Here is a 230,686-nt window from a genome sequence, read left to right as displayed (position 1 = left end):
TGTTTGCCGGTCAGGGGTCTCAGCGGGCGGGGATGGGCCGTGAGTTGTATGAGGTGTTTCCGGTGTTCCGGGATGCGTTCGATGCGGTGTGTGGGGTGTTGGACGCTGAGCTGGGGTTGGGTTCGGCGGGTGCTGGGCTGGGCTCGGGTTCGGCGGACGCTGAACTGGGCTCGGGCTTGGGTTCGGTGCGGGATGTGGTGTTTGGGGGTGGGGGGTTGTTGGGGCGGACGGTGTTTGCGCAGGCGGGTTTGTTTGCGTTGGAGACGGCGTTGTTTCGTTTGGTGGAGTCGTGGGGTGTGGTGCCGGATGTGGTGGGTGGGCATTCGGTGGGTGAGGTGACGGCGGCGCATGTGGCGGGTGTGTTGTCGTTGGGGGATGCGGCGGTGTTGGTGGCGGCGCGGGGTCGGTTGATGGAGGCGTTGCCGGGGGGTGGGGTGATGGTGGCGGTTGGGGCGGGTGAGGTGGTGGTGCGGCCGTTGTTGGTGGAGGGGGTGGATATTGCGGCGGTGAATGGTCCTGGGGCGGTGGTGCTGTCCGGTGATGAGGGGCCGGTGCTGGGTGTGGCGGGGGTGTTGGCGGGGCGGGGTTTCAGGACGCGGCGGTTGGCGGTGTCGCATGCGTTTCATTCGGTGCGGATGGAGCCGATGCTGGCGGATTTTCGGGGGGTGGTGGAGGGGTTGTCGTTCGGGGTGCCGGGGATTGCGGTGGTGTCGGGTGTGACGGGGGAGCTGGCGGATGTTGAGCGGCTGTGTTCGCCGGAGTATTGGGTGGGGCATGTGCGGTCGGCGGTGCGGTTCGCGGATGGGGTGCGGGCTCTGGCGGGGTATGGGGTGGAGACGTTTTTGGAGTTGGGTCCGGATGGCACGTTGTCGGCGATGGGCCGGGAGTGCCTGGACGGTGACGGTGGTCAGGCGGTGTTCGTGCCGGCTCTGCGGCGGGAGGGTGATGAGACCCGGGCGGTGGTGTCTGCTCTGGCGCAGCTCCATGTGAGAGGTGTGCAGGTCGACTTCACGGCTCTGTATGGCGGCGTGGCCTTCCCGGCCCTTACGCCGGACTTGCCGACGTATGCCTTTCAGCGGGAGCGGTATTGGTTGGTGGGTGAGGGCAGTGGTGTTGGTGATGTCGGGTCGGCGGGGCTGGTGGGGGTCGGGCATCCGTTGCTGGGTGCGGTGACGGAGGTGCCGGAGTCGGGGGAGGTGTTGTTCACGTCGCGTTTGTCGCTGCGGTCGCATCCGTGGCTGGCTGATCATGTGGCGGCGGGTGTGGTGTTGCTGCCTGGGGCGGCGTTTGTGGAGCTGGTGGTGCGGGCTGGTGATGAGGTGGGGTGCGGTGGGGTGGAGGAGTTGGTGATGGAGGCTCCGCTGGTGTTGGCGGAGGGTGTGGCGGTGCAGTTGCGGGTGTGTGTGCAGGGGGTCGAGGAGGGTGGTCGGCGCGGGGTGCGGGTGTATTCGCGGGCTGAGGGTGCTGCTGTGGGTGTGTCCTGGGTGCGGCATGCTTCGGGGACGGTGTGTCCTGTGGAGGTGCCTGCGTCCGATGTGGGGTTGTCGGTGTGGCCGCCGGCTGGTGCGGTGGCGGTGGACCTGGCTGAAGTGGAAGGTCTCTACGACGCGTTGGAGGGTGTTGGTTACAGGTATGGGCCGGTGTTCCAGGGGGTGCGGGCGGTCTGGCGTGCGGATGGTGCTGTGTATGCGGAGGTGGCCCTGCCGGAGGAGCACCGGGCTCGGGCGGCGGCCTTCGGACTTCACCCGGCACTCCTCGACGCGGCCATGCACGCGGCCGCCTTCCAGGACGATGCGGAACGGGCCGGCCGGGGGACGATGCTTCCCTTCGTCTGGCGAGATGTGGCGCTGTACGCCACTGGTGCCGCGGCCTTGCGGGTACGGGTGGTCTCCACCGGAGGGGACACCCTGACGCTGGACTTGGCCGATGAGACAGGCGCCCCGGTGGCGTCGGTGGGTTCGATGGTGTCCCGTCCGGTCGAGCCCGAGCAGTTCAACACAGTCTCGGCTCATGAGCGTCTGCTGCGCCCTGCATGGCAGGAGACGGCGTTGACACCGGACGGCACCACGCTCGACACGGTGCCGGTGACCACGGCCGAAGATGTACGTGCCCTGGCGGCGCGTGGCGGCCCGGTCGACACCTTGACGGTAGAGGTGACCGACACCGGCAGTGTGCGCGAGCTGACCGGCCGCGTGCTGGAGGTGGTACAGGCGTGGTCGACCGAACCCGCGCTGGACAGTACGCGGATGGTCGTGCTGACCAGGGGGGCGGTCGCCATCGAGCCGGGCGAACGGGTCGACCCCGCGATCGGCGCCGTATGGGGAATGGTCGGCACCGCACAGTCGGAGAACGTCGGACGGATCGTGCTGGTGGACATCGACGACGAGCCGTCCTCGCGGTCGGCGCTGGGCGCTCTCGTGCCCTCCCTGTTCGCCGCCGACGAGACCCAGGCCGCGGTTCACGCGGGTGCGTGCTACCTGCGGAGGCTCGTCCGTACCGGGTCGGTGCCGGAGGTTGAGGCTGGTGCCGGGGTGGGTGGTTTGAGGCCTGGTGGGACGGTGTTGGTGACTGGTGGTACGGGTGCGTTGGGCGGGGTGGTGGCTCGGCATCTGGTGATGGTGCATGGGGTGCGGGATCTGGTGTTGGTGAGTCGGGGTGGGCCTCGGGCTGCTGGTGCTGCCGAGTTGGAGGCGGAGTTGGTGGGGGTGGGTGCGCGGGTGCGGGTTGTGGCCTGTGATGTGGGGGACCGGGAGGCGGTGGCCGGGCTGTTGGACGGGATTCCGGTGGATGCTCCGTTGACGGCGGTGGTGCACATGGCGGGTGTTCTGGGTGACGGTGTGCTGGCGGGGTTGACGCCGGAGCGGATGGACGTGGTGTTCCGGCCGAAGGTGGACGGCGCGTTCCATCTGCACGAGCTGACCCGCGACCTGGATCTGTCCGCCTTCGTTCTCTTCTCCTCCGCCGCCGGCACCTTCGGCAGTTCGGGGCAGGGCAACTACGCCGCTGCCAACGCCTACCTCGACGCGCTGGCACAGGACCGGGCCGCCCAGGGGCTGCCCGCCGTCTCCCTCGGCTGGGGCATGTGGTCCCAGGACACGGGGATGACTGCCGGGCTCGGCGATACCGACCACCGACGACTGGCACGCGACGGACTTGCCGCGCTGTCCTCGGCCGAGGGCATGGAACTGTTCGACATCGCCCTGCGTTTGAACGAACCGGTGGTGCTGCCGATGAAGCTGGACCTCGGCGCGCTGCGGGCCCAGGCCACGGCCACCGGGGCGGTGCCGCCGCTGCTGCGCGGACTGGTACCCCAGCCCCGGCAACTCCGGCAGAAGGCCCGGTCGGCACCTGCTCACGACGCCGACGCACTCACCGTACGACTGGCCGGAGCGGGCTCCGCGGACCGGCAGGCGATTCTCCTCGACCTGGTTCGGCAGGAGGCTGCGCACGTGCTCGGCTACGCCTCGGTCGGTCGTATCAGCCCCGATACCGCTTTCACCGACGTCGGTTTCGACTCACTGACGGTGTTACAGCTGCGGGACCGGCTCCTGGCCCGTACCGGGCTGCGGCTCCCGGCCACGTTCGCCTTCGACTTCCCCACGCCCTCGACGCTGGCGGACGACCTGAACACCCGCCTGGTCGCCGACACCACACAGGACCCGGTACTGGCCGAAGTGGCGAGGCTGGAGGAACTGGTGGCCGCCCATCCGCTCGACCACGCCAAGGAAGCGGCCGCCGCCGCCCGGCTCCGAGCCCTGGTGGCCAGGCTCAGCACCGATGCCCCCGGCCCGGCCGGAGGCACCGACATCCAGACGACGCTCGAGACGGCGTCGGTCGACGACGTACTGGCCTTCATCGACGAGGAGTTCGGAATCGTCGACCCGTCGGATTCCGACCGCGCCTACGAGTGAAGGGGAAGGTGACTTCCGGTGGACAACGAAGAGAAGCTGGTCCGATACCTCAAGCGGGTGACCGCCGACTTGCACCAGGCACGGCAGCGGCTCACCGAGATCGAGGCCGAACAGTCGGAGCCGATCGCGATCGTGGGGATGGCGTGCCGGCTGCCGGGCGGCGTGACCACACCTGAGGAGCTGTGGGAGCTGGTGGCGGCCGGCGGTGACGCGGTCGGTGTGTTCCCGGAGAACCGTGGCTGGGACCTGGACAACCTCTTCGATCCGGACCCGGACAACCCCGGCACCAGCTATGTCCGCGAGGGCGGATTCCTTTATGACGCGGGGGAGTTCGACGCGGAGTTCTTCGGTATTTCGCCGCGTGAGGCGTTGGCGATGGATCCGCAGCAGAGGTTGCTGTTGGAGACGTCGTGGGAGGCGTTGGAGCGGGCCGGGATCGACCCGACGACGCTGCGGGGTATGGACGTCGGTGTCTACTTCGGCACCCTCAACCAGGACTACGCCACCAATGTGGACACGGTCCCCGAGGGGGTCGAGGGCTACCTGATGACGGGCAGCTCGGCGAGCGTGCTCACCGGGCGGGTCGCCTACGTGCTGGGATTCGAGGGCCCGGCAATGACGATCGACACGGCATGCTCCTCTTCACTGGTGGGCTTGCACCTGGCCGCACAGGCCCTGCGGTTGGGGGAGTGCTCGATGGCGCTGGCCGGAGGCGCCACCGTCATGTCCACCCCCAGCGTCTTCATCGGCTTCTCGCGACAGCGCGGCATGGCCGAAGACGGCCGCTGCAAGGCATACGGGGCCGCGGCCGACGGCACCGGGTGGGCCGAGGGCGTGGGCGTACTGGTGCTGGAGCGGTTGTCGGATGCGGAGCGGCTCGGTCATCGGGTGTTGGCGGTGGTGCGGGGCAGTGCGGTGAATCAGGACGGTGCGTCGAATGGTCTGACAGCGCCGAACGGCCCGTCCCAGCAGCGGGTCATCCTTGAGGCGTTGAACGCTGCCCGCCTCGCACCCTCCGATGTGGATGCAGTGGAGGGGCACGGCACGGGCACCACACTGGGCGACCCGATCGAGGCGCAGGCGTTGTTGGCGACGTATGGCCAGGGCCGGCCGGAGGGCCGCCCGCTGTGGTTGGGGTCGTTGAAGTCGAACATCGGTCATGCGCAGGCGGCTGCGGGTGTGGCGGGTGTGATCAAGATGGTGATGGCGTTGCGGCATGGGGTGTTGCCGCGGACGTTGCATGTGGATGAGCCGTCGCCGCAGGTGGACTGGTCGGCGGGTGCGGTGGAGTTGCTGGTGGAGCAGCGGGTGTGGCCGGAGGTGGGGCGTCCGCGGCGGGCTGGGGTGTCGGGGTTCGGGGTGAGCGGGACGAACGCTCACGTGATCTTGGAGCAGGCTCCGGAACGGACGGGGGAGGACGCCCTGGTGCCGTTGGAGATTCCGGGTGGTGTGGTGCCTCTGTTGGTGTCTGCACGAGGTGAAGGTGCGTTGCGGGCGCAGGCGCGGCGGTTGCTGGATTTTGTTGAGGGTCACCCTGGGGTGGGTGTGGCGGAGTTGGGTGTTGCGTTGGGTGTGGGTCGTGCGGGGTTGTCGGATCGTGCGGTGGTGGTGGCGGGGGACCGGGGTGAGGTGTTGGGGGGTCTGGCTGCGGTGGTGGAGGGCGGTGGCCAGGTGGTGGGCCGGGTGGGTGTGTCGGGCCGGGTGGTGTTTGTTTTTCCTGGTCAGGGGGCGCAGTGGGTGGGGATGGGTGCGGAGTTGTTGGGGTCGTGTCCGGTGTTTGCGGAGGGGATGCGTGAGTGTGCGGGGGTGTTGGATCCGCTGACGGGTTGGTCGTTGCTGGATGTGGTGCGTGGTGTGCCGGATGTGCCGGGCGGTGTGTCGGATGTGCCGGCCGGTGTGCCGGGTGTGTTGGGTGGGGGGTGTGGGGGCGGGTTGATGTGGTGCAGGTGGTGTCGTTTGCGGTGATGGTGTGTTTGGCGCGGGTGTGGGTGGCGGCGGGTGTGGTGCCGGGTGCGGTGGTGGGTCATTCGCAGGGGGAGATTGCGGCGGCGTGTGTGGCGGGTGGGTTGTCGTTGGAGGATGCGGCGCGGGTGGTGGTGTTGCGCAGTGGGGTGATTGCGGCGGGGTTGTCGGGTGGGGGTGGGATGGTGTCGTTGGGGGTGGGGCTGGCTGAGGCGGAGCGGCTGGTTGGGGGGTGGCCGGGTCGTGTTGAGGTGGCGGCGGTGAACGGGCCGTTGTCGGTGGTGGTGGCGGGTGAGCGGGCTGCGTTGGATGAGTTGGTGGCGGGGTGTGAGGCGGCGGGGGTGCGGGCCCGTCGGGTAGAGGTGGATTATGCCTCGCACACTGTGCAGGTGGAGGCGGTTGAGGAGGAGCTGGCCCGGGTCCTGTCGGATGTCAGGCCGGTGTCTTCTCGTGTTCCGTTTTTCTCCACGGTGGAGGCGGGGTGGGTGGATACGGCGGAGTTGGATGGCGGGTATTGGTATCGGAATCTGCGGGGCAGGGTGCGTTTTGGTGAGTCGGTGGAGCGGTTGGTGGGTGAGGGGTTCGGGGCGTTTGTTGAGGTGAGTGCGCATCCGGTGTTGGCGATGAGTGTGGAGGCGGTGGCTGAGCGGGCGGGTGTGGGGCCGGTTGTGGTGGGTGGGACGTTGCGGCGGGGTGAGGGTGGGTTGCGGCGGGTGTATACGTCGCTGGCGGAGATGTATGTGCGTGGTGTTCCGGTGGACTGGGCGGCTGTGTTGGGCGGGGTTCCCGGGCATGCTGGGGATACCGGGTGGGAGTTGCCCACGTATGCCTTCCAACACCAGCACTACTGGCTGGAAGGGCGGCAGGGAACGGTCGACGCGGCTGCGTTGGGGCTCGCGCGGGCCGACCACCCGCTGCTGGGTGCGGTGACGGAGCTGCCCGAGTCGGGGGGCTTGTTGTTCACTTCCCGTCTGTCGCTGCGGTCGCATCCGTGGCTGGCCGACCACGTGGCGGCGGGCAGGGTGCTGCTGCCCGGGGCGGCGTTCGTGGAGCTGGCGGTGCGTGCCGGTGACGAGATCGGGTGCGGCGTGGTGGAGGAACTCGTCATTGAGGCACCGCTCATCCTGCCCGAGCGTGACGGTGTGCAGGTGCGGGTGAGTGTGGGCGCACCAGACGATGCCGGCCGACGTCCGATGGCGGTGTACTCACGTGGCCAGGACGGCGGCTCGAACACGCCCTGGACGCGCCACGTCAGTGGAACTCTCGCCCACAAAGGCACCGATGAGCTGGACGCGGACCTGACGCGATGGCCGCCCGCCGGGGCGGTGGCGGTACCGGAGGAACGGGTGCGCGGCGTCTACGACGAGCTGGAGGCGAACGGTTACGGATACGGCCCGGCCTTCCGCGGTCTGCGGGCGGCGTGGACGCGGGGCGACGAGATCTACGCGGAGGTCGCCCTGCCCGAGGAACTGTCGGCCGAAGCCACCGCGTTCGGCCTGCACCCCGCACTGCTGGACGCGGCCCTGCACGCCACCGCGTTCCGCGAGCGTGCCGATGGCCAGACAGGGCCCACACTGCCGTTCACCTATCGAGGGGTGTCCCTGGAGGCTTCCGGCGCTTCGGCGCTGCGCGTGCGTATCGCGCCGCGGGGCAAGGACGGAGTGAGCCTTCGGCTGGCCGATCCGAGCGGGGCAGCGGTCGCGGTGGTCGAGTCGTTGGTGTCACGGCCCGTGTCGGCCGCCCTGCTGGACGCCGCCGTACGGACGCCGACGGACCACATGTTCGTCGTGGGTTGGGAGGAACTGAGGGTCCCCGCCGCCGACGCCCCACGGGACACCGTCACCGTGCACAAGGCAGAGGACATACGCCAGTTGGCCTCCCGAGCAGACGCACCCCACGAACCCGACGCGGCGGAGCCGACCGGGACCTCGGCGGTGCTGCTGTACGAGATCGGCGGCACCGGCGACGCCGTACGTGACGACGCCGTACGTGACGATGCCGTACGTGACGACGCCGTACGCGACGATGCCGTACGTGATGACACCGACGTAGCCCGTGTCCGTGAGTTAACCGGCCAGGTGTTGGAAGTGCTTCAGGCCTGGCTCAACGAACCCGCGCTGGAGGACTCACGCCTGGTGGTGCTCACCCGGGGTGCCGTAGGGGTCCGGGAGGGCGATCCGGTCGACCCGGTGGTGGCCGCGGCCTGGGGACTGGTCAGCACCGCGCAGTCGGAGAACGCCGGACGGATTCTCCTCCTCGACCTGGACGGCGCACCGGCCACCACCCAGGCTCTGCCCACACTCCTGCCCGCCCTGCTCGGCGCAGACGAACCACAGCTCGCCCTGCGCGAAGGTGTCTGCCATCTGCGGCGACTGACCCGGGCGACCGCCGACGAGGCACTGATGGCACCGGAGGGGCAGCGGGCGTGGCAGCTGGGCACGCGCGCGCCGGGCACACTGGAGGGCCTGGCACTCCTGCCGTCACCACCCAGGGCGCTTGAGCCACTGCCCCCGGGGCACGTCCGGGTGGAGACGCGTGCCGCGGGACTCAACTTCCGCGACGTGCTGATGGCGCTGGGCATGTACCCCGGCGAGACCAGCATCGGCAACGAGGGCGCCGGCGTGGTCACGGAGGTCGGCCCGGGTGTCACCCACTTCGCCCCGGGTGACCGGGTCATGGGGCTCTTCGAGGGTGCGGGCGCCCCCATCGCCGTCGCCGACTGCCTCACTCTCGTACGCATGCCGCAGGGGTGGTCCTTCGAGCAGGCGGCCGCGGTTCCGTGCGTGTTCCTCACCGCCTACTTCGGGCTGCGCGACCTGGCACGGCTGGAGCACGGGGAGTCGGTGCTGATCCATGCCGCCGCCGGTGGTGTCGGCATGGCCGCGGTACAACTGGCCCGGCACTGGGGCGCGGAGGTCTACGGCACGGCGAGCCCGGCCAAGTGGGACGCGGCACGCGCCGCCGGTGTCCCGGACGGACGGCTGGCCAACTCCCGGACGCTGGAGTTCGAGCAACAGTTCCTCGACATGACCGGAGGCCGCGGCTTCGACGTGGTGCTGGACGCCCTCGCCGGTGACTTCGTGGACGCCTCACTGCGGCTGCTGGGCAGCGGCGGCCGCTTCATCGAGATGGGCAAGAACGACATCCGCGACGCCGAAGAGGTGAGCGCCCGTCACCCAGGCGTGGCCTACCGGGCGTTCGACCTGGCCAACGCGGGCGGAGAGCGCATCCAGGAGATGCTGACCGAACTGCTCGACCTCTTCGAGAAGGGGGTGCTGACCCCGCCGCCGATCACCGTATGGGACATCCGGCGCGCTCCGGCCGCCTTCCGCTTCATGAGCCAGGCGCAGCACATCGGCAAGAACGTGTTCACCCTGCCACGCCGGCCGGACCCGGAGGGCACCGTCCTCATCACGGGCGGCACCGGATCCCTGGGCAAGGTGGCCGCCCGACGCCTCGTGACCGAGCACGGCGTACGGAACCTGCTTCTGACGAGCCGAAGCGGACGCCAGGCCGACGGTGCGGCCGAACTGGAGCGGGAACTGACCGCACTCGGCGCACGGGTACGGATCGCCGCCTGCGACGTGGCAGACCGCGACGCCCTGGCCGCGCTACTGTCCACCCTGCCGGCGGACGCACCGCTGACCGCCGTGGTGCACAGCGCCGGCGCCTTGGACGACGGCGTGATCACCGCACTCACCAGGGAGCGGCTGGACACCGTCTTCGCCCCGAAGGCGGACGCCGCACTCCACTTGCACGAGCTGACCCGGCACCTGGACCTGTCGGCCTTCGTCCTGTTCTCCTCGGCCGCTGGGACGTTGGGCAGCTCAGGGCAGGGAAGCTACGTGGCGGCCAACGCCTTCCTGGACGCGCTGGCCCATCAACGCCGCGCCCAGGGACTCCCCGGCGTCTCCCTGGCCTGGGGGCTGTGGGCACAAGGCGCGGGGGTCGGGCTGACCGGCCACCTCACCGACGCCGACCAGCAGCGCATGGCGCGTGGGGGAGTGACCGGGCTGTCGGAGAGCGAAGGCGGGGAACTGTTCGACACCGCGCTGCACATGCCCCAGCCGGTGCTGCTGCCCATGAAGCTCGACTTCGACGCGCTGCGGGCCCAGGCCGCCACCGGGACGGTGCCACCGTTGCTCCGCGGCCTGGTACGGCAGGGCCGGCGGACGGCGGGGACCGCCGCCGACGCGGACGCCTTCACCCAGCGCCTGACCAGGGCCACGCCGGAGGAACAGGAGCAGATCCTGCTCGACCTGGTCCGCCGGGAAGCCGCACGGGTACTGGGTCACGTCTCCGCCCATGCCATCGGACCGGACCTGGCGTTCAACGAGATCGGCTTCGACTCCCTCACCGCTGTGGAACTGCGGAACCGGCTGGTCAACCACACCGGAGTACGCCTGCCGGCCACGCTCGTCTTCGACTATCCGACGCCCACTGCCCTCATGTACCACCTGCGGACGAAGCTCTGCCCGGACGCCGCTCCCGCCGAGTCGCGCCCCACCGGCCATTTTTCCGGCAGCGAGGAAGAGCTCCGGCGCGCGCTGGCCAGGACACCGCTGAGTCGCTTCCAGGAACTGGGCGTCCTGGACACCCTCATGGCGCTGGTCCAGGAAGCCGAAGGGGGCGAACCGGCGGACGGGCAACCGGCCGCCGCGATCGCCGATATGGACGTCGACAGTCTGGTGCAACGAGCCATGAGCAAGGCCGGGAAGTAATGTCGGTTCGGAATGCGGAGGCCGGGATGAGCACTCCCGAAGCGAAGGTCGTCGAAGCGCTGCGTGTCACGCTCATGGAGAACGAGCGGCTTGAGCAGGAGAACGCCGACATACGCCGCGGGCTGTCGGAGCCGATCGCGATCGTGGGGATGGCGTGCCGGCTGCCGGGCGGCGTGACCACGCCGGAGGAGCTGTGGGAGCTGGTGACAGCCGACGGCGACGCGATTGGCGGGTTCCCGGAGGACCGTGGCTGGGACCTGGACAACCTCTTCGACCCCGACCCGGACCACCCCGGGACGAGTTACGCACGGCAGGGCGGCTTCCTGTACGACGCGGGGAAGTTCGACGCGGGGTTCTTCGGTATCTCGCCGCGTGAGGCCTTGGCGATGGATCCGCAGCAACGGATCATGCTGGAGACATCATGGGAGGTCTTCGAGCGCGCCGGCATCGACCCGACGACTCTACGCGGCAAGGACATCGGTGTCTTCTCCGGAGTGACCTACCACAGCTACGGCTCCGGAGCGCGGGTCCCTGAGGAACTTGAGGCCGTCATGGGCACGGGCACTTCTGCGAGCGTGCTGTCGGGGCGGGTGTCCTACGCGCTCGGCTTCGAGGGTCCGTCGGTCGCGGTGGACACGGCGTGCTCCTCGTCGCTGGTGGCGCTGCATCTTGCCGTGCAGGCGCTGCGGTTGGGGGAGTGCTCGATGGCGCTGGCCGGAGGCGTGACCGTCATGTCCAACCCCGGCATCTTCGTCGGCTTCTCGCGACAGCGCGGCATGGCCGAAGACGGCCGCTGCAAGGCGTTCGCGGCCGCGGCGGACGGTACCGGCTTCTCCGAGGGTGCGGGTGTGCTGTTGGTGGAGCGGTTGTCGGATGCGGAGCGGCTCGGTCATCGGGTGTTGGCGGTGGTGCGGGGTAGTGCGGTGAATCAGGATGGTGCGTCGAATGGTCTGACGGCGCCGAATGGTCCGTCGCAGCAGCGGGTTATTCGGCAGGCGCTGGCGAATGCGGGTGTTGCTGCGTCCGAGGTGGATGTGGTCGAGGCGCATGGTACGGGTACGGCGTTGGGCGATCCGATCGAGGCGCAGGCGTTGTTGGCGACGTATGGCCAGGGCCGGCCTGAGGGCCGCCCGCTGTGGTTGGGGTCGTTGAAGTCGAACATCGGTCATGCGCAGGCGGCTGCGGGTGTGGCGGGTGTGATCAAGATGGTGATGGCGTTGCGGCATGGGGTGTTGCCGCGGACATTGCATGTCGACGCTCCCACTCCGCAGGTGGACTGGTCGGCGGGTGCGGTGGAGTTGCTGACAGAGGAGCAGCCGTGGCCGGAGGTGGGGCGTCCGCGGCGGGCTGGGGTGTCGGGGTTCGGGGTGAGCGGGACGAACGCTCACGTGGTCTTGGAGCAGGCCCCGGTGCAGGTCCCGGAGCAAGCGGGGAGTGTGGTTTCGCAGCCGTCGGTGTCGTCGGTGTCGTCGGTGGTGCCGTTGGTGGTGTCGGGGTCTGGTGGGGCGGGGCTGCGGGGGCAGGCGGGGCGGTTGCTGCGTTTTGTGGAAGGGCGGCCGGATCTGGATCTGGGTGGCCTGGCGTGTTCTCTGGCGGTGTCGCGTGCGGGGTTGTCGGATCGTGCGGTGGTGGTGGCGGGGGACCGGGGTGAGGTGTTGGGGGGTCTGGCTGCGGTGGTGGAGGGCGGTGGCCAGGTGGTGGGCCGGGTGGGTGTGTCGGGTCGTGTGGTGTTTGTTTTTCCTGGTCAGGGGGCGCAGTGGGTGGGGATGGGTGCGGAGTTGTTGGGGTCGTGTCCGGTGTTTGCGGAGGGGATGCGTGAGTGTGCGGGGGTGTTGGATCCGCTGACGGGTTGGTCGTTGCTGGATGTGGTGCGTGGTGTGCCGGATGTGCCGGGCGGTGTGCCGGGCGGTGTGTCGGATGGTGTGCCGGGTGTGTTGGGTGGGGGGGTGTGGGGGCGGGTTGATGTGGTGCAGGTGGTGTCGTTTGCGGTGATGGTGTGTTTGGCGCGGGTGTGGGTGGCGGCGGGTGTGGTGCCGGGTGCGGTGGTGGGTCATTCGCAGGGGGAGATTGCGGCGGCGTGTGTGGCGGGTGGGTTGTCGTTGGAGGATGCGGCGCGGGTGGTGGTGTTGCGCAGTGGGGTGATTGCGGCGGGGTTGGCGGGTGGGGGGGGGGTGGGGGCGTTGGGGGGGGGGCTGGCGGAGGCGGAGCGGCTGGTTGGGGGGGTGGCCGGGTCGTGTTGAGGTGGCGGCGGTGAACGGGCCGTTGTCGGTGGTGGTGGCGGGTGAGCGGGCTGCGTTGGATGAGTTGGTGGCGGGGTGTGAGGCGGCGGGGGTGCGGGCCCGTCGGGTAGAGGTGGATTATGCCTCGCACACTGTGCAGGTGGAGGCGGTTGAGGAGGAGCTGGCCCGGGTCCTGTCGGATGTCAGGCCGGTGTCTTCTCGTGTTCCGTTTTTCTCCACGGTGGAGGCGGGGTGGGTGGACACGGCGGAGTTGGATGGCGGGTATTGGTATCGGAATCTGCGGGGCAGGGTGCGTTTTGGTGAGTCGGTGGAGCGGTTGGTGGGTGAGGGGTTCGGGGCGTTTGTTGAGGTGAGTGCGCATCCGGTGTTGGCGATGAGTGTGGAGGCGGTGGCTGAGCGGGCGGGTGTGGGGCCGGTTGTGGTGGGTGGGACGTTGCGGCGGGGTGAGGGTGGGTTGCGGCGGGTGTATACGTCGCTGGCGGAGATGTATGTGCGTGGTGTTCCGGTGGACTGGGCGGCTGTGTTGGGCGGGGTTCCCGGGCATGCCGGGGGTACCGGGTGGGAGTTGCCCACGTATGCCTTCCAACACCAGCACTACTGGCTCAAGAACGCTGCTCCCGCCGATGCGGGCTCCGTCGATGACCAGCTCCTGGCCATGGCAGAACTACCCGCCCTGACGGACGCGTTGACCGCTCGCCTTCGTGGGCAGTCCGCGCCGGAGCAGGAACGCATCCTGCTGGAGACCGTCCGTCAGGAGACCGCAGGCGTTCTGGGCCACTCCTCGTTCGAGGACATCGAACCGGACATGGCGTTCAACCAGATCGGGTTCGACTCAGTCACCGCGGTGCAACTGCGGAACCGCCTCAACGCACTCACCGACCGGACGCTGCCGACCACCCTGCTCTTCGACTACCCCACGCCCCTGATCCTCGCCGCCTTCCTTCGTGACGAGCTCATCGGAGACGCCGGGGAGATCGGGGACACGACGAACCCGGCCGAGGTGTCGACGGAGCCGGTGTCGACCGAACCGATCGCGATCGTGGGCATGGCGTGCCGGCTGCCGGGCGGAGTGTCCACGCCGCAAGAACTATGGGACCTGGTCATCCAGGGACGGGACGGAATCAGTGACTTCCCGGTGAACCGCGGCTGGGACCTGGAGAAGCTGTTCCACCCGGACCCCGACCACGCCGGCACCAGCTACGCGCAACAAGGCGGATTCCTGCACGACGCCGGAGAGTTCGACGCGGGCTTCTTCGGGATCTCCCCCCGTGAGGCGCTGGCCGTGGATCCGCAGCAGCGTCTGATGCTGGAGACCTCGTGGGAGGCGTTGGAACATGCCGGGATCGACCCGACCACTCTGCGAGGCAAGGACGTAGGCGTCTTCTCCGGGGTGACCTACCACAACTACGGGTCCGGCGTGGAGCCGGTGCCTGCCGAACTGGAAGGCATGCTGGGCCTCGGCGCCTCGGCGAGCGTGCTGTCGGGGCGGGTGTCCTACGCGCTCGGCTTCGAGGGCCCGTCGGTCGCGGTGGACACGGCGTGTTCCTCGTCTCTGGTGGCGTTGCATCTTGCGGCGCAGGCGTTGCGGTCGGGGGAGTGCTCGATGGCGCTGGCCGGTGGGGTCACCGTGATGCCCACTCCCGGCATCTTCATCGCCTTCTCGCGGCAACGCGGCATGTCGATCGACGGCCGGTGCAAGTCCTTCGACGCTTCGGCCGACGGCACGGGCTGGGCCGAAGGCGTGGGCGTACTGGCTCTGGAGCGGTTGTCGGATGCGGAGCGGCTCGGTCATCGGGTGTTGGCGGTGGTGCGGGGTAGTGCGGTGAATCAGGATGGTGCGTCGAATGGTCTGACGGCGCCGAATGGTCCGTCGCAGCAGCGTGTCATCCGGCAGGCGCTGGCGAACGCGCGTGTTGCTGCGTCCGAGGTGGATGTGGTCGAGGCGCATGGTACGGGTACGGCGTTGGGTGATCCGATCGAGGCGCAGGCCCTGCTGGCGACATACGGTCAGGGGCGGCCGGAGGATCGTCCGTTGTGGCTCGGTTCGCTCAAGTCCAACATCGGTCATGCGCAGGCGGCTGCGGGTGTGGCGGGCGTGATCAAGATGGTGATGGCGTTGCGGCATGGGGTGTTGCCGCGGACATTGCATGTGGATGAGCCGACGCCGCAGGTGGACTGGTCGGCGGGTGCGGTGGAGTTGTTGACCGAGGAGCAGCCGTGGCCGGAGGCGGACCGTCCGCGGCGGGCCGGGGTGTCGGCGTTCGGGGTCAGCGGCACCAACGCCCACGTCATCCTGGAGCAGGCGGCGCCGATGGCGGCCGAATCGACCGAGCCGGTAATGCCGTGGCCGAAGGGCGTTCCTGTGCCGCTGGTGGTGTCGGGGCGTGGTGACGCGGCCCTGCGGGCCCAGGCACAGCGACTCCAGTCCTTCCTCCTGAACGAACCGCAGCTCGACCTGAGTGAGTTGGGTGTTGCGTTGGGTGTGGGTCGTGCGGGGTTGTCGGATCGTGCGGTGGTGGTGGCGGGGGATCGGGGTGAGGCGTTGGCGGGGTTGGGTGCGGTGGTGCGGGGTGAGGTGGTGGGGGGTGTGGTGTCGGGTTCGGTGAGGCGTGGCCGGCTGGGGGTGTTGTTTGCCGGTCAGGGGTCTCAGCGGGCGGGGATGGGCCGTGAGTTGTATGAGGTGTTTCCGGTGTTCCGGGATGCGTTCGATGCGGTGTGTGGGGTGTTGGACGCTGAGCTGGGGTTGGGTTCGGCGGGTGCTGGGCTGGGCTCGGGTTCGGCGGACGCTGAACTGGGCTCGGGCTTGGGTTCGGTGCGGGATGTGGTGTTTGGGGGTGGGAGGTTGTTGGGGCGGACGGTGTTTGCGCAGGCGGGTTTGTTTGCGTTGGAGACGGCGTTGTTTCGTTTGGTGGAGTCGTGGGGTGTGGTGCCGGATGTGGTGGGTGGGCATTCGGTGGGTGAGGTGACGGCGGCGCATGTGGCGGGTGTGTTGTCGTTGGGGGATGCGGCGGTGTTGGTGGCGGCGCGGGGTCGGTTGATGGAGGCGTTGCCGGGGGTGGGGTGATGGTGGCGGTTGGGGCGGGTGAGGTGGTGGTGCGGCCGTTGTTGGTGGAGGGGGTGGATATTGCGGCGGTGAATGGTCCTGGGGCGGTGGTGCTGTCCGGTGATGAGGGGCCGGTGCTGGGTGTGGCGGGGGTGTTGGCGGGGCGGGGTTTCAGGACGCGGCGGTTGGCGGTGTCGCATGCGTTTCATTCGGTGCGGATGGAGCCGATGCTGGCGGATTTTCGGGGGGTGGTGGAGGGGTTGTCGTTCGGGGTGCCGGGGATTGCGGTGGTGTCGGGTGTGACGGGGGAGCTGGCGGATGTTGAGCGGCTGTGTTCGCCGGAGTATTGGGTGGGGCATGTGCGGTCGGCGGTGCGGTTCGCGGATGGGGTGCGGGCTCTGGCGGGGTATGGGGTGGAGACGTTTTTGGAGTTGGGTCCGGATGGCACGTTGTCGGCGATGGGCCGGGAGTGCCTGGACGGTGACGGTGACGGTGACGGTGGTCAGGCGGTGTTCGTGCCGGCTCTGCGGCGGGAGGGTGATGAGACCCGGGCGATTGTCACGGCGCTGGCCACCTGCCATACGCGTGGGGTGCGCGTGGACTGGGCCACTGTGCTGGGCGGAACGGGTGCCGGTTCGGTCGACTTGCCGACGTATGCCTTTCAGCGGGAGCGGTATTGGTTGGTGGGTGAGGGCAGTGGTGTTGGTGATGTCGGGTCGGCGGGGCTGGTGGGGGTCGGGCATCCGTTGCTGGGTGCGGTGACGGAGGTGCCGGAGTCGGGGGAGGTGTTGTTCACGTCGCGTTTGTCGCTGCGGTCGCATCCGTGGCTGGCTGATCATGTGGCGGCGGGTGTGGTGTTGCTGCCTGGGGCGGCGTTTGTGGAGCTGGTGGTGCGGGCTGGTGATGAGGTGGGGTGCGGTGGGGTGGAGGAGTTGGTGATGGAGGCTCCGCTGGTGTTGGCGGAGGGTGTGGCGGTGCAGTTGCGGGTGTGTGTGCAGGGGGTTGAGGAGGGTGGTCGGCGCGGGGTGCGGGTGTATTCGCGGGCTGAGGGTGCTGCTGTGGGTGTGTCCTGGGTGCGGCATGCTTCGGGGACGGTGTGTCCTGTGGAGGTGCCTGCGTCCGATGTGGGGTTGTCGGTGTGGCCGCCGGCTGGTGCGGTGGCGGTGGACCCGGCTGAAGTGGAAGGTCTCTACGATGCGTTGGAGGGTGTTGGTTACAGGTATGGGCCGGTGTTCCAGGGGGTGCGGGCGGTCTGGCGTGCGGATGGTGCTGTGTATGCGGAGGTGGCCCTGCCGGAGGAGCACCGGGCTCGGGCGGCGGCCTTCGGACTTCACCCGGCACTCCTCGACGCGGCCATGCACACCATCGCCTTCCAGGAACGTGACGAAGCCGATGCGGAGCTGGTGCTGCCGTTCGCCTATCGAGACGTGGCGCTGCATGCCTCTGGGGCCTCGGCGCTGCGGGTCCGTGTGACACCGAGCGGCCCGAACACGATGACCCTGCAACTGGCCGACGAGACCGGCGCGTTGGTGGCTTCGGTGGGCTCGGTGGTGTCCCGTCCGGTCAGCACCGAGCAATTCGGCACCACGGCGACGGCGGACCGGATGTTCCGCGTCGCCTGGGACGAACTGTCGGTTCGGCCGGACGGCACAGTCACGGAAGCCATACCGGTGGCCGACGCCGAGGACGTACTCCGCCTGACCACGACACTGACCACGACACTGACCACGACGCCGACCACGGCGTCGGAGACCTCGCCCGCGGATGTGCTGCTGCTGGATCTCAACGGCAACGCGACCGATGTGCGGGAGCTGACCTCGCGGGCGCTGCGCGTCGTACAGGCGTGGCTGGCCGAACCCTCGCTGGCGTCCAGTCGGCTGGTCGTGGTGACGCGGGGTGCCGTCGCGGTCCGGGGCACCGATGGGGTCGATCCCGCCTCGGCTGCGGTATGGGGCCTGATGGGGGCCGCACAAGCGGAGAACCCCGGGCGGATTCTCCTTCTCGACATCGATCGAGGGCCGATACCGACCACACTGCTGTCCGCGCTGCTCGCCGGGGACCAGCACCAACTGGCCTTGCGCGGCACCAGCTGCTTCGCCCGGCACCTCGTCCGTACCGGGTCGGTGCCGGAGGTTGAGGCCGGTGCCGGGGTGGGTGGTTTGAGGCCTGGTGGGACGGTGTTGGTGACTGGTGGTACGGGTGCGTTGGGCGGGGTGGTGGCTCGGCATCTGGTGATGGTGCATGGGGTGCGGGATCTGGTGTTGGTGAGTCGGGGTGGGCCTCGGGCTGCTGGTGCTGCCGAGTTGGAGGCGGAGTTGGTGGGGGTGGGTGCGCGGGTGCGGGTTGTGGCCTGTGATGTGGGGGACCGGGAGGCGGTGGCCGGGCTGTTGGACGGGATTCCGGTGGATGCTCCGTTGACGGCGGTGGTGCACATGGCGGGTGTTCTGGGTGACGGTGTGCTGGCGGGGTTGACGCCGGAGCGGATGGACGTGGTGTTCCGGCCGAAGGTGGACGGCGCGTTCCATCTGCACGAGCTGACCCGCGACCTGGACCTGTCCGCCTTCGTTCTCTTCTCCTCCGCCGCCGGGATTCTCGGCAACGCGGGGCAGGGCAACTACGCCGCTGCCAACGCCTACCTCGACGCGCTGGCCCACCAGCGTCGGGCCCAGGGGCTGCCCGCCGTGTCCCTGGCCTGGGGGATGTGGCAGCAGGCCGCCGGCACGGGGATGACCGGCCGTCTCGGCGACACCGAGCAGCACCGGATGACACGCGGCGGTGTGGCTCCCTTGTCCTCGGCCGAGGGCATGGAACTGTTCGACATCGCCCTGCGTATGAACGAACCGGTGGTGCTGCCGATGAAGCTGGACCTCGGCGCGCTGCGGGCGCAAGCCGCCACCGGGCCGGTCCAGCCGCTGCTGCACAAGCTGGTGCCGCCGGTCCGGCGAGCCGCTCGGGCCACGGCGGACCAGAGCCTGGTGACCGGTCGGCTGGTCGGGGCGAGTTCGGCGGAGCAGGAGGTGATCCTGCTTGAAATGGTCCAGCGGGAGGCCTCCCAGGTCCTGGGACACTCGACGGCCGCCACTCTCGATCCCGATGTGCTGTTCACCGAGATCGGTCTGGACTCCCTGATGGCGGTGGAACTGCGGGACCGCCTGGCCAAGCGCACCGCACTGCGGCTGCCTCCCACGTTCGTCTTCGACCATCCGACCCTCCGGATGCTCGCCCGGCAACTCCGGGACGAGCTGGAGAAAGCCGACGCGAACGCCGACGCGAACGCCGCCCCCGGAGCCGCCCGGGAGTGAGCCGCACAGCGCATCAGGCCCAGCCCGCCCGGTTCAGCGCGGCCGGCACCGACCGAAGCGGCAAGAAAGGGATCGCACATGTTCAGCACGGACACGTACCTGGCGCACCTGGGGTTCTCCCAGCAGCCCGCCCCAACCCTGCCGAACCTGCGGCAGCTGCACCGAAGTCACCTGAGGGCGGTCCCCTACGACACCGCCCACACACACCGCCTCAGCGCGGAGAACATGGCGGACATCGACATCGACAAGGCCTTCGAAGCCATCGTGCCGACCGGCGCCGGTGGTATGTGTCTGGAGCTCAACACCCTGTTCGCCCGGCTGCTGCGCGAACTGGGCTATGACCTGGACGTCATCAGCGGCGGTACATATCTGCCCGGCGACACCTTCGCTCCCGACCCCGAGCACATGCTGATGCTCGTCCGTGTCGAGGGGCAGGAGTGGCTGGCCGACGTGGGGCATGCCGGTCTCTGCTTCACCGAGCCGCTGCGCCTGTCCGAGGAGGTGCAGTGGCAGTACGGCTGCGCGTTCCGGCTGATCCGGCGGGACGGCTACCTCGTGCTCCAGGCCAAGACCCTGGAGCGCGACTGGCGCACCACCTACCGCTTCACCACCGAGCCCAGGACCTATGACGCCTGGGTTGGCGTCGGGGACGGCAACGGCCCGGCCATCCTCGCGGCGATGCGCCGGCGCAGGCGGGCCATCGACAAGGGACAGGTCTTCCTCACCAACAACATGTTCACAGTCGTGGAGGACGGCCATGAGAAGGTCACCCTCCTCGTCGATCCGGACCAACGCGCCCAGGTGCTCGACACGTACTGGGACGGTCGCGACTGACCGAACCGGTGCTGCCCGTCCCCGCTCCGACACCGTGTCCCGACCGTGGTCGACGACCAGCAGATGAGGGTGATGCGCCATGAAATTCGGTTTGCTGTACGGGGCCCAGCTACCCCGTCCCTGGACTCAGGACTCCGAACACCGCCTGTTCGGCGAGATGTTGGAGGAGATCGAGCTGGCCGACCGGCTGGGCTTCGACCATGTGTGGTGTCCTGAGCACCACTTCCTGGAGGAGTACTCGCACATGTCCGGGCCGGAGGTGTTCCTCGGCGCGGTCAGTCAGCGCACCAGCCGTATCCGCATCGGCCACGCGGTCGCTCTGATGCCCCCGGCGTTCAACCCGACGGCACGGATCGCCGAGCGGATCGCCACGCTGGATCTGCTCTCGAACGGGCGCGTGGAGTTCGGCACCGGCGAGTCCACCACCCCCACCGAGCTGGACGGGTTCGGGGTGGAGCGTTCCGTCAAGCGGGACCAGTGGGCGGAGGCGTTGGAGGCCGTCGCCCGGATGTTCGTGGAGGAGCCCTTCGCCGGGTACGAGGGGAAGTACGTCTCGGCCCCGATCCGCAATGTGCTGCCCAAGCCACGGCAGAAGCCCCATCCCCCGATGTGGATGGCCTGCGGGAACCGTGACGCGATCCGCATCGCGGCCGCCAAGGGTCTCGGCGCGCTGAACTTCTCCTTCTTCGGACCGGCGGAGACCAAGAAATGGGTCGACGCCTACTACTCGGGCATCGAGTCCGCGGACTGCGTGCCCGCCGGGTTCGCGGTCAACGCACAGATCGCCGCGACCATTCCGATGTTCTGCCACCAGGACGAGACCACAGCGGTGGAACGCGGCGCCGACGGCGTCCAGTTCTTCAACTTCGGCCTCGGCTTCTACGCCGGCTTCGGCACCGCCGCACCGGGCCGCACCCGGCTGTGGGAGACCTTCCAGCGCGACCGTGACCGGTACGGCATGGGCCGCTCCTCCTTCGGCAGACCCGGCATGCCGTTGGGCAATCCGGCCCGGGGCGCGGTGGGCACTCCGCGGCAGATACGCGACTTCCTGCGGCTGCACGAGGAAGCCGGACTGGACCAGGCAATCTTCCTCGTCCAGGGCGGCGGAACCCGTCACGAGCACATCTGCGAGTCGCTGGAACTCTTCGCGAACGAGGTGATGCCCGAGTTCAAGGAGCGTCATGAGGCCGCCGAACGGCGCAAGACGGCCCGGCTCCAGCCCGCCATCGATGCCGCCATGGCCCGGCGCGAGCCGCCACGGACGGCCGACCCCGACTACATCATCCCCGCCCGCAGCCCGAGCTGACAGCCCGGACAGCCCAGACCTGGCAGAGCATCACATAAGCAGAGCATCGCAGAAGGAGAACGGCTACCACCATGGCTGACACCCCCGAAGAAGAGATGCGTATCCTCGACCCGCAGACCGTCGCGGAGGAGTTGCGCAAGCACGGACCGCCGCGGCAGATCACGATGCACGGTACGACGGCGTGGCTGGTCTCCCGGTACGAGGAGGTCCGGGACTGCCTCGGACACCCCAGTATGAGCCCGGCCGCCGCCTACGCCGCCTCCCAGGGGCAGACGACGCCGGTGAGCGGACTGTTCGAGGACACGCTGGCCGGCACCAATCCGCCCCAGCACACCCGGCTGCGTCGGCTGCTGTCCAAGGCGTTCACGGCGCGTCGGGTGGAGAGTCTGCGGCCGAGGGTCCAGGAGATCACCGACACCTTGCTGGACGGGATCGCGGCCGACGGCCGGGCGGATCTCGTCACCGCGCTGGCCATTCCGCTGCCCATGCAGGTCATCTGCGAACTCCTCGGTGTGCCCATCGCCGACCGGACCGAGTTCCACCAGTGGGCCGACCTGATGCTCACGCCCCCGCTGGACCCGGACACCGCCGCACGCTCCCAGGACGCCTCGGCCAAACTGTGGTCGTACATGGAGGACCTCGCCGAGACCAGGCGGAAGGACCCGAAGGACGACCTGATCAGTGATCTGATGTCCGCACACGAGGAGGACCGGCTCAGCCACCGTGAGGTGGTCGCCACCGCCCGGATGATGCTGATCGCCGGGTACGAGCTGACCGGCAGCTTCATCAGCTACGCGGTGTTCTCCCTGCTGTCCCGGCCGGACCAGATGGAGCTGCTGCGTAAGGACCCGGAGCAGTTGTCCGGGCGCGGCCTGGACGAACTGCTCCGGCACGCCGGGCCGGGCATCCTGGTCGCACGGTTCGCCAACGAGGACGTGGAGATCGGCTCCGTACTGATACGCGCCGGTGACCAGGTACTTCTGGACATGGGCGCCGCACACTCCGACCCGGAGCACTTCACCGACGGCGAGCGGCTGGATCTGACGAGGGAATCCGCCGCGCATCTGCAGTTCGGCCACGGCATCCACTACTGCATCGGTGCGCCGCTGGCCAGGGTGGAGGGGCAGATCGCCCTGGAGAGCCTGATCCGGAGGTTCCCCGACCTCCGGCTGAGCGTTCCCGCCTCCGAGATCAGCCCCAGCAAGAACCCGTTCATCCGCTCGCTGGCGGCGCTCCCCGTCGAGGTCGAGGCCCGGTAGGGCCGGCGGTTCGCCTCACCGCCGGGAGACGGCGGTGAGGCGAACCGGGTGCGGAGCGGAGGCTACGGGGCCGTCACCACCGGGCACAGCGACAGCAGTTCGGCCGGCTTGTGCAGGACCACGTCGGGCTCCGCCGCGAGCAGCGTCTCCTGATCCGTCTCACCCCACATCGCGGCCACGGCGGTGATGCCCGCTCCCCGCGCGCTGGCCAGGTCGGTGACCGCGTCCCCGACCATCACGGTCCGGTCGGGGTCGGCGCTCATCGACTCCATCGCCTTCAGCACGATGTCCGGCGCGGGCTTGGGCCGGGCCACCTCGTCCGAGCCGAGGACCACGTCGAAGTACCCGTGGATGCCCAGCGTGTCCAGCAGCGACCGCGCCCGCGGTCCGCTCTTGCCGGTGGCCACGGCGAGCCGCAGCCCGCGGTGGCGCAGCTCCGCCAGCAGCTCGGGTACGCCGTCGAATATCTCCACCAGGTGGGCGAGCCGGTAGCTCTCGCGGACGAACGGGGTCTCCATCTCCAGTGGGAGACCCATGATCCGCATGATGTCGGGGAAGTAGCGGCCCAGATGCCGGTTGTACTCCTCGAAGGGCGGCTCACCGTCGCCGACGACCTCGGCGTAGGCGATGGTGAACGCCTCGCGCATCACCGCGAAGCTGTTGACGAGCACACCGTCGAGGTCGAAGACCACCGAGGTGACCGGGGCCATACCCGCTCCGGAGAGCGGGCTGCCGTGACTGATCGGATGGCTGTTCATGCAGTACTCCCGTGGTGCGGGCCGGTACGGCGGACCGCCGGCCCGGGTCTCGGGTGCGGTCCGTGAAGGCGGTTGAGACAGGCGGAACGGGCAGAGCGGGGGAGCAGGTGAGGGCGGCGGCCGGCCGGTGCGGTCACGCCGGTGCCGGCTCCTGGGCCTCCCGGGCGGTCGCGGTGGTCCAGGTGGTTCCCGTGGTCCGGGCCGAGGCGTAGACCCGTTCGATGGCGCCGATGGTGCGGCGGACCTCCTCGATCACCCGGCCCTGCGCGGCCGGGTCGCGCAGCAGCGCGGGAAGCATGCCGAGCTGCCGGTCGTACTCGGCGCCGATCCGTTCGGTGGGCACGGCCACCGGCCAGGTCGTACCGTCGACGGTGCGGGTGAGGGTGGACTCCTCGACGCGGTTGGGGCTGAATCCGAAGGTGCAGCGCAAGGTCGCGCTGCCCGCGCTGCCGTCGACCGTGATCCGGGTGGTGTCCAGCGCCTCGTGCGAGGCCCAGCTCGCGTGCAGAGCGACGGAACGGCCGTCGTCGGTGACGAGGAAGCCGCGCGCGGTGTCCTCGACATCGGTGCCGCCCGAGACGCCCGGGACCGTGCCGTCGTCGTCGTTGCCCCGCCATGCGGCCCGGGAGGACCGTTGGGTGATGAAGTCGGCGGACACCGTGCCGATGGCGTGCCGGAACGCGGCGGTGCCGAGCAGGGGGACGGCGATGTCGAACAGATGCCAGCCCAGGTCGACCAGCGCCCCGCCGCCCGCGAGCGACCGCTGCGTGAACCAGCCGCCCCGGTCGGGTACGCCGTGCGCCCGCACCCAGGCCAGTTCGACATGGCGGATGCGGCCCAGCCGGGCGGCGAGCCGGTACAGCCCGCGCACATCCGCGCGGTAGCGCGCCGCGCTGCCGGCCAGCAGCACCGCGCCACCCGAGCGCTCCGCGGCGGCCAGCCGCTCGGCCTCCTGGGAGGTCAGGCACACCGGCTTCTCCAGGAACACCGAAATGCCCTTGGCCAGCAGTTCGGTGGCGACCGCGCAGTGCAGATGGTTGGGCACCGCGACCACCGCGAGATCCACCTCGGCGGGGTCGAGGTCGCGAACCGTCGCCAGCACCGGCAGCCGGTCCGCCCCCTCCGCCTCGGTGACGGCCGCGCGGCCGCGTTCGTCGGGATCCACCGCCGCGGTCAGGGCGAAGGCGGGGTCGCGGCGGAGGCGGGGCAGCCAGATCGAGCGGGCGGCCCACCCCAGACCCACCACGGCGGTCCGGACGGGCGCCTCCCGGAGGGACGGGGCGCTCATGCGTCCGCGAGCACGTCGGCGACCACGGCGGCCACTTCGTGCATCTGCTCCTCGCTGCCCAGCAGCACCCGGTGGTGCAGCCAGATGCAGTCGCGGGTGAGCGCCTCGGAGTGCGGGCAGCGGCGGGCGAGCTCGTCCACCGTGGTGTCCGGCGCCGCGACCTCCCAGAAGGCGTCCGTACGGTAGACCGCGCGGAAGCCGACGAAGGCGGGCACCCCGCGTTCGATGAGGACGTCGACGACCTTCGCGCGCCGCTCCTCGGCGATCCCCGGCACCCGGAACATCGCCATGTAGTGCGGATTGCGGTCTCCGCGGTCGTCGCGCGCCTGCGGTACGACACCGGGGATCTCGGCGAGCAGCCGGCTCAGCACCGGCCAGCGCCGCTCACGCGTGGTGATCTGCTCGTCCAGGCGGGCGAGTTGGGCGCGCAGCACGGAAGCGGAGAACTCGTTGAGCCGGAAGTTGGAGCCGGAGGTGCGGTGGAAGTAGCCGCGGTCGGTGCGTGGACGTCCGCAGCTGTGCCGGACGAAGCCCTTCTCGTACAACTCGGCGTCGGGGAAGAGCACGGCGCCGCCCTCACCGGCGGTCATCAGCTTGCCGTTCTGGAAGCTGAACGTCGCGACCGAGCCCAGCTCACCGACCTTCTTGCCGCGCCACTGCGCACCGTGGGCGTGGGCCGCGTCCTGGACCAGCGGCACCCCCGAGTCGGCGGACAGCTTGCCCAACGCGTCCATGTCGCACATCTGGCCCGCCATGTGCACCGGCATGATCGCGCGGGTCTTCGGGCCGATGGCCGCCTCCACCGCCGACGGATCGATGCAGTAGGTGTCCGGGTCCACGTCGACGGGAACGGCCACCGCACCCAGCCGCTGAGCGGCCTGTGAGGACGAGATGAAGGTGAACGCGGGGACGATCACCTCGGAGCCGGCGCCGACGCCCAGCACTTCGAGGGCCAGTTCCAGCGCATGCGTGCCGTTGGTGACCGCCAGCGCGTGCTCGCTGCCATGGGCCGCGGCGAACTCCGCCTCGAAGGCGTCCACTTCACCGCCCCCGATGCGCCACCACTGTCCCTGCTCCAGGGCCCGTATCAGGGCCTCGCGCTCCTCGTCGCCGTACTGCGGCCATGCGGGCAGTTCGGATGCCAGTCGCACACCATTGCTCATGAATTCCCTACTCCCTTTACGCGTTATGGAGACAGGTCCTCAACGGACGCAATAGCACGCTAACTGGCCGACGGCGGAAACGTCATTCCCCCTCAAGGCACCCCTACAACCCCCTCAAAACCGCTGCCGGGCAATCTCTCGTGCCGTTCCCGCGGACCCCGTGCTTAAATGGCAACTCCGTGACGACCCGCTGTAATTCAGCCGACCCCACATGGTGAGGTGCGCATTGAACAGGCTGTTGTTGGTGAACGGACCGAATCTCGGCATACTCGGCAGGCGACAGCCCGAGATCTACGGCACGGATACGCTGCAGGACATCGAGCGCTGGATCGAAGAAGAGGTCGCGGAGCGCGGCTGGAAAGTGGATTCCCACCAGTTCGACGGCGAGGCGGAGATCATCCAGACCATTCAGGGGAACTACGACACCGTCGGCGCCATCATCAATCCCGCCGCGCTCATGATGGCCGGATGGGGGCTTCGGGACGCGCTGGCGAACTATCCGCGGCCATGGATAGAAGTACATCTGTCGAATGTCTGGGCGCGCGAGCAGTTTCGGCACGAGTCGGTGACCGGGCCGCTGGCCGCAGGCGTCATCTTCGGGCTCGGGGCACTGGGTTACCGGCTTGCCGCACGCGCCCTGCTCGAAAAGGTGCCGGACTGAGCGCCCGCACCGCCGTCACCACAGTCCTCGAAGGCCGACGAGCCGGGAGGCGACCATCAGTCATCTGGGCATCGACGTCGGCGGCACCAAAGTGGCGCTGCGCGTCGAACACGACGACCTGAGCATCAGTGAATGCTCCTTCCGCTGGTCCGAGCCGGACGGTACGCGGGCCACGCCGCCCGGCGACGCCGCCCGCGACCTGGACCTGCTGGCGCAGCACGTCAGGAAGCTGTGCGCCGACCGCCCCGAGCGGCTCAGCGGCGTGGGAGTGGCGATGCCCGCCACCCTCGACGCCGCCGGCACGGTCACCGCCTGGCCCGGCCGCCCCGGCTGGGCCGGAGTGGACCTGCGCGCCACACTGTCCGCCCTCTTCGACGACGTCGAGGTGAGCTGCGCGGACGACGGTGATGTGGCCGCCCTCGCCGAAGCCCACGAAGCCGGCTGCCGCGACCTGTTCTACCTCGGCGTCGGCACCGGTGTCGGCGGCGGCATCGTGCTGGACGGCAAACCCCTGCCCGGCCTGGGCCGCGGTTCCTGCGAGGCCGGCCACCTCATCGTGGACCGTGCGGGACCGCTGTGCGACTGCGGGCGGCGCGGCTGCGTCCAGGCGGTGGCCTCGGGCCCGGCGACCCTGCGCCGGGCGGCGCGGCGGCGGGGCGCAGAGGTGACCTTCACCGCGCTGCGGGACGCCGCGCTCGACGGGCAGCCGTGGGCCGTGACGTCGCTGCGGGAGAGCTGCGCGGCCCTGGCCGCGGCCGTGACCGGCGTGTGCGAACTGTTCCATCCCTCACTGGTGTTGATCGGCGGAGGGTTCGCCGCGGCGATGCCTGACTTCGTGGCGACGGTGGCCGAGCGGACGACGGCGCTGGAACGCCCGGGCCATCCGCTGCCACCGGTCCGGCCCGCCCGACTGGGCGGACTGTCCTCATTGCACGGCGCCGTCCTGCTGGCCAAGGGACTGCCGGGCTGACCCGCACCCGCACCCGCACGGCCTGCCCCGGCCACTGGCCCCGGTTGCGCAACCGGCCCCATCCGCACCGGCGTTACACGGTGGCCCGGTCCATGCCTGCCAGCGTCGTGGCGACCGTCTCCTGCGCCACGCCGGAGACCAGTTCCGGACCGTCGGGACCGTCCAGGACGAAGGTGAGCCCGCGCGTCGCCTTCTTGTCCAGCCGCATCACCTCGATCAGACGCTCCGGATCGGCATCGGCGGGCAGCGCGCACGGCAGTCCGTAACCGCGCACCACCTCCAGGTGTTCGGCCGTCCGTGCCTCGTCGATCCGGCCCAGGGCCAGTGCGAGACGCCCGGCGAAGACCGTACCGATCGCCACTCCCTCACCGTGCCGCAGCTCGAAGTCGGTCACGATCTCCAGCGCATGGCCCAGGGTGTGTCCGTAGTTGAGCACATGACGCAGCCCCGAGTCCCGCTCGTCCGCGGAGACCACCGACGCCTTCAGCGCCACGCTCGCCGCGATCTGCTGCGGCAGGGGCAGCCCGCGCAGATCGCCGGCGCCGATGAAGTGGCAGCGGGCGATCTCCCCGTAGCCGTTGAGCATCTCCCGTGGCGGGAGCGTCTGCAGATAGTCGGTGTCGCACAGCACGGCGGCCGGCTGCCAGTAGGCTCCCACCAGGTTTTTGCCCTCGGGAAGGTTCACCGCCGTCTTCCCGCCCACGCCGGCGTCCACCTGGGCCAGCAGCGAGGTCGGCAGATGCACCACGGGCACGCCACGGTGGTACAGCGCAGCGGCCAGACCGACGACATCGGTGGTGGTCCCGCCACCGCAGGAGACGACGGCATCGGTGCGGGTCAGCCCGAAACGGACGAACTCACGGCACAGTGTCTCCACCGTGGACAGCGTTTTGTGCGCCTCGCCGTCACGGGCGCGCAGTACGGCCGAGGGGACGCCCGGGTCGGGCAGCCAGTCGTCCGGCCGGGCGGAGACCACCACCACCCGCCGCGCGCCGAGCTCCGCGAGCACCCCGGACAGCGTGTGCCGGACACCCGGCCCGATGTCGACGGGATAGGAACGGTCGCCGAGTTCCACCATGACGCGGCTGTGCGGTTGAGCCTGTTGAACCGGTTGAGCCGACGCCGTCATGCGCTGCCCGTCCTTCCCTGTCCGACATCCTGCTGACCTGACGGTCGAACGTCCATGCCGATCGTGGCGAGGCGTTCCGTCATCCCTCCTGTTCCCTCGGGACCCGGAAGCGGTTGATGGCGTCGATGTGCCGGGCGCGCATTTCCTCGTCGCGTACGCCCAGGCCTTCCTCGGGGGCGAGGCAGAGGACGCCGATCTTGCCCTGGTGGAGGTTGCGGTGGACGTCGTAGGCGGCCTGGCCGGTGTCTTTGAGGGGGTAGACCCTGGAGAGGGTGGGGTGGATCTTGCCCTTGACGATGAGCCGGTTGGCTTCCCAGGCCTCGCGGTAGTTGGCGAAGTGGGAGCCGATGATCCGCTTCAGTGACATCCACAGGTAGCGGTTGTCGTAGGTGTGCTCGTAGCCGGTGGTGGAGGCGCAGGTGACGACGGTGCCGCCCTTGCGGGTGACGTAGACGGAGGCGCCGAAGGTCTCCCGGCCGGGGTGCTCGAAGACGATGTCGACGTCCTCGCCGCCGGTCAGTTCGCGGATGCGCTTGCCGAAGCGCTTCCACTCCCTGGAGTCCTGGGTGTGGGCGTCCTTCCAGAAGCGGTAGTCCTCCGCACTGCGGTCGATGATCAGTTCGGCGCCCATGCTGCGGCAGATGGCTGCCTTGCGTTCGCTGGAGACGACGCAGACGGGAGTGGCGCCGCCGGCCAGCGCGAACTGGGTGGCGTAGGAGCCCAGGCCGCCGGAGGCACCCCAGATCAGCACGTTGTCGCCCTGCTTCATCCCCGCGCCGTTGCGGGAGACGAGCTGGCGGTAGGCGGTGGAGTTGACCAGACCGGGCGCGGCGGCCTCCTCCCAGCTGAGGTGACCGGGCTTGGGCATCAGCTGGTTGGACTTCACCAGCGCGATCTCCGCCAGACCGCCGAAGTTGGTCTCGAAACCCCAGATGCGCTGCTCAGGGTCGAGCATCGTGTCGTTGTGACCGTCGGAGGACTCCAGCTCCACCGACAGGCAGTGCGCGACGACCTCGTCACCGGGCTGCCAAGAATTCACCCCGGGACCGGTGCGCAGCACCACGCCCGCGAGGTCGGAGCCGATGACGTGGTACGGCAGGTCATGGCGCTTGGCCAGCGGGGACAGTCTGCCGTAGCGCTCAAGGAAGCCGAAGGTCGCCACCGGCTCGAAGATGGCCGACCACACGGTGTTGTAGTTGACCGAGGAGGCCATGACGGCCACCAGGGCTTCGCCCGGGCCGGGCGAGGGAACGGGTACCTCCACGAGATGGAGCGACTTCCGTGGATCCTTCTCGGCCGATGCCATGCCTTCGAATATGTCGGTCTCGTCTTTCCGGATGACGATGCCGCGAGCGAATTCGGGAAGACGTACACCGAGCCAGTCCTGCCGGGATACGCCCTCGGTAAGGATCGCGCTGGTTATTTCGTCCACGTCCCGAACCCTAAAGTGCCACTGCCACCGCGTGAACCCCAGTCCCCGTGGGCTTGTTAAGGGGTACCCCTGTAAGAAAGGGCAGGGGGTGCTTAGGGGGTGGGCGGGCTGAGGCGGTCGCGGTCAGACGGAAATCACGGTCGGTCACTCGGGGCGCCCACCGCCCCCGCCCGCTGAGCGATCAGATCCACGATTGCCGCCTGATGGGACGACAGATAGAAATGTCCGCCGGTGAAGACCCTGAGCTCGAAAGACCCTTCCGTGTGCTCGGACCAGACGCGGGCCTCGTCCGGATCGACCTTGGGGTCGTCGTCGCCCACCAGGCACACCACGGGGCACCGCAGCTTCGGCCCCGGCTCGTACTCGTACGTCTCGGCGGCCTGGTAGTCCGCGCGGATCGCGGGGAGCACCATGCTCAGCACGTCCGGATCGGTCAGGAGCCCCGCGTCCGTACCGTTCAGCCTGAGCATCTCCTCGATGATGCCGGCGTCGCTGCGCTGGTGCACGGTCTCCCAGAGCGTGCGGGACGGGGCGCGCCGGGCGGAGACGAACAGACCGGCCAGCACGACGCCATGGTCGCGCTCCAGCCTCCGCGCCACCTCGAAGCCGAGGGTCGCGCCCAAACTGTGCCCGAAGAACAGCAGCGGCCGGTCTGCCCAGGGCACCAACGCCGCCGCGGCCTGGTCCGCGAGCTCGGCGACGCTGGTCAGACATGGTTCCGCGCGACGATCCTGTCGCCCCGGATACTGGAGAGCCAAGACGTCGACCGAAGCCGGCATCGCCGAGGAGAGCGGGTAGAAGAAGGTGGCCGAGCCGCCCGCGTGCGGCAGGCAGACCAGCCTGACGTCGCCGTGCGGACGGGGGTGGTAACGACGTATCCACAAACTGTCGTGTTTGGCCGACGTGACCATGTCGCTGGGAGAGCCTTTCCAGTGGGAACCACAGGGGAAACGGTGACGTACGCCGTAGCAGTCTCACCCGTGGAGGGGGGACGCTCACACCCCTAGCACCCCCCTAAGCTTGGCGTTTATGCAGCTCTGCCGCTTGTGACGGTGACTGTGAGATTCGGTTTGTCCTGTTTCCTGACGGGGTGCTGGCGTGCACGCTGCTTGTTCTTCGGGCCGGTTGGCCGGCCGGGGCCCGCAGTGCTGAGTTTCGGTGCACTGGCTGGCTGAGGAGCCTTGCCGTGGAGGCGGCGAAATCCTCGACGGACACGTGCAGGGGTGAGGCGTCCTTGGCATGCGGGCCGTTCCCGGGGTTTGCGGAGGTCTTCTGCGAGGGGCCGGGCAAGGCGGAGTTGCGTGTGAGCGGCGATGATCAGCCAGGTCCAGCGGTCGGCGGCGCCCGGCCCGCGGAGTTGGGGAGTCGTCCGTCCCAGCGTCTGCTTGATCATTCTGAAGGTGTGTGTTCCAGGTCGAATCTGCGCAGGAAGGCTTGCCAGAGCCCGTCCACGTCTTCGGCGGTGGCACCGGTGGCTGACCACCACAGCCAGATGGGCCGGGGATTGAGGTCTCCGCGAAGGTGGTCGATCCGAAGGCGGATGACAGTGCCCTCGATCACCGGCAATTCGCCTGACCAAGAAAAGGAACCTGGAATGGGGGGTGGCAGCACCGGGGGCCACGTCAGTGCGCTCGCGCACGCCCTTGCGCCGCGCATTGTCCCGTTGCGGGATCGTCAATCGGTCCGGGTGCGGAGGCTCCGCGCCAGGGTGGGGATCATCACCGTCGCAGGGACGAGGTGTAGCCCGAGGAGGGCGGTGGTGGTGGCGGTGTTTGCCCCGGAGAGGAGGGGCGGGACCAACGAGATCGCGGTCAGCGCCACTGCCGTCCACACGAATCGCTGGGCGGGGCGAGCGCTCCAACGAAGAAGAGCGACGGCAATGACGATGCCCACGACCGAGAAGAAGCCGGTCACCACGGCGAACCCGGACAACGGGATCGTCTCGCCACCATCGGGGACCTCGAAGTCGACGCCGACGGCCTGGGCAAGCGCCGCGGCGAGGGTGGTGGCCACCATCGCTGCGAGCGTGGCAATGAAGCCGGTGCCGGCGAGCCTGCGGAGTCGGTGGGTGTGGCTGGTCCGGCCCGATGCCGGGCCTGCGACGACCCCGGTGTCATTCATGCTGTTCATGCCGTTCCTCCATCATTCGGTAACTGGTGTACGGGGTGTTGACTGGCATGTGACGGTCCTGGCCCTGGGGGTGACGATGCGCACTCTCGCCGTGCGACGGCCGGGGTTCCGCAGGGCGCGGACGCCGGTGCCGCGGAGCCAGAACCCGGCGTCGCGTCCGAGGACCGGCCCGGGCTCGCCGTCGTGCAGCTCCAGCTGTACCGTCACGGAGTTGACGGAGTCCCCGAGGAGCTCCGCGACGTCCTTCGCCGGCCAGCCGAGCACGTCCCGCAGGATCAGCACGGCCCGCGGGCGCGGCGCGAGGTGCTGGACTGCGACCAGGTACGCCAGCTCGATCGTCTCCCGCGCGACGGCGACGGTCTCCGGCTCGTCCGCGTCGCCCGCGGGCAGCTCGTCGAGCAGCCGGTCCGGGTAGGGCTGCAGCCACAGCACCTCGCCGCCGGTCGCAGGCTCCGGGCGGCACTTGGCGAGCAGGTCCAGGCAGGCGTTGGTGGCGATCCGGTACAGCCAGGCCCGGAACGTCGACCGCCCCTCGAAGGTCTCCCGCCGCCGCCAGGCACGGAGGAACGTTTCCTGCACGGTGTCCTCGGCGTCCTCGAACGACCCGAGCATCCGGTAGCAGTGCACGTGCAGCTCCCGCCGGTGCCGCTCCGCCAGCCCCGAGAACGCCGGCTCGTCGACCTCGCCCAGCCCGCTCACGCCCAGCTCCTCCAGTCGCGTGTCCGCACTCATCACGTCATCCTTCCGCCTGGTCGTGTCCCGTCGTAGGTGTGACGGGTGCGGGCGCGAAAACTCATCACCAGGGTCGGTCGGCATGGCTGAGCGCTTCTCATCCTTGGTAGGTCGGGTTCTCGACGTGGTGGAGAACGAGAATGGCCTGCACCATTGCGGTCGTCCGGGAGGGGCTGCAGCGCAGCTTGGTCAGGATGTTCCAGGTCTTGAGGGTGGCGACGGCGCGTTCGCCGCGGCAGCGGATCCGGGCGTGGGCTTTGTGCACGGCCTTCTGCCGGCGCGACAGCTTCGGCCGGTAGCGGTGCCGCTTGAACGGGATACGCACGGAACCGCCGGCGCCTTGATACGCCTTGTCCGCGAAGGTCATCACGTCAGCGTTGGTCAACGCGGCGATGATGCCGTGGGTTCGCGCAGCAGTCAGGTCGTGTGCCGAGCCGGGAAGTGCCGCCGACGCCCAGCCGAGGCGTCCGGCCGCATCCGCGATTACCTGCACGTTCATCCGGTGCCGTCGGTGTTTTCCGGAGTAGTACGGCTTCTGATCGTGCACGCGGTCGATCGGGATCAGCGTGCCGTCGAGGATGACGTAGGCCGGCAGCTGGATCCTGGTCATCGCCTGGTGCAGGTCGTTGGCGGTCGCGGCGAGCAAGGTGATCGCCTCGCGGATATGGCGCCAGGCGGTGGCAACCCCGACCTGGAATCCGGCGGCCAGGCGGGTGAGGGTGTCGCCGTTGCGCAGGTGGGCCAGGGCGAGCAGGGCCTGCCGGCCGGGGTCGAGTCGGCGCCAGCGGGATCGTCGCTGGTGGCGGTGGGTGCGGATCAGGTCGGCGGGGTGGTTCAGCGATCGGGTGGACAGGGGGATCGAGGCGGGGTAAGGCAGCAACGAGGCTCCCGGTAGGGCATCTTTCTTGGTCGATTGCTTGTCTTACCGGGAGCCTCGCCTGACCCGGCTACCGACCTTCACCACGCCACTGACCTGCACCATCAGGTTGGAAATGGCTCAATGAACGGGGCCCATCGGCGTCAGAACCTGCTTCTGATCCTCAGCCCAGGTCGTTGAGCCTGGTGGAGGGAAGTGACGGCTGGGGGCTGGACCCCGACTCATTGACCACTTGATCCCGACGTCGGGAGGATGTAGCCATCGGCTGGTAACTGTCCGTGCATCGAAGGGAGTTCTGGTATGCCGACGAAGGTCGCGCAGAAACAGCAGGGGACCGTCTCCCATCGGATGAACTTCTGGGGGCGCCCGGCAGGCCCGTCCACCGTGGCGTGGGACTACGAGAGCACGCCGTGGAAGATCGTGCGGCCCGACGACGGGCTCCCGGCGGCCCGGCGATCGGTGCGCTGCGGGGTGTGCGGCAAGGAGCTGACCTTCACCGTGTACAGCGTCACGGGTGCCGGACGACGGCAGGCGCGCTGGCGGGCGTTGGCCTGGGGCGGTCTCGGCACCCTTGCAGCGGGAGTTGTGGTCTTATGCAGCGGCGCCATTATTGGTGGGGGAGTCATGCTTGTGATCGCGGGTCCTATCCTCGGGTTGGTGTTCGGGATGGCCGCATCGGATGAGGTAGGCATCAGCGGTCACGGCTACGGTTTCCCCGTGACCAACGCCAAACATTCGGTAACAGCCTCGCCCCCTCCGCACGACCTGCCGGACCTGGTCTGCACGAAATGTGGTCACACGGAGGAGTTCCCCCGGGCCGCCTACTTCCGCGAGGACTACGTGCGGGAGCAGTACGAGGCGGCAAGACGCCGGTTCGCGAATCACGTCTGCCCGGCTTCGGGCCGGACCGGTCTGAGGTGATGACGAGCACCTTGAGAACGATCAGTCCCGCTGGGTCTCGCGGGGTGGTCCCTGCCTCTTCCGACGGGATTGGCGGCGAACGATGCGCCTGGTCATCAGCGTGATCGCGGCCAAGATGATCAGCGACTCGGAGTGCTGGATCGGGCGTTCGTATTTCGCGGCGGATGCGTTCGCGGAGCTGGTCACGGGTCTGCCCGACGACGCCGGCTGTGGCCCTATGAACCCGTAAGTGCCCGTTTCTTCAACCCGCCGCCTTCCAGTTCCAGGCGAGGTTGTGTACGAGCGTTTGAAGACGGCTGCTGAGACGCATCCTTCTGTCTTTGCGGCGAGCGTTGGCAGGAAGTGGTGGGGGATGGCCTGGTCGTCGAGGGGGCAGAGGGTTCTGCCCGGGCATCCTGTACGCGAGGAGATACTTCCCGCGACGCGACGCGACGCGACGCGACGTGCCGGCCGGTCATGGGCGACGGGCCTCGCCGCAGCGTGCGGCAGCGTAGCGCTGGTCGCCTTCGTCACCGTGGTAGCACTCTGGTACCTACTGAGCTGGGACGCTCCCTCGACACCCGCCGCGGACCGGGCGAAGGCGGTCAACGACATTCGCACCACGGTGTTGCAGTGCCTGGCGGGCATAGCCCTGCTGGTCGGTGCGTTCTTCACCTGGCGGCAGTCGGATGTCAGTCGCCAAGGACAGATCACCCAGCGCTTCATGGCAGCCGTGGAGCAGTTGGGCAGCACCAGCCCGCAAGTACGAATCGGCGCGATCTTCGCCCTCGAACGCATCGCCCATGACTCGCCGGACGACCGCCGGCCGATCGCGGAGGTGCTGTGCTCTTTCGTGAAGCGCAACAGACTGGCAACTCCCCTCATGCGAGCGGCCGGTCCCCCGTGATGAGGCGCACAAAGTCGAACTGGCCCGCACCCACGGCGGGGAAGAACCGCTTTCCATGCGGTCCCCCGACCGACAGGCGGCGATGACGATGCTCGGCCGCCGGGCGCCGACGCCACGCCATCAGGAACTGTCCCTGGACCGGATCGACTTTCGGCGGGGTGGGCTGCCCTTCGCCAACCTTGCCGACGCCGACCTGCACTACTTCGTTCTCTCCGACGCGGGCCTGATCGGCGCCGATCTGACGGGTGCGGTGGTCAAAGGTGCGCGATGTGAACTGGCCGATCTGCGGCGCTGACCTGACTGGTACTGACCTTGCCACGGCCAGCCTGGCGGGCACAGTGGGTGGCGCTACCACGATGTGGCCGACAGGATTCGACGCCGCGGCCGCTGGCCTCGTCACGGCCCGGGGCGACGCACCACCGCGGCGCCCACAGTCCTCCCACGACCTGCCCCGGTGAGCAGGTTCTCTCGTCGCTGGTGCTATGCCGCCACCCATGTGGGTGGCGAGTGGTTCGAGACCTCACGGCCGCCATACCGGCCCGTGGAGATGTGCTGGGAGAAGGGCCGCCGCAGATGGTCTTCCTGTCAGCGTCTCCCATGCCTTTGGTTTCTTTGACAGGACGCTGTGCGGAATCCGGGAAGCCGACATGGCGCCGTCCGATACTGGTGGCTGCCGGAGCGGGGCAGGGAGCTGACGCGGCACGGCGAGGTCGGCCGTGGGGTCTGCCGTTGGAGGACCGGGTGATGCTGGTCGCGGCGTACTGGCGCACGAACTTGACGATGCGCCGGCTCGCCCTGCTGTTCGGGGTGTCCAAGTCGGCCGTGGATCGCACCATCGACCATCTCGGGCCATTGCTCGCGCTCCGGCCCCGCACACGATTCCGCTCCGACACCGTGCTCATCGTGGACGGCACTCTTGTGCCCACCCGTGACCACGAGGTTGCCGAACAGTCCAAGAATTATCGCTACTGCACCAATCATCAGGTCGTCATCGATGCCGACACCTGCCTCGTCGTTGTAGTCGGACGCCCCCTGCCCGGCAACCGCAACGACTGCAAGGCATGGGAGCTGTCCGGCGTCAGGGCGGCAGTGGGTAGGGCCATGGTGATCGCCGACGGCGGGTATCGCGGCACCGGCCTGATCATCCCGCACCGACGCGAGCGCGGGCAGAGCGAACTCCCTGCCTGGAAGGAGGAGCACAACACCTCCCACCACAAGGTCCGGGCCCGCGTCGAGCACACCTTCGCCCGCACCGACTCGGAGATCAGTTACGGGACAAGTGACGGGACAGCACGAACAGTTGGTCGCCCTCAAGGATGTTTCCTCTGAGTCAACCCAGGCTGGCGCCGATCACGCGCGTTCTACTGTCGAATCGCTGATCAACTCGAGAAGCGCGGCATTCTGAGCCAGGTAATGAGTATCGGCAGGGTGCGCGGAAAACTCCGAGAAGGCTGCGAAGTAGGGGTCAGAGGCAGTATCGGCCGCGTAGGTGCCGCGAGCCGCGGCAACGGCTGCGGCATGCGCGCCAGCACCCGCCGCGGCAGCTGTGTGTGCAGCGGCGGCCGCATGATCAGCGCAGTGCGTGGCCGCGATGCCTGCCGCGACATTGTGCACCGCTGCGTACGTGGCCACGAGAGCCTCGGCCGCCTCGATGGCATCCGCGGCGACATGAGCCGCGTACGCAGCTGCCGCAGCGGCAGCTGACCACGAGGCGGCGTCCCCGTTGGCGGCGCAAGACGCGGCGATCGTGGCAGCTACGGCGCGTCCCGTGTCTGCGCCGGCGGGCGCACCGGAGGCGACGGCACCACCTGCGGCCCGGCGTGCTTCGAGCAGGTCCTCTTCACCGAGCTTTCCGTCAAGATGGTCTTCCGCGGCCTGGAGGCACTGGCGTGCCCGAGCGTCGAGGGGGTGTCGCTGTTCCAGATAGTCGAGACCGTCCTTCGCGCACCTGACTGCGAAACGCCGTAGAACAGCTACCGGAATCTCTTCCACGAGCCTCATCTCGCTCGCCGCGAACTTATTAGCCTGCCGAGAAATCTCGCCCCTTGCTTCGGCGATGAACCAGCGCCGTCCGTACACATTGCGCAGGGAGTCCCTTGGCGTCAACGACGCGTGCAGCCCGTTCGAACAGCAGCGGATGGTCCCGCTCGCCTGGTTCCATTCTCCGATACGCCAGGACACGTCTCCGTTCGCCGAGGTCAGGTCGTCCTGTACGAATCGGTAGCACTCGATGGTCTCCACCGCGTTCCTCCTGTGCTGGAAAAATTAGTACGGGCAGGGGAAGTTCCCCTCGGGAGCCCTGATCGCGGGTCCAGGTATGGCACTCGCGGCAGCGCCGCACGCGATACAGCGTATCGGGTGACGTACAGCGTATCGGAGGGACGTACCGTGCACCGCTAGACTTCGGCTTGTGCCGACAAAACGCCCTACCGTCCAGAGCCACGGTGAACCGATCTGGCTTCGCGAGGCCGCGCGCGGAGCGAAGCCGCAGCCGCTCACGCGCGAGCGGATCGTCCGAGCCGCGATGGCGGTTGCCGACAGCGAGGGACTCGACGCCGTCTCCATCCGTCGGATCGCCGGCGAGCTGAAGGCCCGCCCGATGAGCCTCTACGCGTATATCGACAGCAAGGACGACCTCTTCGAGCTGATGCACGACGCTGCGGTGGAGGAGACGCTCGTGGGCGACGTCCCCTCCGACTGGCGCGAGGCATTGCGCATGCTCGCCCGACACAACAGGGCCGCCGCGCTGCGCCACCCGTGGCTGCTGGCTACGAGGGACACGGGTTGCCCGATCGGCCCTGCCTCGCTCAAACGCATGGACGAATCGGCAGCAGCGGTTCGCGGGCTGGATGCCGACAGTGCCGTTCTGCGCGCGCTCATCCTCGCGGTCGACACGTTCACGCTCGGCCACGTGATGGCCGAACTGTCGGGCGGCATCCGCCGCCGCACCACCGAGGCCGTCAACACCGCCCGCCGCGAGGCCACCACGGAATACGTGCAGGCGCAGATCGACGCCGGCAAGCTCCCCCACCTCGCCGACACCGGTTTCTCCGAACTGCTCTACAACGACGATCCAGAGGCAAGCTTCGAACTCGGTCTCGACTGGCTGCTGACCGGTGCTGCCGGATCGATCGCGCAGTAGCGGCTCGAGACCCTCTTCTTCGCCGTCGACCAGGAGCACGGCATCGCTGGTCGACTGCTCTGTATCCCTGGCCGCGTCGTCAATCGGGCCTCCGGTGGTTACCGGGGCGAGGGTAAGACCGACGCCCGCGATGCGCTCGTGATTGCCGACCAGGCCCGAGTACGCCATGGCCTGAACCCCTTGCGTCCGAGTGACGAGGCCACGATGGAGCTGAAGTTGTTCACCGCCCGCCGCCCGCCGCCCGCCGCACCGATCTGGTCTGTGACCGTACCCGCGTCATCAATCGACTCCGCGGAACGCTGACGGACATCTTTCCCGCACTCGAACGTGCTCTGGAACTGACCAACGCCGGCCCGTTGGTGCTGCTGACCGGGTACCACACAGCTGCGATCCACCGCATGGGGGCGAACCGTCTGGAATCGCGGCTGCGCAACCGTAAGGTCCGTGGTGCCGCCGCACTGGCGCGTTCCGCGTTCGAGACCGCTGAGCGGCAGCACACCGCCGTCGTCGGAGAGAAAACCACCGCCCAGATGGTGCACACCTTGGCGAGGGAAATGATGACCCTCAACGAGAAGATTGCCGAGGTCGACAAGGTCATCGAAGACCGGCTTCGCGTGCACGAACTCGCCCCAGTGATCGCCAGCCTGCCCGGAATTGGCCCCTGCCCGGAATTGGCCCCTGCTCGGGGTGGAATTCCTGGCGGTCACCAGCGGGGACATGAGCTTCTTCGCCACTCCTGACCGGCTGGCGGGTTTCGCCGGCCTCGCTCCAGCGCCCCGAGACTCCGGCAGTGTCAGTGGCAACCTCCATCGCCCGAAGCGCTACCACCGCGGACTCAAACGCGTCTTCTATACGTCCGCCCTCATCAGCATCCGCAACTGCGCCGAGTCCCGCAGGTTCTACGACCGCAAGAGAGCGGAAGGCAAACGACACACCCAGGCTGTGCCTGCCCCCGCCCGCCACCGCGTCAACGTCCTCCGGGCACTCCTGAGTGACGGACGGTGCTACCAAGCGGCACTGCCTGTCACAGCACTACCTTGACAACGTCATCGGGAAGTCGATCACCGCGAGGTTGATCATGGCTTCGGAGCGGTGGGGGTGGGTTTCGTAGTCGCGGGCGAGACGGTGGTGGTGCATGAGCCAGCCAAACGTCCCCGGCTCATTGAGATCCGCGACAATCTCATCCACCGTGTCGTCGAGGCCAAGCGGGAAGGCTGGTTCGGCGAAGTCGAAGGTCTCGAAACCAGCCTCGTCGGCGCCGAGGACAAGTTCGCCCAGATGGACGCCGCCACAGCCTGCACGGCCACGGCGGTCGATCTCGGGATGTCCGGTTTCACTCAGATTGCCGGACGCGCCGGCGAAACATGAAGACGGATATGCTTCGGCGACTCAGTAGATCGGGAGCGTAAATTCGGGGGTGCCATGTGTCAGCCGTTGCTGTTCCTCGATGTCGACGGACCCCTGAATCCGTATGCGGCAAAGCCTGAGAAGCGCCCCGAGGGCTATGTCACCCTCCGCGTCCCACACGAGAGCGGGGCAGCTGGGGAGCTTGGGAGACTGCGAACCCACATGAGGCCACTCCGGGTATGGCTCAACCCCGATCACGGGCAGGCGCTGCTGGCTCTCGGCTACGAAATCTGCTGGGCCACAACCTGGATGAGTGACGCGAACAAGTGGATCGGACCTGTGCTCGGTCTGCCCAAGCTGCCGTTCGTCGACTTCGGCAACGCCCTGCTCAACGAGCGCCCTGATGGCGTTCATTGGAAGTCCGAGCCATTGGTGGAGTACGCCAACGGCCGACCGTTCGCTTGGGTGGACGACGAACAGAGCGACGCGGATCATGCCTACGTGGCTGCCAATCACCGCGCACCCGCCTTGCTCCACCACGTCAATCCACGGATCGGTCTGCGGAACGACGACTTCATTACCCTCGCGGCCTTCGCAGCATCCATCGGCACGTCGACGGGCACTCCCTGAGAGGCGAGCAGCCAGGTCCAGTTCAGAGAATCCGAAACGCTCATCACCTGGGCCGCCATCACCCTCATGACCCGCCGCATCACCCGCGCGGCAATCCGGCCCCCTGAAACGGACATCGCCCACGAAGAGCCGGACCGCCGGGCCGACCTGAGGGCAGAGCTCAGCGCGGAATCTCCTTGTAGTGGTGCTCGTTGTAGTCCGACTTCAGCTATCCATTGAGACTTGGCCGCCCGGAGCCCCGCGACGACTCGACCGCTAATGGGGATACGCGACTCGATCGCTATGCAGGACAACGTCGGCGAGGTCGTCTGCGGGACTACTGCGACGCGACGAGCCGGCGGAGGTGACCGTGCCCGAGATCTGGGCCGGAGTGGACATCGGCAAGGAACACCATCACTGCGTGGTGATCGACGCGCAAGGCGAACGCCTCCTGTCGCGGCAAGTCCTGAACGACGAGTCCGCGCTGCTGGAGCTGATCGGCGACGTACTCGCACTGTCCGAGGACACGTTGTGGGCGGTGGACATCAACCACGGCGGAGCCGCCTTGCTCATCGCTCTGTTGCTCGGCCATGGCCAGCCGATGGTCTATCTGACCGGGCTCGCCGTTCACCAAGCATCGACCGCCTACCGAGGCCAGGGCAAGACCGACTGAGAGGATTATCGCGGTCGTGGTGTCCTCCGGTTGGTCGGACCCAAAGACAGATCGGCTTCGTGCCTTGTTAGCGACGCGTCGGTCGGCTGGAGGACATCGCTTCGCGGTGCTGGTCGGGTGCGCTGTGGCCTGATAAGGGCTTGAGGCATCCCATCGCAGTCTTGCCCGCGCTGCTCCGGCGGGCACCGCCTTCCTGACGGCGTGGCGGAAGGAACGATGGTGGGCAAGGCCGGGGTGGCAGAGGTGGACGAGGTCCCGTTCAGGACGGTCCGGACAGCGCGGGCGGCGTGTCCGAAGGGCACACCGGCGATGCTGATCAGGGACCGGTTGGACGTGCTGTTCGAGGATGAGGAGTTCGCCGGGCTGTATCCCGCGGACGGCAGGCGGTGCCTGTCGCCGGGGCAGTTGGCGCTGGTGTCGGTGCTGCAGTTCGCGGAGAACCTCTCCGGCCGGGCTGCGGCGGACGCGGTGCGGACCAGGATCGGCTGGAAGTACGCGCTGGTCCTGGAGCTGGACGATCCCGGGTTCGACTACTCGGTGCTGTGCGAGTTCCGGGCCCGGCTGGCGGAAGACGGCACCGCCGGCCGGCTGCTGGAGGTCATGCTGCAGCGCCTGAAGGAGGCCGGACTGCTCAAGCCCGGCGGCCGGCAGTGCACCGGTGCGACCCATGTGTCGGCCGCAGTCCGCTTCCTCAGCCGTCTGGAGCTGGTCGGGGAAACGCTGCGGGCCGCTTTGGAGGAGCCGGCCGAGACCGACCCGGACTGGCTGCGGCCCCTGATGGAGCCGGAGTGGGAAAGCGGTACGGACGGAAGGTGGAGACCGGCAGGCTGCCGGGCGGGAAACCAGCGGTGACCGAGCGGGCCGAGCAGACCGGCTGGGACGGTCGGAAATTCCTCGCCGCTGCCTGGGGCACGTCCGCCCCGCCTCACCTGCGTCTGCTGCCGCAGGTGGAGATGCTCCGCCAGGTGTGGGTCCATCACTACCACTGGGACACCCGCCTGCGCCTGCGCCGGCGGGACGGGCACGCCCTGCCCTCGGCTCACCTGCGCTTTCACTCCCCTTACGACACCGATACGCACTACTGCGTCAAACGGGACACCGCCTGGAGCGGCTACCGCGTCCATCTGACCGAGTCCTGTGACGAAGAGCGTCCCGGGCTGGTGGTCCACGTGGCCGCGACGCACTCCACCGTGCAGGACGTCGAGATGACCGCGACCATCCATGACGACCTCGCCAAGCGGGAGTTACTGCCCGGCGAGTACGTCGTCGATGCCGGCTACGTCACCCTGGCACACATCGAGCGGGCCGCCCGGGTGCACGGCATCACGCTGCTCGGCCCGGGGATCGCAGACAACAGCCGCCAGGCCAGGGCGGGTTCGGGTTTTGCCAAGTCAGCCTTCCTCGTCGACTGGGACCGCCGGCAGGCCACCTGCCCCCAGGGCGCGGTCAGCCGGGAGGGAAGACCCCTGTGGACCAGCGGACACGACTACATCCAGGTCAAGTTCGCCAAGGCCGGCTGCCTGGCGTGCCCGGTCCCGCCCGCAGTGCGCCACCTCCGCCACCCGACCCCGGGCCCTGACCCTGCTGCCCACCCGCGAACTCCACGAGATCCAGATGGGCAACCGGCTCGACCAGACCGCCACAGAGTGGCAGCACCGCTACGCGATCCGCGCCGGCATCGAGGCCACCCTCTCGCGGAACGTCCGCGCCCACGGCCTGCGCCGCTCCCGCTACCGCGGCCTGGCGAAGAACCACATCCAGCACGTGCTCACCGCGCTGGCCTGCAACATCGCCCGTGTCACGGACTGGCTCGATGCCGAACCCGGAACGCGCCGCCGGACTACTCGCTTCCGCACCCTGTGCTCAGCCGCCATATGACCCCGCCAACATCACCAACAGAGTCCCAGCATTGCGTCTAACCCCCATGGCCTCACGCGCAGTTCCGTTCCCGGGTGCGTGCCGTGGCCGTGGCCGTGGCCGTGGCGGGGAGACGAGCGGGGCTCCCGTCCCGGTTCTTGTAAGGCGGGGACCCTTCCCGGTGTGCGGTGGTAGGACGGGGCTGTGATCGGCACTGCGGACAGCAGCCGGAGTGCGGGCCGAACGAGGGGAGTTGGGCATGGCGGCAGAGAACATCGACGATGTCGTGGACGGGCTTGCCGGGATCGTACGGGAGGCCGGCCGCGCCGGTGACCGGGTCGGGTACTTCGCGGCGCTGTACCGACAGGTGACCGTTGAGGTCCGCACGGCCATTCACGGTGGGCTGTTCGACGACGGTGCCCGAATGGACCGTTTCGACACGCTCTTCGGCAACCGCTACCTCGACGCGTACGACGCCTGGCGTCGTGACCGAAGCGGGCCGCGTTGTTGGCGTGAGACGTTCGGGCTGCTCGACGACGCCGACACCGTCATCGTCCAGCACCTGATACTCGGCGTGAACGCGCACATCAACCTCGACCTGGCCATCGCCGCCGCGCGGACCGGCCCGGGCGAGGACATCCACGCGTTGCGGCGGGACTTTCTGCTGATCAACGACATCCTTGCGCGGGTGGTGCTGGCGGTGCAGGACTCGGTCGACGCCCTGTCGCCACTCATGTCGCTGCTGGATCAGGTCGGAGGCCGCACCGACGAGCGGATCCTCGACTTCAGTGTCCGTCAGTCCCGCGAGGAGGCGTGGTACAACGCCGTCCTGCTGGCCGGCCAGAACGAAGAGGAGCGCGAGGCCACCATCGAGCGGCTCGACCTCCGGGCCGCCGTGCTCGCACGGTTGATAGCGCGACCGGGCCTCCTCGTCCGGCCGGCCCTGCAGCTGATCCGGAGCACCGAGAGCGATGACGTGCCGGCCGTCATCACTCATCTGGACAACGCCATGGAGCGATCCTCCGCCCGGCAGGGGCCGGGGTGAGGCCCGGCGGATCGACCGTCCGGCATCCCGCTGGAGCCGGTGCCGCACACCTGCTCACCTAGTGTGAGAACGAGCCTTGGCTGTCGCTCGTCGAAGCGATTCAGCAGGCCCACGTGAGGACGGCTCCCATGCCCACGCTCCGGGGGACTGCGGTTCCCCGGAGCGTCGGCGGTCACGTGCGGTACGGCATATGGATCGCACCGGAGTTGCCCTGACGCGGCCGGTGGTGATGAAGAGGCGAACAAGGATCCCGTCCCGGCTCCCGCAGAACGGGGCCTTTCCCCGATCGCACCGGTAGGACGGGGCCGTGACCAATTCTGCGGTGGGCGATCGGATGTTGTGAAGTCTCAGGACCTATCTGACGCTATGTTCTCGGGACACCCTTGACAGTTGCTGACTGTGATTCAGATGCTGGCGGGTGTGGCACCAGATGCGGATGATCAGCAACAGAGCGACTGGTTACTGGAACAGCGGTACCGGGCGGTCCTGGAAGTGCTCGACGGCCAGCCGGTCACCGAGGTGGCCGCGCGGTACGGGGTATCCCGGCAGTCGATCTACACCTGGAAGGCGAAGTACGCCGCAGGCGGCTTCGAGGCCCTTCGCGAGAGCTCCCGTCGGCCGCGGACGAGCCCGACCAGGATCGCGGCTGACGTGGAGGCACTGGCCTGCGAGATGCGCCGGGCCCACCCTCGCTGGGGTGCCCGCCGGATCTCCCATGAGCTCACGAGGACGGGGATCGCGGCGGCACCGGCTCGGGCTACCATCCACCGGATCCTGGTCCGCAATGGACTGGTCCAGCCGCAGGAGCAACGGCATCGGCGCAAGTACAAGCGATGGCAACGCGAGACGCCGATGCACCTGTGGCAGCTCGACCTGGTCGGCGGGATCTACCTCGCCGACGGGCGCGAGTGCAAGATGCTCACCGGGATCGACGACCACTCGCGCTACGTCGTGATCGCCGAGGTCCTGGTGACGCCGTCGGGACGGGCGGTGGCCGACGCATTCCTGCGGGCCATGCGCACGTTCGGCGTTCCAGCCGAGGTTCTGACGGACAATGGCAAGCAGTTCACCGGCCGCTTCACCCGGCCCCGTCCCGCGGAGGTGCTGTTCGAACGCGTCTGCCGTGAGAACGGGATCACCGCGAAGCTGACCAAGCCGTACTCGCCGACCACGACCGGCAAGATCGAGCGCTGGCACCAGACTCTGCGCAGGGAACTGCTCGACGGCTGCGGCCCGTTCAGCACCATGGCGACCGCCCAGGCCGCCATCAGCGAGTGGATTCGCACCTACAACCACGCCCGGCCGCACCAGTCCCTGGACATGGCCACCCCGGCAAGCCTGTTCCGCCCCAACCAGCAGCCCGAGCCGACCACCGTCGTGCCAGGTCAACGTCCCGAAAGCACGGTGGCGGCGGCAGCGCCGGGACTGCTTGTGGCACCGACAACCGGGGCTGTGGAGTTCGAGACCGTTGTCTCGGCCGGCGGCCAGGTGGGCCTGATCCCCTCCGTCCAGCGCGTCCGCCTGGGCGCGGAGCGTGCTGGTCTGCTAGCCAGGGTCTGGGCCGATGAGCACACCGTCCACGTCCTGATCGACGGAAAGCCTGTCAAGACCGTTCCGTCCAACCTCGACGCTGAGCACCTGCACCAGCTCAGGCTCCGCGGTGCCCGGTCCGCCGGGCCGCCGCCGGCGCTGCCCGCAGTCAGGAGGGTGGGTGACCTACCTGCCTACACCGCCCTCGAAGTCGACCGCACCGTCGACGTGAACGGCCTGATCAACCTGGCCGGGCAGCGCGTGAAGGTCGGACCGGAACTCAGCGGCCGCCGGATCACCGCCCGGATCGACGGACACCTCCTGCACGTCGTGCACGACGGTGTGCTGGCCAAGACCCTGCCATCCCCGTTTCCCGCCGATGAGCGCCCGCGACTCATCGGCGCCCGCGTCGCCGCCCCACAGCTGCCGCCTCCACCGTCCGGCGGAATCAGCGTCGAGCGCAAGGTTCCCCGCGACGGTGTCGTCATGGTGGCCCGCCAACGACTGCGCGTCGGCCGCACCCACGCCGGCAGAGTCGTCACTGTCTACGTCGAGGACACGCACTTCCGCGTCACCTACGAAGGCGCCGAGCTCTCGCTCCACGCCCGCAAGGACCAGCACCCAGTGACCCGCTGGAAGGCCAAGATCCACGCCCCCAAGATCTAGCCGCCCTGGAAACCGATGTCGAGGTGCTGTAGCGGTGGCCTAGGTTGACCTGCATGAGCCTGTCGCGCCGTTACCGGTATGTCGGACCAGCTGAGGTGAGGACCGCCGTCCAACCCGGGCAGGCAGGGTTCCGCATTCGCGGCGCAGTTGACTTTGTGACATGGGTGATGGCGCAGACCGCGGACGAGCTGGCTGATCCCTTCACCTTCGTCATCGACACCGAAGGGGTCCTGCTGCTGGCTCCCCGCCGAAGCGAGCACGTGGCCTGCGCGAGCGCGGAACCGGTGCTGAGCGCCGGCGAGATGAGCTTCCAAGAAGAGGGCGCACAGTGGGCAGTTGACAGGGTAAGCAACCAGTCGACCGGCTACTGCCCCGACACCGCTTCGTGGCCGGCCGTTGCTCAGGCGCTGGAGCGGGCCGACCTGCGGCACCCGAACGGTTTCACATACGGGGTGGTATTCCGGCGCTGCCCCCAATGCCAGGAGAACAACATCGTGAGGGAGGAACACTACGTTTGCGCCTTCTGCGACGCTGACCTGCCTCAAGACTGGAACGTCGACGCAGCCGCAGCGGACCCAGAGGCGTCCTGACCACCTGCTCTACTGCCCCATTCCAACGCCCCCGCTACGGCAGCCCTTCCCAGCCGGCCTGCGTCCAGCATCTCCTGAGCCTGTCCAGGATCAAATGCAGCAGAAAAGTCAATGAAGTCTTGAGACCTCACATCACACCGCGATCGACCGCTCGATCTTCCAGCGGTAACGGCCGAGCCGCTCGCCGGACTCGATTCCCGGACGCGCGATCCGCGGGATCGGGCCGCGATCGCGGAGCCAGGCCAGGTGGTCGGCAGAGAAACACGCTTTGTCCGCACGAACCTTGACCGGTCGCCGTCGGCGCGGTCCACGCCGGGAGCGGATGTCCGGTATCGCCAGGATCAGCGGCTTGAACGCCTGACTGTCGTACAGGTTCGCCCCGGACACCGCGATAGCCAGCGGGATGCCCGGAGCGTCGGACAGGACGGGCAGTTTGCTGCGTTTTCGCCGCCTCGGACCGGCGCGCTTTCCTCATGGTCGGTGTCATCTTCGCACCGGTGGCCGGAGCCGCTTTCGGGCTCGTATTCGGAACCGGCTTCGGTGGGGAATGCGGATTCCCGGTCGAAGACTGGGTCGATCTCTCCACGAGGCTTGAGGTCGGACTCGCGGACGCCGCGGCGACCGCACTCGCGATCGGAACGGCATCAACAGCCGGGCCGTATTTCCTGATGGCCCAAACCTATCTGACGGTGCGCCGCCGCCTACCACGGGATCTGATGACCTTCTTGCAAGACGCCCAGGAACACCGGGGCGTTCTGCGGCGGGTTGGACCCATCTACCAGTTCCGGTACAACGAGCTGCAACGCCACCTCGGCGGACAGCAGCCGCTCCGACAGTCACCGGGTGGCCTGTCGACCGGACGGCTGAGACACCTCCCGAGTGTCTGGAGAACCGTCCCACTTCGGATATGCGCTGTTGAACTGTCCGCGGATATTGTCCGGCGCCATGTCGATCACGGGATGGCGAGTGCATTTCACTCGCCCGGGAGCAGGCGTGGCCACGCGAGGCGACGGCGCTCATACGGGAGTTCAGTGTCCTGTTCGCTGACCTCGACCAGCGGTTGGGCGAGTGGGGTGTGCCGGAGGGCCAGCCGTTTCTGGTCAGCTCGAAGGGCGAGTACGTCGGTGGCGGCGCCGGTCGACATCATCGAGTGCTGGCTGGCGCCGCCACCGCAGTGCGTCACAGCGTCGCGGTCGTCCCCTCCCCGGAAGCGCTGCCCGCGAGCCACTGGTCCCATCCCAGGTTGAAGTCGGCGTAGCCGTTGTCGGCCGGGGCCTTGGCACGGGGCGAGCCGGTGATGGTGACGGGGTCGCCCTGCTTGACCTGGCCGTAGAACCACTTGGCGTCCGACATGGACAGGTGGACGCAGCCGTGCGAGCCGCGGGCGCTGCCGCTGCCCGGATTCGGGTCGCCGGTCGAGTAGTGCACGTACGTGCCGGACTGGGTGAGGTGGACGTCCCAGGGCAGCGTCAGGTCGTAGTAGTTGGGGCTGCCCTTGTCGCAGCTGATACCGACGCTGCAGGAGGTCATGTGGACCTTCTCCTGCTTGTCGATGACGGCCATCGTGCCGTTCCACGTCGGATACTCGGCGCTGCCCGCGTTGATCGACAGGGTGCGTACCACCGCGCCGTTCCGGGTCACCTTCATGGTGTGGCCGGTCACCGAGACGTCCGCGCGCACGTCGTCACCGATCTTGAAGGTGTGCGTGTAGCCGTGCACGCCGTAGCGTCCGTTGCCGTTGGTGACGCCCTTCATGTCGGCGTCGATCTTCACCGTCGTGCCGGAGGGCCAGTACGTCTTCGGGCGCCAGTCGGCGCGCTTGTCGCCCATCCAGTGCCAGGCGCCGGCCACCGGCTGTGAGGCGCTCACCTTCATGTGCTTCTCGACCGTGGCCCGTGCCTTGGCCGCCACCGGGTTTGTGAAGATCACCGAGATCGGCATGGCCACGCCGACCGTGGTTCCCGTCTGCGGGGTGATCGTCTCCAGCAGCATCGGCGGACCCGCGGGCTTCGTCGGTGACGGAGAGACGCTCGCACTCGGCTTTCCCGACGCCTTTGCGTCGTCCCCGCTCGCCTTGTCGCTGCCGCCCCCGCCGCAGGCAGTCGCGCCCACCAGCATCACACCCGTGACGAGTGCGATCCCTATGCTGCCCTTGCGCCGTCCCACGATCTGCCCCGCTCTCTCGCATCTCTCGCACTTCGGCCCTGACGGGCCCGACTCAATGTCAGACAGCGACGACGGGGGCGGCAGTTGCGTACATCGTGTAAAACGTGTCTCAAGACTCGGTGCGCACCGCCGGATCGGGGACGACGAGGGGACGACGAGGGGCCGGCGCCACTACTTGGGACATCCAAGCCGTCGTCAAGCCCGCGGGCAGCGGCACGTGGTCGGCTCCCCACACTCTGTTCGCGAGCGGTAACGCCACCGCCCCGGCCGTGCGGGCCGTGACCGCCGACGGGCACGCCGTGGCGGCCTGGACGACCGGCAGCGGCAACGACGGCTCGCTGGCCACCGTCTCTGCCGGCTGGGACCCGGCGACGGGCCGGTGGTCGGATCCGACCACGCTCACGGACTATGCCGGATTGGACCTGTCGATGCCCCAGCCGGCCGCGGCGGCAGACGGCACCGTCACCGCCGTATGGGACCAGGGCGACGGATACTCGGACTACGAGGTGATGACTGCCACGCTCGCCCCGGCACGACGGCCTGGTCGGCGCCTCACCGTCTGGGGTCCTTCTCCAGCGGCGCCATCTGGGACTTCGCACTCGCCGTGGCTCCTGACGGAGCGGCCACTGCGGTCTGGGACGCCTACGACAGTTTCAATGACGCCCACGTCGTCTCTACGGTCACCCGGGCTACTTCCGGCGGCGAGTGGAGCAGCCCAGCCGTCCTGCCGGGTACGGACGCCAAGTCCAGCGATGTGGGAGTGTCGATGGTGGCCAAGGGCGCTACCACCGTGCTGTGGCAGAGCGCCTCGGCCAACGGGGTCGAGAAGCTGATGTCCGTCAGCGGGCCCTCCTCGACCGGCAACTGGGGATCCGTCCAGACCGCCGTTCCGTCCATCCAGGACAACGACGACAGTGGCCCACTCACGGCCCCCAACGGTGACGTCACCTATGCGTGGGCGGGGGGCTGGACCGGCAGCGCCGGGATGCCGATCGTCCAGGCCATCACCCGAAGCGCGAGCACGGGCACCTGGTCCGCGCCGAAGACACTGTCCACCGGCTATGCCAACTGGCAGGTGGACGCGTCCATCGGCGCGGACGGGACCGTCCAGGTCGTGTGGCCGCAGACTCCCGGCATCGACAACGGCAACGACCGTTACCTGGAGTGGGCCGTCCGGGTCGGCGGCACATGGAGCAAGGCCACCGCCCTCAACGCCACGCCGGTCGCCGACGTCCCCGCCATGGACGCCCTGACGGGCGAAGTGGCGGCCGGACCGGACGGGCGGGCCACCGTGCAGGGACGGACGGCCGTCTACGCCCCCGGGTCCCCCCCCGACTGCTACACCTCCCAGGTGTGGGGCCAGTCGCAGGCCCTGCTGACCAAGCCGAACATCACCACGAAGGCCACGGTGACCGGGACCGCCCGTACCGGCTCCAAGCTGACGTGCTCCGCGGCCCGGTCCGGCTACAACCCGACCCGATGCGTGGTCCTGGCTGCGTGACGGCAGGACCATCTCCGGCGCCACCGGTACGACCCGCACCCTGACCTCGGACGACTACACCCACAAGATCTCGTGCAAGGTCACGGTCAGCAACGGCGCAGGTTCGGTGAACTCCACTTGACCAGCCGTCACGGTCGCCGTCGGCCCTTCCCTGAAGGCCGCCAAGGCGCCCTCCCGCAGCGGCACCGCCAAGGTCGGTTACCGGCTGACGGCCGCACACGGCACCTGGTCGCCAACAGCCACCTCGTACTCCTACTCCTGGAAACGCAACGGCAAGGCCATCACCGGTGCCACCAAGTCCACCCACGTCCTGGTGAAGGCCGACAAGGGCCAGAAGATCACCGTGAAGGTGACCGCCCACCGCCACGGCTGGACCGACGGATCGGCCACCACCGCATCGGTCACGGTGCACTGAGGCGACCCGCTCCCCGGCCGCACCCGCGCCGAACTGGTCGGCGGGCGTGCCACTGGAGGGCCTGCTGCTCTTCTCTGAGCTGCCTGACTCCAGGGAGATGGAGGGTGAGCGAAGTAGGCTGTCGGCACGCCGTTCCGCTCAATGGATGCGGTTCGATCAGTTTGGGCCGGCAGTCCAGCCGATGGTTGGGGCCGGCCGTGGACGGCAAGGTTCACCCCGTCTGCGGGCGGTCCGGGTTGCGGGAGACGACAAGCGGTCGACACCGCGGTGTTAGTAGGTAACACCGCGGTGTGGAGAGCGCCGGGACCGCCCGGTCATCCGAAGAAGAAGGGATCGGTAGCCGGCTCCTCCGGGGGCCGGGCGTCTTCGGAATCCTCGTCCGGTCCCGGCGAGTCCGGGGAGGCGGGTGGCTGCCCAACGGAGTCGTCACCCTTTGAAGGTGCCGGCGGGGCATCCGAGGGCGCCACACTCGTAGGGGTGGATACGCGCCCGCCGGAGTGAGGGCCAGGCATCTCGACCCACCACCCCGGAATGGCGAAGTAAAGGCAGATGAGGAGTGCGGCGATGACCGAGCCGACATAGGTACCGACACCCGGTCCCTCCTCGCGTACACCCTCGCGGGTGGCGATCAACATGAACGCCGCGAGCGGCCAGGTGAGGAGGAGGGCGGCCTGCCGCCAGTCATCGACCGGCCATGACGCTGCCGTCGCCACGAGTCCGGCCGCCACGGCCAGCAGCGAGCAACACGTTGCCGCCCGTGCCGCGCGGATCTCCCTGCTCTGCCATCGCTCGATCTTCTCCACCACCGACTCGGTCGCCAGGTGTTCTGTGAATTCTGGTTCGAGCCAGTAAGCGTTCCCTTCGTTCGGGGCCAGGGCACCGCATACCACGGCCGCGTGAGCGAGGAAACCGAGAACGAGAAGAGACCATTCCAGCCAGCCCATCAGACCCCCCTCGGTGGCGTGTCGTCCCTGGGGACGCGCCTCCACCGCTGCCGGTTCCGACAGGGCCGGCGTTGGAGCATCACCGCTACCGGTTCTGAAGGAGATTCGGCCTGAGGGGGTCTGCCTGGCTCAATCGGACAGCTACCGCGGTTTCTGTGTCTCGCTGGTGTGCGAGCGGCGATCTGGTCCGGTGCGCGCGGCGATCTGGTTGAACGTGGGGATGCCCACGAAGACGGGGGAAGCCCTGCGGTCTTGCTGTCTGGCGAGTTGGTCGAGCTTCTCCTGTGTCGCGGTGAGGCTGACGGAGAGTCCTTCGAGGCCGCGGTAGCTCTCGGAGACGCGGTGGATGGCCCGACTGGAGAGGTAGTGCACCGGCTGGTCGTGGTTGAGCAGGATGGCGTTGGCGGGGCGGCTCCGCCGTAGGCCAGGTCGTTGCCCCAGGTCACCTCGCCGCCCAGGGCCAAGACATCGGCGAGGAGTTCGAGGAGCTCGGATTCGTAGTTGGCGACGCGTCGCGACAGTAGCCGACGACCTCGCTGTCGATTCCCTACTTGGCGGCCATTCGCAATTCTCCATGGGCAACCGAGTCGTCGTGGGGCGTCGGGCGGCCAATCGATGGAAGCCACAAGCGGCACAAGTTTGAAAGCCACACCCGACGCCCCTGGGTGGGCCAACCATACGAAGGGCTCGCCCTGTCCCGTAGAAGAACGTAGGGAAGGCTGAGTGGTGCAGGTCATTGTAGGTTTCTCGGCGTGGGCCGCGTGGTGAGCCTTGGCAACTCCTGGAGGACCTGTTACGGCAGAGCTGACCGAAGCCCCTCAGGCTCGATCGCCGGCGGGAGGGCCGGCTGACGGTCACGGGACGGGGCGCCGAAGCTGGCCATGCCCGGCTCGGCTACTCTCGGCGCCACTGACGTTCACTCTGCGATCCGGGCAAACCGCGACCGAATCGTCACTCGGGAGACGCCAACGCATGAATACGCCATCATCGCCGCCTGGAGCGGAGCGGATTGACGAATCAGCCGTCCAGATCGGGGCTCTCGTTCCGCTGACTCGGCCTGGCTGGGTCGAGGCGGGCCAACACCTGCTCGCTGGACTCGAGTTGGCCGTTCGCGAAGTCAATGACGCCGGCGGGATCGTCGGAAGACCACTGGAGCTGGTGGTCCGAGACACCGCGGCTGATCCACAGAGGGCCGCGGCGGCCGTAGAAGAATTGGCTCGCCTGGGCGTGGCTGCCTTGGCGGGGGAGTATCACAGCGTCGTCGCTCGCGCCGCTGCTGCCAGGGCCGACGCCCTCGGCCTGCCGTTCCTCTGCTCGTCAGCGGTTCTCGACGCGCTCACCGAACAGCCGACGGAATGGGTCGCGCGTCTCGCCCCGGCGCAGTCCCACGGCTGGCAGATCTACGCAGACTTCCTCCTCGGCGCGGGCCACAGTCGAATCGCCGTAGCAGCCGAGTCGAGTGTCTACTGGGCATCAGGGGCCCGCATTCTGCGGGACTACCTCGCTCCACGCGGCGGCACCGTCATCGAACTCGACATGCGCGCGCTCGCCCCCACGGCTGTGTGCGACGAACTCGTCGACAGTCGCGCGACAGCCCTCCTTCTTCTGGTCGGCCACCCGGAGCCGGCCGTGTCGATCGTCAAGTCTGTCCGCCACGACCAGCGCCTCGCCGAGGTCATGGTTGGTGCTCCGGCCGGGCAACCGGAGTTCGCCGAATGGGCGACGTTGCTGGGCGTCGACAGCGCCGCGATCCCGTTCTTGCGTTACCTGCCCGAGCGCCTCAGCCCCCTTGGTGCACGAGTCGAGACGGCCCTGCGTGAGCGGCTGGCCGAAGCGCCCTCCTTCGTCGCCTTCGAGGGCTACGACACGGTCGCCGTCCTCGCCGATGTGCTGCGTTCTCACGGCGCGGACCGGGCGCGCACTGCCGAACCCTGGTCGCGCGTTGCGGTCGAAGGCACCCGCGGGCAGATCCAGTTCTCCCGCACGCCAGGCATCAGCGTTTGGCAATGGGCTTGGACGCCAGTGCAAGTCGTTGATCGAGATCCGGCGGAACCTGATCGCTTTCGGATCCTCCACGCCGGCTGAGGGAGCACGGAGGGCCGACTGCCCAGATCTGTCCGAATTTGAGGCTGTTTACCTGTCTCGCTGTCTAATTGTCTACCTGTCTGCGTGGTAATCACTGGGCGCCCCACGGGCCTTCCTGCGGCCGCGGACCATGCCGCCTGCGCTCGGATTCCTGTTCAGCAGCTACCTGATCGGCGGCTCGTGGCGGCGCAGCCCTTCGCCGCAACGGGACTCGTCCAGGCACAGCGACAAGGACCACCCCAGGTACGGCCGACGGGACAGGGTGCACCCGGATGGAGACAGACGTGAAGCCCCTGGTGGGAGTCGAGCCCGGCGCCACCCCCGACATCACCGCCGCCCGGATCCACGTCCTGACCGCCCTGTACGAGGCCGCGGCCGAGGGCTTGCCCTCTCTGCGTATTACCAAGGGCCGCTCCGAACAGCTGGCGTGTGACGGGCACTGCTGCGTCAAGAGGTTCTCGAAGAAAATGTGGCCGAGGATGTCGAGAACGGCCTGGTGGCTGCGTCTCAGGGGCAGACGCGGCCACCATGGCCGTACCCCACCAAGGAGGGCCCAGCATGGCGATCCAGCGGATGGACAACGTCCTCATCGTTGTCGACGACCTTGACACTGCTATTGCGTTCTTCGTCGAACTTGGCATGGAGCTGGAGGGCAAGATGCCAATCGAGGGACGTTGGGTGGACCGTGTGATCGGGCTCGATAACGCCCGACAGGACGTCGCAATGCTGAGGACCCCGGACGGTCACGGGCGGCTTGAGCTGACGAAGTTCCACACGCCGAAGGCGATCAGCGCCGAGCCGGCAAACGCACCGACGAACACGCTGGGCATTCGTCGCATCATGTTCGCCGTCGACGACATCGAGAACGTCCTTGCCCGCCTGCAAACCCATGGCGCCGAACTCGTCGGCAAGGTGGAGCAGTTCGAGGACAGCTATCTGCTCTGCTACGTCCGCGGCCCCGAGGGCATCCTCGTCGGACTGGCCGAGCAGCTCAGCTGAAGGCTGCCCGAGGGGCCGTGCACCCAAAGAACCATCCGGGTACCCGCGCCTGGGAGCTGCGCCGGACGCCGGTCGCGTACGCACTCGCGAGCTTCCCCACGGCCACCGTCCGTCGGGAGGCACCAGTACCCCACCGCACGGAGGCACCACATGGCCGTGATCTGGGCCGGTATCGACGCAGGCAGACCCCGCCACCGCTGCGTCGCCATCGACGAGAGCGGCCGTCGGCTGCTGTCACGACGCGTCGTCCCGCGACCGGAGGTGAGCACACCGGCCAGGAAGTTGTCGATGTGGCCTGGTGGCCTGTGGTCCAGCAGTCGGCGAATTCACGCACGACCTCCGGGCGTATGCGCGCCCCGCTGACCACCAAACGGTCGAGTCCGGCCTCTGGTCAGGCGGATGACACCTGTGTCCTCACCGCACGCTGCGTCTCGGGATCGCCTCCCAGGGAACGGAACCGGTCGATCACTTCATCTGGCAGCGCCGCGTGCCGGCCAGCGGTACCGGTTTCAGCGGTACCGGTTTCACCAGCACCAGCACCAGCCCGGCAGCCCGCTCGGGCCGCGTGGCGGCAACCAGTTCGACGTCCTCCGCTCTCATGCTTTGCCCGACCATCACGAAGCGTTTGCCGAGAGTGTCGGTCATGGAGCCCACCTGGGCGGCGAACCGGTCGTGATCGAATGGCCCGCTCGCCTCCGCTCGGTCGCCGCAGCCGGCCAGGTCAAGCCTGACGCATTCAACACCGGACGTGGTGGGAGATTGTGTCGTCCCAGACGTACTGGTCATCCAGGAAGCCGTGGACGAACACCGTGGCGAGTTCGCCTTCGCGGTCTAGTGCTGGATTCCTCTTTCGTTGGAGGAGCGGTCGAGGATCATCTCCCTGGTCAAGACCGTGCCGCCAAGACGGCTGAGGTGGGAGCCCGTCGGGGAGCTGCGGGCCTTCGACGGGTCCGGGCTGCCCGAGTGGACCCTGGATTCCCTGGCCGCGGCAGCGCGGGCCGAAGGGATCGTGGTGGGGCGGTCACAGGTCCGCCGTATCCTGCTCGCCGAAGGCGTGTGCCGGCGTCTCACCGGGTCCTGGAGGCGATCGAAGGACCCGGACTTCGTCCCAGAAGGACACGGATCATCGGCCTCTACACCCACCCACCCGGCGCCCGACAGCGCGACAGTGCGGCGGTGATCTGCGCCGACGAGTTGGGGCCGGTGATCCCGCGGACCTTCCCGCCCGCACCCGCCTGGTCACCGGACGGGCACTGGACGGCCACCGGATCGAAGCGGAACTCGACTACAGCCGCGGGCCGGAGAAGACCCGGGTCTACGGCGGGTGTCGGCCCCAGACCGCTCCGAGGGCGACAACTACGGCCACGGAGGCTCAGGTTTCGCCCTGTCCCGGGGCGAGGCCGCCGACGTACGCCGTCTCCTGGAATGAGTGTCTCCCGCCTCCGGCGGGTGGGCCGGAGACGGGAGAGACTGCCTTACTTGGCGGTCAGGAACTCGTCCGAGGACAGGGGACGGTTCACGATGCGGATGTCACCGACGTTGCCGTGGAAGACGATGTCGATGGCGCCCGCGTACTCGTGGCCGCCCACCAGCCAGGGCAACCCGAGCGAGGTGATGCCGGCCGACACCCGGTTCGGGTTGTCGACGACCGGGGCGCCCTCGACGTACAACCTCGTGAGACGGCCGTCGTTGACCACCGCCAGGTGCCACCACTTGAGCTCCACCAAGCCGTGACCCCAGTTGGTCGTCGGGTAGGTGTCGTTCAGCGGGTAGTGGTTGAACTGCGGCTCGCGGCCGTTGTTCGTGATGGCGAACTGAGCCAAGGGCTCGTTCGGGTCGGTGTTCTTGCCGTGCTTGCCGGCGGCCCCGGCTGAACCCCGGCGGCTGAGTACCGACGCGTTGCCGTTGTTGCCGGCGTCCCAGTCCAGCGGCATTCTCACGAACGTCTCGATCGTGTACCCGGTCTTGAACGTCTCGGAGTTGAGCGGAGCCTTCGCCCCGGTGGTCAGGTACGAGCCGTGGACCGGGTTCCTGCCACCGACGAACTTCAGGCTGGCGTGCCCAGGCTGGTCGGGGTGGTGATCGTCGGACCAGGTCAGCGCGTCGGTGGCCGTGCCGGGCACGGTCACCACCGTCAGATCGTTGCCCTTGCCGGACAGGTCGCGGATCGTCCCGCCCGCGGTGAGCGGGGTGCCGGGCGCGCCCTGCCCGTCGAAGCGCCAGTAAGCCAGCGTGCCTCTCACCAGCTCCTTGCCGGCCGGCCGGGCGGGCCGGACCGGAACCGGGATGAAGCTGGAGAACCGCTGCTCGAAGTCGATCGGGACCGAGAAGTTGTCGACCGGGCCGGTGATCCGGGCGTGCTCGGCTGCCAGCTCGCTGCGGGACTCCGGCTCCTGAGCCAGGATCCACGGGTTGATCGTCTCGACGTCGATCGTGTTGCGGGCCAGGTCGAAGTGGTACAGCCGGATCATGCCGCCACCGCCGAAGTAGCGGTTCTGGTAGTTCGCGATGTGCATGGACACGTCGTTGCCGACGGCGTTCTTCTTGGTCGTACGCGCGGGCGGCCAGTAGTGGCCGTTGAGGGTCAGGAAGATCTGGTCATTGTCGTTGATCAGTTCGTCCCAGACCGTCCGGCCGTAGTCGGAGAGCTCGGCGTTGTTCTCCGGGTCGCCGGACTCGTACGGGAAAACGTTATCATCGTAGTTCGAGTAGACGAGGTCGTGCGTGGTGAGGATCACCGGCATCTTCGGGTGGGCTTTGATGACATCCTTGGCCCACGCGAAGCCCTCGTCGGTGGTCCGCCAGTCCAGGGCCAGCACCAGCCACGAGCGGCCGGCGGCCTGGAAGATGTGCGCGGTGTTGTAGCCGGTCTGGTCGGACGCGGCGAACGTCTTCGAGTGCTTGAACCGCTGCGGGCCCATGGTCTGCAGGTACGGTGTGTCGCCGCGGCTGTCGTCGCCGCTCACGTCGTGGTTGCCCGCCACCACGCTGTACGCGGCACCGTGCGAGTCCAGCAAACGCCTTGTCGACCTGCTGGAACGACGACGGGTCGGCGTCCTGCGTCATGTCACCGAGGTGCGTCATGAACGCGATGTTGTTGGTGGCGTTCCCGCTGTTGTTGATGATGTAGCGGAACGACTCCTCCTGCGGCGTCCGGTTGACGCTGTCCTGGCTGCCCCAGTACAGGAACTGGGTGTCCGGCATGACCGCGAGGGTGAACTGGAGTGAGGCCGGATCCGGTCTCCACGTGCCGGTCTTGCCAGTCTTCGTGGCGTCCGCGGCGAACGCGGGCGTTCCGCCGAGCGCGGACGCGCCGGCTCCTGCAGCTGCCGCTCCCGCACCAGCCAACGTCGCGTTGCGCAGAAAACCTCTCCGACTCTGCCCGGTCGTCTGTTGTGACGGAGTGTCACCGTGAATGGACATGTGGCCCTTCCCGGGTCGATAGTTCAAACGGCAACGACGCTACTCAGAAGCGGCCCAAGCCGGGCAGACGGGAGATGACAAACGAAGATCAAGCGTCTGTCCAAGATTGAAAGCTCACGTCAAGTCATGGCCAGAAGCTGATCTCTTGATGAGGGCCAGCAAGAGGCTCCACCAGTAGGTGGGCACGGGAGACAGTTGCACTACCTCGGGGTGTTCGTTTACCTGGCGGTCAGGTCGTGCGGGCGCGGAGGCGGCGCGGCATACGCGGGTCCTCGAAACCGACTGACCGGGCGGCGGCGTTGATCGTCGCGCCGTGACTGATGAAGTGCTGAGCGCGTTCGAGGCGGAGGGTCTGCTGGTGGCGCAGTGGGTGAGCCCGGTGGCGCGGCCGAAGGGGCGGGTGAGGGTGCGTTCGCTCCCGGTCCTGCGATCCGCCCTCCAGCTGCCGATGGGCGCCCGCTTGGCCGGGCTGTTCCAGCGCACCACCGCGGAAGTCGCCGCCGGGCAGAGCGAACAACTGCACCTCGACGCCGTCCAGAACCCCCAGACGCTGACCGAGGACGCCATCCTGCGCATCCACGCCGGGCAGTTCGCCCCCTACCTGCTGTGCTCCCTGCACCTCGCCGGAGCCCTCGCCGCACTCGACGACACCGGCCAGGGCCGCATCACCCAGGCCGGCACCCCGCATCCTCAACCTGCAAACCCAGGCCCGTGAACGCATCGCCACGGACCTCCACCTGCCCGCCACCGTCCGTACGGCGCTTGCGGCAGCATTCGGGTACATGACAGCACTGCATGACCCCGCCTCACCGACCAGCCGCCTGTACCTGCAGGCCCGCCCCGACCTGCAGTCCGCGGCCTGACCTGCAGTCCGCGGCCTGGCCCGCGTTGGAGCCTCTTCACCAGGGGCGGTCCGGCCGCTTCGCCGCCGATGGTTCCGGGGGCTGTGGCTGCGCTGACATGGATCTTGAGCAGGCCGCCCGAACTTCCGGCGGTGAGCCCGGCGTTGGTGGTCCAAGGAAAGACGCCCCGCTTCCTGCGGAAAGATGCAGGTGCAAGGCCTGCCCGGCGCTCCACACAGCCCCGCCCCCGGTACTCCGGAGGCGGGGCTCGCTTCTTGTCGCTGCCGTGCGCTCGCACCGAGCGGCGCGGGGAGAGCGACCGGTGGTGTGCTGTCCTACCACGCGGAGTGCTGCACTCAGGGCGTTATCAGGGAACGCGGGGCGCTGGACCCTGTGATCCCTACGCTGCATCGCATGGGATGGCTGGAAGGCGTGCTCTGGGGAGCCTTTGGAGGCTTCGCGATGGAGGCGCTCGACTACATCGTCGCGGTGCGGCGCTGGCGCAGGCTGCCCTGGAATCTGGGAGCAGGCAGTTTGACGTCCGGGCACCCGGCCGGTTCCGAGCGCCAGGTCGGACTGTCTGGTGAGCTGCCCGCACCGGGTGTCGTGGCCTACAGCATCGCCGGGCTGCTGAGGATCGCTATGGGTGGCGGGGTCTCTGCGGCTGTCACGAGCACGTCCCCGGCCCACATGTCGGCCTGGCTCGCTGTGCTGGTGGGCGCCACGGCTCCCGTCGTGCTGGAGAAGGCCGCCGCGTTCGTGCCGTTGGTGATGAGTGTCGGCAAGGAGGGCATCGCTGCCGCCCTTCAGCAGTCCCAGCCGCCTGAACCGCAACAGCCCCTGCCTCCCGCCGCTTTGGTGGCTCCCTCCACTGCCGGTGAGGGCGGCGGCCAAGTGCCGGCGGCACAAGACGGAGCGGGTACGACCACCTCGGGCCAAGGAGGGTGAATGCGAGCTGACAGCCTTGCCGGTCGTGTGATCGCGGTGCTCTCACGGCGGGCGCCTGCGTTCCAGAAGGTGACTCCGTACCGGCTCGAACCGGGCAACCACCCTGGAAGCACCCCGCCCCCCGAACAACGGCCGTGCCCACCGTCCGCCGTCCCCGTGCCTCGCTGCGGCGCCCAGTTGAAGCGGGCCGGGCTGGCGAACGCCGATCTGCGCGGCGCGGGGCTGGCCCACGCCAATCTGCGCAGCGCGGATCTGCGCAGCGCCGATCTGCGCGGCGCGGACCTCCAGGGAGCCGACCTGCAGGTCGCCAACCTCACCGCGGCCCGCCTGAGTGAAACCAACCTCAATACCGCCACCCTGCGGGATGCCCACCTCAACCGCTGCGACCTGCGGTGCAGCGACTTGAGAAACACCGACCTGCGCCACGCGCGCTTGCACGGTGCGTCTCTGGACAACGCTGACCTGACCGGCGCCAACCTCAGCGATGCCGTACTGCGCAGCGCCACCCTTCACGCAGCGGACCTCCAGGGTGCCGATCTCAGCGGAGCCGACCTGCAGGACGCCGACCTGACGGGAGCCAACCTGCGCGGCGCTCAACTGCGTACGCCTCTCAACAGCGCCAACCTCGAAGGAGCCGACCTGCGCGGAACCTACCTGCACGGCCACGACCTCACAGGAGCCCAGCTGCGCGGCGCCAACCTGCGCGGCGCCAACCTCCACCGCGCCAACCTCACCCGGGCCGATCTGCGCAACGCCGATCTCAGCGACGCCCACATCTGGTACGCCACCTTCGAACAGGCCGATCTCAGCGGAGCGAACTTCCTCAACACCCTCAGCGACGACAACCTCCTTGCACCGGGCCTGAACTCCCTGCGCCTGAACGAAGCACGCTGGACCCTGGAAACCGAGTGGCCCCCCGACGTGTACACCACGATCCGGTCCCGCTCGATCTACGTGGGAGAGGGCGTCTTCGTCGTGGAGCCCAGCCACGTCTCGGATCGGGCGTCCGATGCCCAACAACCCGTCCCGTGAAGGGGGTCGCGACCACGTCACCCCGCTGGCTTGACACTCCGACCGTACCGAGCGGGGCTTTGGTCTTGTTCTCCTTGGTACGAGTAAGGCGGCTTGTTCGCCTTGGATACGAGCAAGACGGTAGGACTCGGTGCCGGTCTCGATGAGGGAGGGTGGCGTCGAGGGGGAGTCGGTCCACGATCGTCGCGCAGAGCTGCGGGGCCCTGGCCATGAAAGTCCTCGCTGTCGCGGGCCGAACTCAAGGAGCAGAGTGAAGACTGAGGTCGGCAAGGTCGGCGGCCATTTGGGCTTCCCGCTGGGCAGCCCGTAACTGCGCGGCCTGGGCGGCGTTTTGTGCCTCCAGGACACGTGCGTGAGCGGCCTTGTCCAGAACTGTTGCGCGCATGGTGAATGCGAAGTACATGGATGTCACCGTCACCGCGAACAGTGCTGAAAGCGCGACCACCGCGAGCCGTAGCCGTCGTACGTAGCGACGTTCGCGGCACTGCTCCTGGTCCGCCCGGTCCCGTGAGGTCTGCAGGAAGTCCTTCACCAGTGCCCCGGCTGCTCCCGGGTGCTCATCAGCCCATTGTTCAACCACGGCGAGCCGGGCGCCCCGGTAGAGGAGGTCCGGGTCACGGCCGGCGTGCTCCCAGTGATCGGCGGCGTCGGTGAGCTGCTGACGGATGCGCAGCCCGTCGCGGTCATCGGTGATCCACTGGCTGAGCCGGGGCCATGCGGTCAGGAGCGCTTCGTGGGTGATGGTGACATAGTCGGCGTCCAGGGTGAGCAGCCGGGCCCGCGCGAAAGCGTCGATGACTGTCTGAACCGCAGCCGGATCGGGACCGTGACCGGTCAGGGGGCACAGGGCGACACGGCGGCGGGTCGCCCTGCCTCCGTGGTCCAGGTGCACAAGGTGGAGCAGGACGGGTGGAACGGCCTGTCGGGCGGCCGGTGAGAGGGGCCGGTAGACGCGTTCCGCGCTGGCCTCGACGGCGCCGTGGATGCCACCGGTCTGCTCGTAGCCCTGCACGGTCAGGGTGTTGTCGGTGCGCTGCTGCCAGGTGGCCTGCAGGGCGTGCGCAAGCAGCGGCAGTGCTTCTGCGCTGCAGTCCGAGCCGCTGCTGGCCCGGTGGGCGCCCATGTCCCGCAGCATCACCTCGGTCAGTCCGGGCTGGAGCACCAGGCCCGCGCGGCCGGCGGGTTCGGTGATCGCGGCGCGCAGTTCGTCGGGGCTCATGGGCCCGAGCGGCAGGTGTCCGGTCTCCATGTGGGCGGCCAGGCCCGGGTGGGCCAGGCAGTGCCCGTAGTAGTCGGCCCGGATGCCGAGCACGACCAGCGCGGCCGGTCCCTCGCCGCGGCCGTCCGGGCAGCCGGGGGCGGCGAGCGCACGCACGGCACTGAGGAAAGCATTGCGTTCGGCGTCTTCTTCACAGAGGGTGAAGAGTTCTTCGAACTGATCGATGATCAGGACCGGCCGGGTGGCCGGCGGCGTCTGTTCCCCGGCGTGGACGGACGGCGGCGACAGCAGGGGGCCCGGCTGGAGGGGTAGGTGTCGGCGGCTGTGCAGCAGCGTGCCCAGCGCGCGGTCGCCGCGCATCAATGCCTCCCGCGCGAGTGGCTGCGGGACACCGGTGGTGTGCTGCAGCGCGCCCAGGAGTGCCTCCAGCGGACCGTTGTCCGGGAGTGAAGATCTCCACGGGCCAGTGACGGGATCCGTATGCGGGCAGGGCACCACGGCGCAGCGCCGGCACCAGGCCGGCCCGCAGCAGGGATGACTTGCCGGCCCCGGAGGGCGCGACGACCACAGCCAGGCCGCCTTCCCGGAGGTTGCCCGCCAGTCGGTCGACCAACGACGCGGTTGCCCGGTCACGGCCGAAGAACCATCCGGCGTCGTGCGGCTGGAAACTGGCCAGACCGGGGTAGGGGCACACCTCTGCCGACCCGGAGCCGGCTGCGCTCCGGTCGATCTGGTGGACCTGCACGAGGCGGGTCAGTTCACCGCCGGTCTGCAGCACCTGGTCACACCTCTGGGCGAGGTCGGCGGTGAGCAGCTTCTCACCCGTCTCGATCTTGCTGAGATAGCCCTTGGTGTATCCGGCGTCCTTGGCCAGAGCGCCCAGCGAGACGTCGCTGTCCTGCCGGATCTCGCGCAGCCGCCTCCCGGGCGCGACGAGCGGGGAGACGCCTTCCGACGCGGCGTCCCCGGCCGGTGGGACGCATGCGGGGTGGTTCAACGGTGCTGCTCCTTGTCGCTCAGGGGGCCATGCCGGGGACCCCTGGAGAATCAACGCGGGGTGGACGAGCGGGATACGGTCCGGGGCCGGACGGCAGGCTGCCCCGCCCCGGACCGGTGATCAGCGGCAGCCGCCGGGAATCCAGCCGAGGTAGCGGTGGTAGTAGCCCACGCCGGAGGCGTGGCCGATGCGGCCCTGCACGCCCGTGGCGTAGAAGCCGCCCTTGCCGTCGGCGACACCCACGTGTCCGAACCGGCTGATGTTCCAGAACACGAAGGCGCCCCTGGGCGGGGTTGCCGGTGGTGTGCCGGAGCCCGCTGCGCTTCCAGTGGGCGATGGCCGAGGGGTACTTCGGCGCGCAACCCCAGGCCTGGCGTGCGGCCTTCTCGCACCAGCCTTCGTACGTCGTGCTGCCCAGCCGGGACCTGACCTTCCCCTCGTAGCGTAGAGACCCTGACTGCAGGGGAAGTTGAGGGTCATGGCAGGCAAGAGGCGGAAGTTCGACGCGGAGTTCCGTGAGGGGGCTGTGCGGATCGTCGCCGAGACCGGCAAGCCGATCGCGCAGGTCGCGGAGGATCTCGGGATCAACGAGACCACGCTGGCGAGTTGGGTGTCGCGGGCTCGCAGGGCCGGCGGGGCCACGGCGACGGGTGAGAGCGAGGAGCTCGCGCGGCTGCGGCGGGAGAACGCGCAGCTGAAGAAGGACAACAAGGAGCTGGCCATGGAGCGTGATGTGCTCAAACGCTGCATGGTCTTGTGGGTGAAGTAGCTGTGGCGGACCCGGCGTTGCTTGTCGGGGTGATCAGCGACCAGAAGACCGTGCACAGCATTTCGCACCGCACCTCCTGTCGGGCCCTGGGCGTGTCGGAGGCGTGGTTCTACAAGTGGCGCCGCAGGCCGTCCGAGCCGACAAAACGCGAGATCAGACGCGCAGAGCTGGCCGAGCGGATCCGTTACTTCTTCGACTGCTCCGGCCGGACGTACGGCTCGCCGAGGATCACGCTGGATTTGTGGGAGGAGGGCTGGCAGGTGTCGCAGAACACCGTCGCCGAGATCATGGCCGAACTCGGCCTGCAGGGCCGCAAGCCGCCTCGTCGACGCCGCTCGCTCACCCGCCCAGGCAAGCGGAAGACCGCTCCTGACCTGGTGCGACGCAAGTTCGACGCCATCGCTCCCGACGTCTTGTGGTGGGGCGACATGACGGAGATCGAGACCGGAGAGGGCAAGCTCTACCTCGCATCCGTCCACGACGCCTTCTCCCGCCGCGCCCTTGGCTACGCGATGGGCGCGCGGCACGACGCCGCGCTGGTCAGCGCGGCCCTGCAGATGGCGATCGCGACCCGGGGCGGCCAGGTCGACGGCGTCATTTTCCATACGGACCGCGGCAGCGAATACACGTCCGAGGCGTTCCAGCAGCTGTGCGGCAGGTGGGGCGTGGTGCAGTCGATGGGGCGCGTCGGGTCGGCGCTGGACAACGCCGCCGCGGAGTCGTTCCACTCGGTCCTCAAGGTCGAGTACATCCACCGGCACACCTTCGCCACCCGCACCGAGGCCCGGCTGAAGACCGCCACGTGGATCGCGGACTTCTACAACACGAAACGCCGTCACAGCGCGGCCGGGGGGAAGCCACCCGCCGAGTTCGAACGGATCATCCAGGAAGCGCGAGCTCGGACCGATCAGGAAGGCCGGGCCGCATAACCAACGTCTCTACGCAACCAGGGGATTGACACTCCAGCAGCATTTCGTCTGACGGCTGCTGCGCATGTCCGGTCGCGCCCAGACCGTCGGGGGCAGGGGTGATCTCACTCATGGCAAACCTCCATGCAGGTGGGTTGGGGGAGGGGAGCGGCCGCGGCCCGAACCGGCCGCCCCGCTGACGATCACGCTGCCCCACTCGCCAGGCCCGGTGCACCTGTTGACCGGACCACTCTGGCCATCAGGGGTGGAGGAAACCCCGTCTGACCAGCATCGATCCCGGATGGTCGAAGACTCTGGGGCGCCGCCCGGCGCAGGCCACGGGCGGTCGGACGACGGCGTAACGCTGCCCGCATCCGGCATCGATCCGGCAGCGGCATTCGCCACCCAGCCCGATCAGCGAGTGCCGCGCGTCTTCGGGCACCTTCGCGATTTGCAGAGCGGGGACTGCCAACGGCCTGCGAAAGGCCCCGCGCCGCTGTCCGTGATGGCGAGGCGGTCGGCCAGCCGCGGCTTGCTGCTCCGCGCGGGCGCGGCCGGCGGTAGGAGTCGGTACCGGTCTCGATCATGGTGCCAGGAGGATTCGCCTCCCCGCCGACGTCCGGCACGGAGGGCACCGACGGCACCGACAGCACGGACGGCAAATGCAGATGAAGGGCGTGGACGCCCCGGGTGCGAACGGGGACGATCCCGGCAACCTCTTCGTCGCCGCGCACGTCGAGCCCTGAACTCAGGGTCTGTCTCCGGGTGTTCCCTGATGTTCGCCTCCGTCGTCCCCAGGCACAGTCGAGGCATGCGAAAGCTTCGTGCCCTGCTGGCCGCCGTGGTCACCGCGCTCTGCGTGCTCGCCTTATCCATCCCCACCGCTGATGCGGCCACGGTGGTCCTGACACTGCCGGCGCCCACCGGACCTGATGCGGTCGGGCGTGCCACGCTCGCCCTCACCGACCGCGACCGTGTCGATCCCTGGGTGCCCGAAGCCGGGCCGCGACAGCTCATGGTCACCCTGTACTACCCGGCTGTGCGGGGTACTGGCAGCCCGGCTGCCTACATGGACATGGCCGAGGCCACCGCACTCGTGGACTTCGCCCAGCTCGGTCCGCAGTTCACCGCCGAACGGCTGGCCAAAACCCGCACCTGGTCGCGTACCGGCGCCCGTCCGCTGCCCGGTCGGCGCCCGCTCGTCCTGCTCTCGCCGGGCTTCACCGTCCCCCGCCACACCCTCACCGCCCTGGCCGAGGACCTCGCCTCCCGCGGCTACATCGCCGCCACCGTCGACCATGCTTTCGAGTCCGTCGCCGCGAGGTTCCCGGGCGGGGTGCTGCCCTGCGCGGCCTGCGAGCTACCCGACAAGATCGGCATCGCCCCGATCGCGCTCAATCGGGGCACCGACCTGTCCTTCGTGCTCACCGAACTCCGCCACCACCCACTGGTCGACGAGCGCCACGTCGCCGTCGTGGGGCACTCCATGGGCGGGGATGCCGCAGCCACCACGCTGCGCGCCGATGATCGCGTCGACGCCGGGGTCAACCTCGACGGACCGATGCTGCCGGCCGATCCGCTCAACCGCCCGTTCCTCCTGCTCGGCAGCCTCGACGACCATCACCCCGGCGGCAGCTACGACCCGTCCTGGGATGCAGTGTGGCCCCGTATGTCCGGCTGGAAGCGGTGGCTGACCGTCACGGACGCCGACCACTACTCCTTCACGGACCTGGACCTGCTGGTCCACCAGGCCGGCGTCGACCTGCCGATGCCGCTCGACCCCGCCCGCGGCATCCGTCTGACCCGCACCTACGTCGCCGCGTTCCTCGACCAACACCTGCGCGGCCTCCCCCAACGACTGCTCGCCGGACCAACAGCCGACTTCCCCGAGATCACCTTCCACAACGACCGGCCGTAACGCATGAGCGCGCGCTCACGCCGCAGGTCAGATGCCACAGACCTGAGACCGACCTTGATGACGTCGTCATGAGACAACACCTACATCGCGGCCCCTTGCGGCAGGTCGCGGACCGACGCACCAAATCCACGTTCGGGCCCCACGCATCCCGCGGTCCCGGCGGTCAGCGGCCAGGGCGTGGCGTGCCACTGCTGGCAAGTGACCGGTTCACCGTCGGTCCACTGCGCCGCCGACACGCAGTTCGGCCTGTCCGGCGCGCGTGCTGCAACGCCGCGCGCCCCATGGCTGGACACGGCTGAGGGGCCAGCACACTGTGCTGGCCCCTCAGCCGTCAGTAGCGGGGACAGGATTTGAACCTGCGACCTCTGGGTTATGAGCCCAGCGAGCTACCGAGCTGCTCCACCCCGCGTCGGATTCCCCCACCTTACGCCAACTATCCGGGTCCCGAGACCATGATCGCCTGCCCGCCGCGAGGGGCGTCGGCGGTCGCGGCTGCTACTTCCTCCGACCTCCTCGTTGGCGGCCAGGCCGTGAATCCGCTGGCTCGCCGAGAGCGCACTGAGCAACGGACAAATTCCCCCAACGGGCCGGCCTTCCCCGCCTTGGCGCTGCCTGGACCGGCATCGACGTCTACGGTCGGCGGATGCGTACGGGTGCGGCACGCAACGCGGGGAGTGGGATGAGGTGTTGGGGGAGGGCGCTGTCGGTCCTGACGCTGTACGGCCACGACACCCTCACCTAGGGTTGCTCTCGCCTTCGGGCCGAGCTCCCGCCGGGCGGGGAGGAAGCGGACCGGCAGCTGGTTGAGCTGCTCCCGTCGCAGATGGCGGCGCTGCGTGTGTTCGTCGGCCTCACAGACCGGCTCCGGGTAGCGCCCGACCGGCGGGCTGGCGGAGCGGGTCCGTACGGCCTTGTGTGATTACGGGATCAAGCGGTGGCGGCTGTATTTGACGCAGGAGCAGATGGACTCGGTGGAGTAGGGGTTGTGGCTGCACCGGATGACGGGCTCTGCTGCGGAGGGTGGTGCGGGGGGCAGCGGGCGAGGGGTGACGGTGATGGGCTGGTCGGGGCAGTTGCTGAGGGTCTCGGAGAGCGTGGCGTGTTCGGTGGGGTCGATGGACAGGCCCCACCTGGCCTTGTCGGCGACCCAGTGTGTTGCGTACTGGCAGTGGTAGCCCTGGGCGGGCGGCTGCCAGGTGCTGGGGTCCTGGTCGGCCTTGCTGCGGTTGGAAGCGCGCGGGTTCCATTAATCTGAGGCCACTCAAGGGTGGAACTCGCATGCGAACGGCACGAGTTGTGCGCAGCAGCGCGCGGGTTCGTTTTGGAGCAGGCCGTCGGCCGCGGATCAGGCTGACGCCTGTTCGGCACCCGGCAGCGGTGAGCGGATCGAGCTGAGTACGTGCGTGTCGCTCAGGCCGACGCATGGGTGTCGAACGGCGGGCAGAAGCTGGAACAGCAGCGGTTGCGGGACCAGCCGCCGGCGAACGGATTGCAGATGGTCCGCGTTCGCCGTGGTGCCGAGCAGGACCAACCCGCGAGCCCTCACACGCCGCGTCCCCCGGCCGTCGGTCAGCGGGTGTGGCGGCGGACCGCGTCGAGGAGCTGGTCGATGTCGTCGGCGCTGTGGGAAAAGGCGGTGACGAACCGGACGGTCCCCGGTTCCCAGCGGTCGTGGTAGAAGGCGTAGCCCTCGGCGAGGAGTCCCTCGGTGACTTGCTGGGGCAGGCGGCAGAAAAGGATGTTGGCCTGCGGCGTGGCCAGAAGGCCGGTGCCGGGGATCGCCTTGAGGCCGTCGCCGAGCCGGGTGGCCATCGCGTTGGCCTGGCGGGCGTTGTGCAGCCACAGGCCGTCGGTGAGGTACGCGTCGATCTGGGCCGCGTGGAAGCGCATCTTGGAGGCGAGCTGGCCGGCGCGCTTGGCGCGGAAGGCGAGCTCGGTGGCGAGTGCGGGGTCGAAGGAGACGATGGCGTCGGCGGTCATCGCGCCGTTCTTGGTGGCGCCGAAGGACAGGAGGTCGATGCCGGCCTTCCAGGTCATCTCGGCCGGGGTGGCGCCGAGATGGTCCAGGGCGTTGGCGAAGCGTGCGCCGTCCATGTGGACGCGCAGTCCTGCGTCCTTCGCGATGGCGGACAGGCGGCGGATCTCCTCCAGGGTGTAGACGCTGCCGCTCTCGGTGGCCTGGCTGATACTCACCGCGGACGGCTGCACACTGTGCACGTCACCGGCCCGGCGGCGTACCGCCGTCTGCAGCGCTTCGGGGTCGATCTTGCTGTCGGAGCCTGGGACACCGACGAGTTTGGCGCCGTTGGTGAAGAACTCCGGCGCGCCGCATTCGTCGGTGTTGATGTGGCTGCCGGGGTGTGAGAGCACGCTGCCCCACGGCGGGGTGAGGGCGGCCAGGCTCAGGCCGTTGGCGGCGGACCCGGTGGAGACGGGGAAGACGTCGACGTCCCGCTCGAAGATCTCGCCGAGCCTGCGGCGGGCGCTGTCGGTGAAGGGGTCGTTGCCGTACGGCAGGACCTGTCCGGCGGCCGCGTCGGTGACGGCCCGGGCTATCTGCGGGGATGCCCCGGCCATGTTGTCGCTGATGAAGGCACGGCTGGAGGGGGTGATGGCGATGGTGGTGCTCATGAGGGGTCTTCCTTGGTCTCAGGTACTGATGTCTCAGGTACTGATGGGGGAGGCGAAGACGACGGTGATGTCCACTTCCTCGGCGCCGGTGCGGTAGAAGTGCGGGGCGTCCCCGGCGAAGGCGAGCATGTCGCCGGGGCCCAGATCCTGTGGGGCATCGACGGGGCCGGCGGTGACGTGCCCGGTGGCGATGAGCAGGTGCTCGATCGTGCCGGTGGCGTGCGGGACGCCGGGCAGCTCCGTCTCGGCCGGGATGCGCAGCCGCCAGATCTCCAGGCTGTTGCCGCTGCTGATGCGGCGCAGCAGTTCCCGGGAGACCTCGCCGGGCTCGATGTCCGTGCCCGGCCGGAAGACCGGCCCGGTGTCGGCGTCACGCGCCAGCAGGTCGGCGATCGGGATGCGCAGGGCGATCGCGATCGCGTCCAGGGTGTCGATCGTCGGATTGCCGTTGCCGGCCTCCAGCTGCGACAGCGTGGCCTTGCTCAGCCCGGCGCGCCGGGCCATCTCCGCGGCGCTCATACCGCGCTGCTGGCGGCGCAGACGGATCTTCGCGCCGACCGCGGCCGCGGTACTGCTCACCGGCTGGCGGCCGGCCGGCGGGGGCGTCATCAGCGGCTTCTGTGCGTTGCGGTGTAGGACACGCGGATGCGGCCCTTCTTGACCTTCAGTGTCGGCAGCACCACTTCGGCCAGATCGCCGAGGCTGCGGACGTGCGTGCCCCCGCACGGCGCGGCGTGCAGCGCGTCCAGGTGCACCACGCGCCGCCCGTCGGCGAGGCACCGTGCGAAGACCGGCAGATCGTCGGCGACCGCGGCTGCCGCCGCGGCGCGCAGTGCGGCAGTCACCTCCTCCCGCCCTTCCGGGTCGGCCAGCCGCGCGTCCGTCCGGGGCGCCTGGAACTCGATGCGTGCCTGACCGGGGAAATGGTTGCTGCCGACCATCTCCCACCCCTGCATCCGCCCGACCGCTTCGACGAGGTGTCCGGCCGTGTGCAGCGCGGCGTGAGCTGTCCGGGTCTGGAGGTCGATCCGGGCTCGTACCTTCTGCCCCTCGGCGAGGGGCAGAAGGCTGCCGTCCTCGGGCGCGATCGCCACGATCAGTCCCGACTCGCGGTCCCGGATCGGGGTGATCTCCGTGTCCTCCAGCCATCCTCGGTCGGCGGGCTGGCCCCCGCCCTGCGGATGGAACAGGCAGTGCTCGACGGCCGCCCATCGCGTCCCGTCCGTCTCGCCGACCGCGATCACTCGCGTATCGACCTGCTCCAGGTAGGTGTCATCGAGGTAGGCGCTGACTTGTGCGCCTACCTGAAGAGTCTCGATGGAATGAACCATACGTTCACTATACCGAACTATCGAGGAAGTGAACCCAGCGTTCGTTTTAGTGAACGACTCCGATCGTGATCGAGGTGATGCGATTTTGCGCACGCTGCGCATCCCGGAGATGGGTGTCGTCGCGGATCTCCCAGCATGCGCAGGTGACGGAAGTCGTGGATCCATACGATCTTGCGCTCCGCCACCCGGCAGACGGTGCCAAGTCCGGAGCCGTGAGGGCAGTCGGACATCAGGCATCGGAGCCACCTCATCTGCCTGGAAACAGCGGAGCAGCCAACCCCTTGCTCTTCACCGGCCCGCCCACCGCGGATGGCGCCGCCGAGCCGGAGATGCAGGCCGAGACATGCGTGGCATGCCCGATGCACGTCATCGCGCTGCGGCCCAGCGGGTTGTCTCCCGCTCCGTCGACCGCGACTCCGGAGCAACTCGGTGACCTTCTCGCCGGGTTCGCTGCGGCTGCCGCGGAGGTACCCGCCCACGTTGTGATCCCGCGCGTGGCATGCGAACCACCGGTCGCAGATACCACGGGGGCGGCCGTATCCACCGCGGGTGGAACCCTCTGGTCGACCTCTGCCACGGCGAGGAAACCTCCGGCAGATCTCCCGCCGCGGTGGCACCTGACTCTGCGGCCACCGCGACGCGCAGAGACACGGGTCGGTCGTCCCAGTGATCCAGCACGCGCTGCCGGATCTCGGCCGGGAAGATGTGCCGGAACGAGCTGCGCGGCTCTCGGCCCTCCTCGACCGCGGGCATCAATGCGTCGTAGGTGACGATGTCTTCGGTCTTGCGTTCGGTCAGATCACCGAAGTGCTGAGCACCTCCGCGCCGGCCGCCCGGCAGCATGCCTCACGGGCACGGCGACGAGTGGCCGGGGCGAGGCAGGGCACGCGGCAAGCGCCCAAGGCGGAGCGGGAACGCGTGCTCGCGGCCTTCCACGCTGCCTACGAAACCGGGGATCTGGCCGGCCCGGTCAGACTTCTTCATCCAGACGCTGTGTACGTCACCGACGGCGGCGGCAAGATCGCTGCGGCCCGCAAGCTCATCCAGGGTGGTCTGCGCGTCGCCGAGGTCATGGTGCGAGTGGGGCGTCAGTGGCGTCCGGACCGTATCGACGTCGTGGAGGTCGATGGTGAGCTCGCCCTTCAACCCGGAAAAACTTTCGCATCTCTGAGCTGTCACACCTCGGTGGGCCACCTCGTCTCCCTGATGAGAGCACAGGGCCAGAAAGACCAAGGAGACCTTCAGTTGTCCGCCACGAATCCTGCCGCGACAGCACCGGAGCCATGCATGGCTCCGGTGCCCGGCGCCTTCCACCCGGAACCGCCGACCGTGAATGCGGGATGACCGGCGATCGGTGACAGCACGTCGTCGCCCGGCGAGGGCCCAGGGTGGTCAATTCGGTATGTGGTCAAAAAATATCTGTTCATGAGCGTCGGAGGTGATGCGCTCCACGTTCATGCCAAAATTCCATTGCTCCACGGCCGCGTGATTCCTTTTGACTCTGTTCTCATGAAATTCGAAGAGCCGGATCAGCGGCGCTTCGCTCCCAGCTGCCTGTCGCGCAAGTGGCCAAGGCACTCGAATCCGAGAATCCCCCCACAGGAAGGACCTGTCATGCAAGCCATCACCGTTCAAGACCGCGAGTCGGGTATTGCCGGTCTCACCCTGACGGACATGCCCTATCCCCATGCCGCTGAGAACGACGTCATCGTGCGGGTGCATGCCGCCGGGTTCACCCCCGGAGAGCTGGACTGGCCGGGAACGTGGGCCGATCGGGCCGGCCGCGACCGTACTCCGAGCGTGCCCGGCCACGAGCTGTCGGGAGTCGTCGTCGAGCTGGGGTACGGCACCACCGGCCTGACCGTCGGCCAGCGAGTATTCGGCCTGACCGACTGGACCCGCAACGGCTCCCTGGCCGAATACACCGCAGTAGAGGCCCGTAACCTCGCTCCGCTCTCGGCGGACGTCGACCACACCGTGGCCGCCGCACTGCCGATCTCCGGACTCACCGCCTGGCAGGGACTGTTCGACCACGCGCACCTCGCCACCGGCCAGACCGTCCTGATCCACGGCGCCGCAGGCGGTGTCGGTTCGATCGCGGTGCAGCTCGCCCGCGAGGTGGGAGCCCGGGTCATCGGCACCGGCCGGGCCGCCGGCCGGGACACCTCCCTCGCTCTCGGTGTGGACACTTTTCTGGACCTTCAGGCCGACAAGCTGGAGGACGCCGGTGAGGTCGACGTGGTCTTCGACGTGATCGGCGGTGAGATCCTCAACCGTTCCACCGCTCTCGTACGCGCCGGTGGCACGCTCGTCACCATCGCTCAGCCGCCCACCGTCCAGCCCGAGGACGGGCAGTCCGTCTTCTTCGTCGTCGAACCCGACCGCAACAGGCTGGCGGACCTCGCCCAGCGGTTGCGGGACGGGCGGCTCAAGCCGATCGTCGGTGCCGTGCGTCCGCTGGCCGAGGCGCCTGCCGCGTTCGCCCCGGACCGGCGTACCCCCGGCAAGACCATCATCCGAATCGCGGAAGACTGAGTCGCGGAAGACTGAGTCGCGGAGGACTGAGTGGGGACGCAATCGTGATGGAAACACGCATGGCTGGTGTCATTCTGGCTGGCCGCCCTCTCCGAGGAATAGAGGAATTCATGACCGCGAAGCAGCGCGTGAACATCGGAAAGCAGCACCCGGTCGGCTACAAGGCCCTCATTGCCTCATCGTCTTCTCGTCTTGTCGACGGCGGTGGAGGAGAGTGCCGCCACGTCGGGCCTTTCCCCCCTCCTGGTCGAGTTGCCGAAGGTTCGCACCTTCCAGATCAACGGCTTCTATCGGCCCGCCTGCTCCGGGTCTGCGCCGGGTCGCTTGTCGTGCCTGTCGGGCGGTGCCTGCCTTTCCTCCGTGCCCGTCGCGTCCTGGCGCTTGACCGTGGGGCGCGCAGCCACCGGTCGTACACCTCGTACACCGGGCGTCGATCGACGGGCCGCCGATCCAGGCTGCGGCGGGAGCGCCGGGACCGTGGCGGTTCGCACTTCCGCGGGCTTCTTGGCGAGGGCCGTCACGGTCAGCGGGGCGTCGACATCATCGAGGTTGCCGACGACGCTCAGCGCGCGGCCTACTCTCGGGTGCTCGATGACGCCGCGGACCGTTGCGGTCGTGGTCAACAGCCGGTCGGCCAGCCATTCGAGCGTCACCGGCGTTGCGCTTTCCGCAGCCCATAACGCCAGCATGAAGAGGATCACGAGGCAGATACACGGACGGGCCGGTTTCACCCTGCTCCGCCACCGCATCCTCCTCCGATAGGCGCCACGCTTCGGCACCACCGATTACGTGACAAAGCCGTTAAATTGACACACCCGGAGCGGACGTCGAGCCCGAGGGGGGCCAGTCCTTGGTGTTGATCGGGGACCAGCCGCTCGGCTTTGCGTCCAGGCGCTCCATCCGGCGCCCGCGCCGCGCCGCGAGCAGTTCCTCGTCAAGGGGTGTGGTGAAGACGTTGTCGACCAGCGTGTGTTCGGCGGCGAGTCGGTCGACGGCCGACAGTGCGGCGGTGTCGATGCGTCCGCGCTCCAGACACAGGTCGTCCCTGACGTGGAATCGCACCACCCTGTCCCACGCGACGTGATCGACCCCGTCGTCCCCGACCGGAATGATGCGGTCGACGACGCACTCGATGGAGATCGACGCCCCCTTGACCCGAGGCGCGCACACCACCACGGACGGTGCCTTCTCCAGTCCGAGCGCCTCGAATTCGTCCAGACCCGGGTCGAACTCGAACGCCGAACTGTGCATGGCGTCAGCCTGCGGCAGCGTCTCCAGGTTGGTGACGAATTCCTCAGTCTCACGGATGTTGTTGTATGTGTCCTTCAGTGTCTGCCCGTCGGCATACGGCTGCAGTGTCAGCGAGACCATGGGCGGCTTCCGCCCGACTGCGGTGAAGAAGGTGAAGAAGGAGACGGGTGCGAGGTCGGCGACGCCTTCGGGAGAGACCGTGCTGACCCAGGCCTCGGCGCGCGGAATGATGCTGCCGATCAGCAGCTTCTATGCGTGAGTGGAGTCGAGTTCCGCAGCGTCAATGATCATTTGAGACCTCCGTCGGTTGCGGATGGCATTGGGAGTCAGCTGCGGCGACACGTGCGCAGATGCGACCCGCGAGGTAGCGCCGGCGCGGAAGGAAAGGCTGGTCCAGCACTCCTTGTTGAGCCCTCTATGAGGGAAACGTATGTGCCTCACCTATGCCGAAAGAGCTACGCCCCGGAGTCATTTGATGCCCGGCTTGCCGGGAGAGGCTGGGCTGTCGGCCGGCCCGGTCGATCCCGAAGATGTCCTGGGCCCGCCGCCTCGCAACAGTCATGGCAGTCTCCATTTCTCTGTTGGGCCGACCTACGGCTCCACCTTGCAAGCGACGTGATCCGCAGAGGATGGCGCGGATCGGATAGGGGCGACGGTGCTTTCCGGGAGCACGTTGCGGACCGTCAGGACAGCATGCGAACAGGGGTTCCGGCATTCCATGCGGCGATGTCCTCGACGGCGTCCCGATAGAAGACCTCATACAGATCCCGACTTACGTAGCCGATATGGGGTGTCACCACAGCGTTGCTCAGTGAACGCAGGGGGTGATCTGCCGGAAGAGGTTCGCGATCGAAGACATCCAGCGCCGCTGAACCAATCCTCTTCTCGGCCAATGCCTTGAGCAGCGCCGCCTCGTCCACCACAGGCCCGCGCGAGGTATTCACCAAAATCGCCGTCGACTTCATGAGGCCCAGTTCATGCTCACCGACGAGGCCTCGGGTGCGCTCACTGAGTACTACGTGAATACTCAATACATCGGAGCGCATGAACAATTTATCTCGCGAAACGTATGTCGTTCCTTTCGCCTGCGCGTCCGCGGGTGTCAGGTTCTTGCTCCAGGCAATGGTCTGCATGCCGAAAGCACGCCCAATATCCGCTACTGCAGTCCCCAGCCGTCCAAGGCCCAGCACTCCCAGAGTGGCGCCTCTAAGGCTCGTCCCCAGCCCCTCTTGCCAGCCACCTCGGCGGACGGATTCCACCTGTTGTGGGATCAAGCGTGCCGCGGAAAGAATGAGCCCCCAGCTCAGTTCAACCGTCGGGTACGAGAAATATCCCGTACCGCACACGGTGATACCCAAACTGCGTGCGGCGTCCAGATCGATTGCCGCGTTGACCGGCCCGGTGGTGACGAGCAACTTCAGGCGTGGCAGTCTATTCAGAGTTGAGGACGGAAAGGGAGTCCGCTCTCGCATGGCCACGACTACCTCATACTCGGCGAGCGCCGTCACAACCGCCCCCTCGTTTTCGAAGGCTTCAGTGAAGACATGCACCTCGGCCTGGAGCGAATCCCAGTCGGCCAGGCCCAGCGCAACGCCTTGATAGTCGTCCAGAATCGCGATTCTCATACGGAATCCTCCTACTTTTGTCAATCGGACCGAAGTGTCGGTGGGTGGGGTTTGACCTTCCTGGCGCGGCTGGTCCGGCGACGGCAAGTGGCGGACTGACGCGGCCGCCATCAGAACGCCGAGAGCGACCATGCGGTGCCCCGTCCAGCCGTCCGCGGGGGAACGAGGTGAATGGGTGTCCGGAGAAGACCGATCCGGTAGGAAGGGTGTGTTGTGACGGCACAAGGATCAGACGTTTCGATGCATTCCAGGTTCGCATTCCAGGTTCGCACTCATGCCTCGGTATGAGGAATCACGTGCGGCACGTGGTCTCCGTGACCGTGTGTGCTACGGAATGCCGGAGGCGGGACATCGGGCGACGGCACGGGCTGGGCGGGAGGCGCGGCCGGAGCATGAGCGGCAGGCGACCGCTAAGCTTGCTCGGGTTGCCGCGTTGAGGCGAGGACGAGTCAGGCCGGCGTCCCGATGTCATCAGTATGGTCCAAGTCGGCTGGTAGATGGTGGTGTAGACCTGCTGGTGGAGCTGCTGCCGACCGGCTGCCAGGTGGGGGTGCACGTCCAGGGTCCGGCGCCGCCCAGCCACCTCAGCAGAAGCCGACGCATCTGCGCGGCGACCTCGGCCGACAGCTTGTCAGGGGCGGCGACGGTCACCTCGGTGTCCGCCACGATCCACTGGGACCACGCACGCGGCTGAGGGAAGACCGTGACGCGTCCGCCGACCTCGACACCCGGTGCCACACGCGCATTCGGGCCGATCGCCTCCACCGCGTCGGTGGCCTCGACACCGGCCGGAACCGGCGTTGCAGCCTTCCCGGGTGGGCCTCGACGGCCTGGAGATCATCAGGGTGCACCGGGAATGCGGTGGTGCGGACGAGAACCTGACCGCCCCGCAGTGCTGCTGGCTCCGGCTCCTCGACAATGGTCAGGACGTCGGCGGGAAACCCGCCGCGGGCGTACACGACACGACGGTTCATGACTCTCCTGCTGTGCGTTGGGAGCATGCGAGTCCCCTTTTGCCGTCGCGCGGAGCGGACCCGTTCGACGTCGTGGATGCCGAGGGAGCCGGACGCCAGGCTGAGGTTGACGGTGATGTCGGGGGGGGGATGGCACGAGCAGGCCGGCGAAGGCCTTGTAGCGGCTGATGCAGCGGCCGACGAGGGTACTGCCGCTGACTTCGATGATGTAGTCATGCGGCGCTGCAGCCCGAGGGCGGCGCCGCCTGGCTGTCTCGCGGGCTGTTCACTCAAGCGCGTCGAAGCTGACGGTCGATGCTGGCATGGCCGAGGGCCGCCTGGTCGGCAGTTACGGCCTGCCGCAGGCGGTCGATGACCGCTGGAAGGCTTCCGTCGGGCAGCGCACAGGTCATCTCCCCTGCGGGCAGGTCAGCGAGGGCCTCGGCTCAGGGGCAATGCGTTCTCACGCTGTGAGTCGGAGCATGGCGGTTGCGTGCTGAGGTCGTGACCGGTAGTGATCGGCTGCGGCGGCGATGTTGGTCCAGCCTGCTTGGCGCATGAGTCCGATGGCGAGGTTGCGCAGGGTGGCCATGGCGCGGGGTGCGGTGCCGGTGCGTACTCGCGAGGCGTCCTCGCCGAACGTCACGTCTCTGACGTGGTGCAGGGCTTCAACTGACCAGTGATTCTGGATGAGTTCGGCGAGTTGCGTCGGGCTTGCCTGTTCGGGCGGGAGGCTGGTGATCGCGTAGACGGTCTTCGTCTCGACCTTGCCGGTCTTGCGGTGGGTGCGGCGGCGCTTGATCTCCATGGCCTGGACGGCGTGCGGGAAGAGCAGGCCGGGACGGACGGTGCAGACCTTCAGGCGGCGGACCTCGCGGCGGCCGTGTCCGGCCCCGGTGGTGCGTGCCTGCAGCGGAATCTGCTTCCAGGGCAGGCGCCGCAGCTGCTTGCGCAGCTTCTTCTGGTTGCCCTTGACCACCAGGAGGTAGTGGCCGCCGGCGGTGATGACGTGTTCGGCGTGGGCGCGCTGGGTGTGCATCGCATCGGCGGTGACGACGACTCCGCGCAGGGCGATCCGGTCCAGCAATGGGGCGAAGGCGGGGATGTAGGGTCGGCCGCGCGGCGAGGTGCCAGCGTGAACTGGTCCTTTTCCGCGCGGCCTCCCTCCGAACTCACCGTGCGAGTTTCCCCGCAGTGAGCTCTCCGATGAGCATGTCCGTGATCATCATGCCGGTGTTCCGGGGTGGATGGAGTCGTGGCAGTCGCCGCAGACGATCAGGGTTTTGCGGCGCTTGTCGGCCATGAGCTTCTTCCAACCCGGTGTGGCGGTCCCCGCGCCGGTGAGATCGGCCAGTGTGCGGATTTGGTGGGTTTCCACTTCGCCTCGCTGATGGCAGAGCTCGCACTCGCTGCGGAGAAGTCGTCGGACGACTTCCCGATGACGGTGGGGTGTGGGGTTGGGGACGCGGTCGTAGGGCACCGCGTTCTTGTTGCGCCGGAGGGGAATCCCTCCGAACCGGGCGACCAGTGGTTTCCTGCCCTGCCGCGGTTGCGTGGCCTCGAAGCACGTGCGGAGCCCGTATGGTGTCTCGGTCTTGACCCTGTGGCGGGTCGTCATCTTCGATACCGACGAGCGGTGCTTGGCGGCCAGGGTCCGCAGCATCGCGGTTCGCATGACCCATTCGAGCCGGTTCAGTTTGTAGACGTCTCCGGCGAGCAGGTAGTACTGGACGAGCCCTCGGTATTCGGCCCCGAATGTCGCGACGATGGTGTGGTCGCTCTCGTTGACCAGGTCGCGGCGGTGGGCGGGTTTGCCTCGCCGCATGTGCCGAGCGCACTTCGCCTTGATCACCGATCGCGGCACGTTCAGCTTGATGAAGCCGTCGGTCCATCTGCGGCCTCGGGCTCCCTTTCGGTGATCGTGGTGAGCGGTGATCTCGTAGCCGAGGAAGCGTGCCGCTTGTGAGCGGGCATGGGTGATCAGTGTCTTGTCGGGGGACAGTTCGAGCTTGAGTTCCTCGCGCAGAAATGTCGCCAGACGTGCCTTGATCTGCTCAGCCTCGGCTTTCGGCCCGGTGAAACCAAGGAGATGGTCGTCGGCGTAGCGGCAGTACCTCAGCCGCCGGTATCCCGAATCGTAGGGGTCTTTGCTGGGCAGCGTTCGCCGCCGTTTGCGCGCCTCCCGTACGACTGCGCGGTCGCCGCGTCGGCGTCCGCGCTCGATGATGCCGGACAGCTTGACGTAGGCCGAGTTGTGCCGCCGCTTTTCTCCTCGGGTGTGTTCGGGAATCAGTGTCTGTTCGATGAACATGTCCAACTTGTGCAGGTAGATCGAGGACAGCAAGGGCGAGAGGACGCCACCTTGCGGCGAGCCGGACAGCGTTGCGTGCCAGACCCAGTCCTCCATGTATCCGGCCGCGAGCATGTTGCGCACCAGCAGCAGGAACCGGTTGTCGTGGATCTTCTCCGACAGAATCGTGATCATGACCTCATGGTCGAAAGATCCGAAGCAGTCGGCGATGTCTCCCTCGATGAACCAGGTTGTCCCGGTCCACGTGTTGGCCACCTCGGTCAATGCCGTGTGGCAACCGCGTCCGGGACGGAAACCGTGAGAACGGTCGGAAAACGTCGGTTCGTAGTACGCCTCCAGTAATAGGCGCATCACCTCGCCGACCAGCTTGTCCGTCCATGACGGCAGGCCCAGGGGGCGCATCTTTCCATTCTTTTTGGGAATATGAGTGCGCCTCACCGGGCTGAATCGGAAGCGCTCGTGGCGCATCGCATCGATGATGCGATCGATCTTCCCGATGGACATGCCGTCTGCGGTTTCTCCCGAGACTCCGGGTGTCATCGCTCCGTGGTTGGAATAGATGCGCCCGTAAGCCAGCAGATACAGCTGCGGATTGAACATCTGTCGATACAGTTCCTCCAACGGCAGGCCACGCCGCCGCGTTCACGTAGGACACCCAGCACCGTTTCAGCACTCTGCATTTCGCATACCTCCCAGGCATGTGTGTCCGATCATCTGTGCTCCTTCGCCCTGCGGACGGCTCTCCCGTCCTCCCTGGCCGGTCGCGACTCCGACGACTACCATGAGCACTCCGTCGCCCTGGACCTCGCGGTCCGTAGGCGATCCCACGTTCGTCCCTGTCGTACGTTTGCAGCGTGACGTAGGCGCCCCACTCATCCCCTTGAATGTCCTCACTGGACATCGCCCAGCGCTCCGGAAGTTGCGTCGCCAACGAAATAATCCGACGCAGAGCGCGGCACCGGTTTCAGAGATCTTTTCCGGTGGATGAAGAGTTGCATCACTGGAGATTGGGATTCAGGCAGTCTAGCTTTCGCCATATCACGCGGACTCCCCTGTGCACCGTTCCTGATCTCTGGACACGGCCGCAAGTTTCCATGGCATGCTCTTGTCCCCGTCGGCTTTCGCCTCAGGGTTAGCCATTGAGCCCAAGAACCTCCTTCCGAGTTCTTCCCGGCTGAGCCGGGGATACGACAGAGCGCCTCGTGGCGCACTTCGTTGCTCTTCGCGGCCACCTGGCGCTGGGCGATCACGGTCTGGCAGGCGTGCAGTGCAGCGGCGAGCAGGTGGACGGCGGTGCCGCCGGTGCGGGATCCGCGCACGGTCTTGCCGTCGACGGCCAGGCCGACCAGCCTGTCGCCGGGTTCGTCGACCGGGTCGGCCGCGTACCGGGCGAGCCACGCGCCCACGGTGTCGTCCAGGGCATCGCCGTCCAGGCGGGACAGGAGTCGTCCCAGGGTGGAGGCGTTCGGTGTGCTGGAGGCCAGTCCGAGTGGTTCGCGCAGGTCGGAGTCGGTATCGGCGGCGAAGCGGGCGATGGCCGTCAGGGACGTTGCTCCGCCGAGGACGGCGATCAGACACAGCGCGAGCAGGGAGCCCAGGCGGTAGCGGCGGCCCCGGACCCGGCGTGGATCGGGTATCCGGCCCAAGACCTCGGCCAGGGAGATGAGTTGCGACGGTTCCGGATCCGGGCAGGCGGAGTCGATGTCCTCGCAGTGGCGCTGCAGGACACCGATCAGGGAGGATGGCACGCGAACGCGACCCCTGTTCGTGATCAAAGGCTTCGACAACCTTGATCATCAGGGGTCGCGTCTCTCGTTGCCGAACCGGGCGAACCACCCACGGTGGCGCGTACGCAGGCGATCAGCTCATCTCGCCGGCTGAGAACGCATCAGCCCTGGGCCTCGGCTGACCGCGCATCCCGGGCTGACCGCGATCTGGCCGCCCTAGGTAAGCGGAATCATCTGGCATTGCGGCCTGGTGGCGAGCCGCAGGTCCGGGCATGCGCCCTGGAGTGTCATGAGCGAGGATGGCGAGAGCCGGAGGTGGTGGAGTCGTAGCCGAACCAGAATGCGAAACGGTCAGATATTTCTCTTACTCGAAAACCCATCTACCAGGGCTTCACCCGTCTGTCAGGCCAACTGCTCAGTCGGCGCGGCAGGTTGGAAAGGGCTTGGTGGAGCACCGTAACAACCTTCTGAAGCAAGGGTGAGGTATCGCGATGCGCACCGACCCTCACCAGGCTCACGGCTACACCGTCACGGACAACTCATCGTCACTCGGATGCGCTCCTCGGCAAGGAACCAGGGCTCCGCTTGGCCGGTGCTGTCAGAAGTAGTGAACATCGCTCAGGTCGATACTGACCATGAGGTGATCGTGGTCGGGACGCCCGTCGGACCCGCGGAGATACGCACGACGCTTGGTGGGGAACTTGATCCTGTCTGCTTCATCGATGTCGTAGACGTACTGCGCGGCCGCGAAACCGCCGGCGATGTCAACGTGGTAGTCGTGGCGCCTGAGCAGATAGTCGTCCCCGAAGTAGAAGTCCTGCACGGTGCTGTGGCTCGCGATGTCGTCCGGGAAAGTGACCCGCAGATGACGCCATCGCTCAGTTGACGACTCGTTCCACGGTTCCGCCTCCTCTACGCCCATACCGTTCATGATCGCGAAGAACGGCGTGGTCAGGTACGTCCACAGGGCGTAGCCGTTGAAGTAGGCGCGGTCCAGCGGATCCCAGGGCGTTTCCAGGGTGTGTCCCCGGAATGACGCTCGTGGATTGAAACGTTCGGCTACGACGGTGCCGTCGGCGTGTTCGATCGCGATGCGGTCGGGTGCGAAGTCTGAGCGCTGTTCGGGAGCCCCGAAGGGGCGCACCGAAGCGTGTTCCTTGTGCATGTCGACAGTCATCCGGCGCGGCTGGAGATCCTGGGGCAGGCCCTTGGCCGCAAAGAGCTCTCCGTCACTGACGATGGTGGCAGTCACGGTTGCGAGCCGGTCCCACCGCTCCGTGCCGCCATGGGCCTTGAGAACCTCTGAAAGTAGGTTGGTCATATCTCCTCCAACAGCCAGCGAGCCGGGTGCTCGGTTTGTGCCTCAGGAGCTCGGAAGGACCCGGACGACCCGTTTGCTCCGCATGAGGATCAACTTCACCGACGCCAGGATGCCCAGGAATCTGCTTGTTGCTTTCCGGCCTGCCTGTCAGGTGAAGTATGCGTCTTCGATGTGGATCGCGAGAGAGGCGGACTCGCGAGCCCGGGTTCCGTCCGGGCTGCGTACGTAGGCCCGGTGCCGAGTGGGTATGACGTCGAAGTACAAGGTCTGCTGTTTCGACGAGGTGGTGAATGTCTCCGGATAGGTGACGCGGAGGGCCGGCCAGGTGGCTCCCTCCTCCTACCAGGGTTCTGCTTCCGCGGTGTGGATGTCGTCGTGCAGCAGGTGGAAAGGGACGGTGAGGTGGTTCCAGAGGAATTCCATCACGAAATACCCGGCGTGGAATTCGTCCCACGGTGTCTGCTGAGTGTGAAAGTCGAACCGGGTCCAGGGACGGGATTGTTCAGTTACCAGGACACCGTTGCCCCAGGGCCCCGGCAAAGTCGTTAGGGGATGCCGAGGAGGGCCAGTGGGCGGCTGCTATCGCGGGCGTGATGTCGGGTGCTGGCGGCGATGGTGGTGATTCCGGCGGTGCGTAACGCGCCGATGGCGGCGTTGCGCAGAGCGGCCATGACTTCAGGTCCGGTGCCCGTGCGGACCTGGCTGCGGTCTTCGTCGTAGGTGACATCGCGGACCCAGTGAATCTTGTTCTCGATGGCCCAGTGCCCGCGGATCCAGGCGGCCAGTTGTGCTGGTCTGGCCTTGTGGACGCGCAGGTCGGTGATGGCGTATACGGTTTCGGTGGTGAAGCGTTTCGGCTGGTCGATGCGGCGTCTGCGGCGGCGGATCTGCAGCGCCTGGGCGGCGTGCGGGAAGTCGATGCCGGTAGAGATCGTCAGGACTTTCAGAGTGCGGATCTCTCGGCGGCCGTGACCGCTGGTGGTGTCGCGGGTGGCGTCCGGAACGGCCCGCCAGGGCAAGGCGGCGAGCTGAGCATGCAGGTGGAGCTGGTTGCCTTTTACGGTCAGGATCCAGCGTGCGCCGCGTTCGGCGAGGTAGGTGACGTGCTCGCGCTGGCAGCGCAGCGCGTCCGCGGTGATCACGGTGTGTCGCGCAGGTCGCCGATCTGGTCCAATAGCGGCCGGAACCGGGTGATCTCGTTGGTCCTGCCGTCGACGTCAGTGTCGGCAAGGACCACGGCGGTGACCTGATCGCAGGCCGCCATCACGTGCCGGGCGGCAGTGTCGACGGTGCGAGATCCGCGTAAAGCCTTGCCGTCGACGGTGATCGCCCGCTGGCCCGTCGCATCGCTTCGTCGACTTTGGACGGTGGAGTGGCGGCCGTCGCCCTGGCCGGGGGTGGCCCGGCCAGGGCGACGCCGGCGCGGAGCAACGCCGCGATCATCGCGGCCGGGACCCTGCGGTAGCTGACTGTGGACATCGACATTCTTCCTCGCGCACCACCGACGGCATACGCATCGCCGTCGATTCTTGGCACGCGGGAGGCGCCGCAACGTGAATGAGCGGGGGCGCAAGACAGACATGGCGAAACTCCGCCACGAATGTGTCAGCCGTGCGGCACGCCTGCTATCGGTTTGCCACCGAGGAAGTCCTCCAGGATCTCGGTAAACCGCGCCGGCTGCTCCTCGGCCACGTAATGGCCGCAATCGTCGAGGACCACCCCGGTGACATCGTCGGCCGCCAGCCGCATCGTCTCGGCGACCATCGCGCCGCTGTACCGCGCGCCGCCGATGGCGAGCACCGGCAGCGTCAGCCGGGTCTTCTTGCGCTGCTCGTTCTGCGCGATCGTCTCGTCCAGCGCCCGGTAGTACGCGAAGCTCGCCCGCAGCCCGCGAGGATCCGCGACGATCGCATCGACGTAGACGTCGACGGCGTACGCGGGGATCGCGTCCGGGGTGGCTGCCTTCTTGGCGAACTGGTAGCCGAAGAAGAGCCGCTCCCGCCCCCGGACCAGCTCCTCGTTGAGGTCGGTGAGCCGGTTGAAGCCGAAGTGCCAGAGCCGCTGGTTGACCGCGGCCGGGCTGAAGACCGACGGGGTCGGCGTGAGACCGGGGATAATGGCGTCGACGACGGCGAGCCGGCCCACCCGCTCGGGGTGATCGGCAGCGAGGGCGTATCCGGTCCACATGCCGATGTCGTGGCCGACCACGTCGAACCGGTCGTGCCCGAGCGCGGCCATCAGAGCGACCAGATCGGCGGCCAGCGTGCCGGCGTCGTAACCGTCGTCGGGCTTGTCGGAGAGCCCGGCCCCGCGCGAGTCGACGGCGACGACGGTGTGCTCGCGGGCGAGCGCGGGCATCACTTCCCGCCAGGCGTACCAGGTCTGTGGCCACCCGCCGACCAGCAGCAGCGGTGGGCCGTCCCCGCCGGTGACCGCGTGCAGCCGCAGCCCGTTCAGCTCCACGAGCCGGCTAGTGAAGACGTCGGTGAACCCGTCGGGCAGCCGCAGCGAACTCAAGCTTGTCGCGCCGTCGGCCGTACTCATCATGGAACGATCAGTGCAACTTGTCATGCCGGCGACCATACCCATCTTGAAACGATCGGTGCAAGATGTGTAGGCTGACGAACCATGGCGGGCCGCAAGCAATTCGACGTGGATGAGGCGCTACGACGCGCGATGCACGTCTTCTGGCGCTGGGGCTATTCGGAGGCCTCGATCGACCGCCTGACCGATGGCACGGGCCTGGGCCGGAGCTCGCTCTACGGCACCTTCGGCGACAAGAGCACTCTCTTCCGGAAAAGCCTCCAACGGTACGCGCAGACCTACCACCCGCTGTACGACCAGGCGCTGTCCGGCCCCCACCCGAGCCCGAGCACCGTTGTGGCCGCCTACCTGCAGGTCACCCTGAACCGCATCGCCGACCCGACGGTCCCGGATGGCTGCCTGCTCACGGTGTCGGCAACGCAGTTCCCGGCCCTCGACGCGGAGGGCCGGGCGATGGTCCGCGCCATGATCGACGGTTTGCGGGCGATGCTGGAGCAGGCGTTGCTGGCGGCGGGGGCCGATGATCAGGAGGCGGCAGAGCTGGCGTTGTGCACGCTGGCAACGAACAAATCCCTGGCGGTGCTGAGTCGCGCCGGCTTCTCGAGCGAAGACCTGGCAACCGTCGCCGCAGCCGCCGCCCGTATCCCCGGGAGACGACATCCACTACCTTGAGTAGTGGGATGGACACCCAGGGCCCCGGCAAAATCGTTAGCTGATGCCGAGTAGTGCCAGTGGTCGGGTGCTGTCGCGGGCGTGGTGGCGGTTGGCGGCGGCGATGTTGGTGACGCCGGTGATGCGGAGTGCGCCGATGGCGGCGTTGCGTAGGGCGGCCATGACTTGTGGTCCGGTGCCGGTGCGGATTTGGGAGCGGTCTTCGTCGTAAGTGACATCGCGGACCCAGTGGATCTGGTTCTCGATGTGCCAGTGGCGGCGGATCCACGCGGCGAGCTGTGCTGGCCGGGCCTGGTGCACGTGCAGGTTCGTGATCGCGTAGACGGTCTCGGTGGTGAAGCGTCTCGGCTGGTCCAAACGGTGCCGCCGGCGGCGGATCTGGATGGCCTGGGCGGCGTGCGGGAAGTCGATGCCGGTGGAGACGGTCAGGATCTTCAGGGTGCGGATCTCGCGGCGGCCGTGTCCGCGGCCGGCCTCGCGGGTGACGTCCGGGACGGCCCGCCAGGGCAGGCCGGCCAATTGCTGGTGCAGGGTGGGCTGGTTGCCTTTGACGGTCAGCATCCAGTCGGCGCCGCGTTCGGCGAGGTAGGTGACGTGATCGCGCTGGCAGTGCAGCGCGTCGACGGTGATCACGGTGCCGCGCAGGTCACTGATCTGGTCGAGCAGCGGTGCGAAGCGAGTGATGTAGGGTCGGCCGCGCGGCGAGGTGCCAGCGTGAACTGGTCCTTTTCCGCGCGGCCTCCCTCCGAACTCACCGTGCGAGTTTCCCCGCAGTGAGCTCTCCGATGAGCATGTCCGTGATCATCATGCCGGTGTTCCGGGGTGGATGGAGTCGTGGCAGTCGCCGCAGACGATCAGGGTTTTGCGGCGCTTGTCGGCCATGAGCTTCTTCCAACCCGGTGTGGCGGTCCCCGCGCCGGTGAGATCGGCCAGTGTGCGGATTTGGTGGGTTTCCACTTCGCCTCGCTGATGGCAGAGCTCGCACTCGCTGCGGAGAAGTCGTCGGACGACTTCCCGATGACGGTGGGGTGTGGGGTTGGGGACGCGGTCGTAGGGCACCGCGTTCTTGTTGCGCCGGAGGGGAATCCCTCCGAACCGGGCGACCAGTGGTTTCCTGCCCTGCCGCGGTTGCGTGGCCTCGAAGCACGTGCGGAGCCCGTATGGTGTCTCGGTCTTGACCCTGTGGCGGGTCGTCATCTTCGATACCGACGAGCGGTGCTTGGCGGCCAGGGTCCGCAGCATCGCGGTTCGCATGACCCATTCGAGCCGGTTCAGTTTGTAGACGTCTCCGGCGAGCAGGTAGTACTGGACGAGCCCTCGGTATTCGGCCCCGAATGTCGCGACGATGGTGTGGTCGCTCTCGTTGACCAGGTCGCGGCGGTGGGCGGGTTTGCCTCGCCGCATGTGCCGAGCGCACTTCGCCTTGATCACCGATCGCGGCACGTTCAGCTTGATGAAGCCGTCGGTCCATCTGCGGCCTCGGGCTCCCTTTCGGTGATCGTGGTGAGCGGTGATCTCGTAGCCGAGGAAGCGTGCCGCTTGTGAGCGGGCATGGGTGATCAGTGTCTTGTCGGGGGACAGTTCGAGCTTGAGTTCCTCGCGCAGAAATGTCGCCAGACGTGCCTTGATCTGCTCAGCCTCGGCTTTCGGCCCGGTGAAACCAAGGAGATGGTCGTCGGCGTAGCGGCAGTACCTCAGCCGCCGGTATCCCGAATCGTAGGGGTCTTTGCTGGGCAGCGTTCGCCGCCGTTTGCGCGCCTCCCGTACGACTGCGCGGTCGCCGCGTCGGCGTCCGCGCTCGATGATGCCGGACAGCTTGACGTAGGCCGAGTTGTGCCGCCGCTTTTCTCCTCGGGTGTGTTCGGGAATCAGTGTCTGTTCGATGAACATGTCCAACTTGTGCAGGTAGATCGAGGACAGCAAGGGCGAGAGGACGCCACCTTGCGGCGAGCCGGACAGCGTTGCGTGCCAGACCCAGTCCTCCATGTATCCGGCCGCGAGCATGTTGCGCACCAGCAGCAGGAACCGGTTGTCGTGGATCTTCTCCGACAGAATCGTGATCATGACCTCATGGTCGAAAGATCCGAAGCAGTCGGCGATGTCTCCCTCGATGAACCAGGTTGTCCCGGTCCACGTGTTGGCCACCTCGGTCAATGCCGTGTGGCAACCGCGTCCGGGACGGAAACCGTGAGAACGGTCGGAAAACGTCGGTTCGTAGTACGCCTCCAGTAATAGGCGCATCACCTCGCCGACCAGCTTGTCCGTCCATGACGGCAGGCCCAGGGGGCGCATCTTTCCATTCTTTTTGGGAATATGAGTGCGCCTCACCGGGCTGAATCGGAAGCGCTCGTGGCGCATCGCATCGATGATGCGATCGATCTTCCCGATGGACATGCCGTCTGCGGTTTCTCCCGAGACTCCGGGTGTCATCGCTCCGTGGTTGGAATAGATGCGCCCGTAAGCCAGCAGATACAGCTGCGGATTGAACATCTGTCGATACAGTTCCTCCAACGGCAGGCCACGCCGGCCGCGTTCACGTAGGACACCCAGCACCGTTTCAGCACTCTGCATTTCGCATACCTCCCAGGCATGTGTGTCCGATCATCTGTGCTCCTTCGCCCTGCGGACGGCTCTCCCGTCCTCCCTGGCCGGTCGCGACTCCGACGACTACTACGAGCACTCCGTCGCCCTGGACCTCGCGGTCCGTAGGCGATCCCACGTTCGTCCCTGTCGTACGTTTGCAGCGTGACGTAGGCGCCCCACTCATCCCCTTGAATGTCCTCACTGGACATCGCCCAGCGCTCCGGAAGTTGCGTCGCCAACGAAATAATCCGACGCAGAGCGCGGCACCGGTTTCAGAGATCTTTTCCGGTGGATGAAGAGTTGCATCACTGGAGATTGGGATTCAGGCAGTCTAGCTTTCGCCATATCACGCGGACTCCCCTGTGCACCGTTCCTGATCTCTGGACACGGCCGCAAGTTTCCATGGCATGCTCTTGTCCCCGTCGGCTTTCGCCTCAGGGTTAGCCATTGAGCCCAAGAACCTCCTTCCGAGTTCTTCCCGGCTGAGCCGGGGATACGACAGAGCGCCTCGTGGCGCACCTCGTTGGTCTTGCGGTCGACGTCGGTGCTCGCGAGGACGACGCTGGTGTCCTGGTCACAGGCTGCGAGGACGTACCGGGCAGTGCTGCCGCTGCTGCGTGAGCCGCGCAGAGTCTTGCCGTCGACCGCGATCGCTTGTCTCGTGGCCGGCTCCTCTGCGGTCGTGGCCCGGCCGGTGAGCCAGTCACCGGTCGCCGCGGTCAGTAGGTCAGGATCGAGTGCTTGCAGCAGGCGGCGGATCATCGTCTCGGACGGCCTGCGATCAGGGTTGATACCCAAGGCGAGCATGGTCGCGGCTGGGACGTCGTCGATCCATTCGGCGATCGCCGTGTAGGAGCGGCAGCCGGCCACAACAGCGCAGACCGCCGCGCTGACTACGACCGGCAGCCGGTGCCGCACACCACGACGAGCTCGTGGATCCGGTAGATGTGCCAGCGCCGTGGGCAGCCCGCCAGTGCCGGGCGCGGTGACACCCGCCGGTGGACATGACAGTGCACAGATCAGCGATGATGGTGACGCGGGCATGGCTCACTTCGGACGGATCAAAAAGGCCTCGAGAACCTCGATGATCTTCCGAAACGGTCATGCCCGCCCTGCTACCACCAGCACGGGCGCGTCTCTACCAACTACCCCAAGCCGGACACCCCACGACTTTGCCGGGGCCCTGCCGTTGCCCTGGTGGATGGTCTGGCGCTGTGGTTCCCACGTGATGCAGAGCCCACGTTCAGGATAGGGAACGACGGTCACGCGTTGTGTACCTGTACCCCCGGTTATGTGGAGAGCGTGCGCCAATGCTCGACTCCGCCGTGGGCTTGAATCGCCCGGGCGAGCAGGTCCCGCATGGCGCCACCCTCCAGCTTCCGGTTCTCACCCTTGGAGCCGCGTGCCGGGTATCACCCGATCTCGCTGAGCGCTCCGACGATGATCTGAGCCACTTCGTCCGCGTGGGAGAGCGCGATGGCGTGCGAGCCGCCGGCGATCTCGGTGACGGTCGATCCCATGCGCTGGGCCGCAGCACGCTCGGCGTCGGGGTTGATCGCGTGGTCGGCGTCGGCGACGTCGAACCAACTTGGCAGCCTCTTCCAGCCCGACTCGACCGCCTGGGGTTCGCCGAACGCCACATCGACGGCGGGGCGTTGGCTGACGGCGAGCACGGTGAGCACGGTGAGCACGGCGGCCTCGTCGTCAGGCAGGTCCGCACAGAACACCGAGTGGAAGTGCTCCGGCTGGATGTAGAACTCCGTGCCGGTCCCCTCGCCGCGCGGGAATGTGCGCGGCAGAAGGGAGCTGCTGTCCAGCTCGGCGGGCGGGAATCACCCGCAGCAACTCGTCCAGCACCCGGACGGGGTCGGTGACGTGTCGCAAGACCCGGTCGGCCCGGGCGCCGTCGAACTGGCACGCCCCGAACGGCAGCCGGTGCCCGTCCGCGACAGCGGCATGCGGCAGCCCTCGATCCCGTGCCTGCGTGATCATCGTCAACGAGCTGTCGACGGCCACGACCTCGGCTCCACAACGCGAGCGCAGGGCCACTGCGGTGTTCCCGGTACTCGCTCCGACGTCGAGGAACAGTCTGCCGGCCCCGGCGCGCAGGAACTCCTGCAACCGCTGCTTGGAGGCGGCGTGGAACGGCTCCGCACCCAAAGCGAGTGGGAGCGCTCATCAGCGGAACGTCACTCGGCCGGGAGGCCGGTCCCGTTCTATCGGTGGGAGGAAGACGAGGCGCGGGAGGAGGCCGCGGCGTCGACTGGCGGGCGGTGGCCGGGGTTGGCGGCGAGCAGGTCAATACCCAGCGGGGTGAGCGCGTGCACCACCATGTTGCGGTCTCGAACCGACGCGAGCAGGCCCGCCTCGCGCAGGATCCTGGCGTGCTCGCTGGCGGTCGCCGCGCTCACCCCCGTGCGGCGGGCCAGCTCGGTGGTGGTGCAGCCGCTCTCCACTGTTCGCAGGACGGCCGCCCGTCCCCTGCCCAGCAGGCTGGCCAGCGGCCGCTCCCTGGGTGGGCCGCCGTCCTGCCCCTCCCACCAGCTGGCGCTGCGCGCCACCGGGTAGGCCAGCACGGGCGGCAGGGTGGCGTCGACCAGGGCAATTGGCATACGCCAGCAGAACACCGACGGCACCAGCAGCAGCCCGCGGCCCTCCAAGCGCACGTCCCGGTCGACCGGGTAGTCCGTCTCCAGCACGGGCGGGCGCCAGCGGATCGTCGGCCGCAACGAGCCGAGCAGGGCCTCGGTGCCCCCGGTGAGCAGGGCCCGCGCGCGCAGGGAGCGGTCGGCCTCGACCTGGGCGCGTATGGAGGGCCAGAACGGGGCCAGCGCGGAGTCGAAGTAGCCGTGCAGCGCCCGCCCCAGGTCCCGAAGGGCGGCGGGCTCCCCGTCGGCGAGCGGACGCAGCCATGTCGGCGCAGAGTCCATCAGCCCGATCTCGGCGCACAGTCGGCGCCTGGGCGTGGTCAGCACTGTTTCGATGCCCGCGGAGACCCCCTGCGCTGCCTCGGGCGGGTTGAGGAAGTCCGGAGAACTGCCGCGAGGCGGGGCGATCGTGCGCACCAGGCGCAGTTCCTGGCGGGGCAGCCGACCCAGTCGGCTGCGGGCCTGGTCGCGCCAGTGGGAGAAAACTGCCTGCCCTTGGTCCTTGGCGAGGAGATGAGCGCTGAGCACGGTCTCCCACAGCGGGTCGGGTTCCCGGGCGAGCCGGGTTCTGAGTAGGTCGTCCTTGGTGAAATGCAGCCTGAGCACGTCGCCCCCGTGATCGGTTCCGGCAGATTCCTCGCACGGCGGTGATCGTCCCTCCGCGGTGGCTGCGGAGAGGCTGCCGTCAGGCATGACAGGTATTGGATGAATCGCCCTGCGAGTCCTGGTTCCATCCAGAGCATCCCATGCGTCACCGCAGGATTGACCAGACCGAAATTACGCCGAAAAGCTGATTAGCGCCGCGCGAGGTGCGTCTTTAGGCCGGTGCCTAAAGACATGGCGTGTGCGGCGTCGGCTGGGCAGTCTCAGGGGCGAGCCAACTTCGAGAACCGCTGCAGGCCGCTGCTGGCAGGCCGGAGCCGGAGGGGAAGACTCCATGGGCAACACGGGGGACACCGCGTCGGGGCGTCTGCTACTGGCCGCCGTCTCGGGACTTCTGGTCCTTGCGATGGCCGCTTGCGGCCTGAACGGGGAAAGCACGCAGGCGCGGGCAGAAAAGTCAGCGGGGACGAAGCCTGCCGGAACGGAACGGCCGTTGACGGCGCGCGAGAAGTCGCTGCTGCACGACGCCGAGCAGGCCATGGTGCAAAGCTGCATGGCCCGCAAGGGGTTCCAGCTGTGGAAGGTGCCGGAGAATCCGGTGCCCGAGGACAAGTCGTTCCCCTACGTGGTGGACGACGTGGCCTGGGCGCAGCGGCACGGGTACGGCAGCGATGTGCGGCGGCGCATCGACCAGGTGCGGCGCACCGATCCCAACCGCCGCTACCTGGAGAGTCTGTCACCGCGCCGCAGGGCGGAGGCGGTCAACGCCTACAGCGGAAGCACCCGGGGACCGCAGGTGCGCCTGCTCACCGGGGTTACCGCGGGGCGCAGCGTCGACGGCTGCCTGGCGGAAACGGAGGGGAAGCTCTACGGCGGCCTCGGGAGATGGTTCCGGGCCGAGGCGGTGACGGACTCGCTCGCATCGATCCGCCGGGCCGAGGTCCTCGCCGATCCGCAGTTCCGCACCTCCACGCGGGATTGGGCGGCCTGCATGCGCAAACACGGCCACCGCTACGCGGACCCGAACCAGGCCCGCGCGGCATTCGCCTCCGGAAAGGCCACGGACCGGAAACAGGAAGTGCGCACCGCGGTCGACGAAGCACGGTGCGCACACAGCTCCGGACTGTCCGCCACCGCACGGCGGCTGGACGCCAGTTATGACATGCGCTTGCAAAAGAAATACCGCGCGGCGGTGGACAGCCGCCTCCGGCTGGAAAGGGACGCGCTTCCGCGGGCTCGTTCCGTCCTGTCCGAGCACTGATCACGCGGCCACAAAACCGACAATCAAGGAGACAGTCATGTCTGCACCACTGATGAAGATCGGCACCGGCGTCGCGGGGCTCGCCCTCGCGGGCCTGAGTGTCCTCACCGCACCGGGGATGGCCGGCGCCGCCGACGCTCCCGCGCCCGCCCATGGTGCGAAGGCCGCCGCCGCCACGGCGCCGTCGGCGGCGGCCGCGGACGGCTACTTCTACGCCTGGGACGGCGCCAACAGGACGGGCAAGTACTGCCGCTGGTTCGGCGACGACGCCGACTGGACCTCCTGCTCGCCCGGCGGGAACATCCGCAACCAGGCAGGCTCGATCGAGAACCGCGGCTACCCGGGCGCCTACGCCAACGTCGACGTCTACTGGGACACCGGCTACGGCGGCTCGTATGCCTGCATACCCAACGGCTGGTACTACGCCGACCTGTCGCAGTGGTACTTCTCCAACCCCGGGACAGGAGAGGGCGAGAACATGAACAACAACATCTCCTCGCACAAGTGGATAAACGTCAACTGCGACTGACCGAAGCCGGGGCGTGGCCCGCGCGGACTTCGCACGGGCCGCGCCCCCGCCGGTTCACCGGCGGCTTCGAACACCACCGTCAGGCGCGGCATGCCGTCGATGTCGCCGCCGTTCTGGTTGGCGCAGTCGATGCGGCGCCGGAGCTCGGTGGCGAGTCCTGACAGAGCGTGGTGGACGTCGGTGACATCCGTGCGGCAGGTCACCGTCGGCAACTCGCGTGCCCACGGGTGAGAGATCCGCTTGTAGTCGAGGACGAACGCGCGAGCCGTGGTGGAGCATCGACCTGGCCAGGGCCGCGGAGGAGGACCGCAGCAGCTATGACTTCGTGCTTGTACCCCGCGAACGAAGTGGGGGACTACCTGGAGGCCCAGTTCGCGCGAGTAGTGAAGGGACTCATTCCGTTCGCGCGGATTCGGCGAACCGATGGCCGTGCGGTGGGCTGCACGGCGTATGGAGACCCCCGGTACTGGCCCAGCCGCAACGACTTCGCGCCGTCGAGAGACGCCTTTGCTCACGAGGTGCCGCGGCCCCCGGCGCACAGCGCGTCGTCGATCAGGGTGCCGGCCGCGTCCTCCTGGGCCAGTATGTGCTCCGAGGTGTCGCCGCGTGCCTCGGACATGGAGACCACGGCACTGCGACGGCCGTCGTCGGTGACGCCGTTGAGGGTGATGTAGCCGCCGTCCCCGCCCTCGTGGCTCCAGTAGGTTCCTCCGCAGGTCAGGGGACGTTCGACCAGGCCGAGACCGTATCGGCCGCCGGGCCACAGCTGCTGGACGTCCGCGCTCACGGGGACGGTCTGCTTCATCTCGGCGAGCTGCCGCGGCGGCAGCAGGCGGCCCGCGAGCAGCGCGCGGAGGAGGCGGTTCTCATCCCGCGTGGTCGTGGCGAACGAGGTCTCGTGGTCCACCGCGACCTGATCGGTGACGTCCACCAGGGAGCCGGGGCCGAAGAGCTGGTAGGCCTGGGCGTGCGGCCGGGGCAGGGCGGAGGAGGTGCCGGTCCACCGGGTCTGGTCGAGGCCGAGCGGGCGCAGGACGCGGTCTTCGATCTCCTGGTGGGCGGGGTGACCGGTGGCCCGCTGGATGATCATGCCGAGCAGGACGTAGCCGGGGTTGGAGTACGCCCAGCCCTCGCCGGGCGGGAAGTCCGGCGCGTAGGCCATGGCGCGGGCCACCAACTGCTCGGGGCTGTAGACGTCGTGACGCTGCTGGTAGTACTCCTCCGCCGTGGTGTATCCGGGCAGGGCGTTGCGGATGCCGCTGGTGTGCTGGAGCAGCTGCCGGATGGTGATCCGGCTGCCGTCGTTGCCGTTGCTCCGCACCACTCCGGGCAGCCAGTGGTCGACAGTGTCGTCCAGGGAGAGCCCGCCCTCGGCCTCCAGTTGGAGGACCACGATGGCGACCAGCGTCTTGGCCGTGCTGGCCATGCGGAAGTAGCCGTCGGAAGAGACCGGGCGGCCGGTGCGCAGGTCCGCCGTGCCGCTGGTGGCGACCGACTGCCGACCGTCAGGTGCGACCGCGCGGGCCTGCACGCCGCTGACACCGAGGGCGTGGATCGCCTCGGTGTCCCGGCGCAACTGGTCTGCGGCGGACGAACCCGCGGGCCGGGCTACGGCGGTGGCCGCCTCGGCGGCGAGCAGCATGGCGGTGGCCAGTACCACGGCGAGACGCGTGCGCGAAGTCGAAGTCATGGCCGAACGCTAGGTCCGCCCCCGAGGCGGAGACGATCCGGCACACCCCAGGATCGGGATGGGGGATGTCCCCCCGGCACGGGCTCGACAGGTGCCGCATCGCCGGCAGCAGGAGGGCGTCAAGGTGGATGCGCCCGCAGGCGAAACCGAGGACGAACGACCTCAACACCCTCCTACCGCCGACCATCATCACGGCGCCGAGGAAGTGCCCACCCGCCCACGACCGATGTCAGTTGCCATCGACATTTTCTCTCCCTGCGATCGCCAAGTACTGCCCGAACTCGGCGACAAACGGTGTCACTTGCCGGTTACGAAGCCACCGCCACAGCCGTCGGTCGGCCTTCGTGATGGTGCCGTAATGGTCGAGGAACATCGCCACGACGTCGGCGTCGAGGTACAGGGACGTACGGTCACCTGCCGCGCACCCGCACAGCCGTCCTTGCCCGTGCATACCGCGAGGCGCCGGTCGTATAGCGCGGCGGGGAGAAGTGCGGATGGGCGAGCCGCCGGGTGTAGGTGCGGCCGACACGGCGGCGGTGGACCTCGACGTGGCCGTCGGCCTTGAGACGGCGCACTGCCTGCCGTACGGCGGCGCGCTGGGTGTCGTCGCTCGGCTGCTCGACGCCGTGGACGACGCGCGAGCCCGGTGACCGAGGCAGCCAGCGGGGTGCCGTCCACGTCGCTGCGCATGTACGCCGGCACGGCCCACGTCAACGAACGGGGCCCGTCGGCGTCATGCCACGGCGGCCCGCTTCGCCGGCGCCGCGAGCGGGGAGCGACGGCCTTTGGGCACCGTGCGCAGCTTAGGAACAGTTCAGGTGTCTCAGGGGCTCTGCTGTCTCAGCGAAGGCGTGGTGCTGAGGACGGTTCGGTCCTTGTGCCGTGCGGCCCTGACGTCTCAGGAGGGCTTGGCGAACGTCATCCGACCGCAACCCGTTCGGTTGGTTCGGGACGGGTGAAGATGCGGCAGATGCTGTTGGCGTCGGTGCAGGACCGCGGGTCGGTCTCGGCGGCTCGCTGGGCGAGATCGCGGAGAACGGTACGGGTCTTGCGGAGCTCGGCCATGCGGCGGTTGATCTCCTCAAGGTGCTGGTGGATGAGGTCGGTGACGTGGCCGCAAGGGGTCTCGCCGCTGTCGCGCAGCACGAGGACGCTGCGGATCTCGGCGAGGGTGAGGCCGGCGTGCTGGGCGTCGCGGATGAACGCGAGCCGGTTGGCGGCCTCGGCTGGATAGTCGCGGTAGCCGCCCGGGGTCCGGGGCGGTTCGGGCAGCAGACCGGCCTGCTCGTAGTAGCGGATGGTCTTGGTGCTCAGTCCGCTGGCGGTGGCGAGGTCCCCGATGCGCATGCTTTCCAGGTTAACCCTTGACCTTCCAGTGTGCTGGAAGGTCTAGAGTCGGTCTCAGAAGCGATGACCTGGGAGGACAACGTCATGCGGATCACGGTGCTGACGGTTCCTGACTGCCCCAACGGCCCGGTCGTGCAGGAACGGATCACTGCGGCGCTGGCCGGCCGAGCCGCCGAAGTGGAGCTGGTTGAGGTCCACGAGGAGGCGGAGGCCGCCCGGTGGGGTATGACCGGCTCCCCGACAGTCCTTATGGACGGCGTCGACCCGTTCGCGCGGGCCGGGACGGGGCCGAGCGTGTCCTGCCGGATCTATCGCAGCGCGGACGGCGAGATCGACGGCGCTCCGAGTGTGTCCGCGTTGCGTCAGGCGCTTGCTGCTGCGGGCCTGGCGGAGGGGGCGGACGACGACTGCTGCTCGGTGGATGCGCTCGACCTGGTCGGACGGGGAGGCCTGGGGCGGGTCGCGCCGCTTGAGGGCGGCCTGCGGGCGGTGCACGAGACCGTGCTGCGGCATTTCGCTGCCACCGGCCAGGCGCCGGAACTGGCCGACTTGGAAGGAGCCGCGGCCAGGGCCGGCCGGACAGCGCGGGAGGTGCTGGCCGACCTGGACCGTGAGGACTTCCTGACGGTGGACGAGGAAGGACGCATCCGCGCGGCGTATCCGTTCTCCGTCGTCCCGACCCCGCATCGGGTGCGGATCGACGGCGGGACGGAGGTGTGGTCGATGTGCGCGATCGATGCGCTCGGCATTCCGGTGATGCTCGGCGAGGACGCGGTGATCACGTCGGCGGACCCGGTGACCGGAGAACCGGTCACCGTCACCAGTCGGGGCGCAGAGATGGTGTGGGAACCTGCCTCGGCCGTGGTGTTCGTGGGCCGCCGGGGTCGTTCCGGACCCGCCGCGGCGGTGTGCTGTGACACGTTGAACTTCTTCACCAGCCGCTCCTCCGCCAAGGCCTGGATCAAGCAGCACCCCGAGGTGTCGGGGCGGATCGTCGATCAGGCCTGCGCTCAAGACATCGGGCGGCAGACCTTCGGACCGCTGCTGACCTGCACCTGACCAACCGTCGGGACCTGGTCAGGCCAGGGCGGCTGCGCCTCCGGCCCGGTCCTCGCGCAGCGGCAGAGCGATCGCGCCGCTGGGGGAGGCATGGCGCCGGACGGCGGGGATCGCGCACTCCGGCGTCGCCCGGGCCACATCCGCCGCCTGGTGCAGGACTGGCGGGGGCGAGGCGAATGCCCCGCAGCGTGAACGCCAGCCAGACCAGGGCGATCGCGGTGGCCGCCGCCCCGGTGGACAGCATCACCTCCGCGATCAATCCGCCGTCCAACAGGCCGAGAGCGGCTGCCGCAGCGGCCAAGGACCAGCGGAAGCAGCCGCGATGGGTGACGACCGTGCGGCCCAGGCGGGCGATGGCACGAGGCCCTTGCCAAGCGGCGCAGGGCCGGCGCCCGCAACGCAGGCAGGACGAACACCGGGCCGACTTGCGAGAACACCCCTTGCTCATGCGGCCTCTGTCCCGGCCCCGCGTCCGGCCCCGCACCCGACGCCGTGTCTGATGTCCCGTCCAGAGTGAGCGCGCCGCAGGGGCACTCAGCAAGGGGCTTGGCCGCTTCTGTCTGACCATGAGGATGTACGGCTGAGCGTGCTCAGTCGACGGTGGGCAGAGGTACAAGTCTCCGGCCGCTGTCGCGCTTCTTCAGGGACTGGTTCTCGTGGTGGAGATTCGCGGGCACCGTAGCCAGGGCGTCGAGCCTGCCGTTCAGCTCGGTGAACTCAGCCTTCTCCGCGCACAGTTGCTTGCGGAGCTCGGCGATCGTCTCCTCGCGGGCGACTTCGCCGGGCGTGCGCAGGACGGGCCGGGCGACCCGGGCTCCCCACTCGGCGAGAATGTCCTCGGCGCGGGGGACGGTTGCATGGCTGACCTGCGCCTCGCGAGCGAGGTTCTCCTTGGTCAGGGCGCCGTCGGTGTGCAGGAGGGGCTCGCCGGCCGGCAGTCGGGCCATGGTCTCTCGGAGCTTTGTGGCGGTTTTCGCGGACACCGGCATCAGGGAGTGACTCCTTCGTGCTGAAGTGCGCGGGTGAAGCGCTGGACGTCGGCGAGACGGATCAGGACGTCCTCGCGGCCCGGTACATGGAAGGGTCCTGGGCCCTGGCCGTCAGGTCGTCTTCCTCAGCGATCCAGATCGATGCGTGCCGCCGCGTGATCACGGAGTTGCGGCACTGGTCGGGCTGGTAGTCGCCGATGTAGTGCTGGTTCCGGCTGGGCGGGAGCGCGTCCAGCAAGTCGTGGGTGAGCTCGTGCCCTTCGGCCGTCGGCTGAGAGAGGAGCTCGGTGTTCGGGCTTTCCTTGATCCACTGGATGGCGGGGAACGGTGAGGGAGCGTCCGCCGGCGCGGCGGCGAGCAGTTTCAGCTGCGGGGCGACCGTGCCGTCGGGCCCGGCCGGCAGGGCGTTGACCCGCTCGGCGAGGACGCATTGAGCGCACCGGCCGCGGCTGTGGGGGTTGCCGGTCCGGCCGCACTGGCGGCATGTGTAGTCGGCGGCGAAGCCGACGCAGGGTCCGCGGACCTCGACGCCGTGGTCGTCTCGTGCGATCAGCTGCTGGACCATGCCGCAACTGGGGCACTCGGCCGGTGACCGGAGCACCGCGGTGTAGCAGACATGGCAGACATGGCAGACATGGCAGACAGGTCCGATGGGCCACCGAGTGGTGCTCGGCTTGGACCGGCCGCAGCGAGCGCACGGATCACCGGTGCGATGACGCTGGTAGCAGGTGGCGCAGATCGGCCGGCCCTGTACATCGCGGCTGGTGCAGGGGCGGACCCGGCCGCAGATCGAGCAGGTCACTTCGGGGCTGCGGTAGCAGCCGCCGCAGAGATCCGGCTGCCCGTCGCGCGCATTGCACGCGATGCGCTTGAGCTGTCCGCACCGTCCGCACCGTCCGCACCGTCCGCAGAGACGCCGCGGTCGGCGGTGGCGGTTGTGGCAGAGGTGCCAGAGTGCCCCGTCGTCGTCAACGAGGGCGGCGGCTGCGGTCTTTCCGCAGCTCACACAGGTGTGCATCGGGCGTTTCCAGCAGCTCCTGCAGACGGCTGGTCCGTCTTCGCGGCGGACGGCCGGAGCTCGGGACCGGCCGCACTCGGCGCATACCTCGAAGATCTCCGGGTCCGAGTAGTAGCAGGCATAGCAGTTGCGGCCCTTGGGGCGGCGGGCCGCGATGGGTACGTTCTCACGGCCGCAGCGGGCGCATGTCGCCTGCCGGCTCCGGGCGTCGTACGTGGCGCGGAGCCGTCCTTCGGGACGGAGTTGGCGCAGGTTGCTTCGTACCCTTCCGCAGTGTGCACGACCGGGACGGACCACGGGTTGACCGGCGGCGTGCGGGACTTCAGCGAGCCGCGGCAGAACCGGCGGACAGCGCCAACCATGCACGAGCTTGTCGGCGCCTGGGGAGTCAGCCCGCGGCGGTGTTGTAGTTGACGATTCGCTCCACCATGAGAGCGACCGCACCGGCCAGTGGGCTGTCCGCCCCTTTGCTCACCACGTCAGGTAACCGGTGTGCTTCCTCCTCGGTGACTGCCACCATGCCCCAGAACGCGTTGAAGCCCGAAGGATCCGCCGGCTTGTCGGCGGCCGCTCCGACTGTCACGACGCCGTCCCTCTCGACCAAGGCCAGCGCGCCCATCTGCTGCAGCGTGTCGGGATCCCGCTCTTCGGCGGCCACTACGCTCCAACCCGCCACCCCTATTTGTCGCAATGCGGCGAGAAGACTGCCGGCACTACCCGCGCCGGAGACAACGATGTCAGGCAGGACAAGCGCCACCGGCCCTTGCGTCATCGGCAAGGCAGACCGGATCGCGCCGTCAAGATCCGGTTCAAACGACTGGTCTTGGTAGACAAAGACCATCTGAAAGGTCTCGGCGTAGCGCGTGAGATAACTCAACGTGTCCAGCTTGTGTGTCCCAAATACGACGACCAGGCGCACGTTGAGTCCGCTTTTGGCCAGTTCAACAACGGCCTCCAGGCTGCGGTCCAGCACAGTGACCCCAGGAGCCAGACAGTGCAGCTCCTTCGGGTAGGGCGCCCCGAAGCGCGTGCCGAATCCGGCGCAGGGCAAGATGATCGAAACATCAGGGATGGGCACGGACGAACTATGCATTGAGTGGCTCTCAGGGTGTGTTGACGATCGGGAACCTTGCGCGCCTCGCCGGGTACGGGTACGAGCGTCCCCAGGCCGACGCCGCACCGTCGGCCTGGAAGACACGCTGGCGCTCACCGTAGTCACCGAGGACGGCTCCACGCGAGAGGGCGTGTTGATCGACGGGATCGTCAGCGAGGCAGCCTGGTCGATGCTCGCCGCCGCCCTCGAGGGCAGAAGTCGGCATCGAAATCGCCGAGTTGGCCCATGAGAGGGACGAGACCTGCCGCCGCCCGGTCCGCACCGGCCGCCACCACACGCGTACCGTCACCACGGCTGCCGGCCCGATCGAGGCGGCAGCCCCGCGCGTGAACGACAAGCAAGGGGGCGAAGCCACTGGCGGGCGCCGCCGGTTCTCCTCCGCCGTCCTGCCGCCGTGGTGCCGCTGGTCTCCGAAGCTCAGCGAGGCACTGCCGCTGCCGTGCCTGCATGGCCTGTCCACCGGCGATTTCGCCCTTACGTCGCGGCAGTTCCCGGGCAGCTCGGCGGTGCTGTCGACGCCCACCGTCACTCGACTCACGAGGCAGTGGACCGACCACTACACGGCGCTCCAGGACCCGGACCTGTCCGATGTGGACTGCGTCCAACTCCGGTCCGACAGCGTGTACTTGCGCAAGCACCTGGGCGAGGGCAAGGCGTGCGTGGGTCCCCGGCACCTTGGTGTTCGGGGACCACCGCCGCGTTCAGTACCACGCGACGTACACTGCTGCCGCGCACCCGCTACGGCCGACGCATCGCAGTCAACGAGGACCGCTCGAAGCCTGGCCGGGTACGGGCCGCAACGTATGGGAAGACAGAACGAAAGAGGTCGCAGAATGCGGGTGCTGTTATCTACATACGGGACGCGTGGCGATGTCGAACCGCTGGTGGCACTCGCGGTGAGGCTACGGGCGCTCGGCGTGGAGGTGCGGATGTGCGCCCCGCCGGACGAGGAGTTCGCGGAGCGGCTGGCAGGTCTCGGGGTGCAACTGGTGCCGGTCGGGCCACCGGTGCGAGCGTTGATGCGGGGGACGACTCTGCCGTCGGCGGCGGACCTGTCCCGGTACCGGACCGAGATGGTTGACACACAGTTCGACATCTTCCCTTTGGCGGCCGACGGATGTGACGTGCTGGTGGCGGCCGGCCTGGCGCAGATTGCCGCGCGGTCTGTCGCCGAGGCTGCGGGCATCCGCTACGTGTACGCGAGCTACTCGGCGGTCAACCTGCCGTCCCCGCACCATGCGCCGCCACCACGGCCGGGCTGGCCGGAGCCGGAGGACAACGACAATCGAACGCTGTGGGAGCTGGACGCCCACAACGTGAACGCGCAATTCGGCGAGACGCTCAACGGCCGCCGGGCGTCGATCGGTCTGCCACCGGTGGACAACGTCCGCGACCACGTCTTCACCGACCAGCCGTGGCTGGCCGCGGACCCGGTCTTGGGACCGTGGCGGGAGACCCCGGGCCTCGACGTGATACAGACGGGTGCATGGAGCCTGGCGGACGAACGCCCGCTCCCGGCCGAATTGGTGTCGTTCCTGGACGCGGGCGCGCCGCCGGTCTACGTGGGCTTCGGCAGCATGCGCCCCTCGCCGGACATCGCCCGCAGGGCCATCGAGGCGATCCGCACACAGGGTCACCGCGTACTCGTTTCCCGCGGCTGGGCGGACCTGGACCTGATCGACGACCGAGACGACTGCTTCGCCATCGGCGAGGCCAACCATCAACGTCTGTTCGGCAGGGTGGCCGCCGTAGTACACCACGGCGGCGCGGGCACGACGCTGACGGCCGCCCGGGCGGGCGCGCCGCAAGTGGTGGTACCTCTCCAGCTGGCAGACAACCCGTACTGGGCCAGCCGGGTGGCAGCCCTGGACATCGGCGCGGCACTCGATAGTCCGACTCCGACCATCGAGTCCCTGAACGTCGCGTTCAAGACGGCCCTGGCACCCGAGACCCGGGCCCGGGCAAAGGCTCTGGGCAGCAAGATCCGTACCGATGGAGCGGCGGTGGCCGCGAACCTGCTGGTCGACGCCCTCCGATGAGTGAGGCCGGCCCGGCCCGCCAACCTGGGATGACGCCACCGCACAAGAGGGACGAGGCCGAGGAAGAACGCTCCGACTGATCCAGGCGAGAAGGAGCCCCGGTCAGCGGGAATCCGACCGGGGCTCCGGCGTGTGAGGAACATTCCCCATCGACGTCGCGGGCCATCGGCGGTCGTACAGCGTGAATGCCTTCCTCCCCCCCCACGACGGCCATCCACAGCGCATTGCCGCTCCACGCTGCGAGCCGGGGCTCCCCGGCGACCCTCGGCCGCCCCTGCCTGAGCCACCGACACAGCGACCTTCTACGGGGCTCTGGCTGCGGAGGTTCCGCTTCGAACTCCGGGCGCTCCCGTCACCTCCGAGGCGAGCCCAGCACCCATGCGGCCGAGCGCGAAGAGGAACCCCCAGCAGCGATGCGGACTCGCGCTGCCCGCTTCCTCGGCATATGAATTCAGGACCTCTGGACCCGGCCGAAGTCCTTACAGATGGCGCCGCTGGGTGACGACTTGTATTGGCCTTGAACACGGTCAAACGCTATGCCCGTGCCGATCAGCCCGAGCGGATGCTCCGCATCCCCAAATACCGTGCCGGCCCTGTCGATCCGTACCGCGCACACCAGCGTAAACACCGGTCCGAGGACCCCGCCGTCCCTGTCCGGCACCTCTTTGAAGAGATCAAGGCTCTCCGCTTCACGCGCCGCCTCAACCTCCTGCACCAGTACATCAACGAAGGCCGTGCGGACACCGGCCGCAGCCACATCTCTGAGCGCAGACTCGGGGTCTGGAACGAGACCGCGATGCTGTGATCGCCGGGTTCTCGCTCCAGTACAGCAACGGCCCGACCGAGGGTGTCAACACCAAGACCAAGTTGATCGCGCACCAGATGCACGGACGAGCAGGCTTCACCCTCCTTCGCCACCGCATCCTCCTCGGATAGCGACACTGTCCGTCACCACCGAATGTGGGACAGGGCCACTCGTTTGCTAGCGTTCGGGCGCATGGAAGACGGCGTGTACGTGGGCAATGCAGGCAAGGACGCGGCATTGGACCGGGGATGGCTACTCGGGCACTTCAAGGAGCACGGTGGTCCTCGCCACAGCCACGCTGTGGAGGTCAAATGGGGCGTCCACCCACGTGGCGAACAGCGAGCGCAGTGGGTGAAGGGCGAAGTGCGTACAGCTCTCCTGGTTCTCATCACGGGTCGCTTCCGTATGGAGTTCCCCGGTCGTAGCGTGCTACTGGAAGAACAGGGCGACTATGTCGTCTGGGGCCAGGGCGTGGATCACTCTTGGGTCGCGGAGGATGAGTCGGTAGTACTGACCCTGCGATGGCCTTCGGTGCCTGGATACGCGGTACCGGAGGAAGAACAGACGAGTTCGTAAAGCCGAGTGCGGCCTTGCCCGTCACTGAGCCTTCTCCAACCAGCCCGACAGGCTGGGCAGTTGGCCTGACAGACAAGTGACAAGTGAAGCCCCTGGTAGATGGGTTTTCGACCAAGAAAACCGTCTCCACCAGAGGCTTCGCATGCTTGTCCACCCGTCCGGCATCGACGTGTCCAGCTCTTCCCTCCGCTTCCTCGCCGCCCGCCTGAGGGAACGTCGGCGCGCTCTCGGCGCCCGATGGCGGCGCCTGAGCGCGGGCCGACAGGCCCTGCTCACCCTCGCCCGCTGAACCGTTCCGGATTCGGTAGAGACTCTAGATTGTGGCTGTGGCCTGCAGTTTTGGCTGCTGTTGGTAATAGACGGCTTCGTATTCGGCTGGCGGGACGTGGCCTATCTCACCGTGGGGTCGGCGGTGGTTGTACCAGTCGGCCCACTCCGCCGTGGTCAACTCGACGTCGCTGAGGGCCTTCCATGGCCGCTGAGGCTTGATGAGCTCGGTCTTGTACAGGCCGATCGTCGATTCCATCAGTGCGTTGTCGAGGGCGTCGCCGACGGTGCCGATGGACGCCGCGATCTGTTCGGCGGTCAGGTGGGCGGCGAGGCGGAAGCTGGTGTACTGCGATCCGGCATCGGAGTGATGGATCAACTCCCCTGCGATGACAGGGGTGTTCGCGCGGTCACGTTGCCACAGGCCCATTTCGAGTGCGGACAGTACCAGCGGCGTCTGCTTGTTCGTCGCGGCGGACCAGCCGACGATCCGGCGGGAGAAGGTGTCCACGACGAACGCGACGTAGATGGTGCCCGACCAGGTGGCCACGTAGGTGAAGTCGGCGACCCACACCCGGTTGGGGGTGCTGGCCACGAACTGCCGCCCAGCCGGTCCGGGGCCCGGTCTGCTTCCTTGTCCGCCCTGGTGGTGACGGCCTTCTTCCCGCGCACCGCTCCCGTGATGCCTTCGGCCTTCATCAGGCGCTCGACAGTGCACCGGGCCACCTGATGTCCTTGCCGTTTCAGTTCGGCCCAGATCTTGCGGGCTCCGTGGACGCTGTAGTTGTCGCGGTAGATCTTGGTGATGAGCGGTGCCAGTTCCGCGTCCCGCAGTGAGCGGGCCGACGGCATGCGCTTCTTGTGTGCGTAAAAGGTGGACGGGTGGATGCTGCAGTCGTGCTCGGTGAGCGTCCTGCAGATCGGCTCGACTCCGCCGAAGCGGTCCCGGTGCTCGTCGATGAACGCTACGAGCGTGTGTGTGGCCGGTCGAGCTCGGCCGCGAAGAAACTCGCCGCGGCCTTCAAGATCTCGTTCGCCCGCTTCAGCTCGGCGACTTCTTTCCTGAGGGACTTGAGCTGGGCGGATTCCCCGGTCGTGGTACCGGTCCGGGCACCGGCGTCGACTTCGGCCTGACGCACCCAGTTCCGCAGGGACTCCGGCCCGATGTCGAGTTTCGCTCCGATCGAGCGGATCGCCGCGGACTCGGTCTTGTACTGATCACGAGTCTCCAGGACCAGACGCACGGCCCGCTCCTTGAGCTCCTTGGGGTATTGCTTCGCCATAACGGACTCGATCCTTCCAAAAGATCGAGCCTCGATCAAACCCGGAACGGTTCACCGTCCATGATCCGCAGCTATCAGGGCATCCTGAATAAGACAGGTTGCAAACCCAGACCGGCAGACGACCATCAAAAAGATCAAGGAGTGGCGCGGACTCGCCACCCGCTACGACAAGCCCCCGACCAGCTACCTCGCCGGACTCCACCTACGCGGCGCGATCATCTGGCTCCGTAGCCTCCATTGAAGACCGGAACTCGGCACACGCTCTACGGCCGGTAGCGGATCTCCAACATCACGCAGCCTCCGGTTGTCCGGTACGGGCCGTGTTCCATGCCCGGGGGCCGGGCGGCGAAGTCTCCGGCGCAGAAGGTCTGGTCCAGGGTCAGGTCGTGCAGGTCGCCTTCGAGCAGATAGACCTCCTCGACCCACTCGTGCCGGATCACGCCGGAGAGCGAGGTGTCGAGGCCGGGCTCCCAGCGCACCAGCCGGGTCAGCACCTCCGGATCGGCCTCGTCCCTGCTCAGAATCCTCTCGGTGGTCCCGGGTTGAGGCCCCGTACGCCACTGCATGGCATCCGGTGAGAAGAATTCCCGCTCGTTCTTCATGACAGTGACCTTCTGTAAGCAGTGAGGAGTAAGGAGCCGGGGTTGGCCGGAGCCCGCTGGAAACATGACGTACGGGGTCGGAGGCTGCAACATTGGCGTTTGCGGCGGTCCCACCTACGTGCCCCGGGCCGTTCCGGTGCGCCGGGAGGCCGACCTTGTTTGAGACAGCGTAGTCGTCGCCCAAGGCGAGCAGGATCACGAAGAACTCGGCCGTGGTCCCGGCAACGACGACATCGATGCCGTGCCGAGTGACGGGCGTCCACGCGCGGCCGTTGCCCATGCCTTCCGTGTTCGTGACCCAGCTTGTGTCCCGACCGAGCAACTTCGTCCCTCGCGTGGCCGCCCGCTCCGCGTGATCGCGGTCCCGGAGAAGGCTCCGCGAGTAGACGAGATCGAAGGCCGACAGGTTGGTCATCAGCTCGGTCGCTCCCTCCGAGTCAACGGGCCGAAACGCTGCCACAGTACGAAGTCACGGGCCTCGACCCGGCTCGCGAGGCACCAGGGAACCTCCACCGCCTGCAAGAACCGGACCCACGCCAACAGCTCGTAGGCGTAGGAGCCCAGCGATGCCGGACTCGAGTCGTCGGCAACCATGTGGTGCAGAAACTCACTGACTGCCGCCACCTCGGTGCCATCGGCGTCCACGAGCCGGAACGGCCGCAGCGGGTCACTGCTCTTCTCGACGCGGCCGATCCGCTCCACTCTCAGTGCCGCCACATCCCGGACCGTCGTGTTGTGCGCCGGCATCCATACCTCCACGGGTCGTACGTCCTCGACGACACGCGATCAGACCGGATCCGCCCCGACAGGCGCAGTTACCACGGAGCTCCAGCAGCAGCTACAACCCCCTTGCGGTCACTATGCGTTGACCTCAGCACGGCCCAGGAAGCGTCCAATCTGGTTCGGTCAACGGGACGTCAGATGCTCACTCCTTCGACCGGGCCCGGCCCAGCGGACACGACTTGCCGACATCCGCGCCAACCTGATCGCCCGCATCGCCGAGGCCGAACGCGAAGGCCGGCTCGGCGAGGTCGAAGGGCTACGGGTCAGCCTCGCTGGGGCAGAAGAGAAGATCGCCAAGCTCGATGCCCGCCAGGAGCGCAGGTCATCGAGGGTGTTCCTCGGAGTCCCCTCGTTCGGCCAAATCGGAGCTCGAACGGGCGGTGAGCCCTGATCACGAGTCGACGCCTGGAGCCTGACGGCTCCCCGTGCGGCAGGTTGGATACGGTCATGTGGTCGATCGGACAGCCACTGCCTAGGCTTTGCGGGCGAGCAGGTGAACCTCCTGGAACTGCCGCCGATCGGTGGGCTGAGGCTCGCGAACCATCCGGGCCACCTCGGCCAATCCGGACCTGCGCAGCATCGCGGCGAGGTGATCAGGCCACCACCGATAGGCCGGCGCGACTGTGTGATCGAAGACCTGCGTCGGGTGAGACGGATCCTCGCTTGCCGAAAAGCCGACCAGAAGGTGGCCGCCAGGTGCCAGCACACGATGGAACTCCGCCAGGATGACGGGGAGTTCCCGCGGCGGAGTGTGGATGATGGACCAACGTGAGAGTACGCCGCCCAGCACGCCGTCAGCGATGTTCAACGCGGCCATCGAGCCCACGTCGAACCGCAAGCCCGGATAGGCCTGTCGAGCCAACTTGATCATCGCAGGAGAGGCATCAACACCAAACGCCGCCAGCCCAAGCTCGTCCAGATAAGCGGTGATATGGCCGGGCCCACACCCCAGGTCCGCGACCTGACCGTCCCCACTCGCACTTACGGCCTCGGCGAAGGCACCCAACATCGCGCGGTCCAGGGGACTGTCGCGCAGCGTGTCGCGGAACAGCTGCGCATAGGTGGGGGCAGCAGCGTCGTAAGCCTCGCGGGTGGCACTGAGGGCATCGTGTTCGACCATGCTCGCGACAGTAGTTCCTGGCCCCGAGGCGAGCCGAGAGAATCACGATCTTCCCTCCCGCCCGTTCGCCCGGGCTATCGCCAGTTCAGAGAAGCCTGTCTGACCTGCAATGCCGGTGATTTAGGGTGTTTTCGCAGGTGAGGATAGGTGTCCTGGGTTCCCTGTGACTTTGAGTGAGTAGCTGACTTGGCTCGGAGGGCGGGGTTCGTCCCGGCGTTTGGCTTCGAAGGTGTTCCTCGGTGGCTTCTTCAGTCGTTGGCAGCGGCGGTCACGGCGTGAGGGCAGGAGGTCGTTGAGGAGTTCCTGGACTGCTTCGAGTCGGGCGGCGCACAGGGTCTGCGGGTTCGCTGCGGTCTGTCCGGCGGTCGTGAGCCGGGCGAGCTGCACCGTCGTGGTGAAGGAGATCCGGTCGGGATCGACCTCGCCCTGTTCGGCTGCGTGGACTTTGAGCGCGCATAGTGCCTGGTAGACGGTGAGGAGTGCGTAGATCTCCTGGCAGATGAGCTCGGGGGTCTTGGAGCGCAGGATGAAGCCGGCGCCGCGCAGCCGGTTTTTGAGTTCGGCGAAGCCGTTCTCGATCTCCCAGCGTTGGTGGTAGAGCTGGGCCAACTGCCGTGCGGGCGCCTGCCGGTGGTCGAGCAGGCTGGTCGCCAGGCGGAACTTCTCCACCTGGGCCGGCCTGTCCTGGGACCGGACGGTCACGGTGTAGTCGATGATGCGCACGAGGTGTCCTTCGGGCAGTCCCGTCGGGGTGCGGCCGTGGAAGCGGGCGTTGCCCAGGCGCTGGCCCTCGGCGGGGGTGGGCATGACGGACACGTACGAGCCGTCGGGCAGAACCCACAGGGGTGGCAGGACGAGGTTCTTCTTGATCCGCCAGGCGAGGTGGCAGCCGGTCGCCTCGACCAGGCCCCACAGTTCATGGCCGGCGAAGTTGCGGTCGGCCAGCAGCAGCATGCCGGGCCGCAGGGAGGCGAGCAGGCGGCGGGCGAGCTTGTGCTCGCTGAATCTGGCGATCGAGTCGAAGGCCGCGTCGATGATGGCGTGGGTGCCGCATTCGATCAGGGCCATAAGCCTGACCTGAGGGTTTCCGCTCTTGTTGGTGCCGTCGCGGCCGGTGAATCCGAACGCGGCGGCATTCCCGGGTGTCCGGCACGTCCAGCGCGGTGCCGTCCCAGGCGACCAGCCGCAGGCCGAAGGCGAACGCTCCCGGGGTCGCGGGTGTCGCCTGGGCGCCGCACCGGCGTTCGAAGAGCGCCTGGAACGGCTTGTCGCCCAGGCGCTGGCGGGCTCTGGTGAGGGCCGAACTGGTGGGCAGGCGCTGGACGAGGCCGCCGGGCAGGTGCCGCAGTTTCTCGGTCAGGGCTCGCAGGACCACCCGGTATCCCGGTGGCCCGGCACTGTCGGAGCTGCTGAACAAGCACAGGGCCAGGACGAAGTAGACCACCGCGCGGGCTGGCAGAAGCCTGCGACGGCACTCTGCCCTTCCGGTCAACTCCAGTACCTCGTCGACCACTTCGGGGGTGATCTCCTCAGTGAGTACGCCGAGCCGGATCCGGTCGCCGAACTGCGGCTCCAACCGCCTACGGGGACTTCGAGGAGACATCGGACGGGGCGTCGGCATGACGATTGAGGCAGCAGTGATGGCAGACTGAGCGCCCAACGGGGCTCCCTTGCAGACAGTCGGATCTTGGTCGATCTTCTGTCCTACCGGGAGCCCCGTTGCCATGTCCCGAGATCATCTGGCGCATCATCAGATCGGGGCGAATCTCCGCATGCGCCCCAGGGGCCTACGCACCCAAAATCACCATCCGTATGGCGCCCACCTGCACCGATGCACTAAATCACCGGCATTGGTCTGACCTGCCCGATGTTCATCACCACCCCCGAGTTCCTCCCGCAGCACCGCGAACAGCGCCAGCAGCTGCTGCAGATCGTCTCCGCCGCCGAGGCCCGAGGCCGGGCACGGGTGGTGGAGATGAACCGGCAGGTCCTGGGCAATCCGGAGCAGATCATCACCGCGCTGGAAGCCGACCCCGATGAGCCGGAGGCGACCGCTGACGCGAGCTGACAACAGCCGGCACATCACATCGAGGCCGCCCGCCGCCGCAGCCAGTACACCCGCTCCAGGGCCATCCAGGCACTACGCTCCCTCGACGCGGCCGGAGAGCCGGTCACCTTCGATGCCGTCGCCCAGCAGGCGGGCGTCTCCCGGTCCTGGCTCTACGGCCAGCCGGACCCGCGGGCTGAAGTCGAGCGCCTGCGGGCAGCACACCAACGGGCACCCGCTTCCCCGGTTCCGGCGCGCCGGCGGACCTCCGATGCCTCCCTGCCGCGGCGACTCGAAGCGGCGAACACCCGTGCCCGGCACCTGGCGGAGGAGAACCGCCGTCTCCGCGACCAGCCGGCCGGCGCACTGCGCGAGCAACGAGCTGGAAGAATCACGCGAGACCAAGTGAGGGGACAGCGATGACTACCGCCGACGAGCAGGACCGACTACTACGGGGACCCAGAACCGCTCTCGAACGAGCCCGGCGGGACCAGGCGACGTGGGCCGACCTCGCCTACTGCGCTCAGGGAACAGACGAAGGTCCCGTGACCGACCGCAACAGAGCCGCCCGCTTCGCCGTTCTCTGGGCACTGCAATACGACCGCCGCCCCCAGGACCGACCGCTCCTGCGCTTCCTCCTCCAGCAGCAGATCACCGACTACCGCGAGGCCGTCCCCTGGGGCATGGCCCCCGACCTGACCCTCGCGGGGTTCCTGGTCGCCGAGCACCGACGGGTCGAGGACCTGTGGCTGCACTGGGACGCCAAGAACATCAGCTTCGACACGGCCCTGGGCTACCACCTCTACCACCTCCTCACCGCAGGCATCGCCGCCAGTACCGAGACGGTGCAAGCCAGCTCTCACCCTGACCGCGACCGCATCCTGGGCGACATCACATCGGCCCGCCACACTGACGCTGCCGTCGAAGAATGGCTGGACCAGCAACGCACACGATTCCCCGCCGATCCGGCCGACGAAGGGCTCAAGGCGTGGGCCTACCATGCTGCCCGCCTGGGCGAGCGCGAGTCGTCGCGCCTGTTCATGACCGAGTGGGCTGCCGGCGAGCCGCGAACCGGCAGCACGCTCAACACGCTGCAGTTCCACCTCGCTCACCTCGGCTATCTCGCCGAAGCCGTGGACGTGCAGAAAGAAGCCGTCGCGCTCAGCGATTCGGCGGCATGGGCGAGGGGGAGCAATCTGCTCACCCTCGCCCTGCTGCAACGACGAACGGACGACTTCGCGGGGGCCTGGCAAACGCTCCAGGAGGTTCAGCGCGACCTGCCGCCAGACAAGCACGGCTTCGAGCAGGGGAAGTGGCGACACTTCGTCAAGGAGTGCTTCCTTCTCGTCCCGATCGCACCTGACACCTCTACCGCGCGGAGTCTCCTCGCTGCGAGCGAGCAGCATCTGCAAGGTATTCCCCGACTCTGGATGGACGTAGTCCTCGACGCCGCAATCGCGGCCGCCGAACACACCGGCGATCCGCAGGCACTCCACCGCTACGGCGCACTGCAGCAAGCTGCGGCCCGCGAACGAGCTCAGGAGGTCGGCCGGGCAACCCGCCCCTCTGCGCCAGGACCAGCTACCTCGTGAACCCCAGCACCCAGCGCACGCAGACGAGTCAGCCCGCCGGAAATCGTGGGGGTGCGTCTCGCCCCGATATCGATCAGTCAGCTGTCCTACATGCCGCCGACACGGCCAACTCCGCCTCGACAACAACGTCGTCAACGCGAACGCCAAGGTCACAGGGACGAGGTTTCTGCCACCCCGAGAGGACCGCGTGACATCCAGCCTGGTCGAAGGGAAGCGAGCCGACTCGGCACGGCGCCCTGATCGCGTGATGAAGGCCCTGGATGCGGCCTTGTGGACCGGAAGCGACATCACGGTCTCCGGCCTCGCCCGGGCCGCCCGAGTCGATCGCAGTTTCCTCTACTGTCACCGTGACCTGCTCGAACACGTTCACGCCGCTGCTGCCGACATGCCTTTCGAAGAGGCCGACTGGCTGTCGTCAGGTGTTCCTCCTTGCGGGCCGACCTCGCCAACGCGCTGGAGCGGAGCATCCGTCTCGCCACGCGAGTAATCCAGTTGGAGAAGCGGTTTCGCGCAGCTCGGCGAGCAGGCACGGAGCGATTCCGGGCTCGGGGCCGCACCGGATGTCGACCAACTCCAGCGACGCATCCTCATGGTGGAACAGGAAATCGCGGAGAAGAGCGGGGAGCTTGAGAAGAGGACGGAGGAACTCGAAGCAGCTCGGGCCGCCAACAGGGAGGTGACCCATGCGTTGAACCAGCCTCACCGAGCCACGCTTCATCTTCGCCGGATACTCACGCATCGCCTCCCTTGGGGAAGAAGCCCGTGACCTGCAGCGCATCTGCTCGCAGAGGAATGACCTGACGGTTCAGTAACGGCTGTGGGGAGCACGCGTGTACACGATAGGCGCAAATGTGCGATCCGCCGCGTGAACAAAGCAGTGAAGGCGCCTACTAACGAGATTGATCCGGCATTTGTCCGGGGTGAGCTGTTGACGTCATTCGCCGACGGAATGGACCGCGGCAGTTGGGGAGTTCGGCGCACACTTGTACAGGACGATGCACTTGGATGACATAAAGATTAACCACCACGTGGTACAGAAGGTCTCATGACTACCGGAATACCTGGTCTCGCCGAGTTGTGGCATCGCTTCGAGAACTGGCTGGCCGAGCATGCTCCCGGAGATCACGGGTCCTTGCGGCCGGGTTGTTCGGACGGCGAGATCAAGCGCCTGGAAGACGGCCTCGGCTTCCCTCTCCACGAGGATGTGAGGACAACCCTCGGACTGCACAACGGTGTCACCACGCGGAGAGCCAGTACGGAGCCGGGAGCCTTTCTCCTCGGCTACAGCCTCCTGGGCGTCGACGGAATTCTGGAAGCTCATCGAGATCTCGTTCTGATGGTGGAGGATGCCCGCGAGGAGGGCGAAGAGGACCTGGTTGTCGGCCGCATCGCCGACAGTCAGTGGGTTCCTCTCGCCCGGGATGTGGCCGGCGATCTGCTGTTCGTGGACCACAGGTATCACCACTCGGGAGAGATCGGGGAAATGTCGTTCGGTGATCCCGAGTACAGAATGCTGTGGCCGCGCATGGATCTCATGCTGGCGGATCTGTGCAACTCGGTGGCGAACCGGACCCCGGTGACCTCCGTCCCCCGAGTTCCTCATCTGCATGAGGGGCGGATGCTCGAGTGGCGCATCCGCCCCGCACACGAGTGATCCCTGCTCAGGTCAGCTGATGTCGCAGACCTCGCTGAGATCGCAGGAGTCGTAACCGGTGTTGACGTAGTGGGCGTCGTCGACCAGCAACCTCACCGCCGGTGTGAACCAGCCCAACGTGCAGCCGGCCGCCGTGTTCTGGCTGGACGTGATGGCGGCATGGCCGCAGATCTCGTTTCAGGTCGGATAGGCATAGTTCTCGTCGAGCTTGAGCGTGTAGGTACCGTCGGACTTCTTTACCGCGCACATCTGCACTGAGGTTCCCCCGGCGTGTGGGAGGTGCTGATCAGCTGGTCAGGGCGGGTTGACGGGGTTTCAGGTTCGTTCGTTCGGCCGTTGCCTGGTCGGCGTAGTGCTTCTCCTCGAACTCGATCGGGCTGAGGTAGCCGAGCCGCTTCTGGATGCGCCGGGAGTTATAGAAGCCGTCGATGTACTCGAACAGTGCGAGATTCGCCTCGGCCCGGGTGGCGAAGACGCGGCCGCGGATGCACTCCGTCTTGATGATCATCCACAGGTTCTCCGCGAGAGCGTTGTCGTAACTGTCCCCGACCGAGCCCATGGATGCTTCAACTCCCGCTCGCGGCAGCCGCGTTGTGAGCTTCACGGATGTGTATTGACAGCCGTGATCCGCATGGTGGATCAGCTTGCCCGGTTCGGCTTCCCGGCTCGCGAGCGCGTACTCGAGGGTGGTCAGGACCAGGTCGGCGTCCGCGTGGGCGGAGGTCTCCCAGGCGACCACCCGACGGGAGAACGCGTCCCGGATCGCCGAGAGCCACAAGGGCCCCTCACCGGTGGTGATCATGGTGAGGTCGGTGACCCACAGCCGGTTCGGCGCCGGTGCGGTGAAGTCCCGCTCGACCAGGTCCGGGGCGAGTGTGGCCCTGGGGTCGCGGCGCGTGAGGCCGCCCCGGCGCGGACTGATCCCCGCGATCTCGGCCTCGCGCATCAACCGCTCGACCCGCTTGCGCCCCACGTGGACGCCCTCGCGCTTGAGCACAGCGTGCACGCGCGGCGAGCCGTAGATCCCGCCGGACTCCGCGTGGATCTCCTTGATCCGCTCGGTCAGCTCGACGTCGCGGCGCCGCCGTTCGCACGGTTCACGCTCAGCCTGTCGCCAGCGGTAGTAGGTGGAGGAGGCGATGTGCAGTTCCCGGAGTACGGGCTCGACCCCCAGGCTGGGGTGCTCGTCGAGGAGCGCGGTCACCTGGGCCGGGTCGGGTCGAGCTGGGCCGCGAAAAAAGCCGAGGCCGTCCGCAGGACCTCGTTCGCCCGCTTGAGCTGGGCGTTCTCCTTGCGTGGCACGGCGAGTTCGGCGCGCTCGTCGGTGGTGAGCCGGTCGTCACGCTCGTCGGCGTCGGCCTCGGCCTGGCGGATCCAGCCGCGCAGGGCCTCCGGGTGCACGCCGAGATCGACGGCGAGCTTTTTGATCTGGGGCTTCGGATCGGCGGCGCGATACATCCGTACCGCACGCTCACGCAACTCCAGCGAGTACTTTCTGGGGGCGGCCATGGTCGATGTTCCTCTCATGAGTCCCATCTGACCCTCTGTCAACACACTCCGCATCTCGGGGTGCCTCTGTGTCTTGTCAAGTCGCCTGAGGCGGCGGGAGTTTGGACATTCGCTCGTCTGCGATCATGATGCGCCACACGTGATCGGCGAGACGGCGTTTCAGGCAGCGTTTGGCTTCCCGAGGTGTCTTTCCTTCGGAGAGTTTCCGCTGGTAGTAGGCATGTCCTGGAGAGTTCGGCATCCTGATCTGGGTGACGGCGATGGTGTGGAGGACGGAGTTGAGCTGACGGTCGCCGGAGCGTGAGAGCCGGTGGCGGGCCTTGTCCGCGCTGGCGATCTCGACCGGGGCGGCGCCGGTGTAGTTCGCGAACGCCGCAGCGGTGCCGAAGCGGCTGGCGCGTCCGACGCGGCCGACGAGCCGTGCCGCCAGCACCGGCCCGACGCCGGGCGTGTTCATCAGCGTGCTGCCCGAGGCCCCGACGAGTTCTTCCATACGGGCGGCGTTCTCGGCCAGTCGCTTGTCCAGCGCGCGGATCTCAGTGACCAGCTCGCGGGCAAGGTCCTTGCGGACCTTTTCGGCGTCGCCGGCGGGGCGGACCGTGCGCAGCAGCGCGGCGGCCTGGTCCGCCGACAGCTGAGGCGGAGCACCGCCGGGCAGCAGATCACGCAGCAACGCGTGCAGCTGGTTGACGGTGCGGACCCGGGCCTGGGCAAGGTTGACGCGTCGCTCGTCGAGCAGGGCCAGGGCCGTGGTGTGGTCGTCCACGTTCACCTCGCGCCCGTCTCCGTGGATGTAGGCCGTGGCCGCGGCGGCAGCGTCGATCCGGTCGTTCTTGCGGCCACCGCCACGGGTGAGCTGACGGACGCGGCTGGTCGCCGAAGCGGGTACATCGATGACGTTCTCGCCACGGGCGACGAGCCACTGGGCCAGGTGGCGGCCGAGCCCATTGGCGTTCTCCACCACCCACCTGCGCTGCGGCCAGCGGCGGCCCCAGGTCAAGAGACGCCGGTACTCCGCCAGGTTCGCCTCGATCCTCAGCGAGCCCGCCTGCTGATTCGAGGCAGGGTCGACGGCGGTAGCGGTGTGAGTGGACTTGTGCGGGTCAACACCGAGCAGAATCACGGGAGTTTATTCCTCACGGACGGACGACAGGGCGTCCACGGCCGACACGCCGACTTCCGGAACCGCTGCCGGGACACGCCTCTGTTGAGTCAGACCGTGGCCGGACACCGGGTCGGCGGCACACCCCGAGCGAGCCAGCCCCGAGGGGCGGCAGGAACCTCACGAGCCATCCAACCCGGCCTCCTACGGAAACGCTACGAGCGGCCAACCCGACCGCGCTCCGCTACGGCCAATACAAGTCGGGAACCTCAGGGTGCCGGGTGCCGGGTGCCGGGTGCCGGATTCGGTTGGGCAGGGCCCGGATCGCGCGCCGGACCGGTTCGGTGACGGGGTGTCCGACGGAGAAGAAGGTCTGGATGCCCTGAGCCCGCGGATTGCGCAGGTGGGTCAGGAACGCTTTGGAGCCTCCGGCGCTGTCGGCGCGGATGAGGATGTCGGTGCCGTGGCGGTGGGCATCGGGGATCTGGGCGAGGGCGGCGTCCAGGACGGTGATGTGGTCGCTCGCGGTGTTCGCACCGGCGTTGCCCGGCCGCAGCAGGCCGCCCAGGGCCTCGCCGGTGTTGTCCAGGAAGCACAGCAGCGGATGGAAGCCGAAGCCGTGTTTGTAGGTGGCGGCCGCCCGTTCCTTCTCGGAGTGGCAGGTGACGAGGGTGGCGTCCAGGCCTGGCGCGTCCTGGCCGGCATCGACACCACCACACCCGCCGCACTGCGCACAGCCCGCGCCGCTGCCCGGGAGATCGCCTGGTTGCAGGCCGCCGAGACCCGGCGCGGGATACCGATCCCCGGCGCGGGCGGACGAGACCTGCCCGGCCTGTTCCTGTTCCTGGACCTGGACCTGGACCTGGACCTGCGGTGGAGGTGGAGGCGACCGGACCGAATACCTCGCGCTGGTCGCGCAGGAGGGCCAGGTCGGCTGTTGCCTCGCCGCCGTCGGCGAGCATCACCGCCAAGTCGACCGCCACCCGGCCGGGATCGTGGCCGGTGGCGCGCGGCCGTAACCGGTGCAGTGCGTTGGCGAAGGAGCCGGTCAAGCCCGTGGCGTCGGCGAGATCGGCCAGCAGGCGGGATCCGGCGTGGCTGACCACCCCGTGACCGTCGGTCGAGACGACGAGCTTGGGACGCGACCGGGTGGTGCGCACGCGGAAAGTGCCTTCCTGCTGTGCTGAGAGAGATCAGTTGTTGCCGGGCGGCGCGGTGGTGGGGTCGTTGCAGTAGACCGTGCCCGTGCTCTCCTCAGAACCGGCAGGTTCGACGTTTCGGCAGGCCGGGCTCAGGCACAGGCCCTGAGGAATTCGATGAGCGCCGCGTTCACCTCGTCCGGGCGTTCCTGCTGGGTCCAGTGCCCGCAACCGGCCAGTTTGAGGGGCTCGCGCCAGAGGTTGGGCATGAGGTCGGGGAGGCGTTCGATGAGTTCGGGTGTGCCGGGGAAGGCGGGAACGGCGTCGCGGTCGCCGTAGATGTACAGGGCGGGCCGGGTGACGACGGCGCCGTGCCAGGGAGCGGTGAGTTCCCAGTTGCGGTCGAGGTTGCGGTACCAGTTGAGAGCGCCGGTGAAGCCCTTGGAAAAGCTCTCGGTGAGTGCGTCGAGATCGTCCTCGGTGAACCACTCCGGCAGTACCTCGGGGTCTGGCATGGCCGCGAGCCAGCCACGCTCGGGGTCGACCAGCGGCTGCTTGCCCCCGGGGGCGCCCGGAGCGTCGCCGGAGGCCGAATAGAAGAACTTCCGCAACGCCGTACGGGTGTCCTTGGCGAACTCGGCGTCGGCGACACCGGGGCGGTTGAAGTAGTTCCAGTAGAAGCGGCCGCCGAACTCCTTGTCCATGGCGGCCAGCGGAGGCTGCGTCCCGCGGAAGGGCGGTGGCACGCTCAGGCCGGCCACCCCGAGCACCATGTCGGGTCGCAGCAGCGCGGTGTGCCAGGCGACCGGCGCGCCCCAGTCGTGCCCGACGACGTACGCCTTCTCCTCGCCCAGGGCCTGGATCAGTCCGACGACGTCGCCCACCAGGTGGAGGATGCTGTACGCCTCGACGTCGTCGGGATGGTCGCTGCGTCCGTATCCACGCTGGTCGGGGGCGACCACTCGGAAGCCCGCATCGGCCAGCGGGCCGAACTGGTGGTGCCAGGAGTGCCATGACTCGGGGAAGCCGTGCAGGAGGACCACCAGGGGGCCGTCGCCTTGCTCGGCGATGTGTAGTCGCACGCCGTTCACGTCAACCATTCGATGCTGAACCATGTGCATGAGCGTACGTGCCGTGATCTTCGGGCGGTGGTGTCGACACTGTGCCTACGAGAAGCCCGCCTCGCGCGTCTCGCAGGGAGCCGACGGAGCGACTCGGCTGGGAGGTCGCCGTGCGGCGCTCTGAACCCGGCCTGGTCCGCACAGGGCGGGAGGCCGGGCTCCGGGCTCGCGGCAAGCCGATTCCCGCGCAGACGGCGGACACCGCGCAGACACAGATCACCAGGGCCATCACCTTCCTGACCTGGATCAAGAACCACGGGGGAGACACTGGCCACCTGCCGACAGCCACTCGTCGACCTTTGGCTCATCTCCGAGAACCACCAAGGCCCTTACACAGCCCAGTCGTTCTCCCCCTGGGCCGTCCGCAGCAAGCATGCCTCCGGGATCAACATCCCCACCCGGCCCCGGCGGGTCGACCACCGCGCCCTCGACGCCGACGAACGCTGGGCCATCGCCCGCCAACTCGGCGAAGCCGAGCAGGGGCAGGACGAACAGCTTGCCCTTCCAGAACGACAGCAGCCGCTCCGGCATCGCGATCGAGCCCTCGCCGCGCGGGCTCTCCTCGGCCACCCGCCGGTACACCGGCAGTGCGCCCGCCAGAGTGACGATCACCAGCACGATGGTCGTCACCGGGGACGCCGGCCCGGCGGCCAGGGCGGCAATGCCGGGCTGGTAGCCCAGCGGGGAGAAGTAGTCGACACCGGTCAGGCGCGTGATCCACAGGCCCAGGGTGGTGCGCACGTCGAAAGGGGTGCCGGGAGAGGAGAGGTGTGTCAGGGGCGAATGCGCAAGGTCATGTCGTACGCCGTCTCGCGGCTGCCTTGGAGGAACGTGACGCGGATGAGGAGGACGTGCGCCTCCGGAGGAGGGGCGGGGTGATCGAGCAGTGGATGGTGAAGGAGTCGTCCTGCAGCTTCAGCTTGCGGATCGACAGCTCGTGGCCGCCGTCGAGGATCGGCAGGGTGAGGAGCGGAGCCCTGGTCACTTCGGCTCTCTTTCCTCCGGGCGTGACTGGGTCTGTGCGGTGGTACGGCGGCTATGCGGTGAGGCGGCCGTGCTGCGCGGGACTTCCGGCCACGTAGTGGACGTACTCGCGCTCCAGTCGGAATCCGGCGGTCCAGGCGAGCAGGCGGCTGGGGCGGTTGTCGCGGGAGCAGGACCAGCTCGCGGTGTGGCCGCGGGCCGCGATGTCCGCGCACAGGGCGGTGACGCAGGCGATGGCGAGATGTTCACGCCGGCGCTCGGGGACGGTGACGCAGGCGATGTCCTCGTACGCGCTGCTCAGGAAGTAGGCGCAGGCGAGGGCGAGGACGCGGTCCTTGTGGAAGGCGGCCCAGCCGAGACCGGAGGCCGCGAGGGCGGTCAGTCCGCCCCATGTGCCGTGGACCCAAGCCGCGTCGCTGTCGAGTTCGGCGAGGGCCGGGGCGTGCTCGGGCGTCAGCCGTTGCACCGTCACGCCCCACGGGAGACGAGGTGCCGAGGTGGGCGGAGTGCGCTGTACGTACACCATGCGCTCCCACGGGGTGACCTGGTCGAAGGCGGTGGCGAGGGCGGGGAGGAAACGATCGGGTGCGTCGATGTAGCAGTTGGCCAGCGGTGTGAGGCCCCCGGTGGCGAGGGCATCCGGGTCACCGCGCAGCAGAGCGTGGTCGGCGCAGCGTACGGCGACGGTACGTGGGTGCACCGCCCGGTCCGCCCACCATTGCCCGGTCCCGGTCGCCAGGGCGTGCTCGGCGAGGGCGGCGGGGCCGGGCGCTGCGGCGGGGAACCACCGGGAGAGGGCGGGGATTTGGTGGGGGAGGAGCTGGATCACGAGGGTTGCCTTTCACTGGATGCGGGGCGACCCCGGTGTGTGCTGGGGTCGCCCCTGGGGCTCAGCGCTGACCGGCCTTGCGGCCGTGGTTCGCCTTGTTCTTGCGGCGGGCCCTCTTCTTGCGGGTGCGCTTCGACATGTGCATCAACTCCGTTACATGGAAGGGAAAGTTCAAGCGGTGCGGCCGACGAGCAGATCGGCGAGCCTGTTGAGGCGCTTGATCGTGCGGTCCTCGGTGGCGGCGGGGGCCGGTTCGACGCGCTCGGCACGGTCGTAGTAGGCGCCGTTGACGATTTCGACGGCCGGGTCGCAGAGGCGGACCACGTACGCCGCACCCTCGGCCGGCGTGACGCCTTCGTGCGCGTACAGCGGCAGCAGCGCCGTGTCGCAGACGCCGGGGTGGACGGAGACCGCGGTGACGCGCGGGTCGGCGGCGAAGACGGTGAGCGCCAGCTGTGACTGGGCGTAGGCGGCGAGCCGGGAGTAGCGGCGGGCGCGGTTGGGGTCGCTCCACTGGATGTTCGCGGTGCGGTGCAGGGACGACGAGACGTTGACGACTCGGCCGCCCGCGTCGCTGGTGAGCGCCGGTTCCAGCAGACATGTCAGGAGGTAGTGGGCGAGGAAGTTGACCTGGAAGGAGATCTCGTTGCCGTCCGTGGTGACGGTGTGTCGCTCGGGCGCCGCGATGCCCGCGTTGTTGACGAGGACGTCGAGGCGCGGGTGCTCGGCGACGACACGGTTCGCCAGGGACTCGACCTCGTCGAGGTGCGTGAAGTCGGCGCAGAGGGGGTGGAGTTGGGCGGCGTCAATACCCGCCGTGGCGACCAGGCGGTCGGCGGCGGCGCGCGCTTCCTCGGCGGTGCGGCCGTGCAGCAGCACGGTGGCACCGCGTTCGGCGAGCTGCCGGGCGGTCTCCAGGCCGATGCCGGAGGTGGCCCCCGTGACGAGGACGGTGTGGTCGGGAAGAGGGGAGAGCTCGTGCTCAGACATGGTCCATCCAGGGTTGCGGGCATGTCGGCGGCCCCTGTGCGGGGATGCCGGACATGTGCGGATACGAAGGACGGGGCGCCGGAACGAATCACGGCGCCCCGAGGGCTACGGACGACGCGTCGGCGTCAGCGGAGAGCGGACGCGGGCGTTTCCGGGCAGCGAGGCGCACGACGGGTCGCGCCGGTACTCGGCGGCCGGTCGAAGAGAAGCCATGCGCTGTTCACAGAGTCCATGGAAGCCGTCCCGCACGGTCCGGACAAGCACAACTTCCGTTCCCTTACGCGCCGCTGACGTGCATGGGGGCCTTCTTGACGGGCTCCGCTCGGCCGTCAGGAGCCTCCTCAGCCCAGCCCGGGCACCCCGGAGATCAGCAGGTCGATCAGCTTGATGCCGACGAAGGGCAGGACGAGCCCGCCGAGGCCGTACAGCATGAGGTTGCGCCGCAGCAGGTCGTGCGCCGACGACGGCGTGTAGCGCACGCCCCGCAGCGCGAGCGGGATCAGCGCGACGATGATGAGCGCATTGAAGATGATCGCCGAGGTGATCGCGGACGTGGGGCTGTGCAGGCCCATGACATTGAGCGACTTCAGGCCCGGGTAGGCGCCCGCGAACATCGCCGGGATGATCGCGAAGTACTTCGCCACGTCGTTCGTGATGGAGAAGGTCGTCAGCGCGCCCCGCGTCATGAGCAGCTGCTTGCCGATCTCGACGATCTCGATGAGTTTCGTCGGGTTGGAGTCCAGGTCGACCATGTTCCCGGCCTCCTTGGCGGCCGAGGTGCCGGTGTTCATGGCCACACCGACGTCGGCCTGGGCCAGCGCGGGCGCGTCGTTCGTGCCGTCCCCGGTCATCGCGACGAGCTTGCCGCCCTCCTGTTCCCGTCTGATCAGCGCGAGCTTGTCCTCGGGGGTCGCCTCGGCCAAGTAGTCGTCCACGCCTGCTTCTTCGGCGATGGCGCGGGCGGTGAGCGGGTTGTCGCCGGTGATCATCACCGTGCGGATGCCCATGCGGCGCAGCTCGGCGAAGCGCTCGCGGATGCCGTCCTTGACGACGTCTTTCAAATGAATCAAGCCCAGTACCCGCGGCCCGTTCCAGTCGTGCACGGCCACCAGGAGCGGAGTGCCGCCCGAGGCGGCCACCGAATCCGCTGACCTGCGCGCCTCGGGCGGGACGTTGCCGCCGTACATCTCCACCCACTCGATCACCTGCTGGGCCGCGCCCTTGCGGATCGCACACACCGCGCCGTTGTCCCAGCGCAGGTCGACGCCGCTCATCCGGGTCCGCGCGCTGAAGCTCACCCACCGGGCATGGCTCAACTCGCCCTCGGCGGGCGCCCGTAGCCCGTACCGCTCCTTCGCCAGTACGACGACGGAGCGGCCCTCCGGTGTCTCGTCGGCCAGGGACGACAACTGGGCGGCGTCGGCGAGTTGGTTTTCCTCGATGCCGGGCAGCGGGACGAAGGCGGCCGCCTCGCGGTTGCCGAGGGTGATGGTGCCGGTCTTGTCGAGGAGGAGGGTGCCCACGTCGCCCGCGGCCTCGACCGCACGGCCGGACATGGCGAGCACGTTGCGCTGGACGAGCCGGTCCATGCCCGCGATGCCGATCGCGGACAGCAGCGCGCCGATCGTCGTCGGGATGAGGGTGACGAGGAGGGCGACGAGGACGGTGGTGGACTGGGCGGCGTCGGCGTACTCGGCCATCGGCTGGAGGGCGACGACGACCAGGACGAAGATGATGGTCAGCGCCGCCAGCAGGATGTTCAGCGCGATCTCGTTCGGGGTCTTCTGCCGGGAGGCGCCTTCGACGAGCGCGATCATCCGGTCCAGGAAGGAGTGTCCCGGGCGCGCGCTGACGCGTACGACGATCCGGTCGGAGAGGACCGTCGTGCCGCCGGTGACGCCGCTGCGGTCGCCGCCCGACTCGCGGATGACGGGTGCGGATTCCCCCGTGACCGCCGACTCGTCGACCGCGGCGACGCCGTCTATGACGTCACCGTCGGCGGGGACGAGCTCGCCGGCCTCGACCAGGACGACGTCGAGCGGTTTGAGGTCGGTGGCGGCCACGGCCTCGGTGTCGGCGTGGCCCAGGTCGGTGCCGTAATTCCAGTGGCGCAGGCGCAGCGCGACCGTGTCCGTACGGGCTTTGCGCAGCGATTCGGCCTGTGCCTTGCCACGGCCCTCGGCGACGGCCTCCGCGAGGTTGGCGAAGATCACCGTCAGCCACAGCCAGGCACTGATGACCCAGGTGAAGACGGTGGGATGCAGTACCGAGGACAGGGTCGTGAGGACGGCTCCCACGGACACGACGAACAGCACCGGGTTCTTCACCAGGACCCGCGGGTGCAGTTTGCGCAGTGCCTCGGGGAGGGACTGCACGAGTTGGGCGGGTTCGAACAGCCCGCTCGGCGCCCGGCGTTTCGTTGCTCCCCCCGATTCGGGGGCGCGCTGGAAGCGGGACGGCGGGGCCTGGTGGGGAGCGGCGGGAATCATCGGGACCTTCGAGCCTTGGCGGGGAACCGGCCCGAGCGCCCAGGGGCACACGGACGATCGGTCGAGCTGACACAGAAAATTGGTGGCCGCCGGGCCCTGCGGTGCCGGGGCCCCGGCACCGCAGAGCTGCGCACGGGCGTCGACGGCGCGATGACGACGAGAACGCCGCCGCGTGCTCGGCCGCCGGGAGGCCATTCGGATGTCTTCGGGTGAGGAAGGCATCCGAGGGTGCTTCCGGGATGAAGCCGTCATGTCACTGACGTCCGAGGCCTCGCCGGCGGCCGAGGGGAAATCTAGCCCGGCCGCACCTGCGATCTGCCCGGCCGAGCAGGGAATTTGCGCCTCTCTTACGGCCGGTCGGAGGGCGACGTCAGGGTCCCGTCAAGGTCACCTGAGAAGGCGTCAGGGGCACATCAAGGGACGAGGCCGGTGGCCGGAAAGGGTCGCAGACTGAGCGCCACGGGGGACACGGGCGACCGTCCGTGGCATGACGTTGGAGGGCTCGTGACGATCACAGCCGGTACCACGCGCGGTTCTGAAGCGGGGGCCGGGACTGTCGCACAGCCACAGCCACAGCCACAGCCACAGCAAGGACCGGTCGCCCCGCCCGGGGGTCGGCCCGGTCCGCGGCCCGGAGGGGGGTCGCGGCCGGGCTCCCGGGGGCGTCGCCTCCGTCGCGAGGCCGTGGCCGCGTGGGCCGCTCTGCGCCGCCGCTACTGGGTCACCCTGCCCGCGCGGCTGCGTCTCCTGCGCGTGGCCACGGTCTCGCTCGCCGCCGCCCTCGCCCTGCTGCTCGCGCTGGCCGGGCTCGCCGCCACCGGCACCTGGGACACCGTCGCGGGACGGGACGCGCCCCGCACCACCAGCGCCGCCGATCTCGACCTCGCCCTCAACGACATGGACGCGCAGGCCGCCAACATCCTGCTGTCCAGCGGCGACGCGGGCAGAGGGCGGCTGGCGACGCCGTACGCGAAGGCGGTCGGCTTCTACGGTGACGCGCGCCGCGCCATCGGCCACGACCTGCGCACGCTCGCCGTCGCCGCCCAGGGCGACCGTGCCGACGAGCACACCGTGGAGTCCCTGACCGACGACTTCGCCGAGTACCAGGAGCTGATCGGCCGCGCCCTGGAGAACGACGGCCGCACCGGCGGCAAGCCGGCCGCACTCGCGGACTACCGCAAGGCCACCGACCTGCTGCAGAACCAGCTTCTCCCAGATGCACGGAAGCTGGTGGACTCCAACAACAGCGCGTTCAACACGCGGTACGCACAGGCCCGCTCGGCCCTGGTGACCCAGCTCGTCGTCGCCATCGTCCTCGGCGTACTCCTCCTCGTCTCGCTCGGCGTCCTCCAGTGGTACTTGGCCCGCCGTTTCCACCGGATCCTCAACCCCGGTGTGCTGGCCGCCACGGTCTGCGCGCTGTTCGCCGTCCTCCTCGGTGTCCAGGCGCTGTCGGCCACCGCCGAGCAGCTGCGCGGGGCACGGCGTGATGCGTTCGACTCCGTCGTCGCGCTCTCCCGGGCCCGCGCGATCGCCTACGACGGGAACGCCGACGAGAGCCGCTATCTCCTCGACCCCGAACGCCGCGACCAGTACGCGCAGACCTTCCTCACCAAGTCGCAGGAGCTGTACGGGCTCAAGGGCGCGACTCTCACCACCTACGACGACGAGCTGGCCACGACGTGGCAGGCATACCGCTCCGACCACGGCGCCCTGCGCTTCACCGGCGAGTTCCGGCGAGAACTCGACAACATCACCTTCGCCGGTGAGCGGGCCGCGGCGGAGAAGACCGTCGAGACGTACGCCGTGTACCAGCGCGACGACCGAAAGATCCGCGCCCTGCTTGCGCAGGGCAAGGAACGCGAGGCCGCCGCGTTCTGCATGGGCTGGGGGCCGGGCACGTCGAACGCGCACTTCGGGGCGTGGATGGCGGCGCTGGACAAGGTCACCGACATCAACCGCCGGCACTTCACGGCCTCGGTTCAGGCCGGCCGCTCGGCCGTGGGGGACTTGCTGCCCGGGGCCCTGGGAGCCCTCGTCGCGGCGGCCGCGCTCACCGCCCTCGGGCTGCGGCCGCGGCTCGCCGAGTTCCGCTGAGGCACGCGGAGCGCTCGGCGCCGGCGGAACTGCTCGGCGATGCCCTCGGTGCGCGGCGAGCCCACCTCGTAGATCACGTCCAGGGCCTCGTGGGTGAGAGCCCGGTCCGCAGGTGCACCCTGGCGCCGGGACTCACGCCGTGTCGCCCGGCGCGGAGCGAGCTCGGTGGCCGACTCGCCGAGATGTCGGTCCCAGACGCCGCGGAGGCAGGATGGGACATGGGCGCGCGGGCCTGATGGGTCATCACGTCCCCCGACACGCACCCATGGGAAGCCGACTGAACAACCGGTCGGCGAGATCGACCCCGGTGATCACATCGCTCTCGTCGCGGGTGAAGAAGCCGCGTCGCCGGGCAGCGGACCGAGCCCGGCCGGCCGGAGATCCGGGGGTGGATCGGTGTCCGCCGCCGCGCGGATCTCCGGTTCGATCCCGCATCCGATCGTCGACCCGGCCCCATCCGCGGCGATGGTGAGCGGCGTCAGGTTTCGCGTAGCTCCCGTCGTGCGACGGCCGGCGTCCCGTCCTCACCGTCAGTCGCGGGGCAGCCCGTGAGCGTCCGCGAGTCGCGCCTCCTCCAGGTCCAGCGAGCGTTGCAGTCGGCGGCGGGTCGTGTCGCTGATGAGGTGTTCGTCGTACAGGCGCTGGAGCTCGGCCTCCTCGACCGTGATCAGGTCGCGTCGTAGCTGCCGGTAGGTGAGGTCGGCGGATTCCGCCGGGGTGCCGTCGCCGTCGGCCTGCGTGAGGCGATCGCTCGCGTCGTCGAGGCGGGCCGTCAGGCCGCGGCGGAGGCGGTCGAGGACGATGTCGGGGACGGCCTCCAGCTCGGAGATCTCGTCCAGGCGGCTCAGGCCGGCGTTGGCCAGGCTGCAGCGGGCCTGAGCCTCCTCGCGTTCGGTGTGGTCGGGTTCCAGCGCGATGCCGGAGCGGCGTACGACAAGTGCCAGCGTGAAGCCCTGGACGACGAGTGTGACGACCACCACCGACGTGGTGAGGACGAGGACCAGCGGGCGCTCCGTGAGCGTGGCCCCGGCGTTCGTGGTCACCGGGATCGACAGGGCCGCCGCCAGCGGGACCACACCTCGGGTGCCCGCCCAGGTCAGTACGACCGGTACCCGCCAGTTCATGCGCTGGATACCGCCCTTGCGCTGCACCACCGCGGACAGCGGCGCCAGCCACAGCATGCGCATGGCAATCAGCGTGGCGGCAATGGCGAGCGCGTACAGCGGCCAGGCCCGGCTGCCGTCGGACAGGGCCCGCACCTGGGCCGGCAGGGCCAGGCCGATGAGCGAGAACACCACGCTCTCCAGCAGGAAGACCACTGTTCCGTAGACGGCGTGCAGTTGGAGGCGGATGCGGGCGTTGGTGAGGCGGTCGCCCCGGCCGCCGAGGACGACTCCAGCCACCACGACGGAGGTGACACCCGAGGCGTGCGCCGCCTCGGCCAGGACGTAGGCCGCGTAGGGCGTGACGAGGGCGATCACGGTCTCCAGGACCGGATCCTCGGTACGCCGCCGAATCAGCGTCACCACGCCCGCGACCGCCGCGCCGATGACCATGCCGCCGCCCGCCAGCAGTGCGAACTCTCCCGCTGCCGAACCCCAGCCGACGGCCGCCGATGCCACGGCGACGCTGACCGCGACCCGGTAGAGCACCAGCGAGGTGGCGTCGTTGAAGAGGCTCTCGGCCTGGACCAGAACCTGGACCTTGGGCGGCAGCGCGAGTCTCCTGCCGAGCGCGGTGACCGCCACCGGGTCGGTGCTCGCGAGCACCGCGCCCAGCACGAACGCCATCTGCCACGACAGCGGCGTGACCAGGGAGGCGACCGCGCCGACGGCCGTCGCCGAGGCCAGCACCAGCCCGATCGACAGCACTCCTACCGGCTTCCACACGGCGCGCAGTTCGCGCCAGGGCAATTCCTCGGCGCTCGCGTACAGAAGTGGTGGCAGCACGACGAGGCCGATGATCTCGGGGCTGATCTGGATCTCCGGGGTGCCCGGCAGCAGCGCGACGGCGAGGCCCGCGACCACGAGCAGGGAGGGCGCGGGGATCCGCCAACGGCGCGCAAACGTGGCCACCACGGTGGCGAGCACCACGAGAGCCAGGACCGTCCCTACGCCGCGCATGCCGTCTCCTTGGCCCTGAGAAGGAGACCTTGTGTCTCCCCGCCGACCAGTCTTCCCGGCACACCGCCTTCACCCTATCGGGCCAGGGCCCGTCAAAGCAGTGTCAACGTCCACTTGACCGGCGCCAAGGATGCGTCAAGGAGCGCGCCGACCGACTCGCACAAGCGCTTCGGTAGGGGAAGTAACCCATCCCTCCAGGGAATTGATCTCCAGTGAGCGGAGCGCGTCGGCTGCAATGAGTGACGTACGGACCGATATGAGTGACGTACGGACCGGCGGGGGTGAGGTACGGCCCGGTGCGGGTGACGTACGGCCCGGACGGCTGAAGGTCTATCTGGGGGCTGCCCCGGGCGTGGGCAAGACCTACCGCATGCTCGACGAGGCGCGGCGCAGAGCGGCGCGCGGCGCCGATGTGGTGGTGGGGTTCGTGGAGTGCCATGGGCGTCCCGGGACGGAGGCGATGCTCGACGGCCTGGAGGTCATCCGGCGTGCGCCCTGCTCCTATCGCGGCGGTGAGTTCGAGGAGATGGACCTGGCCGCGGTCCTCGCGCGTCGCCCACAGGTCGCGCTGGTGGACGAGATCGCCCACAGCAATGTGCCGGGCGGCGGCCGCAACGCCAAGCGCTGGCAGGACGTCGAGGAACTGCTCGCCGCCGGCATCGACGTCGTCACGGCGCTGAACATCCAGCACCTGGAGTCCCTCAACGACGTGGTCGAGAAGATCACGCGGGTGCCGCAGCGCGAGACGGTGCCCGACGAGGTCGTACGAAGGGCCGCGCAGATCGAGCTGGTGGACATCCCGCCGGAGGGGCTGCGCCGCCGGATGGCACACGGCAACATCTACGCCCCCGAGAAGGTCGACGCCGCCCTGGCCAACTACTTCCGCCCCGGCAACCTGACCGCCCTGCGCCAGCTCGCCCTGCTGTGGGTCGCCGACCGGGTGGACGAGGCGCTGCATGCGTACCGCTCGGAGCACGGCATCGGCGGGGTGTGGGAGACCAGGGAGCGGGTCGTGGTCGCGCTCACCGGGGGGCCGGAGGGCGACACCCTCATCCGGCGGGCCGCGCGTGTCGCGGACCGGTCGGCGGGCGGTGACCTGCTCGCGGTGCATGTGACCCGCAGCGACGGTCTCGCCGCCGGTGCCTCGCACGCTTCGCTGGCCCGGCAGCGGCGGCTGATCGAGGATCTCGGCGGCAGCTACCACTCGGTCGTCGGCGACGACGTGGCGACCGCCCTGGTCGAGTTCGCGCACGCCGAGAACGCCACCCAGCTCGTCCTCGGTACCAGCCGCCGCGGCCGCCTCGAACGCTTCCTCACCGGACGCGGCACCGGCGAGACGGTCGTCGAGATCTCCGGCGACATCGACATCCACACGGTCACGCACGAACGTGCCGGGCGCGGCACGCTGTTGCCCTCACGCAAGCGCACGTTGTCGACCGTACGCAGGATCGCGGGCCCGGTGGCCGGACTGCTGCTGCCCGTGGCACTCACCCTCCTGCTGAATCCGGACACGGCCCGCGACAGACTCAACCTCACCAGCGAGGCCCTGCTCTTCCTGCTCACCGTGGTGGGCGTGGCCTGCATAGGCGGAGTCGTGTCGGCGGTGATCGCGTCGGTCACGGCGTCGCTGCTGCTCAACTACTGGTTCATCCCGCCCATCGGCCAGTTCACGCTGGACGACCCGAACGCGCTGCTCGCGCTCGCGGTCTTCGCGGTGGTGGCCGCCGTGGTGGCCGCTGTCGTGGACCGCTCGCTGCGCCTGTCGCGGCGCTCGGCGCGGGCCACGGCGGAGGCGGAGACCATGTCGTCGCTCGCCGGCACCATCGTGCGCGGTGGCGCGACGATCCCGGCGCTGGTGGAACGGACTCGCGAGACGTTCGGCATGGACTCGGCGGAGCTGGTGGACGAGCCGCCCGGAGAGGACGGCGTGACGGCCGTGCCCGCGGGGCCCGGCGCCTATCTGGTCCTGCGCGGTCGCACCCTTCCGTCGTCCGAGCGGCGCGTGCTGGCCGCCTTCGCCGCGCACGTGGGGTCGGCGGTCGAGCGGGCCCGGCTCGCCGAGGCCGCCGCCGAGGTCGAACCGGTCAAGGCGGCCGACCGGATGCGTACGGCTCTCCTGCGCGCGGTGGGCCACGACCTGCGCACCCCGCTCGCCGCCGGCTGGGCCGCCGTCTCCTCGCTGCGCAGCCGTGACGTGGAGTTCTCCGACGAGGACCGCGACGAACTCCTCGCCACCGCCGACGAATCGATGGCGAAGCTGAACCGGCTGGTGGAGAACCTCCTCGACCTCAGCCGCCTCCAGGCCGGCGTCCTCACCCTCAATCTGCGCGCCACCACGCTGGAGGAGGTCCTGCCGGCCGCGCTGGCGGACACCCCCGAGGTCGAAGTGGCGGACCTGGAGGAGGTTCCGGCCGTGCTGGCCGACCCGCCCCTGCTGGAGCGGGTGATCGCCAACCTCGTCGCCAACGCCGCCCGGCACAGTCCGGCCGGGCGCAAGGTGCTGTTGACCGCGAGCGCGCACGCGGGCCGCGTCGAAGTCCGTGTCGTCGACCGCGGCCCCGGCCTGCCTCCGCACGACCGTGACCGCCTCTTCGAACCCTTCCAGCGACAGGGCGACACCGACAACACCACCGGCCTCGGCCTGGGCCTGGCCCTCTCCCGGGGCCTGACCGAGGCGATGGACGGCACGCTCACCCCGGAGGACACCCCCGGCGGGGGCCTGACCATGGCGTTGTCCCTGCCCTTCGCCGACCGGGCGGAGCACCTCGGTGGTACGCAGAGCGTGGGAGGCAGCGTATGAGCCCTGAAAACGGCGTACCAGGACGCCGGGGCTCGGAGCCGTCGCGATGAGCACAGGAGGGGGCGGCGTGACGACCGGTTGTCCGCCCCGATGGGCCCACCCGCAGCCGCAGCGTTTCGGCGCTCGCCGTTGTTCACGGTGGTAGACGTAGCCGGGCACCCCGAGCTCGAAGGACGCCCCGTCCACGAGGCGTTCCGGGAACACGAGTGGCGGGCGCTGACCGCCGGCCCGGCTTCGATGCGCGTTCGCACGGACGGGAGTGGTGGGGCTCAGTCCAGGCCGGAGACCTGGAACACGGTCAGGGCGGTCTCGCGATCGATCCGTTCCGAGACCTTGCGCAGCGCGGTCGCCCCGCAGGTGAGTGATCCGGACGCCGCCGACTTCCGGGCGTCCTCGGCCAGGCGGTGCCACAGCTGGGGGTTGTTCACCAGGACCTGGGGGTTGATCTCGACCCGCACACCGAGCGTGTCCCGCAGGAGGAGCCGTTGCGAGACGCCGTCCAGACAGCGCACCGACACCAAGAGGTCGGTTCGTACCCGTCGCTTCCGCAGCAGTCCGTGTGAGGCCAGCCAGCCTTCGCCCGCGCTGACCCTGGGCGGGTACAGCACCAGGAACAGGACCACGCCGAGCCCGGCCCACAGCGCGCCGCGTACGGCAGTGAGGGTGCCCGCTCCCCAGTCGACCAGCAACAGAAGGGCGAGGAGTACGGCCGCGCAGCGGATCGAACTGCGCAGATCCCCTGCCCAGCGGCGGTCGTGCGCCACCTCCGCGGGCGGCTCTGCAGGAGTGTGGTCCGCGTCGTGTCGCGCGTCGTTGCGGCGTCCCATGACGCCGAAGGTAGGGACCCGGGAGGCCAGGACTCCGTACCTTGACGCGACTCTGATGGGCACCCTGCTCGTCCTTGACGCCCAGGCTGTGGTGCGTGCCGCCGGGAAGGGATTCGCCCCGGCGGGAGGCGTGTGGGTCACACGGCCGTCAAGGCCGCGTCAACGTCCGGGGCTTCGGCGCGAAGAAGTCGCAAGGAACGGTCGGAAGCGGCCGGGCATGGACAGAATCTGGACGGACCCGCGCATCGCCTCCCCGCGTGCGCGGGCCTTTTCATGCAGTTCATGCAGTTCATGCGTTCGTGCAGTTCGTGAAGGAGTCCGTGCCCCATGTCCGTCCTGACTGCCGCGCCCGGTGCCGCCCCCGCCGGCGAGGAACTGCCGGATACCGGCGAGCGTCACCGCCTCACCGCTGTCACCGGGCTCGCAGCCCTGTCGTTGGACGCGATGGCCTCGGTGGCGTACGGCCCCGAGGCCATCGTCCTTGTGCTGGCCGCCGCGGGCGCGCACGGCCTCGGTTTCACGCTGCCGGTGACGCTGGCCATCGCCGGGCTGCTGGCGGTGCTGGTCGCCTCGTACCGCCAGGTGATCGCCGCGTTCCCGGACGGCGGTGGGTCGTACGCGGTCGCGAAGACACACCTCGGCGCCCGTACGAGCCTGGTGGCGGCCGCCTCGCTGGTCCTGGACTACGTGCTCAATGTAGCCGTCGCGGTGACCGCCGGGGTGGCCGCTCTGACCTCGGCGTTCCCGTCGCTCTACGACGACCGGCTGTGGCTGTGCCTGGCCGTGCTGGTGCTGATCACGGGGGTGAACCTGCGGGGGATCGTGGAGTCGGCGAAGGCGTTCATCGTGCCGACGGCCGTCTTCGTCGTGGCGATCCTGGTGCTGATCGCGGTGGGTCTCTTCCGGTCGGCACCGGTCAGTACCGCGACTGCCGCCGGGCACGCCTCGGTTCTCGCCGACAATGCCACCAGCGTGGGCGCGCTGCTCCTGCTGAAGGCCTTCGCCTCCGGGTGCAGTGCCCTGACCGGTGTCGAGGCCCTGGCCAACGCCGTGCCGTCCTTCCGGGTCCCGCGTGTGCGCCGGGCGCAGCGAGCGGAGGTCGCCCTCGGCGCCGTACTGGGTGTGATGCTGATCGGTCTGTCGGTCCTCATCTCGCGCTTCCATCTCCAGCCGGTGGCGGGGGTGACCGTCCTGGCCCAGCTCGCGGACGCCTCGTTCGGCCACAACGGGGCGTTCTACGTCGTCCAGTTCGCCACGATGATCCTGCTGGCGCTCTCCGCGAACACCTCCTTCGGCGGGCTTCCCGTGCTGCTGAAGCTGCTGGCCCGGGACAACTACCTGCCGCATGTCTTCGCGCTGAAGGCCGACCGTCAGGTCCACCGCCATGGTGTGCTCACGCTGGCTCTGGTGTCGGCAGCCCTCCTCGTCTTCTCCGGCGGTGACACCAACACCCTGGTGCCGCTGTTCGCCATCGGTGTCTTCATCGGCTTCACGATCGCGCAGATCGGCATGGTCCGGCACTGGCGTGGGGAGCGGGGGAGGGGGTGGCGGGGCAAGGCGCTGCTGAACGGCTTCGGCGCGGTGCTCACCGGTGTCTCGGCCGTGGTCGTGACGGCCACCAAGTTCGCGGACGGCGCCTGGCTGATAGTGATCGCCGTGCCGCTGCTGGTGGCCGCCTTCGAGACGGTGCACCGGGCGTACGCGCGGATCGGGGAGCGACTGGGCCTCGGGCGCGTTCCCGAGCTGCCGCACCGCGACCGTTCGCTGGTGATCGTGCCCGTGTCGAACCTGTCCCGGCTCACCTGCGAGGCGATCAACGCCGCCACGTCGCTCGGTGACGAGGTGCGCGCCGTCACGGTGTGCCACCCCGATCCTGAGGACCGTGCCCAGGTCGCGGCTCTGGAGCGGGCCTGGGAGGAGTGGAACCCGGGGGTCCCACTCGTGCGGCTTGCCTCCGAGCGCAGGGCGCTGGGCCGCCCCATAGCGTCGTACGTGAGGCGTATCGCGGTCTACGAGCCCGCCACCCGTGTCACCGTGCTGATCCCTGAGGTCGAGCCCGAGCGCCTCTGGCAGCGGCTGTTGCAGAACCAGCGGGGCGCGGTGGTCGCGCACGCCGTGCGCCGGGACACGGACGCGGCGATCTGCAGGCTGCGGTTCCGCCTCTCCTGACGCCTCTCCTGACGTCTCACCTTGACGGCCCACACCTCGCTGGTGCGGGCCGTCGACGTTTCAGGCGAACGGAGGCTTTGGTTCCCGCAGATGGATGAGTCGGCCGTAAGAGTTCCGTCAAAGGCGTACGAGGCTGCGTATGGGAGGCGTCAACGGCACTCGAAATCGGCCAGAGAGGCGGTTTCCTCTACCCGTCCGTTCCGTTCGTTCCGTACCTCTTCTAGGAGCTCACGATGGCCGACGTGGCCTTCGTCGTCACCACGATCGCGGTGTTCGCGCTGGTGGCCCTCGTCGCCAAGGGGGTGACGAAGCTGTGACTGCCGAGAACGTTGTCGGTCTGGTTGTGGCCGTCGCTCTGCTGGGCTATCTGATTGTTGCCCTCGTCTTCCCGGAGAGGTTCTGAGTCTCGATATGAGTCCCGTCCTCGCCGGTGTGCTCCAGCTGCTCGCGCTGATAGCGGCGCTGGCGCTCGCCTACATTCCCCTCGGCGACTACATGGCCAGGGTCTACTCCTCGGACCGGCACTGGCGTGTCGAGAAGTGGATCTACAAGGGCATCGGTGCCAATCCGAACACGGAGATGCGCTGGCCGGCCTATCTGCGCGGTGTCCTGGCCTTCTCCGCGGTCGGTGTCCTTTTCCTCTATCTGCTGCAGCGTCTGCAGGGTCATCTGCCGGGCTCGCTGGGCTTTGCCGCCATCGATCCGGACCAGGCGTTCAACACGGCCGCGTCGTTCGTGTCGAACACCAACTGGCAGTCGTACTACGGCGAGCAGGCCATGGGTCATGTCCTGCAGACCGGTGGTCTGGCGGTGCAGAACTTCGTCTCGGCCGCGGTCGGCATCGCCGTCGCGGTGGCGCTGGTGCGTGGTTTCTCGCGTTCGCGCACGGGTGAGCTCGGCAACTTCTGGGCGGACCTGGTGCGCGGCACGGTCCGTATCCTGCTGCCGCTCTCGGTCGTCGCCGCGATCATCCTGGTCGCCTGCGGCGCCATCCAGAACTTCGCGGGGATCCACTCGGTGGGCCAGTTCATGGGCGGCTCGCAGCAGTGGAACGGCGGTGCGGTCGCCTCGCAGGAGGCCATCAAGGAGATCGGGACCAACGGCGGCGGCTACTTCAATGCCAACTCCGCGCATCCCTTCGAGAACCCGACGCCGTTCTCCAACCTGTTCGAGATCTTCCTGCTCCTGGTCATCCCGTTCGCGCTGACCCGCACCTTCGGCCGTATGGTCGGCAGCCTGAAGCAGGGCTATGCGATCCTCGCCACGATGGCGACGATCTGGGTCGGTTTCGTCGCGCTGATGATGTGGACGGAGTTCGCCCACCACGGCCCGGCGTTCCAGATCGCGGGCGGTGCGCTGGAGGGCAAGGAGCAGCGGTTCGGTGTCGGCGCCTCGTCGATCTTCGCGGTGTCGACCACCCTGACCTCGACGGGTGCGGTGGACTCCTTCCACTCCTCGTTCACCGGCCTCGGCGGCGGCATCACGATCCTGGGCATGCAGCTGGGTGAGATCGCACCCGGTGGTACGGGTTCGGGTCTCTACGGCATGCTGATCATGGCGGTGATCGCGGTGTTCATCGCCGGGCTGATGGTCGGGCGCACGCCGGAGTACCTGGGCAAGAAGATCGGGACGCGTGAGATCAAGTTCGCGGCCTGTTACATCCTCATCACCCCGGCGCTGGTGCTCGTCTTCACGGCCGCGGCGATGGCGCTGCCGACGCCCGGCAATTCGATGACCAACAGCGGGGCGCACGGCTTCTCCGAGATCCTGTACGCGTATTCGTCGGGTGCGAACAACAACGGTTCGGCGTTCGCGGGTCTGAACGCGGACACGCAGTGGTTCAACAGCACGATCGGGCTGGCGATGCTGCTGGGCCGTTTCCTGCCGATGGTGTTCGTGCTGGCGCTGGCGGGTTCGCTGGCCGAGCAGAAGCCGGTCCCGGCGACCGCGGGCACCCTGCGCACCGAGAAGCCGCTGTTCACGGGTCTGCTGGTGGGCGCGATCCTGATCATCACCGGTCTGACCTACTTCCCGGCCCTGGCGCTGGGTCCGCTGGCCGAGGGGCTGGCGTCATGACCACTCGCATAGACAACCAAGAGGACGCCGTGTCCACGACTACTCCCACCCGGGCGCCGCACAGTGATGTGCCGACCGGCCACAAGGACGAAGGGCGGGTCGGCGCGGGTCTGTTCGACCCGAAGCAGCTGCTGAGGTCGCTGCCGGACGCCGTGCGCAAGCTGGACCCGCGGGTGATGGTCAAGTCGCCCGTGATGTTCGTGGTCCTGGTCGGCTCGGTTCTGACGACGGTGTTCTCCTTCAAGGACCCGGGGGACTGGTTCGGCTGGGCGATCAGTGCCTGGCTGTGGCTGACCGTGATCTTCGCCAACCTGGCGGAGGCGGTGGCCGAGGGCCGCGGCAAGGCCCAGGCGGAAACCCTCCGCAAGGCCAAGACCGACACCATCGCCCGCCGCCTGGTGGGTGAGCGTGAGGAGCAGGTCCCCGGCACCGAACTGCGGGTGGGTGACCTGGTCGTCTGTGAGGCGGGTGACATCATCCCGGGCGACGGTGACGTCGTCGAGGGTGTCGCGAGCGTCGACGAGTCGGCCATCACCGGCGAGTCGGCCCCGGTCATCCGTGAGTCCGGCGGCGACCGTTCGGCCGTGACCGGCGGCACGAAGGTCCTCTCGGACCGGATCGTCATCAAGATCACGACGAAGCCGGGCGAGACGTTCATCGACCGGATGATCGCCCTGGTCGAGGGCGCGGCCCGGCAGAAGACGCCCAACGAGATCGCGCTGAACATCCTGCTCGCGTCCCTCACGATCGTCTTTCTGCTGGCCGTCGCGACGCTGCCGCCGTTCGCGGACTATGCGGGCACCCACCTGACCATGGTGGTCCTGGTGGCGCTCCTGGTGTGTCTGATCCCGACGACGATCGGTGCGCTGCTCTCGGCGATCGGTATCGCGGGCATGGACCGCCTCGTGCAGCGCAATGTCCTGGCGATGTCGGGGCGTGCGGTCGAGGCCGCGGGTGACGTCTCCACGCTGCTGCTGGACAAGACCGGCACGATCACGCTGGGCAACCGGCAGGCCGCCGAGTTCGTGCCGGTGACCGGCACCACCGAGGCCGAAGTCGCGGATGCGGCGCAGTTGTCGTCGCTGGCGGACGAGACGCCCGAGGGGCGCTCCATCGTCGTCCTGGCGAAGGAGAAGTACGGGCTGCGCGAGCGTCACCAGGGTGAACTCGCGGGCGCCGAGTGGATCGCCTTCACCGCCCAGACCCGGATGTCGGGTGTGGACGTCGACGGACGCAGGATCCGCAAGGGCGCGGCCGGTTCGGTCATCTCCTGGGTCCGCGAACAGGGCGGCGAGGTGTCCCAGGACGCCGACACCCTCTCCAGCCGGATCTCCGAGGCGGGCGGCACCCCGCTGCTGGTCGCGGTCGAGGACGCGCAAGGTGCCCGGATCCTGGGCGTCATCCATCTGAAGGATGTCGTCAAGGAGGGCATGCGGGAGCGGTTCGACGAGCTGCGCCGGATGGGTATCCGCACGGTCATGATCACGGGTGACAACCCGCTGACGGCCAAGGCCATCGCGGACGAGGCGGGTGTCGACGACTTCCTCGCGGAGGCCACGCCCGAGGACAAGATGGCGCTGATCAAGCGGGAGCAGGCGGGCGGCAAGCTGGTCGCGATGACCGGTGACGGCACCAACGACGCCCCCGCGCTGGCGCAGGCGGACGTCGGTGTGGCGATGAACACCGGCACGTCGGCCGCCAAGGAGGCCGGCAACATGGTCGACCTCGACTCCAACCCGACCAAGCTCATCGAGATCGTCGAGATCGGCAAGCAGCTCCTCATCACCCGGGGCGCGCTGACGACGTTCTCGATCGCCAACGACGTCGCGAAGTACTTCGCGATCATCCCGGCGCTGTTCGCGGCGGTCTACCCGGGCCTGGACAAGCTGAACATCATGCATCTGTCCTCGCCCGACTCGGCGATCCTGTCCGCGGTCATCTTCAACGCGCTGATCATCATCGCGCTGGTGCCACTCGCCCTGCGGGGTGTGCAGTACCGGCCGATGAGTGCCGACCGGATGCTGCGGCGCAACCTCGGGATCTACGGGATCGGCGGGCTGATCGCCCCGTTCATCGGCATCAAGATCATCGACCTGATCATCTCCCTCATCCCCGGAATCGGCTGATCGGCTATGAACAACTCGGTTACGAACACGGCCCGGCTGCTGTGGGCGGGCCTGCGGGCCCTCCTCGTCCTGACCGTCGTGTGCGGTGTGCTGTATCCGCTGGCCCTCACCGGCGTCGCCCAGGGCCTGTTCCCCGGCCGGGCGAACGGCTCGGAGATCAAGGCGGACGGCAAGGTCGTGGGTTCCTCCCTGATCGGGCAGGCCTACAACCTGCCCCTGAAGAAGGGCCAGGAGACCCCGGACGCGGACCTGAAGTGGTTCCAGGGCCGCCCGCAGAACGGCCTGGGCGCCAACAGCGTCAACACCCAGTACAAGCTGATCCTGTCCGGCGCCACCAACCGCTCCGGTGACAACAAGGACCTGATCGACTGGGTGAGTGCCGCGAAGAAGGCCGTCATCAAGGACAACTCGGTCGACGGCTACACGGTCAAACCCCCGACGTGCCCGCCGACGCGGTGACGTCCTCCGGCTCCGGCCTGGACCCGGACATCTCCCCCACCTACGCCGGCATCCAGGTCCACCGGATCGCGGCCAGGAACGGCCTGCCGGTCGCCGAGGTGCAAAAGCTCGTCGACCAGCACACCGACGGCCGCACCCTCGGCTTCATCGGCGAGCCCCGCGTCAACATCCTCGAACTCAACATCGCACTCAAGGAACTCCTCGCGAAGAGCTGACGGACCCACACGCACCCCTGCGGGAGCCGACGGACAAGGGAAACAAGGGAAACACCCCTTCACCCCCGCCGGCTCCCGCAGCCATGACCCCCACAACAGGAAAGGCACATCCCCATGACCCGGGTGCTGGTGGTGGAGGACGACCCGCAACTCGTCCGGGCGCTCGTGATCAACATGCAGGCCCGCGGATACGGAGTCGACGCCGCCCCGGACGGCGCCACCGCACTGCGCCTCGCCGCCGCCCGCCAGCCCGACGTGGTCGTACTCGACCTCGGACTGCCCGACATGGACGGCACGGACGTCATCAAGGCCCTGCGCGGCTGGAGCCGCGTCCCCGTCCTGGTCCTGTCCGCACGCCGCTCCTCCGGCGAGAAGGTCGCCGCCCTCGACGCGGGCGCCGACGACTACATCACCAAACCCTTCAGCATGGACGAACTCCTCGCCCGGCTGCGCGCCGCCGTCCGCCGCACCGACACCGCACCGCTGGCCCCCGACATGGTCCTGGTCACCACCGACGACTTCACCATCGACCTGCTCGCGAAGAAGGCCACCCGCGCGGGCCGCGACGTCCGCCTGACCCCCACCGAGTGGCACCTGCTGGAGATCCTCATCACCAACCCCGGCCGGCTCATCACCCAGCGCCACCTGCTCCAGGAGGTATGGGGCACCTCGCAGAGCAACAAGACCAACTACCTCCGCGTCTACATGGCCCAACTCCGCCGCAAACTGGAGACCGACCCCTCCCACCCCCGCTACCTCATCACCGAACCCGGCATGGGATACCGCTTCGAAAGTTGAGTCCCTGGATGAGCCCCCGACGGGACTCCCGGCTGAGTTCCTGACCTGATCCCCGATCTGATCCCTGACCTGATCCCTGGCCTGATCCCCGATCGAATCCCTTTCGAGACCGGCCCCGGCACCCCACGGCCCCGCCCGTAGAGACGAAGAGACGAGAAGATGGCACGCGGCAAACTTCGGATTTACCTCGGTGCGGCGCCAGGCGTCGGCAAGACGTACGCGATGCTCTCCGAGGCACACCGCCGGGTCGAGCGAGGCACCGACTGCGTGGTCGCGTTCGTGGAGCACCACCACCGGCCGCGCACGGAGGTGATGCTGCACGGTCTGGAGCAGGTCCCGCTCAAGGAACTGGAGTACCGCGGCGCCACGTTCACCGAGATGGATGTGGACGCGGTGCTGGCCCGGCATCCCCAGGTGGCCCTGGTCGACGAGCTGCCCCACACGAACATCCCCGGCTCCCGCAACGCCAAGCGCTGGCAGGATGTCGAGGAGCTGCTGGCCGCCGGGATCGACGTGATCTCGACCGTCAACATCCAGCACCTGGAATCACTGGGCGACGTCGTCGAGTCCATCACCGGCATCCGACAGCAGGAGACGGTGCCGGACGAGGTCGTACGGCGGGCGGACCAGATCGAACTGGTCGACATGTCACCGCCGGCACTGCGCCGCCGTATGGCCCACGGCAACATCTACAAGCCCGACAAGGTCGACGCGGCCCTGTCCAACTACTTCCGCCCCGGCAACCTCACCGCCCTGCGCGAACTGGCGCTGCTGTGGGTCGCCGACCGGGTCGACGAATACCTGACCGAATACCGCAACGAGCACCGGGTCTCGAAGATCTGGGGTTCCCGTGAACGGATCGTCGTCGGACTGACGGGCGGTCCCGAGGGACGCACCCTGATCCGCCGGGCCGTGCGCCTGGCCGAGAAGGGCGCCGGCGGCGAGGTCATGGCCGTCTACATCTCCCGCAGCGACGGGCTGACCAACGCCTCGCCCAAGGAACTGGCGGTCCAGCGGACCCTCGTGGAGGATCTCGGCGGCACCTTCCACCATGTCATCGGGGACGACGTACCGGCAGCGCTCCTGGACTTCGCGCGCGGAGTGAACGCCACCCAGATCGTCCTCGGGGTGTCCCGCCGCAAGGGATGGCAGTACGTTTTCGGGCCGGGCGTCGGCGCCACGGTGGCCCGCGAGTCGGGCCCCGACCTCGATGTCCACCTGATCACCCACGACGAGGCGGGCAAGGGGCGCGGGCTGCCCGTGGCCCAGAGTGCGCGGCTCGGCCGGTCCCGGGTCATCTGGGGCTGGCTGGTCGGTGTGGCCGGCCCCGCCCTCCTCACGCTGCTGCTCACCAGTGTCACCCCTGAAGTCGGCCTGGCCAACGACATGTTGCTGTACTTGGCGATGACGGTGGCCGCGGCCCTGCTGGGCGGCCTCTACCCGGCGCTGGCCTCGGCCGTCGTGGGTTCCCTGCTGCTGAACTGGTTTTTCACCCCGCCCGTCCACACCCTGACGATCGCCGACCCGAAGAACATCGTCGCCATCGCGATCTTCGTCGGTGTCGCCGTGTCGGTGGCCTCCGTGGTGGACCTGGCGGCCCGGCGCACGCACCAGGCCGCGCGGCTGCGTGCCGAGTCGGAGATTCTCTCCTTCCTGGCGGGCAGTGTGCTGCGCGGCGAGACCAGCCTGGAAGCGCTGCTGGAGCGGGTCCGGGAGACCTTCGGCATGGAATCGGTGGCGCTGCTGGAGCGAGAGAGCGAAGTGGCCCCCTGGACCTGCGCCGGCAGCGTGGGCCCGCGTCCGCTGGTCGAGCGGCCGGAGGACGCGGACGTCGACGTGCCGGTCAGCGACCGTATGGCGCTGGCTCTGAAGGGGCGGGTTCTGCCGGCGGAGGACCGGCGGGTACTGGCCGCGTTCGCCGCCCAGGCCGCGGTGGTCCTGGACCGCCAGCGGCTGCAGTCCGAGGCAGACCGGTCCCGCACGCTGGCCGAGGGCAACCGCATCCGCACCGCGCTGCTGGCCGCGGTCAGCCACGACCTGCGCACCCCGCTGGCCGGGATAAAGGCAGCCGTCTCCTCCCTCAGGTCCGATGACGTGGCCTGGTCCGAGGAGGACCGGGCGGAACTGCTCGAAGGCATCGAGGACGGCGCGGACCGACTCGACAACCTGGTGGGCAACCTGCTCGACATGTCCCGGCTGCAGACCGGCACCGTCACCCCACTCATCCGTGAGATCGATCTCGACGAGGTGGTCCCGATGGCGCTCGGCGGGGTTCCCGAGGACAGCGTGGAGCTGGAGATCCCGGAGACTCTGCCGATGGTCGCCGTCGACCCCGGCCTGCTGGAGCGCGCGGTCGCCAACCTCGTGGAGAACGCGGTCAAGTACAGTCCCTCCGGCGAGCGGGTCCTGGTGTCCGCCAGTGCCATGGCCGACCGGGTGGAGATACGGGTGGTGGACCGCGGCCCAGGCGTTCCCGACGAGGCCAAGGACCGCATCTTCGAGCCCTTCCAGCGCTACGGCGACGCTCCGCGCGGCGCGGGCGTGGGCCTCGGGCTGGCAGTCGCCCGCGGCTTCGCGGAGGCGATGAGCGGCACCCTCAACGCCGAGGACACTCCCGGCGGCGGACTCACGATGGTGCTCACCCTCCCGGCCGCGTCGGATCTCCTGCCGGTCCGCCCCGACCTTCCGGCGACCGCCACCTCGTAGGTCCGAGCACGATGATCAAGGGGGCATCAGGACCACGTCGGGCAAGGGGAGTTGGCACCTGCAGACCGCCGATGCCACGGAGGCCATGGTGAAGGGCGTCATGCACTTCCGCGTGGCCTCCTGCCAGCCGCCGCGCTGGGTGCCCGTACCGACGTCGCCGTCCGTGTCGTGCCGTACCGGCTGAGTCTGCGCGGGATCGCAGGCTCAGCCGGTACACGGGCCGCTACAGCAGTCCGTCGGCGATGGTGCCGAGGGAGAGCGCCGGCAGGAAGTTGAGCAGTGCCAGGATGACGGCCGCGGCGGTGGCGAGGACGACGAAGTTGACGCCCTGGGCGCGCAGCGTGCCGGCCGTGACGACGCCCGGTTGCTGCTTGGCGAGGCGTCCGGCCAGGGCCAGGACGCAGACCATCGGGAGATAGCGGCCGGCCAGCATCGCGAACACCATCAGCAGGTTGTGGAAGTCGGTGGCGCCGTTGAAGCCCGCCATCGCGCTGCCGTTGCTGTTGGTGTTGCTGGTGTACGCGTAGATGAGTTCGGTCAGGCCGTGTGCTCCAGGGTTGCCCATCGAGGTCTGGCCGTCGTCGAAGGCGAGCGCGATGCCCGTGCACGCGAGGATCACGGTCGGCGGGATCAGCGCGTACACGACGACCCAGCGCATCTCCGCGTACCCGATCCGCTTGCGCAGGTATTCGGGTGTGCGGCCGACCATCAGACCGCCGAGGAAGACGGCCACGAGGACCACCATGATCAGGCCGTACAGTCCGCTGCCGGTGCCGCCGGGTGCGATCTCGCCGAGCATCATCGCGGACAGCAGCACACCGCCGCCGAGGCTGGAGAAGCTGTCGTACGAGGAGTTGGCCGCGCCGTCCGCCGAGCCCGTGGCGCCCACGCCGAAGAGTGTGGAGCCGGGGATGCCGAAGCGGGTCTCGGTGCCTTCGTACTGTCCGCCGACCGCCTGTGTGACCGTGCCGGTGTGGGCGCTCTGCGCGAGCGTGCCCGCGGCGAGCAGTAGGCCGAAGAGGATGCCGACGACCGTGAGCAGGGTCCAGCTCTGCTTCAGGCTGCCGATCATCCGGCCGAACATGCGGACGCAGGCCGTCGGGATGAGCAGCATCAGTACGATCTCGAAGGCGTTGGTCCAGGCGCTCGGGTTCTCGAAGGGGTGGGCGCTGTTGGCGTTGAAGACGCCGCCGCCGTCGCCGGTGAACAGCTTGATCGGCTCCCAGGAGCCCACCGGCCCGTCGAGGATCGTCTGCTTGGCGCCCGCGACCGTGGTGAAGGTGTGCCCGCCGCCGAGGCTCTGGATGACACCGCCCGCCATCAGGATCAGGCCGCCGACGACCGCCATCGGGACCAGGATGCGGAAGATCGTGCGCAGCAGGTCGACCCAGAAGTTGCCGAGGTCGTCGGTGGACCGCCGGACCAGGCCCCGGACCAGGGCGAGGGCCACGCAGATGCCGACCGCCGCCGACGCGAACGCCTGGACACCCAGCCCCGCCATGACGGCGAGGTGTCCGGTGGTCGACTCACCGGCGTAGTTCTGCCAGCTGGTGTTGGTCGTGAAGGAGACGGCGGTGTGCAGTGCGAGCCGCCACGGCATGCCCTCGTGGCCTGTCGACCAGGGCAGCTTGCCCTGCAGGGTGAACAGGGCGAAGAGTGCCGCGACGCTCATGACGGAGAAGGCGAGCAGGGCGGTGAGGTAGTGCCGCCAGGTCTGTTCCCTGTCCGGGTCGATTCCGCAGACGCGATAGAGGGTCTTCTCTCCCCTCCAGTGCTTTCCGCCGTCGAGCGCGCGGGCCATGTAGTCGCCCAGTGGGACGTGCAGTCCCACGACCACGGCGAGAATGATCGATGCCTGGATCCAGGCCGCCATGATCAGGCTCCCTGCTTCGGAGACGACGCGGATGTCGCGGTCGTCGGGTACTTGCGGTCGAGAGCGACGTTCAGCTCGACGACATTGACGCCCGGCTCGCCGAGCACACCGAGCGCACGCCCGGTGGTGTACTTCGCGATCAGCTCCCGTACGTCGGCCACGCTCGCGCCACGCTCACGTGCGACGCGCGGCGCCTGGAGCTTCGCGTACGCCGGGCTGATGTGCGGGTCGAGGCCGCTGCCGCTCGCGGTGACCGCGTCGGCGGGAACGACCGGGTTCGCCGGGGCGTCGCCGCGCACGGGGACGGTCACGGCGTGGCTGTAGTCCGCGCCGGGCTTCGCGCACGAGACGCGAACTCCCTTGTAGGTGGCGAGGAACGGCTGGGCGGGGCACGCCTGGTTCAAGCTGACGACCTTGGTGACACGTCCGCTCGTACCGCCCTCACGGAAGACGCCGAGGACCGCGCCGACGCCGTCGTCCGTGCAGTACGGGCGTGAGCCGTCGACGCCTTCGAGGTCGCCTACCGCCTTGCTGCGCCCGCACACCAGGGTGAGCAGGCTCGGCTTGTCCTTCGTGTCGACGACGGACTCGGGGCCCTGGTTTCCGGCCCCGGACGCCGTGGCGTCGTATCCCGTACCGGCGTTGGAGGGCCGGGACTGGAAGTACTTCTTGACGGGATTGCCCTTGGCGTCGGTGAAGGACTGGCCGATGAGCGAGGATCCGGCCGGTTTGCCGTCGGCGCCGGTGACCTCGGACTTGCCGTCGAGTCCCGGGACTTGGGCCGCCGCCACCATGGCCAACGGATAGGCCAGGCCGGTCAGGAGAGTCAGGACGAGGACCACCCGGAGCGCTGCGACGTGCTGGGCGAGCCAGTGCGGGAGCCGTTGATTCATGGTCAGATCCCCGGGATGAACTGGACGAGGGCGAAGTCGATGAACTTGATGGCCAGGAACGGGGCGATCACGCCGCCGAGTCCGTAGATCCACAGGTTGCGGGTGAGCAGGGCGGAGGCGCTGCTCGGCCGGTAGCGGACACCGCGCAGGGCGAGCGGGATCAGCGCCACGATGACCACCGCGTTGAAGACGACCGCGGAGAGGATCGCGGACAGCGGCGAGTGCAGATCCATGATGTTGAGCCGGTCGAGCCCCGGGTACACCGCGGCGAACATCGCGGGCAGGATCGCGAAGTACTTGGCGATGTCGTTGGCGATCGAGAAGGTGCTGAGCGCGCCCCGGGTGATGAGGAGCTGCTTGCCGATCTCGACGATCTCGATGATCTTCGTGGGGTCGGAGTCGAGGTCGACCATGTTGCCGGCCTCCTTGGCGGCCGACGTCCCCGTGTTCATCGCCACGCCCACGTCCGCCTGCGCGAGCGCCGGTGCGTCGTTCGTGCCGTCGCCCGTCATCGCGATGAGGTGACCGCCGGCCTGCTCCCGCTTGATCAGCTCCAGCTTGTCCTCGGGCGTGGCCTCGGCCAGGAAGTCGTCGACGCCCGCCTCCTCGGCGATCGCCTTGGCGGTCACCGGGTTGTCGCCGGTGATCATCACCGTACGGATGCCCATGCGGCGCAACTCGTCGAAGCGTTCGCGCAAGCCGGGTTTGACGATGTCCTTGAGGTGAACGACGCCGAGTACTTCGGCCCGGCCGTCGTGCGTGGACTGCGCCACGGCCAGCGGTGTACCGCCCGACGCGGAGACCTGCTGCACGGTCGCCTCCAGCGCGACCGGGACCTCGCCGCCCTGCTCCCGCACCCAGGTCGCGACCGAGGCCGCCGCACCCTTGCGCAGTCGCAGCCCGCTCGGCAGATCGACCCCGGACATGCGGGTGGCGGCGGTGAACGGAACCCACTCGGCGCCGTTCGCGACCCGCTCGGTCGCCTCATGTTCCTCGTGGGCGAATTCGACGATGGAACGGCCCTCGGGCGTCTCGTCCGCCAGGCTGGACAGCAGCGCCGCCTTCGCCAGCCGCTCCATGGGGACGGCGCCGACCGGCAGGAACGCGCTCGCCCGCCGGTTGCCGTACGTGATCGTGCCAGTCTTGTCGAGCAGCAAGGTGTTGACGTCGCCCGCCGCCTCAACCGCCCTTCCGGACATGGCCAGTACGTTCCTCTGCACCAGCCGGTCCATGCCCGCGATACCGATCGCCGAGAGCAACGCGCCGATGGTCGTCGGGATCAGGCAGACCAGGAGCGAGACCAGCACGATGGCGGTGACGCCGTCCGCGGTCAGCGCCGCCGTGTCGTGCGCGGCGGCCATCGCGTCCTTGGAGAAGATCGCCATCGGCTGCAGGGTCACCACCGCGACCAGGAAGACGAAGGTCAGCATGACCAGCAGCAGGTTCAGCGCCAGCTCGTTGGGGGTCTTCTGCCGGTTGGCGCCCTCGACCAGGGCGATCATCCGGTCCAGGAAGCTCTCCCCGGGCTCCTGGGTGATCCGTACGACGAGGTGGTCGGAGAGCACCCGGGTGCCGCCGGTGACCGCGCTGCGGTCGCCGCCGGACTCGCGGATGACCGGCGCGGACTCACCGGTGATCGCCGACTCGTCGACGCTCGCGGCGCCCGCGATGACGTCGCCGTCGCCGGGTATCAGCTCCCCGGCCGGTACGGACACGATGTCGCCGCGCCTCAACTCGGAAGCTGCGACGGCCTCTTCTACGTACGCGCCCTCCACCGCGTCGGGCTCCCAGCCGGCGAGCCGCCATGCGGTGGTCTGCTGCCGGGTCTTGCGCAGCGAGTCGGCCTGCGCCTTGCCGCGGCTCTCGGCCACGGCCTCGGCGAGGTTGGCGAAGACCACCGTCAGCCACAGCCAGCCGGTGATCAGCCAGCCGAAGAGGCTGGGGTGGAAGACCGCGATACCGGTGGTGAGGGCGGCGCCGACCTCGGTGACGAACATGACCGGATTGCGGAACAGGGTCACCGGATTCAGCTTGCGCAGCGCCTGGGGGAGCGCGCGCCACAGCTGGGTCGGATCGAGCATTCCGGCGCCGACCCGGCGCGGCTGCCCGGGGCTGGGTGGAGGAGAGTCCGGCACGGGCGCGGGCCGGGTCTCGGCGGGAGCGGACATCAGAACTTCTCCGGCTTGATCAGGGCTACCACGAGGTAGGCGAGCAGTGAGACGGCCACGATCAGGCCGACGGTGTTTTCGACGGTCATCGAGACCTCGTCCTCACACACATAGAGGTATGCGGATAGGGGGTGTTCGTGATCTTTCCGACTTCCCGTGGCGTACAACGGGCAGTCCTCCGCCGAGGGGGAGCTCGGCGGAGGTCCGGGGAAGGAACTCGGCGCTACAGCCCGATGTCCCGGCGGCTCATGTCGTCCAGCGATTCACGGCGTACGAGAACGCGTGCGATCCTGTCGGACACCGCGACCACCGGCGGCCGGCCGACCAGGTTGTACCCGGAGGCCATGGACAGGTGGTAGGCGCCGGCTGCCGGGACGGCGAGGAGGTCGCCGGGGTGTACGTCGCCCGGGAGCGCGACTTCGTCCGCGAGGATGTCGCCCGCTTCGCAGTGCCGGCCCACGACGGTGACGAGGCGGGGCGGTACGGAGGAGTGGCGGCCGATGAGCCGGGGCGCGTACCGCACCCCGTACAGCGCGGGCCTCGGGTTGTCGCTCATGCCGCCGTCGACGGCCACGAAGGTGTGCTCGGCGGTGCGTTTGACGGCGAGGACCCGGTAGACGGCGACCCCGGCGGGGCCGACGATCGCGCGGCCGGGTTCGAGGGTGAGCCGGGGCACAGGCAGGCCGGCACGGGCGCAGCCCTCCTCCAGCTCGGCGCGGACCCGGCCGGCCAGCACGCTGACGTCGAGGCTCTCCTCGCCGGGCCGGTAGGCGATGGCGTGGCCGCCGCCGATGTTCAGCTGGGGGAGGACGACGCCGTGCTGCTCCTTGATGCGGGCCATCAGTCCGATCACGCGGCGCACCGCGGCGACGTACGGCTTCACGGCGGCGATCTGCGAGCCGATGTGGCAGTGCAGGCCGACGAGTTCGAGGTGCGGCTGGTCGAGTATCCGGGTGACGGCGTGCTGTGCGGAGCCGTCGGTGATCGACAGGCCGAACTTCTGGTCGTCGGTGCCGGTCTGCACCTTGGTGTGGCCGCCGGCCGCGATGCCGGGCACCACCCGCACCATGACCTTCTGGCGGGTGTCGGCGGGGGTGATCGCTGCCAGCCGGGCGATCTCGGAGGTGCTGTCCACGACGATGCGTCCGACGCCGAGGCGTAGCGCGGTGCGCAGGTCCTCGGGGCTCTTGGCGTTGCCGTGCAGCACGATCTTCTCCGGCGGGAAGCCGGTGGTGACGGCGAGTGCGAGCTCTCCGGCGGAGCAGACGTCCAGGCCCAGGCCCTCTTCCTGCACCCAGTGCGCCATCGCCCGGCACAGGAAGGCCTTCGCCGCGTAGACGATGTCGGCCTCGGGGAACGCGGTGCGGTAGGTACGGCAGCGTTCGCGGACTTCTTGCTCGTCGAGGACGTAGACGGGGGTGCCGAAGCGGTCGGCGGCCTCGGTGAGGGAGACGCCGCCGACGGAGACGTCCCCGTCGGGCTCGGGGCGGGTGGAGCGGGGCCAGACGGAGAGACCGTCGGCGTCGCGGTGGTCCGCGTCGTCGGCCTGGAGGACCTGGTGCAGGTCCTGAACCGACAGTTCCTGAACCGGCAGGTCTTGAACGGACAGGTCCTGAAGGGGGGCGTCCTGAATGGACATGGCGTCTCCTAGCCGATCAGCAGGTTCAGACACGCGACGACGGCCGCGGCGCCGGTCACCCGCAGGGCACCGACGTGCTGCGGGTGCCAGCGGCGCCAGGAGTTCTCGCGCTCACGGACCGTGGCCGCGGTGCGGTCGGCTGCGGGGGCGGAGAACGACGGGTCGACGGTGAGGGCGGTGACGCCCAGGGGCGTGGCGAGCGCACGCAGCGCGGGTTCGGAGAGTCTGATGCTGGCCTGGTCCGTGCCCAGAGTGGCGGTGAGTTTCGCCGCCGAGGTGAATCCGACGGCCGTACGGCCGCCCAGGGGGGTGCGGAAGAACCGGGCCGTACAGCCCGCGGGCCCCGACCGGACAGGGACGAAGAGAAGTCCGGCCGGGACGCGTTCACAAGGCTCGGGGTCCTCGGAATGCTCGACTGGAGACATGGTGTGGCTCCTCGAAGAAGGCTACGTGCGCCGCCCGGTCGGATCGGCCGGGCGCTTCGATGAAGCTATGCCCGCCGGACCAGGTATGGGGCCCCGTACTGACGGATGCTTGACGGGAAGCCCTGCACCCATAACGCGACGCTGACGGGCAACGAGATGCCTGGTCAGCGTGGCGTCCGAGTCTTCCGGCAGAACCGCGGCGGGGTCGCTCCCGGCCGCTGACGGGCACGACGGAGCGGCCGGCGGCGAGGGGTGCGCGGAGAGGTGAATCCGGAGGTCGCGCAGGGAAGGCCGAAGGTGTGTCGGTGCGGGGTCGTGAAGCAGATCACTGAGGTGTCACGGCGCGACGCGGTGCTCGACGCAGTGGTTCGCAGTACGCACGGGGCCGGGCCGGCGGACATGTCGTCCGGGGCGCCGCATCGCCGGACGGCGCACGGCGGCGCCCGCGCTCGCTTGCCGTGCAGGGGACAGCCCATCCCGCAGATGCGTGGCGCACACGCGTTGCCGAGGTGCCCCGGTCGGTCAGGGCCTGCCGTCCGTCAGCTCCCGGGCGTCGAACGGCATCCGCAGGCTGACGCGGCGGTGCACGGAGGCGAGTTCGCTCTGCAAGGGCGAGGGCGGTACGGCCAGCACTGGGCAGGTGGAGTGTGCGAAGCAGTAGCGGGCGACGGAGGGGACCAGCGCGCGGCGCACCCTGCCCCGGCACCCTGCGCCGACCACCAGGAGGTCGTCCACCCGGTCGGCGGTCGCGACCAGGGCGCGCCCCACCGTGCCCTGTACGACCAGCCCCCGGTACGGAACCCCGGGCCCGGTGTCGCCGAAGGCGGTGTCGAGCGCGTCGAGCAGTCGCATGCCCGCGTCCCGCCGGAGTTCGTCCAGCGGCAACGGGCAGACCGACCGCCGGTGAGCGAGATCACCACCAGGTGGCTCCCAGGCGAGGACGACCAGCAACTCGGCATCCGTACGACGGGCCTCGTCCGCGGCCCGGTGCAGGGCCGCCAGACTCCCCAGCGAACCGCTCACTCCGACAACGACGCGCCGCTCCTCGGCCTTGGTCATTGCTCGATCACCCCTCGGCGTGCATGCACACAGACATCCGGGTCCCATGGAAGTGCCCGAGGAGGGGCGCGGACGGCTCTGTTGGCGTTTACCTGATGGCAGGGGGGTGGTTCATAACGCTCTTCTGACGCCGCTCACAGCCAGCCGTTGCGGCGGAAGGCCCGGTAGATCACGGTGCAGATGACGATGATGCCGCCGATCACCAGGGGGTAGCCGAAGGTCCAGCGGAGTTCCGGCATGTGGTCGAAGTTCATGCCGTAGACGCCGACGATGCCGATGGGCACGGCGATGAGGGCGGCGATGGCGCTGATGCGGCGCATGTGGGAGTTCTGCTGGACACCGGTCTGCGCGAGGGTGAGGGACAGGGCGGTGTCGGTCACCTCGCCGAGCGTGGCGATGCGTTCGGCGGCCTGGGTGAGGTGGTCGTGGACATCGCGGAGGTAGGTGGCGATGTCCTTGTCCACGCCGGGCAGCCGGCCCCCGGCGAGTTCCCGCATCGGCCCTGCGAGCGGGGCCACCGCGCGGCGCAGTTGCAGGAGTTCGCGTTTGAGCTGGTAGATGCGGCGGATGTCCTGGGCTTGCTGAGGCGCGAAGGCGGTGCCCTCCGCTTCGTCCACGTCCGTCTCGACGGCGGTGACGACTTCGAGGTACTGGTCGACGACGGTGTCGGCGATGGCGTGCAGGACGGCGGCGGGGCCGTGCGCGAGCAGTTCGGGACGGCTTTCCAGGGCCCGGCGGACGCCCGTGAGCTGGCGGGAGGGTCCATGGCGTACGACGACGATGAAGCCCTCGCCCATGAAGACCATGATCTCGCCGGTGTCGACGATCTCGCTGGTGGCGGTGAGGTGTTCGTGTTCGACGTAGACGGCGGTCCGCAGGACGAGGAAGAGGGTGTCGTCGTAGCGTTCGAGCTTCGGGCGCTGGTGGGCTTCCAGGGCGTCCTCGACGGCCAACGGGTGCAGGCCGAAGGCGCGCGCGACGGACTGGAGCTGGTCCTCGGTGGGTTCGTGCAGGCCGATCCAGACGAAGCTGTCCGGCGTGGCGTGGCACGCGTGCATGGCCTGGTCGAGGGGGAGAAGGCCCGGCCGGCGCTTGCCGTGCTCGTACAGGGCGCAGTCGACCACGGAGTCCGGGTTCGACCGCGGCGGTGGTGGTGTCGGTGGTGTACTGCTGGCCGTCATGGCGTCTCCTCGTGACGGGCGCGGCCTGGTGCGTGTACGGCCCACACCATGTTTGCACGGGGACGCGAGTTACGTTCTGGGGCGCAGCCGGTGCCGACCGGGCGGGCGCGGCGATGTTCGTGGTCCTTCCCGCGGACCGGGCGGAAAGTATCCGGCGCCGCGACCACGACGATGGTCACGTATGTGGGGCCGGTGCCCAGGCGGCACTGCTGGGCGAAGATGTCGCACACCGAAGTGAGGGGAACGGTGCTCGACATCAGCGGCCAGGCCGAAGCCGGCCCCTGCTTCACACGCCGATCGCTCCGTCGATGCGCTCGCGGAGCAGGTCGGCGTGGCCGTTGTGACGGGCGTACTCCTCTGCAGCGTGGTGCGCTGGGCGCTCAGGACATCGATGAGCATCCGCCGTTCGTCGCCGGTCGTCGGGCCGAAGACCGCGGTCCTCCGCTCGATGGCCGTCCTGTCGTCCTCGGTCCCCGTCAGGCCGAGTTCCGCGAGCAGCGCGGCCCGGCGGGTGGCGACCTCGTGGACGTCGCCGCCCAGCATCCAGGTGTGGTGCTCGGCGAGCAGCCGGTCGTAGTGGTCGACGGTGGTGCCCGCGTCGGGGTCATGGCGTGTTCCTCCGGGTTGTCCGTACGCCTTGCCGTCCGTCGGTCTGCGTGAGCAGCGAGGCGTCGGACCAGGTGAAGCGGAGCTTGGCGGGGGAGCCGACGAGCCGGGACGCTACGCCGCCGGGGGCGAGACCGCCGCCTTCTCGACGCAGGTGCCGCCCAGAGCTCGGTAGAACTCCTGGGCCGCCGTGTTCTGTTCGAGCACCCACAGGTACATGGCGTCGCCCCTCGCACGCTCGGCAACGGCCTCCGCGGCGCGGGAGAGCAGCGCGGTGCCGAGGCCCGTCCGTCGGCGGTGCTGGACGACGTGCAGATTGTCGACGAAGCTCCCCCAGCGGCCGTCCTCGTCGAGGACGACGTGGACGAACCCCACAAGCCCGGTGTCGTCCTCGGCCACGACGGTCGCGCTGCCGATCGGGGCGGAGAGGCGCGAGGACCACACGGACCGCCGGTCGGCCACCACGTCGCCGTCCAGGAACGCGTCGGAGTACGCGCCGCGGTAGTGCCGACGCCAGCTGTCGGCGTGCAGCAGTGCCATGTTCTCGGCGTCACCGGGCCCCGCTGCCCGCAACCGCAACGAGGTCGTGCGTGAGTCGGCGGGGTCAGAGGTGGCGCGCAGGCGGCGCCGGGCCAGCTCGCTCGCCGCCTGCGCAGGGGTCTGGCCGCGGTGTTGCGCGGTGTCCAGCAGGTCGTCGACGGTGTTCTCGATGGCGCGGACTCGTGCGTGGGCCTCGTCGGCACTGACGCGGTGGAGCTCGGTGCTGATGGCGTTGATGACTCCCCCCGCGTTTGCGACATAGTCCGGCACCCAGAGGATGTCGCGCTGGTGCAGCAGGTCCGCGACATCGGGCGTGGCGAGCTGGTTGTTCGCCGGCCCGACCACAGCGCGGCAGCGGAGATCCGCCGCGGTCCGACTGGTCAGGACGGAGCCGAGGGCCGAAGGGACCACGATGTCCACGTCCGCGGCCAGGATCTCGTCGGGCGACCGCCAGACTGCGCCGAGTTCGTCGGCGGTCTTGCGCTTGTCCGGGTCGATGTCGGTGACCGTCAGGGCGGCTCCCTCGGCGGCGAGGAGGCGGGCGAGGCCGGTGCCGACGCGGCCCAGACCGACTACGGCGAGAGTACGGCCGTCCAGACTTGAGGTGCCGTACAGCCGTCGGCTGACGGCCCGCAGTGCGGCGAGGGTCCCCTGCGCGGTGTGCGGGGACGAGTCGCCGCTGCCGCCCAGATGCGCCGGCCGACAGAACACATGGGAGGTGGTTTCTCCGATCACCGCCATGTCGTCGGGACCGGTTCCGACATCCGGGCCGGTGGCGTACGCACCGCCGAACGAGGCGATGACCTCTGCTACGTCACGCAGCACGTCGTGGCGTCGGTCGGCATCGAGTTCCATTCTCTCCGGCAGCGCCACGACGGCCTTCCCGCCACCGCTGGGCAGCCCGGCCACGGCGAACTTCGAGGTCATCGCGGCCGACAGGCGAAGGGCGTCGGTGAGGCCGTCCCGCCAGTCGGGGTAGTGCCAGAGGCGGAGGCCACCGGCTGCCGGACCCAGTGCCGTGGAATGAACAGCCACGATCACCGGAAGCCGCGAGCGCCGACCGGTGTGGATCACGACCTGCTCATGATCAAGCATGAGCCTGCTGTCCCTTCGTTTGTTCGGTTGGATGACGTCATGGTGCCCGGACAGCACTGGGCGGGGCGGGCCCGATCGTGCCGCCCCGGGTGGCACCGCTTGGCGCCACTCGGTGTCATGTGGTGCCACCTGGTGCCATTCCGTGCTCCCGAGAGTGCATGAGCGCGCGTGGCGCCACAATGGCACGGGTTGCCCTCTGTGTGTTTTCGCAGGTGGGGCGGCTGTCCGTAGGCTCACCCCAGGCAAGGTGCCAACCGGAGTTGCGCATGGCGCCATAGTGATGCCATCATGGCGTCATGGACCTCACCCCGTATGTCGACACCCTCCGCCGCGAACTCGCGGTGGCCGCCGAAGCCGGTGGCGACGAAGCCCGCGAGCTGGCCGAGCGGCTCACCGCTCCTCTGGAGTCGGCGACCCGGCTGACCATGCTCAATGTGCTCTCCGCCGCGATGGACGAGATCACCCGCGAGCTCGCCCCCGGCTCGGTCGACGTACGGCTGCGCGGGCTGGACCCCGACTTCGTGGTGACACCGCCGCCCACCGACGGCGGCGCCCTCGTGGGGCCGGCCGCGCCCGTCGAACATTTCAAGACCCCGGCCCCGGCGGACGGCGACGAGGGCGGCGCCGCCCGCGTCAACCTGCGTCTGCCGGCTCACCTCAAGGCCCGAGCCGAGGAAGCCGCGAGTCGCGAGGGTCTGTCGGTCAACGCGTGGCTGGTGCGGGCCGTGTCGGCCGCGGTCGACGGCGGCACCCGGCCGCGTACGACGGAGAAGACCCAGACCATCGGACAGAGCTTCACGGGCTGGGTGCACTAGCCGCGCCCCCGCCCGCACCACTTCACCTGCACTGCTTCACCCACACCACGTCCCACCAGCGGGGACGCCCTGAAGACCCAAGAGGACGGGACAGCCATGCCTTCTTTTGACACTCCCGAACCGATCTCGGCCACGGCGCACGTGGAGGCCGGTTCCATCCGGTTCACCGCGGGCGACCGCCTCGACACCGTCGTCGAGGTGCGGCCCCGCGACCCGAAGCGGGACCAGGACGTACGGGCGGCCGACCAGACCGAGGTCACGTACGCGAGCGGCGTACTGATCGTCAGGACGCCCAAGCAGCGCTATCTGTTCGGCCGTACCGGCACTGTCGATGTGACGGTCGAACTGCCCACGGGCTCGCGCGTCGACATGACCGGCGCCTGGGCCCAGGTGCTCGGCGAGGGTCGGCTCGGCGAGGTCCACGTGAAGACCTCGTCGGGTGACGTCCGCCTCGACACGACCGGCCCGCTGCGGCTGACCGCGTCGCACGGCTCGATCACCGTGGACCGGGTCGAGGGCATGGCCGAGATCACCACCAGCTCCGGCAGTCTGCGCGTCGGCCTCGTCGACGGCCCCGCCGTCCTGAAGAACTCGCACGGCACCACGACCGTCGGCGCCGCGACCGGCGAGCTGCGGGTGAGCGGCGCCAACGGCGACATCGAGATCCGGCGCGCCGAGGCCTCGGTCGCCGCCACTACCGCCCACGGCACCCTACGTGTGGGCGAAGTGGCCCGCGGTACCGTCCAGTTGGAGACCTCCTACGGCGCCATCGAGGTCGGCGTGCGCGAGGGCACGGCCGCCTGGCTCGACGTCAGCTCGGGCTCCGGACAGGTGCGCAACACGCTCACCGCGTCCGAGGCCCCGGAGAAGACCGAGGACACCGTCGAGGTCCGTGCCCGCACCCGGTTCGGCACCATCGACATCCTCCGCGCCAAGGCCTGAGCGCCACATCCACAACCGGCCCCGTCCCCCACTCACTTCAGCCTTCGAATGGAGGGCCTCATGCCTTCATCTGTCATGCCCACGTCCAGGCGGGCCGACGGTCACGCGTCGCCGGCCGCCGTCTCCACCGCCGATCTGCGCAAGTCGTACGGCGACAAGACCGTTCTCGACGGCATCGATCTGCGCATCGCGGCCGGCTCGGTCTTCGCGCTGCTCGGGCCCAACGGTGCCGGCAAGACCACCACCGTGCAGATCCTGTCCACGCTCATCGCCGCCGACGGCGGGCACGCCCAGGGCGCGACGGCGGCGCTCTGGTAGGCGGACGGGTCGGAGAAGCGGAGCCGGACATGCCCGCCGCCCCGCGCTCATCACGTCACCGAAGATGTAGACGAAGAGCAGCAGCAGGACGATCGGTGTGAGCAGCAGGTTCAGGGTGAGGGACGGGTAGCGCCGCGCGTGCAGGAGGTTGCGGCGCAGCATCGTGTTCGAGTCGCGTACGGCGAGGGAGAGGGCGCTCATCGGACGGTCTCCTTGGGCTGGTTGGGGACGTTGGTGGGGCCGGTCAGGGCGAAGAACACGTCGTCGAGGTCGGGGGTGTGCACGGTCAGCTCGTCCGCCTCGATGTGGGCGGCGGCGCCGATCGCTCCGAGTACATCGCCTACGTCGTCCCGGGCATCCTGATGATGACCATCGGCGGCACCGTGGTCGGGACCGCCGTGTCCGTCTCCAACGACATGACCGAGGGCATCATCGCCCGCTTCCGTACGATGTCGATCCACCGCGGCTCGGTGCTCATCGGGCACGTGGTCGGCAGCGTGCTGCAGTCGGTCGCCAGCGTGGTTCTCGTGGGTGCCGTCGCCGTGGCCATCGGCTTCAGGTCCACGGACGCCACGGCCCTGGAGTGGCTGGCGGCGTTCGGGCTGATGGCGCTGGTCGCCCTGGCGCTCACCTGGATCGCGGTCGGGATGGGCATGGTCAGCCCGAACGCCGAGGCGGCCAGCAACAACGCGATACCGCTGATCGTCCTGCCGCTCATTTCGAGCGCCTTCGTCCCGGTCGACGTGATGCCGGGATGGTTCCAGCCGATCGCCGAGTACCAGCCGTTCACGCCGGCCATCGAGACCCTGCGCGGCCTGCTGCTCGGCAGCGAGATCGGCAACAACGGGTGGCTCGCGGCCGGCTGGTGCGTCGGCCTGACCGTGCTCGGCTACTTCTGGTCGACGTCGTTGTTCAACCGCGATCCGAAATAGCCGGGACGGCCGCGCGGGCGGCCTCCCGCAGTTCGTCCTGCCCGAGGGCGGCGTACTCCGACAGCGCGTCGGCGTACGCCGCCCCGTCCGCGTTCTCCGCGGCCTGCCGGCCCCGCGCCGTGTGAGTCTCGACCGGCGGCCAGAAGGCGGAGCGGCAGCTCGACGCGCTCACCGCCGGCGGGTGCCGGAAGATCTTCGCGGACAAGAGGTCCGGCAAGGACGCGCTCCGCCCCGAGCCGAAGGCGTGCCACGCCTTCGCCGTCCTCGCCGAGTACGAGCAGGCCATGTTCCCCCGAGGCACCGAAGCCGCCACCGACGGCACCCAACTCCACGAGTTGCTCTACGGCGACAACGCACCCCACAGCCTGGTCACCGCGTTCGTCGATGACGAGCAGACCCCATGAGCCGCTGGGTCGTGTGGGCGGGGCTGCCCCGTGAGCGGAGCCTCTCGGCGGCCGGCAACCGCAACAGCTCCAGCAAGCGGAGACCACGCGGCACGTGGCGGCGGTGCCGGCCGCGACGGTCCCGGCCAGGGAACGTACGTCCCGCTCGGGGATCGGCGCGTGCGGCCCCGGCCGGGCCTGCAGAGTATGCAGGACCACGGCCGCACCGCCCGGCACGTTGTGTTCGTCGGCGAGCCAGGCTCGCGGATGGTCGACGGTGAAGTGTCCAGCAGCTCCTGCGCCGGAGCGGCAGCGGGGACAGCGCGAGACAGGGGCGTGCTGCTCGCGCCGCCAGGTCCGCGGCATCGGAGAACATCGAGAACATCGAGAACAGGGACAGCTGCCCCGTGATGACCGGCACCGGCACCGCCTGGCCGTCCGGGGCCGCTGTCGCGCGGGTCCGGGCGCGTGCACGCGAGGCCGGAGCGGAACGCTTGTGCACGATAAGCCCAGCTCCCCGGCCCGCCGCTTGGGCTGGTGCGCGAGCGGCCCGGCGAAAGCGAGCTGTGTGAAGGACACCACCACCGTCTCCGGACCGACCTCGCGCACAGAGGACATCGTCTTGGCGCGCCGTGCGCTATTTCTTGACTCGCACGGTTTTTGTCGAGCGCGTTTCCAGTGTCATTTCGTCCGCGTTGGTCACCCCAGCCTTGAGCCGCACGGTACCGGTCGCGGCGTCGACGACATCCACCACCTTGGCCAGCAGCTTCGCGGTGTCGTCGTTGCCGGAGGCGCCGGCAAGCTGGACGGCGCGGCCCAGCTTGGCGGTCGCGGAGTCGAAGTCGCCCTGTTTGCGCGCTTCCAGGCCCTGCTGGATGACCTGGGCGAGTTCGGCCTGCCCGGTGTAGTGGGCGACTTGGGGGTTGATGCGGGTGGAGGCGGCGATGTCGTCGGTCCAGGAGGCACGTACGAGGCCTTGGGCGACCGCCTGCGTCGTGCCGTCCGGCTGGGGGAGTACGAGGGAGATCCGGGCGGCCAGCATTTCCTCGCCGACTTCTGTGCGGGGGACCTGGACGCACACGTGGTAGTCGCGGGACTCGTCGCCCCAGGAGCCGGTGGGGTAGTCGCGGGCGCGGGGGCCGGCTTCGGTGCGGCGGAGGGTCAGGTCCTCGACCGTGGGGGCGACCTGCTTGACCCACTTGATCTCGGAGCCCTGTGGGGTCCAGACGCGCAGCGCCACATCGGCGACGCCCTTGCCCATCGCACTCTCCATCATCTGCCGGAAGTCGTCGGCCAGGCCGGAGGGGTCGGCGACGATGTCCACGGAGCCGAGCAGCGCCGAGGCGATCGCGGTGAGCTCCTTGACCTCCCAGTCGGTGCCGACGCCTCGGGCGTCACAGGTGAAGCGTCCGGCGCAGGAGTCGAGTACGGCCCACAGTGCTCCGGGCGCCTCGTGCTCATTGCGGCCATCGGTGAGCAGGATGCCGTGGCGGATCGGGACGTCGGCCGTGGCGAGCAGCTGGTCGGCGAGCCACAGCCAGCTGCCGATCGCGGTGCCGCCGCCCGCACTGAGCTTGCGCACGGCCTGCTTGGCCTGGTGGCGGGTGGCGGAATCGGCCACGGCCAGCCGGCCGTCGGCGGGGTAGACCTCGCGGGCCACGTGGGTGCCGTCGATCACGGCGAAGGCCACGCCGTCGCGGATGGTGTCGATCGCTGCGGCGGTCGCGTCGCGAGCGTTGTGCATCTTGGTCGGTGGGCTGTCCATCGAGCCGGAGCAGTCGACCATGATGACCACGGCCGCGCCCGGAGCGGTCCCGGGGACCTGGGTCGGGCTTTGGGCCGGCAGCGGCAGGCCGCCGAGGGTACCGCCGCCGGTCGCCGTCACGGTGACGATCGCGTTGACTTCGCGGCCGCCCTCGGGAAGGTACTCGTTCTGGTAGATGTCGACGGCGAACTGCGGCACGTCCGACTTGGAGAAGACAGCCATCGCTTGCGCTCCTTAGGTCCGCTTTGTGCGGGTTATGCAGGTTCGTGTGCTGCCCGCACGGCAGGCACCGGGAACGGCAGGACAGCGACCGTTACGTTGTCGTGGCCGCCCCTGTCGAGCGCCACCCCCAGCAGTACCTGCGCGCACCGCAGTGGGTGCGCGCCGGCGTCCGGCGGTACCGCCGAGGCCAACTCCTCGGCGGACTCGGCGTAGTTCCACAGTCCGTCGGTGCACACCACCACAACCCCTGGTCCGTCCGGCTCGAAGGAAGTGGTGTGCGCAACGAGTTCGGGTGAGTCCGCGCCGAGCCAGCCAGTGATCGCGTGGGCACGACTGTCCGCGTAGGCCTCCTCCTCGGACGCCAGGCCCGCCGAGACCATCCGGGCCGCCCACGAGTCGTCCTCGGTGAGGCGGGAGGCGGGGGCGCTGCGGTCGTCCGGGATCCAGTACGCGCGGCTGTCGCCGATCCAGCCGACGGTGAAGACCTTGCCTGAGGCGATGGTGCTCACACAGGTGCAGGCCGGGGCGTTGTGGTGCGGGGCCGGGCCCCGCCCGGGGTCCTCGGCGGCGAGGTCGGTGACGGCCAGGCCCGCGGTGCGCAGCGCGTCACGCATGGCGTCCTCGAACGAGGCGCCGCGCCGGAGCGCTTCGAGCAGCGACTCGTTGGCGCTCTCGGCGGCCGCCGCCGACGCGTCGTCCGGGCGGTGCGAGGTCGAGACCCCGTCGCACACCACGGCCACCACGGCGGGGGTGCCGTCGGGGAGTGCCGTCGTGGACACCGCGAACGCGTCCTCGTTGCGGTGGTGCCGCAGCCCCCGGTCGCTGACCACCGCCACGCCCTCCAGCTCCTGCTCCTGGTGGTCGCGGGGGTCCGTGGCGGCCGACTGTGGGGTCGGCTCCTCGGGTGCGGCGAGGTGGTACGCGTCCGGGGCGTCAGAGGCGGGCTCGGGGGGCGTGCTCGCCGTCGTACTCCCTCCGGGGAGTGAGCCGGAGGGCGTCAGTTCAGCGCCGCATACGCCGCAGAACTTGTCGTCGGGCTCGGGCTCAAGAGGTTCGGCGCAGGAGAGGCAGACGGTCGGTTGCGGCATGTGTCACACCCACGTCCAGGGGCGGAAGCGGTTGGCCCGTTCCACCAGTTCGGTCCCTGAGCCGTCCTGCTGGGCGAGCCGGGCCAGCAGACGGTAGGAGCGCTCCATGCCGAAACGCAGCCCACGCTCGGTCAGGTCGCAGTCCAGCAGCCTGGTCCCGGTGGCCTCCGGGCCGGCGCCGGGGCTGCCGGAGAGTACCCAGTCGAGTGCGGTGCCCAGTACTTCGGTGGTGAGCTGTTCGCGCCGCTCGGCATCGATGTCGAGCTGCCGCAGCTCCTCCACCTGGGTGGCTGCCGCCCGTAGATCGTCCAGCAGCGGTTCCCGCGGCGACCGCTCGCGCAGCCGGGAACGTATCGCGGCGACGCGGGCCGCGGTGAAGTGGATCGAGGCCGCCGGCACCGACTCCAACGCCGCCACGGCCCCCGCCCGGTCGCCCGAGGCCAGCAGTACGCGGGCGAGACCGAACGCGGCGCTGACATAGCGCTGGTCGGTGGTCCACACCCGCCGGTAGTACTCGGCGGCGCTGTCCGGTCGGCCCAGCATCTCGGCGCAGATGCCCAGCGCCAGCTTGGGCGCGGACTCGCCGGGGAAGGCGGCGTACACGGCGTCGAAGGCCAGGGCGGCCGTCTCGTGGTCACCGGTCGCCAGCGCGGTCAGGCCCCGGTGCCACACCACGCGCCAGTCGTCGAGGTCGTCGTCGGCCAGCGCTGTCAGCACGTGCGTGGCGGCGTCGATGTCGTCCATGTCCAGCCGCGCCCTCAGGTCCCGCAGCCGTATCTCGACGGAGTCGACGGGCGCTGTCCGCAACGCCGTGACCAGCTCTGCCGGTGCCGCGGCAGCCAAGCCCGCCAGGAACCCGGCGTTGGGGTCGGCCGGGGCCACGAACGGTACCGGTAGCGCGAGGGCGGCGGCCCGCGCGTTGAGCCGCGCGACGGTGAGTCCGGCCCCTGTCCCTGTCTCTGCTGCTGCCCCTGCCCCTGCCCCTGCCCCTGCCCCTGTCCCGGTCTCGCCGGCCGGGCCGGAAGCCTGCGCCGGCACCGTGTACGGCGTACCGGGCGCGGCCGGGGTGTGTCCGAGGACGGCGCTGCCCGGCGCGCCGCCTGCCGCCGTGCCCGGTCCGGACGCGGCCGCCTCGACCGCCGGGGACCCCGGCAGGGCGCCGGCGGACCCGTTCGCCGACCGGCGCTGGGCACGGCGCCGCGGCGCGAACGTGAACGCGCCGAGGGCGGAGGTGTCGCCGGTCTGGGGGGCGACCAACTTGTCCTCGACGACCCGCAGTTCCTGCCCGAAGACGGTGGACAGGGCGGGGCGGGGCTCACCGGTCTGCAGGGCCACGATCTCGCGGAGGACGCCGAGGAGTTGGTCCGCCATTTCGGAGGCGGAGCCGAAGCGCTTGTCGGGATCGGGGTCGGTGGCCCGCACGAGGAGCCGGTAGAAGGACTCGTACCGCGCGAAGACGGGGATGTTCTCGGGGCCGGGGAGGCTGTCGATGAAGACGTTCGTGAAGCCCTGGAAGTCGAAGGTGAGAACGGCGAGGGTACGGGCCACCGTATAGAGGTCGGAGGCGACCGACGGGCCGAACTCGGCGACTTCCGGCGCCTGATAGCCGAGGGTGCCGTAGATCGCGGAGTCCTCGTCGTCCATCCGCCGCACCGCGCCCATGTCGATGAGCTCGAGCCGGTCCTCGGTCTGGATGGCATTGTCGATCTTGAAGTCGCAATACAGCAGGTCACGGCTGTGGAGGTGGCCGAGGGCGTCCAGGGCCTCGATGGCGTACGCGATCGCCTGCTCGACCGGCAGCGGCTCGCGCTTGCCGTCGGGGCCGCGCCGCTCGTCGGCGATCTCCTTCAGGGACTTGCCGCCGACGTACGCCATGACGATGTAGCCGTCGAGGCTGCCGGTGCGCTGGTCGAGATGCTCGACGAAGTTGTGGATGCGGACGATGTTGGGGTGCTCGATCTCGGCGAGGAACCGCCGCTCCGAGAGTGCGGCGGCCAGCGCGTCCTCGTCGCCGCTGTCGAGCAGGCCTTTGAGGACCACCCAGCGGTCGCTGACCGCGCGGTCGACGGCGAGGTAGATCCAGCCGAACCCGCCATGCGCCAGACAACCCACGACCTCGTACTGGCCCTGGAGGACATCGCCCGCCCGCAGCTTGGGGGTGAAGGAGTACGGGTGGCCGCACTTGGCGCAGAACCCCTCCGCACGCGCCGGGCGGTCATCGCGGCTGCGGCTGACCGGCGCGCCGCAGTCGCTCTTGCCGCAGTACCGCTTCCGCTCGGGGACCTCGGGGTTCGCCAGGACGGAAGTGGCCGGGTCGGGACGCGGGATGGGCGGTATGGACACCAGGCCGGCGCCGAGCCTGCCGCGGGTCGGGCCGCTGTCGCCGGAACGGGAGCCGCGCACGGTCACCGACAGGCCGCCGAAGCTGCCGGTGAGGGTGTGGGACAGCCCCCCGAACCCGGAGCGGCGTGAGAAGCCGGACGTGGCCGAGAAGTTGGCGGAGTTGTTGGGGCTCGGACCCCCGCTCCCGGACGACGCCCCGGCAGGCCCGGCGCCCCTGGTAGGCCTGCCGCCCCCGGCAACCCCGGTGCCGACCGGCTGCCGCACCGGGGCGCGCCCACAGACGTCGCAGTACAGGTCGCCGGTGCCGACGTCCTCGATGGTCCCGGTGCAGCCCGGGCGTTGGCACTTGGTCATGGTGTCACCTTGTTACCCGTCGAATGGTCATGCGCAGGTTCCCCGAGCCCCGATCTCAGACACGCTCTCGTCCGTACGGGGGGAACTCGGCCAGGGGGCGGCGCAGGCCGATGAAGGCGAGGACGGCGATGACGGACGCGGCGCCCGAGAGGCCCAGCGGTCCGGACAGCGAGCTGCCGTCGCCTGCGGAGGCGGACTTCTCGTAGGCGTCGGTATTGATGGTGATCACTTTCTGCAGCGCCTTGTCCAACTCGCTGAAGGCCCAGTTGGAATCGCCCGGGTCGTAGCTCACGCAGAACGCGATCGCTCCGGTCACGTCCCCGGCGGCGGCGGCGAGCGCGCGGATGCGGCGGTCGTCCTTCTCGTACACCTGGTAGGCGGCGACGGTGTCCTCGGCTGCCTCGCGCTCACCGACGAACGTGATGTTGCGGAACTCGTCGCCGAAGAAGCCGGTGAAGCGCAGGTCCTCCTGCTTGGCGCGGTAGGCCTTCATGGCGGCGTCGGCCCGGGCGTCATAGGTGCCGAGGGTGGCTCCGGGAAAGTTCATGAGCTGCTGGGACTTGTCGAAGAAGTGCTGTTCGTGTTCGGCGGCGCGCGGTTGGTCCAGCAGATAGCGGGACTCGTCGGCGTTGGCGTCGTAGAGGACGGCGCGGGCGCGGGTGAGGGCGACGACGGAGTCGTAGGCGTTGTGGCGGGCGCCGAACAGGTACTCCTGCTGGTCGGAGATCTGCGTGTTCGCGGTGATGGAGACGCCGAGGGCGATCAGGAACGCGACCGCCAGGGCCGGATTCACCAGGCGCCGGGACCGGATGGTGAGGAAGATCTGGAGGGCGCCGAGCAGGATGAGCAGCAGCAGGCCGGCGGAGAGGACGGCGATCCGGGCCGAGGACAGGTCGGCCGTGGTGTCGTCGTAGGTCGCGTCGAAGGCGATGTCGTTCGCCGTGACCAACTGGTCGGCTTCCGGCAGGAGTTGGGTGCGCATCAGCTCGGTGGTGGACCGGTAGGCGGCCAGCGTCTCGGCGTCGGTCTGCCCTGCGGCGTGGGCATTCTGCTTGCTGAGGAGCAGTGCGTGGGAGGCGCCCTCCTCGTAAGCGCCGAAGTCCGCGATGGCCTTGGCGACGGACGCCGCGGCGACGGGGTCACCCTGGGCCGAGATGGAGAGGTCGCGAAGGTAGATGCCCGCTTGGAAACGCCGCTCGCCGTAGATCTTGGCGGCGGTGCTGCGGTCGTCGGCGAGTTCCTTGTTGGTGCCGAACATCAGCTGGTTGGCCAGCTGGGCGTCCATGTCGTTGAGCGTGAAGTACAGGCCGGTGGCGCTGGTGATCTGGGGTGCGGAATGGTTCCGGATGTCCGACCAGGCGGAGGACGCGAGCAGACCGGTCACGACGAGCGCTGCGATGAGCAGTGCCGAGGCGCCCATTGCGGCACCCCGCAGCAGTTTCAACCACTTGGGGACGGTCGTAGGGAGGCGGCCGCGCCACAGCTCCGTCGGTCTGAGGCGCGGCCGACGTATCCTGCGGAGCGGCAGGCGTATCCGGCTGCTGGGGGGAACACGCGGTTCGCGGTGCCTCCCCCTGGAGGACCGGGGGGAGTTGGCCCCGTTCGGAGCGGGCGCCTGGGGTGGTGCCGCAGGGCGCTGTTCCGTAAGGCTGGTGTCCGGCATTGCGTTGAGTCCCCTTCGCACTGCGGAGCGGCCTGCGCCGCGCCTTCCGCGAGGGCCACTCTTGCGCCTCGAATGCGAAACAACCCTGTCTTGTCGCTTCCTTGACGCCGCACCAGGAGAAATCTTGACGCCGTACTGACGGGGAGCCGGCGGGATGGGGGATCCGGGTGGCGGGGCTGTTCGAGCGGCAGGCCCGTACCCAGGAGAACGAAGACGGCGCCGGTGCCCACCAACACGTATTCCAACGCCGCCCGCCTCGCTCTGCTGCACATCGAACGGGCCCGTTCCGGCATCGCGTCAAGGACTGGCTTGTCTGCGCCGGCAGCGGTCCGGTCATCGGCGGCGACGCCGGTCACCTCTCCTACGGTGCGTGACGCCCACGCCGAGGTGACCGGCGCGGTCCTGTCCTGCCTGGTGCGGTTCACCGAGCCGATCAGCCGCTCCGGCGAGCTTCTTCCCGGCCGGTGGCCCAGTGGGCGGGGTTCCCGAACGCCGGGGCGGCGTGCGTGCGCGCGGACCCTCCGGGCCGGGTCTGGGAGATGAGGGACGGCGCGGCAGGAGCACGCGGCCACGATCGGGTCGAAGTGCGCCTCGGGCCAGTACCCGTACAGCCCGTGGCCGACCGCGAGCGTGGGGGTATGGCCGAGGGCGAACAACGCTGGTGTGTGCCGAACCTGCGGGTGGCGGTGGCTCCGTGAGGGGAAAGGCGTTCGGGTTCAGCCCGCTGAGGGAGGCGTGAGTGCCTGTCTTTCGATGTCCTGGCGGGTCTAGGATCTGCGGATGACCTTGGAATGGGAACAGGTAGTTGTTCACTCGGTAGATCCGGCGGCCTTGGGCCAGTGGTGGGCCGAGGCTCTTGGTTGGGTTGTGGTCCACTCCTCTGATGATGAGTTCGAGATCCGCCCGGAGCCGGATCGCCTGCCAGGGTTGGACTTCGTCCGGATTGATGAGAGCAAGAAGGCCAAGAGCCGACTGCATCTCGACTTCAGGCCTGATGACCAGGACGCCGAGGTGGCTCGTCTGGTGGCTCATGGTGCACGGCGTGTTGATATTGGCCAGGGTGATCAATCTTGGGTTGTGTTGGCAGACCCCGAAGGCAACGAGTTCTGTGTCCTTGGCCGGCGGCGTCAGTAAGGCTCATGCCTGGGTTGGGTCGATCCCGAAGAGTTCGGGGTGCGCCGCGCGCACGTAGTCGATGGCGGTCGTGGCCGATCTTCTTGTAGAGCGGGGTGAACCCGTAGGAGTTGATGGGCGGTCGGTCGATGTGCAGTGCGGTCAGGCTGTCGATGAGCAGGTGGGGGTTCGTGCTCCTCGGCCATCGGCGGTGGCGCTCCGCAAGCCATTGCTTGACCGCTGCGAGAGCGGGTTCGTGCAGGTAGATCATGTGGTGGAGACGTCCCGGCCGGCGGGTGCGGAGTTGGCCGTTGAGCGGTCGAGGTCGTCCAGTTGCAGGGCAGTGATCTGCTGGGGCCCGCCGAGGTGGACGGCCATGAGGATGGCGACCAGCTTGTCCTGGGGGCGGGATCAGGAACCGGATGGCCTGTGCCCGCCACCTCCGACTCCTGTCCGAACTGCCTTGTGCATGCCCGTCGTTCAGGGCAGCACGAAGCGGTGACGCGGCGCCGCCCAGTTCGCCGCCGCGGTCACCGCGCGCTCGACGTCCTCCTCAAGGAGCAGTCGCCTCGCCACTAGGTCCTCCGCCGCGGCCTTGACCCTGGCGATGTAGTCGGCCGCGTCGGCGTAGCGTTGTTGGACGCTCGGGCGCGGATCGCCGGTGATCAGACGCTCGTCCTCGGTGGCGGCGAACGGGAACGTGGAGCCGCTGAACTCGTGCAGCGCCCCGTGACCGTGGCCGGGACCGCGTGTGTTCCACCCCGTATAGGTGCCGAGCGGAACGGCCACCATGGGGGCCCGTACACCCGCGCTCTCGTTGCCGTCGGCGTCGACGGCCGGAACCAGCACCGTGTACCGGCGCGAGCGGTCGGCGGCCGGTGGCACGGTCGAACGGTCCACGGCGTACAACTGGTTGGGCTCATGGGGCCGAAGGGCCGACGGCACGGCAGGGAACCGCCGTGACCACTCGTCCCCGGTCACCAGCGTGTCGTCGGCGACGGTGGGTACCGCACTCGCGGGCGGCTCCACGTCCTCGCTCACCCATGCGTCGAGTGCCTCCAGGACGGCCCGGAACAAGGCCGACGTGGCGACGACGTTCTCGACGTGATTGCAGACGCCCTTCACCGGTTGCTCAGGCGTCGGGCTCGCGACGTGCTGGCTCGACGACCACAGGTAGCCCCGGACGTTCGGCGGAAACCCCAGGTCCTGGCCGTCAGTCGTGGTGTGCACCAGCGATCCCCGGCGCTGCCAGTACTCCGTGGAGGTCTGGGTGTGCAGCACCCTGGGGTCGCTCGCACGCTTCATGATGGCGTCGCGTGCGCCGGTCAGATGGTCCACCGTCTCGGCGTAGGCGAACGGGAAGGTGTCGGCCGGGTTGAGGTGGTCCTCGTACTGCTGGCCGCCCGGCACCGTCAGGTTGGCGAAGCGTTCGGTGGCCAGGCGCCCCGCCCCGGAGACGTGCGGCAGCAGCCCGTCGAACACGCGGCGGCCGGCGAGGTCCTCGTTGAAGCCGTGGTGGACGAAGTCACGGATGGCCCGTCCGGTCTGCGAACGCCCCCAGCCGTAGGCGTAGTCGACCGGACCGACCGGTTGCGAGGCGTCGTGGCGCAGGTGGCTGACGAGGTCGCGGACGGCGACGTGGGCCAGTCCGAGGACGAGGGGTGCCTCGGCCTCGTAGGTGAGTTCGTAGATCCAGCCCGGGTGGAACCCGTCGTCGACGTAGAGGTCGCTGCGGCTCGGCACGATGGCGACGGCCTGACCCTTCAGGTCATGTCCGCCTCCTTGCAGCCGGGCGAATCGCCAGGCCGTCGCCGGTACTTCCGCCGGCGAACTGTGCGGGTAGCGCCGCCGGGTGAGTCGGGCGGTGTGCTCACCTGCCGCGCTGACCGGGGAGGACCTCGTGCTCGTCCAGCGTGACAGCGGCAGCGACGGGGTGGGCTCCTCCACGATGAACTCGGCCGTCGTCAGGCCGCGCACGGGCTGTGTGCCCCGCGTTGCCGTGGGCACGTCGAGCAGCAGCCGTCCCTCACCGGGCAGCAGATCACCCTGCCAAGCCCCGAAGACGATCGTGTACCCGCGACGCATCAGATAACCGTTGCCGGCATCGGTGAGCGTCCGGGGACGATTCGTGTGCGGGGCGTCGCAGAAGTACTGGACGGCTCGCTTGTTCCCGCGGTTGCCCCAGTCGAAGAACAGTCGTCTCCGTCCGCCGTCGACCGGCCGGAGGATCTCGACGTCTCCGTCGAACCGCACCGCGCCGTCGCTGTCGCGCGGTGCGAGTCCGAGATCGGCGATCGAGCGGTGGGCGGATGCCTGCGGATCGACGGCGTAGTGAGCCGTGGCGGTGATCACCTCGTACGCTCCGGTCCCGGGGAAGGGATGACCGTCGGCGAACGGCTCACGGGCATGGATCTCCAGCCGTACGGCCTGCTCCGGAAGGGTGCTCATCGGACCGGCCCGTGCACCTGGGCGGTCAGTGGCGGCGCGACCGCGTCATCCGGCCGCCAGCCCAGCTCGGGCGCGATCAGATTCCGTACGTCGTGGAGGATCTGCTCGTATTCCTCACGATGGAACTCGTACGGCAGTTCCAGGCGTAGCTCCGACACCGCCGCGACGACGGGATCCGCGGTCAACTGCTCCAGGATCTGTTCCGCGGTCCCCACCACGTCCGGGGCGAACAGGATCCGCTTCGGCCCCTGCGGCGCCAGGGTGCGTTCGTGGCGACTGGCCGCGTAGTCGCGGTACCGGGCCCGGGTGGCCGTGTCGGCGCTGTCGAACGGCACGATCACGCGCCCCAGCGCCACTCGGGTCCGGCGGTCGCCGGGGAGGACGCGGCGGTACTCGGTGAGCAGATTCAGCTGGGCCGTGGTGAAGTCGTCGGTGTGCTCGCCGGTGACGATGTTGCCGGAGAGCAGGTTGAGGCCGTTCTCGGCGGCCCAGCGGATCGAGCGCAGGCTTCCGCCGCCGTACCAGATCCGGTCCACCAGGCCGGGGTTGTGCGGTTGCAGGCGCGGCCGCTGGGTGTTGCCCGGCGACTGGATCACCGTGTCCGGGCCCCCGAGATATCCGCCGCGCAGGTTGTCGACGACGCGGGCGACCCTGCCGTAGGACAGGTCGAAGGCGCGCCAGTCACCGTCGTACACCAGATCGCCGAGCAGTTCGGCGTGCGGCATGCCCGTGCTGAAGCCGACCTGGAGCCGGCCGCGGGACAGTACGTCGGCCAACGACAGGTCCTCGGCCAGACGGAACGGGCTCTCATAGCCGATCGGGATGACCGCGGTCCCCAGCTCGACCCGCTCGGTCCGCTGGCCGGCCGCGGCGAGGAACACCGCGGCCGAGCCGACACCGTGTTCGAGATGGCGTTGCCGGATCCAGGCGCCGTCGAAGCCGAGCCGTTCGCCGTACTCGAACAGCTGCAGCGTCTCCTCCAGGCCGGCGTACGGGTCGTCGTCGGCGAAGGTGCCCGGGGTGAGAAGAGCCAACGAGGTGATCTTGGGGGTGCTCATGCGGCGTTCGTCCTCATGTCGTCGTCATGCCTCATGTCGTCGTCATGCCTTCGTCGTCTCGGCGGTGCTCGGTGCCGGTGACTCGCTCCGCACGGCGGTGGGGGAGGCGTGGCGGCCGCCGGGGATCGCCGCGAGCAGTTCGCGGGTGTAGTCGTGGCGGGGGCGGGTGAAGAGGTCTTCGGGGGCGCCCGTCTCCACGATGCGGCCGGCCCGCATGACGGCCACCTGGTGCGCGATCTGGCGTACGACGGCCAGGTCGTGCGAGATGAAGAGGTACGCCACTCCGGTGTCGGCCTGCAGTTCGGCGAGCAGGTCGAGGACCTGGGCCTGGACGGAGACGTCGAGCGCGGACACCGGTTCGTCGCACACCACCAGGTCCGGAGACAGGGCGAGGGCACGGGCGATCGCCACGCGCTGCCGCTGCCCGCCCGACAGCTCCGCCGGACGGCGGTCCAGCATCGGGGCGGGCAGCGCCACCCGGTCGAGCAGGTCGCGGGCCCGTGAGAGCCGGGATGCCCGGTCGCCGACCTTGAACGCGCGCAGCGGCTCGGTGATCACCTCACCGATGGAGAACCGCGGGTCGAGCGAGGCGTACGGGTTCTGGTAGACGAGCTGGGCCCGTCGGCGCAGTTGCCTGGCCTGTGCGCCCCGAGCGGTCGTGACATCGGCGCCGTCGAACAGGATGTGTCCGGCGGTCGCGTCGGTCAGGCGGAGCACCAGGCGGGCGGTGGTGGACTTTCCCGAGCCGGATTCGCCGACCAGAGCGAGGGTCTGGCCGCGGTGGAGGGTGAAGCTGACGTCGTCGACCGCGCGCAGCGTCCGGGACTCGGCGCCCGCGCGGGGCAGCCGGAACTCCTTGACCGCGTTGCGGACCTCGACCAGCGGCGCCTCCTCGGTGGCCGGAGGCGCCGAGACCCGGGCACGGGGGCGGGCGGTGGCCAGGCTCGGCGCGCTGGCCAACAGCCGTCGGGTGTAGTCGTGTTGGGGGTCGGCGAGGATGCCGCGGGTCGGACCGGCCTCGACGACCCGTCCCTGCGACATGACGACGAGGCGCTGTGCCCGGTCGGCGGCGACTCCGAGGTCGTGGGTCACCAGCAGGATCGCGGTGCCCAACTCCTCCGTGAGGCCCTGCAGATGGTCGAGGATGACTTGTTGCACGGTGACATCGAGCGCGCTGGTCGGCTCGTCGGCGATGATCAGCTTCGGTTTCGCGGCGATGGCGACGGCGATCAGGACCCGCTGCCGCATTCCGCCGGACAGTTCGTGCGGGTACTGCTGTGCGCGGGTCGCCGCGTCGGGCAGGCCGGCCTGGTCCAGGACGGCGATCGCGCCCGACGGCGCGGAGCGGCGGGTCGCCAGCCCGTGGATGCGCAGCACCTCGGCGACCTGTTCGCCGATGCGTTTGACCGGGTTGAGCGACACCGACGGGTCCTGGGGGACCAGGCCGATCTGTGCGCCGCGTACGGTGCGCAGCTCCGCTTCCGTCAGCGAGGCGAGGTCGTGCCGGCCGAAGCGGATCGTGCCGGCGTCGATGCTGCCGTTCGGTGCCAGGAGCCGGGTGATCGCATGGGCGGTGGTGCTCTTGCCGGATCCGGACTCGCCGACCACCGCGGTCACTTCGCCCGGACGTACGTCGAGGTCGACGTCCCGCACCGCCTGCACGGTGCCGCCGCGGGTGCGGTAGGACACCGACAGGCCGCGTATCTCCAGCGGGACGCCCTGCCCGGGGTTCGGGCCGGTGCCTGGTGTGGTCGTCAGGTTCTCACCCGTTCCGGGTTCGTTCGTCACCTGGCCGGTCATCGCTGCCGGGACCATTCGCCGTCCAGCGCCCTTGCGATGCGGTTGGTGGCCAGCACGGTCGCGGCGATCGCCAGCCCGGGCAGCGCGGTGAGCCACCAGGCGTTGGCCAGGTAGTTGCGGCCGTCGGAGATCAGCGTGCCCCACTCCGGCGCCGGTGGCGGGGCTCCGTAGCCGAGGAAGCTCAGCGCGGACACGGCCAGGATGGAGGAGCCGAAGTCGAGGGTGGCCAGGACGATCACCGGACCCGCGGCGTTGGGCAGCACGTGCCGACCCAGCACCGAGAACCAGCGGGATCCGCACGAGTGTGAGGCCTCGACGAAGACCGCCTGCCGCACCCGCAGCACCTCCGCCCGCGTCACCCGTGCGAAGCCGGCGACGCTGGCGATCCCGACCGCGACCGCCACCTTCACCGTCCCGTAGCCCAGCGCGGTGACCAGGGCCAGGGACAGGAACAGCGCCGGGATCGACAGCAGTACGTCGACGAAGCGCATCAGCACGTCGTCGACCCAGCGTCCGACGAACCCGGCGACCAGACCGAGCAGGCTGCCGACCACGAAGGCGACCGCCACCGCGATCAGCGTCGCCTTCAACGACAGCTGCGCACCGTGGACCACCCGGGAGAACACGTCGCGCCCCAGTTCGTCGGTGCCGAACCAGTGCGCGCCGCTCGGGCTTCGGAAGTTCTGGGACGGCACCCCCCTCAGCGGATCCCGCGAGGTGAACAGCCCCGGCCGGAACGAGGCCAGCACCACCAGTACGACGACGAGGACCGACAGCAGCAGGCCGGGGCGCCGCAGCACGAACCGCAGGACCCGCCGCACGTCGACGCGGCGCCCCGATCCGGGGCCGATTCCCGGATCGACCGGTCGCGCGAGGCCGAGTGCGGCGCCGGTGGCGTCGTCGACGAGACCCTGGCTCTGGCTCATGCGAAACCCGCCTTCCTGCCCGAGGCCACCACGATCCGCGGGTCGAGCAGCGGATAGACGAGGTCGACGATCAGGTTCGTCACTACGAAGATCAGTGCCCCGAACACCACCACCCCCTGGACCAACGGGATGTCCTGGGCCGTGACCGCGGCGGCCGTCACCCGGCCGAGGCCGTCACGCGAGAACACCGTCTCGACGACCACCGAACCGGCGATCAGCTGCCCGACCAGGAGGCCGACGACCGTCAGGGCCGGCAGGGACGCGTTGCGCAGCGCGTGCCGCAGGTGGACCCGCCAGCGGCCGGCGCCCTTGGCGCGGGCGGTCTCCACATAGGCCTGATCCAGCGCGGTGAGCAGGCTCTTGGCCAGTACCTGCGCAACCTGCGCACCGGTCGGGATCGCCAGTGTCACGGCCGGCAGGATCAGTCCCCGCAGCCCGTCGTTGCCGAAGGCCGGGAACCAGTGCAACCGGAAGGAGAACGACTCGACGAGCACAAGCCCCACCCAGAACGTCGGGACCGACACTCCCAGCGGCGGCAACGACAGCAGCAGCTGCCGCAGCCACCGCCGCGTGGTGTAGGTCGCCAGCACCGCCAGACCGCCGCCGAGGACCACCGCGAGCAGCAGCGCGGCACCGGTCAGCTGCAGGGTCCCCGGCAGTGCGTCGGCCAGCGTCGAGGCCACCGGCCGACCGGTGGAGACCGAGTCGCCGAAGTCCCCGCGTACCACCTTGCCGAGGTGGTCGGCGTACTGCACCAGCACCGGCTTGTCGAAGCCGTACTGCTGCCGCAGCGCGGCGATCTGCGCCGGATCGATCTGGGCCGAGTCCGATCCGGCGCCGGCCATCGCCGAGACCGGATCACCGGGCAGGTAGTCCAGCACGAGGAACGACACCGTGTAGGCCGCCCACAGCACGCCGATCGCCTGGGCGAGACGTTTGATCACATAGCGGCGCATGTGCTAGCCGATCCAGGCGTCGTGCAGCTGGACCCGGCTGGAGGCATCGAAGTCCAGGTTGTGCACCTTCTTCGACACGCCCAGCTGAGTCTGCAGTTCCACCACCGGCACGACGTACGCGTTCCGCACGATCAACTGCTGTGCTTCGCCTGCCAGTTGCTTCCGCTTGGCCGTGTCGGTCGTTGCCGCCTGCCGGGTCAGCACTGAGTCCAGCGGGCTCGCCGACAGGCGATAGGCGTTGGCCAGCCCGGTGGAGTACAGGGTGCGCAGGATGTCCGGGTCGGCCCGGGTCAGGTTGCCCCAGAGCGCGTCGTAGTCACCGGACTGCTGCGTCTGGGCGAGCTGGGAGATCTGCAGCTGCTTGAGCACCACGTCGATGCCGACGGCCTTGAGCTGCTGCTGGATCAGCTCCAGCGTCGGCTGGTTCGTGGCCGAGTTCGCGAACCACTTGACGGTCAGGCTCAGCCTGGTGCCGTCCTTCGAGCGGACACCGTCGCCGCCCGCCTTCCAACCGGCCGAGTCCAGCAGGGACTTGGCCTTGGCCGCGTCGTAGGCCAGGTCCGTGTTCAGATCCTCGTAGTCCGGCGTGGTGCGCGCCAGGACGCTGGTCGCCGGCTGGGTGCCGGTCGGGAACACGGTGTCGGCGATCTGCTGCCGGTCGATGGCGTACAGGATCGCCTGCCGTACCTTGGCGTCCTTCAGGACCGGGCGGGAGTTGTTCAGCCCCAGGTTGAACACCGCACCGGGATTGGCCCGCCGTGCCAGGTTCACCGGGCCGCCCTTCAGCGCCGCCTCGTTGGCCTTGCCGACGCTGCTGATCGCGTCGACCTGACCGGACTGCAGACCGCCGGCGCGCACACCGGCCTCGGGCACCACCTTGAACACGAGCTTGTCCAGATACGCCTCGCCCTTCTTGCTCCACCGCGAGGAACCCCAGGCGTATCCGGTGCGCTTGGCCAGGGTGATCGACTGGTTCTGCACATAACTCTTCAGCGCGAAGGGCCCGGATCCGACCACTCCCTGGCTGCACTTCTGCTGCGGGGTCCTCTTCACACTCGCCGACGACTCGATGCCCAGCGAATGCGTCGAAGTGGCCTGCAGGAACTGCGCGTTGGGCTGCTGGAACTTCACGCGGACGGTGAGTGGGTCGACCACGGTGGTGCTGTCCACGCCGCTCAAGTAGCCCTCGGCCAGGGTCCCCAGGGCGCCGAGCTTCGGCACCGCGTCGAAGTTGTCCTTGACCACCTGCGCGGTCAGCTCGGTCCCGTCGCTGAAGGTGACACCTGATCTGAGACGGAAGGTGAACGTCGTCGCGTCCGAGCTGATGGCCCAACTCCTCGCCAGCCAGGGCACGATCTTGCCGGTCCTGGGGTCCTGGTCGGTGAGGGAGTCCACGATCTGCCGCACCGAGTAGATGGTGTCGTTGCTGGCCACCTGCTGCGGATCCACGCAGCCGGCATCGGAACCCACCGCGAAGGTCAAGGTGCCACCGGACTTCGCCCGGCCGCTGCCGCTGCCGGTGTCGGAGTCGTCGCCGCCCGACCCGCAGGCGGTCAGCAGGACGCTGGTGGTCAAGAGGGCGGCCAGCACCGCCCATCGGGTGGGTCGGAAATCCGGATGTGCTGTCACCGAGGATTCTCCTACTCGTGTCACCAGGCACGGGATGCCGTGCGGATCACGGCCGCGCGTGGGTGCGCCGCCCCGGCCGGTGCAACTCCGACGACGGGGCAGTGCTGTTCAGGCGGGAGTCAGAGGGGAGTCAGGCAGGAACGGGTGTCGGCGGCTGCGGAACATGTCCGTGCACACCGACAGCACCGCGGGAGGCCACGGGGAGGTGCCTGCGGGAGCCACGGGCGACGACGGACGTCAGTCGGCCCTGGGGAAGGCGATCAGGCGTGACAGAGGCAGCTGGTGAAGCGCTGCAGATCGATGTGGCGTCGGCGCGAGAATCGGGAGAACACCGTCGCGGCCACGAGGGAGGCACGTGAGGCACTCAGGTCACTGTTGTGTTGCATGCCGGTCCTCCCCATCTCCGGCCCCGGCCAAGGGGCCTCGCGCTTGCAGAGATCGTCGGTGACCCTGCCGGGCTTTCACCTGGAGCACCCCACCGCGTCGGAGGGTTGCCGGTCAGCAAGCCAGGGCTTGACGCTGACACTCGATGCCGATCGTGATCGTACGGAGCGGTGCTGTCGTACGTCAATGGCGGCATTGGTGATCACGGGGCGAACATCGCCTGGTGCGGCACTAGGAACGATGCGCGCGCAGCCGTACTCGATCGAGGAGCCGGAGCCCGTCGCCGGTCGTGAACCACCGGGTGTGGTCCACCAGATACCGGTACGCCAGATCGGCATTGGCCCGCGATCCGGTGACGCCGTGGAAGTAGCCCAGCTCGGAGAGGGCGAACTCCGCGTGCACGAGCGGCAGCAGTTCGGGCAGGGCAGCCGACTCGGCGGGGCTCAGCGGGCGTACCGAGGTGTACCCGTCGAGGAGCGCGTCCACGTCGTCCGGGCGGACGGGGCGGGACGGGTCGAGCCACTGGACGGTGTTGCGCTCGATGGCGGTCGCGAGGTCGTGGACGGCGGTCGTGCGGTCGCTGAGGCCGAAGTCGAGGACGGTCGAGACCGTGCCGGTCGCGGGGTCCCACAGGAGGTTCGAGGCATGCCAGTCGTTGTGCGTCCACAGCGGTGCGAGGCGGCCGAGGTGGGGCAGCAGACGCCGGTGGAAGGGAAGATGGACCGCGCGCAGGTCCGCCCGCCAGGGACGGCCCGCCAACGCCGCCACCAGTGCCGGTCGCTCGGCCGCGTACGCCTCCAGCGCGGCCTCGGGGTCGACCGCCGCGAAGACGCTGAAGGAGGAGACGAGGGGCTGTGGGCGCCGCCTCGGGGCGCCGAACCCCTCCGCCGCCAGATGGAGTTGGGCCAGTGCGGCACCGGCGGCCCGGGCATGGGCCACGGACACGAACGGCGACCACGACAGCGCGTCCCGGTAGAGATCCGTCCCCGTTCCGGCCGTGTGGACCTCGTACACCCACTCCCCGCGCGCCTCGGCCCCCAGCACCTCCACGACCGGCGCACCCCGGTCTCGCAGATACCGCAGGAAGGCGTGCTCCTCGGCCAGACCTTCCAAGGTGCGTACGTCGCGGTGGTGCCGTTTCACGAAGAGCCGTCGTCCGCCCCGCTCGACCAGGGCGGCCGCCGACAGCGGGCGCGGGCTGCGCCACAGTACGCGCACGGAACCGACGACGGCCTCGACCTCCGCCTCGGTGAGCGGCGGCCAGTCGGGGGCCACCGGTTCCGTACCCATGCCGTGGGCCAGGAGCTCGCTCATCCGGCCGTCACCTCGCTCTCCACCCGGCTCGCCCGGCCGCTGAGGGCGTCCAGCAGCCGCCGCTCGGTCGCCGCGAACTCCGGTTCGATGAGGGCGTCGAGGCCGCGCGGGCCGGAGCGCGGCACCTCGATGCGCTCGACGACCGTGGCCGGGCGGGGCGAAAGGACATGCACCGTGTCGGCGAGCAGGACGGCCTCACGAATGTCGTGCGTGACCAGTACGACGGTCCAGCGGTAGCGCTGCCACATGTCGGCCAGCCACAGCTGCATCTCCGTGCGGGTGAGCGAGTCCAGCGCCCCGAACGGCTCGTCGAGCAGCAGCACCGGCCGCTCCAGAACGACGGTGCGCAGCAGCGCCGCGCGCTGCCGCATACCGCCGCTGAGCTGGAAGGGATACGAGGACTGGAAGCCGTCGAGGCCGAAGGCCCCGAAGAGTTCGCCGGCTCTACGCCGCGCCTCCTTCTTCCGCACCCCCTGGGCCTCCAGCCCCAGCGCCGTGTTGTCGAGCACCGTGCGCCAAGGGAACAGCAGATCCTTCTGGGGCATGTAGGCGACCTTGCCCGAGGCGACGGACGCGGGGGCGCCGTCAACCAGGATCTCGCCCGAAGTGGGCCTGTCCAGACCGGAGATCAGATTGAACAGTGTGCTCTTGCCACTGCCGCTCGGACCGATGACGGCCGCGAACTCGCCCGGCTCCACGGTGAGGTCCAGGTCGCGCAGCACTGCGAGCGACCCGAACGTCTTTCCCGCGCCACGTACTTCGAGACTCATGACCGGCTCTCCTTCGCCAGCGCCCGCTCCCACGGCAGGACGAGCCGCTGCAGCAGACAGGTCGCCCCGAACAGGGCGATGCTCAGCGCGGCGGTCACCGCGACCGCCGCGAACACCAGGTCCGTGCGGAACGCGCTCTTCTGCGCCTGCATATAGATGCCGAGGCCCTTCTCGGCGCCCGCGTACTCCGCGAAGACCGCGCCCACCACGGCGTACGTGATGCTCACCCGCAGCCCCGTGAAGAAGTGGGGCAGCGCGCTCGGCACCCGGACCAGCCTGAAGGCGCGCACCCGGCCCGTGCCCAGGGAGCGCAGCAGCCGCATCGCGTCGCGGTCGGTGGCCGCGAAGCCCGCTGCCAGGTTCGCCGCGAGCGGGAAGAACGTCGTCAGGGTCACCACCAGCATCTTCGGCAGCAGACCGAAGCCGAACCAGATGATCAGCAGGGGTGCGACGGCCACGATCGGGATGGTCTGGGAGGCCACCAGAAGCGGATACAGGCCCCGGCGGGCCGTCGCCGAGAAGTCCAGTACCACGGCCACCAGCCAGGCGGCGGCGAAGGACAGCGCGAAGCCGAGCAGGGTCTCCTGGAGGGTGGGCAGCGTCTGGTCCCACAGGTCGCCACGGTTCGTCCAGCCCTGCGACAGGACGCGGCCGGGGCTGGGCAGCACCGTCGGGTCGACACCGGCGGCGGCCACGTACACCTGCCAGCCGGTCACGAGTACGGCGAGGACGAGCAGCGGCGGCCAGACCGCGCGCAGGGCCGTCCTCACTTGGTGTCCGGGAGGTAGGCGTCGGTGAAGAACGTCGAGGCGTCCGGCGCCTTGGTGAGCTTCTTGCCGTTCTCGTCCACCAGCAGGCCGGACGTGAACTCGAAGTCGGCGAAGTCCTGCCAGCGCTTCGCGGTCTGGGTGCCGATCGTGCCGTCGGCGGCGCGGTAGTACTCCTTGGCGAGCAACGTCTCGCTCTTCTTGACCAGTTCGGTGTTGGTGAGCGTGCTCCTGTTGGCCGCGATGAGGAGGTCGGCGGCCTGGGCGGGGTGGTCGGCGGCGTACTCGTACCCCTTGTCGACCGCGGCCAGGAACTTCTTGGCGACCTCGGGATTCTCCTTCAGGTACTGCCCGGAGGACGCGATGAGGGTCGAGTAGATGGCAGGGAAGCCGTAGTCGGCGAGCTCGAAGTCCTTGAGAGGCTTGCCCGTGAGCTTCGCCTCCAGACCCTCCCAGGTGGGCATGGGCATCGCGAAGTCCGCCTTGCCCGCGTAAAGGGCCGCGTAGGCCGAGGTGTTGAGCGTGATCTGCTTGAACGTGCCCTTCCCGCCGTCCTCCTGGATGACCTTCTGGAGCAGGGCCTTCTCGTAGGGGGCGCCGAAGCCCGCGTACGTCTTGCCGTCCAGGTCCTTGGGGGACGTGATGTCGTCGCGGCCGGCGCGCACGGAGACCGTGACGTTCGTCTTCTGTGTGACGGCGTACACGGAGGTGATGTCCTGGCCCGCGGCGCGCGCGGTGGTGACGCCCTCCTGGTACGAGATCCCGAAGTCCGCCTTGTGGCCGGCGATCAGCGTCTCCGGCGCGGTCGAGCCGTACGGCACGATCTTCAGATCGATTCCGGCGTCCTTGAACCAGCCCTTCTGCTGGGCGACGTAGATGCCGGTGTGGTTGGTGTTGGGTGTCCAGTCCAGGGCGAGGGTGACCTGGGCGGTGCCGTTCTTGGCGGCGGCGGACGTGGAGTCCTGCGCGGCACAGCCCGTCGTGACGAGGGCGGCGGCGGTGGCCACGGAGAGCAGGGCGGTCGTACGGGATCTCATGGGGTTTCCTCGGATGGGCGCGGCGGTGCTGGGGGCGTGGAGACGTGCTCTTCACGCCCGACACAGCGCGCTGTCGACCCGCATGAGGTCGATGGCCATGCGCCTCGTCAGTTCCCTTGCCTGGCAGGTCATTCGGCGCTCGCCGGGACGGTGGCCAGCAGGTCGTTCGTGTACGAGGACCGCCAGTCGCGGGCGTGCGGGACGGCCTTGTGCCGCGCGAGCCAGTCGGCGTAGGGGCCCATACGGGTCTCGTCGATGACACCCCAGTTCCCGTCGGCGTCGGTCCAGGTCGGGGCGACCAGGCTGAGGGACCGGGCGATCAGGGGGCGCGAGAAGTAGGGGATCACGCGTTCCAGCAGGGCGCGGGCGCCGATCTGGTCGGCCGCCGCGGAGGCGTAGCCACGGGCGGTGGCGGCCAGGAAGGCCCGTACCAGGTCGGGGCGGGCGTCGGCGAGGCTCTCGCTCGTGCCGAGGAGGTAGCTGTGGTAGCGGGGGGCGCCGATCTCGTCGACCGGCCAGGTCAGGCGCTGCTCTTCGGGCAGGTCGCCGCGCAGGGCGTCCCAGGACCAGTAGGTGCCGAAGGTGGCGTCCGCCTCGCCGGCCGCTATGTCGTCGACGGTCAGCTCGCGGTAGCCCGCGTCGACGGTGATCACGGCGTCCGGATCGCCGCCGTCGGCCGCGACCAGATGCCGGACCATGGCGCGTCCACGCGGGGTGGGGTTGTAGGCGAGGCGGCGTCCGGCCAGGTCGCGGGGGCGGGTGATGCCGGTGGGGCGGGCGGTCTGGATCGCCTCCAGGGCGCGATGGTTGACGGCGGCCACGGCCAGCAGCGGCCGGCCGGGGGTGGCGCGGCGGGCGAGCAGCCGGTTGGGCGGGAAGAGACCGAAGTCCACCTCGCCCCGGACCAGGTACTCCAGGGTGTCGCCGCGTCCCGGATCCTGGACGGTGAGTTCCACGTCCAGGCCCGCCTCGCGGTACCAGCCGCGCTCCCGGGCGACGTACAAACCGGCGGAATTCGGCCAGGGGTGGAAGTAGTCGAGCATGACGCGGACGTGTGACATGGACAGATGGCTCCGTGGACGGCAGACGGCAGAAAGCAGAATGCGGACGGCACTCAGGCGTGCGGGCCCGTGGCCTGACTGCCTGGTGAGAAAGAGAAGGAGAAGGGAGAGACCGGGCGGGTCAACAACAGGAGCGGGCCGCCGCGGCGAACGCCGGGGGACACTGCTGCTCGACTGCTGAAGACATCCGGTACTCCTACGCGGGCACTGTGGCTCAAGTGATGCGGTCGGCGTTCCCATGGGGACCGGGCCGACAGATGCCGACACCGCTCCCAGACGCCCTCTCAGCCCAACCGGGTAGGGGCTCCCGCGTAGATGGCCGAAACCATAACCCCGGGCGGCCGCTGTTGCGCAAACGAATCCCACCATGTGGGACGAGCTCGTCTGGTGAACGAGATCTCGCAGATCAGACGCGTTCCCGGCGGGCACCGCCGGGTTAGCATCCCCGCCATGACCGACGCCCTGCTCCCCGACCCCCTGCTTCCCGACCGTCTGCTCCCCGGACCGCTGGTCGACGACGCGTGGCTCGCGGCCCGGCTCGGCGACCCCCGGCTGGTCGTCCTCGATGCCACCGCGCTGCTGCCGTCACCCCGCCACGACGGCGACTACCGGTCCGGCAGCGGCCGCGCCGAGTGGGCCGAGCGTCACATCCCCGGCGCGCGCCACGCGGACCTCACGGGCGAACTGTCGGACCGGGAGGCGCCGTACCACTTCGCGGTCCCGGCACCGGAGGCGCTGGCCGCCGCCCTCCAGCGGCTCGATGTCCGCGACGGCTCGGAGGTCGTCGTCTACGACAGCGGCGGGGGCATCTGGGCAGCCCGGCTGTGGTGGATGCTGCGGTCGATCTCCGTACCGGTTGCGGTGCTGGACGCTGGATGGCAGGCGTGGGAGGCGGGCGGACACCCGATCGCCCGCGGCGACGAGACGGGTGGCGGCGAGACGAGTGCCACACCGGTCACCGGTCCCCTCACCCCCGTATCCCGTCCCGGCATGTGGACCGGCATCGAGACGGTGGAGGCGGTCAGCCGAGGCGAGCGCCCCGGCACGCTGGTGTGTGCGCTGCCGCCCGGCGGCTTCGACGGCTCCGCCCCCACCCGCTACAGCCGACGCGGCCACATCCCCGGCAGCCTCAGCCTGCCGGGGCGCGGCCTCCTCGACGGCACGGGCCGGTTCCTGCCCACCGCCGAACTCGCCGAACGCGTCGGCACGGTCCTCAAGGTCGACGAGTCACCGGTGATCCTCTACTGCGGCGGCGGCATCTCCGCCGCCGGCACCGCGCTCGCCCTCACACTCCTGGGCCGTCAGGACATCGCCCTGTACGACGGTTCGCTGGAGGAATGGTCCCAGGATCCGTCCCGGCCGCTCGCGACGGGCACCTGAGTCCCGGGGCTCACGCCGCGTCCGGCACCGCGTCGGGCCTGCTCCGGGAGGCGGGGTGGTCGCCGAGGTGGGCGTACGTAGTCCCGGAGCCGGGTTGGCCGTCGGCCAGACCGGCGCCGATACCGCTGGGGAAGCGGTGGGGGAGGGGGGACGGTACGGCCGCCCTGTGGGGGCCATGGTCCGAAGCGAACGAACTCTGGTGACAGGCACTGGAGTTGTCTGTGCAGCCCTGAAGCCGTTGGTGTGCCGGGGCCGGAGCGGCCTGCCCAGTGGTCCGCGGGAGGTAGCGGCGGGGCTCGGCCCCTGGGCACCCTGGCCGTGCCGGCGGGCGGTTACGCCTGGCTGGGTTTCGTTGTGGAGGGTGTCCCCGGCGTCCTGGTGGGCTGTGCCGCGGGTCTGGTGGGCTGCGCCGCGGGTGAACAGAACGCTGCGCGAAACGGGAACCGGGCGGTCCGGCGGCGCGACTACTTGTTCGCCAGGCCGCCCGGGGATCGGGCACGTCGGAGCGCGACCATGCCAGTGGCCGGCTGAGATGCGGCGGGGTGTCCTCAGGTGACCTCAGGTGTCCCCAAGTGTCGCCAGGTGTCACCAAGTGCCGCCAGGGCAAGGGAAATTGGCCCGGAGAACGCGGGAACTCAAGCCCACTCGCGACCGACTACTGGTTCGACAGCGCAGCTCGACACCTGCTGACCACCGTGCGAGGTCGGCAGGTCGAAGCGCGGAACTTCGGGCGAAGGCGGTTCGGCACACGTGGAACGCAGACTTCTGCTAGTCGTGCCCGGCGGAGGCTTCGGTCGACGGGTCGGCCCCGGCGGCCGGGCGGAGATCGACATCGATGGTGCCCCGTGGCTGCGGGAACGCGAGTGAGGAAGCGCTGCGGTCACGTACACGGAGGCGATCGTGGAGTTCGAGCGCCGGGGCACGGCACTCCGGACGTCGACCGCTGCCCCGTGACCCCGGCCGTCGAACTCCGGAGCACCGCATGACACCAGAGATTGAGAACGCCTTCGCCGCGATCAGAGCCGAGTTCGGTACCGAATCGATCACTCGGGTCGAGCAGATGCTGGAGCCGGGCGGGAGCGATCGGCATCCGCTGCAGAGGGCAGCCAAGTGGATCATGCCGGGGCTCTCTCCCACTCCCTGGCACGACCCGTACGCCTACCCCGAACTGGCCCCCGTCGTCCATGAACTGGAGGCCAGTCATCAGGCGATCAAGAAAGAGCTGAATGCCGCATGGGTGGCACGGCGGGAGGCGTTCTCGGACTACGAGCACTATCTGAAGCGCCAGGAGGACTGGCAGGCCCTCTACCTCTTCCGTAAGGGAAGTCTCACCGAAGAGTCGGCAGCCACGGCTCCCACCGCTTATCAGGTGCTGAAAGACGTCGCCGTCGACACGGGCAAAATATGCCCTCTCCTGGAATGCCATTTCTCCACTCTGTTGCCGGGCGCCGTCATCGAACCCCATTGCGACCTGTGGAACTTCAGCATCAACCTGCATCTCGCCGTGGACATCCCCGACGGGTGCAGCATCACGGTCGCCGGGGAGACGCGTTCCTGGGAAGAGGGAAAGTGCCTGCTCTTCGACTACTCCTTCGAGCACGGGGCGCGCAACACGGGCACTCGCCCACGAACCTGCCTGCTCATCGACCTCTGGCATCCGGAAACCACCGCTCCGGAGCGTCGGGCTCTGGTGGCCCTCATCACCGAGATCCGTCGGCTCATGGGGGATGGCTGATGGATGGCTGGCGGAGGACTGATGGGGGACTGATGGAGGACTGACGCGGGGGTAAGGAATTCGACTGGAGAATTCCCTGTTCTCGTCGAACCGGCATTTTTCGACTGCCGGTTGTCAGTGCTGCCCCGATGTTCCATGAATACATAATGAGCGTCGAGAAGTTGCCCATTCCCAAGCCTGAATCGGACTGCTACGGTGGCGGAAATCCGTTGGTCTTCCGGAAATTCATTCCGTGGGAATTCCGAATATTGTGACCCCGAGGGGGTGATCGATGATGTCCACGACAGAGTCGGCCAAGGATCCGCTCCGAAAGTCAATCGGACTACCGCTGCTTGTTCTGGCGTTGGGGCAGCTCGTCATCTCGCTCGACTACAACATCGTGTACGTCGCCCTGCCCGACATCGGGGCCGGGCTGGGTTTTTCCGACCACGACCTGCAGTGGGTGGTGAGCGCCTACGTCGTGGCCACCGGAGGCCTCCTGCTGCTGGGCGGCCGGGCCGCCGATCTGCTCGGCCGGCGTCGGATGTTCGTCGTCGCGGCGCTGCTGTACGCGGGGTCGTCGCTCGTGGGCGGCCTGGCTCAGACGCCCGGCGTCCTGGTCGCCGTCAGGGCGGTCCAGGGCATCGGCGGCTCCCTGCTGTTCCCGGCGACGCTGTCCCTGATCACCACCCTGTACGACGAAGGGCCCGAACGGAACCGGGCCTTGGCGGTGTGGGGTGCCGCGGGAGCCGGCGGGCTCTGTTTCGGGTCCCTCCTCGGCGGGGTCCTGGTGGAGGCGTTCGGCTGGCCCTCGGTGTTCTTCGTCAACGTGCCCGTGGCGGGAGCCCTCGCGGTGGCCGGGTGGATGCTCTTTCCCGCGGACGGTCCGTGGGACCGCTCACGGCACTTCGACGTGGCGGGTGCGCTGACCGCGACGGGCGGGATCACGCTCCTGGTGTTCCTGTTGGTGCAGGCCCCCGCGGAGGGCTGGGACACGCCCACGGCCCTGGCGAGCGCGGTGCTGTCGGTCTGCCTGCTGACGCTCTTCGCCGTGGTGGAGCGCAGGTCCCGTGATCCGCTCGTACCGGCACGGCTGTTCGCCCACCGCGGCCTGCTCGCGGCGATGGGGGTGACCGCCCTGTTCAGTGCGACGTTCAGCTCGGTGCCGTACTTCCTGACGCTCTACTTCCAGACAGTTCACGGGTACCGCGCGGTCGCGACCGGGCTCGCGTTCCTCGTGCCCGCCGTGGTGGTGGCCGTCGGTACGCAGGCCGGCGAACGGGCCGTGTCCGCCTTCGGTATGCGCCGCATGCTGGTCGGCGGCATGACGCTGGGCGCCGCCGGAGCCGCGGCACTCGGCCTGGCGCTTGCCTCGGACGGCTCGTATCCCGCGCTTCTGCCCGGGATCGTGCTGCTGAGTCTCGGTCAGGGGGCCGCCTGGACGGGGATGTGGATCGCCGCGTCCGCCGGGGTGGCCCCCGGTGACCAGGGCATCGCCTCCGGCCTTGCGTCGACCACCCTGCAGGTGGGCGGCGCGGTGGGCCTCGCCGTACTGGTCGCGGTCGCGGGTGGCGTCGGGCAGAACGCCTCCGGGCCGGGGCTTCTCGACGGCATCCGTACCGCCGTGTTCGCGATAGCGGGCGGCATCGGCTGCGGCGCGCTCGCACTGCTCGCCCTTCGCAGGGCCACCAGCACCAGCCCTTAGACACCTCCCTTCGCCCCCCATTTCCGTGTCCGGGCCTCCGGTCCGTCCTCCGTCATGCCAGGAGAATCCCCATGTCCCCTACCGCCGCCGGTCCTTACGCTCCTCCGGCCGCCGTCCTGTGCGGGCTGGCCGGATGGGTGCCGTCCCGCGTGGTGACCAACGAGCACCTCGCGCGACGGCTCGACACCGACGACGCATGGATCCGCACCCGGACCGGGATCCGCCGACGGCACGCCGTCGACCTCGGACAGGCGACATCCGACCTGGCCGTCGAAGCCGGCCGCAGAGCGCTCGCCCGCGCCACGACGGACAGGATCGACGCCGTCGTGGTCGCCACGACGACCCCGGACCACAGCTGCCCGGCCACCGCGCCCGCGGTCGCCGCACGGCTCGGTCTGACGGGAGCGGCCGCCTTCGACATCGGCGCCGTGTGCACCGGGTTCGTCTACGGCCTCGCCTCGGCCGCCGGGCTCATCGCGGCCGGCGTGGCCGAACGGGTCCTGCTCATCGGGGCGGACACCTACTCCACGATCGTGGATCCCCTCGACCGGGCCAACGCGATCATCTTCGGCGACGGCGCGGGAGCCGTCGTCCTGCGCGCCGGACACCCCGACGAGCCCGGCGCGGTCGGCCACTTCGACCTCGGCAGCGACGGCGCCCACGAGGACCTGATCATGGTCGCGGCCGGCGGCTCCCGCCAGCGCTCCCGGCCGGGCGAACCCAGCCGCCAGGGCCGGCACTTCGCCATGCGGGGCAAGGAGGTCTACCGCCATGCCGTGACGCGCATGGCCGAGTCGGCGCGCGCCACACTGTCCCGGGCCGGCTGGAAGATCGACGACGTCGACCACTTCGTACCCCACCAGGCCAATCTGCGGATCCTGCACTCGGTGGCCGACGACCTCGGTCTCCCCCGCGAGCGGTGCGTGACCCATGTCGAGTCCGTCGGGAACACGGGTGCCGCGTCCATTCCGCTCGCCCTCGCCGACGCGGCTGCCCGCCGGGCGCTCCGGCCCGGCGACCGGCTTCTGCTCACCGCTTTCGGAGGCGGCCTCACCTGGGGCTCCTGCCTCCTGACCTGGCCCACGCTCCCCGCGCCGGCCCATCCGTACGAGCAACCGGCCCATCTCTACGACCCATCGGCCTATCTGTTCGACCCATCAGCCCATCTGTACGACCAAGGAGAACGGACGACGTCATGAGCGCCACCTACGAGCAGTTGGTCGGGATTCTCGCGAGACTGCACGACGCCCCCGCGGACCGGCTCAGCCCCGAGGCGACCTTCGCCGAACTGGGCGTCGACTCGCTGACGATGGTCGAGGTCAGCATCCGTGTCGAACGCGAGCTCGGTGTGGTCGTCGGCGACGACGAACTCCTGCCCGACCTCAGCCTCGGCGATCTCGCCGGACTCGTCGACGCCCGTCAAGCGGCCGTCTGACCTCCTTTGCTCTCCCCTCCCTCCCCTCCCTCCCCACTCCAACTCCACGAAAGGCAGCACCCATGCGGATCAATGAACAGCCCGGCACCGCGATCGGCGCGACGGTCGAGGGCTTCGACCATGCCACCGCCTCGGCCGCCGACATCGACGCGCTCAAAAGCACCCTCTACACGAAGAAGATCGCCGTCCTGAAGGGCCAGGACCTCTCTCCCCAGGAGTTCCTCGAACTCGGCAAGCGGCTGGGGCGTCCGGAGACCTACTACGAGCCGATGTACCACCACCCGGAGGTCACGGAGATATTCGTCTCGTCCAACGTGCCGGAGAACGGAAAGCAGATAGGTGTACCGAAGACCGGAAAGTTCTGGCACGCCGACTACCAGTTCATGCCGGACCCCTTCGGAATCACCCTGATCTACCCCCAGGTCATTCCGCAGAAGAACCGTGGCACGTATTTCATCGACATGGGCCGGGCGTACGACAGGCTGCCCGAGGAGCTCAAGAAGGAGACCGACGGAACGTACTGCCGGCACTCCGTGCGCAAGTACTTCAAAATCCGGCCCCACGACGTCTACCGGCCCATCTCCGAGATCATCGAGGAGGTCGAGAGGAAGACCCCGGCGGTCCTCCAGCCGACCACGTTCACCCACCCCATGACCGGGGAGACGGTCCTCTACATCAGCGAGGGCTTCACCGTCGGCATCGAGGACCAGGACGGCAAGCCGCTCGACGACGAACTGCTCGGGCGCCTGTTCGAGGCCACCGGCCAGCTCGACGAGACCTTCGAGCACGACAACATCCACCTGCAGAGCTTCGAACGGGGCGACCTGCTGGTCTGGGACAACCGCAGCCTCATCCATCGCGCCCGGCACACGACCACCCCCGAGCCGACCGTCTCCTACCGCGTCACCGTGCACGACGAGCGCAAGCTCCACGACGGGATCGACGCGGCATGACGGCCCCCTCCATGGCCGAGCACCGCACGGACGAGGACCTGTTGGCGCAGGTTCTGGTGCCCTACAAGGACCACTGCAAGTACCTGCGCTCGGCCGTTGTGACCGAGAGCGACGCCGGACGAGCCGTCGTCCGCTGCGAATTCGTGATTCCGGAGTCCTGCTACATCGACGACACCGGCCACCTGAATTCCGTCGAGGTGAACATCTGCTACAACCAGATGATGTATTACCTCGTCGCCAAGTCCGTGAAAGAAGGGCTGCAGGAGGGGTTCGAATCCTGGACGCTGGACGACTTCTGGAAGCACCAGCTCCCTGACATTCTGATCGCCCGCTTCGCCGCCACCTTCCGGCGACCCGTCAACCCCCGTGCGTTCTCCGGGGAGATGGAATTCCGGTCCGTCACCCGGCGCGCCCCGGCAGGCGGCAGCCCGTTCCTCCACGCCGAGACCGCCTTCCGCTACTGGGACGCCGACTCGGGCCGGTGCGACGGCGAGGCGATCCTGGCGTTCGTCAACGTCCCCTGACGCGCCCTTCCACCCCACCCAGCGGCAAGAGAGGACGGAGACCTCCCATGGCCATGGACAGGCTCCACCACCCGCAGCTCCGGACGCTCGTCCAGACCACGAGTTTCCACGCACACCACCGCCCCACGACCCCCGCGATTCTCTTCGAGGGCCGCACGGTGACGTACGAGCAACTGCACCGCAAGAGCAACCGCATCGCCCACGCCCTCCGGGCCGCCGGACTCACGCCGGGCGACCGGGTCGCGTACCTCGGCAAGGAGTCCGAGCACTACTACGAGATCCTCTTCGGCTGCGCCAAGAGCGGCACCGTGCTCGTACCCGTCAACTGGCGGCTCACCGCGCCCGAGGTCAGCCACATCCTGCGGGACTCCGGGACCCGACTGCTCTTCATGGAGGAGGAGTTCGGGTCGATCGTCGAGAAGATGCCGACCGCGCCCCCGGGCACGATCGTCGAGCTGGGAGAGCCCTTCGCCGTCTGGAAGGCATCTCATCCCGACACCGACCCGACAGCGCACGTCACCCCCGACACCCCCGTCGCCCAGCTCTACACCAGCGGCACCACCGGACTGCCCAAGGGTGTCGTGCTCGCCCACCGCAGCTTCTTCGCGATCCGTGACGCGCTGGCGAGCGAAGGGCTGGACTGGATCGACTGGCGCGCCGGTGACATCGCGCTGATCGGCATCCCCGGATTCCACATCGGAGGCCTGTGGTGGGCCACGCAGAACTTCAACGCAGGGACGACGATCGTCGCGATGCGGGCCTTCGCCGCCCGCCAGGCCGTCGACCTCATCCGCGACCTCGGCATCACCACCGCCTGCGTCGTCCCGGCCATGCTGCGCATGATGCTGACCGAACCCGGCGTCGGCGCCAAGGACTTCACCACCCTGCGCAAGACCGTCTACGGCGGCTCCCCGATCTCCGAGGCACTGCTGGAGGAGAGCCTCGCCGTTCTCGACTGCGAGTTCGCCCAGATCTACGGCCTCACCGAGACCGGCAACACCGCCGTCTGTCTGCCCCCGGCCGCTCATGTCCCCGGAGGTTCCCTCATGCAGGCGGCGGGTCACCCCTATCCCGGGGTGCGCGCCAAGGTGATCGACGGCGAGGGGCGCGAACTGCCGCCGGGCGCTGTCGGGGAGGTCTGCCTGGCCACGCCGGCCCACATGGTCGAGTACTGGGGACTGCCCGACAAGACTGCCGAGACCCTCGTCGACGGCTGGATCCACACCGGGGACGCCGGATACGTCGACGAGGACGGCTACATCTTCATCCGCGACCGCATCAAGGACGCCATCCTCGTCGCCGGCGAGAACGTCTACCCCGCCGAGATCGAGAACGTACTGGAGCACCACCCCGGCGTCGCGGAGGCCGTCGTCGTCGGCGCCCCCGACGAACGCTGGGGCGAGTACGTGCACGCCTTCGTCGTCCCTGCGCCCGGCCAGCCGCCGAGCCCCCGGGACCTGCACACCTTCCTCGTCCCGCGACTCGCGAGCTTCAAGCTGCCCGCCCGCTACGAGTTCATCGACAGCGTCCCGCGCAACCCCAGCGGAAAGATCCTGCGCCGCGAGCTGCGCGACCGCTTCTGGGGCGCCGCCACACGCAAGGTCAACTGACCTTCCACCAGGCCCGATGGAGAGAGAACGACATGCCTGCTCCCCTCACGCTTTGGGGCTTCCGCGCGGACCTGGCGGAATTCCTGTACCAGCAGCCCGACGAGGTCGACCTCGAAGAGAACCCCATGGACGCCGGACTGGACTCCCTGCGCATCGTCACCCTCCTCGAACGGTGGCGGGAGACCGGCGCGGAGGTGACCTTCGTCGAACTCGCCGAGTGCACCTCGTTCGCTCAGTGGTGGCAGCTGCTCTCCGCAGGGCAGAGGGGAGCGGACCATGCCGACGCATGACAGCGACATCAGTGACACAACGCGGCGTCATCCGTTGCTGGCCGCCCAGGAAGGCATCTGGACCGGCCAGCAGCTCGACCCGGACAGTCCCGCGTACAACACGGCCGAGTACGTGCTCATCGACGGACCGGTCGACACGGCCGTCCTCGACACGGCCCTGCACCAGGTGGTCGCGGAGACGGAGGCCCTGAACGTCGCCTTCGTCGTCGACGACCAGGGCCGCCCCTGGCAGACGGACGCCCCGGCCGGCGACTGGCGCCTGCACACGGCCGACCTCACCGCCGAGCCCGACCCGCACGCCGCGGCCCTGGCCTGGATGGACGAGGACATGGGCCGCCCCGTCGACCTCGCGCGCGGCCCCGTCTTCGGCCACGCCCTGCTGCGCACCGCACCGGAGCAGTACCTCTGGTACCACCGCGTGCACCACATCGCCCTCGACGGCTTCGGTCTTTCGCTGGTCGCCGGCCGGGTCGCCCAGGTCTACACGGCCCTGACGGCGGGCGAGCCGGTGGAGGACGGCGGCTTCGGCACCCTGGCCTCGGTGCGGGACGAGGAACGCGCCTACCGGGATTCGCCCCGCTTCACCAAGGCCCGCGCCTACTGGGCGGACCGGTTCGCGGACCGGCCGCCCGTGGCGACACCCGCCGGCCGTACGGCCCTGCCCGCGCGCACGTTCCACCGGCGGGTGGCGGACCTCGACGCGACGCGGACGAAGGCCCTGCGTGCCGTCGCCCGCGACCTCGAACTCACCTGGTCCGAGCTGCTGTTGGCCGTGACCGTGGCCCAGCTCCACCGCGCGACCGGCGCACCGGAGATCGTCCTCAGTCTGCCGACGATGGGACGCCTGGGCTCCGTATCGCTGCGCGTCCCCTCCATGGTGCGCAACATCCTGCCCCTGCGCGTCGCGGTCACTCGGTCGGACAGCCTGCGCGACCTCGCCACCCGGATCTCCCGCGAACTCCGCGCGGGACTGCCGCACCAGCGCTACCGCTACGAGCAACTGCGGCGCGACCTCAAGCTCGTCGGCGGACAGCGCCGGCTGTCCGGTCCCGGCGTCAACATCATGCCCTTCGCGTACGACCTGCGGTTCGCCGGCCACCGCAGCACGGTGCACAACGTCTCCGCGGGCCCCGTCGACGACCTGTCCGTCAACGTCTACGACCGTTCCGAGGGCGGGGGACTGCGCATCGCCCTGGACGCCAACCCCGACCTCTACGACGAGACGGACGTCGCCGCACTCCAGCAGGGACTGCTCACCCTGCTCAGGGAGGCCGTCGCCGCCCCCGAGCGAGCGCTCGGCGACCTGCGCGCGAGCGAGCCCGTCCCGGTCCTGGACGGTGGGCCGTTGCCCGGCGCCGTCCGCCCGGTCCTCGGCCTGATCGCCGACCAAGCCGTCCGGCGCGGTGGATCCGTCGCCGTCGAGCACGATGGCAACAGCATCACGTATGCCCAACTCTTCGGATCGGCACGTGCACTTGCCCGCCGACTGGCTGCCCGTCGGGTCGGCCACGGCGACCTGGTGGCCGTGGCCCTGCCGCGCGGTATCGACGCGATCACCGCCTTCCTCGGCGTCCTGCTCTCCGGCGCCGCCTACTGCCCACTCGACCCGACGGGGCCCCCGGCCCGCAGGGCGGAACTGCTGGACGACGCCCGGCCCGTACTCGTCCTCACCACCAGCGCCCACGCCGACGACTTCGGGGACCGGGCCGTTCTGCGACACGACCAGCCGGAACCCGAGTCCGAAGCGGCCCACCCGCCGGCACCGACGCCGGACGGCCTCGCCTATGTCCTCCACACCTCCGGCTCCACGGGGCGCCCCAAGGGCGTCGAGATCGGCCACCGCGCCCTCGCGCACTTCGTCGCCGGCGCCACGCACCGCTACGGTCTTCACCACCGGGACCGCGTCCTGCAGTTCGCCCCCCTGCACTTCGACACCAGCGTCGAGGAAATCTTCCTCACGCTGTGCGCGGGCGCCACGCTCGTCGTCCGCAGCGACGACATGACCGATTCGGTCCCCGGCTTCCTGGGCGCCTGCGCACGGCTGCGGATCAGCTTCCTCGACCTGCCCACGGCCTACTGGCACGAACTGGCCTTCGCCGTCTCGACCGGCCAGGTCACTCTGCCCGCCGAGGTGCGCACCGTCGTCATCGGCGGTGAGGCGGCTCTGCCTGAACGGGTCGACCGCTGGCGCAGGGCCGTCGGCACGTCGGTCCGGCTGCTGAACACCTACGGGCCGACCGAGGCCACCGTGGTCGCCACCGTCGCCGACCTCCACGACCCCTCGCTCGCTCCGGGAGACGTCCCGATCGGGCTGCCGCTGCCCGGCACCCGAGCCGCGGTCGTCGACGGCGAACTCCACCTCCTGGGCGACAACCTGGCCATCGGCTACCGCGGAGACCGGCCACCTGACACCTCCCGCTTCGCCCCCCTCGACCAGCTCCCCGGAGCGCCCCGCGCCTACCGCACCGGCGACCTGGTACGGATCGGCGACGACGGGCAACTGCGCTACCTGGGCAGGTCGGACACCGAGTTCAAGATCAGCGGACACCGTGTGCACCCGGCCGAGGTCGAGGGCGCCCTCCTCGGTCACCCGGGAGTCCGTCACGCGGCTGTCGTAGGGCAGGTGCTGGGAGACGGGACGCGGCGCATGGTCGCGTACGTCGTTCCGGACGGTCCAGCTCCGGCCGTGGCCGGGATCAGGGACCACCTTCGCAAGACGCTGCCCGCGGCGGTGGTTCCGTCGGCCGTCGAGTTCCGTGACCGCCTGCCCCGGACGAGTTCGGGGAAGATCGACAGGCACGCGCTCGCCACGACGGCCCCCGACCCCGATGTGCGGGCGGCCGCTTCCGGCAGAACGCTTTTGGAGCGCACCATCGCCGCCGTCTGGCAACAGGCGCTCGGCGTGGCCGTCGTCGATGTGCGGGACGACGTGTTCGACCTGGGGGCCCACTCGCTCCAGGCCATCCAGGTCGCCAACCGCCTCGGCGTCGAACTGCACCGTGACGTGAAGGTCGCCTGGCTCTTCCAGCACCCGACGCCCGCCGAACTGGCGATTTTCCTGGAGCAACAGGAGCAGGAGCAGGAGCAGGAGCAGGAGCAGGAGCAGGAGCAGGAGCAGCAGCGGCAGGAGCAGGAGCAGGAGCAGGTACAGCCTGGCTCGGCTGGGCCCGGCCTTCCGGCGGCCCTCCTCGCCGACGCAGTCCTCGATCCGGACATCCGCCCCGGCGACGGCCCCCCGGCGAGCGGCACACCGGACAGAATCCTCCTCACCGGCGCCACCGGCTTCATCGGCGTACACCTGCTGGCCGAACTTCTGACAAGCACCGGCGCGGAGGTCGTCTGCACGGTCCGCGCCGCGAGCTCCGCCGAGGCCACCGCGCGCATCCACCAGGCCCTGCGAACCCACCTGCTCCACCTCCCGGACGCGGCACACCAACGCATCACGGCGGTCCCCGCGGACCTCGCCCGCCCCCGCCTCGGCCTGGACGAGGCGCTCTTCGCCGAACTCGCCCGCACCTGCGGCGCGATCATCCACAACGCGGCGACCGTCAGCATCATGCGCGAGTACGCCACCCTCCGCGCCGCCAACACCGCGTCCGCCCGGGACCTGCTGCGCATGGCGGCCGTGCGCTCGACCCCCCTGCACTTCGTGTCGACCCTCTCCGTCGCCCCGCCCCTCGGCCTTGCTCCGGCGGTATTGGAGGAGTTCCTTCCGCCCCACCCCGGACTGCGCTACGGCTACCAGCAGTCGAAGTGGGCGGCCGAGCGCCTACTGGAACAAGCCGCGGAGAGGGGCCTGCCGGTCACTGTGCACCGGCTCGGCCGGATCGTCGGCCCGTACGCCACCGGTTACGTCAACGAGCGGGACTTCCTCTGGAGCGTGCTGCGCGCGGGGGTTCCCGCGGGCATCGTCCCCGACTTGTTCGAGGAGGAGACCTGGACACCGGTCGACCACGTCGCCCAGACCCTCGTCCACCTCTGCCTCGGACAGCGCCCGCCGGGCGCGACCGTCTTCAACCACGCCACCGCCGACCCGGTGAGACTGGGTGACGTCTACGACTGGCTGGAGGAGTACGGCTACCCGCTGCGGCGCATGCCGCTGGCCCAGTGGCGTGCCGAACTGCCGTACTCCTCCGGTGAGTCCGGTGAGTCCGGTGAGTCCGGTGAGTCCGGCGTGATCGGTGAGTCCGGCGTGAGGGCGACCACGCTCGCCTTCTTCGACTCCTGGGACGCGAACACCGACGACACGACCGGGCCCGACCTGCGCCTGGGACGTGTCCGCGCCGAGAACGTCGTGAACGGTCTGCGCGGCAGCGGTATCACCTGCCCGCCCGTCGACCGCGACCTCGTCTTCCGCTACCTCGACCACTGCGTCACCACCGGAACGCTGCCCGCCCCGGCCGGGAAACAGACTCATCCCGCCACTTCCGCAAGGTAGTTGGGCATGTCCGGGAACTCAGGGGCTCCGCCCCCCGACTACTGCAACAGAACCCGTCGCCTCACGAACACTCCGCAGCAAGGAGCCAGCATGTCGAAGAAACGGCCGGTCGCCGTCGCCCTGGCCGGCGCCCTCTGTCTGGTCACAGCGGCATGCGCCGACTCCTCGACCGACCAGGGCACCGCCACCGGCGGCAAGGCGGCCGCGGCCGCCGTGAAGACCGGCTACCCGGTGACCCTCAAGAACTGCGGGGTGTCCGAGAAGTTCACCAAGGAGCCCAGCCGGGTGGTCGTGATGAACGGCGCCTCGGTGGCCGAGGTCTCCACGCTGCTCTCCCTCGGCGTGGGCGACCGCGTCGTCGCCAACCAGCAGAGCTACGGGATGTCCGAGGTGGCCGGCCGTGCCAAGGCCATCAAGGCTCTGCCGACCGGCAACGTCAAGCTCAATGACGCGTACGACATCCCGCGCGAGGCGATGATCGGGCTGCGGCCGGACCTGGTGCTGTCCACGACTTCGTACGGCTTCGACGAGAAGAACGGCTTCGCCACCCGCGACCAGCTCAAGGAGGTGGGCGCGGGCACCTACGTCTCCCCGCAGGGCTGCGACCAGGACACCTCCAAGATGACCATCGCCGACAGCTACACGCTGCTGCGCGACATGGGCAAGATCTTCCACGTCAGCGACCGCGCCGAGAAGCTGATCGCCGCGTCGGAGAAGAACATCGCCGACGTCTCCGCGAAGGTGAAGGGCGAGAAGCAGCCGAAGGTCATGGTGCTGTTCTCCAACATGGCCATGGGCGGCAACGACTTCAGCTCGGTCGTCGCCAAGGGCATCTACAACGACATCCTCGCCAAGGCCGGCGGCAGCAACGCCTTCGCGTCGGCATCCAAGACCTCCTTCGCCGACCTGAGCAAGGAGAAGGTGGCCGCCACCGACGTGGACGCACTCGTCGTCATCGGCTACAACGACCCGAACCCGGCGGCCTACGCCAAGAAACTGCTGAAGGAGTTCCCCCAGTGGCCGGCCGCGAAGAACAACACGTACGTGGCACTGTCCGACTCGATGTACCTCGGCCCCAGCAACGACCTGGCCGTCGAGAAGATCGCCAAGGCTCTGCACCCCGACAGGTTCTGAGCCTGGGCCCGGGGCCGATCCCGAGCCGTCTGCGGCTGCCGCTCGCGCTCGTCGGTCTGCTTCTCCTCCTCGTCGCCGTGATGGTGGTGGCGGTGAGCATCGGAGCGGTGAACATCCCGGTGGCGGATGTGTGGGGAATCCTCCTGCACCACGTCACCGGCCGGGGAGCCGCCGGTGACCCGGCGCTGGACCAGATCGTGTGGACCTTCCGGGCACCGCGCGTCGCCCTGGCCGCCCTGGTCGGCGCGGGCCTGGCCGTCGCCGGGGCGGTGCTCCAGACCCTGGTCTCCAACCCGCTCGCCGACCCGGTCGTCCTCGGCTTCTCCTACGGCGCCTCGCTGGGCGCCGTGCTGGTCATCACTCTCGGCGGTGTCGCGCTCGGCGGGCTGGGCGGTCTCGGCGTGTCCGGCGCGGCATTCGTCGGCGCCCTCGCGGCCGGCGCGCTGGTCTTCGCCCTGGGGCAACGGCAGGGCCGGCTGGCTCCGACCCGGCTGGTGCTGGCGGGGGTCGCGGTCGGCTATGTGCTGCTGTCGGTGACCAGCTTCGTCCAGCTGCTGGCGACGCCCACCGAACTGCGGACGGTGATGTTCTGGATGCTCGGCAGCGTCGCAGGCGCCCAGTGGAGCCAACTGCCCACCGTCACCGTGGTGGTCCTCACCAGCACCGTCGTGCTGACTCTGTTCGGCCGTCGCCTCAACGCCCTGCTGGCCGGTGACGAGTCCGCGACCGCGCTCGGCGTGGACGTCAACCGGCTGCGCGCCGTCCTGCTGGTGATCAGCGCGCTGCTCACCGGCACGGTCATCGCCGTGGCCGGCGGCGTCGGCTTCGTCGGCCTGATGATCCCCCACCTGGTCCGCCTCACCACCGGCGCGGACCACCGCAGACTGCTGCCCCTGACCGCACTCCTGGGCGCCATCTACCTGGTCCTCGTCGACCTGCTCTCCCGCACCGTCAACCGCCCCAACGAACTGCCGCTGGGCATCCTCACCGCCCTGCTCGGCGCCCCCTTCTTCCTGTGGCTGCTGCGCCGCAACAAGGGCCTGGACACCGTATGAAGGGCTGGACACCGCATGGAGGGCCTGGACACCGTATGAAGAGCCTGGACGGCGTATGAAACTGACCGTGGACCAGCTCCACATCACCCTGGACCGCAAACCGATCCTCCACGAGGTGAACCTGGAGGCCGCCAAGGGCGACATCGTCGGCCTCGTGGGCCCCAACGGCAGCGGCAAATCCACCCTGCTCCGTACGGTCTACCGCTCGCTGCGCCCGGCCGACGGCGTGGTCAGGGTGGGCGGCGACGACGTATGGGAGCTGTCCGCGCGCACCGCCGCCCGCCGCACCGCGGCAGTCCTCCAGGAAGCCGGCACCACGACCGGCCTGACCGTGACCGGGATCGTCGCCCTCGGCCGTACGCCCCACCACGGACTGATGGGCCGGGACGGCGCCGAGGACCGCGAGGCCGTGGCCGAGGCGGTCGAACGCTGCGGAGTCGGTCCCTTCGCGGACCGCGACTACGCCACCCTCTCCGGCGGCGAACGCCAGCGCGTCCTCCTGGCCCGAGCCCTTGCCCAACGGCCCCGGCTCCTGGTCCTCGACGAACTCACCAACCACCTCGACATCCGCGCCCGGTTCGAGCTCCTGGACCTGATCCGCAGCACAGGGATCACCACCCTGGCGGTCCTCCACGACCTCGACCTGGCCGCCCGGCTCTGCGACCACCTCGTCGTGCTCCACGAAGGCGCGGTGGTGGTGGCGGGACCCGTGCTGGAGGTCCTGACACCAGATCTCCTGTGCGAGGTCTTCGGCGTACGGGGCGCCACGGAACGACACCCCGACGGCGTCGTCCGCATCACGTATGCCGCCCAGCCACTCGCCCTCGACCGGGAGGCCGAGCCCGAGCCCGCGGAGCGATGACACCCCGTCACGCGCCGTGTGGCTCGTCCTGGATTCCGGTCCGGGGCAGCTCGCTCTCCTCGGCCCCGCCGCAACGGAGCGCCAGGTGCGGTGCCATGTCGATCCCGGCCGACACACCGGCAGACCAGCCAGACCGGCCAGACCGGCCAGTCCGGCCACCACAAGGACGAGCAAGCCGGTGCACACGCTTGCCAGGACCGTTCCCTGCCGGTGCGGTTCCCTCGGCCGCGCCAGGTGCGGCTCGTACTTCACCAGGGAGCGGGTGCCGTCGCCTCCGGGATGGACCAGCGGATCGTACGGCGGTGCCGTGGTCCGGCCGTGATCCATGACGAGGCCGAGCCCCTCGGCACACCGCACCACACCCGCCCGGGGCCTGAGGGCCAGGACCCGCACCGGAGACGATGCGATGTGGGCGGCCCAGAACGAGCCCGGTGAACTGCTCCTCGCTCGTCCGCACCTGCTGGCCGAAGCCGTCGGTGACGCGTACCCGCTTGTCCTCGGGTGCTTCCGGGTCCAGGAAGAGCTGAAGAGCTGGGGACAACCGCGGTTGCGGTCGCCGCAGAAGGTCGCGATCGGTTCCGGGTTCACGCCAGCCATCTGTGCCACCCCGTCGCCAACGCGTGGCGGGAAGGTCCGGAGGGATGCCACCGAGGCCGGTCACCTCGCCGACCACCACTGACGTCGGCGTGATGTCCGCGGGCCCAGGGTCGACGGTGGTACGTGGAGCCAGGAGGTGGCACATCTCCAGCAGCTCTACCTGCACGCTGTGTCGAAGGGGTGGGAGGGGGTTCCGTGGCCGGTGGAGCGAGCGCAATGCGACCTTCTGCGACTGCACGGTCCGCACCGGACCTCGTCTGTCCGAGCAGGCTCACCTGGTCGAGTGGGAAGTACCCACCGAACCCGGGCCGACGGGCTGCAGCAGGATCTGGCTGCCCGGTGCGATCGCCAAGCGGTACTCGGCCGGATGGATCTACGTTCCGGCCTCGGTCCGGAGGGATCCGACCGACTACGCCTCGTACGACCGGGGCTCCCTTCCGAGGGCCCCAGGGCATGCGCAAGACTCCCGTCATGAGCACCACGCGACGCCGACTCGGCACGGGCCCGACCGCCACCAGGAGCACACCATCCGCGGAGGAGTCCCCACGGCTTCTGCCCGTCGAACGAGTTGACCTCGGGGGACTCCTGGAGGCTCCGGAGCAGAGCGATCCGGAGCTGACGCGGTCGCGTCGGCGGCCGCTTCGCTCTCCTACTGAGGAGGACTGACCGACAACCGCCTCGGGCTCCGCAAACCACGCCGACGGTTGGGGCGTCGGTCATGTGCCTGAGGGAAGGCCCCTTGGCGCCGTCGACGACGGACTTCGCCGCGTACGTGCACTTCCCCGACCCGGACCTGCAGGACTGGCGCACCGCCTACTACGACAACAACTACAGCCGCCTGACCGCAGTCAAAGGCCACTACGATCCCCGCCACCTGTTCCGCTACGGTCAGGCCATCGGCAGCGTACGCACCCGACTCCCTTGGGACGTTGGCGGCGATGGAGATCCGGCAGACTCCCTGGAGTGCGCGTGTCTGGAGTTGGTCGTGGGTTGTGAGGCCAAGGACTCGGATGGCCTGCTGAAAGTTGACTGCTGTCGCCTTGAGCCGCCCTCACGCCGCCGCATGAGGGCGGCTCGCTGCCGGGGCTCGTCGAGGCCGACGATCTCGGGGCGCACGTCATGAAGTTGTCCACCGGATGGCTCTGACCTGCGTCGACTCTGCCTTCACCGTCCCTGACCTGCGGCAATGAGTCTTTCAGCGCCTTTCAGGATCGTGTGACTTTGCCTAGCCGATTCTCCCCACGCGCTCCCCAGCAGGGTCCGTACTCCCCAGATTCTCCCCAAGGGTGACCCGTGCCGCGGGCAGTGGCGACGGCGGAAGCCGGTCCATCTGAGTGGCCACCGTGGGTACGCTGAGTGACTACAGGCAGCGCGGAAGCCTGCCAGCAGATTCTTTGTCTGCTGGTGGTACACACCGCGTACGTCGTTGACCAGCTGGAATAGCAGATGTCGAGATGGGCCTCGGGGGGACTGGCCCGCCTATGGTCCGGATCTTGGTCCCAGATGTGATCACCGTCGTCAACCACTGATGGGTGGCGCACTTCGGCGCCGTCCCGAGCCATCCAACCCGGCGTCCCACGGAAGCTTAGGAGCGGCCAACCCAACCGCGCTCCGCTACGGCCAATGCAAGTCGGGAACCTCAAACTGCCGTCTCGGTCGGTGTGGCAATGAACGGTGGTTCCCTTGTCCCGACTCCGCAAGGATGCCGAAAGCTTGATCTGACACTCGCTCTGAAGAGCCGTCAGGTTCCCCGGGTGTCACCTGCGTACCCCTGCGGAGGAGGTCGGCTTGGTGGCAGGCGTGGCGATTCGGTGGCCGCCAGCGGGGCGTTGACCATCAAGATCGCTCGCCGTTCGGCGTCGTGGTGTCGTCGGAACGGGCGGCGCAGCCAGCTCGCCCCCCCCGCCACGGACACGAACGGGCCCCGCCGCTCCTGGTGGGAGCGGCGGGGCCCGGGTTGGCGGTGGGGTCAGTGCAGTGCGCTGACCTCGGTCGCTGACAGTGTCCGTGGGTATACGTGGACCTCTGCGACAGAGCCGGGGAAGGCCAGGTAGGGGCTGGTGGCTGCTGCGCTGTTGACGCAGCCGCCGATGGTCAGGGGCATGGAGGAGTTGAAGTTTCCCCGTGATCTTGGGCACGTTGTTGTTACGCCGCGAGGGCTTGGTCTTGCCGGTAGCGCAGGCGTGTCTCGTGGGGCGTGAGATAGCCCCAGTGGATGTGCTTGCGCAGGCGGCGTCTGTTGTAGAAGGTCTCGATGAAGTCGAAGATGCCGGCGCGGGCGGTGGCCCGGTCGGGCCAGAAGCGGGTGCCGATCTCCTCTTTGACGGCCCAGAAGCTCTCCGCGGCGGCGTTGTCGAAGCAGCTTCCGGTTCGGCCCATGCTCTGCCGGTGTCCCAACTTGCTGATTCTGTCGCGGAGTTGTCCGGATGTGTATTCCGATCCGCGGTCGCTGTGGATCACGCAGCCGGGTTCCGGGCGACCCGGTGCGACGGCCATGTCCAGGGCGTCGACGACGAGTTCAGCGCGATGGTGGTCGGCCATCGGGTACCCGATGATCTCGCGCGTGGCCAGGTCCAGCCACGAGGCGAGGTAGAGCCAGCCCTCGGCCGTGGGGATGTAGGTGATGTCCCCGACGATCTTCGTGCCGGGGCGGGTGGCGGTGAAGTCCCGGCCGATGAGGTCCGGCGACGGGGCGGCCTTGGTGTTGGCCTTGGTCAGGCTGCGGCGGCCGGTGCGCCGGCTGTTCCCGGCGATGCCGTGTTCCCGCATGACCCGTGCCACCCGCTTGCGGTTGACCGGTCGGCCCTGCCGGCGCAGTTCGGCGGTGACGCGCGGGACGCCGTAGTTCCGCCGGGATGCGAGGTGGATCACCGTGATCTCGTGCGCCAGGGCCTCATCGGCCCCCCGCCTCGCCTCGCGGGCTTCGGCTCCGGCCACCCACGCGTAGTACGTAGAGCGGGCCGTCTCCATCACCCTGCATAGCAGCACGACCGTGTAGTTCGCCTTCTCCGCATGGATGAACCGGCATGTCTCGCTCACCGGTCGCTTTCCTTCGCGAAGAAGGCGGTCGCTTTTTTCAGGATCTCGATCGTCTTGGCCTGCTCGGCGGTCAGCTTCCGCAGCCGCTTCAGCTCCTCGTCCCGGTCAGCGGCACTGTGCCCGGCCCGCCCGGCGGCGGGGACCGATCCGGTGTCCTGGGCGGCGCGGGCCTTCTTCACCCGGCCCCGCAACGACTCCGACTGACCCCGAGCTCCCGGGCGACCTCGGTCACCGTCCGGCCCGACGACCGCACGAGCTCGATCGCGTCCCGCTTGTACTCGTCCGAGTACCGATTCGTGTACTTGCTTCCCACCTGGCACTGCTTCCTCTGGGCTTTCACGTCCCAGTCTCCAGGTGTCCACGATCAAGGGGAAGCTTCACGGTCGAGGTGCAGGCGGAGGTGGACAGCCTCGTCTCGGCCGGGCGGAACGTGCAGGCCATTGCTGTGATGCGTGAGCGTGTCGGTCTGCCGACGCCGGGTCTGCATGAGTGTGTTGATCTGGTGGATCAGCGATTCAAAGTGCTGCGGCAGGGGCCGGCGAACTCGTGATGACGCCGTGCGCGGTGGTCATACGTCGCGCCAGTTCGGGGTGGATTCGCGGGTGAGTCGGCGGCTTATGAGGTCGACCATCGCCACCTTGATCATGGCTTCGGAGCGGTGGGGGTGGGTCTCGTAGTCGCGGGCGAGGCGTCGGTGGTGCATGAGCCAGCCGGTTGCAAGGTCCGCTCGACGATCCAGTGCCGCGGAGTTCGGGGGATGGAGTGAATCCCGGGCGCCGTGATGTGGCCCCAGGCTGCCCTCAACGTTCTCGGCCGCCCTGCACCGCCCCGACCTCCGCCCAGCCGGCCGCGCCCCGTGCCCACGCGGACGCTCGCCGACGGGAACGCAGGGGCCCGGCGCCATCTGTATGCCGATCTGCAGCCTGCCGTGACCCGCTCGGCGAACCTGCGCCGGCTCGGCCACCGCAGCCAGGGTGCTCCAGACCCCCGGCCCCTCGGAGAGCAACCTCCGGCAAATGACGCAGAGGTGACCGGACCTGGTCAGATACCATCCCGCGGGCTGGCCCGGACTCTCAGGGGGCGGCCAGACGATTCTGGTGCCTTGGACTGCCACCGGGCCAGGTTCTGGCGGGCGCCACAGTGCACGGGATCAGAGGGCGGCTCACCACCAGCGCGAACACAGCATGTGGCAGGGCCTGATGAACGTGCAGCGTGAGCGTCTGGAGGCCATAGGCATCGTGCGGCCGCTATCCCGAGTGGGGGGATACCTCGTGTGGCCTAACGCGGGTGGTGGATGCCGAGTGGCGCCCGCAGGATTACGGAGGGGGTCGACTCCATCACGTAGGGAATCCGCAGACATGAGAGCAACTCTCGGCGTGCCCAAGACACGCCGCCTGCGCCACGTCGCGGTGGCCGCACTTCTGACCGCGATAGGCACCGCGCTCAGCGCTTGCGGCGCCGCAGGTGGCGGCGCCGCAGGGACCGGCCGGGACTTGACCGCGGTGGCCGAGGAGGCCAAGTACGTCCCGTGCGGCAACCCACCGCAGAAGCTGGAGACGATCGACCAGGACTTCCTCAACCAGTTGGCGGCGGCCGACGGTCCGCCGCTGTACAAGCTGTCGTACCCGGCCGCGCGTGACGTGCTGGACAAGCTCCAGGCGGACCCCGTCCCGATGCAGCCCGCGCAGATCAGCCAGCGCAGCGTGCCGGGCGGTCCGACGGGACCGGTGTCGGTGCACATCGTGCGCCCCGACGGCGTCAAGGGAACCTTGCCCGGCATCGTCTACATCCACGGCGGCGGCTGGGTGCTGGGCAACTTCAAGACCCACGAGCGTCTCGTGCGTGAGATCGCCGACGGGGCCCGTGCCGCGGTGGTGTTCGTCGACTACACCCCGTCACCCGAGGCCCAGTTCCCGGTACCGATCGAGCAGGCGTACACCGTCGCCAAGTGGGTTGGTGAGCACGGCGGCGAGATCGGTGTCGACTCCAGTCGACTGGCGGTGGCCGGTGACTCGGTGGGCGGAGACATGACCGCCGCGGTCACGCTGATGGCCAAGCAGCGCGGCGGACCGCACTTCCGGCAGCAGGTGATGCTGTACCCGGTCACGGACGCCGACTTCGACAAGGCGTCGTACTCCCGCTACGCCGAGAACTGCTGGCTTACCCGGCCCGCCATGAGGTGGTTCTGGAATGCCTACGCGCCCCGCGTGGCCGACCGCTCCAACCCGCTGGCCTCGCCGCTGAAGGCGACCGTCGACCAGCTGAAGGGCCTGCCGCCCGCGTTGGTGATCACCGACTCCGACGTGCTGGAGGACGCGGCCAAGTCGTACGCGGCCAAGCTGACTTCGGCCGGCGTGCAGGTGACCTCGTCGCACTACAGCGGAGTCACCCACGACTTCATGATGCTGAACGCGCTGCGTAACACCCAGGCCAACAAGGACGCCGTGGCCGAGACCACGGCAACCCTGCACGAGGCGCTCCACCCCACCGAGGCCCCCACCGCAGGAAAGTAGAGCCGACACACGGACTTGTACGGAGTCCGAGGGTCCGAAGACGGCATGGGTGCGTCGCTACCTCGGTGGTGTCGCACCCATGCCGAATGCACGGGTGCGACACCGACACTCGCGGAGACATGGAGGTCGCGCCAGGACGTCCGTGCTCTTCCGCGCCGACAACCCGGACATTTCGGTCCTGGGTGCTGACGTGGCCGCATGGAGCTACCGTCGTGAGGGAGAGTTGGAGACGTGTCGTCGGCTGCAACCTCGCCCGCTTCCGGTCCGTGCGCCGGCCCTCTCTTTTATGAGGGCGTCAGCCTCCCTGTTCAGCCAGTGCTCGGCGCGCTCCACGTTGACGAAGGTCCGCAGCACCAGGTCACGGGTGCCTCCGTCCCGCGTGCCGATGGTCAGCCTCCGTATTTCGGCAGTGATGCCGCCGTGCGGCGCCTCGGTTCTGACGATCCGTTCGCCGGCCTCCAGGTGCCGGCTCACCCAAGCCAGTGTCAACGGTCGGACAGCCGCCGCCTCATCGTGGTTGGTCACCGTGCCACCTCATCATCCGGACGGCGGCACGCGCGAAAGTTTTGTCGGAGGCGACGGCCGTGCTGCTCAGTCAGAAACTCCACCGGCACGAGGCGGACCGTAGCCAGCACCGACGCCCGCCCGGCGATCTTTCCGCGAACCCGAGCGGCAGCCGCATCACCCAGCCGGGGACCCCGGCTGCCAGCGATGCCGTGAGCAGTTTCGACACCACCGCTCATTGAGCGCTTGTGACGTGTACGAGCCGTGCCGGCCGACGGTTGCCGGTGTGCCGGTGATCCCGGGCTGGGAGACCCGGCGTCTCTCCGCGCAATTGCTCCGCTCCAGGGAGGCGCGTGGTGCACGCAGGTCTCGACGGCGACGATGTGCGACGTCCCAGGCCGATGACAGGGCAGCGGGGCCAAGCCCGAGATCGTGCGAACCTCTTCACGGCTCGCGGGGGCGGGTATGATCGTCTTGGTGCCGGCTCTCACCGGTTCCGTACTGCTCGTCGTCGACGTGGTGCTCGGCCGGGTCGAGGGCGTGATCGCGGAGAGTGCGACGCTGCTGGTCTGCGGCGGCCTGTGGGGCTGCTGCCGCAGCTCGTCGGGCGGTACGCCACACGGCCCGACAGTGATGCCGGTCGTGCTGAACCCCGTTTCCGGCCGTGACCGCGATGCGGGCGACCGGTCGGATCCCCCTGGTTCCAGAACACAGCCGCCGCAGTCCGACCGGTGTGATGCATGCACCGGTTTTCCTGCGGCGGCTGTGCTTCCTGCGAGGAGGGACGGTGTCACAGGCCGGCAGGCGCTGACATGTGCAGCAGTCGTTCGGTGATCTCGCGGTACTGCCTGAGCGCGAGCCGTAGTTCCTCGGTCTGCGCCTGGGCGTCCGGGTCCTGCCAGCCAGTGCGCAGGACGCGCCGTCGTTCCGTGAGGGTGTTGGTGAACTGGGTGGCGGCATCGTCGAAGACCGCGTCGGCCGCCTCCACCGCCTGGCGCGGGCTGTCGACGAAGGTGGTCAGGGCCTGTTGGAGGCGCAGGTTGAGCTTGTCCCGGTCGCCCTGCGGGACCAGTTCAGGGCCGGGCTTGCGATCGGGGCTGTCGGCGCTGGTGCCTGGCTCACTCGGGGCGTGAGCGGGTTCGGTGCGAGGTGCCTGCGTGGCGCGTTGCATCGCGGGGTCCGGGCCTTCGGTCTGGGGTTGCCGTGCGTGTGCGGCGTTGTGCGACATCAGGTGCTGCTTCCCTTGGCGTGGCGTCGGTTCCGTGCGTGTGGCGCGTGGCCTTGGCCGTCGGGGGACAGCGGACTGTGCTGGTCGAAGTCGCCGGCTTGTTCGGTGACCAGTGCCTCGAAGAGGTTTCGGGCTTTGATCGTGGCTTCCCGTATTTCTTTGGTGCTGCTCTGGCCGCGGGCTGCCGTGTGCATGCTGCGGTAGCCGGGGAGCTGGTGGGGGTGGTGGACGGAGAGGGCGGCGAGCTGCTCCTCGAACTGCTTGCCGTCGGGGAAGCCGCGGTCCCTGGCCAGGCCGGCAGGGAGTGCGTCGGCCTGGGTGACGGCCTGTTGCGGCGAGTCGACGAACTGTTCCTGGGTGTCGGCTCATTGAGCCCTGTACTGCGTGCGGGCCTCGGGCGGCAACGGCTGCTCATCAAGGGAGCCGTGCTGCTTGACGCGCTCGCCGAGTTCCTGCTCGGCGGTCTTGGTGTCGCCGTCGTGGTCGGCGAGGGCACGGTCGTACTCGGGTCCGAAGCGGTGCTTCAGCCCGCGCTCACCGCCGTCCCGGATGCGTCCGCGTCCGGCGAGGAGGACGGCGACCGCCGCGATGGCGATCACGGCGGTGATCACTATGGTGGGCATGGCTGCCTTTTCTGGCTCTCGGCTCGTCGGTTGTTCGGCTTCCTGTGCCGGTTCCATCGATTCCGTGTTGGCCTGCCGGGTGGCGTCCACGCGGTCTGGGCGCCGCCCGGGGCGTTCGTGGTCGGGGCCTGAAGGCGTCCTTGGCCTTGTCGCCCGGCTGCTTCAGGTTTCCGGAGACCTGGTCGGTCCTGCTGTGCCGCTGCAGTCGTCTGTTGGGGGTGGTGCGGCCGATGGGTTCGGCTGGTGTGGGCTATCCGCGGCTGCGGCCGTACCGGTGGCTACCGCCGCCGCGCCTGCTGCCGCCGCGTCCGCGCATCGCGAAGCCGACGATCCAGACGGCCAGCAGTACGGCGGCGAGCCACCAAAGGGCCTCCATGGTGAAGCCGAACCCGAACACCACCAGGATCAGCAGAAGGAGAAGGATCCACAGGATCATTGCCGGGCCTCCAGGTCGCGGGAAGTTCCTGACTTCCGCGGGGTCCGGGCGAAGCGGGTAGGTGGAATGCGTCGCCCGGGTGATCCGGAGTGGCATGGCCCTACGCCGTGCTGTCAGTCAATGCCCGACGACCTCCCTTGTCAACGCGGTGTCGGCACGGGGGAGTTCTGCGAACTGGGCAGCGGCCGCTGGGGTGAACGGAGCCTCGGCGGGGGCTTCGACCGGCTCGGCCGGCGGGGCGGGCAGGATGTGGTCCTCCCACCAGGACAGGCCCATCATGGTGGCGAGCACCAGGACAGGCCCATCATGGTGACGAGCAGGACGAAGGGGATCGAAGCGGGAACGATCAGCGCGTACATGCGTACCACCTGCGGGGGATACGTGCGACAAGGCGGGCAGCGGATGGACGGTGCCCGCATGGGGCGCATCGAGGCTGCGCCGGGATCGCGTGGCGACGGCGAGTGCGGGAGCGGCCCGTTGACGAACGGGGCAGGTACCGGCACCGATGCGCGAGGTGCGCCCTTGAAGGAGCGCGAGAGGTGATCGACGCTGCCGGGGGCTCGGGCCGTACCGTGCACGCTAGCCCTCGCTGTGCTCCCTGGACAGACGGCAAGTGGCCATCCGGTCCCGGCAGAGGGCACTGACGTGGGCCGCTGTCCGCAACCTCTGGGGAGGACTAGTCTGTTCGAACAGGCCCCGGCCCCCGGCAGTGATGTCTTGTTCTGCTCCGGGGAGGCCCGCCGTGTTCGTTCTGCTTCTCATCCTCATCGTGGTCTTGTTCGGCCTCGGCTTCCTCAATCCCCTCTGGTGGGTGGCCGCGGCGGTGCTGGTCTACGGCGTCACCCGCCACGGCCGCGATCGCGGAGGAGGCCGGATCCGCGGCGACGGTTCCGATCTCGGGGACTACCGGGACTACGAGAATCGCCGGGATCGTCAGGACCGCTGGGACCGCCGCTACAGCCGACGGAACCGGGCGCGCTGGAAGCGCGAGGACCGCCGGGACCGTGAACGTCGCGGGTGACCGATGAAGTTGCCCGACATCCCGAGGTTCCGGGGTGGCTTCAGCCAGGCCGGACGTGCCGAGATCGTGGAGAGGGTGCGTGCCATGCATCGCACAACCATGCTCCCAGAGGATTGGTGGGATGGGGCGGCCGAGGCCCCGGTGGGGAATGCGGCCGAACAGGATGTCGTGGCGCTGCGCGCCGAGATCGATCAGCTGCGGCGGGCGCTGGCCGGCCGTGCGGTGATCGATCAGGCGTGCGGGATGGTGATGGTCCTGGCCCCCTGCCGCCGTGGGCCGGCCAGGAACCTGCTGGTGGACATGTCACGGCAGTGCCACACCAAACTTCCCGACGTGGCTGCGGCCGTGGTCGCCGCCTGGGAGGGTGAGCCGCTCTCGCGGTTGATGCAGCGTGCGTTGCGGCGTGCGCTGCGGCGGCTTTACGCGGAAGACCGGGGGTGCGACTCATCACCGGCGGATGAGCCGTCCGGAAAGGGAAGGCCATGATTCACGCAGCCGACGTCCGCGAATGGCGCAACCGCGACGTCGTCGATACCGAGGGCCACAAGATCGGTGTGCTCGAAGCGGTCTATGTGGACACCACCACGGACGAGCCGGCCGTGGCTACGGTACGGACCGGACTGCCCACCCGGCACCGTCTGCTCTTCGTCCCCATCGAGGACGCGATCGCCGGGCCGGACTATCTCAAGGTCGGCTATGGCAGAACGCTGGTGAAACAGGCTCCTTCCATCGGCACCGTCGACGTGCTGCCCGCCGAACAGGATGAAGCGATCTTCAAGCACTATGGACGGCCCTACCAGCCCGGTGCGGCCGGCGAACGGCAACTGGCGCGCCGCTGAACACCTGTGGACGGGATGAATGCCCTGTGAGGTACGGACCGTGCACCAGCTGACCACGCCCCGCGAAGAACAGCGGCTGTTGACGGCCGTGGCATCGGCGGAGGAAACGGCTCTGCTGGCCGAGGTCGTCGAACTGCGCGCCGTGAATAAGCAGTTGGGGCGGGCGCTGGCGAGCCGTGCGGTGATCGACCAGGCCCGCGGCATGGTGATGGCCCTGGCACCGTGTTCCAGCGACCGGGCCTGGGACCTGCTGGTGGACGTGTCGCAGCACTGCAACATCAAGCTCCGTGACGTGGCTGCGGCCCTGGTCGCCACGACGAAGGACGAGAGGCTACCGGAGCCGATACAGCGGGAGCTGCGCCGGGGGCTGCGGCGTCTTCATCTGGCGGACCGGCGGTGACGGGCATGCGTGCCCGGCGGACGGCACCGGGGCTGTGAGCTCAACTCTCCGGTGCCTTCGTCCAGGACGGCCGTCGGACGCCTCTGTTGTGTAGCCCACCTCGTGGAACTCAAACACCGGCCTGGCCTTTCCCTGACCCCGAAGCCGTTGAGCAGGCAGAACGCTCGAAGAGCGCCACTCCGCCGGCGGCGTCACTGCGTTGGCGGCAGGTAGACGGTGAGCGCACGTGCCGCTTTGTCGAGGTGGAGCGCGTCAGCCGCCGGGCTTACTTCGCCGTCGCGGGTGTAGTCCTCTTCCCTGCTCATTCCGCCGATCCGCAGCCGGGTGACGGTGGTGGCCTGGTAGACGCGGGAGCGGGCGAGGGTTCCGGTGAGGAAGGCGGTGACGAGCCGGGTGCGGGCGAAGGGGCGGCTGCCGTCGACGGTGCGGATGTCGAGGAGTCCGTCGTTGAGGCTGCAGCGGTAGGAGGGGGCGAAGCCGGGCGGGTCGTAGCGGCTGTTGCCGGCGAAGAGCAGCCACAGCTGTCGGTGCCGCCCGTCGACGGTGATCTGGCTGGGGGTGCCGTCGGCGAGGACGCGGAGCAGGCCGATGCACAGGGCGGGCCACTTGCCGAGGCGCGTCTCGCGGGCTTCGCGGGCCCGGACGAGTTCGGGGTAGACGCCGATACTGAAGGTGTTGAGGAAGTACGTGCTGGCACCGTCTGCGGAGGTGACCCGGCCGAGGTCGACGGCTCCTCCGCAGCCCGCCTCCACGGCGTCGGCGGTGGATTTCAGGGTCGGCAGGCCGAGGTCGGCGGCGAAGTGATTGAGGGTGCCGGCGGGGAACACGGCCAGCGGCAGTCCGCTTTCGACGGCGCGGACCGCTGCCGCGTTGACCGTCCCGTCGCCGCCGACGACGCCGAGCGCGCCCCCGTGGGCGAGTACGTCCTTGGCGGCTTGGTCGAGCACCAGGTGCAGGTCGACGCCGCTCGCGCAGAGCCGTATGTCCGCCATCGGCAGGAGGGTCCGTAGTTCGGCTTCGGCCGGGGTGTCGCCGCCCGCGTCGCCGTTGACGACGGCGATCAGCCCCAGACCCGCGGGAAGCGCGGGGACAGGGACGTTCGGCCGGGCGGTGTCGACGGGTTCGTCCACGTGCAGCGGCCACCAACGGCAGGTCGCCGCCGCGATACCGACCCCGAGTGCGGCTCCCGCGAGGACTTCACCGGGCGAGTACGTGCCGGTGTGGGCGCGGAAGACGGCGGCTGCCGTAGCCAGAGGGATGAGAGCGGCTCCCAACTTGGGCGACTCCAGTGTGACGGCGGTTGCGAAAGCGGCGACGGCGGCCGTGTGCTTGGCCGGCAACGCCCGGGTGGCGGCCCGGGGTGGAAGCCGGTGGCTGGAGGCCGATTTGGCGGCGATACCGACGGCGGTGGAGGCCAGGGCGAGTGAGCCGGTTGCGCGCAAGGCGGCACGACGTGCGCCACGGTTGCCGGAGAGGCCCATGACGGCCGCGCCGGCCAGCCACGGCAGCAGGGTGTGGGAGGAGGTGACGCGCGAGAGGAGCCGTGCATCGAGGGCGCGGGGGTGTCTCATGCCCGACTGCGTACCCGCGGCGTTGCCGGTCACGCGGCCGCCTGCCCACACGAATGGGGCAACGGCGCCTGCCGCGTCGCCCGTTGACCATCCGGCTCCAGACGCGACCGCCGAGGGGCGTCGCCACGTTCGCCGCCCGCGCGTTCCGTGGGCAGCCGTGGCTGCGGGGCACAGAGCTTGTTAGAAAGCGGGCTGTCCGGGGACCCGTCCGAGGTGCTTCGGACCGGAGGCACGCCCGTGGGAGCAGCCGTCGCTGCTCTCTTGTGTGCTGCGGTCTGCCGGCTCCCACGGTGAGTGACGCCCCTGATGAGGGAGACACGTGTCGATGCCGGACGTACGCACGCAGGGCTTACGAAGCGCGCACCGCTACGACGCCGCGCCGGACACCGCCGCGGCGTTCCGCCGTATCGCCGCTCTGCCGGACGGCCCGGAGAGGTCCGCGCTACGGCAGGAGGTGGTGTGCGCCTGGATGCCGATGGCCGTACGGCTGGCCCGGCGCTTCCGCCATCGCGGCGAGACCTTCGAAGACCTCAAACAGGTGGCCCAGCTGGGCCTGGTCAAGGCGGTGTCCCGCTTCGACCCCGGTCGCGGCACCGCCTTCCCGAGCTTTGCCATACCGACGATCCTCGGCGAGGTGAAACGGCACTTCCGCGACGACCTCTGGGGCGTGCATGTGCCGCGGCGCGTACAGGAACTGCGCGGCCGGGTCCGCTTCGCCGGCCATGAATGCGCTTCGCTCAACGGCCACGAACCCTCGGTCCACGAGATCGCCGCGCACACCGGCCTGACCGAGGCAGAGGTACGGCTGGGCCAGGGCGCGCTGGAGAGCTTCGCCGCTCTGTCCTTGGACGCCGTGCCCGGCCACTCCGCGGACAGCCATCCACTGACCGACACGCTTGGTGGCATGGAGCCCGGCTTCGACCGGATCGTCAACCGTGAGGCGCTCCGCCCGCTGCTGCGGGCACTGCCCGAACGCGACCGCCAGATCCTGTATATGCGGTTCTTCTGCGAGATGACACAGGCCCGCATCGGCCTACAGCTCGGTGTCTCGCAGATGCACGTCTCCCGTCTGATCACTCGCATCTGTGCACGCCTGCGCGACCAGGTCACGGCCGACACCCACGATCTGAGGAGGGCATCGTGACGACATCCCGGGTGCACGGGCGGCGCCGGGCCGCCAGGCCCGATACCCGTCGTTCCGCGGAGAGGCAGACGCTGACTGCCGCCGGACGGGCGGGCTTCGCCGCGCGAGGCGTGGTGTACGTCCTCATCGGTGCACTGGCCGTCGGGATCGCTCTCGGCAGCGGCGGCGCGTCGGCGGACCGCCAAGGCGCGCCGGCCCAGGTCCCGGCGCAGCCCTTCGGGAAGACGATGCTGTGGGTGCTGGTCGTCGGGTTCGGCTGTATGGCGTTGTGGCGGGGCGCCCGCGCGGTCCTTGGCAGGGGGCCTCGGCGCAAGGCGGCCTCGCGAGTGCTTGACGGCGGACGGGCGCTCTTCTACGCCGCATCTGCTGGGCCGGCGCCGCGTACGCAGCCGGGGGCGGCCAGGGCTCCAGCGGCAACGCGCAGTCGCAGGACTGGACGGCATCGGCACTCAAACTGGCCTACGGCCGGGTGCTGGTGGGGGCCGCGGGCTGCCTTCTGATCGGCATCGGCGCGGTACTCGCCGTGCGGGCGGCCATGCGGCGCTTCCTGCGGCAGCTGGACACCGGCGCCATGAACCACCGTAAGAAGCAGGTCGTCACCGCTCTGGGCGTGGGCGGAGGTGTGGCACGTGGTGCGGTGTTCGCCGCGGCGGGGATCTTCATCCTGGTGGCAGCCGTCCGCTTCGACCCGCACGAGGCCAAGGGCGTGGACGCGACGCTCCGCGGCTTCACGCAGAAACCGGTGGGGCCACGGCTCCTGGTCGCCGTCGCGATCGGGCTGGTTCTCTTCGGCGTCTTCTCCTTCGCCTCGGCTCGCTGGCGCCGCCTGTAAAACGGTGACCCAAGCCGGATCTGCCGGCTCTTCCCGCAGGTTCGCCGGCATGTGGAGCGGCGGTCCGCCACCTACCACCACACGTCAGTGGGCCGGGCGTCGGCGCGAGCGCGATACCGAGCGTACGAGCAGGTACAGCACAGCGGCGACGAGGAGCAGCACGCCGATGGAGAGCAGATACAGCATGCCGTCGACGACAGCGCCGATGACGACCAGCGCGATGGCGCCGCTGAGAAGAACCAGGAAGAAGACCAGGGCGCTACGCCTTCTGGGGGGCGTGGCGGGTGGGCGGACCAGAGGTCGTCCACCAGTAGTGCCGGCGTCCTCCGGTCTCGCGCATACCTCAACTTCAGGGTAGACGCAACCTCTGGCGGTGGCGTGCCCGGCAGAACGGTTCTACCGTGAGGACAGGAAGCGGATCCCGGGAGCACGTCATGATCATCCTCGGACTTGTCATTCTCGTCGCCGCGGTAGTCATAGGTGTCGTCGGCGTTCCTTTCAACAGTGGCAGCGCCCATGAGTTCACCGGCGGATTCTCCGTCTTCGGAGTCGATGTCACCGGCTCCACCGGAACCCTCTTCCTCTGCGGCATCGTCGTCGGGGCGGCGGCTCTGCTCGGGCTGAGCCTGCTCCTGACCGGTGCACGCCGCACCGCTCGTCGCGGCCGCACCGCACGTCGCGGGCTCAAGCAGTCTCGGCGCGAGACAGCCGCGGCCGAACAGGAACGGGGCGCTCTGATCCACGAACGCGACTCCGCCCGCGCGCAGGCGGCGCGGACGGCGCAGACGTCGCAGACGGAGAGGGATGACGAAGAACCTGCCCGACCGGTCGAACGCCCCCGGCACAAGGACCACTGGTTCCGCCACCGGGCCGCTCACTGACGATCCCGGTCGGCCGCCTGGCGACCCGCCGCGCGCCCCACAGACGGCCATGTCGCACCGGACGACCTCGCGCCGCAGCCGTCGTCATCGGGTTGCTCCGGCACAGCCCCCGGCAAGCATCGGGCAGCGCGGCTCTCATACGCCGGAAGGCGGAGCGCGTTCCCCGCTGGATGCCTCTCTTCTCGGCCGTGGGTACGCACGGAGCGGGTGTTGCTCATGGAATGGCCGGCAAGGCTGCCGGTGATCGGAAAGCTGATGCGTACGCACGCTTGGCGGGCGTTCGAACGGCTGGATGCCGTCCACCGGGCCAGGCTCGCCGCGGCCATCACCTTCGCCGGTTTCGTCGCGCTCTTCTCCGCTGATCACCGTGGGCGCGGCGATCGGCGCCAAGCTACTGAGCGAGGACCAGCCGGGGAAACTCCAGGACAAGATCGCCGCCCAGGCGCCGGGCCTCTCCGACCTGCTGGACCTGGACAGTTTCGTCGCGCGTGCCGGATCCGTCGTGCTGTGGATCAACCTCATGGCAAGGCTGTTGCTGTACTGCGCCGCTTGGGCAACAGCAACAGCAACAGCAACAGCAACAGCAGCGGGGACGGGGGTGCGGTCCGGCGAGACAGCCGAGGGCGAGGGTCCGGAGCCCGGGATCAGCCCCGCAGTCGGCGGCGCACCACAGCGGGCGTCAGCCGGCAGCGGCGCACCAGCAGCACCGCGTTTCCAGAAGCACGGCCCGTGATCCGAGCGTGGGTCTTCGTGCCGGGACAACTGCGTGCGGTCGCCACCTCGGCGACGGTGTCAGGCCACCAGGCCGGGAAGGGGTTCGGAGTCGTCGATGAAGGCGCGGGCCAGATCGGACAGGCGCCGGTTGTGCCCACGGGCGTAACTACGCAGGGTGGTGAAAGCCTGCTCCATGTCGATGCCCTGGCGTTCGGCGAGTTTCCCCTTGGCCTGTTCGATCAGCACGCGGCTGTTCAGCGCGGTCTGCAGCTGTTCGTTGAGCACCGTGCTGCGGTGGATCGAGCGTTGCTGCAGGAGGCTGATGGTGGCGACGTCGGCCAGGGCCTGGGCGATGAGGGTGGCGGCCGGGTCGAAGGGGCCGGGGGCGGCGTGGAAGAGGTTCAGGGCGCCGACGGTCTCGTCCCGCAGGCGCATGGGCAGGGCCTGAACCGCGCCGAATCCGCTGCGGTGGGCCGCCGTGACGAAGCGCGGCCAGCGGTCGATCTCCCGGGTCAGGTCGGGGACGATCACCGGTGTTCCGGTGTGGAAGCAGTCCAGGCAGGGCCCCTCGTCGTTCTGGAGCTGGAAGAGCTCCAGCAGACGCACCTGTTCGTCGGAGGCGGCCATGACGCGCAGTTCGCCGTCGCGGTCCGCGAGCAGTACGCCCGCGGCACTCGCGCCGAGCATGCCCACACAGCGGTCGGTCAGCAGGCGCAGGAAATCGATCAGGTCGAAGTCGGCGACCAGGTTGTCGGCCAGCTCGACGAAGGTCTTGGCCAGGAGCTGCTGATTCATCGTGACACCCTCGATTGAGACTAGTCCCGCCGGGAAGGGGCGGGAAGCACGGCACGTTCATCGGATGGCACCGGTGCGTCAGGTTTCCTCGTCGGTCTGTTGGGGTTCTGTGTCCGGGGAGAAGCGGAGTCGGTGGGCCACCACGTCGGTAGCCACGTCGGCGAGCCGTCGTCCCCGCATGTAGGCGTGGGCGCGGAGCCGGACGAAGGCTTCGTCGATGCCGACGCCGAGTTGGACGGTGAGCATGCCGGTGGCCTGGTCGATCTCCGCCCGGTATCCGCCCAGGTCCTCGAAGCCTCGATCTGCCAGTGCTCCATCGACCGGTGCGCCCGTCTCCTCGATCCGCGCGTCGAGCAGGAGCAGCGTCGCGAGATCGGCGAACGCCAGCGCGTCGGCCAGCTCCTCCGCGTCCAGCACGGTCGGCACGTCGGCGTACAGGTCGAGAACTCCCGGGCTGATCGCCCCCATCTGCAGGGGGAGGGCGAAGACGGCGCGCGCCCCGGCTTCCAGCGCCGCATCGGCGAACACGGACCAGCGGTCCTGCAGTTCACCGGTCAGCAGATCGGGCGTCAGGACGGCCGAGCCACGGGTGAAGGCATCCACGCACGGCCCCTCGCCCAGCGTGAGCTGCAGCTCCTCCAACTGCTCGCTGATGTCGTCGGTACTGCACAGCGGATGACTCGACGCAGTCCGGGACATCGCCGACAGCCCGGCCCCGCCGACCGGCAGCGCGGCCACCGCCGCCGTGCACACATCCACCACACCGACCCGGGCACCACGCAGGGCCGCCTGCTCGGCGACCAGCACCTGAATCCGGGCCGACCGACTGTTGGACCTCACCCGGGCCACCGAGTCCAGGTATCGTGCGCAAGGCCCTCCAGTCTCGCCGCGGTGCGTTCCCCGACGGGAAGTACCAGCACCCGGAGCAGGGTGGTGCCGATCGGCTTCCAGATCTCTCCTGCGTCCAGCCATCCCCAGGAACGGAGCGCAGCGAGAGTTGGGCGATCAGCCCGGTCCACCAAGATGGCGCCGAGCGATGCCTGGTGGTCGGTCAGCAGCCGCTCCTGCAGCCGGCGGGCCACGTCCTGGTCCCGTGGGTGCGGGCGGATCAGGATGTCGGTGATCGTGAAGACACTGCCGGACTCGGTGAGTTGCTCGATACTGCGCGGCAGTGCTCCGTCGAACCCGAGCCACCAGAAGCCGTTGCTGCGTACCGGGAATCCGTAGGCGCATCCCACCAGGGCGTCCGTCTCCGCGATCACCATGGCGAACCCCGGCCGACGGATGTCGCCAGTGAGACGGTTCAGAAAGTCCTGGCGGCCGGGACGGCGGTACTCCTCACGGGGAGACGTCTCGCGGGAGTCCACGTACAGATCCGCGAGCTCCCCGCTTGCGTCCTGTGTCTGCCAGCGGTTCACCCGACGTAACCGCACCGCGTCCGCGTCGGACGGCTCGCCGCCACGGGGCTTGTACGGCTGCCCCTGCTCCGGCCGGGCCGTCACCGCACATCGCCCGAGAGGACAGAGGCAAGCGGAACAGTCCGCTGCGGCGGGGCTTGGGCGGTCGGGGCCGGGACATCCCCGAGAGGAGGTGACAGACGCCCGACCGGTGGGCCGAGGAGCAGGAACCCGGAGCCGGTGAGGTCGAGGATCAGGCCCAGTGTCGGTGGCGGGTGGTGCAGTCGCAGGATTCCGCCGGCCTCCGTGGTCCGCTGTGAAGCGTAGAGGAAGGCATTGAGGCCGCTGCAGTCGCAGAAGGTCACGGGGGTGAGGTCGACATCGACGATGCGGATGCCGTCGTGCAGGCACCGCGCCAGTGCCGTGCGTACCAGCGGCGCCGATTCCAGGTCGATCTCACCGGCCAGAGTGATCAGCGCCCGGTTCCGTAGATCATGACGGCAGATGGTGAGCTGTGGGAGGAGCATGACGCCTCGGTTCAGAAGACCGTCAGACAGTGCACGCGGTGACGCCGGGATTCCCGGCCCCCTTGGCGCGCTCCTGGTAGGGGCGTACGTTCGACGGAGGCGGAGCAACGGTCGGCCCAACAGCCTGTGCGACAGGACAGAGGTCCCACCCAGTTTCCTCCAGGGATGCGCCGGGTGACGGACGAAGAGCCCGCTCCCCGCAGCCATCTGTATCGAGCAATGACATAGCCGCCGGGGTCTGGGACGTCCGTACAGCAGCATAGTCCTCAACCCGATGCGGCAGACGGCCCGAAGCCGCCCATTCGCAGGATGTGGACGGCGCCAAAGCCCAGTGGCGCGCGCATATCCGGTGCCCTGCACGGTACTTGGGAGAACGGCACGAAGGCGGCGGCCGACAGCCGCTCAGGAATGGCGGTCCGTCGACTGCCCGAGGAGGTGGCTTCGCATGACGGAGCCGAACAGTCCCATCCTGCGGAAGTCCGATCCCGACGAGCCGAGCATCGGCGTGGACACGATGCTTCAGACCGCACGCCCCGGGCCTCAGGAACCGCCGGGGACCCGTGGCCGGACGACCATCGCGGACGGGGTGGTGGAGAAGATCGCCGGGATCGCCGCACGGGAGGTCCCCGGCATCAACGCACTGGGCGGCGGATTCACTCGCGCCATGGGCGCCGTGCGCGACCGGGTCCCCGGCGGGCACGCGAGCGCGGGGCGAGGCGTCAAGGTCGAGGTCGGCGAGAAACAGACCGCCATCGACCTCCAAGTCGTCGTCGAATACGGGGTCAGCATCCGCGAGGTCGCCGCAGAAGTCCGCGAGAACGTGATCGCGGCGGTGGAACGGATGACGGGACTGGAAGTCGTCGAGGTGAACATAGCCGTCAACGACGTGCACCTGCCGGACGAGGACACGCCGCAGCCCAGCGGGGACCGCGTGCTCCAGTCGTGAGGCGGCCAGGGGCAAGGACTCCGCCCCATCGCTCTTCCGTGGCATGGGGACAGCCACCGACTGCAGGCGGTGATCGCCTGATCCGGGCGCAGCTCAGCCCGGCTGGTGGGTAATCCGCGGCGGCTCCACGTTCGGATCCGTCGGCGCGAGGGTGGAACACACTGCTTTGCTCAGCGTCGACTTCCGCTCCTCCGGGTGGAGCTTCCCCGGGCGGAGCTTCGCCGGGTGGACCAGCCAGACCCCACGCCGGCCGAGTGCGCAGCGAGGAAAGCAAGCCCGACAAGCATGAGGCTCGTCGGGCTGAAGATCACCTCGGTCGAGGTCTCGGTGACACGGATGATGAAGGCGATGACGAAGAGTGCGGCGGCCACGAATGCGAGCATCTGTCTACCCCTGCCGATGGACGGCGAACCACACGTGATCCCGGTGGCTGCGCCGCTACCTGCCGGGTTCCCCGGACGGCGCCGATCAGTCGCGTAAATCCCGCGCCGGAGTCGGCGACGACACCCCGTCGCCTGACCTGCTGATGCTGTGAACGAGGCAACCGGGACTGCTGGTACCGCGAACCCCCTCGGCCGCCCAGCCCGCGGGCCGACCGATCCGTGTGAGTATGGGAAGTGGACAGGCCGCCATCGAGCACCCGGATCCTGATCGGATGCCGTGGTCGGCCATCTGCGACAGTGAGGAGCGCCCCATGGGCGCGAACACGGCCGAAGCTGCGGTACCTGACACTATTCAGGAGCTGACGGACCGACTGACGGCCTCCTACGCAAACCTGTTGACGGCTGCAATCGTGCGGGATGTGGTGCAGGACTGCTACCAGCCGCTCAGCAACGCTCGTATCCCCAACTATGTGCCGATCCTCGTCGAGCACAGCAGCCGCACCAAGCTACGACAACTCACCCGCCGCTCCGATCCCACGGTTCTCCTTCAGGAGCACTCCGACGGGATACGAGGCCACTCAATCACGAGGGCCTATCGAAGGGTCCGAGTCGCCCTGACCCGCTCGGCATAGGCACGGCGCCCATGGAAGGGACAATGGAAGGGACACTCGACACACGGGCCCGCTCGACCATCTGCTCCGGCCGGATCGCCGATGGCACGATCATGAGCGTCTTGGCAAGCGCCACGTACATCGAGTCCGCACTTCGGCACGTCCGTGAGGGCCTGGCGTCAGCTGATCGGCACGAGCACGATGTTCCGGTTTTCGCCTTGTCCAGTGTGGACTTGGACAGCCGGAAGGCGACGCAGGCCGTGCGTGCCTCGCTGGCCTTCTACCTGGCCGCGGTCGGCCCGGACAACCCGCTGATCACCGCGCTCGGCCACGGCGACCGGCTCGCCGGGATACTCGCCGACGGCGGCACCGACCGGCTCATCCGCGAGATGCCGGACGAATGGGTCACTGAGTTCACCGTTTCCGGCAACCCCGACGAGGTAGTGGACCGGGTCCGGTCCCTCCTGGCCGCCGGCGCGACCAATGTCGTACTCATGCCGGTCAATCCGAGCACCGCACCGCAAGAACTGCGGCTCGTCGCAGAAACGGTGTTGCCACGTTTGTCCTGACTCTGACTCTGACTCTGACGCCGGTCGGGCAGGGGACGCCCCGCAACTACGGGTGCGGGGCGCCCTGGAACCACCGGGCGGGAAACGGCGGGAGGCGAACTTGACGCTGCCGCAGGCACGCTGAGTGACTGTAGCGGGTGCTCAGTGGGCATCCCAGGGCGTGATCTTGGCTCCAGGATCTCCGGTCCGTGCGTACGTGGCTTGACCTGGTCGAGCCACGTCACCACCACCTCGCGATGTTGTGGGCTTGGTTTCGCATGGCCGTCTGACGCTCTGTGCACTGGCGATGGACCGGGTCTCCCTCAGAAGTCAGCTGGAGCCGGTTCTCATTGTCGAGCGCGCGCAGGTCCCGATGGGACAGCAGGCCGGCAATGGCCTGCACGGTGTCGCTCATGTGCTTGCGGCGGCCGAGGTGGCGGGCCAGGGACCGCCAGTTCTTGAGATGTGCGATGCCGTGCTCGACGCGGATACGGCGGGAGGAATGTGCCTTGCGTCGGCGCTCGTGCATTTCCTCGTACCAGTCCGGCACGCCGCGCGGGGCTTCGGAGAGGAGGTCGCGCTGGACGTCGATCGTGATGAGGGCGGGTGTCGCGAAGTGCGGTGCGGTGTAGGGGTCTTGGAGACCGGGCGTGGTCATGGACCGGGGTCCCTTACGCGGGGGTGACCCGCTACGCGAATCCGCCGTTACTCATCAGGAGTTGGCCGTTGATCCACTGCGGATTGCAAGGCTGGAGAGTCGGGGGCCTGAGAGAATGCTGAAAGAGGTCACCGTCACCCGCTACATCACGCCCCTGCGTGAAGACGGCTCGCTGGCGGGGCTCGTCGAGGCCGACGACCTCGGGACATACGTCATGTACGTGCCCTGGTGGGCACCGCTCGTCACTCGGTCGGCTCCTGCCACGGCACGTCCTGCGCCAGCAGCAGTCGCAGGTCGTCGATGCCCGGAGCCGCCATCGTGCTGAGCCGGCCGGCCTGGCGGGTCATCATGACTTCCAGTACCTGCCGGGCCAGCCGTGCGTTGCCGAACGAGCGGTCGCGCGGCAGCGACTCAAAGTACTTCCGCAGCACCTGTCCCGTACCGGGCCCGCATTCGTAGCCCGCCGCCGTGGCGTGCTGGCGCACGATGGTGACCAACTCGTCGGAGGAGTAGTCGGGGAACTCCACCCGCCGGGAGAAGCGCGACGACAGACCGGGGTTGGAGGACAGGAAGTGCTCCATTTCCTGGGTGTAGCCCGCGACGATGACCACGACCTCGTCCCGGTGGTCCTCCATGAGCTTGAGGAGTGTGTCCACCGCCTCCCGTCCGAAGTCGGAGCCGGCGGACGGCCCGGTGGGCGTCAGGGTGTACGCCTCGTCGATGAACAGCACCCCGCCCAGGGCGCGTTCGAAGACCTCACGGGTGAGCTGCGCGGTGTGGCCCACGTACCGGCCCACCAGGTCCGCGCGGGCGACCTCGACGAGCTGGCCGCGGGGCAGCACGCCCAGTGAGACGAGCAGTCTGCCGTAGAGCCGGGCGACGGTGGTCTTGCCCGTGCCGGGCGGGCCGGTGAAGACGAGGTGGTGGCTGATGCGCGGCACGGGCAGCCCGGCGGCCGCCCGCTGCCGTGCGGTGGACAGCAGGTTGACCAGATCGGTGACGTCCCGCTTGACGGCGGCCAGGCCGACCAGGTCGCCCAGCCGGGCCAGCGGATCGCTCTCCCCTCCGGCCTCGTCCGACACCGCGGCGGCGGCCTCCTCGCCCAGATCCTCCGGCAGCAGCAGGGTCAGGTCCCGCTCGGTGACGTCGGGCTGCGAGGCCAGGCGGAACGCCTGCCGGTCCACCATCTCCTCGAACACCCGGCGCGCCGCGCGCCCGTTGCCGAAGCCGGCGTCCTTGGGCATCCGCTCGAAGTGCAGGGCCAGTGCCTTGCGAGTGGTGTCGTCCAGCTCGTACTGGTGCTGGACGCACATGCTCTCCATGATCGCCACCAGTTCGGGCACCGAGTAGTTCTCGAACTCGACGGTGCGGGAGAAGCGGGAGGCCAGACCGGGGTTGGAGGAGAGGAAGGCCTCCATCTCGGCGGAGTACCCGGCGGCGACCACCACGATGTCGTCGCGGTGGTCCTCCATGAGCTTCAGCAGGGTGTCCACGGCCTCCCGCCCGAAGTCCGCCCCGGAGCCACGGCCGTCGGACAGCAGGGTGTACGCCTCGTCGACGAACAGCACCCCGCCCAGCGCCCTGGTGAAGGTCTCGGTGGTCTTGATGGCGGTGCCGCCCACGATCTGCGCGACCAGGTCGGCCCGGGAGACCTCGACCAGATGCCCGGAGCGCAGGGCGCCCAACTCCGCGAGGATGGTGCCGTACAGGCGGGCGACGGTGGTCTTGCCGGTGCCGGGCGGCCCGGCGAAGACGAGGTGGCGGCTCATCGGCGGTGCGGACATGCCGAGTTGGGCGCGCCGCTGGGCGAGCTGGGTGAGGTTGACGAGCGTACGGACCTGGTGCTTGACGTTGTCCAGGCCGATAAGTCCGTCGAGCGCGGCCAGCGGTCCGCCCTCACGGGTGAGTCCCCTGTCGTCGTGCTCTCCGCCGGCCGCCGGGTCGGTACCTTCGGCGTCGCCGATGCCCCACGCGTCCCGCTTGCCGTTCCCGCCGCTGGTCAGTCCCTCGACGGCGAGCCGGTCGCCGGGCCTGGCCTGGACGAGGCCGCCGCCGGTGTTGTCGCGGGCGGTGCAGTTGACGACGGAGACGGGGGCGGTGCTCTCGATCCGGAAGCCGTCCTTGGCGCTCCCGGCGACCTCGCACGCGTTGAAGGCGCCCCGGCCGCCGTCGCAGACCAGCACGCCGTGACCGGTGCTGCCGCTCACCCGTACGCGGGTGGCGGTGAGTTCGCCGTCCCCGTCCACGGTGATCCCGCTGTCCGCGGGGGCCTGCACCTCGCAGTCCCGTACGGTCATGATGCCGCCGGGGCCGACCGACAGGCCGCTCACGGACGGCGAGACGACGCTGCCGCCGCCGACGTAGACGTTGCCGTCGTCCTCGACCCGGATGCCCGCGCCGCCCGCGCGGTCGATCTCGCAGTCCTCCAGCCGGCCCCGGCCGTCCTTGACGATCTCCACGCCGTGGCCGCCCGGCGCGCTGATACGGGCGCGGCGCACCAGCGGATTGGCGCCGGAGCGTATGGAGATGCCCGCACCGGCCGCGTCGATGACCTCCAGCCGGTCCAGCTCGGCCGCCGAGCCCTCCTCCAGCAGCACCGCGGTCTCGGCACAGTCACGGACCGTCAGGCCGACCAGGACCGGTGAGGCGGATCCCGTCACCCGCAGCGCGGGCGCCTGCGCCGCGTCCAGCCAGCAGTCTTCGAAGGTGCCACGGGAGCGCTCGGTGACCAGCAGCGCGTGGCTCTTGGTACGGGCGGTACGGCAGCGGCGCAGCAGCGGGTCGGTGCCGCTGCCCAGGACGATGCCGGGACCGGAGGTGCCCGTGACCCGTACGTCCTCCAGCGTCGTACGGGACTGGCTGGTCAGATGGATGCCTGTGCTGGTGTCGTGCACGACCGTGCGCAGAACCCGGGTGGTGCTGCGGTCCTCCAGCGCGATGCCCGGGCTGTCGGTGGAGGAGATGTCGCACTCCTCGACGGAGCCCTGCGCCTCGCCGTTGGCGAGCACGCCGTTGCCGCGGGCGTCGCGGATGGTGCAGCCGCGTACGGTGATCCGGCCGCCCTCGCCGATCACCACACCGGAGGTTCCGAGGTTTTCGAGGGTGCAGGACTCGATGGAGCTGTCCACCGCGGAGGTGGCGACCACCCCGGCGCCGCCCGGATTGCTGATCCGGCAGTCCCGCATGGCCAGCGAGCCGCTGCCGCGGGCGAGCAGCGCGGCCCAGGCCGCTCCCGTGACCTCGCAGCCGTCCATCGCGACCTGCCCGCGCGGGGCGTCGACGACCGGCAGTTCCTCGTCCCGGCCGCGCAGCACGAGGTCGGTGAGCATCACGGCGTCCGCCTTGAGGACGACCGCGCTGCCCCGGCGGGGGGCTATCTCGACGGTGCCGCGGGCCTGTTGGGCCACGATGGTGACCGGGGTGGTGATGGTCAGGTTCTCCGCGTACGTCCCGGGGAGCACGCTGATGACGGCGCCGCTGCGTGCCCTCGCCAGGGCCTCACCGATCGTCCGATAGCCGTCCGCCCGCTCCTGGCCGACCGTCAGCAACTGGCGTGACAAGCGCGAAACCTCCTGTAGACGGCACCGATGGGGTCCACCGGACCGCGGCTGCCTGACCGTGCCTGGCGTGGGCAGCACAATCATCCAGGGCGAGGGCAGGACCGGGCCAGGGCAGGCCGGTTGTGCCACTGTTTCACAGGAGATCGCGGAGGGGCGCACCGGACCGGCGCAGCGGGGGGCGGGCGCGAGGCGCGGGGGAGTGCGGGGCGGTGCACCGGACGCCGTTGCGGAACCCGTCGCCCGTCCCGCCCCGTGCGGGGCAGGACGGGCGACGGGCTCCCGACGTCAGAGCTGCGTCAGAGCGACCTCAGAGCGACATTAGAGCGACGTCATGACGTGCTTGATCCGGGTGTAGTCCTCGAAGCCGTACGCGGAGAGGTCCTTGCCGTAGCCGGACTTCTTGAACCCGCCGTGCGGCATCTCGGCGACCAGCGCCATGTGGGTGTTGATCCACACACAGCCGAAGTCGAGGTTCTTCGACATCCGCATCGCCCGTGCGTGGTCCCTGGTCCACACCGATGAGGCGAGTGCGTAGTCGACGCCGTTGGCGTAGCGCACGGCCTGGGCCTCGTCCGTGAACGACTGGACGGTCATGACCGGACCGAAGACCTCGTTCTGGACGATCTCGTCGTCCTGCTTGAGGCCGGAGACGACGGTCGGGGCGTAGAAGTAGCCCTTGTCGCCGACCCGGTGGCCGCCCGCCTCGATCCTGGCGTGCTCGGGGAGGCGCTCGACGAAGCCGCTGACCTGGGCGAGCTGGCCCGCGTTGTTGAGCGGCCCGTACAGTACGTCCTCGTCGTCCGGCTGCCCGGTCCTGATGTCGGCCGCGGCCTTGGCGAGGGCGGCGACGAACTCGTCGTGGACCGACTCGTGGACCAGGACGCGGGTCGCGGCCGTGCAGTCCTGACCGGCGTTGAAGAAGCCGCCGACCACCAGGTCCTCGACCGCCTTCGCCAGGTCGGCGTCCTCGAAGATCACGGCCGGGGCCTTGCCGCCGAGCTCCAGGTGGACCCGCTTGACGTTCTGGGCCGCGCTCTGGGCGACCTGGATGCCGGCACGTACCGAACCGGTGATGGAGGCCATCGCCGGGGTCGGGTGCTCCACCATCAGACGGCCGGTCTCACGGTCGCCGCAGACCACGTTGAAGATTCCGCGGGGCAGCGCCAGCTCCTCCAGGACACCGCCGATGATCTCGGCGAGCAGCACCGTGGAGGCCGGGGTGGTGTCCGAGGGCTTGAGGACCACCGCGTTGCCCGCCGCGAGCGCCGGGGCGAACTTCCACACCGCCATCAGCAGGGGGTAGTTCCACGGCGCGACCTGGGCGCACACGCCGACCGGCTCGCGGCGGATGATGGAGGTCATCCCGTCCATGTACTCGCCGGCCGAGCGGCCCTCCAGCATGCGCGCCGCGCCCGCGAAGAAGCGGACCTGGTCGATGGCGGGGGCAAGTTCCTCGCTGCGGGTGAGGTGGAGCGGCTTGCCGGTGTCCCGGCTCTCCGTGGCGACCAGTTCGTCGGCCCGTGCCTCCATCGCGTCGGCGATCTTCAGCAGCGCGCGCTGCCGTACGGACGGTGTGGTGTCGCGCCAGACGGGGAACGCCGCGGCCGCGGCCGCCATCGCCGCGTCGACGTCCGCCGCCCCCGAGAGCGGGGAGGTCGCGTAGACGTCACCGGTGGTGGGGTCCTCCACGTCGAGCGTACGGCCGTCCGAGGCGTCCGCGAACGCACCGTCGATGTAGTTGCGGAAGGTGCTGCTCATGGAACGTGTCTCCTGGTCAGGCGGCGGTGCGGGCGGACAGGTGCTCGTGGACGGCGGTCCAGGCGCCGTCGTCGGCGCGGGCGAAGACGATGGTCTCCCGTTCGCGGAGGGTCTCCTCGCCCGCGTGGGTGGCGACCCGGGTCTCGACGTCATGGCTGAAGACGGCCGTGTCGCCGAAGTGCTGGATCAGCTGTGCGGACGAGGTGCAGCCGAGGATGCGGAAGCCGTCCTGCTCCACCCATTGCTGCCAGAGCGCCCGGTACTCGGCCGTGGAGCCGAGCCGCTGCGGGGTGGTGTGGAAGATGAAGGTCGCGTCCGGGGCGAAGGCGCCGAAGTAGTCGTCGAGGCGGCCCTCGGCGAAGGCGGCGACGAGCGCGTCCGCGGCGGTCCGGACTTCCTGGACGGTGGTGGTGCTCATGCACGGCTCCTGGTCACGGGCGTTCGGCGGCGGGGCCGGAACGGCGGGCGTTCGGTTACGGGGGAGTGAGGCCTCAGTGGGCCGCAGCGGGTTCGGGGGCGATCTCCTCGGTATCGCCGGTGATCGGCGGCACCGGGGCATCCGACGCCCGGACGAAGCGGGGTCCGGCCGGTCCGTACACGGCGCGCGGCTCGGGGAACAGAGTGAGCAGGGCGAGGTAGAGCACGACCGCGAGGGCGAGTCCGACCGGCAGCGAGATGTCCGTGCCGCCCGCGAGGTCGCCGAGCGGGCCGACGAACTGGCCGGGCAGGTTGGTGAAGAGGAGCGCCACGACGGCGGAGACGAGCCAGGTGGACATGCCGCGCCAGTTCCAGCCGTGTGTGAACCAGTAGCGGCCGCCGCGCTGCCGGCGGTTGAAGACCTGCAGCGCCTCCGCGTCGTACCAGCCGCGCCGGGTGACATAGCCGAGCGTCATGACGATCATCCACGGTGCGGTGCAGGTGATGATCAGCGTGGCGAAGGTGGAGATGGACTGCGCGAGGTTGAGCGCGAACCGGCCGACGAAGATGAACGCGATGGACAGGGCGCCGATGAAGAAGGTGGCCTGGACGCGGCTGAAGCGCGTGAAGACGCTGGAGAAGTCGAGCCCCGTGCCGTACAGGGACGTCGTGCCGGTGGAGAGGCCGCCGATCAGGGCGATCAGGCAGAGCGGCAGGAAGTACCAGCCGGGTGAGATCGCGAGCAGTCCGCCCACGTAGTTGGGGGCGGCCGGGTCGACGTACTTCGCGGCCTTCGACGCGATGATCGACGCGGTGGTCAGACCGAAGAGGAACGGCAGCAGGGTGGCGATCTGGGAGAGGAACGCGGCCCCCATCACCCGGCGGCGCGAGGCCCCGGCCGGGATGTAGCGGGACCAGTCGCCGAGGAACGCGCCGAAGGAGACCGGGTTGGAGAGCACGATCAGCGCGGCGCCGATGAACGACGGCCAGAACAGCGGGTCGGCGGTGGAGGCGAAGGTTCCCGGGTAACCGGGGTCGAAGTCGCCCGCGAAGGCGAAGGCACCGAGCACGAAGAGGGCCGACGCCGCCAGCACCGCGATCCTGTTGACCAGCAGCATGAACCGGAAACCGTAGATGCAGACGACCAGGACGAGCCCGGCGAAGATCGCGTACGCGATGCTGTAGCTGGCGTCCGACTCGGGGACGTGGACGAGCCGGTGCGCGCCGCCGACGAGCGCGTCCCCCGAGGACCACACCGAGATCGAGAAGAACGCGATGGCGGTGAGCAGGGAGAGGAACGAGCCGACGACCCGGCCGTGCACGCCCAGGTGCGCGGAGGAGGAGACCGCGTTGTTCGTGCCGTTGGTCGGGCCGAACAGGGCCATGGGGGCCAGCAGCAGCGCACCCGCGACAAGACCGAGGACGGTCGCCGCGAGACCCTGCCAGAAGGAGAGGCCGAAAAGGATCGGGAAGGCACCCAGCACACAGGTCGCGAAGGTGTTCGAACCACCGAAGGCGAGCCGGAAGAGGTCGATCGGGCGGGCCGTGCGGTCCTCGTCCGGGATCCGCTCGACACCATAGGTCTCGATTTCAGTGATCGAGCTCGTCACGGGCGCTCCACCTTCCGTTCATACGCGGGGACGGAATCACAGTGTGTGGCCCCGGATGACCAGCGACAATTGTGTCCACCACAGAGCCGTATCCTTTCTTCTGTGGCCAGCGACAAACTCACCGTCGGGGACCTGCTCTCCTTCCCCGCACTCCAGCTCTCCGTGAAGGCCGGCAGCGGCGGCCTGGGCCGGTCCGTGTCCTGGGCGCACGCCAGCGAGCTAGCCGATCCGACGCCCTGGCTCCTGGGAGCCGAGGTGATCATGACGACGGGGCTGGCGATCCCCCGTGCCGCGGCCGCACAGCGCGCCTATCTGGAACGGCTGGACGACGCCGGGGTGTCCGCCCTCGCCCTCTCCGCGCAGCTGCACATGCCTCCACTGCACGACGCCTTCTTCCGGGCGGCGGAAGAGCGGGGCTTCCCGATTCTGGAAGTGCCGCTCGCCGTCCCCTTCATCGCCGTCTCCCAGGAGGTCGCCGCCGCGGTCCAGGAGGACGCCCGGCACCGGCTGGGCGCGCAGCTCCAGGTCTTCGGCGCGCTGCGCTGGCTGGTCGCCGAGGACCTCGACACGCCGACCCTGCTGCGCCGTCTCGAAGACCTGTCCGGTTACCACGTGTACCTCTGCACGCCGCAGGGCCGCCCGCTCCTGCCCGGAGTTCCCGCGCCGGATCCCGCTGTCCTGCCCGCCTCCGTCGACGCACCGCCCACGATCCCCGGCGGATTCGTCCTCCCGGTGCCCGCGCCCGGCGGCCCGGCGGGCTTTCTCGTCGCGTACGAGCGTCAGGGCGCCCAGCCCGCGGGACTCGCCGTCGTCCAGCACATCGCCACCGTGGCGGCGCTACGGCTGGCGATGGTGCGCAACGAGCGCGAGACGCTGCGCCGCGAGGGCGCGGAGACGCTGGCCGAGCTGCTGCAGGAGGTGCTCGACCCGGAGGCGGCGCGCCGCCGGCTCGCCCGGCACGCGATCGAGGGCGACACCGTGCTCCTCGTGGTGCGCCACACCACCGACGAGGCGCTGCTGCGCTGCCTGGAGGACCATCCACATCTGCTGCTCACCCGGGGCGAGGACCGCTACGTCCTGGGAGCGCCGGAGCTGGCGGCGGCCGTCGGCGAGCTGCCGGACGTGGCAGCCGGGATCAGCCGCCCCTTCGTGCCGGGCGCCGCGCTGAAGGTCGCCCAGCGCGAGGCGCTCTGGGCGGTCTCCAAGGCCGTGGAGTCGGGCCGCCCCGTCGTCCGGTACGGCGACGACGCGACCGGCCGGTGGCTGCCCGAGGACCCCGCGGTCCTGATCGCACTGGTCGAGCACGTGCTCGGCGAGGTCCTGCGCTACGACGAGGCCCATGACTCGCAGCTGCTGGTCTCCGCCCGCACCTGGATGGAGCGCGACCGCCGTACCGAGACGGCTGCGGCGGCGCTCCACATCCACCCGAACACCCTCGCCTACCGGCTGCGCCGCTTCGGCACTCTCACCCACCGAGATCTGACCTCGACAGGGGCCCTGGCCGAGGTCTGGCTGGCGATTCAGGCAGCGGGGGCACTGGGCCTCACCGACTGAGCGGGTTCGTGACAGGCAGGGAGAGGGGAGGCGGGGGCGCGCAGGGGAGGTCACCCGGTGGGGTCACACCCTTCGCGATCGCGGCTCGCGGGGTCCGGGCGCCGTTCCCCGTCATGTGCCGTCGTGAGGTGACGCCATGGGCGGCCGGGGGCCTGCTCATGCCTTGAGCGTGCTGATGACGAGTGCCCGGAGCTGTTCGGTGGTGTGGTCGAGGGGCTGGGTGCTGCGCTTGGCGCGGCACATGGCCACGGTGCCCTCCACGGCCGCGACGACGAGCGTGGCGAGCTGCGCGGCCTGCTCGGCTTCCACGCCGTGCTCCCGGAGCGAGGCGGCCAACAGGTTCTCCCATGTGTCGAAGATGTCGGCCGCGGCCACCACGGCGGGTGGGATCTCATCGGTCGGCGGCTCGGGGAGAATTCTCGCGCCTGGATACAGGCAGTGCCACTTCACACCCCAGACGTATCCATCGAGGTCGACACCGGTCTCATGGTCGATGAGGCGGTCGTCCAAGGAGACACTCCAGGTGTCGGGCGGCACCGACGACTCGCACCGGGCCTCGACGCAGTACTTGAAGAGATACCGCAGGTAGGCCGGCTCGACGTCGGTACGGGGATCCGCACTCACGTGGACGATGACCTCGTAGTCGCGCATGTAGCTGCTGTATCCGTGGTGCACGACGGCGTGATCGAAGGTCTCGTTCAGCATCTGTTCGAGTACTGCGACGTCCATGCCGTCGTTCTACCCCACGTGATCGGCCCTCCGACAGCGAGATACGCGCCAGTGCCGGACGCTGAGGCCCATAGAGACCGTCCGGACAAGTCCTGGTCGAAGTCGTAGGCGACGAAGGCGAGGCAGACGATCGTTCCGTCCTCCTTGAGTGCCTCGTAGCCGTCTCGTTCCTCTGTCTCGACCGGGAAGAACAGGGCGTTGCCACCGCGGTCCGGATCGGTGACCGTCTCGGCGTAGTTGGCTCGGCGGCCCTGACCGTCGCCGGCCGCGATGATCCGCTTGGCCTCGCGGAGATCGATCGGCCTCGGCGTCGCGGCCGCTGATGTGCACCGGATCGAACGGCTCGCCGCACAGGACGGCGTATCCGTCCACCGGCGCCGGTTCGTAGCCGCCGTACCCGTCGTCCCACTCGGCCGCGACGATCCGGGCGGGATCCGCCAGCGGCAGGACGACCATGCCGACCCGGGCCACCTCCGGCTCGTCACCCTCCTGGGACCAGTAGAAGCCCGCGTACACCGGGGCCCTGCGGGCGCCGGAGAGCAGGTCGCCGTGAACCCAGCGACCTCCGGTCGCCATCCCGTACCGGGTGACCTCTTCCGCCGGGACCAACTCACCGACGCAGGTGAACCGTTCCGGCCGCGTCACCATCTCGCCGTTCCGGTGGGTGTGATGCGTGCAGCTGCAAGGCGGAGAAGGGAGTCGGTGACCGACGACAACGCCGCTGGGGTCCCTTCTGGGGGAGTGCGTGCCACTCCCCGCGTCTGCGGCATGATCGGCCGGACAGTTCTCAGTTCCCGAAGTGAATCGACCCGTGGATGTCCCGCGCCTGGACGAGATTGCCGTGGACCGTCCCGCCGGCTTCGTTGTGCACGTCGCCCGAGCCCGTCGATGCGGGGGCCGGTTCCTCAGCCCGCATGCGCCAGGCATGGAGTGCCGTGGCGAAGGCGGGGTCCTGGCGGGCACGCAGCGCCAGCGCCTCGGCAAGTTCCCGGGCGCGCTCGTCGCTGTCCGCCGTCTGCGCAAGGGCCGCCAACTCACCCTCCCCGCACGCTTGTCCACCCGACGACCGACGAGTGACCAGGTCACGCAGCGACGCCCAGATCTGCTGCCCCGCCGCCCCCGCGGTACCGCCCGCGAGGGCCATGAGCAGCTCAGGTGCAATCGGATCCACGGGCGCCCTCCGATGTCGGATTCCTCAGCGGCGTACGGTGTGGTTCGAGCGTAGAGCACCGGCAACGGCCCGGACCCTCGAACGAATCCTCCGGACACTTGAAGCCCTTGCTTGCCGGGGCAGGCCTGTCGGCTCCGCACCGGACCGGGATCGTCCGAGAGCAGTCGTACGAGGGGCACATGACGCACCCGCGATCCGATGGGCCCGAGTTACTACGGACTACTACCGAGCAGCCGGGAAACACGACGAACATCGACTTCGACGATTTGATGTGCACCTGGGGCGGGCGAAAGCGCACTCAGCAGCGGTCGAGGAGGTCCCGGACGGCCTTGACGACGTCGGAGGGGGCCTCCTCGGCCATGAAGTGGCCGCAGGAAACGGTGCTGTGCCGCAGGTCGGGTGCCCAGGCGTTCCACAGCGCGGCGGCGTCGAAGCCGAGGGCCGCGCCCCAGTCCTGCTGGAGAACGGTCACCGGCATCCGCAGCTGGTTCCCGGCACCGCGGTCGGCCTGGTCGTGCTCGACGTCGATGCCGGCGGAGGCGCGGTAGTCGGCGACGATGGAGGGGACCGCGGCGCGGGAGGCCGACAGGTAGGCAGCGCGGATCTCGGCCGGGATCGCCTGCGGGTTCTGCGTCCAGATGTCGAGGAAGTGGCCGAAGAAGGCGTCCGCGGTGGCGTGGATCATCTGCTCGGGCAGGCCGGGTGGCTGGGCCATCAGATAGAGGTGGAAGCCGACGGCCGCGCTCCTGCCGTGCATCACGTCCCACATGTCCAGCGTGGGCAGTACATCGAGC

At 69.1% G+C, this 230,686-nt stretch carries 186 protein-coding genes, 1 tRNA gene, 34 pseudogenes and 1 riboswitch (2 of these 222 running past the window's edge); of the genes and pseudogenes, 100 read left to right on the top strand and 121 right to left on the bottom strand.

Going from position 1 to position 230,686, the window contains the following annotated elements:
• The 11 genes and pseudogenes from RV986_RS02430 to RV986_RS02380 all read left to right on the top strand — a co-directional run.
• Positions 1–3,911: the 3' portion of a type I polyketide synthase gene (locus RV986_RS02430; RefSeq protein ID WP_475924161.1), read on the top strand. Its footprint begins 1,663 nt before the window's first position; only the last 3,911 of its 5,574 coding nucleotides appear in the window; its start codon lies off the left edge, out of view; it ends in the stop codon at positions 3,909–3,911.
• 24 nt (positions 3,912–3,935) lie between these two features.
• Positions 3,936–15,388 (top strand): annotated as a pseudogene (locus RV986_RS02425) (SDR family NAD(P)-dependent oxidoreductase); the annotation flags it as partial.
• 105 nt (positions 15,389–15,493) lie between these two features.
• Positions 15,494–16,413, top strand: a pseudogene (locus RV986_RS02420) (acyltransferase domain-containing protein); the annotation flags it as partial.
• Positions 16,387–16,860: pseudogene (locus RV986_RS02415) on the top strand (polyketide synthase dehydratase domain-containing protein); the annotation flags it as partial. The pseudogenes RV986_RS02420 and RV986_RS02415, both read left to right, overlap by 27 nt.
• Positions 16,846–17,391 (top strand): annotated as a pseudogene (locus RV986_RS02410) (polyketide synthase dehydratase domain-containing protein); the annotation flags it as partial. The pseudogenes RV986_RS02415 and RV986_RS02410, both read left to right, overlap by 15 nt.
• Positions 17,371–17,901: pseudogene (locus RV986_RS02405) on the top strand (SpnB-like Rossmann fold domain-containing protein); the annotation flags it as partial. The pseudogenes RV986_RS02410 and RV986_RS02405, both read left to right, overlap by 21 nt.
• Before the next feature lie 99 nt (positions 17,902–18,000).
• Positions 18,001–18,525: pseudogene (locus tag RV986_RS02400) on the top strand (SDR family NAD(P)-dependent oxidoreductase); the annotation flags it as partial.
• A gap of 51 nt (positions 18,526–18,576) precedes the next feature.
• Entirely contained in the window at positions 18,577–19,179 is a 603-nt protein-coding gene (locus RV986_RS02395) for an acyl carrier protein (protein ID WP_475924160.1), read from the top strand.
• Between the two features lie 78 nt (positions 19,180–19,257).
• Positions 19,258–20,013 (top strand): arylamine N-acetyltransferase family protein, encoded by a 756-nt coding sequence (locus RV986_RS02390; protein WP_475915774.1) that lies wholly within the window; start codon positions 19,258–19,260, stop codon positions 20,011–20,013.
• 79 nt (positions 20,014–20,092) lie between these two features.
• Positions 20,093–21,319 (top strand): LLM class flavin-dependent oxidoreductase, encoded by a 1,227-nt coding sequence (locus tag RV986_RS02385; protein ID WP_475915773.1) that lies wholly within the window; start codon positions 20,093–20,095, stop codon positions 21,317–21,319.
• Between the two features lie 71 nt (positions 21,320–21,390).
• Positions 21,391–22,578, top strand: a complete 1,188-nt coding sequence (locus RV986_RS02380; protein ID WP_475915772.1) for a cytochrome P450 — start codon at positions 21,391–21,393, stop codon at positions 22,576–22,578.
• 62 nt (positions 22,579–22,640) lie between these two features.
• Here the strand turns inward: RV986_RS02380 and RV986_RS02375 are convergent, their stop codons facing one another.
• The 3 genes from RV986_RS02375 to RV986_RS02365 form a co-directional block, all read right to left on the bottom strand.
• The gene (locus tag RV986_RS02375) at positions 22,641–23,336 is read right to left on the bottom strand and encodes an HAD-IA family hydrolase (RefSeq protein ID WP_475915771.1); all 696 of its coding nucleotides are present in this window, start codon (positions 23,334–23,336) and stop codon (positions 22,641–22,643) included.
• 133 nt (positions 23,337–23,469) lie between these two features.
• Positions 23,470–24,624, bottom strand: coding sequence for a Gfo/Idh/MocA family protein (locus RV986_RS02370; RefSeq protein WP_475915770.1), 1,155 nt, complete (start codon positions 24,622–24,624; stop codon positions 23,470–23,472).
• Positions 24,621–25,787, bottom strand: a complete 1,167-nt coding sequence (locus tag RV986_RS02365; RefSeq protein ID WP_475915769.1) for a DegT/DnrJ/EryC1/StrS family aminotransferase — start codon at positions 25,785–25,787, stop codon at positions 24,621–24,623. Before RV986_RS02365 ends, RV986_RS02370 begins: the two co-directional genes overlap by 4 nt.
• A gap of 211 nt (positions 25,788–25,998) precedes the next feature.
• Between RV986_RS02365 and RV986_RS02360 the strand changes: the two genes are divergently transcribed.
• A complete protein-coding gene (locus RV986_RS02360; protein ID WP_475915768.1) occupies positions 25,999–26,448 on the top strand; it encodes a type II 3-dehydroquinate dehydratase in 450 nt (149 codons plus the stop codon).
• Positions 26,449–26,539: 91 nt separating this feature from the next.
• Positions 26,540–27,418, top strand: a complete 879-nt coding sequence (locus tag RV986_RS02355) for an ROK family protein (RefSeq protein WP_475915767.1) — start codon at positions 26,540–26,542, stop codon at positions 27,416–27,418.
• A 73-nt stretch (positions 27,419–27,491) separates the two neighbouring features.
• Here the strand turns inward: RV986_RS02355 and RV986_RS02350 are convergent, their stop codons facing one another.
• The 7 genes and pseudogenes from RV986_RS02350 to RV986_RS02320 all read right to left on the bottom strand — a co-directional run bounded on the left by RV986_RS02350 (position 27,492) and on the right by RV986_RS02320 (position 33,721).
• Entirely contained in the window at positions 27,492–28,496 is a 1,005-nt protein-coding gene (locus tag RV986_RS02350; RefSeq protein ID WP_475915766.1) for a 3-dehydroquinate synthase family protein, read from the bottom strand.
• Between the two features lie 130 nt (positions 28,497–28,626).
• A complete protein-coding gene (ccrA, locus tag RV986_RS02345; RefSeq protein ID WP_475915765.1) occupies positions 28,627–29,979 on the bottom strand; it encodes a crotonyl-CoA carboxylase/reductase in 1,353 nt (450 codons plus the stop codon).
• 134 nt (positions 29,980–30,113) lie between these two features.
• Positions 30,114–30,890, bottom strand: coding sequence for a thioesterase II family protein (locus tag RV986_RS02340; RefSeq protein ID WP_475915764.1), 777 nt, complete (start codon positions 30,888–30,890; stop codon positions 30,114–30,116).
• Positions 30,891–31,006: 116 nt separating this feature from the next.
• Positions 31,007–31,614: pseudogene (locus RV986_RS02335) on the bottom strand (NF041680 family putative transposase); the annotation flags it as partial.
• Positions 31,615–31,653: 39 nt separating this feature from the next.
• A complete protein-coding gene (locus tag RV986_RS02330) occupies positions 31,654–32,109 on the bottom strand; it encodes a DUF6069 family protein (RefSeq protein WP_475915763.1) in 456 nt (151 codons plus the stop codon).
• 12 nt (positions 32,110–32,121) lie between these two features.
• Positions 32,122–32,841, bottom strand: coding sequence for a sigma-70 family RNA polymerase sigma factor (locus RV986_RS02325; RefSeq protein ID WP_475915762.1), 720 nt, complete (start codon positions 32,839–32,841; stop codon positions 32,122–32,124).
• Between the two features lie 97 nt (positions 32,842–32,938).
• Entirely contained in the window at positions 32,939–33,721 is a 783-nt protein-coding gene (locus tag RV986_RS02320; RefSeq protein ID WP_475915761.1) for a transposase family protein, read from the bottom strand.
• 297 nt (positions 33,722–34,018) lie between these two features.
• Between RV986_RS02320 and RV986_RS02315 the strand changes: the two genes are divergently transcribed.
• From RV986_RS02315 to RV986_RS02295, 5 genes and pseudogenes are all read left to right on the top strand, one after another.
• Positions 34,019–34,639 (top strand): hypothetical protein, encoded by a 621-nt coding sequence (locus tag RV986_RS02315; protein ID WP_475915760.1) that lies wholly within the window; start codon positions 34,019–34,021, stop codon positions 34,637–34,639.
• Positions 34,640–34,721: 82 nt separating this feature from the next.
• A complete protein-coding gene (locus tag RV986_RS02310; protein WP_475915759.1) occupies positions 34,722–34,868 on the top strand; it encodes a hypothetical protein in 147 nt (48 codons plus the stop codon).
• Positions 34,869–34,913: 45 nt separating this feature from the next.
• Complete coding sequence (locus RV986_RS02305; RefSeq protein WP_475915758.1) at positions 34,914–35,525, top strand: hypothetical protein; 612 nt, start codon at positions 34,914–34,916, stop codon at positions 35,523–35,525.
• A 55-nt stretch (positions 35,526–35,580) separates the two neighbouring features.
• A complete protein-coding gene (locus RV986_RS02300; protein WP_475915757.1) occupies positions 35,581–35,820 on the top strand; it encodes a pentapeptide repeat-containing protein in 240 nt (79 codons plus the stop codon).
• A 302-nt stretch (positions 35,821–36,122) separates the two neighbouring features.
• Positions 36,123–36,776: pseudogene (locus tag RV986_RS02295) on the top strand (transposase); the annotation flags it as partial.
• A 99-nt stretch (positions 36,777–36,875) separates the two neighbouring features.
• On the opposite strand, the gene RV986_RS02290 reads toward RV986_RS02295, so the two are convergent.
• Positions 36,876–37,766: a DUF7666 domain-containing protein gene (locus RV986_RS02290; RefSeq protein WP_475915756.1), complete on the bottom strand. Its 891-nt coding sequence runs from the start codon at positions 37,764–37,766 to the stop codon at positions 36,876–36,878.
• Positions 37,767–37,935: 169 nt separating this feature from the next.
• Here RV986_RS02290 and RV986_RS02285 point away from each other — a divergent pair, with 169 nt between their 5' ends.
• From RV986_RS02285 to RV986_RS02240, 10 genes and pseudogenes are all read left to right on the top strand, one after another.
• The gene (locus tag RV986_RS02285; protein ID WP_475915755.1) at positions 37,936–38,667 is read left to right on the top strand and encodes a TetR/AcrR family transcriptional regulator; all 732 of its coding nucleotides are present in this window, start codon (positions 37,936–37,938) and stop codon (positions 38,665–38,667) included.
• Positions 38,668–38,679: 12 nt separating this feature from the next.
• Positions 38,680–39,708 (top strand): annotated as a pseudogene (locus RV986_RS02280) (IS110 family RNA-guided transposase); the annotation flags it as partial.
• Positions 39,709–39,765: 57 nt separating this feature from the next.
• On the top strand, positions 39,766–40,035 hold the full coding sequence (locus tag RV986_RS02275) for a hypothetical protein (protein WP_475915754.1): 270 nt from the start codon (positions 39,766–39,768) through the stop codon (positions 40,033–40,035).
• 54 nt (positions 40,036–40,089) lie between these two features.
• Positions 40,090–40,644, top strand: a complete 555-nt coding sequence (locus RV986_RS02270) for a hypothetical protein (RefSeq protein ID WP_475915753.1) — start codon at positions 40,090–40,092, stop codon at positions 40,642–40,644.
• Positions 40,645–40,993: 349 nt separating this feature from the next.
• Positions 40,994–41,293: pseudogene (locus tag RV986_RS02265) on the top strand (IS110 family transposase); the annotation flags it as partial.
• A 204-nt stretch (positions 41,294–41,497) separates the two neighbouring features.
• Positions 41,498–42,148 carry a transposase gene (locus tag RV986_RS02260; protein ID WP_475915752.1) on the top strand — a complete coding sequence of 217 codons (651 nt, stop codon included), beginning with the start codon at positions 41,498–41,500 and terminating at the stop codon, positions 42,146–42,148.
• Positions 42,149–42,517: 369 nt separating this feature from the next.
• A complete protein-coding gene (locus RV986_RS02255) occupies positions 42,518–43,174 on the top strand; it encodes a transposase (protein WP_475915751.1) in 657 nt (218 codons plus the stop codon).
• A gap of 238 nt (positions 43,175–43,412) precedes the next feature.
• Positions 43,413–44,198, top strand: a complete 786-nt coding sequence (locus RV986_RS02250) for a DUF5995 family protein (protein WP_475915750.1) — start codon at positions 43,413–43,415, stop codon at positions 44,196–44,198.
• Between the two features lie 408 nt (positions 44,199–44,606).
• Positions 44,607–46,394: an IS481 family transposase gene (locus RV986_RS02245; RefSeq protein WP_475924159.1), complete on the top strand. Its 1,788-nt coding sequence runs from the start codon at positions 44,607–44,609 to the stop codon at positions 46,392–46,394.
• Between the two features lie 53 nt (positions 46,395–46,447).
• Complete coding sequence (locus tag RV986_RS02240; RefSeq protein WP_475915749.1) at positions 46,448–46,984, top strand: hypothetical protein; 537 nt, start codon at positions 46,448–46,450, stop codon at positions 46,982–46,984.
• Between the two features lie 132 nt (positions 46,985–47,116).
• Here the strand turns inward: RV986_RS02240 and RV986_RS02235 are convergent.
• The 3 genes and pseudogenes from RV986_RS02235 to RV986_RS02225 form a co-directional block, all read right to left on the bottom strand.
• Positions 47,117–47,425 (bottom strand): annotated as a pseudogene (locus RV986_RS02235) (transposase); the annotation flags it as partial.
• Between the two features lie 532 nt (positions 47,426–47,957).
• A complete protein-coding gene (locus RV986_RS02230; protein ID WP_475915748.1) occupies positions 47,958–48,131 on the bottom strand; it encodes a hypothetical protein in 174 nt (57 codons plus the stop codon).
• 32 nt (positions 48,132–48,163) lie between these two features.
• The gene (locus RV986_RS02225; RefSeq protein WP_475924158.1) at positions 48,164–49,102 is read right to left on the bottom strand and encodes a L,D-transpeptidase; all 939 of its coding nucleotides are present in this window, start codon (positions 49,100–49,102) and stop codon (positions 48,164–48,166) included.
• Positions 49,103–49,754: 652 nt separating this feature from the next.
• Here RV986_RS02225 and RV986_RS02220 point away from each other — a divergent pair.
• Positions 49,755–50,651 (top strand): hypothetical protein, encoded by an 897-nt coding sequence (locus RV986_RS02220; RefSeq protein ID WP_475915747.1) that lies wholly within the window; start codon positions 49,755–49,757, stop codon positions 50,649–50,651.
• A gap of 729 nt (positions 50,652–51,380) precedes the next feature.
• On the opposite strand, the gene RV986_RS02215 is transcribed toward RV986_RS02220, so the two are convergent.
• Both RV986_RS02215 and RV986_RS02210 read right to left on the bottom strand, forming a co-directional pair.
• On the bottom strand, positions 51,381–52,010 hold the full coding sequence (locus RV986_RS02215) for a hypothetical protein (protein ID WP_475915746.1): 630 nt from the start codon (positions 52,008–52,010) through the stop codon (positions 51,381–51,383).
• Between the two features lie 308 nt (positions 52,011–52,318).
• Positions 52,319–52,543: pseudogene (locus tag RV986_RS02210) on the bottom strand (IS110 family transposase); the annotation flags it as partial.
• Between the two features lie 439 nt (positions 52,544–52,982).
• Here RV986_RS02210 and RV986_RS02205 point away from each other — a divergent pair.
• Both RV986_RS02205 and RV986_RS02200 read left to right on the top strand, forming a co-directional pair.
• Entirely contained in the window at positions 52,983–54,095 is a 1,113-nt protein-coding gene (locus tag RV986_RS02205) for an ABC transporter substrate-binding protein (protein WP_475915745.1), read from the top strand.
• Between the two features lie 558 nt (positions 54,096–54,653).
• On the top strand, positions 54,654–55,094 hold the full coding sequence (locus RV986_RS02200; protein ID WP_475915744.1) for a VOC family protein: 441 nt from the start codon (positions 54,654–54,656) through the stop codon (positions 55,092–55,094).
• Between the two features lie 465 nt (positions 55,095–55,559).
• Here the strand turns inward: RV986_RS02200 and RV986_RS02195 are convergent, their stop codons facing one another.
• From RV986_RS02195 to RV986_RS02185, 3 genes and pseudogenes are all read right to left on the bottom strand, one after another.
• Complete coding sequence (locus RV986_RS02195) at positions 55,560–55,739, bottom strand: hypothetical protein (protein WP_475915743.1); 180 nt, start codon at positions 55,737–55,739, stop codon at positions 55,560–55,562.
• Between the two features lie 830 nt (positions 55,740–56,569).
• The gene (locus RV986_RS02190) at positions 56,570–58,111 is read right to left on the bottom strand and encodes a LamG-like jellyroll fold domain-containing protein (RefSeq protein WP_475915742.1); all 1,542 of its coding nucleotides are present in this window, start codon (positions 58,109–58,111) and stop codon (positions 56,570–56,572) included.
• 635 nt (positions 58,112–58,746) lie between these two features.
• Positions 58,747–58,934, bottom strand: a pseudogene (locus RV986_RS02185) (helix-turn-helix domain-containing protein); the annotation flags it as partial.
• A gap of 43 nt (positions 58,935–58,977) precedes the next feature.
• On the opposite strand from RV986_RS02185, the gene RV986_RS02180 reads away from it, so the two are divergent.
• The 3 genes from RV986_RS02180 to RV986_RS02170 all read left to right on the top strand — a co-directional run bounded on the left by RV986_RS02180 (position 58,978) and on the right by RV986_RS02170 (position 61,339).
• Entirely contained in the window at positions 58,978–59,232 is a 255-nt protein-coding gene (locus RV986_RS02180; protein WP_475915741.1) for a hypothetical protein, read from the top strand.
• Positions 59,233–59,773: 541 nt separating this feature from the next.
• Positions 59,774–60,307 (top strand): hypothetical protein, encoded by a 534-nt coding sequence (locus RV986_RS02175; protein WP_475915740.1) that lies wholly within the window; start codon positions 59,774–59,776, stop codon positions 60,305–60,307.
• Positions 60,308–61,339 (top strand): pentapeptide repeat-containing protein, encoded by a 1,032-nt coding sequence (locus tag RV986_RS02170; RefSeq protein ID WP_475915739.1) that lies wholly within the window; start codon positions 60,308–60,310, stop codon positions 61,337–61,339.
• Between the two features lie 238 nt (positions 61,340–61,577).
• On the opposite strand, the gene RV986_RS02165 is transcribed toward RV986_RS02170, so the two are convergent.
• From RV986_RS02165 to RV986_RS02155, 3 genes and pseudogenes are all read right to left on the bottom strand, one after another.
• Positions 61,578–63,053 carry an nSTAND1 domain-containing NTPase gene (locus tag RV986_RS02165; protein WP_475915738.1) on the bottom strand — a complete coding sequence of 492 codons (1,476 nt, stop codon included), beginning with the start codon at positions 63,051–63,053 and terminating at the stop codon, positions 61,578–61,580.
• Positions 63,016–63,555, bottom strand: a pseudogene (locus RV986_RS02160) (helix-turn-helix domain-containing protein); the annotation flags it as partial. The pseudogene RV986_RS02160 and the gene RV986_RS02165, both read right to left, overlap by 38 nt.
• 120 nt (positions 63,556–63,675) lie before the next feature.
• A complete protein-coding gene (locus RV986_RS02155) occupies positions 63,676–63,828 on the bottom strand; it encodes a hypothetical protein (protein WP_475915737.1) in 153 nt (50 codons plus the stop codon).
• A gap of 26 nt (positions 63,829–63,854) precedes the next feature.
• Here RV986_RS02155 and RV986_RS02150 point away from each other — a divergent pair, with 26 nt between their 5' ends.
• The 4 genes from RV986_RS02150 to RV986_RS02135 all read left to right on the top strand — a co-directional run bounded on the left by RV986_RS02150 (position 63,855) and on the right by RV986_RS02135 (position 67,150).
• On the top strand, positions 63,855–63,998 hold the full coding sequence (locus RV986_RS02150; protein WP_475915736.1) for a hypothetical protein: 144 nt from the start codon (positions 63,855–63,857) through the stop codon (positions 63,996–63,998).
• Between the two features lie 35 nt (positions 63,999–64,033).
• Entirely contained in the window at positions 64,034–64,324 is a 291-nt protein-coding gene (locus tag RV986_RS02145; RefSeq protein ID WP_102914224.1) for a transposase, read from the top strand.
• Positions 64,312–65,253, top strand: a complete 942-nt coding sequence (locus RV986_RS02140) for an IS3 family transposase (RefSeq protein ID WP_475915735.1) — start codon at positions 64,312–64,314, stop codon at positions 65,251–65,253. The genes RV986_RS02145 and RV986_RS02140 overlap by 13 nt, the downstream gene beginning before the upstream one ends.
• A 790-nt stretch (positions 65,254–66,043) precedes the next feature.
• A complete protein-coding gene (locus tag RV986_RS02135; protein ID WP_475915734.1) occupies positions 66,044–67,150 on the top strand; it encodes an alpha/beta hydrolase family protein in 1,107 nt (368 codons plus the stop codon).
• A 335-nt stretch (positions 67,151–67,485) separates the two neighbouring features.
• Here the strand turns inward: RV986_RS02135 and RV986_RS02130 are convergent.
• From RV986_RS02130 to RV986_RS02115, 4 genes are all read right to left on the bottom strand, one after another.
• A tRNA-Met gene (locus RV986_RS02130) sits at positions 67,486–67,559 on the bottom strand.
• 1,160 nt (positions 67,560–68,719) lie between these two features.
• Positions 68,720–69,781: a threonine aldolase family protein gene (locus RV986_RS02125; RefSeq protein WP_475915733.1), complete on the bottom strand. Its 1,062-nt coding sequence runs from the start codon at positions 69,779–69,781 to the stop codon at positions 68,720–68,722.
• A gap of 33 nt (positions 69,782–69,814) precedes the next feature.
• Entirely contained in the window at positions 69,815–70,390 is a 576-nt protein-coding gene (locus RV986_RS02120) for a helix-turn-helix domain-containing protein (RefSeq protein ID WP_475915732.1), read from the bottom strand.
• Positions 70,390–71,112: an alanyl-tRNA editing protein gene (locus RV986_RS02115; RefSeq protein ID WP_475915731.1), complete on the bottom strand. Its 723-nt coding sequence runs from the start codon at positions 71,110–71,112 to the stop codon at positions 70,390–70,392. Before RV986_RS02115 ends, RV986_RS02120 begins: the two co-directional genes overlap by 1 nt.
• A 666-nt stretch (positions 71,113–71,778) precedes the next feature.
• On the opposite strand from RV986_RS02115, the gene RV986_RS02110 reads away from it, so the two are divergent.
• Together RV986_RS02110 and RV986_RS02105 are read left to right on the top strand one after the other, a co-directional pair.
• Entirely contained in the window at positions 71,779–72,456 is a 678-nt protein-coding gene (locus RV986_RS02110) for a sigma-70 family RNA polymerase sigma factor family protein (protein ID WP_475915730.1), read from the top strand.
• Positions 72,457–72,726: 270 nt separating this feature from the next.
• Positions 72,727–73,647 carry an NADP-dependent oxidoreductase gene (locus RV986_RS02105; RefSeq protein WP_475915729.1) on the top strand — a complete coding sequence of 307 codons (921 nt, stop codon included), beginning with the start codon at positions 72,727–72,729 and terminating at the stop codon, positions 73,645–73,647.
• Positions 73,648–73,934: 287 nt separating this feature from the next.
• Here RV986_RS02105 and RV986_RS02100 read toward each other — a convergent pair whose 3' ends face one another.
• The 12 genes and pseudogenes from RV986_RS02100 to RV986_RS02045 all read right to left on the bottom strand — a co-directional run bounded on the left by RV986_RS02100 (position 73,935) and on the right by RV986_RS02045 (position 85,406).
• The gene (locus RV986_RS02100; protein WP_475924721.1) at positions 73,935–74,348 is read right to left on the bottom strand and encodes a hypothetical protein; all 414 of its coding nucleotides are present in this window, start codon (positions 74,346–74,348) and stop codon (positions 73,935–73,937) included.
• A 100-nt stretch (positions 74,349–74,448) separates the two neighbouring features.
• A complete protein-coding gene (locus tag RV986_RS02095; RefSeq protein ID WP_475924157.1) occupies positions 74,449–75,126 on the bottom strand; it encodes a flavin reductase family protein in 678 nt (225 codons plus the stop codon).
• A 455-nt stretch (positions 75,127–75,581) separates the two neighbouring features.
• Entirely contained in the window at positions 75,582–76,523 is a 942-nt protein-coding gene (locus RV986_RS02090) for a D-2-hydroxyacid dehydrogenase family protein (protein WP_475915728.1), read from the bottom strand.
• Between the two features lie 471 nt (positions 76,524–76,994).
• Positions 76,995–77,261, bottom strand: a complete 267-nt coding sequence (locus RV986_RS02085) for a hypothetical protein (RefSeq protein WP_475915727.1) — start codon at positions 77,259–77,261, stop codon at positions 76,995–76,997.
• Between the two features lie 678 nt (positions 77,262–77,939).
• The gene (locus RV986_RS02080) at positions 77,940–78,671 is read right to left on the bottom strand and encodes an ISAs1 family transposase (protein ID WP_475924156.1); all 732 of its coding nucleotides are present in this window, start codon (positions 78,669–78,671) and stop codon (positions 77,940–77,942) included.
• A 30-nt stretch (positions 78,672–78,701) separates the two neighbouring features.
• Positions 78,702–80,467, bottom strand: a pseudogene (locus RV986_RS02075) (reverse transcriptase domain-containing protein).
• A gap of 210 nt (positions 80,468–80,677) precedes the next feature.
• Entirely contained in the window at positions 80,678–81,535 is an 858-nt protein-coding gene (locus RV986_RS02070) for a transposase family protein (protein ID WP_475915726.1), read from the bottom strand.
• A gap of 577 nt (positions 81,536–82,112) precedes the next feature.
• Positions 82,113–82,835, bottom strand: coding sequence for a hypothetical protein (locus RV986_RS02065; protein ID WP_475915725.1), 723 nt, complete (start codon positions 82,833–82,835; stop codon positions 82,113–82,115).
• A 545-nt stretch (positions 82,836–83,380) separates the two neighbouring features.
• On the bottom strand, positions 83,381–83,977 hold the full coding sequence (locus RV986_RS02060) for an ISAs1 family transposase (protein ID WP_475915724.1): 597 nt from the start codon (positions 83,975–83,977) through the stop codon (positions 83,381–83,383).
• Complete coding sequence (locus RV986_RS02055; protein ID WP_364564925.1) at positions 83,974–84,099, bottom strand: hypothetical protein; 126 nt, start codon at positions 84,097–84,099, stop codon at positions 83,974–83,976. Before RV986_RS02055 ends, RV986_RS02060 begins: the two co-directional genes overlap by 4 nt.
• Positions 84,099–84,314 (bottom strand): hypothetical protein, encoded by a 216-nt coding sequence (locus RV986_RS02050; RefSeq protein WP_475915723.1) that lies wholly within the window; start codon positions 84,312–84,314, stop codon positions 84,099–84,101. Before RV986_RS02050 ends, RV986_RS02055 begins: the two co-directional genes overlap by 1 nt.
• Positions 84,315–84,440: 126 nt before the next feature.
• Positions 84,441–85,406, bottom strand: coding sequence for an alpha/beta fold hydrolase (locus RV986_RS02045; RefSeq protein WP_388554547.1), 966 nt, complete (start codon positions 85,404–85,406; stop codon positions 84,441–84,443).
• Between the two features lie 57 nt (positions 85,407–85,463).
• On the opposite strand from RV986_RS02045, the gene RV986_RS02040 reads away from it, so the two are divergent.
• Positions 85,464–86,051, top strand: a complete 588-nt coding sequence (locus tag RV986_RS02040; RefSeq protein ID WP_475915722.1) for a TetR/AcrR family transcriptional regulator — start codon at positions 85,464–85,466, stop codon at positions 86,049–86,051.
• 36 nt (positions 86,052–86,087) lie between these two features.
• On the opposite strand, the gene RV986_RS02035 is transcribed toward RV986_RS02040, so the two are convergent.
• The 6 genes from RV986_RS02035 to RV986_RS02010 form a co-directional block, all read right to left on the bottom strand.
• Complete coding sequence (locus RV986_RS02035) at positions 86,088–86,825, bottom strand: ISAs1 family transposase (protein WP_475924155.1); 738 nt, start codon at positions 86,823–86,825, stop codon at positions 86,088–86,090.
• Positions 86,826–86,855: 30 nt separating this feature from the next.
• Positions 86,856–88,622 carry a reverse transcriptase domain-containing protein gene (locus RV986_RS02030; protein WP_475915721.1) on the bottom strand — a complete coding sequence of 589 codons (1,767 nt, stop codon included), beginning with the start codon at positions 88,620–88,622 and terminating at the stop codon, positions 86,856–86,858.
• A gap of 210 nt (positions 88,623–88,832) precedes the next feature.
• A complete protein-coding gene (locus tag RV986_RS02025) occupies positions 88,833–89,678 on the bottom strand; it encodes a transposase family protein (RefSeq protein WP_475915720.1) in 846 nt (281 codons plus the stop codon).
• 368 nt (positions 89,679–90,046) lie between these two features.
• Entirely contained in the window at positions 90,047–90,385 is a 339-nt protein-coding gene (locus RV986_RS02020; protein WP_475924154.1) for an alpha/beta fold hydrolase, read from the bottom strand.
• A complete protein-coding gene (locus tag RV986_RS02015) occupies positions 90,339–90,755 on the bottom strand; it encodes a methyltransferase domain-containing protein (protein WP_475924153.1) in 417 nt (138 codons plus the stop codon). Before RV986_RS02015 ends, RV986_RS02020 begins: the two co-directional genes overlap by 47 nt.
• A gap of 95 nt (positions 90,756–90,850) precedes the next feature.
• The gene (locus RV986_RS02010; protein WP_475915719.1) at positions 90,851–91,888 is read right to left on the bottom strand and encodes a winged helix-turn-helix domain-containing protein; all 1,038 of its coding nucleotides are present in this window, start codon (positions 91,886–91,888) and stop codon (positions 90,851–90,853) included.
• A gap of 490 nt (positions 91,889–92,378) precedes the next feature.
• Here RV986_RS02010 and RV986_RS02005 point away from each other — a divergent pair, with 490 nt between their 5' ends.
• Entirely contained in the window at positions 92,379–93,146 is a 768-nt protein-coding gene (locus tag RV986_RS02005) for a hypothetical protein (protein WP_475915718.1), read from the top strand.
• 37 nt (positions 93,147–93,183) lie between these two features.
• On the top strand, positions 93,184–93,675 hold the full coding sequence (locus RV986_RS02000; protein ID WP_475915717.1) for a peptidase inhibitor family I36 protein: 492 nt from the start codon (positions 93,184–93,186) through the stop codon (positions 93,673–93,675).
• Positions 93,676–94,186: 511 nt separating this feature from the next.
• On the opposite strand, the gene RV986_RS01995 is transcribed toward RV986_RS02000, so the two are convergent.
• Together RV986_RS01995 and RV986_RS01990 are read right to left on the bottom strand one after the other, a co-directional pair.
• Positions 94,187–95,365, bottom strand: a complete 1,179-nt coding sequence (locus RV986_RS01995; protein WP_475915716.1) for a serine hydrolase domain-containing protein — start codon at positions 95,363–95,365, stop codon at positions 94,187–94,189.
• Between the two features lie 229 nt (positions 95,366–95,594).
• Positions 95,595–95,744 carry a hypothetical protein gene (locus RV986_RS01990; protein WP_475915715.1) on the bottom strand — a complete coding sequence of 50 codons (150 nt, stop codon included), beginning with the start codon at positions 95,742–95,744 and terminating at the stop codon, positions 95,595–95,597.
• Between the two features lie 115 nt (positions 95,745–95,859).
• Between RV986_RS01990 and RV986_RS01985 the strand changes: the two genes are divergently transcribed.
• The gene (locus RV986_RS01985) at positions 95,860–96,015 is read left to right on the top strand and encodes a hypothetical protein (protein WP_475915714.1); all 156 of its coding nucleotides are present in this window, start codon (positions 95,860–95,862) and stop codon (positions 96,013–96,015) included.
• A gap of 268 nt (positions 96,016–96,283) precedes the next feature.
• Here the strand turns inward: RV986_RS01985 and RV986_RS01980 are convergent, their stop codons facing one another.
• On the bottom strand, positions 96,284–96,712 hold the full coding sequence (locus tag RV986_RS01980) for a heavy metal-responsive transcriptional regulator (protein ID WP_475915713.1): 429 nt from the start codon (positions 96,710–96,712) through the stop codon (positions 96,284–96,286).
• A 63-nt stretch (positions 96,713–96,775) separates the two neighbouring features.
• Between RV986_RS01980 and RV986_RS01975 the strand changes: the two genes are divergently transcribed.
• Positions 96,776–97,771, top strand: a complete 996-nt coding sequence (locus RV986_RS01975) for an alkylmercury lyase family protein (RefSeq protein WP_475915712.1) — start codon at positions 96,776–96,778, stop codon at positions 97,769–97,771.
• 590 nt (positions 97,772–98,361) lie between these two features.
• Here RV986_RS01975 and RV986_RS01970 read toward each other — a convergent pair.
• From RV986_RS01970 to RV986_RS01960, 3 genes are all read right to left on the bottom strand, one after another.
• Complete coding sequence (locus RV986_RS01970) at positions 98,362–98,760, bottom strand: hypothetical protein (protein WP_475915711.1); 399 nt, start codon at positions 98,758–98,760, stop codon at positions 98,362–98,364.
• 61 nt (positions 98,761–98,821) lie between these two features.
• Positions 98,822–99,325: a hypothetical protein gene (locus RV986_RS01965; RefSeq protein ID WP_475915710.1), complete on the bottom strand. Its 504-nt coding sequence runs from the start codon at positions 99,323–99,325 to the stop codon at positions 98,822–98,824.
• Positions 99,326–100,166: 841 nt separating this feature from the next.
• Positions 100,167–100,856 (bottom strand): glycosyltransferase family protein, encoded by a 690-nt coding sequence (locus tag RV986_RS01960; protein WP_475915709.1) that lies wholly within the window; start codon positions 100,854–100,856, stop codon positions 100,167–100,169.
• Positions 100,857–101,725: 869 nt separating this feature from the next.
• On the opposite strand from RV986_RS01960, the gene RV986_RS01955 reads away from it, so the two are divergent.
• The 4 genes and pseudogenes from RV986_RS01955 to RV986_RS01940 all read left to right on the top strand — a co-directional run.
• Positions 101,726–102,931 (top strand): glycosyltransferase, encoded by a 1,206-nt coding sequence (locus tag RV986_RS01955; RefSeq protein WP_475915708.1) that lies wholly within the window; start codon positions 101,726–101,728, stop codon positions 102,929–102,931.
• A gap of 502 nt (positions 102,932–103,433) precedes the next feature.
• Positions 103,434–103,867, top strand: a pseudogene (locus tag RV986_RS01950) (transposase); the annotation flags it as partial.
• Between the two features lie 61 nt (positions 103,868–103,928).
• The gene (locus tag RV986_RS01945) at positions 103,929–104,312 is read left to right on the top strand and encodes a cupin domain-containing protein (protein WP_475915707.1); all 384 of its coding nucleotides are present in this window, start codon (positions 103,929–103,931) and stop codon (positions 104,310–104,312) included.
• Positions 104,313–104,454: 142 nt separating this feature from the next.
• Positions 104,455–104,595 (top strand): annotated as a pseudogene (locus tag RV986_RS01940) (IS5/IS1182 family transposase); the annotation flags it as partial.
• A 30-nt stretch (positions 104,596–104,625) separates the two neighbouring features.
• On the opposite strand, the pseudogene RV986_RS01935 reads toward RV986_RS01940, so the two are convergent.
• The 6 genes and pseudogenes from RV986_RS01935 to RV986_RS01910 all read right to left on the bottom strand — a co-directional run.
• Positions 104,626–105,862 (bottom strand): annotated as a pseudogene (locus tag RV986_RS01935) (IS3 family transposase).
• 263 nt (positions 105,863–106,125) lie between these two features.
• A complete protein-coding gene (locus RV986_RS01930) occupies positions 106,126–106,464 on the bottom strand; it encodes a cupin domain-containing protein (protein ID WP_475915706.1) in 339 nt (112 codons plus the stop codon).
• 414 nt (positions 106,465–106,878) lie between these two features.
• Entirely contained in the window at positions 106,879–107,211 is a 333-nt protein-coding gene (locus tag RV986_RS01925) for a hypothetical protein (protein WP_475915705.1), read from the bottom strand.
• A gap of 508 nt (positions 107,212–107,719) precedes the next feature.
• Positions 107,720–108,367: a class I SAM-dependent methyltransferase gene (locus RV986_RS01920; protein ID WP_475915704.1), complete on the bottom strand. Its 648-nt coding sequence runs from the start codon at positions 108,365–108,367 to the stop codon at positions 107,720–107,722.
• A gap of 120 nt (positions 108,368–108,487) precedes the next feature.
• Positions 108,488–109,507: pseudogene (locus RV986_RS01915) on the bottom strand (IS4 family transposase); the annotation flags it as partial.
• A gap of 115 nt (positions 109,508–109,622) precedes the next feature.
• Positions 109,623–109,970: pseudogene (locus RV986_RS01910) on the bottom strand (transposase domain-containing protein); the annotation flags it as partial.
• Positions 109,971–110,234: 264 nt separating this feature from the next.
• On the opposite strand from RV986_RS01910, the gene RV986_RS01905 reads away from it, so the two are divergent.
• From RV986_RS01905 to RV986_RS01890, 4 genes are all read left to right on the top strand, one after another.
• Positions 110,235–110,435: a hypothetical protein gene (locus RV986_RS01905; protein WP_475915703.1), complete on the top strand. Its 201-nt coding sequence runs from the start codon at positions 110,235–110,237 to the stop codon at positions 110,433–110,435.
• Positions 110,436–110,453: 18 nt separating this feature from the next.
• Complete coding sequence (locus tag RV986_RS01900; RefSeq protein WP_475924152.1) at positions 110,454–110,837, top strand: DUF6262 family protein; 384 nt, start codon at positions 110,454–110,456, stop codon at positions 110,835–110,837.
• A gap of 122 nt (positions 110,838–110,959) precedes the next feature.
• Positions 110,960–112,006 (top strand): hypothetical protein, encoded by a 1,047-nt coding sequence (locus tag RV986_RS01895; RefSeq protein WP_475915702.1) that lies wholly within the window; start codon positions 110,960–110,962, stop codon positions 112,004–112,006.
• A gap of 1,045 nt (positions 112,007–113,051) precedes the next feature.
• Positions 113,052–113,660, top strand: coding sequence for an SMI1/KNR4 family protein (locus RV986_RS01890; RefSeq protein ID WP_475915701.1), 609 nt, complete (start codon positions 113,052–113,054; stop codon positions 113,658–113,660).
• Positions 113,661–113,946: 286 nt separating this feature from the next.
• Here RV986_RS01890 and RV986_RS01885 read toward each other — a convergent pair whose 3' ends face one another.
• The 11 genes and pseudogenes from RV986_RS01885 to kdpB (RV986_RS01835) all read right to left on the bottom strand — a co-directional run bounded on the left by RV986_RS01885 (position 113,947) and on the right by kdpB (RV986_RS01835) (position 123,823).
• On the bottom strand, positions 113,947–114,864 hold the full coding sequence (locus RV986_RS01885; RefSeq protein ID WP_475915700.1) for an IS3 family transposase: 918 nt from the start codon (positions 114,862–114,864) through the stop codon (positions 113,947–113,949).
• Positions 114,861–115,169 (bottom strand): transposase, encoded by a 309-nt coding sequence (locus RV986_RS01880; protein WP_475915699.1) that lies wholly within the window; start codon positions 115,167–115,169, stop codon positions 114,861–114,863. Before RV986_RS01880 ends, RV986_RS01885 begins: the two co-directional genes overlap by 4 nt.
• A 76-nt stretch (positions 115,170–115,245) precedes the next feature.
• On the bottom strand, positions 115,246–116,292 hold the full coding sequence (locus tag RV986_RS01875) for an IS110 family RNA-guided transposase (RefSeq protein ID WP_475915698.1): 1,047 nt from the start codon (positions 116,290–116,292) through the stop codon (positions 115,246–115,248).
• Between the two features lie 295 nt (positions 116,293–116,587).
• Positions 116,588–117,431, bottom strand: a pseudogene (locus tag RV986_RS01870) (transposase); the annotation flags it as partial.
• Between the two features lie 131 nt (positions 117,432–117,562).
• Positions 117,563–118,525, bottom strand: coding sequence for an alpha/beta fold hydrolase (locus tag RV986_RS01865; RefSeq protein WP_475915697.1), 963 nt, complete (start codon positions 118,523–118,525; stop codon positions 117,563–117,565).
• A gap of 471 nt (positions 118,526–118,996) precedes the next feature.
• Positions 118,997–119,272, bottom strand: a pseudogene (locus RV986_RS01860) (hypothetical protein); the annotation flags it as partial.
• Positions 119,273–119,324: 52 nt separating this feature from the next.
• A complete protein-coding gene (locus RV986_RS01855; protein ID WP_475915696.1) occupies positions 119,325–119,516 on the bottom strand; it encodes a hypothetical protein in 192 nt (63 codons plus the stop codon).
• 51 nt (positions 119,517–119,567) lie between these two features.
• Complete coding sequence (locus tag RV986_RS01850; protein ID WP_475915695.1) at positions 119,568–120,344, bottom strand: GNAT family N-acetyltransferase; 777 nt, start codon at positions 120,342–120,344, stop codon at positions 119,568–119,570.
• Between the two features lie 61 nt (positions 120,345–120,405).
• The gene (locus tag RV986_RS01845; protein WP_371651371.1) at positions 120,406–120,483 is read right to left on the bottom strand and encodes a 50S ribosomal protein bL37; all 78 of its coding nucleotides are present in this window, start codon (positions 120,481–120,483) and stop codon (positions 120,406–120,408) included.
• A gap of 32 nt (positions 120,484–120,515) precedes the next feature.
• The gene (locus tag RV986_RS01840) at positions 120,516–121,334 is read right to left on the bottom strand and encodes an SDR family NAD(P)-dependent oxidoreductase (protein WP_475915694.1); all 819 of its coding nucleotides are present in this window, start codon (positions 121,332–121,334) and stop codon (positions 120,516–120,518) included.
• Between the two features lie 341 nt (positions 121,335–121,675).
• Positions 121,676–123,823 carry a potassium-transporting ATPase subunit KdpB gene (kdpB, locus tag RV986_RS01835; RefSeq protein ID WP_475915693.1) on the bottom strand — a complete coding sequence of 716 codons (2,148 nt, stop codon included), beginning with the start codon at positions 123,821–123,823 and terminating at the stop codon, positions 121,676–121,678.
• A gap of 684 nt (positions 123,824–124,507) precedes the next feature.
• On the opposite strand from kdpB (RV986_RS01835), the gene RV986_RS01830 reads away from it, so the two are divergent.
• Positions 124,508–125,920 (top strand): hypothetical protein, encoded by a 1,413-nt coding sequence (locus RV986_RS01830; protein ID WP_475915692.1) that lies wholly within the window; start codon positions 124,508–124,510, stop codon positions 125,918–125,920.
• A gap of 530 nt (positions 125,921–126,450) precedes the next feature.
• Here the strand turns inward: RV986_RS01830 and RV986_RS01825 are convergent.
• Positions 126,451–128,043 (bottom strand): Na+/H+ antiporter, encoded by a 1,593-nt coding sequence (locus RV986_RS01825; RefSeq protein WP_475915691.1) that lies wholly within the window; start codon positions 128,041–128,043, stop codon positions 126,451–126,453.
• A 256-nt stretch (positions 128,044–128,299) separates the two neighbouring features.
• On the opposite strand from RV986_RS01825, the gene RV986_RS01820 reads away from it, so the two are divergent.
• Positions 128,300–130,843, top strand: a complete 2,544-nt coding sequence (locus RV986_RS01820; protein WP_475924151.1) for a sensor histidine kinase — start codon at positions 128,300–128,302, stop codon at positions 130,841–130,843.
• Between the two features lie 269 nt (positions 130,844–131,112).
• Here the strand turns inward: RV986_RS01820 and RV986_RS01815 are convergent, their stop codons facing one another.
• The gene (locus RV986_RS01815; RefSeq protein ID WP_475915690.1) at positions 131,113–131,670 is read right to left on the bottom strand and encodes a hypothetical protein; all 558 of its coding nucleotides are present in this window, start codon (positions 131,668–131,670) and stop codon (positions 131,113–131,115) included.
• Positions 131,671–131,997: 327 nt separating this feature from the next.
• On the opposite strand from RV986_RS01815, the gene RV986_RS01810 reads away from it, so the two are divergent.
• The 7 genes and pseudogenes from RV986_RS01810 (at position 131,998) to RV986_RS01780 (ending at position 142,219) form a co-directional block, all read left to right on the top strand.
• Positions 131,998–133,839, top strand: coding sequence for an APC family permease (locus RV986_RS01810; RefSeq protein WP_475915689.1), 1,842 nt, complete (start codon positions 131,998–132,000; stop codon positions 133,837–133,839).
• Positions 133,840–134,152: 313 nt separating this feature from the next.
• Positions 134,153–134,242: a K(+)-transporting ATPase subunit F gene (gene kdpF / locus RV986_RS01805; RefSeq protein WP_475915688.1), complete on the top strand. Its 90-nt coding sequence runs from the start codon at positions 134,153–134,155 to the stop codon at positions 134,240–134,242.
• Positions 134,243–134,250: 8 nt separating this feature from the next.
• Entirely contained in the window at positions 134,251–135,915 is a 1,665-nt protein-coding gene (gene kdpA / locus RV986_RS01800; protein WP_475915687.1) for a potassium-transporting ATPase subunit KdpA, read from the top strand.
• Positions 135,912–138,041, top strand: a complete 2,130-nt coding sequence (kdpB, locus tag RV986_RS01795) for a potassium-transporting ATPase subunit KdpB (RefSeq protein ID WP_475915686.1) — start codon at positions 135,912–135,914, stop codon at positions 138,039–138,041. The genes kdpA (RV986_RS01800) and kdpB (RV986_RS01795) overlap by 4 nt, the downstream gene beginning before the upstream one ends.
• A 6-nt stretch (positions 138,042–138,047) precedes the next feature.
• A pseudogene (locus RV986_RS01790) lies at positions 138,048–138,715 on the top strand (potassium-transporting ATPase subunit C).
• A 114-nt stretch (positions 138,716–138,829) separates the two neighbouring features.
• Entirely contained in the window at positions 138,830–139,513 is a 684-nt protein-coding gene (locus RV986_RS01785; protein ID WP_475915685.1) for a response regulator, read from the top strand.
• Between the two features lie 159 nt (positions 139,514–139,672).
• Positions 139,673–142,219 (top strand): DUF4118 domain-containing protein, encoded by a 2,547-nt coding sequence (locus RV986_RS01780; RefSeq protein WP_475915684.1) that lies wholly within the window; start codon positions 139,673–139,675, stop codon positions 142,217–142,219.
• A 223-nt stretch (positions 142,220–142,442) separates the two neighbouring features.
• On the opposite strand, the gene kdpA (RV986_RS01775) is transcribed toward RV986_RS01780, so the two are convergent.
• The 9 genes and pseudogenes from kdpA (RV986_RS01775) to RV986_RS01735 all read right to left on the bottom strand — a co-directional run.
• Positions 142,443–144,092, bottom strand: a complete 1,650-nt coding sequence (kdpA, locus tag RV986_RS01775) for a potassium-transporting ATPase subunit KdpA (protein ID WP_475915683.1) — start codon at positions 144,090–144,092, stop codon at positions 142,443–142,445.
• 2 nt (positions 144,093–144,094) lie between these two features.
• Positions 144,095–144,985, bottom strand: coding sequence for a potassium-transporting ATPase subunit C (locus RV986_RS01770; protein WP_475915682.1), 891 nt, complete (start codon positions 144,983–144,985; stop codon positions 144,095–144,097).
• A 2-nt stretch (positions 144,986–144,987) separates the two neighbouring features.
• Positions 144,988–147,153 (bottom strand): potassium-transporting ATPase subunit KdpB, encoded by a 2,166-nt coding sequence (gene kdpB / locus RV986_RS01765; RefSeq protein ID WP_475915681.1) that lies wholly within the window; start codon positions 147,151–147,153, stop codon positions 144,988–144,990.
• Complete coding sequence (kdpF, locus tag RV986_RS01760; RefSeq protein ID WP_101403875.1) at positions 147,153–147,242, bottom strand: K(+)-transporting ATPase subunit F; 90 nt, start codon at positions 147,240–147,242, stop codon at positions 147,153–147,155. Before kdpF (RV986_RS01760) ends, kdpB (RV986_RS01765) begins: the two co-directional genes overlap by 1 nt.
• A gap of 134 nt (positions 147,243–147,376) precedes the next feature.
• Complete coding sequence (lysA, locus tag RV986_RS01755; protein WP_475915680.1) at positions 147,377–148,792, bottom strand: diaminopimelate decarboxylase; 1,416 nt, start codon at positions 148,790–148,792, stop codon at positions 147,377–147,379.
• Positions 148,793–148,800: 8 nt separating this feature from the next.
• On the bottom strand, positions 148,801–149,217 hold the full coding sequence (locus tag RV986_RS01750) for an SAV_915 family protein (RefSeq protein WP_475915679.1): 417 nt from the start codon (positions 149,215–149,217) through the stop codon (positions 148,801–148,803).
• A gap of 522 nt (positions 149,218–149,739) precedes the next feature.
• Entirely contained in the window at positions 149,740–150,276 is a 537-nt protein-coding gene (locus tag RV986_RS01745) for a universal stress protein (protein WP_475915678.1), read from the bottom strand.
• A 134-nt stretch (positions 150,277–150,410) separates the two neighbouring features.
• A complete protein-coding gene (locus RV986_RS01740) occupies positions 150,411–151,457 on the bottom strand; it encodes a magnesium and cobalt transport protein CorA (RefSeq protein WP_475915677.1) in 1,047 nt (348 codons plus the stop codon).
• A 286-nt stretch (positions 151,458–151,743) separates the two neighbouring features.
• A pseudogene (locus RV986_RS01735) lies at positions 151,744–151,824 on the bottom strand (mycothiol transferase); the annotation flags it as partial.
• Here RV986_RS01735 and RV986_RS01730 point away from each other — a divergent pair.
• Positions 151,789–152,034, top strand: a complete 246-nt coding sequence (locus tag RV986_RS01730) for a hypothetical protein (protein WP_475915676.1) — start codon at positions 151,789–151,791, stop codon at positions 152,032–152,034. The pseudogene RV986_RS01735 and the gene RV986_RS01730 overlap by 36 nt on opposite strands.
• Positions 152,035–152,177: 143 nt before the next feature.
• On the opposite strand, the gene RV986_RS01725 is transcribed toward RV986_RS01730, so the two are convergent.
• Complete coding sequence (locus tag RV986_RS01725; protein ID WP_475915675.1) at positions 152,178–153,698, bottom strand: GNAT family N-acetyltransferase; 1,521 nt, start codon at positions 153,696–153,698, stop codon at positions 152,178–152,180.
• A gap of 296 nt (positions 153,699–153,994) precedes the next feature.
• On the opposite strand from RV986_RS01725, the gene RV986_RS01720 reads away from it, so the two are divergent.
• From RV986_RS01720 to RV986_RS01710, 3 genes and pseudogenes are all read left to right on the top strand, one after another.
• Complete coding sequence (locus RV986_RS01720; protein WP_475915674.1) at positions 153,995–154,513, top strand: hypothetical protein; 519 nt, start codon at positions 153,995–153,997, stop codon at positions 154,511–154,513.
• A gap of 96 nt (positions 154,514–154,609) precedes the next feature.
• Positions 154,610–155,455, top strand: coding sequence for a DUF4097 family beta strand repeat-containing protein (locus tag RV986_RS01715; RefSeq protein ID WP_475915673.1), 846 nt, complete (start codon positions 154,610–154,612; stop codon positions 155,453–155,455).
• A gap of 75 nt (positions 155,456–155,530) precedes the next feature.
• A pseudogene (locus RV986_RS01710) lies at positions 155,531–155,755 on the top strand (ATP-binding cassette domain-containing protein); the annotation flags it as partial.
• 57 nt (positions 155,756–155,812) lie between these two features.
• Here the strand turns inward: RV986_RS01710 and RV986_RS01705 are convergent.
• Positions 155,813–155,974, bottom strand: a pseudogene (locus RV986_RS01705) (ABC transporter permease); the annotation flags it as partial.
• Positions 155,971–156,087: pseudogene (locus RV986_RS01700) on the bottom strand (ABC transporter); the annotation flags it as partial. The pseudogenes RV986_RS01700 and RV986_RS01705, both read right to left, overlap by 4 nt.
• On the opposite strand from RV986_RS01700, the gene RV986_RS01695 reads away from it, so the two are divergent.
• On the top strand, positions 156,052–156,705 hold the full coding sequence (locus RV986_RS01695; protein ID WP_475915672.1) for an ABC transporter permease: 654 nt from the start codon (positions 156,052–156,054) through the stop codon (positions 156,703–156,705). The pseudogene RV986_RS01700 and the gene RV986_RS01695 overlap by 36 nt on opposite strands.
• On the opposite strand, the gene RV986_RS01690 is transcribed toward RV986_RS01695, so the two are convergent.
• The 6 genes and pseudogenes from RV986_RS01690 to RV986_RS01665 all read right to left on the bottom strand — a co-directional run.
• The gene (locus RV986_RS01690; RefSeq protein ID WP_475915671.1) at positions 156,686–156,922 is read right to left on the bottom strand and encodes a hypothetical protein; all 237 of its coding nucleotides are present in this window, start codon (positions 156,920–156,922) and stop codon (positions 156,686–156,688) included. The two genes, RV986_RS01695 and RV986_RS01690, sit on opposite strands and share 20 nt — an antisense overlap.
• 803 nt (positions 156,923–157,725) lie before the next feature.
• A complete protein-coding gene (locus RV986_RS01685; RefSeq protein WP_475915670.1) occupies positions 157,726–159,075 on the bottom strand; it encodes a vWA domain-containing protein in 1,350 nt (449 codons plus the stop codon).
• Between the two features lie 32 nt (positions 159,076–159,107).
• Complete coding sequence (locus RV986_RS01680; RefSeq protein WP_475915669.1) at positions 159,108–160,163, bottom strand: PP2C family protein-serine/threonine phosphatase; 1,056 nt, start codon at positions 160,161–160,163, stop codon at positions 159,108–159,110.
• 3 nt (positions 160,164–160,166) lie between these two features.
• Positions 160,167–162,860: a serine/threonine-protein kinase gene (locus tag RV986_RS01675; RefSeq protein WP_475915668.1), complete on the bottom strand. Its 2,694-nt coding sequence runs from the start codon at positions 162,858–162,860 to the stop codon at positions 160,167–160,169.
• A 55-nt stretch (positions 162,861–162,915) separates the two neighbouring features.
• The gene (locus RV986_RS01670; protein WP_475915667.1) at positions 162,916–164,280 is read right to left on the bottom strand and encodes a hypothetical protein; all 1,365 of its coding nucleotides are present in this window, start codon (positions 164,278–164,280) and stop codon (positions 162,916–162,918) included.
• A 682-nt stretch (positions 164,281–164,962) separates the two neighbouring features.
• Positions 164,963–165,182 (bottom strand): annotated as a pseudogene (locus RV986_RS01665) (ATP-grasp peptide maturase system methyltransferase); the annotation flags it as partial.
• A gap of 121 nt (positions 165,183–165,303) precedes the next feature.
• Here RV986_RS01665 and RV986_RS01660 point away from each other — a divergent pair.
• Positions 165,304–165,657 carry a VOC family protein gene (locus tag RV986_RS01660; protein ID WP_475915666.1) on the top strand — a complete coding sequence of 118 codons (354 nt, stop codon included), beginning with the start codon at positions 165,304–165,306 and terminating at the stop codon, positions 165,655–165,657.
• A gap of 459 nt (positions 165,658–166,116) precedes the next feature.
• Here the strand turns inward: RV986_RS01660 and RV986_RS01655 are convergent, their stop codons facing one another.
• The 12 genes from RV986_RS01655 to RV986_RS01600 form a co-directional block, all read right to left on the bottom strand.
• Positions 166,117–168,084: an alpha/beta hydrolase domain-containing protein gene (locus RV986_RS01655; protein WP_475915665.1), complete on the bottom strand. Its 1,968-nt coding sequence runs from the start codon at positions 168,082–168,084 to the stop codon at positions 166,117–166,119.
• Complete coding sequence (locus RV986_RS01650) at positions 168,081–169,142, bottom strand: LLM class flavin-dependent oxidoreductase (protein ID WP_475915664.1); 1,062 nt, start codon at positions 169,140–169,142, stop codon at positions 168,081–168,083. Before RV986_RS01650 ends, RV986_RS01655 begins: the two co-directional genes overlap by 4 nt.
• A gap of 42 nt (positions 169,143–169,184) precedes the next feature.
• A complete protein-coding gene (locus RV986_RS01645; RefSeq protein WP_475915663.1) occupies positions 169,185–170,957 on the bottom strand; it encodes a dipeptide ABC transporter ATP-binding protein in 1,773 nt (590 codons plus the stop codon).
• Positions 170,939–171,868, bottom strand: coding sequence for an ABC transporter permease (locus RV986_RS01640; RefSeq protein ID WP_475915662.1), 930 nt, complete (start codon positions 171,866–171,868; stop codon positions 170,939–170,941). The genes RV986_RS01645 and RV986_RS01640 overlap by 19 nt, the downstream gene beginning before the upstream one ends.
• Positions 171,865–172,824, bottom strand: coding sequence for an ABC transporter permease (locus RV986_RS01635; protein ID WP_475915661.1), 960 nt, complete (start codon positions 172,822–172,824; stop codon positions 171,865–171,867). The genes RV986_RS01640 and RV986_RS01635 overlap by 4 nt, the downstream gene beginning before the upstream one ends.
• A 3-nt stretch (positions 172,825–172,827) precedes the next feature.
• A complete protein-coding gene (locus RV986_RS01630; protein ID WP_475915660.1) occupies positions 172,828–174,453 on the bottom strand; it encodes an ABC transporter substrate-binding protein in 1,626 nt (541 codons plus the stop codon).
• Positions 174,454–174,713: 260 nt separating this feature from the next.
• Positions 174,714–174,839: a putative leader peptide gene (locus RV986_RS01625; RefSeq protein ID WP_475915659.1), complete on the bottom strand. Its 126-nt coding sequence runs from the start codon at positions 174,837–174,839 to the stop codon at positions 174,714–174,716.
• A gap of 34 nt (positions 174,840–174,873) precedes the next feature.
• Positions 174,874–174,987: riboswitch (SAM riboswitch) on the bottom strand.
• An 81-nt stretch (positions 174,988–175,068) separates the two neighbouring features.
• Positions 175,069–176,151, bottom strand: coding sequence for a phosphotransferase enzyme family protein (locus tag RV986_RS01620; protein WP_475915658.1), 1,083 nt, complete (start codon positions 176,149–176,151; stop codon positions 175,069–175,071).
• On the bottom strand, positions 176,148–176,921 hold the full coding sequence (locus tag RV986_RS01615) for an ABC transporter ATP-binding protein (RefSeq protein WP_475915657.1): 774 nt from the start codon (positions 176,919–176,921) through the stop codon (positions 176,148–176,150). Before RV986_RS01615 ends, RV986_RS01620 begins: the two co-directional genes overlap by 4 nt.
• The gene (locus RV986_RS01610; RefSeq protein WP_475915656.1) at positions 176,918–177,691 is read right to left on the bottom strand and encodes an ABC transporter permease; all 774 of its coding nucleotides are present in this window, start codon (positions 177,689–177,691) and stop codon (positions 176,918–176,920) included. Before RV986_RS01610 ends, RV986_RS01615 begins: the two co-directional genes overlap by 4 nt.
• The gene (locus RV986_RS01605) at positions 177,688–178,725 is read right to left on the bottom strand and encodes an ABC transporter substrate-binding protein (RefSeq protein ID WP_475915655.1); all 1,038 of its coding nucleotides are present in this window, start codon (positions 178,723–178,725) and stop codon (positions 177,688–177,690) included. The genes RV986_RS01610 and RV986_RS01605 overlap by 4 nt, the downstream gene beginning before the upstream one ends.
• Positions 178,726–178,853: 128 nt before the next feature.
• Positions 178,854–179,786, bottom strand: a complete 933-nt coding sequence (locus RV986_RS01600; protein ID WP_475915654.1) for an ABC transporter substrate-binding protein — start codon at positions 179,784–179,786, stop codon at positions 178,854–178,856.
• 450 nt (positions 179,787–180,236) lie between these two features.
• On the opposite strand from RV986_RS01600, the gene RV986_RS01595 reads away from it, so the two are divergent.
• The 15 genes from RV986_RS01595 to RV986_RS01525 all read left to right on the top strand — a co-directional run bounded on the left by RV986_RS01595 (position 180,237) and on the right by RV986_RS01525 (position 198,606).
• A complete protein-coding gene (locus RV986_RS01595; RefSeq protein WP_475915653.1) occupies positions 180,237–181,166 on the top strand; it encodes a sulfurtransferase in 930 nt (309 codons plus the stop codon).
• Positions 181,167–182,148: 982 nt separating this feature from the next.
• Positions 182,149–182,901 carry an aspartyl/asparaginyl beta-hydroxylase domain-containing protein gene (locus RV986_RS01590; RefSeq protein ID WP_475915652.1) on the top strand — a complete coding sequence of 251 codons (753 nt, stop codon included), beginning with the start codon at positions 182,149–182,151 and terminating at the stop codon, positions 182,899–182,901.
• A 271-nt stretch (positions 182,902–183,172) separates the two neighbouring features.
• The gene (locus RV986_RS01585; protein WP_475915651.1) at positions 183,173–184,585 is read left to right on the top strand and encodes an MFS transporter; all 1,413 of its coding nucleotides are present in this window, start codon (positions 183,173–183,175) and stop codon (positions 184,583–184,585) included.
• 71 nt (positions 184,586–184,656) lie between these two features.
• On the top strand, positions 184,657–185,784 hold the full coding sequence (locus tag RV986_RS01580; protein ID WP_475915650.1) for a beta-ketoacyl-ACP synthase III: 1,128 nt from the start codon (positions 184,657–184,659) through the stop codon (positions 185,782–185,784).
• Positions 185,781–186,020: an acyl carrier protein gene (locus tag RV986_RS01575; RefSeq protein WP_475915649.1), complete on the top strand. Its 240-nt coding sequence runs from the start codon at positions 185,781–185,783 to the stop codon at positions 186,018–186,020. The genes RV986_RS01580 and RV986_RS01575 overlap by 4 nt, the downstream gene beginning before the upstream one ends.
• A 62-nt stretch (positions 186,021–186,082) precedes the next feature.
• Entirely contained in the window at positions 186,083–186,973 is an 891-nt protein-coding gene (gene scoE / locus RV986_RS01570) for a (3R)-3-[(carboxymethyl)amino]fatty acid oxygenase/decarboxylase (protein WP_475915648.1), read from the top strand.
• Entirely contained in the window at positions 186,970–187,497 is a 528-nt protein-coding gene (scoD, locus tag RV986_RS01565) for a (2E)-enoyl-ACP glycyltransferase (protein ID WP_475915647.1), read from the top strand. Before scoE ends, scoD begins: the two co-directional genes overlap by 4 nt.
• Positions 187,498–187,544: 47 nt before the next feature.
• On the top strand, positions 187,545–189,107 hold the full coding sequence (locus RV986_RS01560; RefSeq protein ID WP_475915646.1) for a fatty acid--CoA ligase: 1,563 nt from the start codon (positions 187,545–187,547) through the stop codon (positions 189,105–189,107).
• Between the two features lie 32 nt (positions 189,108–189,139).
• Positions 189,140–189,397 carry a phosphopantetheine-binding protein gene (locus tag RV986_RS01555; protein WP_475915645.1) on the top strand — a complete coding sequence of 86 codons (258 nt, stop codon included), beginning with the start codon at positions 189,140–189,142 and terminating at the stop codon, positions 189,395–189,397.
• Complete coding sequence (locus tag RV986_RS01550) at positions 189,384–193,835, top strand: amino acid adenylation domain-containing protein (RefSeq protein WP_475915644.1); 4,452 nt, start codon at positions 189,384–189,386, stop codon at positions 193,833–193,835. The genes RV986_RS01555 and RV986_RS01550 overlap by 14 nt, the downstream gene beginning before the upstream one ends.
• 90 nt (positions 193,836–193,925) lie before the next feature.
• Positions 193,926–194,969, top strand: a complete 1,044-nt coding sequence (locus RV986_RS01545; protein WP_475915643.1) for an ABC transporter substrate-binding protein — start codon at positions 193,926–193,928, stop codon at positions 194,967–194,969.
• 17 nt (positions 194,970–194,986) lie between these two features.
• Entirely contained in the window at positions 194,987–196,024 is a 1,038-nt protein-coding gene (locus tag RV986_RS01540) for a FecCD family ABC transporter permease (protein ID WP_475924150.1), read from the top strand.
• Between the two features lie 55 nt (positions 196,025–196,079).
• The gene (locus RV986_RS01535; RefSeq protein ID WP_475915642.1) at positions 196,080–196,886 is read left to right on the top strand and encodes an ABC transporter ATP-binding protein; all 807 of its coding nucleotides are present in this window, start codon (positions 196,080–196,082) and stop codon (positions 196,884–196,886) included.
• A 406-nt stretch (positions 196,887–197,292) separates the two neighbouring features.
• Entirely contained in the window at positions 197,293–197,565 is a 273-nt protein-coding gene (locus tag RV986_RS01530; RefSeq protein ID WP_475915641.1) for a hypothetical protein, read from the top strand.
• Positions 197,566–198,222: 657 nt separating this feature from the next.
• On the top strand, positions 198,223–198,606 hold the full coding sequence (locus RV986_RS01525; protein ID WP_475915640.1) for a BBE domain-containing protein: 384 nt from the start codon (positions 198,223–198,225) through the stop codon (positions 198,604–198,606).
• A gap of 1,022 nt (positions 198,607–199,628) precedes the next feature.
• On the opposite strand, the gene RV986_RS01520 is transcribed toward RV986_RS01525, so the two are convergent.
• The 3 genes from RV986_RS01520 to RV986_RS01510 are packed head-to-tail and all read right to left on the bottom strand — an operon-like array spanning position 199,629 to position 200,835.
• Positions 199,629–200,522, bottom strand: a complete 894-nt coding sequence (locus RV986_RS01520) for an IS3 family transposase (RefSeq protein WP_475915639.1) — start codon at positions 200,520–200,522, stop codon at positions 199,629–199,631.
• Positions 200,519–200,701, bottom strand: coding sequence for a hypothetical protein (locus RV986_RS01515; protein ID WP_475915638.1), 183 nt, complete (start codon positions 200,699–200,701; stop codon positions 200,519–200,521). Before RV986_RS01515 ends, RV986_RS01520 begins: the two co-directional genes overlap by 4 nt.
• Positions 200,698–200,835 carry a transposase gene (locus RV986_RS01510; RefSeq protein WP_475915637.1) on the bottom strand — a complete coding sequence of 46 codons (138 nt, stop codon included), beginning with the start codon at positions 200,833–200,835 and terminating at the stop codon, positions 200,698–200,700. The genes RV986_RS01515 and RV986_RS01510 overlap by 4 nt, the downstream gene beginning before the upstream one ends.
• A gap of 87 nt (positions 200,836–200,922) precedes the next feature.
• Between RV986_RS01510 and RV986_RS01505 the strand changes: the two genes are divergently transcribed.
• Entirely contained in the window at positions 200,923–201,072 is a 150-nt protein-coding gene (locus RV986_RS01505) for a hypothetical protein (protein WP_475915636.1), read from the top strand.
• 18 nt (positions 201,073–201,090) lie between these two features.
• On the opposite strand, the pseudogene RV986_RS01500 reads toward RV986_RS01505, so the two are convergent.
• Positions 201,091–201,269: pseudogene (locus tag RV986_RS01500) on the bottom strand (IS5 family transposase); the annotation flags it as partial.
• A 611-nt stretch (positions 201,270–201,880) separates the two neighbouring features.
• Here RV986_RS01500 and RV986_RS01495 point away from each other — a divergent pair.
• Positions 201,881–203,035: an alpha/beta hydrolase gene (locus tag RV986_RS01495; RefSeq protein ID WP_475915635.1), complete on the top strand. Its 1,155-nt coding sequence runs from the start codon at positions 201,881–201,883 to the stop codon at positions 203,033–203,035.
• Between the two features lie 288 nt (positions 203,036–203,323).
• Here the strand turns inward: RV986_RS01495 and RV986_RS01490 are convergent.
• A pseudogene (locus tag RV986_RS01490) lies at positions 203,324–203,560 on the bottom strand (aminoglycoside phosphotransferase family protein); the annotation flags it as partial.
• A 444-nt stretch (positions 203,561–204,004) separates the two neighbouring features.
• Between RV986_RS01490 and RV986_RS01485 the strand changes: the two are divergent.
• Entirely contained in the window at positions 204,005–204,373 is a 369-nt protein-coding gene (locus tag RV986_RS01485) for a hypothetical protein (RefSeq protein WP_475915634.1), read from the top strand.
• Here RV986_RS01485 and RV986_RS01480 read toward each other — a convergent pair.
• The 4 genes and pseudogenes from RV986_RS01480 to RV986_RS01465 all read right to left on the bottom strand — a co-directional run bounded on the left by RV986_RS01480 (position 204,330) and on the right by RV986_RS01465 (position 206,117).
• Positions 204,330–204,767: a hypothetical protein gene (locus RV986_RS01480; RefSeq protein WP_475915633.1), complete on the bottom strand. Its 438-nt coding sequence runs from the start codon at positions 204,765–204,767 to the stop codon at positions 204,330–204,332. The two genes, RV986_RS01485 and RV986_RS01480, sit on opposite strands and share 44 nt — an antisense overlap.
• Positions 204,767–205,390: pseudogene (locus RV986_RS01475) on the bottom strand (hypothetical protein). Before RV986_RS01475 ends, RV986_RS01480 begins: the two are co-directional and overlap by 1 nt.
• A gap of 250 nt (positions 205,391–205,640) precedes the next feature.
• Positions 205,641–205,826, bottom strand: coding sequence for a hydrophobic protein (locus RV986_RS01470; RefSeq protein WP_475915632.1), 186 nt, complete (start codon positions 205,824–205,826; stop codon positions 205,641–205,643).
• Positions 205,827–205,943: 117 nt separating this feature from the next.
• A complete protein-coding gene (locus RV986_RS01465) occupies positions 205,944–206,117 on the bottom strand; it encodes a hypothetical protein (protein WP_475915631.1) in 174 nt (57 codons plus the stop codon).
• Between the two features lie 451 nt (positions 206,118–206,568).
• Between RV986_RS01465 and RV986_RS01460 the strand changes: the two genes are divergently transcribed.
• The 4 genes from RV986_RS01460 to RV986_RS01445 are packed head-to-tail and all read left to right on the top strand — an operon-like array spanning position 206,569 to position 208,086.
• Complete coding sequence (locus tag RV986_RS01460; RefSeq protein ID WP_475915630.1) at positions 206,569–206,847, top strand: hypothetical protein; 279 nt, start codon at positions 206,569–206,571, stop codon at positions 206,845–206,847.
• 3 nt (positions 206,848–206,850) lie between these two features.
• Positions 206,851–207,333, top strand: a complete 483-nt coding sequence (locus RV986_RS01455) for an ANTAR domain-containing protein (RefSeq protein WP_475915629.1) — start codon at positions 206,851–206,853, stop codon at positions 207,331–207,333.
• A complete protein-coding gene (locus RV986_RS01450; protein WP_475915628.1) occupies positions 207,330–207,686 on the top strand; it encodes a PRC-barrel domain-containing protein in 357 nt (118 codons plus the stop codon). Before RV986_RS01455 ends, RV986_RS01450 begins: the two co-directional genes overlap by 4 nt.
• Before the next feature lie 40 nt (positions 207,687–207,726).
• Positions 207,727–208,086, top strand: coding sequence for an ANTAR domain-containing protein (locus tag RV986_RS01445; RefSeq protein WP_475915627.1), 360 nt, complete (start codon positions 207,727–207,729; stop codon positions 208,084–208,086).
• Positions 208,087–208,277: 191 nt separating this feature from the next.
• Here the strand turns inward: RV986_RS01445 and RV986_RS01440 are convergent, their stop codons facing one another.
• A complete protein-coding gene (locus RV986_RS01440; RefSeq protein ID WP_475915626.1) occupies positions 208,278–209,657 on the bottom strand; it encodes a diacylglycerol/lipid kinase family protein in 1,380 nt (459 codons plus the stop codon).
• A gap of 325 nt (positions 209,658–209,982) precedes the next feature.
• Here RV986_RS01440 and RV986_RS01435 point away from each other — a divergent pair, with 325 nt between their 5' ends.
• The 5 genes and pseudogenes from RV986_RS01435 to RV986_RS01415 all read left to right on the top strand — a co-directional run.
• Positions 209,983–210,801: a SigB/SigF/SigG family RNA polymerase sigma factor gene (locus RV986_RS01435; RefSeq protein ID WP_475915625.1), complete on the top strand. Its 819-nt coding sequence runs from the start codon at positions 209,983–209,985 to the stop codon at positions 210,799–210,801.
• Positions 210,798–211,034 (top strand): annotated as a pseudogene (locus tag RV986_RS01430) (DUF1206 domain-containing protein); the annotation flags it as partial. The gene RV986_RS01435 and the pseudogene RV986_RS01430, both read left to right, overlap by 4 nt.
• A 128-nt stretch (positions 211,035–211,162) precedes the next feature.
• Positions 211,163–211,633: a DUF1206 domain-containing protein gene (locus RV986_RS01425; protein ID WP_475924149.1), complete on the top strand. Its 471-nt coding sequence runs from the start codon at positions 211,163–211,165 to the stop codon at positions 211,631–211,633.
• Positions 211,634–212,067: 434 nt separating this feature from the next.
• Positions 212,068–212,514: a hypothetical protein gene (locus RV986_RS01420; protein ID WP_475915624.1), complete on the top strand. Its 447-nt coding sequence runs from the start codon at positions 212,068–212,070 to the stop codon at positions 212,512–212,514.
• Positions 212,515–212,730: 216 nt separating this feature from the next.
• Positions 212,731–213,022 (top strand): annotated as a pseudogene (locus tag RV986_RS01415) (YihY/virulence factor BrkB family protein); the annotation flags it as partial.
• Positions 213,023–213,306: 284 nt separating this feature from the next.
• Here RV986_RS01415 and RV986_RS01410 read toward each other — a convergent pair.
• The 4 genes from RV986_RS01410 to RV986_RS01395 all read right to left on the bottom strand — a co-directional run bounded on the left by RV986_RS01410 (position 213,307) and on the right by RV986_RS01395 (position 215,947).
• Positions 213,307–214,023, bottom strand: a complete 717-nt coding sequence (locus RV986_RS01410) for an ANTAR domain-containing protein (RefSeq protein ID WP_475915623.1) — start codon at positions 214,021–214,023, stop codon at positions 213,307–213,309.
• 78 nt (positions 214,024–214,101) lie between these two features.
• On the bottom strand, positions 214,102–214,863 hold the full coding sequence (locus RV986_RS01405; protein WP_475915622.1) for an ANTAR domain-containing protein: 762 nt from the start codon (positions 214,861–214,863) through the stop codon (positions 214,102–214,104).
• The gene (locus RV986_RS01400) at positions 214,860–215,525 is read right to left on the bottom strand and encodes a hypothetical protein (RefSeq protein ID WP_475915621.1); all 666 of its coding nucleotides are present in this window, start codon (positions 215,523–215,525) and stop codon (positions 214,860–214,862) included. Before RV986_RS01400 ends, RV986_RS01405 begins: the two co-directional genes overlap by 4 nt.
• Positions 215,522–215,947: an STAS domain-containing protein gene (locus RV986_RS01395; RefSeq protein WP_475915620.1), complete on the bottom strand. Its 426-nt coding sequence runs from the start codon at positions 215,945–215,947 to the stop codon at positions 215,522–215,524. Before RV986_RS01395 ends, RV986_RS01400 begins: the two co-directional genes overlap by 4 nt.
• Before the next feature lie 445 nt (positions 215,948–216,392).
• Between RV986_RS01395 and RV986_RS01390 the strand changes: the two genes are divergently transcribed.
• The 3 genes from RV986_RS01390 (at position 216,393) to RV986_RS01380 (ending at position 218,456) form a co-directional block, all read left to right on the top strand.
• A complete protein-coding gene (locus RV986_RS01390) occupies positions 216,393–216,893 on the top strand; it encodes an Asp23/Gls24 family envelope stress response protein (RefSeq protein ID WP_475915619.1) in 501 nt (166 codons plus the stop codon).
• 694 nt (positions 216,894–217,587) lie between these two features.
• A complete protein-coding gene (locus tag RV986_RS01385; protein WP_475915618.1) occupies positions 217,588–217,908 on the top strand; it encodes a three-helix bundle dimerization domain-containing protein in 321 nt (106 codons plus the stop codon).
• Positions 217,909–217,919: 11 nt separating this feature from the next.
• Positions 217,920–218,456 (top strand): LLM class flavin-dependent oxidoreductase, encoded by a 537-nt coding sequence (locus RV986_RS01380; protein ID WP_475915617.1) that lies wholly within the window; start codon positions 217,920–217,922, stop codon positions 218,454–218,456.
• A 220-nt stretch (positions 218,457–218,676) separates the two neighbouring features.
• On the opposite strand, the gene RV986_RS01375 is transcribed toward RV986_RS01380, so the two are convergent.
• A complete protein-coding gene (locus RV986_RS01375; protein ID WP_475915616.1) occupies positions 218,677–219,093 on the bottom strand; it encodes a hypothetical protein in 417 nt (138 codons plus the stop codon).
• A gap of 115 nt (positions 219,094–219,208) precedes the next feature.
• Here RV986_RS01375 and RV986_RS01370 point away from each other — a divergent pair.
• A pseudogene (locus tag RV986_RS01370) lies at positions 219,209–219,310 on the top strand (HipA family kinase); the annotation flags it as partial.
• 25 nt (positions 219,311–219,335) lie between these two features.
• Here RV986_RS01370 and RV986_RS01365 read toward each other — a convergent pair.
• The 4 genes from RV986_RS01365 to RV986_RS01350 form a co-directional block, all read right to left on the bottom strand.
• A complete protein-coding gene (locus RV986_RS01365; protein WP_475915615.1) occupies positions 219,336–222,653 on the bottom strand; it encodes a right-handed parallel beta-helix repeat-containing protein in 3,318 nt (1,105 codons plus the stop codon).
• A 318-nt stretch (positions 222,654–222,971) separates the two neighbouring features.
• Positions 222,972–224,411, bottom strand: coding sequence for a gamma-aminobutyraldehyde dehydrogenase (locus RV986_RS01360; RefSeq protein ID WP_475915614.1), 1,440 nt, complete (start codon positions 224,409–224,411; stop codon positions 222,972–222,974).
• 16 nt (positions 224,412–224,427) lie between these two features.
• Positions 224,428–224,829 (bottom strand): nuclear transport factor 2 family protein, encoded by a 402-nt coding sequence (locus RV986_RS01355; protein WP_475915613.1) that lies wholly within the window; start codon positions 224,827–224,829, stop codon positions 224,428–224,430.
• Positions 224,830–224,902: 73 nt separating this feature from the next.
• The gene (locus RV986_RS01350; RefSeq protein ID WP_475915612.1) at positions 224,903–226,438 is read right to left on the bottom strand and encodes a purine-cytosine permease family protein; all 1,536 of its coding nucleotides are present in this window, start codon (positions 226,436–226,438) and stop codon (positions 224,903–224,905) included.
• 102 nt (positions 226,439–226,540) lie between these two features.
• Here RV986_RS01350 and RV986_RS01345 point away from each other — a divergent pair, with 102 nt between their 5' ends.
• Positions 226,541–227,992 (top strand): PucR family transcriptional regulator, encoded by a 1,452-nt coding sequence (locus RV986_RS01345; RefSeq protein WP_475915611.1) that lies wholly within the window; start codon positions 226,541–226,543, stop codon positions 227,990–227,992.
• 156 nt (positions 227,993–228,148) lie between these two features.
• Here RV986_RS01345 and RV986_RS01340 read toward each other — a convergent pair whose 3' ends face one another.
• From RV986_RS01340 to RV986_RS01330, 3 genes are all read right to left on the bottom strand, one after another.
• Entirely contained in the window at positions 228,149–228,721 is a 573-nt protein-coding gene (locus RV986_RS01340; RefSeq protein WP_475915610.1) for a YxiG-like protein, read from the bottom strand.
• Between the two features lie 787 nt (positions 228,722–229,508).
• On the bottom strand, positions 229,509–229,892 hold the full coding sequence (locus RV986_RS01335; RefSeq protein WP_475915609.1) for a hypothetical protein: 384 nt from the start codon (positions 229,890–229,892) through the stop codon (positions 229,509–229,511).
• A 298-nt stretch (positions 229,893–230,190) separates the two neighbouring features.
• A protein-coding gene (locus RV986_RS01330) for an alpha/beta fold hydrolase (RefSeq protein ID WP_475915608.1) crosses the window boundary here: on the bottom strand, positions 230,191–230,686 show its 3' portion. It continues 395 nt past the right edge of the window; only the last 496 of its 891 coding nucleotides appear in the window; the start codon falls outside the window, past its right edge — the gene reads right to left on this strand; its stop codon occupies positions 230,191–230,193.

This window comes from Streptomyces sp. RLA012, assembly GCF_056270325.1.
This window is presented reverse-complemented; position numbering and strand designations above follow the sequence as displayed.

Coding starts and splice junctions, on each gene's coding strand:
- RV986_RS02395 (WP_475924160.1), top strand. CDS start 18,577: ATGTGGCAGCAGGCCGCCGGCACGGGGATGACCGGCCGTCTCGGCGAC.
- RV986_RS02390 (WP_475915774.1), top strand. CDS start 19,258: ATGTTCAGCACGGACACGTACCTGGCGCACCTGGGGTTCTCCCAGCAG.
- RV986_RS02385 (WP_475915773.1), top strand. CDS start 20,093: ATGAAATTCGGTTTGCTGTACGGGGCCCAGCTACCCCGTCCCTGGACT.
- RV986_RS02380 (WP_475915772.1), top strand. CDS start 21,391: ATGGCTGACACCCCCGAAGAAGAGATGCGTATCCTCGACCCGCAGACC.
- RV986_RS02375 (WP_475915771.1), bottom strand. CDS start 23,336: ATGAACAGCCATCCGATCAGTCACGGCAGCCCGCTCTCCGGAGCGGGT.
- RV986_RS02370 (WP_475915770.1), bottom strand. CDS start 24,624: ATGAGCGCCCCGTCCCTCCGGGAGGCGCCCGTCCGGACCGCCGTGGTG.
- RV986_RS02365 (WP_475915769.1), bottom strand. CDS start 25,787: ATGAGCAATGGTGTGCGACTGGCATCCGAACTGCCCGCATGGCCGCAG.
- RV986_RS02360 (WP_475915768.1), top strand. CDS start 25,999: ATGGTGAGGTGCGCATTGAACAGGCTGTTGTTGGTGAACGGACCGAAT.
- RV986_RS02350 (WP_475915766.1), bottom strand. CDS start 28,496: ATGGTGGAACTCGGCGACCGTTCCTATCCCGTCGACATCGGGCCGGGT.
- RV986_RS02340 (WP_475915764.1), bottom strand. CDS start 30,890: ATGGTCACGTCGGCCAAACACGACAGTTTGTGGATACGTCGTTACCAC.
- RV986_RS02330 (WP_475915763.1), bottom strand. CDS start 32,109: ATGAACAGCATGAATGACACCGGGGTCGTCGCAGGCCCGGCATCGGGC.
- RV986_RS02325 (WP_475915762.1), bottom strand. CDS start 32,841: ATGAGTGCGGACACGCGACTGGAGGAGCTGGGCGTGAGCGGGCTGGGC.
- RV986_RS02315 (WP_475915760.1), top strand. CDS start 34,019: ATGCCGACGAAGGTCGCGCAGAAACAGCAGGGGACCGTCTCCCATCGG.
- RV986_RS02310 (WP_475915759.1), top strand. CDS start 34,722: ATGCGCCTGGTCATCAGCGTGATCGCGGCCAAGATGATCAGCGACTCG.
- RV986_RS02300 (WP_475915757.1), top strand. CDS start 35,581: ATGCGGTCCCCCGACCGACAGGCGGCGATGACGATGCTCGGCCGCCGG.
- RV986_RS02270 (WP_475915753.1), top strand. CDS start 40,090: ATGTGTCAGCCGTTGCTGTTCCTCGATGTCGACGGACCCCTGAATCCG.
- RV986_RS02255 (WP_475915751.1), top strand. CDS start 42,518: ATGACGACCTCGCCAAGCGGGAGTTACTGCCCGGCGAGTACGTCGTCG.
- RV986_RS02250 (WP_475915750.1), top strand. CDS start 43,413: ATGGCGGCAGAGAACATCGACGATGTCGTGGACGGGCTTGCCGGGATC.
- RV986_RS02245 (WP_475924159.1), top strand. CDS start 44,607: ATGCTGGCGGGTGTGGCACCAGATGCGGATGATCAGCAACAGAGCGAC.
- RV986_RS02240 (WP_475915749.1), top strand. CDS start 46,448: ATGAGCCTGTCGCGCCGTTACCGGTATGTCGGACCAGCTGAGGTGAGG.
- RV986_RS02230 (WP_475915748.1), bottom strand. CDS start 48,131: ATGATGTCGACCGGCGCCGCCACCGACGTACTCGCCCTTCGAGCTGAC.
- RV986_RS02225 (WP_475924158.1), bottom strand. CDS start 49,102: ATGCTGGTGGGCGCGACTGCCTGCGGCGGGGGCGGCAGCGACAAGGCG.
- RV986_RS02215 (WP_475915746.1), bottom strand. CDS start 52,010: ATGGGCTGGCTGGAATGGTCTCTTCTCGTTCTCGGTTTCCTCGCTCAC.
- RV986_RS02205 (WP_475915745.1), top strand. CDS start 52,983: ATGAATACGCCATCATCGCCGCCTGGAGCGGAGCGGATTGACGAATCA.
- RV986_RS02200 (WP_475915744.1), top strand. CDS start 54,654: ATGGCGATCCAGCGGATGGACAACGTCCTCATCGTTGTCGACGACCTT.
- RV986_RS02195 (WP_475915743.1), bottom strand. CDS start 55,739: ATGACCGACACTCTCGGCAAACGCTTCGTGATGGTCGGGCAAAGCATG.
- RV986_RS02175 (WP_475915740.1), top strand. CDS start 59,774: ATGGGATGGCTGGAAGGCGTGCTCTGGGGAGCCTTTGGAGGCTTCGCG.
- RV986_RS02170 (WP_475915739.1), top strand. CDS start 60,308: ATGCGAGCTGACAGCCTTGCCGGTCGTGTGATCGCGGTGCTCTCACGG.
- RV986_RS02145 (WP_102914224.1), top strand. CDS start 64,034: ATGGCAGGCAAGAGGCGGAAGTTCGACGCGGAGTTCCGTGAGGGGGCT.
- RV986_RS02135 (WP_475915734.1), top strand. CDS start 66,044: ATGCGAAAGCTTCGTGCCCTGCTGGCCGCCGTGGTCACCGCGCTCTGC.
- RV986_RS02125 (WP_475915733.1), bottom strand. CDS start 69,781: ATGAGCACCACCATCGCCATCACCCCCTCCAGCCGTGCCTTCATCAGC.
- RV986_RS02120 (WP_475915732.1), bottom strand. CDS start 70,390: ATGACGCCCCCGCCGGCCGGCCGCCAGCCGGTGAGCAGTACCGCGGCC.
- RV986_RS02115 (WP_475915731.1), bottom strand. CDS start 71,112: ATGGTTCATTCCATCGAGACTCTTCAGGTAGGCGCACAAGTCAGCGCC.
- RV986_RS02105 (WP_475915729.1), top strand. CDS start 72,727: ATGCAAGCCATCACCGTTCAAGACCGCGAGTCGGGTATTGCCGGTCTC.
- RV986_RS02090 (WP_475915728.1), bottom strand. CDS start 76,523: ATGAGAATCGCGATTCTGGACGACTATCAAGGCGTTGCGCTGGGCCTG.
- RV986_RS02065 (WP_475915725.1), bottom strand. CDS start 82,835: ATGACCAACCTACTTTCAGAGGTTCTCAAGGCCCATGGCGGCACGGAG.
- RV986_RS02055 (WP_364564925.1), bottom strand. CDS start 84,099: ATGGCGGCCTGCGATCAGGTCACCGCCGTGGTCCTTGCCGACACTGAC.
- RV986_RS02050 (WP_475915723.1), bottom strand. CDS start 84,314: ATGTCCACAGTCAGCTACCGCAGGGTCCCGGCCGCGATGATCGCGGCG.
- RV986_RS02045 (WP_388554547.1), bottom strand. CDS start 85,406: ATGACAAGTTGCACTGATCGTTCCATGATGAGTACGGCCGACGGCGCG.
- RV986_RS02040 (WP_475915722.1), top strand. CDS start 85,464: ATGGCGGGCCGCAAGCAATTCGACGTGGATGAGGCGCTACGACGCGCG.
- RV986_RS02030 (WP_475915721.1), bottom strand. CDS start 88,622: ATGCAGAGTGCTGAAACGGTGCTGGGTGTCCTACGTGAACGCGGCCGG.
- RV986_RS02025 (WP_475915720.1), bottom strand. CDS start 89,678: ATGCCCGCGTCACCATCATCGCTGATCTGTGCACTGTCATGTCCACCG.
- RV986_RS02000 (WP_475915717.1), top strand. CDS start 93,184: ATGTCTGCACCACTGATGAAGATCGGCACCGGCGTCGCGGGGCTCGCC.
- RV986_RS01995 (WP_475915716.1), bottom strand. CDS start 95,365: ATGACTTCGACTTCGCGCACGCGTCTCGCCGTGGTACTGGCCACCGCC.
- RV986_RS01985 (WP_475915714.1), top strand. CDS start 95,860: ATGGGCGAGCCGCCGGGTGTAGGTGCGGCCGACACGGCGGCGGTGGAC.
- RV986_RS01980 (WP_475915713.1), bottom strand. CDS start 96,712: ATGCGCATCGGGGACCTCGCCACCGCCAGCGGACTGAGCACCAAGACC.
- RV986_RS01975 (WP_475915712.1), top strand. CDS start 96,776: ATGACCTGGGAGGACAACGTCATGCGGATCACGGTGCTGACGGTTCCT.
- RV986_RS01970 (WP_475915711.1), bottom strand. CDS start 98,760: ATGCCGGTGTCCGCGAAAACCGCCACAAAGCTCCGAGAGACCATGGCC.
- RV986_RS01965 (WP_475915710.1), bottom strand. CDS start 99,325: ATGGTCCAGCAGCTGATCGCACGAGACGACCACGGCGTCGAGGTCCGC.
- RV986_RS01955 (WP_475915708.1), top strand. CDS start 101,726: ATGCGGGTGCTGTTATCTACATACGGGACGCGTGGCGATGTCGAACCG.
- RV986_RS01945 (WP_475915707.1), top strand. CDS start 103,929: ATGGAAGACGGCGTGTACGTGGGCAATGCAGGCAAGGACGCGGCATTG.
- RV986_RS01930 (WP_475915706.1), bottom strand. CDS start 106,464: ATGAAGAACGAGCGGGAATTCTTCTCACCGGATGCCATGCAGTGGCGT.
- RV986_RS01925 (WP_475915705.1), bottom strand. CDS start 107,211: ATGCCGGCGCACAACACGACGGTCCGGGATGTGGCGGCACTGAGAGTG.
- RV986_RS01920 (WP_475915704.1), bottom strand. CDS start 108,367: ATGGTCGAACACGATGCCCTCAGTGCCACCCGCGAGGCTTACGACGCT.
- RV986_RS01905 (WP_475915703.1), top strand. CDS start 110,235: ATGTTCATCACCACCCCCGAGTTCCTCCCGCAGCACCGCGAACAGCGC.
- RV986_RS01890 (WP_475915701.1), top strand. CDS start 113,052: ATGACTACCGGAATACCTGGTCTCGCCGAGTTGTGGCATCGCTTCGAG.
- RV986_RS01880 (WP_475915699.1), bottom strand. CDS start 115,169: ATGGCCGCCCCCAGAAAGTACTCGCTGGAGTTGCGTGAGCGTGCGGTA.
- RV986_RS01865 (WP_475915697.1), bottom strand. CDS start 118,525: ATGGTTCAGCATCGAATGGTTGACGTGAACGGCGTGCGACTACACATC.
- RV986_RS01845 (WP_371651371.1), bottom strand. CDS start 120,483: ATGTCGAAGCGCACCCGCAAGAAGAGGGCCCGCCGCAAGAACAAGGCG.
- RV986_RS01840 (WP_475915694.1), bottom strand. CDS start 121,334: ATGTCTGAGCACGAGCTCTCCCCTCTTCCCGACCACACCGTCCTCGTC.
- kdpB (WP_475915693.1), bottom strand. CDS start 123,823: ATGATTCCCGCCGCTCCCCACCAGGCCCCGCCGTCCCGCTTCCAGCGC.
- RV986_RS01825 (WP_475915691.1), bottom strand. CDS start 128,043: ATGCGCGGCGTAGGGACGGTCCTGGCTCTCGTGGTGCTCGCCACCGTG.
- RV986_RS01820 (WP_475924151.1), top strand. CDS start 128,300: ATGAGTGACGTACGGACCGGCGGGGGTGAGGTACGGCCCGGTGCGGGT.
- RV986_RS01815 (WP_475915690.1), bottom strand. CDS start 131,670: ATGGGACGCCGCAACGACGCGCGACACGACGCGGACCACACTCCTGCA.
- RV986_RS01810 (WP_475915689.1), top strand. CDS start 131,998: ATGTCCGTCCTGACTGCCGCGCCCGGTGCCGCCCCCGCCGGCGAGGAA.
- kdpA (WP_475915687.1), top strand. CDS start 134,251: ATGAGTCCCGTCCTCGCCGGTGTGCTCCAGCTGCTCGCGCTGATAGCG.
- kdpB (WP_475915686.1), top strand. CDS start 135,912: ATGACCACTCGCATAGACAACCAAGAGGACGCCGTGTCCACGACTACT.
- RV986_RS01785 (WP_475915685.1), top strand. CDS start 138,830: ATGACCCGGGTGCTGGTGGTGGAGGACGACCCGCAACTCGTCCGGGCG.
- RV986_RS01780 (WP_475915684.1), top strand. CDS start 139,673: ATGGCACGCGGCAAACTTCGGATTTACCTCGGTGCGGCGCCAGGCGTC.
- kdpA (WP_475915683.1), bottom strand. CDS start 144,092: ATGGCGGCCTGGATCCAGGCATCGATCATTCTCGCCGTGGTCGTGGGA.
- RV986_RS01770 (WP_475915682.1), bottom strand. CDS start 144,985: ATGAATCAACGGCTCCCGCACTGGCTCGCCCAGCACGTCGCAGCGCTC.
- kdpB (WP_475915681.1), bottom strand. CDS start 147,153: ATGTCCGCTCCCGCCGAGACCCGGCCCGCGCCCGTGCCGGACTCTCCT.
- kdpF (WP_101403875.1), bottom strand. CDS start 147,242: ATGACCGTCGAAAACACCGTCGGCCTGATCGTGGCCGTCTCACTGCTC.
- lysA (WP_475915680.1), bottom strand. CDS start 148,792: ATGTCCATTCAGGACGCCCCCCTTCAGGACCTGTCCGTTCAAGACCTG.
- RV986_RS01750 (WP_475915679.1), bottom strand. CDS start 149,217: ATGTCTCCAGTCGAGCATTCCGAGGACCCCGAGCCTTGTGAACGCGTC.
- RV986_RS01745 (WP_475915678.1), bottom strand. CDS start 150,276: ATGACCAAGGCCGAGGAGCGGCGCGTCGTTGTCGGAGTGAGCGGTTCG.
- RV986_RS01740 (WP_475915677.1), bottom strand. CDS start 151,457: ATGACGGCCAGCAGTACACCACCGACACCACCACCGCCGCGGTCGAAC.
- RV986_RS01725 (WP_475915675.1), bottom strand. CDS start 153,698: ATGCTTGATCATGAGCAGGTCGTGATCCACACCGGTCGGCGCTCGCGG.
- RV986_RS01720 (WP_475915674.1), top strand. CDS start 153,995: ATGGACCTCACCCCGTATGTCGACACCCTCCGCCGCGAACTCGCGGTG.
- RV986_RS01715 (WP_475915673.1), top strand. CDS start 154,610: ATGCCTTCTTTTGACACTCCCGAACCGATCTCGGCCACGGCGCACGTG.
- RV986_RS01685 (WP_475915670.1), bottom strand. CDS start 159,075: ATGGCTGTCTTCTCCAAGTCGGACGTGCCGCAGTTCGCCGTCGACATC.
- RV986_RS01680 (WP_475915669.1), bottom strand. CDS start 160,163: ATGCCGCAACCGACCGTCTGCCTCTCCTGCGCCGAACCTCTTGAGCCC.
- RV986_RS01675 (WP_475915668.1), bottom strand. CDS start 162,860: ATGACCAAGTGCCAACGCCCGGGCTGCACCGGGACCATCGAGGACGTC.
- RV986_RS01670 (WP_475915667.1), bottom strand. CDS start 164,280: ATGGGCGCCTCGGCACTGCTCATCGCAGCGCTCGTCGTGACCGGTCTG.
- RV986_RS01660 (WP_475915666.1), top strand. CDS start 165,304: ATGACCTTGGAATGGGAACAGGTAGTTGTTCACTCGGTAGATCCGGCG.
- RV986_RS01655 (WP_475915665.1), bottom strand. CDS start 168,084: ATGAGCACCCTTCCGGAGCAGGCCGTACGGCTGGAGATCCATGCCCGT.
- RV986_RS01650 (WP_475915664.1), bottom strand. CDS start 169,142: ATGAGCACCCCCAAGATCACCTCGTTGGCTCTTCTCACCCCGGGCACC.
- RV986_RS01645 (WP_475915663.1), bottom strand. CDS start 170,957: ATGGTCCCGGCAGCGATGACCGGCCAGGTGACGAACGAACCCGGAACG.
- RV986_RS01640 (WP_475915662.1), bottom strand. CDS start 171,868: ATGAGCCAGAGCCAGGGTCTCGTCGACGACGCCACCGGCGCCGCACTC.
- RV986_RS01635 (WP_475915661.1), bottom strand. CDS start 172,824: ATGCGCCGCTATGTGATCAAACGTCTCGCCCAGGCGATCGGCGTGCTG.
- RV986_RS01625 (WP_475915659.1), bottom strand. CDS start 174,839: ATGCAACACAACAGTGACCTGAGTGCCTCACGTGCCTCCCTCGTGGCC.
- RV986_RS01620 (WP_475915658.1), bottom strand. CDS start 176,151: ATGAGCGAGCTCCTGGCCCACGGCATGGGTACGGAACCGGTGGCCCCC.
- RV986_RS01615 (WP_475915657.1), bottom strand. CDS start 176,921: ATGAGTCTCGAAGTACGTGGCGCGGGAAAGACGTTCGGGTCGCTCGCA.
- RV986_RS01605 (WP_475915655.1), bottom strand. CDS start 178,725: ATGAGATCCCGTACGACCGCCCTGCTCTCCGTGGCCACCGCCGCCGCC.
- RV986_RS01600 (WP_475915654.1), bottom strand. CDS start 179,786: ATGTCACACGTCCGCGTCATGCTCGACTACTTCCACCCCTGGCCGAAT.
- RV986_RS01595 (WP_475915653.1), top strand. CDS start 180,237: ATGACCGACGCCCTGCTCCCCGACCCCCTGCTTCCCGACCGTCTGCTC.
- RV986_RS01590 (WP_475915652.1), top strand. CDS start 182,149: ATGACACCAGAGATTGAGAACGCCTTCGCCGCGATCAGAGCCGAGTTC.
- RV986_RS01585 (WP_475915651.1), top strand. CDS start 183,173: ATGATGTCCACGACAGAGTCGGCCAAGGATCCGCTCCGAAAGTCAATC.
- RV986_RS01580 (WP_475915650.1), top strand. CDS start 184,657: ATGTCCCCTACCGCCGCCGGTCCTTACGCTCCTCCGGCCGCCGTCCTG.
- RV986_RS01575 (WP_475915649.1), top strand. CDS start 185,781: ATGAGCGCCACCTACGAGCAGTTGGTCGGGATTCTCGCGAGACTGCAC.
- scoE (WP_475915648.1), top strand. CDS start 186,083: ATGCGGATCAATGAACAGCCCGGCACCGCGATCGGCGCGACGGTCGAG.
- scoD (WP_475915647.1), top strand. CDS start 186,970: ATGACGGCCCCCTCCATGGCCGAGCACCGCACGGACGAGGACCTGTTG.
- RV986_RS01560 (WP_475915646.1), top strand. CDS start 187,545: ATGGCCATGGACAGGCTCCACCACCCGCAGCTCCGGACGCTCGTCCAG.
- RV986_RS01555 (WP_475915645.1), top strand. CDS start 189,140: ATGCCTGCTCCCCTCACGCTTTGGGGCTTCCGCGCGGACCTGGCGGAA.
- RV986_RS01550 (WP_475915644.1), top strand. CDS start 189,384: ATGCCGACGCATGACAGCGACATCAGTGACACAACGCGGCGTCATCCG.
- RV986_RS01545 (WP_475915643.1), top strand. CDS start 193,926: ATGTCGAAGAAACGGCCGGTCGCCGTCGCCCTGGCCGGCGCCCTCTGT.
- RV986_RS01535 (WP_475915642.1), top strand. CDS start 196,080: ATGAAACTGACCGTGGACCAGCTCCACATCACCCTGGACCGCAAACCG.
- RV986_RS01530 (WP_475915641.1), top strand. CDS start 197,293: ATGTGGGCGGCCCAGAACGAGCCCGGTGAACTGCTCCTCGCTCGTCCG.
- RV986_RS01495 (WP_475915635.1), top strand. CDS start 201,881: ATGAGAGCAACTCTCGGCGTGCCCAAGACACGCCGCCTGCGCCACGTC.
- RV986_RS01485 (WP_475915634.1), top strand. CDS start 204,005: ATGATCGTCTTGGTGCCGGCTCTCACCGGTTCCGTACTGCTCGTCGTC.
- RV986_RS01480 (WP_475915633.1), bottom strand. CDS start 204,767: ATGTCGCACAACGCCGCACACGCACGGCAACCCCAGACCGAAGGCCCG.
- RV986_RS01470 (WP_475915632.1), bottom strand. CDS start 205,826: ATGATCCTGTGGATCCTTCTCCTTCTGCTGATCCTGGTGGTGTTCGGG.
- RV986_RS01455 (WP_475915629.1), top strand. CDS start 206,851: ATGAAGTTGCCCGACATCCCGAGGTTCCGGGGTGGCTTCAGCCAGGCC.
- RV986_RS01450 (WP_475915628.1), top strand. CDS start 207,330: ATGATTCACGCAGCCGACGTCCGCGAATGGCGCAACCGCGACGTCGTC.
- RV986_RS01440 (WP_475915626.1), bottom strand. CDS start 209,657: ATGAGACACCCCCGCGCCCTCGATGCACGGCTCCTCTCGCGCGTCACC.
- RV986_RS01435 (WP_475915625.1), top strand. CDS start 209,983: ATGCCGGACGTACGCACGCAGGGCTTACGAAGCGCGCACCGCTACGAC.
- RV986_RS01420 (WP_475915624.1), top strand. CDS start 212,068: ATGATCATCCTCGGACTTGTCATTCTCGTCGCCGCGGTAGTCATAGGT.
- RV986_RS01410 (WP_475915623.1), bottom strand. CDS start 214,023: ATGAATCAGCAGCTCCTGGCCAAGACCTTCGTCGAGCTGGCCGACAAC.
- RV986_RS01395 (WP_475915620.1), bottom strand. CDS start 215,947: ATGCTCCTCCCACAGCTCACCATCTGCCGTCATGATCTACGGAACCGG.
- RV986_RS01390 (WP_475915619.1), top strand. CDS start 216,393: ATGACGGAGCCGAACAGTCCCATCCTGCGGAAGTCCGATCCCGACGAG.
- RV986_RS01385 (WP_475915618.1), top strand. CDS start 217,588: ATGGGCGCGAACACGGCCGAAGCTGCGGTACCTGACACTATTCAGGAG.
- RV986_RS01380 (WP_475915617.1), top strand. CDS start 217,920: ATGGAAGGGACAATGGAAGGGACACTCGACACACGGGCCCGCTCGACC.
- RV986_RS01375 (WP_475915616.1), bottom strand. CDS start 219,093: ATGACCACGCCCGGTCTCCAAGACCCCTACACCGCACCGCACTTCGCG.
- RV986_RS01360 (WP_475915614.1), bottom strand. CDS start 224,411: ATGAGCAGCACCTTCCGCAACTACATCGACGGTGCGTTCGCGGACGCC.
- RV986_RS01355 (WP_475915613.1), bottom strand. CDS start 224,829: ATGAGCACCACCACCGTCCAGGAAGTCCGGACCGCCGCGGACGCGCTC.
- RV986_RS01340 (WP_475915610.1), bottom strand. CDS start 228,721: ATGGACGTCGCAGTACTCGAACAGATGCTGAACGAGACCTTCGATCAC.